The 225,956-nt window shown below is 64.5% G+C and carries 223 protein-coding genes, 1 tRNA gene, 5 pseudogenes and 1 riboswitch (1 of these 230 running past the window's edge); of the genes and pseudogenes, 124 read left to right on the forward strand and 105 right to left on the reverse strand.

Annotation, left to right across the window (positions count from 1 at the left end):
• The 4 genes and pseudogenes from ACQR3T_RS08455 to ACQR3T_RS08470 all read right to left on the reverse strand — a co-directional run.
• Positions 1-98 (reverse strand): annotated as a pseudogene (locus ACQR3T_RS08455) (acyl-ACP desaturase); the annotation flags it as partial.
• 128 nt (positions 99-226) lie between these two features.
• Complete coding sequence (locus ACQR3T_RS08460; RefSeq protein ID WP_254925360.1) at positions 227-655, reverse strand: GtrA family protein; 429 nt, start codon at positions 653-655, stop codon at positions 227-229.
• Between the two features lie 164 nt (positions 656-819).
• A complete protein-coding gene (locus tag ACQR3T_RS08465; RefSeq protein ID WP_155289282.1) occupies positions 820-987 on the reverse strand; it encodes a hypothetical protein in 168 nt (55 codons plus the stop codon).
• A gap of 74 nt (positions 988-1,061) precedes the next feature.
• Positions 1,062-2,447, reverse strand: a complete 1,386-nt coding sequence (locus tag ACQR3T_RS08470; RefSeq protein ID WP_428693097.1) for a maltokinase N-terminal cap-like domain-containing protein — start codon at positions 2,445-2,447, stop codon at positions 1,062-1,064.
• A gap of 156 nt (positions 2,448-2,603) precedes the next feature.
• Between ACQR3T_RS08470 and ACQR3T_RS08475 the strand changes: the two genes are divergently transcribed.
• Positions 2,604-3,368 carry a pirin family protein gene (locus ACQR3T_RS08475; protein ID WP_428693098.1) on the forward strand — a complete coding sequence of 255 codons (765 nt, stop codon included), beginning with the start codon at positions 2,604-2,606 and terminating at the stop codon, positions 3,366-3,368.
• A gap of 111 nt (positions 3,369-3,479) precedes the next feature.
• Positions 3,480-3,974 (forward strand): DUF4190 domain-containing protein, encoded by a 495-nt coding sequence (locus ACQR3T_RS08480; RefSeq protein ID WP_428693099.1) that lies wholly within the window; start codon positions 3,480-3,482, stop codon positions 3,972-3,974.
• A gap of 67 nt (positions 3,975-4,041) precedes the next feature.
• Here the strand turns inward: ACQR3T_RS08480 and ACQR3T_RS08485 are convergent, their stop codons facing one another.
• From ACQR3T_RS08485 to ACQR3T_RS08500, 4 genes are all read right to left on the reverse strand, one after another.
• Positions 4,042-5,151, reverse strand: coding sequence for a GGDEF domain-containing protein (locus ACQR3T_RS08485; protein WP_428693100.1), 1,110 nt, complete (start codon positions 5,149-5,151; stop codon positions 4,042-4,044).
• A 102-nt stretch (positions 5,152-5,253) separates the two neighbouring features.
• Positions 5,254-6,837 carry an ABC transporter permease gene (locus ACQR3T_RS08490; protein WP_428693101.1) on the reverse strand — a complete coding sequence of 528 codons (1,584 nt, stop codon included), beginning with the start codon at positions 6,835-6,837 and terminating at the stop codon, positions 5,254-5,256.
• On the reverse strand, positions 6,834-7,712 hold the full coding sequence (locus tag ACQR3T_RS08495) for an ATP-binding cassette domain-containing protein (protein WP_428693102.1): 879 nt from the start codon (positions 7,710-7,712) through the stop codon (positions 6,834-6,836). Before ACQR3T_RS08495 ends, ACQR3T_RS08490 begins: the two co-directional genes overlap by 4 nt.
• Positions 7,709-8,323 (reverse strand): TetR family transcriptional regulator, encoded by a 615-nt coding sequence (locus tag ACQR3T_RS08500; RefSeq protein WP_428693103.1) that lies wholly within the window; start codon positions 8,321-8,323, stop codon positions 7,709-7,711. Before ACQR3T_RS08500 ends, ACQR3T_RS08495 begins: the two co-directional genes overlap by 4 nt.
• A gap of 54 nt (positions 8,324-8,377) precedes the next feature.
• Between ACQR3T_RS08500 and ACQR3T_RS08505 the strand changes: the two genes are divergently transcribed.
• Positions 8,378-10,336, forward strand: coding sequence for a M13 family metallopeptidase (locus ACQR3T_RS08505; protein WP_428693104.1), 1,959 nt, complete (start codon positions 8,378-8,380; stop codon positions 10,334-10,336).
• A gap of 31 nt (positions 10,337-10,367) precedes the next feature.
• Entirely contained in the window at positions 10,368-11,678 is a 1,311-nt protein-coding gene (locus ACQR3T_RS08510) for a cytochrome P450 (protein WP_428693105.1), read from the forward strand.
• On the opposite strand, the gene ACQR3T_RS08515 is transcribed toward ACQR3T_RS08510, so the two are convergent.
• The 5 genes from ACQR3T_RS08515 to ACQR3T_RS08535 all read right to left on the reverse strand — a co-directional run bounded on the left by ACQR3T_RS08515 (position 11,656) and on the right by ACQR3T_RS08535 (position 16,986).
• The gene (locus ACQR3T_RS08515; RefSeq protein WP_428693107.1) at positions 11,656-12,735 is read right to left on the reverse strand and encodes an ABC transporter ATP-binding protein; all 1,080 of its coding nucleotides are present in this window, start codon (positions 12,733-12,735) and stop codon (positions 11,656-11,658) included. The genes ACQR3T_RS08510 and ACQR3T_RS08515 overlap by 23 nt on opposite strands.
• Positions 12,735-14,063: an ABC transporter substrate-binding protein gene (locus tag ACQR3T_RS08520; protein WP_428693108.1), complete on the reverse strand. Its 1,329-nt coding sequence runs from the start codon at positions 14,061-14,063 to the stop codon at positions 12,735-12,737. Before ACQR3T_RS08520 ends, ACQR3T_RS08515 begins: the two co-directional genes overlap by 1 nt.
• 28 nt (positions 14,064-14,091) lie before the next feature.
• Complete coding sequence (locus tag ACQR3T_RS08525; RefSeq protein ID WP_428693110.1) at positions 14,092-14,982, reverse strand: carbohydrate ABC transporter permease; 891 nt, start codon at positions 14,980-14,982, stop codon at positions 14,092-14,094.
• A complete protein-coding gene (locus tag ACQR3T_RS08530) occupies positions 14,979-15,923 on the reverse strand; it encodes a carbohydrate ABC transporter permease (protein WP_428693894.1) in 945 nt (314 codons plus the stop codon). The genes ACQR3T_RS08525 and ACQR3T_RS08530 overlap by 4 nt, the downstream gene beginning before the upstream one ends.
• 154 nt (positions 15,924-16,077) lie before the next feature.
• Positions 16,078-16,986: a L,D-transpeptidase gene (locus ACQR3T_RS08535; RefSeq protein ID WP_428693111.1), complete on the reverse strand. Its 909-nt coding sequence runs from the start codon at positions 16,984-16,986 to the stop codon at positions 16,078-16,080.
• A 298-nt stretch (positions 16,987-17,284) separates the two neighbouring features.
• Here ACQR3T_RS08535 and ACQR3T_RS08540 point away from each other — a divergent pair, with 298 nt between their 5' ends.
• Genes ACQR3T_RS08540 through ACQR3T_RS08555 form a run of 4 tightly spaced genes read left to right on the forward strand, consistent with a single transcriptional unit; the run spans position 17,285 to position 20,413 of the window.
• Positions 17,285-18,016: a glycosyltransferase gene (locus ACQR3T_RS08540; protein WP_230594550.1), complete on the forward strand. Its 732-nt coding sequence runs from the start codon at positions 17,285-17,287 to the stop codon at positions 18,014-18,016.
• Entirely contained in the window at positions 18,013-19,008 is a 996-nt protein-coding gene (locus ACQR3T_RS08545; RefSeq protein WP_230594548.1) for an acyl-CoA dehydrogenase family protein, read from the forward strand. The genes ACQR3T_RS08540 and ACQR3T_RS08545 overlap by 4 nt, the downstream gene beginning before the upstream one ends.
• Complete coding sequence (locus ACQR3T_RS08550; protein ID WP_032377472.1) at positions 19,002-19,751, forward strand: PIG-L deacetylase family protein; 750 nt, start codon at positions 19,002-19,004, stop codon at positions 19,749-19,751. Before ACQR3T_RS08545 ends, ACQR3T_RS08550 begins: the two co-directional genes overlap by 7 nt.
• Entirely contained in the window at positions 19,748-20,413 is a 666-nt protein-coding gene (locus ACQR3T_RS08555) for a class I SAM-dependent DNA methyltransferase (protein ID WP_428693112.1), read from the forward strand. The genes ACQR3T_RS08550 and ACQR3T_RS08555 overlap by 4 nt, the downstream gene beginning before the upstream one ends.
• Before the next feature lie 25 nt (positions 20,414-20,438).
• Here ACQR3T_RS08555 and ACQR3T_RS08560 read toward each other — a convergent pair whose 3' ends face one another.
• Both ACQR3T_RS08560 and ACQR3T_RS08565 read right to left on the reverse strand, forming a co-directional pair.
• A complete protein-coding gene (locus tag ACQR3T_RS08560) occupies positions 20,439-21,179 on the reverse strand; it encodes a GAF and ANTAR domain-containing protein (RefSeq protein WP_094608756.1) in 741 nt (246 codons plus the stop codon).
• 118 nt (positions 21,180-21,297) lie between these two features.
• Complete coding sequence (locus tag ACQR3T_RS08565) at positions 21,298-22,323, reverse strand: zinc-binding metallopeptidase family protein (RefSeq protein ID WP_428693113.1); 1,026 nt, start codon at positions 22,321-22,323, stop codon at positions 21,298-21,300.
• A gap of 208 nt (positions 22,324-22,531) precedes the next feature.
• Here ACQR3T_RS08565 and nhaA point away from each other — a divergent pair, with 208 nt between their 5' ends.
• Positions 22,532-24,388, forward strand: coding sequence for a Na+/H+ antiporter NhaA (gene nhaA / locus ACQR3T_RS08570; RefSeq protein ID WP_428693114.1), 1,857 nt, complete (start codon positions 22,532-22,534; stop codon positions 24,386-24,388).
• 86 nt (positions 24,389-24,474) lie between these two features.
• On the opposite strand, the gene ACQR3T_RS08575 is transcribed toward nhaA, so the two are convergent.
• Both ACQR3T_RS08575 and ACQR3T_RS08580 read right to left on the reverse strand, forming a co-directional pair.
• Positions 24,475-25,560, reverse strand: a complete 1,086-nt coding sequence (locus tag ACQR3T_RS08575; protein WP_428693115.1) for a DNA polymerase domain-containing protein — start codon at positions 25,558-25,560, stop codon at positions 24,475-24,477.
• Positions 25,561-25,562: 2 nt separating this feature from the next.
• Positions 25,563-26,612, reverse strand: coding sequence for an ATP-dependent DNA ligase (locus tag ACQR3T_RS08580; RefSeq protein ID WP_428693116.1), 1,050 nt, complete (start codon positions 26,610-26,612; stop codon positions 25,563-25,565).
• Between the two features lie 104 nt (positions 26,613-26,716).
• On the opposite strand from ACQR3T_RS08580, the gene lppU (ACQR3T_RS08585) reads away from it, so the two are divergent.
• A complete protein-coding gene (gene lppU / locus ACQR3T_RS08585) occupies positions 26,717-27,322 on the forward strand; it encodes an LppU family putative lipoprotein (protein ID WP_032378331.1) in 606 nt (201 codons plus the stop codon).
• Positions 27,319-28,752 (forward strand): MFS transporter, encoded by a 1,434-nt coding sequence (locus tag ACQR3T_RS08590; protein ID WP_428693117.1) that lies wholly within the window; start codon positions 27,319-27,321, stop codon positions 28,750-28,752. The genes lppU (ACQR3T_RS08585) and ACQR3T_RS08590 overlap by 4 nt, the downstream gene beginning before the upstream one ends.
• A 1-nt stretch (position 28,753) precedes the next feature.
• Here the strand turns inward: ACQR3T_RS08590 and ACQR3T_RS08595 are convergent, their stop codons facing one another.
• From ACQR3T_RS08595 to ACQR3T_RS08615, 5 genes are all read right to left on the reverse strand, one after another.
• On the reverse strand, positions 28,754-29,632 hold the full coding sequence (locus ACQR3T_RS08595) for a universal stress protein (protein ID WP_428693118.1): 879 nt from the start codon (positions 29,630-29,632) through the stop codon (positions 28,754-28,756).
• Entirely contained in the window at positions 29,625-30,131 is a 507-nt protein-coding gene (locus tag ACQR3T_RS08600) for a hypothetical protein (protein WP_428693119.1), read from the reverse strand. The genes ACQR3T_RS08595 and ACQR3T_RS08600 overlap by 8 nt, the downstream gene beginning before the upstream one ends.
• Positions 30,128-31,009, reverse strand: coding sequence for a universal stress protein (locus ACQR3T_RS08605; protein WP_428693120.1), 882 nt, complete (start codon positions 31,007-31,009; stop codon positions 30,128-30,130). Before ACQR3T_RS08605 ends, ACQR3T_RS08600 begins: the two co-directional genes overlap by 4 nt.
• Positions 31,006-32,007 carry an Acg family FMN-binding oxidoreductase gene (locus ACQR3T_RS08610; RefSeq protein ID WP_428693121.1) on the reverse strand — a complete coding sequence of 334 codons (1,002 nt, stop codon included), beginning with the start codon at positions 32,005-32,007 and terminating at the stop codon, positions 31,006-31,008. Before ACQR3T_RS08610 ends, ACQR3T_RS08605 begins: the two co-directional genes overlap by 4 nt.
• A gap of 82 nt (positions 32,008-32,089) precedes the next feature.
• Positions 32,090-32,719, reverse strand: coding sequence for a TetR/AcrR family transcriptional regulator (locus tag ACQR3T_RS08615; RefSeq protein ID WP_428693122.1), 630 nt, complete (start codon positions 32,717-32,719; stop codon positions 32,090-32,092).
• A 78-nt stretch (positions 32,720-32,797) separates the two neighbouring features.
• Between ACQR3T_RS08615 and ACQR3T_RS08620 the strand changes: the two genes are divergently transcribed.
• The 3 genes from ACQR3T_RS08620 to ilvD all read left to right on the forward strand — a co-directional run bounded on the left by ACQR3T_RS08620 (position 32,798) and on the right by ilvD (position 36,136).
• Positions 32,798-33,337, forward strand: coding sequence for a cupin domain-containing protein (locus tag ACQR3T_RS08620; RefSeq protein WP_428693123.1), 540 nt, complete (start codon positions 32,798-32,800; stop codon positions 33,335-33,337).
• Positions 33,334-34,251, forward strand: a complete 918-nt coding sequence (locus ACQR3T_RS08625) for an alpha/beta hydrolase (RefSeq protein ID WP_428693125.1) — start codon at positions 33,334-33,336, stop codon at positions 34,249-34,251. Before ACQR3T_RS08620 ends, ACQR3T_RS08625 begins: the two co-directional genes overlap by 4 nt.
• A gap of 157 nt (positions 34,252-34,408) precedes the next feature.
• On the forward strand, positions 34,409-36,136 hold the full coding sequence (ilvD, locus tag ACQR3T_RS08630) for a dihydroxy-acid dehydratase (RefSeq protein WP_037171477.1): 1,728 nt from the start codon (positions 34,409-34,411) through the stop codon (positions 36,134-36,136).
• 197 nt (positions 36,137-36,333) lie between these two features.
• On the opposite strand, the gene ACQR3T_RS08635 is transcribed toward ilvD, so the two are convergent.
• Positions 36,334-38,505 carry an MFS transporter gene (locus ACQR3T_RS08635; RefSeq protein ID WP_428693126.1) on the reverse strand — a complete coding sequence of 724 codons (2,172 nt, stop codon included), beginning with the start codon at positions 38,503-38,505 and terminating at the stop codon, positions 36,334-36,336.
• 135 nt (positions 38,506-38,640) lie between these two features.
• On the opposite strand from ACQR3T_RS08635, the gene ACQR3T_RS08640 reads away from it, so the two are divergent.
• Positions 38,641-39,312 carry a TetR/AcrR family transcriptional regulator gene (locus ACQR3T_RS08640; RefSeq protein ID WP_052064934.1) on the forward strand — a complete coding sequence of 224 codons (672 nt, stop codon included), beginning with the start codon at positions 38,641-38,643 and terminating at the stop codon, positions 39,310-39,312.
• Positions 39,313-39,397: 85 nt separating this feature from the next.
• Here the strand turns inward: ACQR3T_RS08640 and ACQR3T_RS08645 are convergent, their stop codons facing one another.
• A complete protein-coding gene (locus ACQR3T_RS08645; protein WP_032378540.1) occupies positions 39,398-40,054 on the reverse strand; it encodes a hypothetical protein in 657 nt (218 codons plus the stop codon).
• A gap of 66 nt (positions 40,055-40,120) precedes the next feature.
• On the reverse strand, positions 40,121-40,870 hold the full coding sequence (locus ACQR3T_RS08650; protein WP_428693127.1) for a DUF6319 family protein: 750 nt from the start codon (positions 40,868-40,870) through the stop codon (positions 40,121-40,123).
• A 470-nt stretch (positions 40,871-41,340) separates the two neighbouring features.
• On the opposite strand from ACQR3T_RS08650, the gene ACQR3T_RS08655 reads away from it, so the two are divergent.
• Genes ACQR3T_RS08655 through ACQR3T_RS08665 form a run of 3 tightly spaced genes read left to right on the forward strand, consistent with a single transcriptional unit; the run spans position 41,341 to position 46,086 of the window.
• Complete coding sequence (locus ACQR3T_RS08655; protein ID WP_032402142.1) at positions 41,341-43,638, forward strand: glycerol-3-phosphate 1-O-acyltransferase; 2,298 nt, start codon at positions 41,341-41,343, stop codon at positions 43,636-43,638.
• Positions 43,635-45,062: an HAD-IB family hydrolase gene (locus ACQR3T_RS08660; RefSeq protein WP_428693128.1), complete on the forward strand. Its 1,428-nt coding sequence runs from the start codon at positions 43,635-43,637 to the stop codon at positions 45,060-45,062. Before ACQR3T_RS08655 ends, ACQR3T_RS08660 begins: the two co-directional genes overlap by 4 nt.
• Positions 45,055-46,086 (forward strand): adenylate/guanylate cyclase domain-containing protein, encoded by a 1,032-nt coding sequence (locus tag ACQR3T_RS08665; RefSeq protein ID WP_032378544.1) that lies wholly within the window; start codon positions 45,055-45,057, stop codon positions 46,084-46,086. The genes ACQR3T_RS08660 and ACQR3T_RS08665 overlap by 8 nt, the downstream gene beginning before the upstream one ends.
• Here the strand turns inward: ACQR3T_RS08665 and ACQR3T_RS08670 are convergent.
• The 8 genes from ACQR3T_RS08670 to ACQR3T_RS08705 are packed head-to-tail and all read right to left on the reverse strand — an operon-like array spanning position 46,068 to position 53,449.
• On the reverse strand, positions 46,068-47,129 hold the full coding sequence (locus tag ACQR3T_RS08670; protein ID WP_428693129.1) for an MSMEG_0565 family glycosyltransferase: 1,062 nt from the start codon (positions 47,127-47,129) through the stop codon (positions 46,068-46,070). The two genes, ACQR3T_RS08665 and ACQR3T_RS08670, sit on opposite strands and share 19 nt — an antisense overlap.
• The gene (locus ACQR3T_RS08675; RefSeq protein ID WP_428693130.1) at positions 47,126-47,977 is read right to left on the reverse strand and encodes a carbon-nitrogen hydrolase family protein; all 852 of its coding nucleotides are present in this window, start codon (positions 47,975-47,977) and stop codon (positions 47,126-47,128) included. Before ACQR3T_RS08675 ends, ACQR3T_RS08670 begins: the two co-directional genes overlap by 4 nt.
• 6 nt (positions 47,978-47,983) lie before the next feature.
• Positions 47,984-49,273, reverse strand: a complete 1,290-nt coding sequence (locus ACQR3T_RS08680) for an MSMEG_0569 family flavin-dependent oxidoreductase (protein ID WP_032379371.1) — start codon at positions 49,271-49,273, stop codon at positions 47,984-47,986.
• An 11-nt stretch (positions 49,274-49,284) separates the two neighbouring features.
• Entirely contained in the window at positions 49,285-49,575 is a 291-nt protein-coding gene (locus ACQR3T_RS08685; protein WP_037172524.1) for an MSMEG_0570 family nitrogen starvation response protein, read from the reverse strand.
• Positions 49,568-50,449: a carbon-nitrogen hydrolase family protein gene (locus ACQR3T_RS08690; RefSeq protein WP_032378548.1), complete on the reverse strand. Its 882-nt coding sequence runs from the start codon at positions 50,447-50,449 to the stop codon at positions 49,568-49,570. The genes ACQR3T_RS08685 and ACQR3T_RS08690 overlap by 8 nt, the downstream gene beginning before the upstream one ends.
• Complete coding sequence (locus ACQR3T_RS08695) at positions 50,446-51,873, reverse strand: MSMEG_0567/sll0787 family protein (RefSeq protein ID WP_428693131.1); 1,428 nt, start codon at positions 51,871-51,873, stop codon at positions 50,446-50,448. Before ACQR3T_RS08695 ends, ACQR3T_RS08690 begins: the two co-directional genes overlap by 4 nt.
• The gene (locus tag ACQR3T_RS08700) at positions 51,860-52,915 is read right to left on the reverse strand and encodes an MSMEG_0568 family radical SAM protein (protein WP_428693132.1); all 1,056 of its coding nucleotides are present in this window, start codon (positions 52,913-52,915) and stop codon (positions 51,860-51,862) included. Before ACQR3T_RS08700 ends, ACQR3T_RS08695 begins: the two co-directional genes overlap by 14 nt.
• Positions 52,916-52,924: 9 nt before the next feature.
• Positions 52,925-53,449 carry an MSMEG_0572/Sll0783 family nitrogen starvation response protein gene (locus tag ACQR3T_RS08705; RefSeq protein WP_027495238.1) on the reverse strand — a complete coding sequence of 175 codons (525 nt, stop codon included), beginning with the start codon at positions 53,447-53,449 and terminating at the stop codon, positions 52,925-52,927.
• Positions 53,450-53,721: 272 nt separating this feature from the next.
• Here ACQR3T_RS08705 and ACQR3T_RS08710 point away from each other — a divergent pair, with 272 nt between their 5' ends.
• The 5 genes and pseudogenes from ACQR3T_RS08710 to ACQR3T_RS08730 all read left to right on the forward strand — a co-directional run.
• Positions 53,722-54,102, forward strand: a complete 381-nt coding sequence (locus ACQR3T_RS08710) for a hypothetical protein (RefSeq protein ID WP_032378550.1) — start codon at positions 53,722-53,724, stop codon at positions 54,100-54,102.
• Positions 54,095-54,499 (forward strand): hypothetical protein, encoded by a 405-nt coding sequence (locus ACQR3T_RS08715; RefSeq protein ID WP_032378551.1) that lies wholly within the window; start codon positions 54,095-54,097, stop codon positions 54,497-54,499. Before ACQR3T_RS08710 ends, ACQR3T_RS08715 begins: the two co-directional genes overlap by 8 nt.
• 22 nt (positions 54,500-54,521) lie before the next feature.
• Entirely contained in the window at positions 54,522-55,109 is a 588-nt protein-coding gene (locus tag ACQR3T_RS08720; RefSeq protein WP_428693133.1) for a hypothetical protein, read from the forward strand.
• A gap of 133 nt (positions 55,110-55,242) precedes the next feature.
• A pseudogene (locus ACQR3T_RS08725) lies at positions 55,243-55,812 on the forward strand (DUF222 domain-containing protein); the annotation flags it as partial.
• Between the two features lie 437 nt (positions 55,813-56,249).
• Positions 56,250-56,672: pseudogene (locus ACQR3T_RS08730) on the forward strand (HNH endonuclease); the annotation flags it as partial.
• Between the two features lie 85 nt (positions 56,673-56,757).
• On the opposite strand, the gene ACQR3T_RS08735 reads toward ACQR3T_RS08730, so the two are convergent.
• Positions 56,758-57,186: a type II toxin-antitoxin system Rv0910 family toxin gene (locus ACQR3T_RS08735; protein ID WP_032378553.1), complete on the reverse strand. Its 429-nt coding sequence runs from the start codon at positions 57,184-57,186 to the stop codon at positions 56,758-56,760.
• A 59-nt stretch (positions 57,187-57,245) separates the two neighbouring features.
• Here ACQR3T_RS08735 and ACQR3T_RS08740 point away from each other — a divergent pair, with 59 nt between their 5' ends.
• The 3 genes from ACQR3T_RS08740 (at position 57,246) to ACQR3T_RS08750 (ending at position 62,090) form a co-directional block, all read left to right on the forward strand.
• Positions 57,246-59,567: an ATP-dependent DNA ligase gene (locus ACQR3T_RS08740; RefSeq protein ID WP_428693134.1), complete on the forward strand. Its 2,322-nt coding sequence runs from the start codon at positions 57,246-57,248 to the stop codon at positions 59,565-59,567.
• Positions 59,568-59,800: 233 nt separating this feature from the next.
• A complete protein-coding gene (locus ACQR3T_RS08745) occupies positions 59,801-61,015 on the forward strand; it encodes a lipase family protein (protein ID WP_032378555.1) in 1,215 nt (404 codons plus the stop codon).
• An 85-nt stretch (positions 61,016-61,100) separates the two neighbouring features.
• Complete coding sequence (locus tag ACQR3T_RS08750; RefSeq protein ID WP_032378556.1) at positions 61,101-62,090, forward strand: iron-siderophore ABC transporter substrate-binding protein; 990 nt, start codon at positions 61,101-61,103, stop codon at positions 62,088-62,090.
• Here the strand turns inward: ACQR3T_RS08750 and ACQR3T_RS08755 are convergent.
• The 4 genes from ACQR3T_RS08755 to ACQR3T_RS08770 all read right to left on the reverse strand — a co-directional run bounded on the left by ACQR3T_RS08755 (position 62,012) and on the right by ACQR3T_RS08770 (position 68,019).
• Complete coding sequence (locus ACQR3T_RS08755; protein WP_032378557.1) at positions 62,012-63,970, reverse strand: ABC transporter ATP-binding protein; 1,959 nt, start codon at positions 63,968-63,970, stop codon at positions 62,012-62,014. The two genes, ACQR3T_RS08750 and ACQR3T_RS08755, sit on opposite strands and share 79 nt — an antisense overlap.
• Before the next feature lie 101 nt (positions 63,971-64,071).
• Complete coding sequence (lon, locus tag ACQR3T_RS08760) at positions 64,072-66,387, reverse strand: endopeptidase La (RefSeq protein WP_428693135.1); 2,316 nt, start codon at positions 66,385-66,387, stop codon at positions 64,072-64,074.
• Between the two features lie 120 nt (positions 66,388-66,507).
• On the reverse strand, positions 66,508-67,209 hold the full coding sequence (locus ACQR3T_RS08765) for a type 1 glutamine amidotransferase domain-containing protein (RefSeq protein ID WP_037151761.1): 702 nt from the start codon (positions 67,207-67,209) through the stop codon (positions 66,508-66,510).
• Positions 67,210-67,257: 48 nt separating this feature from the next.
• Positions 67,258-68,019 carry a putative protein N(5)-glutamine methyltransferase gene (locus tag ACQR3T_RS08770; protein ID WP_428693136.1) on the reverse strand — a complete coding sequence of 254 codons (762 nt, stop codon included), beginning with the start codon at positions 68,017-68,019 and terminating at the stop codon, positions 67,258-67,260.
• Positions 68,020-68,103: 84 nt separating this feature from the next.
• On the opposite strand from ACQR3T_RS08770, the gene ACQR3T_RS08775 reads away from it, so the two are divergent.
• Positions 68,104-68,487: an MmcQ/YjbR family DNA-binding protein gene (locus ACQR3T_RS08775; protein WP_428693137.1), complete on the forward strand. Its 384-nt coding sequence runs from the start codon at positions 68,104-68,106 to the stop codon at positions 68,485-68,487.
• 43 nt (positions 68,488-68,530) lie between these two features.
• Entirely contained in the window at positions 68,531-69,340 is an 810-nt protein-coding gene (locus ACQR3T_RS08780) for a pentapeptide repeat-containing protein (protein ID WP_428693138.1), read from the forward strand.
• 3 nt (positions 69,341-69,343) lie between these two features.
• On the opposite strand, the gene ACQR3T_RS08785 is transcribed toward ACQR3T_RS08780, so the two are convergent.
• Positions 69,344-69,553, reverse strand: coding sequence for a DNA-binding protein (locus ACQR3T_RS08785; protein ID WP_428693139.1), 210 nt, complete (start codon positions 69,551-69,553; stop codon positions 69,344-69,346).
• A 35-nt stretch (positions 69,554-69,588) separates the two neighbouring features.
• Here ACQR3T_RS08785 and ACQR3T_RS08790 point away from each other — a divergent pair, with 35 nt between their 5' ends.
• The gene (locus tag ACQR3T_RS08790) at positions 69,589-70,476 is read left to right on the forward strand and encodes an oxidoreductase (protein WP_428693140.1); all 888 of its coding nucleotides are present in this window, start codon (positions 69,589-69,591) and stop codon (positions 70,474-70,476) included.
• Here ACQR3T_RS08790 and ACQR3T_RS08795 read toward each other — a convergent pair.
• Positions 70,464-71,006 carry a TetR/AcrR family transcriptional regulator gene (locus tag ACQR3T_RS08795; protein WP_428693141.1) on the reverse strand — a complete coding sequence of 181 codons (543 nt, stop codon included), beginning with the start codon at positions 71,004-71,006 and terminating at the stop codon, positions 70,464-70,466. The genes ACQR3T_RS08790 and ACQR3T_RS08795 overlap by 13 nt on opposite strands.
• Positions 71,007-71,066: 60 nt before the next feature.
• Here ACQR3T_RS08795 and zapE point away from each other — a divergent pair, with 60 nt between their 5' ends.
• On the forward strand, positions 71,067-71,984 hold the full coding sequence (zapE, locus tag ACQR3T_RS08800; RefSeq protein ID WP_428693142.1) for a cell division protein ZapE: 918 nt from the start codon (positions 71,067-71,069) through the stop codon (positions 71,982-71,984).
• A 47-nt stretch (positions 71,985-72,031) separates the two neighbouring features.
• Here zapE and ACQR3T_RS08805 read toward each other — a convergent pair whose 3' ends face one another.
• On the reverse strand, positions 72,032-72,535 hold the full coding sequence (locus ACQR3T_RS08805; protein WP_428693143.1) for a GNAT family N-acetyltransferase: 504 nt from the start codon (positions 72,533-72,535) through the stop codon (positions 72,032-72,034).
• Positions 72,536-72,730: 195 nt separating this feature from the next.
• On the opposite strand from ACQR3T_RS08805, the gene ACQR3T_RS08810 reads away from it, so the two are divergent.
• The 4 genes from ACQR3T_RS08810 (at position 72,731) to ACQR3T_RS08825 (ending at position 75,611) form a co-directional block, all read left to right on the forward strand.
• Positions 72,731-73,105 carry a hypothetical protein gene (locus tag ACQR3T_RS08810; protein WP_037172495.1) on the forward strand — a complete coding sequence of 125 codons (375 nt, stop codon included), beginning with the start codon at positions 72,731-72,733 and terminating at the stop codon, positions 73,103-73,105.
• Positions 73,106-73,190: 85 nt separating this feature from the next.
• Positions 73,191-74,282 carry an LLM class flavin-dependent oxidoreductase gene (locus ACQR3T_RS08815; RefSeq protein ID WP_428693144.1) on the forward strand — a complete coding sequence of 364 codons (1,092 nt, stop codon included), beginning with the start codon at positions 73,191-73,193 and terminating at the stop codon, positions 74,280-74,282.
• Complete coding sequence (locus ACQR3T_RS08820) at positions 74,272-74,730, forward strand: MarR family winged helix-turn-helix transcriptional regulator (protein WP_428693145.1); 459 nt, start codon at positions 74,272-74,274, stop codon at positions 74,728-74,730. The genes ACQR3T_RS08815 and ACQR3T_RS08820 overlap by 11 nt, the downstream gene beginning before the upstream one ends.
• Positions 74,727-75,611: a pirin family protein gene (locus tag ACQR3T_RS08825; RefSeq protein WP_428693146.1), complete on the forward strand. Its 885-nt coding sequence runs from the start codon at positions 74,727-74,729 to the stop codon at positions 75,609-75,611. The genes ACQR3T_RS08820 and ACQR3T_RS08825 overlap by 4 nt, the downstream gene beginning before the upstream one ends.
• Positions 75,612-75,627: 16 nt before the next feature.
• Here the strand turns inward: ACQR3T_RS08825 and ACQR3T_RS08830 are convergent, their stop codons facing one another.
• Both ACQR3T_RS08830 and ACQR3T_RS08835 read right to left on the reverse strand, forming a co-directional pair.
• Positions 75,628-76,242, reverse strand: a complete 615-nt coding sequence (locus ACQR3T_RS08830; RefSeq protein ID WP_428693147.1) for a ribonuclease H family protein — start codon at positions 76,240-76,242, stop codon at positions 75,628-75,630.
• Between the two features lie 112 nt (positions 76,243-76,354).
• Positions 76,355-77,548, reverse strand: coding sequence for an MFS transporter (locus tag ACQR3T_RS08835; RefSeq protein WP_032378571.1), 1,194 nt, complete (start codon positions 77,546-77,548; stop codon positions 76,355-76,357).
• Between the two features lie 122 nt (positions 77,549-77,670).
• On the opposite strand from ACQR3T_RS08835, the gene ACQR3T_RS08840 reads away from it, so the two are divergent.
• From ACQR3T_RS08840 to ACQR3T_RS08860, 5 genes are all read left to right on the forward strand, one after another.
• Complete coding sequence (locus tag ACQR3T_RS08840) at positions 77,671-78,603, forward strand: DNA-3-methyladenine glycosylase family protein (RefSeq protein ID WP_428693148.1); 933 nt, start codon at positions 77,671-77,673, stop codon at positions 78,601-78,603.
• A gap of 51 nt (positions 78,604-78,654) precedes the next feature.
• The gene (locus tag ACQR3T_RS08845; RefSeq protein WP_428693149.1) at positions 78,655-79,599 is read left to right on the forward strand and encodes an aldo/keto reductase; all 945 of its coding nucleotides are present in this window, start codon (positions 78,655-78,657) and stop codon (positions 79,597-79,599) included.
• An 85-nt stretch (positions 79,600-79,684) separates the two neighbouring features.
• Positions 79,685-80,938, forward strand: a complete 1,254-nt coding sequence (locus ACQR3T_RS08850) for a multidrug effflux MFS transporter (RefSeq protein WP_032378574.1) — start codon at positions 79,685-79,687, stop codon at positions 80,936-80,938.
• 10 nt (positions 80,939-80,948) lie between these two features.
• The gene (locus ACQR3T_RS08855) at positions 80,949-81,464 is read left to right on the forward strand and encodes a DUF309 domain-containing protein (protein ID WP_052070774.1); all 516 of its coding nucleotides are present in this window, start codon (positions 80,949-80,951) and stop codon (positions 81,462-81,464) included.
• Between the two features lie 56 nt (positions 81,465-81,520).
• Positions 81,521-82,246: a hypothetical protein gene (locus ACQR3T_RS08860; protein ID WP_155293203.1), complete on the forward strand. Its 726-nt coding sequence runs from the start codon at positions 81,521-81,523 to the stop codon at positions 82,244-82,246.
• Here the strand turns inward: ACQR3T_RS08860 and ACQR3T_RS08865 are convergent.
• Positions 82,224-82,988, reverse strand: coding sequence for a deoxyribonuclease IV (locus ACQR3T_RS08865; protein ID WP_032379378.1), 765 nt, complete (start codon positions 82,986-82,988; stop codon positions 82,224-82,226). The genes ACQR3T_RS08860 and ACQR3T_RS08865 overlap by 23 nt on opposite strands.
• 75 nt (positions 82,989-83,063) lie before the next feature.
• Between ACQR3T_RS08865 and ACQR3T_RS08870 the strand changes: the two genes are divergently transcribed.
• From ACQR3T_RS08870 to ACQR3T_RS08890, 5 genes are all read left to right on the forward strand, one after another.
• The gene (locus ACQR3T_RS08870) at positions 83,064-83,798 is read left to right on the forward strand and encodes an ABC transporter ATP-binding protein (RefSeq protein ID WP_032378575.1); all 735 of its coding nucleotides are present in this window, start codon (positions 83,064-83,066) and stop codon (positions 83,796-83,798) included.
• Positions 83,799-83,851: 53 nt separating this feature from the next.
• Positions 83,852-86,374, forward strand: a complete 2,523-nt coding sequence (locus tag ACQR3T_RS08875; protein WP_032379379.1) for an ABC transporter permease — start codon at positions 83,852-83,854, stop codon at positions 86,372-86,374.
• 180 nt (positions 86,375-86,554) lie between these two features.
• Positions 86,555-89,095 (forward strand): alpha/beta fold hydrolase, encoded by a 2,541-nt coding sequence (locus ACQR3T_RS08880; RefSeq protein ID WP_428693150.1) that lies wholly within the window; start codon positions 86,555-86,557, stop codon positions 89,093-89,095.
• Between the two features lie 102 nt (positions 89,096-89,197).
• A complete protein-coding gene (locus tag ACQR3T_RS08885) occupies positions 89,198-90,130 on the forward strand; it encodes an alpha/beta fold hydrolase (protein ID WP_428693151.1) in 933 nt (310 codons plus the stop codon).
• Positions 90,127-90,765, forward strand: a complete 639-nt coding sequence (locus tag ACQR3T_RS08890; RefSeq protein WP_032378578.1) for an LON peptidase substrate-binding domain-containing protein — start codon at positions 90,127-90,129, stop codon at positions 90,763-90,765. The genes ACQR3T_RS08885 and ACQR3T_RS08890 overlap by 4 nt, the downstream gene beginning before the upstream one ends.
• A 53-nt stretch (positions 90,766-90,818) precedes the next feature.
• Here the strand turns inward: ACQR3T_RS08890 and ACQR3T_RS08895 are convergent.
• Positions 90,819-90,892, reverse strand: a tRNA-Met gene (locus ACQR3T_RS08895).
• 73 nt (positions 90,893-90,965) lie between these two features.
• On the opposite strand from ACQR3T_RS08895, the gene ACQR3T_RS08900 reads away from it, so the two are divergent.
• Positions 90,966-91,745, forward strand: coding sequence for an enoyl-CoA hydratase/isomerase family protein (locus tag ACQR3T_RS08900; protein WP_428693152.1), 780 nt, complete (start codon positions 90,966-90,968; stop codon positions 91,743-91,745).
• On the opposite strand, the gene ACQR3T_RS08905 is transcribed toward ACQR3T_RS08900, so the two are convergent.
• Positions 91,728-92,345: a DUF998 domain-containing protein gene (locus ACQR3T_RS08905; protein WP_428693153.1), complete on the reverse strand. Its 618-nt coding sequence runs from the start codon at positions 92,343-92,345 to the stop codon at positions 91,728-91,730. The genes ACQR3T_RS08900 and ACQR3T_RS08905 overlap by 18 nt on opposite strands.
• A 102-nt stretch (positions 92,346-92,447) precedes the next feature.
• On the opposite strand from ACQR3T_RS08905, the gene ACQR3T_RS08910 reads away from it, so the two are divergent.
• Complete coding sequence (locus ACQR3T_RS08910; RefSeq protein WP_428693154.1) at positions 92,448-93,011, forward strand: TetR/AcrR family transcriptional regulator; 564 nt, start codon at positions 92,448-92,450, stop codon at positions 93,009-93,011.
• Positions 93,008-94,393 (forward strand): ABC1 kinase family protein, encoded by a 1,386-nt coding sequence (locus tag ACQR3T_RS08915; RefSeq protein WP_052070591.1) that lies wholly within the window; start codon positions 93,008-93,010, stop codon positions 94,391-94,393. The genes ACQR3T_RS08910 and ACQR3T_RS08915 overlap by 4 nt, the downstream gene beginning before the upstream one ends.
• A 21-nt stretch (positions 94,394-94,414) precedes the next feature.
• Here the strand turns inward: ACQR3T_RS08915 and ACQR3T_RS08920 are convergent, their stop codons facing one another.
• Positions 94,415-95,392: an NADPH:quinone oxidoreductase family protein gene (locus ACQR3T_RS08920; RefSeq protein WP_428693155.1), complete on the reverse strand. Its 978-nt coding sequence runs from the start codon at positions 95,390-95,392 to the stop codon at positions 94,415-94,417.
• 106 nt (positions 95,393-95,498) lie between these two features.
• Here ACQR3T_RS08920 and ACQR3T_RS08925 point away from each other — a divergent pair, with 106 nt between their 5' ends.
• The gene (locus ACQR3T_RS08925) at positions 95,499-96,185 is read left to right on the forward strand and encodes a dienelactone hydrolase family protein (protein WP_037152459.1); all 687 of its coding nucleotides are present in this window, start codon (positions 95,499-95,501) and stop codon (positions 96,183-96,185) included.
• The gene (locus ACQR3T_RS08930; RefSeq protein ID WP_428693156.1) at positions 96,172-97,080 is read left to right on the forward strand and encodes an amidohydrolase family protein; all 909 of its coding nucleotides are present in this window, start codon (positions 96,172-96,174) and stop codon (positions 97,078-97,080) included. The genes ACQR3T_RS08925 and ACQR3T_RS08930 overlap by 14 nt, the downstream gene beginning before the upstream one ends.
• Positions 97,081-97,101: 21 nt before the next feature.
• Here the strand turns inward: ACQR3T_RS08930 and ACQR3T_RS08935 are convergent, their stop codons facing one another.
• Both ACQR3T_RS08935 and ACQR3T_RS08940 read right to left on the reverse strand, forming a co-directional pair.
• Positions 97,102-97,947, reverse strand: coding sequence for a patatin-like phospholipase family protein (locus tag ACQR3T_RS08935; protein WP_032378583.1), 846 nt, complete (start codon positions 97,945-97,947; stop codon positions 97,102-97,104).
• Positions 97,948-97,976: 29 nt separating this feature from the next.
• Positions 97,977-98,843 carry an alpha/beta hydrolase gene (locus ACQR3T_RS08940; protein WP_428693157.1) on the reverse strand — a complete coding sequence of 289 codons (867 nt, stop codon included), beginning with the start codon at positions 98,841-98,843 and terminating at the stop codon, positions 97,977-97,979.
• A 166-nt stretch (positions 98,844-99,009) separates the two neighbouring features.
• Between ACQR3T_RS08940 and ACQR3T_RS08945 the strand changes: the two genes are divergently transcribed.
• A complete protein-coding gene (locus ACQR3T_RS08945) occupies positions 99,010-100,197 on the forward strand; it encodes an alkane 1-monooxygenase (protein ID WP_032378584.1) in 1,188 nt (395 codons plus the stop codon).
• A 1-nt stretch (position 100,198) separates the two neighbouring features.
• On the opposite strand, the gene ACQR3T_RS08950 is transcribed toward ACQR3T_RS08945, so the two are convergent.
• The gene (locus ACQR3T_RS08950; protein WP_032378585.1) at positions 100,199-101,401 is read right to left on the reverse strand and encodes an ATP-binding protein; all 1,203 of its coding nucleotides are present in this window, start codon (positions 101,399-101,401) and stop codon (positions 100,199-100,201) included.
• A gap of 228 nt (positions 101,402-101,629) precedes the next feature.
• Between ACQR3T_RS08950 and ACQR3T_RS08955 the strand changes: the two genes are divergently transcribed.
• The gene (locus ACQR3T_RS08955; protein WP_428693158.1) at positions 101,630-102,097 is read left to right on the forward strand and encodes an alpha-isopropylmalate synthase regulatory domain-containing protein; all 468 of its coding nucleotides are present in this window, start codon (positions 101,630-101,632) and stop codon (positions 102,095-102,097) included.
• 48 nt (positions 102,098-102,145) lie between these two features.
• On the opposite strand, the gene ACQR3T_RS08960 is transcribed toward ACQR3T_RS08955, so the two are convergent.
• Positions 102,146-102,661, reverse strand: a complete 516-nt coding sequence (locus ACQR3T_RS08960; protein ID WP_428693159.1) for an HD domain-containing protein — start codon at positions 102,659-102,661, stop codon at positions 102,146-102,148.
• A gap of 115 nt (positions 102,662-102,776) precedes the next feature.
• Here ACQR3T_RS08960 and ACQR3T_RS08965 point away from each other — a divergent pair, with 115 nt between their 5' ends.
• The 3 genes from ACQR3T_RS08965 to ACQR3T_RS08975 are packed head-to-tail and all read left to right on the forward strand — an operon-like array spanning position 102,777 to position 105,682.
• A complete protein-coding gene (locus ACQR3T_RS08965) occupies positions 102,777-103,676 on the forward strand; it encodes a metal-dependent hydrolase (RefSeq protein WP_428693160.1) in 900 nt (299 codons plus the stop codon).
• Complete coding sequence (locus tag ACQR3T_RS08970) at positions 103,673-104,779, forward strand: PDR/VanB family oxidoreductase (protein ID WP_428693161.1); 1,107 nt, start codon at positions 103,673-103,675, stop codon at positions 104,777-104,779. Before ACQR3T_RS08965 ends, ACQR3T_RS08970 begins: the two co-directional genes overlap by 4 nt.
• 12 nt (positions 104,780-104,791) lie before the next feature.
• A complete protein-coding gene (locus ACQR3T_RS08975; RefSeq protein WP_032378588.1) occupies positions 104,792-105,682 on the forward strand; it encodes an alpha/beta fold hydrolase in 891 nt (296 codons plus the stop codon).
• Positions 105,683-105,702: 20 nt separating this feature from the next.
• Here ACQR3T_RS08975 and ACQR3T_RS08980 read toward each other — a convergent pair whose 3' ends face one another.
• Positions 105,703-106,638 carry a quinone oxidoreductase family protein gene (locus ACQR3T_RS08980; RefSeq protein ID WP_428693162.1) on the reverse strand — a complete coding sequence of 312 codons (936 nt, stop codon included), beginning with the start codon at positions 106,636-106,638 and terminating at the stop codon, positions 105,703-105,705.
• An 87-nt stretch (positions 106,639-106,725) separates the two neighbouring features.
• Here ACQR3T_RS08980 and ACQR3T_RS08985 point away from each other — a divergent pair, with 87 nt between their 5' ends.
• Entirely contained in the window at positions 106,726-107,313 is a 588-nt protein-coding gene (locus tag ACQR3T_RS08985; RefSeq protein WP_032378590.1) for a TetR/AcrR family transcriptional regulator, read from the forward strand.
• On the opposite strand, the gene ACQR3T_RS08990 is transcribed toward ACQR3T_RS08985, so the two are convergent.
• Together ACQR3T_RS08990 and ACQR3T_RS08995 are read right to left on the reverse strand one after the other, a co-directional pair.
• Positions 107,307-108,575, reverse strand: coding sequence for an LLM class flavin-dependent oxidoreductase (locus tag ACQR3T_RS08990; protein WP_428693163.1), 1,269 nt, complete (start codon positions 108,573-108,575; stop codon positions 107,307-107,309). The two genes, ACQR3T_RS08985 and ACQR3T_RS08990, sit on opposite strands and share 7 nt — an antisense overlap.
• 1 nt (position 108,576) lies before the next feature.
• On the reverse strand, positions 108,577-109,338 hold the full coding sequence (locus ACQR3T_RS08995; RefSeq protein WP_428693165.1) for a 3-oxoacyl-ACP reductase: 762 nt from the start codon (positions 109,336-109,338) through the stop codon (positions 108,577-108,579).
• Positions 109,339-109,387: 49 nt separating this feature from the next.
• A riboswitch (TPP riboswitch) is annotated at positions 109,388-109,480 on the reverse strand.
• Between the two features lie 105 nt (positions 109,481-109,585).
• Between ACQR3T_RS08995 and ACQR3T_RS09000 the strand changes: the two genes are divergently transcribed.
• Positions 109,586-109,900, forward strand: a complete 315-nt coding sequence (locus ACQR3T_RS09000; RefSeq protein WP_032402188.1) for a hypothetical protein — start codon at positions 109,586-109,588, stop codon at positions 109,898-109,900.
• On the opposite strand, the gene ACQR3T_RS09005 is transcribed toward ACQR3T_RS09000, so the two are convergent.
• From ACQR3T_RS09005 to ACQR3T_RS09015, 3 genes are read right to left on the reverse strand one after another with little or no spacing between them, the layout of a single operon-like run.
• Entirely contained in the window at positions 109,890-111,185 is a 1,296-nt protein-coding gene (locus tag ACQR3T_RS09005) for an alpha-amylase family protein (protein ID WP_428693166.1), read from the reverse strand. The genes ACQR3T_RS09000 and ACQR3T_RS09005 overlap by 11 nt on opposite strands.
• On the reverse strand, positions 111,185-112,363 hold the full coding sequence (locus tag ACQR3T_RS09010) for an alpha-hydroxy-acid oxidizing protein (RefSeq protein WP_428693167.1): 1,179 nt from the start codon (positions 112,361-112,363) through the stop codon (positions 111,185-111,187). The genes ACQR3T_RS09005 and ACQR3T_RS09010 overlap by 1 nt, the downstream gene beginning before the upstream one ends.
• A gap of 9 nt (positions 112,364-112,372) precedes the next feature.
• On the reverse strand, positions 112,373-113,086 hold the full coding sequence (locus ACQR3T_RS09015; RefSeq protein WP_032378596.1) for a type 1 glutamine amidotransferase: 714 nt from the start codon (positions 113,084-113,086) through the stop codon (positions 112,373-112,375).
• 48 nt (positions 113,087-113,134) lie between these two features.
• Here ACQR3T_RS09015 and ACQR3T_RS09020 point away from each other — a divergent pair, with 48 nt between their 5' ends.
• The 3 genes from ACQR3T_RS09020 (at position 113,135) to ACQR3T_RS09030 (ending at position 116,507) form a co-directional block, all read left to right on the forward strand.
• Entirely contained in the window at positions 113,135-115,090 is a 1,956-nt protein-coding gene (locus ACQR3T_RS09020) for a helicase-related protein (protein WP_428693168.1), read from the forward strand.
• 93 nt (positions 115,091-115,183) lie between these two features.
• Positions 115,184-115,339, forward strand: a complete 156-nt coding sequence (locus ACQR3T_RS09025) for a DUF6131 family protein (protein ID WP_094608853.1) — start codon at positions 115,184-115,186, stop codon at positions 115,337-115,339.
• Positions 115,340-115,760: 421 nt separating this feature from the next.
• The gene (locus ACQR3T_RS09030) at positions 115,761-116,507 is read left to right on the forward strand and encodes a GTP pyrophosphokinase (protein ID WP_032378599.1); all 747 of its coding nucleotides are present in this window, start codon (positions 115,761-115,763) and stop codon (positions 116,505-116,507) included.
• A gap of 69 nt (positions 116,508-116,576) precedes the next feature.
• On the opposite strand, the gene ACQR3T_RS09035 is transcribed toward ACQR3T_RS09030, so the two are convergent.
• Complete coding sequence (locus tag ACQR3T_RS09035) at positions 116,577-118,196, reverse strand: MFS transporter (protein ID WP_428693169.1); 1,620 nt, start codon at positions 118,194-118,196, stop codon at positions 116,577-116,579.
• An 81-nt stretch (positions 118,197-118,277) separates the two neighbouring features.
• Between ACQR3T_RS09035 and ACQR3T_RS09040 the strand changes: the two genes are divergently transcribed.
• Positions 118,278-118,844, forward strand: a complete 567-nt coding sequence (locus ACQR3T_RS09040) for a TetR family transcriptional regulator (RefSeq protein ID WP_428693170.1) — start codon at positions 118,278-118,280, stop codon at positions 118,842-118,844.
• Positions 118,845-118,850: 6 nt separating this feature from the next.
• Here the strand turns inward: ACQR3T_RS09040 and ACQR3T_RS09045 are convergent, their stop codons facing one another.
• The 5 genes from ACQR3T_RS09045 to ACQR3T_RS09065 are packed head-to-tail and all read right to left on the reverse strand — an operon-like array spanning position 118,851 to position 123,917.
• The gene (locus ACQR3T_RS09045; RefSeq protein ID WP_428693171.1) at positions 118,851-119,870 is read right to left on the reverse strand and encodes an NAD-dependent epimerase/dehydratase family protein; all 1,020 of its coding nucleotides are present in this window, start codon (positions 119,868-119,870) and stop codon (positions 118,851-118,853) included.
• 60 nt (positions 119,871-119,930) lie between these two features.
• On the reverse strand, positions 119,931-121,250 hold the full coding sequence (locus ACQR3T_RS09050; RefSeq protein ID WP_032378601.1) for an MFS transporter: 1,320 nt from the start codon (positions 121,248-121,250) through the stop codon (positions 119,931-119,933).
• The gene (locus ACQR3T_RS09055; protein WP_032378602.1) at positions 121,247-121,798 is read right to left on the reverse strand and encodes a 3-isopropylmalate dehydratase; all 552 of its coding nucleotides are present in this window, start codon (positions 121,796-121,798) and stop codon (positions 121,247-121,249) included. Before ACQR3T_RS09055 ends, ACQR3T_RS09050 begins: the two co-directional genes overlap by 4 nt.
• A complete protein-coding gene (locus ACQR3T_RS09060) occupies positions 121,795-123,060 on the reverse strand; it encodes a 3-isopropylmalate dehydratase large subunit (RefSeq protein WP_428693172.1) in 1,266 nt (421 codons plus the stop codon). The genes ACQR3T_RS09055 and ACQR3T_RS09060 overlap by 4 nt, the downstream gene beginning before the upstream one ends.
• Complete coding sequence (locus ACQR3T_RS09065; protein WP_032379388.1) at positions 123,057-123,917, reverse strand: isocitrate lyase/PEP mutase family protein; 861 nt, start codon at positions 123,915-123,917, stop codon at positions 123,057-123,059. Before ACQR3T_RS09065 ends, ACQR3T_RS09060 begins: the two co-directional genes overlap by 4 nt.
• Positions 123,918-124,066: 149 nt before the next feature.
• Between ACQR3T_RS09065 and ACQR3T_RS09070 the strand changes: the two genes are divergently transcribed.
• Positions 124,067-124,867, forward strand: coding sequence for an IclR family transcriptional regulator (locus ACQR3T_RS09070; RefSeq protein WP_428693173.1), 801 nt, complete (start codon positions 124,067-124,069; stop codon positions 124,865-124,867).
• Positions 124,868-124,915: 48 nt separating this feature from the next.
• Here the strand turns inward: ACQR3T_RS09070 and ACQR3T_RS09075 are convergent, their stop codons facing one another.
• Positions 124,916-125,749, reverse strand: coding sequence for a DUF72 domain-containing protein (locus tag ACQR3T_RS09075; RefSeq protein ID WP_428693174.1), 834 nt, complete (start codon positions 125,747-125,749; stop codon positions 124,916-124,918).
• A gap of 358 nt (positions 125,750-126,107) precedes the next feature.
• A complete protein-coding gene (locus ACQR3T_RS09080) occupies positions 126,108-126,689 on the reverse strand; it encodes a TetR/AcrR family transcriptional regulator (RefSeq protein ID WP_230594617.1) in 582 nt (193 codons plus the stop codon).
• Between the two features lie 49 nt (positions 126,690-126,738).
• On the opposite strand from ACQR3T_RS09080, the gene ACQR3T_RS09085 reads away from it, so the two are divergent.
• The 3 genes from ACQR3T_RS09085 (at position 126,739) to ACQR3T_RS09095 (ending at position 130,038) form a co-directional block, all read left to right on the forward strand.
• A complete protein-coding gene (locus tag ACQR3T_RS09085; protein WP_428693175.1) occupies positions 126,739-127,206 on the forward strand; it encodes a group II truncated hemoglobin in 468 nt (155 codons plus the stop codon).
• A 139-nt stretch (positions 127,207-127,345) separates the two neighbouring features.
• Positions 127,346-128,890 carry a metallophosphoesterase gene (locus ACQR3T_RS09090; RefSeq protein ID WP_428693176.1) on the forward strand — a complete coding sequence of 515 codons (1,545 nt, stop codon included), beginning with the start codon at positions 127,346-127,348 and terminating at the stop codon, positions 128,888-128,890.
• 38 nt (positions 128,891-128,928) lie between these two features.
• Positions 128,929-130,038, forward strand: a complete 1,110-nt coding sequence (locus tag ACQR3T_RS09095) for a S1C family serine protease (protein ID WP_428693177.1) — start codon at positions 128,929-128,931, stop codon at positions 130,036-130,038.
• 1 nt (position 130,039) lies between these two features.
• Here ACQR3T_RS09095 and ACQR3T_RS09100 read toward each other — a convergent pair whose 3' ends face one another.
• Entirely contained in the window at positions 130,040-130,417 is a 378-nt protein-coding gene (locus tag ACQR3T_RS09100) for a VOC family protein (protein WP_428693178.1), read from the reverse strand.
• Between the two features lie 59 nt (positions 130,418-130,476).
• Between ACQR3T_RS09100 and ACQR3T_RS09105 the strand changes: the two genes are divergently transcribed.
• From ACQR3T_RS09105 to ACQR3T_RS09120, 4 genes are all read left to right on the forward strand, one after another.
• On the forward strand, positions 130,477-131,454 hold the full coding sequence (locus ACQR3T_RS09105; RefSeq protein WP_428693179.1) for an LLM class F420-dependent oxidoreductase: 978 nt from the start codon (positions 130,477-130,479) through the stop codon (positions 131,452-131,454).
• A gap of 65 nt (positions 131,455-131,519) precedes the next feature.
• Positions 131,520-132,128, forward strand: a complete 609-nt coding sequence (locus tag ACQR3T_RS09110) for an AIM24 family protein (protein ID WP_027495163.1) — start codon at positions 131,520-131,522, stop codon at positions 132,126-132,128.
• Position 132,129: 1 nt separating this feature from the next.
• Positions 132,130-132,807: an AIM24 family protein gene (locus ACQR3T_RS09115; RefSeq protein ID WP_032378609.1), complete on the forward strand. Its 678-nt coding sequence runs from the start codon at positions 132,130-132,132 to the stop codon at positions 132,805-132,807.
• 12 nt (positions 132,808-132,819) lie between these two features.
• Complete coding sequence (locus ACQR3T_RS09120; RefSeq protein ID WP_032378610.1) at positions 132,820-133,563, forward strand: AIM24 family protein; 744 nt, start codon at positions 132,820-132,822, stop codon at positions 133,561-133,563.
• Here ACQR3T_RS09120 and ACQR3T_RS09125 read toward each other — a convergent pair.
• Positions 133,552-134,304: an alpha/beta fold hydrolase gene (locus ACQR3T_RS09125; protein WP_428693180.1), complete on the reverse strand. Its 753-nt coding sequence runs from the start codon at positions 134,302-134,304 to the stop codon at positions 133,552-133,554. The genes ACQR3T_RS09120 and ACQR3T_RS09125 overlap by 12 nt on opposite strands.
• Positions 134,305-134,332: 28 nt before the next feature.
• On the opposite strand from ACQR3T_RS09125, the gene ACQR3T_RS09130 reads away from it, so the two are divergent.
• Together ACQR3T_RS09130 and ACQR3T_RS09135 are read left to right on the forward strand one after the other, a co-directional pair.
• Entirely contained in the window at positions 134,333-134,659 is a 327-nt protein-coding gene (locus ACQR3T_RS09130; RefSeq protein WP_032378612.1) for a hypothetical protein, read from the forward strand.
• Between the two features lie 48 nt (positions 134,660-134,707).
• Entirely contained in the window at positions 134,708-135,433 is a 726-nt protein-coding gene (locus tag ACQR3T_RS09135) for a rhomboid family intramembrane serine protease (RefSeq protein ID WP_428693181.1), read from the forward strand.
• A gap of 37 nt (positions 135,434-135,470) precedes the next feature.
• Here ACQR3T_RS09135 and ACQR3T_RS09140 read toward each other — a convergent pair whose 3' ends face one another.
• Together ACQR3T_RS09140 and ACQR3T_RS09145 are read right to left on the reverse strand one after the other, a co-directional pair.
• Positions 135,471-136,619 (reverse strand): macrolide family glycosyltransferase, encoded by a 1,149-nt coding sequence (locus ACQR3T_RS09140; RefSeq protein WP_428693182.1) that lies wholly within the window; start codon positions 136,617-136,619, stop codon positions 135,471-135,473.
• 34 nt (positions 136,620-136,653) lie between these two features.
• The gene (locus tag ACQR3T_RS09145; RefSeq protein WP_032379393.1) at positions 136,654-136,968 is read right to left on the reverse strand and encodes an ArsR/SmtB family transcription factor; all 315 of its coding nucleotides are present in this window, start codon (positions 136,966-136,968) and stop codon (positions 136,654-136,656) included.
• Positions 136,969-137,057: 89 nt separating this feature from the next.
• Here ACQR3T_RS09145 and ACQR3T_RS09150 point away from each other — a divergent pair, with 89 nt between their 5' ends.
• The 4 genes from ACQR3T_RS09150 to ACQR3T_RS09165 all read left to right on the forward strand — a co-directional run bounded on the left by ACQR3T_RS09150 (position 137,058) and on the right by ACQR3T_RS09165 (position 143,207).
• Positions 137,058-138,338, forward strand: a complete 1,281-nt coding sequence (locus tag ACQR3T_RS09150) for an MFS transporter (RefSeq protein ID WP_428693183.1) — start codon at positions 137,058-137,060, stop codon at positions 138,336-138,338.
• Positions 138,307-138,894, forward strand: a complete 588-nt coding sequence (locus ACQR3T_RS09155; protein WP_428693184.1) for a GNAT family N-acetyltransferase — start codon at positions 138,307-138,309, stop codon at positions 138,892-138,894. Before ACQR3T_RS09150 ends, ACQR3T_RS09155 begins: the two co-directional genes overlap by 32 nt.
• A 9-nt stretch (positions 138,895-138,903) precedes the next feature.
• Complete coding sequence (locus ACQR3T_RS09160) at positions 138,904-141,273, forward strand: lysylphosphatidylglycerol synthase transmembrane domain-containing protein (RefSeq protein WP_032378615.1); 2,370 nt, start codon at positions 138,904-138,906, stop codon at positions 141,271-141,273.
• Positions 141,274-141,389: 116 nt separating this feature from the next.
• The gene (locus tag ACQR3T_RS09165; protein WP_428693185.1) at positions 141,390-143,207 is read left to right on the forward strand and encodes an EAL domain-containing protein; all 1,818 of its coding nucleotides are present in this window, start codon (positions 141,390-141,392) and stop codon (positions 143,205-143,207) included.
• Positions 143,208-143,235: 28 nt separating this feature from the next.
• On the opposite strand, the gene ACQR3T_RS09170 is transcribed toward ACQR3T_RS09165, so the two are convergent.
• Both ACQR3T_RS09170 and ACQR3T_RS09175 read right to left on the reverse strand, forming a co-directional pair.
• The gene (locus tag ACQR3T_RS09170; RefSeq protein ID WP_032379396.1) at positions 143,236-143,532 is read right to left on the reverse strand and encodes a putative quinol monooxygenase; all 297 of its coding nucleotides are present in this window, start codon (positions 143,530-143,532) and stop codon (positions 143,236-143,238) included.
• Between the two features lie 14 nt (positions 143,533-143,546).
• Positions 143,547-145,052 carry a PucR family transcriptional regulator gene (locus ACQR3T_RS09175; RefSeq protein ID WP_032378619.1) on the reverse strand — a complete coding sequence of 502 codons (1,506 nt, stop codon included), beginning with the start codon at positions 145,050-145,052 and terminating at the stop codon, positions 143,547-143,549.
• A gap of 147 nt (positions 145,053-145,199) precedes the next feature.
• Between ACQR3T_RS09175 and ACQR3T_RS09180 the strand changes: the two genes are divergently transcribed.
• The 8 genes and pseudogenes from ACQR3T_RS09180 to ACQR3T_RS09215 all read left to right on the forward strand — a co-directional run bounded on the left by ACQR3T_RS09180 (position 145,200) and on the right by ACQR3T_RS09215 (position 156,823).
• The gene (locus ACQR3T_RS09180) at positions 145,200-146,066 is read left to right on the forward strand and encodes an FAD binding domain-containing protein (protein WP_094620269.1); all 867 of its coding nucleotides are present in this window, start codon (positions 145,200-145,202) and stop codon (positions 146,064-146,066) included.
• A 2-nt stretch (positions 146,067-146,068) separates the two neighbouring features.
• On the forward strand, positions 146,069-146,542 hold the full coding sequence (locus ACQR3T_RS09185; protein ID WP_032378620.1) for a (2Fe-2S)-binding protein: 474 nt from the start codon (positions 146,069-146,071) through the stop codon (positions 146,540-146,542).
• Entirely contained in the window at positions 146,539-147,891 is a 1,353-nt protein-coding gene (locus ACQR3T_RS09190; RefSeq protein WP_032378621.1) for an 8-oxoguanine deaminase, read from the forward strand. The genes ACQR3T_RS09185 and ACQR3T_RS09190 overlap by 4 nt, the downstream gene beginning before the upstream one ends.
• A complete protein-coding gene (locus tag ACQR3T_RS09195) occupies positions 147,888-150,212 on the forward strand; it encodes a xanthine dehydrogenase family protein molybdopterin-binding subunit (protein ID WP_230594619.1) in 2,325 nt (774 codons plus the stop codon). The genes ACQR3T_RS09190 and ACQR3T_RS09195 overlap by 4 nt, the downstream gene beginning before the upstream one ends.
• 109 nt (positions 150,213-150,321) lie before the next feature.
• Positions 150,322-151,766: pseudogene (locus ACQR3T_RS09200) on the forward strand (NCS2 family permease).
• A 1-nt stretch (position 151,767) separates the two neighbouring features.
• A complete protein-coding gene (locus ACQR3T_RS09205; RefSeq protein ID WP_428693186.1) occupies positions 151,768-152,850 on the forward strand; it encodes an XdhC family protein in 1,083 nt (360 codons plus the stop codon).
• Positions 152,851-153,007: 157 nt separating this feature from the next.
• Complete coding sequence (locus ACQR3T_RS09210; RefSeq protein ID WP_428693187.1) at positions 153,008-154,228, forward strand: MFS transporter; 1,221 nt, start codon at positions 153,008-153,010, stop codon at positions 154,226-154,228.
• Positions 154,229-154,516: 288 nt separating this feature from the next.
• Positions 154,517-156,823 carry a DUF222 domain-containing protein gene (locus tag ACQR3T_RS09215; protein ID WP_428693188.1) on the forward strand — a complete coding sequence of 769 codons (2,307 nt, stop codon included), beginning with the start codon at positions 154,517-154,519 and terminating at the stop codon, positions 156,821-156,823.
• Here the strand turns inward: ACQR3T_RS09215 and allB are convergent.
• Genes allB through ACQR3T_RS09250 form a run of 7 tightly spaced genes read right to left on the reverse strand, consistent with a single transcriptional unit; the run spans position 156,820 to position 164,252 of the window.
• Positions 156,820-158,181 carry an allantoinase AllB gene (gene allB / locus ACQR3T_RS09220; RefSeq protein WP_428693189.1) on the reverse strand — a complete coding sequence of 454 codons (1,362 nt, stop codon included), beginning with the start codon at positions 158,179-158,181 and terminating at the stop codon, positions 156,820-156,822. The genes ACQR3T_RS09215 and allB overlap by 4 nt on opposite strands.
• Complete coding sequence (gene alc / locus ACQR3T_RS09225; protein ID WP_428693190.1) at positions 158,132-159,175, reverse strand: allantoicase; 1,044 nt, start codon at positions 159,173-159,175, stop codon at positions 158,132-158,134. Before alc ends, allB begins: the two co-directional genes overlap by 50 nt.
• The gene (locus ACQR3T_RS09230) at positions 159,172-160,305 is read right to left on the reverse strand and encodes a glycerate kinase (protein WP_428693191.1); all 1,134 of its coding nucleotides are present in this window, start codon (positions 160,303-160,305) and stop codon (positions 159,172-159,174) included. Before ACQR3T_RS09230 ends, alc begins: the two co-directional genes overlap by 4 nt.
• Positions 160,306-160,307: 2 nt before the next feature.
• Entirely contained in the window at positions 160,308-162,107 is a 1,800-nt protein-coding gene (gene gcl / locus ACQR3T_RS09235; RefSeq protein ID WP_428693192.1) for a glyoxylate carboligase, read from the reverse strand.
• Between the two features lies 1 nt (position 162,108).
• On the reverse strand, positions 162,109-163,005 hold the full coding sequence (locus ACQR3T_RS09240; RefSeq protein WP_428693193.1) for a 2-hydroxy-3-oxopropionate reductase: 897 nt from the start codon (positions 163,003-163,005) through the stop codon (positions 162,109-162,111).
• Positions 163,006-163,013: 8 nt separating this feature from the next.
• Positions 163,014-163,844, reverse strand: coding sequence for a hydroxypyruvate isomerase family protein (locus ACQR3T_RS09245; protein WP_428693194.1), 831 nt, complete (start codon positions 163,842-163,844; stop codon positions 163,014-163,016).
• 12 nt (positions 163,845-163,856) lie between these two features.
• Positions 163,857-164,252: an allophanate hydrolase-related protein gene (locus ACQR3T_RS09250; RefSeq protein ID WP_032385160.1), complete on the reverse strand. Its 396-nt coding sequence runs from the start codon at positions 164,250-164,252 to the stop codon at positions 163,857-163,859.
• 222 nt (positions 164,253-164,474) lie between these two features.
• Between ACQR3T_RS09250 and uraD the strand changes: the two genes are divergently transcribed.
• From uraD to ACQR3T_RS09290, 8 genes are all read left to right on the forward strand, one after another.
• Positions 164,475-165,020, forward strand: coding sequence for a 2-oxo-4-hydroxy-4-carboxy-5-ureidoimidazoline decarboxylase (gene uraD / locus ACQR3T_RS09255; RefSeq protein ID WP_428693195.1), 546 nt, complete (start codon positions 164,475-164,477; stop codon positions 165,018-165,020).
• Positions 165,013-165,351, forward strand: a complete 339-nt coding sequence (gene uraH / locus ACQR3T_RS09260; RefSeq protein ID WP_032378634.1) for a hydroxyisourate hydrolase — start codon at positions 165,013-165,015, stop codon at positions 165,349-165,351. Before uraD ends, uraH begins: the two co-directional genes overlap by 8 nt.
• A 5-nt stretch (positions 165,352-165,356) precedes the next feature.
• The gene (pucL, locus tag ACQR3T_RS09265; RefSeq protein WP_032378635.1) at positions 165,357-166,280 is read left to right on the forward strand and encodes a factor-independent urate hydroxylase; all 924 of its coding nucleotides are present in this window, start codon (positions 165,357-165,359) and stop codon (positions 166,278-166,280) included.
• Positions 166,281-166,292: 12 nt separating this feature from the next.
• Positions 166,293-167,693: a nucleobase:cation symporter-2 family protein gene (locus ACQR3T_RS09270; protein ID WP_428693196.1), complete on the forward strand. Its 1,401-nt coding sequence runs from the start codon at positions 166,293-166,295 to the stop codon at positions 167,691-167,693.
• 43 nt (positions 167,694-167,736) lie between these two features.
• Entirely contained in the window at positions 167,737-168,498 is a 762-nt protein-coding gene (locus ACQR3T_RS09275; protein WP_032378636.1) for an IclR family transcriptional regulator, read from the forward strand.
• Between the two features lie 232 nt (positions 168,499-168,730).
• Entirely contained in the window at positions 168,731-169,777 is a 1,047-nt protein-coding gene (locus tag ACQR3T_RS09280; RefSeq protein ID WP_428693197.1) for a D-isomer specific 2-hydroxyacid dehydrogenase family protein, read from the forward strand.
• 42 nt (positions 169,778-169,819) lie between these two features.
• Positions 169,820-170,428, forward strand: coding sequence for a D-Ala-D-Ala dipeptidase VanX (gene vanX / locus ACQR3T_RS09285; protein ID WP_428693198.1), 609 nt, complete (start codon positions 169,820-169,822; stop codon positions 170,426-170,428).
• 28 nt (positions 170,429-170,456) lie between these two features.
• Positions 170,457-171,572, forward strand: coding sequence for a UDP-N-acetylglucosamine--N-acetylmuramyl-(pentapeptide) pyrophosphoryl-undecaprenol N-acetylglucosamine transferase (locus ACQR3T_RS09290; RefSeq protein WP_428693199.1), 1,116 nt, complete (start codon positions 170,457-170,459; stop codon positions 171,570-171,572).
• 27 nt (positions 171,573-171,599) lie between these two features.
• On the opposite strand, the gene ACQR3T_RS09295 is transcribed toward ACQR3T_RS09290, so the two are convergent.
• From ACQR3T_RS09295 to ACQR3T_RS09325, 7 genes are all read right to left on the reverse strand, one after another.
• Positions 171,600-172,697: a sensor histidine kinase gene (locus ACQR3T_RS09295; protein ID WP_428693200.1), complete on the reverse strand. Its 1,098-nt coding sequence runs from the start codon at positions 172,695-172,697 to the stop codon at positions 171,600-171,602.
• A complete protein-coding gene (locus ACQR3T_RS09300) occupies positions 172,690-173,385 on the reverse strand; it encodes a response regulator transcription factor (RefSeq protein WP_428693201.1) in 696 nt (231 codons plus the stop codon). Before ACQR3T_RS09300 ends, ACQR3T_RS09295 begins: the two co-directional genes overlap by 8 nt.
• An 822-nt stretch (positions 173,386-174,207) precedes the next feature.
• The gene (gene vanA / locus ACQR3T_RS09305; RefSeq protein WP_428693202.1) at positions 174,208-175,323 is read right to left on the reverse strand and encodes a D-alanine--(R)-lactate ligase; all 1,116 of its coding nucleotides are present in this window, start codon (positions 175,321-175,323) and stop codon (positions 174,208-174,210) included.
• A gap of 138 nt (positions 175,324-175,461) precedes the next feature.
• Positions 175,462-176,322, reverse strand: a complete 861-nt coding sequence (locus tag ACQR3T_RS09310) for a spermidine synthase (protein ID WP_428693203.1) — start codon at positions 176,320-176,322, stop codon at positions 175,462-175,464.
• On the reverse strand, positions 176,315-176,755 hold the full coding sequence (locus tag ACQR3T_RS09315; protein WP_428693204.1) for a cupin domain-containing protein: 441 nt from the start codon (positions 176,753-176,755) through the stop codon (positions 176,315-176,317). Before ACQR3T_RS09315 ends, ACQR3T_RS09310 begins: the two co-directional genes overlap by 8 nt.
• 10 nt (positions 176,756-176,765) lie before the next feature.
• Entirely contained in the window at positions 176,766-177,431 is a 666-nt protein-coding gene (locus ACQR3T_RS09320) for an SDR family NAD(P)-dependent oxidoreductase (protein WP_428693205.1), read from the reverse strand.
• Positions 177,428-178,129: a TetR/AcrR family transcriptional regulator gene (locus tag ACQR3T_RS09325; protein WP_428693206.1), complete on the reverse strand. Its 702-nt coding sequence runs from the start codon at positions 178,127-178,129 to the stop codon at positions 177,428-177,430. The genes ACQR3T_RS09320 and ACQR3T_RS09325 overlap by 4 nt, the downstream gene beginning before the upstream one ends.
• 187 nt (positions 178,130-178,316) lie before the next feature.
• On the opposite strand from ACQR3T_RS09325, the gene ACQR3T_RS09330 reads away from it, so the two are divergent.
• Genes ACQR3T_RS09330 through ACQR3T_RS09360 form a run of 7 tightly spaced genes read left to right on the forward strand, consistent with a single transcriptional unit; the run spans position 178,317 to position 186,082 of the window.
• Positions 178,317-179,864, forward strand: coding sequence for an amino acid permease (locus ACQR3T_RS09330; protein ID WP_428693207.1), 1,548 nt, complete (start codon positions 178,317-178,319; stop codon positions 179,862-179,864).
• Positions 179,865-179,867: 3 nt separating this feature from the next.
• Entirely contained in the window at positions 179,868-180,650 is a 783-nt protein-coding gene (locus tag ACQR3T_RS09335) for an urea amidolyase associated protein UAAP1 (protein WP_428693208.1), read from the forward strand.
• Positions 180,647-181,285: an urea amidolyase associated protein UAAP2 gene (locus ACQR3T_RS09340; protein ID WP_032378643.1), complete on the forward strand. Its 639-nt coding sequence runs from the start codon at positions 180,647-180,649 to the stop codon at positions 181,283-181,285. The genes ACQR3T_RS09335 and ACQR3T_RS09340 overlap by 4 nt, the downstream gene beginning before the upstream one ends.
• Positions 181,282-183,294: a 5-oxoprolinase/urea amidolyase family protein gene (locus tag ACQR3T_RS09345; protein WP_428693209.1), complete on the forward strand. Its 2,013-nt coding sequence runs from the start codon at positions 181,282-181,284 to the stop codon at positions 183,292-183,294. Before ACQR3T_RS09340 ends, ACQR3T_RS09345 begins: the two co-directional genes overlap by 4 nt.
• The gene (gene atzF / locus ACQR3T_RS09350; protein WP_428693210.1) at positions 183,284-184,987 is read left to right on the forward strand and encodes an allophanate hydrolase; all 1,704 of its coding nucleotides are present in this window, start codon (positions 183,284-183,286) and stop codon (positions 184,985-184,987) included. The genes ACQR3T_RS09345 and atzF overlap by 11 nt, the downstream gene beginning before the upstream one ends.
• A 46-nt stretch (positions 184,988-185,033) precedes the next feature.
• Positions 185,034-185,537 carry a PaaI family thioesterase gene (locus ACQR3T_RS09355; protein WP_032378646.1) on the forward strand — a complete coding sequence of 168 codons (504 nt, stop codon included), beginning with the start codon at positions 185,034-185,036 and terminating at the stop codon, positions 185,535-185,537.
• 26 nt (positions 185,538-185,563) lie between these two features.
• Positions 185,564-186,082 (forward strand): winged helix-turn-helix transcriptional regulator, encoded by a 519-nt coding sequence (locus tag ACQR3T_RS09360; protein WP_052070596.1) that lies wholly within the window; start codon positions 185,564-185,566, stop codon positions 186,080-186,082.
• On the opposite strand, the gene ACQR3T_RS09365 is transcribed toward ACQR3T_RS09360, so the two are convergent.
• A complete protein-coding gene (locus ACQR3T_RS09365; RefSeq protein ID WP_428693211.1) occupies positions 186,032-186,673 on the reverse strand; it encodes a LysE family translocator in 642 nt (213 codons plus the stop codon). The two genes, ACQR3T_RS09360 and ACQR3T_RS09365, sit on opposite strands and share 51 nt — an antisense overlap.
• A gap of 61 nt (positions 186,674-186,734) precedes the next feature.
• A complete protein-coding gene (locus tag ACQR3T_RS09370) occupies positions 186,735-187,625 on the reverse strand; it encodes an SGNH/GDSL hydrolase family protein (RefSeq protein ID WP_428693212.1) in 891 nt (296 codons plus the stop codon).
• 253 nt (positions 187,626-187,878) lie between these two features.
• On the opposite strand from ACQR3T_RS09370, the gene ACQR3T_RS09375 reads away from it, so the two are divergent.
• Positions 187,879-188,037: a hypothetical protein gene (locus tag ACQR3T_RS09375; RefSeq protein ID WP_165712885.1), complete on the forward strand. Its 159-nt coding sequence runs from the start codon at positions 187,879-187,881 to the stop codon at positions 188,035-188,037.
• Here the strand turns inward: ACQR3T_RS09375 and ACQR3T_RS09380 are convergent.
• Positions 188,034-188,276 carry a hypothetical protein gene (locus ACQR3T_RS09380; protein WP_428693213.1) on the reverse strand — a complete coding sequence of 81 codons (243 nt, stop codon included), beginning with the start codon at positions 188,274-188,276 and terminating at the stop codon, positions 188,034-188,036. The two genes, ACQR3T_RS09375 and ACQR3T_RS09380, sit on opposite strands and share 4 nt — an antisense overlap.
• A gap of 240 nt (positions 188,277-188,516) precedes the next feature.
• Here ACQR3T_RS09380 and ACQR3T_RS09385 point away from each other — a divergent pair, with 240 nt between their 5' ends.
• From ACQR3T_RS09385 to ggt, 3 genes are all read left to right on the forward strand, one after another.
• The gene (locus tag ACQR3T_RS09385) at positions 188,517-189,494 is read left to right on the forward strand and encodes an NAD(P)/FAD-dependent oxidoreductase (protein ID WP_428693214.1); all 978 of its coding nucleotides are present in this window, start codon (positions 188,517-188,519) and stop codon (positions 189,492-189,494) included.
• 124 nt (positions 189,495-189,618) lie between these two features.
• The gene (locus ACQR3T_RS09390) at positions 189,619-191,841 is read left to right on the forward strand and encodes a putative bifunctional diguanylate cyclase/phosphodiesterase (protein WP_428693215.1); all 2,223 of its coding nucleotides are present in this window, start codon (positions 189,619-189,621) and stop codon (positions 191,839-191,841) included.
• Positions 191,842-191,877: 36 nt separating this feature from the next.
• A complete protein-coding gene (gene ggt, locus ACQR3T_RS09395) occupies positions 191,878-193,800 on the forward strand; it encodes a gamma-glutamyltransferase (RefSeq protein ID WP_428693895.1) in 1,923 nt (640 codons plus the stop codon).
• Between the two features lie 3 nt (positions 193,801-193,803).
• On the opposite strand, the gene ACQR3T_RS09400 is transcribed toward ggt, so the two are convergent.
• From ACQR3T_RS09400 to ACQR3T_RS09415, 4 genes are read right to left on the reverse strand one after another with little or no spacing between them, the layout of a single operon-like run.
• Positions 193,804-194,481: a response regulator gene (locus ACQR3T_RS09400; protein ID WP_428693216.1), complete on the reverse strand. Its 678-nt coding sequence runs from the start codon at positions 194,479-194,481 to the stop codon at positions 193,804-193,806.
• The gene (locus ACQR3T_RS09405; protein ID WP_428693217.1) at positions 194,478-197,000 is read right to left on the reverse strand and encodes a DUF4118 domain-containing protein; all 2,523 of its coding nucleotides are present in this window, start codon (positions 196,998-197,000) and stop codon (positions 194,478-194,480) included. The genes ACQR3T_RS09400 and ACQR3T_RS09405 overlap by 4 nt, the downstream gene beginning before the upstream one ends.
• A complete protein-coding gene (locus ACQR3T_RS09410) occupies positions 196,960-197,418 on the reverse strand; it encodes a hypothetical protein (RefSeq protein WP_032378650.1) in 459 nt (152 codons plus the stop codon). The genes ACQR3T_RS09405 and ACQR3T_RS09410 overlap by 41 nt, the downstream gene beginning before the upstream one ends.
• On the reverse strand, positions 197,403-197,960 hold the full coding sequence (locus ACQR3T_RS09415) for an RNA polymerase sigma factor (RefSeq protein ID WP_052064936.1): 558 nt from the start codon (positions 197,958-197,960) through the stop codon (positions 197,403-197,405). Before ACQR3T_RS09415 ends, ACQR3T_RS09410 begins: the two co-directional genes overlap by 16 nt.
• 177 nt (positions 197,961-198,137) lie before the next feature.
• Between ACQR3T_RS09415 and ACQR3T_RS09420 the strand changes: the two genes are divergently transcribed.
• Genes ACQR3T_RS09420 through ACQR3T_RS09455 form a run of 8 tightly spaced genes read left to right on the forward strand, consistent with a single transcriptional unit; the run spans position 198,138 to position 201,749 of the window.
• Positions 198,138-198,626 carry an Asp23/Gls24 family envelope stress response protein gene (locus ACQR3T_RS09420; protein WP_032378652.1) on the forward strand — a complete coding sequence of 163 codons (489 nt, stop codon included), beginning with the start codon at positions 198,138-198,140 and terminating at the stop codon, positions 198,624-198,626.
• 11 nt (positions 198,627-198,637) lie between these two features.
• Positions 198,638-198,913: an Asp23/Gls24 family envelope stress response protein gene (locus tag ACQR3T_RS09425; RefSeq protein WP_032379408.1), complete on the forward strand. Its 276-nt coding sequence runs from the start codon at positions 198,638-198,640 to the stop codon at positions 198,911-198,913.
• A gap of 4 nt (positions 198,914-198,917) precedes the next feature.
• The gene (locus ACQR3T_RS09430) at positions 198,918-199,202 is read left to right on the forward strand and encodes a hypothetical protein (RefSeq protein WP_032378653.1); all 285 of its coding nucleotides are present in this window, start codon (positions 198,918-198,920) and stop codon (positions 199,200-199,202) included.
• 39 nt (positions 199,203-199,241) lie between these two features.
• A complete protein-coding gene (locus ACQR3T_RS09435) occupies positions 199,242-199,421 on the forward strand; it encodes a hypothetical protein (protein WP_027495126.1) in 180 nt (59 codons plus the stop codon).
• Positions 199,414-199,779 carry an Asp23/Gls24 family envelope stress response protein gene (locus tag ACQR3T_RS09440; RefSeq protein ID WP_428693218.1) on the forward strand — a complete coding sequence of 122 codons (366 nt, stop codon included), beginning with the start codon at positions 199,414-199,416 and terminating at the stop codon, positions 199,777-199,779. Before ACQR3T_RS09435 ends, ACQR3T_RS09440 begins: the two co-directional genes overlap by 8 nt.
• Positions 199,776-200,318: a DUF6286 domain-containing protein gene (locus ACQR3T_RS09445; RefSeq protein ID WP_428693219.1), complete on the forward strand. Its 543-nt coding sequence runs from the start codon at positions 199,776-199,778 to the stop codon at positions 200,316-200,318. Before ACQR3T_RS09440 ends, ACQR3T_RS09445 begins: the two co-directional genes overlap by 4 nt.
• Positions 200,315-200,893: a hypothetical protein gene (locus ACQR3T_RS09450; RefSeq protein WP_428693220.1), complete on the forward strand. Its 579-nt coding sequence runs from the start codon at positions 200,315-200,317 to the stop codon at positions 200,891-200,893. The genes ACQR3T_RS09445 and ACQR3T_RS09450 overlap by 4 nt, the downstream gene beginning before the upstream one ends.
• A 52-nt stretch (positions 200,894-200,945) precedes the next feature.
• A complete protein-coding gene (locus ACQR3T_RS09455; protein ID WP_428693221.1) occupies positions 200,946-201,749 on the forward strand; it encodes an SDR family oxidoreductase in 804 nt (267 codons plus the stop codon).
• Between the two features lies 1 nt (position 201,750).
• On the opposite strand, the gene ACQR3T_RS09460 is transcribed toward ACQR3T_RS09455, so the two are convergent.
• From ACQR3T_RS09460 to ACQR3T_RS09470, 3 genes are read right to left on the reverse strand one after another with little or no spacing between them, the layout of a single operon-like run.
• Positions 201,751-202,713, reverse strand: coding sequence for an endonuclease/exonuclease/phosphatase family protein (locus ACQR3T_RS09460; RefSeq protein WP_428693222.1), 963 nt, complete (start codon positions 202,711-202,713; stop codon positions 201,751-201,753).
• Between the two features lie 14 nt (positions 202,714-202,727).
• Entirely contained in the window at positions 202,728-204,026 is a 1,299-nt protein-coding gene (locus ACQR3T_RS09465; protein ID WP_032378655.1) for a lipase family protein, read from the reverse strand.
• 60 nt (positions 204,027-204,086) lie between these two features.
• A complete protein-coding gene (locus ACQR3T_RS09470; RefSeq protein ID WP_428693223.1) occupies positions 204,087-205,358 on the reverse strand; it encodes an HNH endonuclease in 1,272 nt (423 codons plus the stop codon).
• A 171-nt stretch (positions 205,359-205,529) separates the two neighbouring features.
• On the opposite strand from ACQR3T_RS09470, the gene ACQR3T_RS09475 reads away from it, so the two are divergent.
• The 4 genes from ACQR3T_RS09475 to lppU (ACQR3T_RS09490) all read left to right on the forward strand — a co-directional run bounded on the left by ACQR3T_RS09475 (position 205,530) and on the right by lppU (ACQR3T_RS09490) (position 209,530).
• On the forward strand, positions 205,530-206,441 hold the full coding sequence (locus ACQR3T_RS09475; protein ID WP_428693224.1) for a TIGR04222 domain-containing membrane protein: 912 nt from the start codon (positions 205,530-205,532) through the stop codon (positions 206,439-206,441).
• The gene (locus ACQR3T_RS09480; RefSeq protein ID WP_428693225.1) at positions 206,438-207,277 is read left to right on the forward strand and encodes a DUF692 domain-containing protein; all 840 of its coding nucleotides are present in this window, start codon (positions 206,438-206,440) and stop codon (positions 207,275-207,277) included. The genes ACQR3T_RS09475 and ACQR3T_RS09480 overlap by 4 nt, the downstream gene beginning before the upstream one ends.
• Before the next feature lie 311 nt (positions 207,278-207,588).
• Positions 207,589-208,821, forward strand: a complete 1,233-nt coding sequence (locus ACQR3T_RS09485; protein WP_428693896.1) for a molybdopterin-dependent oxidoreductase — start codon at positions 207,589-207,591, stop codon at positions 208,819-208,821.
• 106 nt (positions 208,822-208,927) lie between these two features.
• Complete coding sequence (gene lppU, locus ACQR3T_RS09490) at positions 208,928-209,530, forward strand: LppU family putative lipoprotein (RefSeq protein ID WP_249305177.1); 603 nt, start codon at positions 208,928-208,930, stop codon at positions 209,528-209,530.
• Positions 209,531-209,539: 9 nt separating this feature from the next.
• Here the strand turns inward: lppU (ACQR3T_RS09490) and ACQR3T_RS09495 are convergent, their stop codons facing one another.
• Positions 209,540-210,301, reverse strand: a complete 762-nt coding sequence (locus ACQR3T_RS09495) for a class I SAM-dependent methyltransferase (protein ID WP_428693226.1) — start codon at positions 210,299-210,301, stop codon at positions 209,540-209,542.
• A gap of 112 nt (positions 210,302-210,413) precedes the next feature.
• On the opposite strand from ACQR3T_RS09495, the gene ACQR3T_RS09500 reads away from it, so the two are divergent.
• Positions 210,414-211,664: an Nramp family divalent metal transporter gene (locus ACQR3T_RS09500; RefSeq protein ID WP_032378658.1), complete on the forward strand. Its 1,251-nt coding sequence runs from the start codon at positions 210,414-210,416 to the stop codon at positions 211,662-211,664.
• Here the strand turns inward: ACQR3T_RS09500 and ACQR3T_RS09505 are convergent.
• Positions 211,658-212,104, reverse strand: coding sequence for an SRPBCC family protein (locus tag ACQR3T_RS09505; protein WP_428693227.1), 447 nt, complete (start codon positions 212,102-212,104; stop codon positions 211,658-211,660). The two genes, ACQR3T_RS09500 and ACQR3T_RS09505, sit on opposite strands and share 7 nt — an antisense overlap.
• A 53-nt stretch (positions 212,105-212,157) precedes the next feature.
• A complete protein-coding gene (locus ACQR3T_RS09510; RefSeq protein ID WP_428693228.1) occupies positions 212,158-213,123 on the reverse strand; it encodes a D-2-hydroxyacid dehydrogenase in 966 nt (321 codons plus the stop codon).
• Between the two features lie 17 nt (positions 213,124-213,140).
• On the opposite strand from ACQR3T_RS09510, the gene ACQR3T_RS09515 reads away from it, so the two are divergent.
• Positions 213,141-213,647 carry a GNAT family N-acetyltransferase gene (locus ACQR3T_RS09515; RefSeq protein WP_428693229.1) on the forward strand — a complete coding sequence of 169 codons (507 nt, stop codon included), beginning with the start codon at positions 213,141-213,143 and terminating at the stop codon, positions 213,645-213,647.
• A gap of 26 nt (positions 213,648-213,673) precedes the next feature.
• Positions 213,674-213,763, forward strand: a pseudogene (locus tag ACQR3T_RS09520) (sugar O-acetyltransferase); the annotation flags it as partial.
• On the opposite strand, the gene ACQR3T_RS09525 reads toward ACQR3T_RS09520, so the two are convergent.
• Positions 213,755-215,308, reverse strand: coding sequence for an ABC transporter permease (locus ACQR3T_RS09525; RefSeq protein ID WP_428693230.1), 1,554 nt, complete (start codon positions 215,306-215,308; stop codon positions 213,755-213,757). The pseudogene ACQR3T_RS09520 and the gene ACQR3T_RS09525 sit on opposite strands and share 9 nt — an antisense overlap.
• Positions 215,309-215,334: 26 nt before the next feature.
• On the reverse strand, positions 215,335-216,135 hold the full coding sequence (locus tag ACQR3T_RS09530) for an ABC transporter ATP-binding protein (RefSeq protein WP_428693231.1): 801 nt from the start codon (positions 216,133-216,135) through the stop codon (positions 215,335-215,337).
• 35 nt (positions 216,136-216,170) lie between these two features.
• Between ACQR3T_RS09530 and ACQR3T_RS09535 the strand changes: the two genes are divergently transcribed.
• Together ACQR3T_RS09535 and ACQR3T_RS09540 are read left to right on the forward strand one after the other, a co-directional pair.
• Positions 216,171-216,974: an SDR family oxidoreductase gene (locus ACQR3T_RS09535; protein WP_428693232.1), complete on the forward strand. Its 804-nt coding sequence runs from the start codon at positions 216,171-216,173 to the stop codon at positions 216,972-216,974.
• Positions 216,975-217,006: 32 nt separating this feature from the next.
• Positions 217,007-218,572 carry a Na+/H+ antiporter gene (locus ACQR3T_RS09540; RefSeq protein ID WP_052065359.1) on the forward strand — a complete coding sequence of 522 codons (1,566 nt, stop codon included), beginning with the start codon at positions 217,007-217,009 and terminating at the stop codon, positions 218,570-218,572.
• Here ACQR3T_RS09540 and ACQR3T_RS09545 read toward each other — a convergent pair.
• Positions 218,569-219,351, reverse strand: a complete 783-nt coding sequence (locus ACQR3T_RS09545; RefSeq protein ID WP_428693233.1) for a pirin family protein — start codon at positions 219,349-219,351, stop codon at positions 218,569-218,571. The two genes, ACQR3T_RS09540 and ACQR3T_RS09545, sit on opposite strands and share 4 nt — an antisense overlap.
• A gap of 33 nt (positions 219,352-219,384) precedes the next feature.
• Positions 219,385-219,876: a VOC family protein gene (locus tag ACQR3T_RS09550; protein ID WP_428693234.1), complete on the reverse strand. Its 492-nt coding sequence runs from the start codon at positions 219,874-219,876 to the stop codon at positions 219,385-219,387.
• Between the two features lie 86 nt (positions 219,877-219,962).
• Between ACQR3T_RS09550 and ACQR3T_RS09555 the strand changes: the two genes are divergently transcribed.
• The 5 genes from ACQR3T_RS09555 (at position 219,963) to ACQR3T_RS09575 (ending at position 222,847) form a co-directional block, all read left to right on the forward strand.
• Entirely contained in the window at positions 219,963-220,415 is a 453-nt protein-coding gene (locus ACQR3T_RS09555; RefSeq protein ID WP_428693235.1) for a MarR family winged helix-turn-helix transcriptional regulator, read from the forward strand.
• Positions 220,412-221,134 (forward strand): pirin family protein, encoded by a 723-nt coding sequence (locus tag ACQR3T_RS09560; protein WP_428693236.1) that lies wholly within the window; start codon positions 220,412-220,414, stop codon positions 221,132-221,134. The genes ACQR3T_RS09555 and ACQR3T_RS09560 overlap by 4 nt, the downstream gene beginning before the upstream one ends.
• A 30-nt stretch (positions 221,135-221,164) precedes the next feature.
• Positions 221,165-221,974 (forward strand): alpha/beta fold hydrolase, encoded by an 810-nt coding sequence (locus tag ACQR3T_RS09565; RefSeq protein WP_428693237.1) that lies wholly within the window; start codon positions 221,165-221,167, stop codon positions 221,972-221,974.
• Positions 221,975-222,038: 64 nt separating this feature from the next.
• Entirely contained in the window at positions 222,039-222,626 is a 588-nt protein-coding gene (locus ACQR3T_RS09570; RefSeq protein ID WP_037151985.1) for a helix-turn-helix domain-containing protein, read from the forward strand.
• 8 nt (positions 222,627-222,634) lie between these two features.
• A complete protein-coding gene (locus ACQR3T_RS09575; RefSeq protein WP_428693238.1) occupies positions 222,635-222,847 on the forward strand; it encodes a hypothetical protein in 213 nt (70 codons plus the stop codon).
• A gap of 10 nt (positions 222,848-222,857) precedes the next feature.
• Here the strand turns inward: ACQR3T_RS09575 and ACQR3T_RS09580 are convergent, their stop codons facing one another.
• From ACQR3T_RS09580 to ACQR3T_RS09590, 3 genes are all read right to left on the reverse strand, one after another.
• The gene (locus ACQR3T_RS09580; protein WP_428693239.1) at positions 222,858-223,343 is read right to left on the reverse strand and encodes a GNAT family N-acetyltransferase; all 486 of its coding nucleotides are present in this window, start codon (positions 223,341-223,343) and stop codon (positions 222,858-222,860) included.
• Positions 223,343-224,284 (reverse strand): DUF808 domain-containing protein, encoded by a 942-nt coding sequence (locus tag ACQR3T_RS09585; protein ID WP_032378672.1) that lies wholly within the window; start codon positions 224,282-224,284, stop codon positions 223,343-223,345. Before ACQR3T_RS09585 ends, ACQR3T_RS09580 begins: the two co-directional genes overlap by 1 nt.
• Before the next feature lie 111 nt (positions 224,285-224,395).
• Positions 224,396-225,559 carry an NADH:flavin oxidoreductase/NADH oxidase gene (locus tag ACQR3T_RS09590; protein WP_428693240.1) on the reverse strand — a complete coding sequence of 388 codons (1,164 nt, stop codon included), beginning with the start codon at positions 225,557-225,559 and terminating at the stop codon, positions 224,396-224,398.
• A 174-nt stretch (positions 225,560-225,733) separates the two neighbouring features.
• On the opposite strand from ACQR3T_RS09590, the gene ACQR3T_RS09595 reads away from it, so the two are divergent.
• Positions 225,734-225,956, forward strand: partial view of a hypothetical protein gene (locus tag ACQR3T_RS09595; RefSeq protein ID WP_094703330.1) — the 5' portion only. 185 nt of this gene lie beyond the right edge of the window; 223 of the gene's 408 nt are visible here — the first part of the coding sequence; the start codon lies at positions 225,734-225,736; its stop codon lies off the right edge, out of view.

Genomic DNA, 225,956 nt, shown 5'->3' on the forward strand with positions numbered 1-225,956 from the left:
TGCCATTCGCGCGCCATCGTGATGTGACGGTTCACGTTGTCTTCGGCAGTGGGTACCAGCTCCTGCAGAAGCTCGAGCTGTGTCAGATCCCTCGCCATTGGCATGTCTCCTCGCATCGACGTCAGCTCACGAGCCTAGAGCCAAGAATGCGACGGGTGTGGAGCCTCGCCGAGATTCTGTTAGACGTAGCAACCGACGCCGACACCGAGTGGTGCGACCTCACAGGTCATTGCTGGACAGGTTCGAGGCCGGAGAAGTTCGGTGCTCTGAACACCCACCCGCGAAGGGCGAGGAAACGGGCCGCCCCGAAGAGACCGCTGACAGCGATCACAACCACAACCTGGGCATAGGCCGCTGCACCAGGAAAGAGGATGTGCATCGCGGCCAGTGAGGCGGTACTCAGACCGAGACCGATCAGAGCGAGCCCGCCGGCTTCCCACTGCGTCTGGAACCAGCCGACCCGGCCGGCCGCGTGGAAGGTGTGACGGCGATGCAACTCGTTGGCCAGGACGGTGCTGGCAGCAACACCCGCCAGATTGGCCGTGAACGATCCCAGGGATGCGAGGGCGACGAACAACAGGGCGTACACACCGTTGCTCGATACCCCGACGATCACGAACCGAGCGAACTGAGCGAGAACCGACTCTCCGAGCATCCTCGACTTGATACGGGGCGCACAGCCCGACGGCCCGGGCGTAGCCGAGGCTTTCAGCGAGGTGCTCACGTGATCTCCAGTTGTAGAACCGGAAGCGTCGATCGGCGCTTCGCTTCGATACAACTCCGAACACGGGCACATCGGTCTCGGACGTGACGGACGTCTCAGGCTTTGGAGGAACTTTCTTCCCGAGCGCGCTTCTTGCGGTCCAGGTCGATGTTGAGACTGTTGGGCTTGATCGACGCGACGAACAACACCGCAACGAGCACCACCACAACGAGGATGGTGATGACGACCACCGCGATGCCGAAGATTGCCAAAATACCGTTCATGTCCTGCCTCCCGTGTCAGGCAATACGGTACTTGTCGTAGACAGGCCCGTCGACGTGCACCCCCAGCTCACCGATCAGCTCACCAACCGCTCCACAGCACGCATCGGCAACGACAACCAGGTCGGCCGGTTGCGCGCCTCGTACAGAACCTCGTAGACGGCCTTGTCGAGTTCGTATGCGCGCAGCAGGTCGGCCTCGTCGCGCGGATCGTGCCCGGCCACCGAGGCGTAGCCGTCGAAGAACGAGGCGATGCTCCGCGCAGCCCACTGGTCGGCTCGCTCTCGCGTCGACGGGTCCTCGGGCTGATCGACCAGCAGATGGTTCGCTGCGTAGTCGAACGAGCGAAGCATTCCCGCGACGTCACGCAGGGAACTGTCCATCTGTCTACGCTCGGCCAAGGTCTTGGCCGGCTCGCCCTCGAAGTCGATGAGCAGCCACCGCTCGGGAGTACCCAACACCTGCCCCAGATGCAGATCGCCGTGGATACGCTGCACGGTGGTGCTGTTCGACGCCTCGGCCCGCGAGATGAGGGCCGTCGCCGCCGGGATGTACTGGGCGATCTCCGGCACCACCCGCGCCACGCCCGAGATACGAGCCAGAATCTCCTCGACAGCGGTCGATTCGACCGAGCGTTCGACGGTTCCCAGCACCGAGGCCAGGTCGTGGTGCACCTGCGCCACGGCTGCTCCGATGCGGTGCGCGTCCCGAGCGAAATCGCCGGGCAGTTCTTCGATCGGCGTATCGGGGGAATCGAACACCTCGCGAACACTTGCCAGCGCTGCGGTCCAGCCTTCGGTGGAGTTCGCAGCGAAGTCCTGAATCATGCCCAGAGTGGTCGGCTCACCGCCGACGACGGCTTCCAGCCAGCCCCGCAGCGGTGCGACGTTGGCACTGCCTGCCTCCGCCAGAGCGCGATGCAGTTCCACATCGGGGCTCACGCCCGGCGGAACCTGTCGAAACAGTTTGAGCAGCAGCAGATCACCGAGAATCACCGAGGTGTTGGACTGCTCGGCCCCCAGAACCCGACCGGGCAGACCGCTCGGCACACTCGAACCGTCGACGATCTTGAATTCGATGCTGCCCGTGGAATTTCCGGAAGCGAAGGCGTCGCCGTACAGGCCGATGATCTCAGGGTCTCGTAAACCGTCGAACACGGCCACCTCGCCCACCACCGGAAGCACCCACGGCCGGAGCTCGTCGGTCAGCTCGGTGCGAAAGCCCAGCGGCACCTGATACGTCTGCGTCACCACCGCGCCGTCCTGTGTCATTCGCACCTCCACCAGCAGATGTTCGGCCGCGAAATGCGGTTCGTCACGAAGAACTTCGCGGTCGAGGATCTGCACGGAATCCACGGTCGACCCCTTCGCACCGAACCACCGTTGCGCCGGTAGCCATGTCGCCAGCGCCTCCGTGAGCTGAGGTTCGACCGTGCGTGAAGCACTCGAGCTGGAACCGACCATGAGAATCTCTCGCCGCCTTCGTGGGAGTTTGCGGAGCTGTGACCGTACGAAGCGAAACCTACCCACTCCCGGCGCCGCTCACACACCGACGGCAACGACACCCGAACGTTATGCAGGTCGTACGCCGGTGCACCGACATGCTCGTACAGTGGTCACATGTCCGCTTCACTGACCGCCCACATCGATGTGCACCGCGCAGGTGATCGACTGAAAACCCGTGTGTCCTGGCTGGACTCGAAACATTCGTTCTCCTTCGGCCAGCACTACGACCCCGACAACACCCATCACGGACTGCTGCTGGTCAACAACGACGACATCGTCACTGCCGGTCAGGGTTTCGAGACGCACCCGCATCGCGACATGGAAATCGTCACCTGGGTGGTGCAGGGTTCGCTGGTGCACCAGGACTCCATAGGCCATTCCGGAATCATCTATCCCGGACTCGCGCAACGGATGAGCGCGGGCAAGGGCATCATGCACTCGGAGAAGAACGACTCCTGGAACATCGACGGCAATCGGCACACCGAACCCGTTCGCTTCGTGCAGATGTGGGTGTTGCCGGACAGTCCTGGCACCACGCCCGGATACGAACAACTCGAAATCGGCGACGAGTTGCTGCGCGGCGGGCTGGTCACCGTGGCGTCGGGCATGGAGAAGCACCGTGGGGAGGCCGCGATCGGCATCTCACAGAAGTCGGCGGCGCTGCACGCCGCCAGGTTGTTGCCCGGGAAATCGGTAACGGTGCCCGACGCGCCTTTCGTCCATGTCTTCGTCGCCCGCGGCACCGTCTCGATGGAGGGCGTCGGTGAACTGTACGAGGGCGATGCCGTCCGCATGAGTTCGACTGGCGGACAGAGCATTACCGCTACCGAGCCGGCCGAGGTGCTGATCTGGGAGATGCACTCGCGTCTCGGCGGCTGACATATACGTTCGATGACAAGTTGATCACGGGAACACGTGGGGCGTGTGCGCAGGGCAGACACCCGCATACACTCCCAGCGTTCGCGATCGCCGACTTCGGAGGTACTCAACGTGTCGAACCAGAATCCGCCTCCGGGTGACTATCCCCCTCCCGGAAACTATCCTTCACCCGGCGAATACCCCCAGCAGGGCGGGTATCCGCAACAGGGCGGGTACCAGGACCAGCCGACAGCGCCGAAGAACACGATCGGAACAGTGGCTCTGGTTCTCGCGATTCTGGGTGTGTTGTTCTCCTGGACCATCGTCGGCGGAATTCTTCTCGGCCTGATCGCTATCGTTCTCGGGTTCGTCGGGCGGTCCAGATACAAGAAGCGCGTCGCCACCAACGGCACCGTGTCCCTCATCGCGATCATCCTGGGTGTCGTGGCTGCAGCATTGTCGATCATCCTGGTCGTCGTCGGCATCGGTTTGTTCAACGCCGTCGGTGGACAAGACTTCACCGACTGCATCAGCAACGCAGGCAGCGATACTGCTGCGCAACAGCAATGTGCCGACGAATTCCAGCAGAACGTCGAGAATCAGTACGACGACTCGACGCCGAACTGATTCTGGGCTGAGGCACTCGCGTCTCGGTGCCTCAGCCATCCCGGTCGCCTCAGCCAGTCCGGTCGCCTCAGGTAGTCAGATCACCTCGGGCCGACAGGTCCGCCACCACCACTTGATTGCCACCCTGCTGCTTTGCTTCGTACATCGCCGCGTCTGCTCGTCGTAACAGTCGCGTGGTGAGTGCGACGACATCGGCACCGATACCGGAGCCTTCGGCACTCGGGTACGTGCAGTGCGCGACACCTATGCTCACCGTCAGCGGCGCGGAGTCCCCCGCCGAGTGCGCTGCATTTCGATATTCCTCGGCCAATGCTCTGGCCTCGTGTGCGGCCAACTTGGTCACCACCGCGAACTCCTCACCGCCCACCCTGGCGACCAACACACCGTCCTTCGTCAACCGACGCGCGACGAGTTGGAGGGCCGTGTCGCCCTGGTGATGACCGAACCGGTCGTTGATCGACTTGAACCTGTCCACGTCCACGACCATCACTGCAACGTTGCCTGCACCGAGGAAGTAGACCGGTAATGCCTCGTCGAGGCCTCGACGATTGCGCACCTGGGTGAGTGGATCGAAGTTGGCCGCCTGCGCCTGGACCTGCAGTTTGAGCAGCAGGTACTGGAAGAAGGTCGGGCCCATGAACGTGATGGGTATCAGCACCACGAGTTGCGCGACGGCCAAGCCGTGATCTGTGTCGGGTGAGTGCAGGATCAGCACGAAGAACAGCGCCACGGCCGTTCCGGCCCACAACAGATGCAGCGCCATGACTCTCGGACTGTGGAAGAGCTGAACGTACACGCTGTTGGCGGCGAGCATCGCGAGGGCCAAGAAGACAGACTGAGGCGATCCGTAGGACAACAGAACCAGAGTTACTCCGACGTCCGAGTACGCAGCGAACGACAGAGACATACGCTTCGACGGCCACGGAGCCCTCAACCAGGCAATACCTACCACGAGCGTCGAGACGATCGCGACGACGAAGATCGCCCTGGCGATCGTCGAGGTCGGAGGTGTGTCGGTGAGCAGCAGCAGTGCGGCTGCACCGAGCCCGTAGGAGAACGTGCTCAGTGATGCAGCGAGTCGATACGGTGTGAGCGCACCGTGCAGATCGAGGTAGCTCACGACCGACTCGTAGCTGTGCGGCTGGTTCCACCACGTGCGCAGGAATGGAGACTGCACGTTACCTCCATGCGGGTTCCGGCCCTGAATTCACCGGACCGGACGCGTCACCGCCGGGCCGGGCCGGACATATCGGCCGCCCACAATGCTATTCGACCGTCGTCACCCTCGGATGTCTCTTCGGCGGAATGCTCCCGATCCCACGGCACCGACGACGATGGCGACCACGAGGAGCCATCCGAAGGGCTCGAGCGAGAAGGCCCCTCCCGGCAATCGCGGCACGTGGGTGAAGGGCGACAGATCGAGCCACGGCTGCGGCAAGCCGACCACCGACCCGATCTGGCCGAGCGCGACGAAGCCGCCCAGGACCGCCCACAGGACGGTCGCGAACCGGGGGACCGCACCGAACAACGCCGCGCCGATGGCCGTCACCACCCACACGGCCGGAAGCTGACCCAGTGCGCCACCGAGAACGGACGGCAGTTCGCCTGCGATATCGCCGGTGGCCGACCCGTACGTCAGCCCGACGGCGAGGCCGACGACCAGCAGTAGCCACGCCGGGCCGACGACGGCCAGGAGTAGATGCCCTGCCAGCCACCGAAGGCGCGAGGTACCGGTGGCCAGCACGATCTCGGCCAGGCCCACCTCTTCCTCACTGTGGAGCCGCAGCAGGGCCGATACCGAGTAGGCCGCCACCATGATGCCGACGATGCTCAGCACTGCGGCAATGAACGATTGTTCGACTGTGGTGCCGCCGAATTTTCCGAGCGCGTCACTGATAGCAGTGCTGCTGCCGAGCTGGTCACCGATCCCGTCCGTGGACGATCCGATGACGATGCCGAACAGGGCGAGCCCGACGGTCCAGACGACGACGGTTCCGCGAGAGAGTCGCCAGGCAAGGGCGACGGGACCGGACAGTGAAGGAACGGCAGCCACCCGGCCGCGGCGCTCGGCCCGCAAACCACTGCCGAGATCGCGTCGACTGGCTGCCACGAATGCCGCGGCACAGAACGCTGCTGCAGCCGCCAGCGACAGCAGCAGCGGCCACCACCTCTCGTCGGCGAACGGCCGCACCTGCGCCGACCACCCGATCGGTGAGAACCACGACAGGGTTCCCGACCCGATGTCGCCGATCGCTCTGAGAACGAACGCTGCGGCCAACACGCCGAGGGCGTAACCGCGAGCCACACGCGCCCCGGACGCCACCTGTGCCGCCAGCGCCGCACAGCCGACGAACACCGCACCGACGACGACGATCGAGGCACCGAACGCGAGGCTCCCGGTCACCGGCAGACCGAATGCCCACAGCGAGATGAACGCCACCATTCCCGTCGCCACAACGCCGCCGCCGGCAAGCAGCACGGCCGCTGTCAACCCTGCGTACCTGCCCACTGCAGTCGACCCGATCAGCTCGGTGCGCCCCGCGTCCTCTTCACCGCGGGTGTGCCGAACGACGGTGAGGATCGCCGCCAAGGGAACGAGGGTGAGCATCAGGCCGGCGCGCCACGCCACCAGGGCACCGAGATCGCTGCCGAAGATCGGTCCGACGAGCGCTGCTTGTGCCGGCACTGCCTCGGTGCCGAGATAGAACGCTTGCCGGTCTGCCGCTGTCGGATACAGCCCCTCGAAGCTGACCGCGTACAGCAGCGGGAGCGCTCCGAGCAGAACGACCCATATCGGCGCTACCAGGCGATCGCGGCGCAGGTACAACCGCAGCAGTGCCATCGTCCCGCTCAGGCCGCTCATGCGTAGTACCTCATGAACAGCTCCTCGAGAGTCGGAGCGGAGCTGACCAAGCTCTGCACTCCGGCGTCAGCCAGGACGTGCATCACCGCAGCGAGGGCGTCGTTCTCCACCGTGCAGGTGACGGTGAAATCGTTCACGCTCACCGCACTGACACCGGGGAGTACGTCGAGATCGTCCGGCACTCGATCGACAGTCGCGGTCACCGTCGTTCGGGTGAGATGCCGCATCGATGCCAGCGTGCCGGTATCCACCGTTCGACCGTCCTTGACGATGGTCACCGAGCTGCACAGCGCATCGACCTCGGACAGGATGTGCGACGACAGCAGCACCGTGACTCCGCGTCGGGCAGCATCTTTCACGCAGTCGGCAAAGTGCTGTTCCATCAGCGGATCGAGTCCTGACGTGGGTTCGTCGAGAATCAACAGCTCGACATTCGATGCCAGAGCCGAAATCAATGCAACCTTCTGCCGATTGCCCTTGGAGTACGTTCGGCTGCGCTTGCCGGGGTCGAGAGCGAATCGTTCGAGCAGTTCGGCGCGGCGCGTGGCGTCGATGCCGCCGCGCATTCGGCCCAGAAGATCGATCACCTCACCGCCGGTCAACGACGGCCACAGCGTCACATCGCCCGGAACGTACGCCAGGCGTCGATGCAATGCCACGGTGTCGGCCCACGGGTCCGCGCCGAGCAGTCGCACGGTGCCGGACGTCGCCCGGACGAGCCCGAGCAGCACGCGAATCGTCGTGGATTTTCCTGCTCCGTTGGGACCGAGGAAGCCGTGCACCTCCCCGGTTTCGACGCGTAGGTCGAGTCCGTCGAGCGCCCGGACCGAACCGAACGTCTTGACCAATCCGTCGACTTCGATTGCCTCGGTCATTTCTTGGCCTCCAGATAGGTGTCCAAAGCCTGCGAGTCGGTGAACAGTCCGTCGGTGTAGAGCTCGAGCGCCGGGAGCATGACCTCGTCACCGAGCGCGGTCAGGGCCTCACGGAAGTCGACGTCGGGGCCGGCCATCTGCACGTACAGCAGTAGGCCGCCCACGTTCTGTCTGGTCATGAATCGGGCGCGTGCCGCGGGGTCTCGGCTGGGCGTGAACCGGCCGTCGCGGACACCGTCGTCGAGGTATCGGACGGCGTCGTCGACCATGTGCTCGAACAACTCGCGCGCCAGTGCGCCGCCCGCCGAGAAGCTCCGCACGATGTATGCAACCAGCGGCGCGTACTCGTCGATGCGGGCGAGCTGCTCCATCATCCCGGCGGGGCCGGCCGACGCAGACTTCGATTCCCGGATCACCCGCAGAACATGCTCGTCACAGGCCGTGCGTAGGCCCTCCTTGGATCCGAAATGGTGGTTGACGAGCCCCGGTGAGACACCTGCCGCCGTGGCGATCGACCGCAGCCCGGCGGTGAAGCCCTGTGCACCGAAGACGTCGATCGCGGTATCGCGGATTCGCGCCCTGGTTGTGAGATCCTCGGTTGCTGTACGCATGTACAGCACATTAAACACCCGTTCAATCAAGCGCAAGAGTGTAAAGATGGACGCATGACTTCAGCAGTGAACTCGGGCATCGATCTCAGCTACCAGGACGAGAACACACGCGCGCAGGACGACCTCTTCGTGCACGTCAACGGCAAATGGCTCGAGGATTACGCCATCCCGGCCGACCGCGCCGTCGACGGAGCCTTCCGGACTTTGTACGACCGTGCCGAGGTGGACGTGCAGACGATCATCGAAGAGTCCGCCGCCGCAAATCCTCCTGCGGGCAGCGACGCGCAGAAGATCGGTGACCTGTTCTCGAGCTTCATGGATGCCGACCGCGCCGAGCACCTCGGCGTCACCCCGATATCCGACGAGCTCACCGCCATCGCCGACGCGGCGGACCTGGTCACTCTCGCCGAGGTTCTCGGCTCGCTGCAGCGCACCGGCGTGGGCGGTGGCATCGGCCAGTACGTGGACACCGACGCCAAACAGTCCGATCGCTACCTCGTGCATTTCAGCCAGTCCGGTATCGGTCTGCCCGACGAGTCGTACTACCGCCAGGACGACTACGCGGAGATTCGTACGAGCTACATCGCGCACATCTCGAAGATGTTCGCGCTCAGCGGCATCGAGTACGACGCACAGACGGTGTTCGACCTCGAGAAGAAGATCGCGGCAGGCCACTGGGATGTCGTCGCCAGGCGTGACGCCGAGAAGAGCTACAACCTCGTTCGATTCGATACCCTCGTCAAGAACGAGCCCGGATTAAATTGGGCTGCATGGATTTCCGGTCTCGGAGCCACAACCGAGCAGTTCGCCGAGATCGTCGTGCGGCAGCCGTCATTCCTCAGCACCTTCGTTGCACTGTGGGCCTCCGAGGACATCGAAGCCTGGAAGGCGTGGCTCGCCTGGCGCGTCGTACATTCGCGCGCGCCCTTCCTGACGAGCGCGATCGTCGACGAGAACTTCGCGTTCTACGGAACGACGTTGACCGGTACCGAGGAGAACCGGGAGCGCTGGAAGCGTGGAGTCTCCCTGGTGCAGGACGTTCTCGGCGAGGCCGTCGGCAAGCTGTACGTCGAGCGCCACTTCCCCGCCGACTCCAAGGCGCGGATGCAGGTGCTGGTCGAGAACCTCACCGAGGCGTACCGCCGCAACATCTCCGAACTCGAATGGATGAGCCCGGAGACGCGTGAGAAGGCGCTGGACAAGCTGGACAAGTTCACCCCGAAGATCGGCTACCCCGATCGCTGGCGCGACTACTCGGGCGTGGAGATCAGCGCCGACGACCTACTCGGTAACTACCGCCGCGGCTACACCGCCGACCACCAGCGCGATCTCGACAAGCTCGGTGGTCCGGTCGATCGCGACGAGTGGTTCATGACGCCGCAGACCGTCAATGCCTACTACAACCCCGGCATGAACGAAATCGTCTTTCCCGCAGCCATTCTGCAACCACCGTTCTTCGACCCGGAGGCAGACGACGCGGCCAACTACGGCGGTATCGGAGCGGTGATCGGCCACGAGATCGGCCACGGATTCGACGACCAGGGTGCCAAGTACGACGGCGACGGCAACATGGTCGATTGGTGGACCGACAGCGACCGCACCGAGTTCGGCAAGCGCACGACGGCCCTGATCGAGCAGTACAACGAGTTCGAGCCCGCGGCGCTGCCGGGGCACAAGGTCAACGGCGAATTCACCATCGGTGAGAACATCGGCGATCTGGGCGGCCTGTCCATCGCGGTCGCGGCCTACGAGATCTCGCTCGAGGGCAAGGAAGCGCCGGTGCTCGACGGCCTGACCGGGTTGCAGCGCGTGTTCTTCGGCTGGTCACAGGTATGGCGAACCAAGGCACGAGACGCCGAGGCGATCCGTCGTCTCGCCGTCGATCCGCACTCGCCGCCGGAGTTCCGCTGCAACGGCGTCGTCCGCAATCTGGACAGTTTTCACCAAGCCTTCGATGTACAGCCCGGAGATGCGTTGTACTTGGAGCCGGATGAGCGCGTCAAGATCTGGTAGTGCCACGTAGGAACAAGGGGAGGGTGTTCGGATGAGGGAATTCGTACGATGGCTCGCAGCACACGGAGTCATTCGCTTCGCGGCCAGACGAGCAGCGGCGGCGGGCGATCCGCAGGCCATGCTGGTCGCCGATCCCGCGACGCGGGCGAACCCCACGCCGGTGTACGAAAAGCTGCGTGGCACGGCTCCGCTGGTGAAGACCCGCATCTCGAACATCACCGTGCACCATCGGGTGGCCTTCGACCTGCTCCGCTCCGACGATTTTCGAGTCACCCGGCTGGGCGGCACCTTGCCCGCACCGCTGCAGTGGATCGAACGACACACCAGATCCGGTGCCCTGCACCCGATTCTGCCGCCGTCTCTCCTCTCGGTCGAACCGCCCGATCACACCCGGTACCGCAAACTGGTGTCCTCGGTGTTCACCGCTCGGGCCGTCGCGCAGATGCGCGATCAGGTGCAGGAAACCGCCGACGCGTTGCTCGACGAGCTCTCCGACGGTTCTCCGGTGGTCGACATCGTCGATCGCTACTGCGCCCGCTTGCCGGTCGCGGTGATCGGGCGGATCCTCGGCGTTCCGGTGGAAGACAACCAGCGGGTTCTCGAGTTCGGTGAGATGGCCGCACCGAGTCTCGACATCGGCTTGTCCTGGGACCAGTTCAAGCAGGTCGAGCGTGGGCTGATCGGATTCGATGCGTGGCTCTCCCAGCACATCGCCGAGCTGCGCCGCAATCCTGGCGACGATCTGATGAGTCAGCTGATCGCCGCGAAGGACGAGGGCATCGGCCTCAACGACGAAGAGCTCAGGGCCACCGCAGGATTGGTGCTGGCGGCAGGATTCGAGACGACCGTCAACCTGCTCGGCAGCGGAATCCGGTTGCTGCTCGATCACCCCGATCAGCTCGCTGTGCTGCAACAGGATCCGTCGCATTGGCCCACTGCCATCGACGAGATGCTGCGGATGGAATCTCCGGTTCAGCTGACCGCACGGGCCGCCAAACACGACGTCGTGGTGGAGGGCGTGCCGATCAGCGAAGGATCACTGGTGATCCTCGTGCTCGCCGGTGCCAACCGAGACCCGCTGGTGTTCGAGGATCCGAACAGATTCGACGTCACCCGCGCCAACGCGGGCAAGCACCTGTCGTTCTCGGGCGGACGCCACTACTGCCTGGGCGCAGCACTGGCCAAGGCCGAGTCGGAGGTCGGCCTCAAAGCGCTGTTCGACAGGTTCCCCCACCTGAGCTCTGCAGGCGAGGGAACCCGCCGCAACACCCGCGTCCTACACGGATGGGCCACCCTGCCGATCGATCTCGGTGAGCCGGCTACGACAACCGCAGGCCGGTAGCGGAGTCGAAGAAGAACAACTCGTCGAGCTTGGGCACCAGTCGAACGGTTTCGGCCAGTGCGATGGACAGCTTGCGGTCGACCCGAACCGAGATGCGCCCGGACGGCGTCGTCCACCCACCGTCGAGGCTGGGTGCGGATGCGTACACGAACGACTCCGCACCCAGTTCCTCGATCAGCTCGACGGTCAGCTGCAAACCGGTGCCGTCGCCCACCAGATCCCACGATTCCGGACGAATTCCGACCACCACGCGCTCACGTACCGACGACGGGACCGGGATGCGCAGTTCGCCGAGTACGGCAGCGCCGTCGTGCACAGGAGCGTCGACGAGGTTCATGCCGGGTGACCCGATGAATCCCGCGACGAACGTGTTGACGGGGTTGTCGTACAGCTCCCGCGGAGCGGCGATCTGCTGCAATTTGCCGTCGAGCAGTACCGCGACCCGGTCACCCATCGTCATGGCCTCGACCTGATCGTGGGTGACGTACACCGTGGTGGTGCCCAATCGCCGCTGTAGACCGGCGATCTGAGCCCTGGTCGACACCCGCAGCTTGGCGTCGAGGTTGGACAGCGGTTCGTCCATGCAGAACACCTTGGGTTGACGCACGATGGCGCGTCCCATCGCTACACGCTGACGCTGACCACCGGAAAGCTTGCCGGGTTTGCGACCGAGCAGCGGCTCGAGCTCGAGCATCTTCGCCGCGTCGAGCACCCGTGCTGCGGTGTCCGCCTTGTTCATTCCGGCGTTACGCAGTGCGAAGCCCATGTTGTCCCCGACGGTCATGTTGGGGTAGAGCGCGTAGTTCTGGAACACCATCGCGACGTCCCTGGCCCGCGGTGCCAACGAGGTGACGTCCACTCCCCCGATGTCGATGTGACCGCTCTCGACGGATTCGAGGCCGGCGAGCATGCGCAGACTCGTCGACTTTCCACAGCCCGAGGGCCCGACCAGGACGATGAATTCACCGTCCGCGATGTCGAGTTCCAGGCTGTCCACAGCGAGCGAATCGGCTCCCGGGTACCGGTGCGAGACACCGGCGTAGTGAACGGCGGCCATTACTTCGGCAGCTTCGGGGTGATCTGGCGGTCGATGATCTGCTGCAGCTGCTCCGAGATGGACGCGAATGTCGTTGCCACATCGGCGTTCTGCAGTGCGATCTGCTCTAGTCCGCTACCGATGATCTTGTCGCCGCCGGGGACGAACACCCGGGCAGCGTCCTGGGAGCGGGTGCGGGCCAACTGGTCGACGGCCGTCTTCGCGTTGGGGTTGGCCTCGAGGAATGCAATCTCCGACGGGTCCTGCTGCGCCGACTTGCGGACCGGCATGTACCCGGTGTTCTGCGAGAAGTAGGCGGTGTTGGCACCGTCGGTGACGAAGTCGATGAACTTGAGTGCGTTCACCTTTCGCTCGTCCGAGATCTTCGCGGGGACGGCCAGGCCGGCACCACCGGTGGGGCAGCCCGGTGTGCCCTCGGTGGCCGGCAGGAACGCGGTGCCGAACTCGAAGGCGGCACCGGCCTTGATCGTGGAGAGGTCGCCGGTAGAGGCGATCGTGGAGGCGAGGATGCCCGCGGCGAAGTCGTTCGCGATGTCGTTGGACACCGCGGCGTACTTCTTGGTGTGGATCATGTCCTGCAGGAACTTCCCTGCCGCAATGGTATTGGGGTCGTCGAACTTCAGCTCGAACTGATCGGAGTACGATCCGCCGAACGTCCAGATCGGCCCCTCGAACGTCCACCCGAGGTAGTCGACGGCGTTGCCCCAGCCGTGAGCGAGCTTGCCGTTTCCGACGACGGCCTGGATGCGCGGGCCCCACTCGTCGAATTCCTGCCATGTGGCCGGACCACGATCGGGCAGTCCGGCCTGCTGCCAGACGGCCTTGTTGTAGTAGAACAGCGGCGTCGAACGTGCATACGGCAGAGCCCAGTGGCTACCGTTCCAGTTGTAATCGGCAAGAAGCGAATCCACGTAATCGGACTGGTCGACTCCGGCCGCGGAGAAGTGCTTGTCGAGGGGCTCGATCGCACCGGTGAGTGCGTAGTTGAACCACCAGACATCCGAAAGCACGACGACGTCGGGCACATCGTCGCCCGAGAGTGCCGCGTTGAACTTCTGCGACACCTCCTCGTAGTTCTTGCCGCCGTCGATGAGATTCACCGTCAGGCCCGGGTTCTGAGCCTGGAACCGCGAGATCAGCTCCTTCTCGAACTCCTGGGACTTGCCCGGGTGGTTCGACCAGAAGTTGATGGTGTTCGCATCGCCTTCGACACCGCCGCCGCCGCCGGACGAGCCCGATCCGGGGCCGCTGCACGCCGCGAGGGCTGCGGCGGCCGCAGCCGCACCGGTGAGCGTGAGGAAGCCACGCCGATTGATGATGTGTGCCATGGTGTTCGACTCCTGATAGTGAGGTGGATCAGCCCTTGACCGCACCGGAGGTGAGGCCCTTGATCATGTGGCGCTGCAGAACGAGGAAGACGAGAAGAATCGGCAGAATGGTCAGCACCGTCGCAGCCATCACCGCTCCCCAGTTGGTGTAGCCCTCGCTGTTCTGCAGCAGTGTCAAGCCGACCGGGAGCGGCGCGACCGACGAGTCGTCCGACATCAGGAACGGCCAGAGATATTCGTTCCATTCGGTGACGATCGTGATGATGGCGAAGGCCACCATCGTCGGACCCGACAGCGGCAGGATCACGCGGAACATCAGCCGCACCGGCCCGGCACCGTCCATGCGCGCGGCCTCGATGATCTCCGGCGGCAACGACAGGAAGTGGTTACGCATCAGGAAGGTACCGAATGCGACACCGGCCAGCGGAATGATGATGCCCTGGAACGAGTTACGCCAGCCCAACTCGGAGATGAGCGAGTAGTTCGAGATGACGGTGATCTGGTTGGGCACCATCAGTGCGGCGATGATGACGAGAAAGACGATGTTCTTGCCCGGGAAGCGAAGGAAGACGAGGCCGTACGCACTGAGCACACCGAGGACGAACTTGATGGACGACACGGCCGTTGTGATGATGATGGAGTTGCGCAGGTACGTGAAGAACGGCACCTCCGTCGTCGCCTCGTTGTAGTTCTGCGGGTGAAAGGTGCTGGGCCACCATGTGACCGGTTGCACGTAGATATCCGGGCGGTCCTTGAACGAGGTGATCAGGATCCAGAACAGCGGCAGCCCGATCATCAGCAGGACCGCGACCATGGCTGCGTAACCGAGGATGTTCGCGCTTCGACGCGTGCGCTGCGCGTCGCGACTGTGTGAAACCTTCTCCGGCACTGCTGTATCGGGTTTGCTCGCCAAAGTCATCGTTGATCGTCCCGATCCATGATTCGTACCTGCACGAGGGTGACGATCAACAGCACGAGGAACAGGATCGTCGCGACGGTGGCACCGTACCCGGCTCGGAAGTTGCGGAACGTTTCCTCGTAGACCTGATAGACCATCGTGGTGGTTCCGGTGGCCAGAGGGCCACCGCGCGTCATGACGTTGATGATGTCGAAGACCTGAAGTGAGTTGAGCAGCACGGTGATCGACAGGAAGAACGTCGTCGGACGTAGTTGCGGTAGAAGCACTTTTCGGAACGTGGTCCAGCGGCTCGCCTGATCGATCTCGGCTGCTTCCATCAATTCCTTGCGCACACCCTGCAGAGCCGCGAGGTAGATGACGAAGGTGTAGCCCAGGTTCTTCCACAGGTACGTCACGGTGATCATGACCATCGCCCACTTGGGGTCCTGATAGAAGTCCGGGACCGCGCCGAGGCCGAAGCGTCGCATCAGGTCCTGCACCAAGCCGAAGTTGGGATCGAAGACGAACTGGAACGCGATGCCGATCGCTGCACCGGAGATGACGTACGGGGCGAACACGGCCGAGCGAACGAAGTTGCGGCCCCTCAGCTTTCGATCGAGCAGCAGCGCAAGCACCAGACCGAGCACCAACGAGCCGACGACGGCCGCGACCGTGAACACGACGGTGTTGCCGACGATCTGCCAGGTGTCGTCGCGGGAGGCCCACTCGCGGTAGTTCTCGAAGCCGACGAACGTGGACGTGGGTGAGGACAGGTTCCAGTCGAAGAACGAGAACTGAAAGTTCTCCACCAGCGGCCGATACGTGAACACCGCCAGCAGGGCCAGGTTGGGGCCCACGAGAATCAGGAACAGTGCGTAATCGGTCCACGGCCGCGAGAAGAGACCGGAGTGGAGCCTGCCGGAACGACCAGCAGGCCCTGTCTTGCGTGCCGTGGGCAGCACTCGTTCGGTTGTTGCACTCACCGCGAGCACTGTGCTCAGTCTCGGCTAACGAATGGTGAACTGGGCCCCAACGCTCACCGTCGCGCAGACCAACCTATGTGAGTAGAACTTCGTAGCAGGGGTCGAAGTTCCATGCACCTGCGGCGAAGCCGCTCTAGCGGTTCCAGTCTCCGAGGCCGTCGGATCCGCTCAGGGTGCCGCCGTCGGTGTTGACGACGATGACGGGGTCGCCCTTCTGGGCGTTCTCGAAGAACCACTTGCCGTCTTCGGTGCTGACGTTGAGGCAGCCGTGCGAGGAGTTGGAGTAACCCTGCTGCGACTCCGACCACGGTGCCGCGTGCACGAAGATGCCGCTGTAGGAAATGCGCGTGGCGTACTCGACGTACGTGCGGTAGCCCTCCTCGGAGTCCACCGGGACGCCGTAGGTGGACGAGTCCATGTACATGTCGCGGAAGCGCTCGCCGACGATGTAGGTGCCGTTCGGAGTTTCGTGGCCGACCTTGCCCATCGAGGTGGGCATGGTCTTCACGACCTCACCGTTGCGGGTCACGGTGATCTGCTTGGTGTTGTCGTCGGCCGTGGTGATGATCGAGTCGCCGGTGGAGAACTCCGCCTTCGCGCCGCCCGCTTCGACGGTCACCTGGGTATGTGCCGGGTAGAACTCGTTGGGCAGCCACCGCACCTGGGTGTCGTTGATCCAGTAGAAGTGGCCGTCGACGGACGGGTTCGTGGTGACGCGAATGGCCCGCAGTGCGGCATCGCGATCGCCGATGGCCTCGTCGAAGCGGATTGCGATGGGCTGCGCAACTCCGACGACCTCGCCGCCGGACGGGCTGATGCTCGGATCGGCGAAGTTGGCAGGTGCGAGCTGCGGAACGAGCGGCTGGGGTGCGGGGGCTGCGGGATCCGAGGATCCGGGCAAGCCGGGAACGGAGATATCCGGGCCACCCGGCCACAGCGGTGCGGCCTGCGCCGACCCGAATGCTGCAGATGCAGCAAGGGCTGTACCTGCGACGATTGCCCCGATGCGGGCGAACCTGCGAGTGCGAACCTGTGATGCCATGTGACCCGACCATCCTTCGTACTGCGTCGTGATGCCCACCAGCAGTGCTGCCACGGGGCAACGCCCATTAACACATACCGCTCGGACATTTGCTAATCGGATATTTCCTAAACGGCCGAAAGAAACCCCGAGTACGAGTACCTTGCGCCAACCCGACCCCGACATTGTCTCTGCTGGCCAGAGCGCATGTGTCGACAGGCCCGGAACGGGTACTAGAGAAGGAACCTCATCCGTCCAGACACCGGCGGTTTCCCGTTCGCGGACTGTTCTCCAGTCCGGCGTCTGAAAAGGGTGGACCGTGGTCGTCGAAGTTTCTTCCCATATCTCCAGCCGTACCGGCGTCAGTCACATCGTCGTCGTCGTACCGGCGCACAACGAACAGGATCTGCTCGACGCCTGCCTGACGGCACTGTCGCGGGCAGAGCGTCGCGTCGTCGAGGTGGCCCCGGTGACCGTATCGACAATCGTCGTGCTCGATGCGTGCACCGACGACTCCGCCTCGATCGTCGCCCGTCACCCGTCGGTGTCGGCAGTGACTGTCGCGCACCGCAACGTCGGAGCGGCCCGGGCAGCCGGATTCTCGAACTACACCTCGGAACTCGCAGCCACCACCTGGTTCGCCACCACCGACGCAGACACCCGGGTGGGCGAGGATTGGCTGCTCGGCCATCTTCGGCACGCCACCGACGGCGCTCGGGCGGTAGCGGGAACGGTGTCCGTCCAGTTCGAGGGCCGCGTCGAAGAAGACGTACGGCTGCGATCGACGTACGACGCGCATTACCGACACGAACTCGGCCATCCACACGTACACGGCGCCAATCTCGGCATCCGAGCGACGGATTACCTCTCCGTCGGCGGATTCGCGCCACTGGCCACCGGCGAGGATCACGACCTGGTCCGACGCCTCGAACTCGGCGGCATCGCGTGCCGTCGGGTGTGCGATATCTCGGTCACCACATCGGGTCGCCTGCGAGGCAGAGCGCCCGACGGTATGGCCGAATTCCTACGTTCTCTGGAGCCTTCCGCATGATCGACACCGAATTCCGTGAGTCGCTCGACCCTCGGAAACAGAACACGGGGCTGCGCGCCGCCTTCCTGACTTTCGAGGCCGACGGGCGTCTCGACCTGGCCCTGCCTGGGTCGGGCTACACAGACCTGCGATGGCAGTCGCTCGCCGCCCTCAGTCGGCACAACACCGTTCTCGGCAGATGGTCCGAGGCGCACACCGATGCGATCGCGATCTTGCACGAACTCGACGGCCCGACGCCTGAGCGCGGGCAGATCTGGGGAGTGTGGGCAGCGGAACCGCCGGCACCGATCCTCGAAGCGGTACAGCAGGATTCGGGCTGGGTTCTCACTGGGACCAAGCCGTGGTGCTCCGGCGCGTCGCTGTGCACGCAGGCTCTTGTAACCGCCCGCGTGGACGGAAGTCCCCGGCTGTTCGCCGTCGATCTGACACATGAGGGCGTCGCTCCGGTACCGAACACATGGCATGCCGTGGGCATGAGCGAGAGCGACTCGGGTTCGGTTGCTTTCGATGCCGTCCCCGCCGTCACCGTCGGAGGTCCGACCGACTACCTGACTCGACCGGGGTTCTGGCACGGGGCGATCGGAGTTTCAGCGGCCTGGTTCGGCAGCGCGTGCGCTGTCGCGGACACCCTGCACGCTGCAGTAAGGGAACGCCCGGACCCACATCGCGCGGCCCATCTCGGTGCCATCGCAGCGGCACTCGGCGCAGCATCGAGCGCGCTGACCACCGCGGCGGCCGAGGTGGACGCAGATCCGTTCGACCGCTCCGGTCGTGCTCGAACGCGGGCCCGGATCGTGCGCGCTGTCGTCGAAGATGCAGCCACCCAGTGCATCGACCGCGTCGGTCGCGCTCTCGGTGCCGGCCCCCTGTGCGGCGATGCAGAGCATGCAGGACGCGTCGCCGATCTCACCGTCTACCTGCGGCAGAGCCACGCCGAGCGCGACCTCGAAGCCCTCGGCCGCGACATCGCCGAGGAAGACAACCCATGGTAGAGAACGCCTTCGACGCCGAAGTAGATCTCGGCACCGCAGAATCGGACTGGATGACGGCCGATTGGTCGGTCCCCGGCCTCGAGTGGAACGACGTCGTCACCATGGTCGTCGTCGCCCCCCACCCGGACGACGAAATTCTCGGTGTCGGTGGATTGCTGTCGTTGGCGGCCGCGGCAGGCGTCGACGTGCGGGTGGTCGCGGTGACCGACGGCGACGGCTCACATCCCGGTTCCCCGACGGTGACGGCCGAGGACCTGCGTGTGCGACGGCCCGTCGAGTCCGAACGTGCGTTGGCAGAGTTGGGAATCGACCACTCTCCGACGCGTCTGCAGATCGCCGACGGTGCCGTCGAGCAGCACGAGGGTGCAGTGGCCGATGCCTTGATGCCACTGCTCGACGCCACCCCGGGCACCTGGTGCCTGACGCCGTGGCGCGGGGACGGCCATCCCGATCACGAAGCCACCGCGAGAGCGTGTCTCACCGCGGCGAACGCGGTGGGGATACCGGTGGTGGAGTACCCGATCTGGATGTGGCACTGGGCAACTCCGAATCACCCTGCTGTGCCGTGGGCACGGTGCCGCCGTGTCGATCTCCCGGCGCACGTCGTCGAAGCCAAACGAACATCCATCGAGCAGTTCGACTCTCAGATACGGCCCCTGTCGGATCACCCCGCGGATCGAGCTGTGTTGCCGCCGCACATCCTGGCTCGCTACCGGCGACCGTTCGAGGTGGTGTTCGCATGAGCCAGGATTCTCGAACGAGCCCCAATTCTCCAACGAGCCTGAGCGCCGAGTACTTTCGTGACGTCTATGCGGCCGCGGACGATCCGTTCATGCTCGACAGCAAGTGGTACGAGCGGCGCAAGTATGCGCTGACCATGGCGTCGCTGCCCAAGCCGCAGTACCGGCGGGCATTGGAGCCCGGTTGTTCGATCGGTGTACTCACCGAGCAGTTGGCCACCCGGTGCGAGCACGTGGTGTCGACCGACGTGGTGCAGAGTGCCCTCGACTCTGCTCGGGCTCGCGTAGAGGACTCGGCTGCAGTGGAATTCGCGCTGTGGTCTCTGACGGACGACTGGTCGGCCCTGCCCGACGCGAAGGTCCCCTTCGATCTGATCGTCGTCAGCGAGGTGGGGTACTACCTCGATGCCGCCGATCTGGCGTCGGCCATGACTCGCGTCGTCGATCATCTGGAGATCGGCGGAACGCTCGTGGCGGCGCACTGGCGTCACGACGTGGACGACTACCCGATCTCGGGCGATCAAGTACACGAGATCATCGCCGCCACACCAGGATTGGCATTGCTCAGCCGCTACCTGGACGAGGATGTCCGCATCGAGGTCTTCGTCGCCTCGGACGATCCCGCAGTCTCGGTCGCGAGTACGGACGGCCTCGACGTGCGCTGACTGCGCTCTACTTCTGAGGACGGGCTCAGTCGGTGGACTTCGCGGCGTCGATCACAAGCTGTTCGGCGAGGTCGGCGAGTTTGACGTTGGTGTCCTGAGAAAGCTTGGCCAACAGCGCGAACGCTGCCTGCGAGTTCAAGTTGTACCGCTCCATCAACATGCCCTTGGCCTGACCGATCATGTCCCGGCTCGTCAACGCGGCCCGAATCTGCTGCTCCTCGCGTGCAGTGGAGAACGCGATGGCGGCGTGAGCAGCGAACAGTGAACCGATGGATTCGGCCTCGTCCGAGAACGCGTTCTTTCGGGTGGAATGCAGGTTCAGAGCGCCGAAGTTGATTCCCTCGACGTAGAGCTGGAAGCAGATCATGCTCTTGACCCCGAGCGCCGACGCGGCGTCTGCGAACAGTGGCCAGCGGGTGTCGCTGTCCATGTCGTCGATTCTGATGGTCTTCTGTTCGATGGCCGATTCGAGGCACGGGCCCTCGCCCAGTTGCTCCTGAATCTTGTCGCAGTGGCCGGCAGGCTCACCCGACAGCGCAGCACTGTGCACGAACTTGCCCTGCAGCACGGTGGTGATGGACGCGAACTCCGCAGAGGGGACATTGGCCACCGCAGACTCGGTGATGACGGCCAGCACCCGATCTGGATCCGAATGTTGACGCCGGAGCTTCTCGGCCACCTCGGCCAGCCGTCGACTCAGCTGGAAGTCGGTAACCCGCGGGATTGCGCCCGACGCGTTCAGTGTCTGCTCGCTGATGGTGGTCACCTCGTCCTACTGCTGCACCGGTCCCGCTACTGCACAGGGGCGCATCCCGACATCGGCCGAATGCCGACACCACAGGATACGCCCCATGCAACGAAGCTCGGGCACCGTTAGCGGAGCATCAGAGAGTGCTGGGCGCGATCAGCGAGTGCACGAACCCGATCTTCTTCACGACGGTCGGCGGCAGCACGAACGGGTAGAGGTCCTGATGACCCATCGAGCGGTTGATCTGGTTCAGTGCCCACGACAGCGGCAGCCACCAGTCGACGATCTGATCGAAGCCGACGTCACCGGGCAACGGACTCTCCAGCGTCGAACCTGCCGGAGCCATCCCGAACGCTGCCGCCGTGTCCAGGGTGTCCCGGATGTGCAGGTAATGCGCGAAGGTCTCGGCCCAGTCCTCGGCGGGGTGCATGGTGGCGTAGGACGAGACGTAATTGTCTTCCCAGCCGTCGGGCGCACCCTCGCTGTAATGGCGATCGAGAGCGTCCTGGTAGCTCGAATCCGGATCGCCGAACAGTTCCTCGAACGCCGCGCGATGCTCACCGTCTCCGACCAGCACCATCTGGTAGTAGTGGCCGATCTCGTGCCGGAAGTGCCCGACCAGAGTGCGGTACGGCTCGGACATCGCCACCCGCAACTGCTCGCGGTGCACGTCGTCGCCCTCGGCCAGGTCGAGAGTGATCAGGCCGTTGTCGTGGCCGGTCATCACCTGCTGGTTGGCGCTGGAGAGCAGATCGAACACCAGACCCGTCGACGGGTCCTCGTCTTGTCCCACGATCGGCAGGCCCAGTTCGGTGAGCTCGAGAACGACGCGACGCTTGTTGGTCTCGGCATCGGCATAGGCGGCCATCGCATCGACATCGTCATCGGCCGGGCGGGTTCGGGTCAGTCGGCAGGACACACAGAGCTCGTCGTTGTCCGCGGTGTCGACCAACCAGTTGCACCGTGCGGTGTTGAGGTTGGCGCACATCTTCCACGTCGTGCCGTCCACCTCGGCTTCGGCGACGCCGTCGTCGGCCTTGTCCGGGAGCACCAGCAGCGCCCTGCTCGGCAGATGGAAGCCGAGTGCGCTCGAGCAGCTCAGACACAGTGAGTTCTCGAACGACAGCTTCTGTCCGCATTTGCGGCAGATGAAATCACGCATGGATGTTCCTTCGTGGCAGGGGTGAGTCGGGCTCGTATTCCCGTTTATCCGCGGACTAATGCCTCTTCCCGAATATGTCGTGCATATCTCTCTCGGCGCTGCCGGCCCGCGGCCCGACAATCGTACTCGAGTACGTGGAAGGAAAGCGCCGACGACGGTGTTGGTACAGACTGCTTCACAACACTCTCCGGAAGGACTCGGACTGCAGATGGCAGATCAGATCACGCCGACGAACCGGCCGATGGCACGCTTCGTCGAACGGATCTCGCGGGCTCGCGGCGAGAGAAACAGTGAGACCTTGGCGGCAGGCTTCCTACTGGCCGCCACCCTGATCGCCCTGATCTGGGCGAACTCGCCCCTGGGTGAGACGTATCAGTCGTTCTGGCACACAGAGCTCTCGGTCACCATCGGCGAGCACGGCATCTCTCTCGATCTGGCCCACTGGGTCAACGACGGGCTCATGGCGCTGTTCTTCTTCGTCGTCGGTCTCGAGGTCAAGCGAGAGTTCGCGATGGGTGAGCTCACCGACCGATCACGCGCCGCCATCCCGATCGTGGCTGCCCTCGCCGGACTGGCCGCACCCGCGCTGCTGTTCCTCGCCTTCAACCCCTCCGGCCCCGCAGCCCAGGCGTGGGGTGTCGTGATTTCCACCGACACCGCGTTCCTGCTCGGGGCACTCGCCGTACTCGGTCCGAAGAAGGCCGCGCGGTTACGGATCTTTCTGCTCACCCTCGCCGTGGCAGACGACGTGGGCGCGCTGGCGATCATCGCGTTCTTCTACACCGACGATCTCGATGTGGTGCCGCTGGTGTTGGCGTTCATCGGGCTCGGACTGATCTTCCTACTGCGACGGCTCGAGGTGTGGCGCGGTGTCGGATACTTCGTCGTCGCACTGTTCACGTGGGTCGCGATGTACGAGTCGGGAGTTCACCCCACCCTCGCCGGCGTGATGATCGCGCTGATTCTTCCGGTCTACCCGCCGCGCCGCTCCGAGGTGGAGCGAGCATCGGACCTCACCCGCGCCTTCCGTCAATCACCGAATCCCGAGTACGCGCGAGCAGCGAGACTCGGCCTGGATCAAGCTGTCTCGGTCAACGAGAGGCTGATGCGGCTATATCAGCCGTACACGGCATTCATCATCGTGCCGATCTTCGCGCTCGCCAACGCCGGAGTGGTGCTGAGCTCCGACACCCTGAAGGCTGCATCGACGTCGACGCTCACCTGGGGCATCATCGCCGGCCTCGTCCTCGGCAAGCTCGTCGGAATCACCGGCGCATCAGCCATTTTTGCCAAATTGCGACCCTCGGCGCTGGCACCGGGCCTGACGCTCTCGCACATCGCGGGCGGTGCGGCGATGTCCGGAATCGGATTCACGATCTCACTGTTCATCATCGACCTTGCGCTCGACGACCCGTTACTCGCCGACGAGGCCCGCGTCGGCGTGTTGGTGGCCTCGGTGATCGCCGCGCTGCTCGGCTGGACCCTGTTCCGCATCGACGCGAGAATCCATCCACCGAAAGCCGGAGCGTCACTTCGTATTCTGCGTCCGGTCAGTGCCAAGCGCGATCACATCCGCGGCCCCGTCGACGCTCCGCTGACGATCGTGGAGTACGCCGATTTCGAGTGCCCGTTCTGCAGCAAGGCAACCGGCAGCGTCGCCGAGGTACGCAAGCACTTCGGTGACGACCTCCGGTACGTCTACCGCCACCTGCCGCTCGACGACTACCACCCGCACGCTCGTTACGCGGCTTACGCCAGCGAGGCCGCCGCCGCGCAGGGCAAGTTCTGGGAGATGGCCGACGTGTTGTTCCGCAACAGCGACGCCCTCGAACCCGACGACATCGACGGTTACGCACGCGAACTCGGCCTCGACATGGACAGATTCGAGGACGACATCCGCACCGGCGACTACGTGGTGCGCGTCGAGGACGACGAACTCGACGCCACCTCCTCCGACGTGGGCGGCACTCCGACGTTCTACCTGGGCCGTGGCGACAAGAACCTGACGCGACATGTCGGACCATATGATGCGGCGACGCTGATTCGGGAACTCGAATCCATGTGAGGGTGGGCCAGGTTGCACCGAACGCGTCCGCGTCGACTCCGATCCCGTCGATACGGCTTCGTAGTGTGCAACCTCGCCCGGCTCCGTCAGCTCTCGGTGCGGTTTCCCTCCGCATCCCAATGCTCGGCGACCTTTTTCGACGGCTGCACTCGCGGCGGCTCGCCGGGCATCTTGGGATAGTCGGGTGGGAAGTTCAGCTCTCCGCCCGGCAGTGTTTCCCACAGGTGGAGAAGGGGTTCGAGCGAGTAGGCCTGGGAATCCATATCGGCCCACGGGTCGCCGTCCTGCACCAGTTCCGGCACCGTGACGATGTTGAATTCACGCGGATCGGTGACGTCGGCCAACTGCGACCACGTCATCGGAGTACTGACGGGTGCGCCCGGTCGAGCCCGCAGACTCCATGCGCTGGCGATCGTCCGGTCACGGTTGTTCTGGTTGTAATCGATGAAGATGCGTTCTCCGCGTTCCTCTTTCCACCAGTTCGTGGTCACCCCGTCGTCGCGACGTTCGAGTTCTCGGCCCAGTCCGATGGCCGCGTGGCGCACCTGCTCGAAGGTGTACTCGGGTTCGATGCGGACGTAGATGTGAATCCCCCGATTACCGCTCGTCTTCGGATATCCGCGTAAGCCCAACTCTTCCAGCAGCTCTCGCGTCACGTCGGCGACCCGCAGGGCATCCGCGAACGTAGTGCCCGGCTGCGGATCGAGATCGAGACGCAACTCGTCGGGATGGTCCACCTCCGGTCGTCGTACCGGCCACGGGTGAAAGGTCAGCGTGCCCATCTGAGCCGCCCACACCAGCGCAGCCGGCTCGGAGGGACACAGCTCCTCGGCAGTGCGCTTGCTGGGGAACGCGATCTTCACCGTCTCGATCCACTCGGGCGCGCCCTTGGGCAATCGCTTCTGATAAAAGCCGTCGCCCTCCTTGTCCTGGGGGCCGAGCGCCAATCGCATGCCCTCGCGATAGCCGTCGGGCCATCGCTCCATAGCGGTGGGGCGGTCGCCGATTGCCCGCATCAACGGCTCGCCGACGGCGGCGAAGTACTCGCACACCTGCAGTTTGGTGATGTCGGGAGTGTGCTCGGTCGCCTCGTAGATCACGCGATCGGGGCTCGATACTCGCACTTCGCGTTCGCCGACCTGCACGAACGCCGGTGGTGTCTTCGCGGCCATGCCTATCGTCCCCCGGCAATCACATCGGCGACGTCGTAGCGCACCGGAACCTCGAGCTGGTCGTAGGCGCACGAGCGCGGCTCGCGATCTGGACGCCAGCGCAGGAACCGCGCCACATGCCGTAGCCGTGCACCTTCCATCTGGTCGTAGGCCACCTCGATGACCCGCTCGATGCGCACTGGAATCCAGTTGCGATCGTTCGACGAATTCCAGCGGGTCGCCTCCCCGTCGTACGTGACGTCGTCACCGAGTCGCAGTGGCTCTAGTTCTTCGAGCAACTCCAGCCGCCGCTTGTCGGTGAATGCCGACGCGCCGCCGATCATCCGCAGGTCGTCGCCATCGTAGAGACCGAGCAGTAGAGAACCGATACCGTTGCCGGACTTGTGAATCCGATAACCGATCAGCACGCAGTCCGCGGTGCGGGCATGCTTGATCTTGACCATCTCACGCTTGTTCGGCAGATAGAGCCCGTCGAGCTTCTTGGCCACCACGCCGTCGAGGCCTGCACCTTCGAATCGCTCGAACCAATCCTCGGCCACCGCCGCATCATCGGTGGCGGAGGTGACGAAGCAGCTCGGCCCGCCGGTGCCGACCGCGTCGAGCAATCTCGCACGCCGCGTCGAGAACGGCTCGCTCGTGAGGTCCTCGTCGCCGACGGCCAACAGGTCGAATCCGATGAACTGCGAGGGTGTCTTCTCCGCGAGCATCGTCACCCGACTCGCCGCGGGATGAATTCGCTCCGACAACGACTCCCAATCCAGGCGCGTGGAACCGTTCTTTTCCCGGGGAACGACGATTTCGCCGTCGACGACGATCTTCTCCGGCAGCTCGGCCTTGACCGCCTCGACCAACTCCGGGAAGTATCGCGCCAGGTCCTTGCCCCCGCGTGAACCGAGCACCACCTCGTCACCGTCGCGGAAGACGATGGCGCGAAACCCGTCCCATTTCGGCTCGTAGGACCACACCGGTGGCCCGTCCTCGGGCTGGGCGGGCACCATTTTGGCTGCTTTGGCGAGCATCGGCGCGACCGGCACGGCAAGAGGAAGATCCACGCAGATCATCCTGCCTCATGCGGCCGACAACCGAGTCCGATATTTTCTACACACAGACGATCGATGCACACAGCACGGTTGAATTCACGAGGGCAGGACTCACCATGGCGTCATCCAACCGTTCGGTCCGCGCTCTCGTTCTCGCGCTGACGGCGTGCACGGCCCTGATACTGGCCGGGTGCGCCTCGGAAGTGTCCGGTACCGCCGTCGCCATCTCGGGTGCCACCATCGCGCCCACCACGACGAGTGCTCCTCGCACCACCACGAGCGCCCCGACCCCCGACATCGACGACGGCGGCAGCGTCGACATCGATGTGGAGATCGGCGAGTGTGTGAACCTCGGCGGAACGGTCGACGAGGCCACGATCGCCAATGCGGCCTGCGGATCGCCGGAGTCCAACTACGTCGTCTTCGCCAAGACGCCCACATCGGCCGAATGTCCCGCGGACGCCGATCAGTACTACTACGAGACCTACTTCGACATCGAGCAGGGAGCCCTGTGCCTCGACATCGACTGGGTCGTCGGCGGATGCATGGACATCGTCGGTGAGTTCGCCCAGCGCGTCGACTGCGCCACTCCCGGTGCCGACACTCGCCGCGTCGTGACGATCCTGCAGGGCACCTCCTCGGTCGACGATTGCCCCGACCCGGCTCTCTACGGATACGAGAAAGACACCCGCAACTTCGTCGTCTGTGTAGAACGCTTGTGACCGCGGAGGGCATCGCACTCTCCAGCGCCAGGGGGCGGTGGATCGTTGCGACCACCGTGCTCGGCTCGGCTCTGGCGATGCTCGACGCCACCGTGGTCAATATCGCGTTGCCCGCGATCGGCCGCGACCTCGGTGCAGGCGTCACCGGTCTGCAATGGACTCTGAGCGGCTACACCCTCGCGCTGGCCTCGCTGATTCTGCTCGGCGGCTCCCTCGGTGACCGGCTCGGGCGCAGACGGGTGTTCATCTGGGGCACAGTCTGGTTCGCGGCCGCGTCGGTACTGTGCGGCCTCGCTCCCAACATCGAGGTGCTGATCGCGGCTCGGCTGCTGCAGGGCGTGGGAGCGGCGTTGCTCACTCCCGGTTCGCTGGCACTGATCTCGGCGTCCATCAAGGCCGAGGATCGGGGCGCGGCGATCGGGCTCTGGTCGGGCCTGGGCGGCGTCGCGTCGGCCATCGGTCCACTGCTCGGCGGCTGGTTGGTCGACGCCGTCGGCTGGCGTGCGGTGTTCCTGATCAACATCCCACTCGCTGTCGTGGTCGTGTCGGTGGCCGCGAAACATGTTCCGGAGAGCCGAGATCCGCACGCTTCCGGTCGCCTCGACGTGCCAGGCGCGGTGACGGTCGCGGCCGCATTGGGTCTGCTCACGTACGGGTTGATCGAGTCGCACACCGTGGCGTTGGTACTCGGGGTTGTCGCGGTCGGAGTGTTCGTGGTGATCGAGCGCCGCTCTCACGATCCATTGGTGCCACCATCACTGTTTGCTTCCCGAGTGTTCTTGGCGGCCAACCTCGTTACCTTCGCCGTCTACGCGGCCCTGGGTGGAGTGTTCTTCCTACTGGTGTTGCAGTTGCAGTTCGCCGTGGGCTACTCGCCCATCGCGGCCGGAGTGTCGACGCTGCCGATCACAGCCCTGATGCTCGTACTGTCTGCCCGCGCGGGCCGAGTGGCCGGGCGCATCGGACCACGAATTCCGATGACGGTCGGGCCGCTGCTGTCGGCTCTCGGGTTGCTGCTGATGCTGCGCATCGGTCCTGGATCCAGTTATGTCACAGACATTCTGCCTGCGGTCGTCGTGTTCGGACTCGGTTTGTCCGCGCTCGTCGCCCCGCTGACCGCGGCCGTACTCGGTGCGGTGTCCACCGACCGAGCCGGCATCGCGTCGGGGGTCAACAACGCCGTTGCCCGCACCAGCCAACTTCTGGCTGTGGCTGCCCTACCTGCCCTCGCGGGCATCGCCGGCTCCGATTACTCTGCGCCGGAGGTGTTCTCGGCCGGCTTCCACACAGCGATGCTCCTGTGTGCCGGACTGTTGGTGATCGGTGCCGTCATCGCCGCGGTACTGATCCGCGGTACCGGCGACACGTCGAACTGCCCACCGCACTGCGACATGGCATCACCACCGATGGCACCGCGCCAGGGCGCGTGACTCAACGGACGATCAGCACCGAGCAGTCCGCGTGGTGCACGAGATTTTGGCTGACCGATCCGAGAATTGCACCGCGGAGGACACCTCGACCCCGAGAACCCACCACGAGCATCGACGCGGACGCCGACATCGCACGCAGACCTCGTGTCGGGCTCGATTGAGCGCTCACGGTCGTCAGCGTCACCTCCGGGTACTTCTCGTGCATCTTCTCCACATGCCCTTCCAGCCAGAGCTTTTCGCGTTCACCAACGCGCACCCAGTCGACACCCTCGAATCCCGTTCCCGGACTCGGCTGGGCCGCGAACCCCCAGTAGTTGACCGCGACCACCGGCGCGCCCATGTTGTCGGCCATCTCGAGCGCGATGCCGAGTGCTCGATCGGACTGCTCACTGCCGTCGATCCCGACCACGATCGGACGGCCTGCTTCGGCCCTCTTGCTCTCTCGACGGAACAGCAATACCGGGCAGTGCGCGTGTGTCACGACACGCAGCGAGTTGCTACCGAGAGTCAGATCGCGGATCGCGCTCGACTTCCGCGATCCCAGCACGACCATCTCTGCGCCGGCGTCGGCCACGTACGACGCTATGGTGCCGTCCATATTGACGGTTTCCACGTCGACCGTGGGTGCGACGTCGTGAATCGCTCCCTCCGCCCTGGCCAATTGTTTGCGGCCCATGGCTCGAAGATCTCTCTCCAGTGCGCCGCCGTCGACGAATTCCGCCGACCCATACCAGTCCCCCGCTGGCACAGCGTGAACGAGCCGTACGGTCGCGTGGACCTTGTCTGCATACGTCGCAGCCCATCGAGCTGCAGCCTCGGCCTCGGCCGAGCCGTCGATACCCACGAGGATGGGAAGCGTTCGGGCGGTGGAATTACTCATGTCGTTTTCCTGTCTCGATGCCTACGGTCGTGGCTGTGTCCGGCGCAAGGCGACAGACACATATCGGGCAGTGCGCCAGTTCGACCCCCGAAACCGATATCGGGCTCACTTCGACGAGTCTGTGCATCGGCGGACCGTCCGAATGTGGTCGCGGCAGTAGATCTTCGAGGACTTCGAGTCGCACACCCACGACCGCACGGGCAATCCCGTGAATCACTACAGTCGAGTCGGTCGTACGAGCGCCATCCTCGGCGTCGACTTCAAGGACGACCGCGGAATCGAGCACACTGCGTCCCAATCGCGACCGCCCATCGGCGTAGAAGTACACCCGAGTTCCGATCCAGACGATGGACACGATGTCGATGGTGGGCCCGAAGTGGTCGTGGCCGATCAGTCGTGCCACTGTTGCTTGCCTCGCGAGCCGATGTGCAGTGGCCGAATCGAGAATTCGTCGACGCTCGCCGCTGTGCATGCTGTTCGGTACGGTGCGGTTCGTCATCGGTCTCTGCAGATCATCACCGGGCAGTGGGCGTGCCGGGTGAGGTTGCTACTGGTCGACCCGAACAGTGCCCGGGCCACCACTCCCCGACCGTGACTGCCGACCACCACGAGACCGGCCCGTTTGGACAGGTCGACCAACAGATGCGCTGGGTTTCCCTGTTGCACAATATGTTCGACGCTGACATCCGGATATTTCTCGGCCCACCCGGCCAGACATTCGGACATCAGCATCCGCTGTTCACGCTCGATCTCGGCACTGTGGGGTGATCCGGGTAGAGAGAGCGCCGCCCCCTGCGACAACGAGTTCCAGGCAAGCGCGGCGATCATCGACACGCCGAACAGCGAGGCCAGATCGAAGGCTTGCCCGACGGCCACCTCACTGGTCGCGCTGCCGTCGATACCGACGAGAATCGGTGCATCGACGACGTCTGCGCCCTCCCGCCACACGATCACCGGGCACTGGGCCGCGTTCGAGATCTCTTGCGTCGTACTCCCGAACAGTGCCGACACGATCGGACCCGAACCGGAATTGCCGACGACGAGCATGCGCGCGGTACGAGAGAGTTCGACCATCATCGCGCATGCGGACGTCTCCTCCACCGAGGTGGTCACTGCATTGTTCGGATGCCGGGCCAGCACAGCGGCAGCAACGTCTGTGACGACGCGTTCGGCCGCCCGGCGCTGCTCGTCCCACACGTCCCTCGGTATCACCGATGCGGACTCGCCCAGGTAGAACGCGGGCTGCTGCACGGCACCGGCGATGTGCATCGGAGAACCCAATCTCTCCGCGATGGCCGCCGCCCACAGAGCAGCGCTGACACTGTTGGGCGAACCATCCACGCCCACAACGATTTTCTGATGAGCTGCAAGAATCACGATCGTCTCCTGTTCGGTGTGCGGGCGGGCGCAGACAGCACCGACGCCACGGCGTGTCGAGGGGTTCGGGGTGGCGGCGAGCCGATCATGGGGGTGCCGACTCGAATCAGTACCTGCGCCAGACCGTTTCGCGGGGCCAGGGACTCGACCAAGTGCCTGCTTCCCGACTGTTCCGTCAGATGCGTCAGGGGGCATGTCGCGAGCCCGTCCGCGGTCGCTGCCAACAGGAATGCGGACATGGCTCGGCCGCACTGCAACAAATAGAGGCGTTCGTCCGATGCCGTGCCGAGCAACACCACCGTGGACTCGTCCTCGACCGGCTCGGTTGTGACCGTTCTGGAGACCCGATGCGGTTCGGGAAATTGTCTCCCTACCTGCACCCTCGACGCTTCGGCCCGGTTCGTCAGCGCCTCCGGCGGAATTCCTCCCGAGCGGAACGAGTGCCCGGCCCACCATCTGATCTCTGCCTGATAGGTCGCGTCGTACTTTCGTACGCTCGCACTCAGTGTCGAGGCCTTCGCCAACGTCTGTTTGGACTCTGCCGACAGGACGGTCATCTCCGTGCCGTGGTGCGCCTGACGGAGGTACCGCGTCAGAATACGATTGCTCGGCACCGGTCCGAACGCCCGCCGATCCGAGTGGCGGCGGTTGATCGCAGCCAACAGATCGAACTCGTGCGAGCGAGGATGCGCGTCGTGCACGAAGCGAACGTGCGCGAGATGATCGGGCGCACCCGGTGTGGGCAGCAGATCGATCTCGGTCGTCCACCTGAACGCCGCGGCAGCCTTCTCGAGGTGGTCCAACGCTGCCCCGCAGCTCAACACCAACTGTCGCTCGGTCGGGTCTATCACCCCCAGCAACCGCGAGCTGTCGGTGTACAGATCGAGTCCGCGTGCGGAGTATGTCCACCGCCATGGCTGACTGTTGTGCACCGACGGTGCCCGACACGCGAGCTCCACCAGCATCTCCACCACGGCCGTATCCGGCTGATCGTTCATCGACTCTCCTCGGCCTCCCACCCCGACGCGGTGGCTGCACCCACTGTCGCCCCGAGCTCGCCGTGCTCGACAGGGCCATTCGTCACTTGATGGAGGGCATTCCGGTCAGGGAGTTGGGTGCAGGCCGATCCTGGCGAATACCTCGCAGGTACGCCTCCAGAAGACGGTGGCAGGTCCTGTCCCAGTCGGGGTCGGCTCGGCGTGGTTGGGCCAGCATCGAGCCGAGAATCACTACGTCCTTCGGAGTCGTGTCCGGACGTAGCACGCCCGCGTCGATGCCACGATCGATGATTCGGCGGAGGGTGTCGTGGACCTGTCGACGTACCTCCGATGTGGCCGCGGAGGTGATCGACGGTCCGCCGTGCAGTGGCAGAACGAGATCGTTTCGTTGAGTTATCGCGGCGTCGACGAACCGGCGGAGACTGTCGATGGGCTCGATGCCGTCGACTTCGGCGCTTCGGACATTGGCGAGCACCTGCTCGAAAGATCGGTGTGTGAGGTAGGCGAGCAGATCTTCGCGGGTCGCAAAATGTCGGTAGAGGGTCCCGACTCCGACGCCCGCGTCGGCGGCGATCGTGCTCATGGGCACCTGCAGGCCATCGCGGTGGAACGCTGCCGTTGCCGCGCGGATCAGTTCCTGTCGGTTGCGTAGCGCATCGCTCCGCCGGTCGCGTGGAGGTGGAGTTTTCTTTCCTGGCATTGCGTCGTACATCGCTTTCCAACGCAGTCCGTCTGGGCTACATTCATAATCGGACGAATTCTTCCGTTTAAGATACTCGAGGAGACCCCGATGTCCAGGCAATCAGCACCCACCGCGATTCCGGACGACGATCCGTCTCGCATGCTCACCGTCGCGCAGGCCGATGACGCACAACTGCCCCATATCGGATTGGTCGGTGACACGTACACGATCTTGGTCAGTGGTGCCGACACCGATGGCAGATACACCCTGATCGACATGCACGTTCCGCCTGGCGGTGGACCGCCGCCGCACAGACACGATTTCGAGGAGATGTTCACGGTCCTCGACGGCGAGGTCGAGGTGACGTTTCGCGGTGAGAAGATCACCGCAGGAGTCGGGGTGACGATAAACATCCCTGCCAATGCCCCGCACTCGTTCGTCAACGGCTCCGATCGAGCCGCGCGGCTGCTGTGCATGTGTTCCCCTGCAGGGCAGGACGAGTTCTTCACTCTGGTCGGCCAGGCCGTTGCGAGCCGCACCGAGGCTCCGGTTCCGCTCGACGCGGCCGCTACACAAGCTTTCATCGCGAAGTCGCAGACATTGGCTCCGAGTTTCCGCACCGAGTTGCTGCCGCCGGAGAAGCAATGACCCAGCAGCAACGCACAGAACTGGACGGACTGCTGCGCCACGGCCCACTCGACGTCGGAGGAGACGTCGCCGAGCAACGCGTGATCTTCCACGACATGATTTCGGCAGTGCCCCTGCCCAGTGATGTGTCGACCGTCGAGGCCGAACTCGGCGGAGTGCCTGTCGTTCTCGTCGACACCCCTGGAACCGACCCGTCCCGAGCGGTGCTGTACCTGCACGGCGGCGCATACGCGCTCGGATCGGCGGCGGACTCGGTCGGGCTGGCCAACGATGTCTCTCGACGAGTCGGTGCGCGTGTCATCTCGGTCGACTACCGCCTTGCACCCGAACATCCATTCCCCGCGGCCCTCGACGACGCACTGGCCGTCTACCGGGCCCTACTCGAACAGGGCACGTCCAGCGAAAGCATTGCAGTCGTGGGCGAATCCGCCGGAGGTGGCCTGGCGATCACGCTGCTCGCCGCACTCCGCGCCCATGATCTACCGCAACCCTGCTGCGCCGCGGTCTTCTCGCCCTGGGTCGATCTGACTGTGTCGGGCACCAGCGCCACCACCAAAGCCGACCTCGACCCCGCGCTCACCCCCGAGGCTCTGCGCACGCGTGCCCGCGACTACCTCGGCCACAACGACGTGGACACACCGCTCGCCAGTCCCATCAATGCCGACCTCACCGGTTTGCCACCACTGCTGATCCAAGTCGGCTCGCACGAGATCTTGCTCGACGACGCTATCCGGTTGGCAGCCCGTGCGGCCGATCGGAACGTCGAGGTGGACCTTCAGGTCTGGCCGGAGGTACCACACGTCTTCCAGGGCTTCGCCGCTCTGCTCGACGACGCCGACCGTGCGCTGAACGCTGTGGCCGATTTCATGGAGCGACACCGGTTCGCGCCGGCGCCACCGACTCGCCGCTCGTAGCCCGGACGGGGGTCGTACCCGAGGGGTGTCCACACGGACGGTGACGGTGATCCGTCTCCCCGGCGAACGCGCGGAAACAGCGGGTTTAGTGTTGACGACGAATGCGACTCAGGAGCGGAACCTGAGGACGCGCGTCCGCCGACCGCTCAGGAGTGTCATGACGACCCCGCAGAATCCCCCGGAAAAGCAATCCCCCGACATCGACGTCAAACCGCGTAGTCGCGACGTCACCGATGGACTGGAGAAGACGGCAGCGCGCGGCATGCTCCGCGCCGTCGGCATGGGCGACGACGACTGGGTCAAGTCCCAGATCGGTGTCGCATCGTCGTGGAACGAGATCACCCCGTGCAACCTCTCGCTCGAGCGGCTGGCCAAAGAGGTCAAGAAGGGCGTCCACGCCGCCGGCGGGTATCCGTTGGAATTCGGCACCATCTCGGTGTCCGACGGCATCTCGATGGGCCACGAGGGCATGCACTTCTCGCTGGTCTCCCGTGAGGTCATCGCCGACAGCGTCGAAACCGTCATCAGCGCCGAGCGCCTCGACGGCTCGGTCCTGCTCGCCGGGTGCGACAAGTCTCTGCCCGGAATGCTCATGGCCGCAGCACGTCTGGACCTGGCGAGCGTGTTCCTCTACGCCGGTTCCACATTGCCCGGCTTCGCCACCCTGTCCGACGGCAGCGAGCACCAGGTGACGATCATCGACGCATTCGAGGCCGTCGGCGCCTGTTCACGCGGACTGATGTCGCGGGCCGACGTCGACACCATCGAACGCGCCATCTGCCCCGGTGAAGGTGCCTGCGGCGGAATGTACACCGCCAACACGATGGCCAGCGCAGCCGAGGCCATGGGAATGTCGTTGCCCGGCAGCGCATCACCGCCCGCACCGGACCGTCGACGCGACGGATTCGCACACGCCAGCGGCGAGGCCGTCGTCGACCTTCTCCGACGCGGCATCCGCACCAGCGACATCCTCACCAAGGAAGCCTTCGAGAACGCCATCGCCGTCGTCATGGCCTTCGGTGGCTCCACCAATGCCGTCCTGCATCTCCTCGCCATCGCCCACGAAGCGCAGGTCGAGCTGACCCTCGCCGACTTCACCCGCGTCGGCGCGAAGGTTCCCCACCTCGCGGACGTCAAACCGTTCGGCAAGCACGTCATGACCGATGTCGACGCCATCGGCGGAGTACCCGTCGTGATGAAGGCTCTGCTCGACGCCGGCCTGATGCACGGCGACTGCATGACGGTCACCGGAAAGACCGTGGCGCAGAACCTCGCTCACATCGCACCGCCCGATCCCGACGGCAAGGTGCTGCGCGCACTCGACAAGCCGATCCACCCGACAGGCGGCATCACCATTCTCGAGGGCTCACTTGCTCCGGGCGGGGCCGTCGTCAAGTCCGCAGGCTTCGACTCCGACGTATTCGTCGGTACCGCACGAGTTTTCGAGCGCGAGCGCGCGGCAATGGATGCTCTGGAGAACGGAACCATCACCGCCGGCGACGTCGTCGTCATCCGCTACGAGGGCCCCAAGGGCGGGCCGGGAATGCGTGAGATGCTCGCGATCACCGGAGCGATCAAGGGCGCGGGCCTCGGCAAGGATGTCCTGTTGCTCACCGACGGACGGTTCTCCGGCGGCACCACGGGCCTGTGCGTCGGACACGTTGCCCCCGAGGCAGTCGACGGCGGTCCCATCGCCTTCGTCCGCGACGGTGACCAAATCCGACTCGACGTCGGCAAGGGCACCCTCGACCTCCTGGTCGATGCAGCCGAACTGGACTCCCGCGCACAGGGTTGGGCTCCGCTGCCGCCGCGCTACACCCGCGGAGTGCTGGCGAAGTACTCGAAGCTGGTGGGATCGGCCTCGAACGGTGCGGTGCTGATCTAGCACTCACCCCCCTCTCCCCGCCGCCCCTTCCCCCGCCGCCCCTTCCCCGCCGCGTCAATGGACCACTGCATACGTCTGAGACGTGCAAGGGTTCATTCACGCAGCGATGCCCCGCGCGTGAATGAACCACTGCACACGTCTCGGCGATGCAATGGTCCATTCACGCGAGCGGGGTGGGCGGGTGGGGGCAAGGAGAGCTACAGCGGCATTGCCCACATGGAGCTCGAGCGTTCCTTGAATTCGGTGCAGTTCGCGTGTTGCTTGCTCGCCCTCTGGTAGAAGGTCTGCAGCGGAGCAGCGGGTTGCACCGGCTCCGTAGCGGGCGCAACCGGAAGATCGCTGAATTCGAGTGCAGCGTCGAGGGCTTCCTCTGCCTCGACGCGTCGGGTGCGCGCCAGGTTCGACAACGCGAGCTGGTGAATCGTCACCCGCTCACCGGACTTGGCGTCCACGCGGGCCTGTCGGGCAACGGATGCGTCGAGTTCGTACACCTTCGAGGCCAGCTGGTAGATGCTGGGGCGTTCGAGTTCTGCGTCCACCAGAGCCGGCTCGGCCACGGTGCGCGTCGGCACAGTCTTCGGCACGACCTTCGGCACGACTTTCGGTGTGTCTTCCTCGGCGGCACGTAGTGCGTGCCGCGCACTCGGCTTTTCGATTTTTGCGGCCGACGGCCGTTCCAGTAGCTGCTCGAGTTCGGCTACCTCGCGGTCGGCGGCTCCATCCTTGGCAGGCGGAACGACGAAGGGCACTATCGGCTCGAACGGGATCCTCTCCGACGACGTCGCCAGTGCTGCGCTCCGCGAGGGGATCAGCAGCGCCACGATCACCGTGCCGACGCCGAACACCACGGCGGCAACCAGGCTGGTGTGCGTCACCGCATCGCCGAACGCGGCGACGGCATTGGCCTGCAAGTTGTCTGCGAATCCACTGAGAAACGCATTCTGGGCGCGAATGATGTCGGACACGATCACTGCACCGGCAAGCGAATCCTGGGACGCAGCAAGCCCTTCCGCTGCCTGCCCGGTGTACTGGCCGTTCGGTTGCTTACCGGGGAAGGTTTGCAGAAAGCCTTCGATTCCCTGCCGATAGGACGCGGCGAGCACCGAACCGAGCACGGCGATTCCGAGCGAGCCGCCGAGTTCGAGCGCTGTGTCGTTGAGTCCGCCGCCCACACCGAGCTTGCTGTCCGGAAACTCGCCCATGATGGCATCGGTGCACGGCGAGACGGACAAGCCGATCGCGAGACCGAGCAGCGTCAGCACGGGCAGGAAGTCGGAGTACGTTGCGGTCGGGTCGATTCCGATCAACGAGACGACCGACAGCGTTCCCACGACCATGCCCGCGGTCACGGTGATGCGTGGTCCGAGCTTGGGTGTGAGCCACATCGTGATTCCGGATCCGACGAAGACAGCGCCGGCCAACGGCAAGAGGTGCACGCCCGTGGACACCGGGCCGTACCCGAGGGCGAACTGGAGGTACTGGGCGACGAAATAGATCGCACCGAACGTGACCAGGAAGAACACCAGCACCGCGAGGGTCGCGCCACTGAGGATGCGGGAGGAGAACATTCGGACGTCGAGCAGCGGATTGGGATGGCGCAGTTCCCATCCCACGAAGCCCACGATCGACAGCAGGCCGACGAGCGCGAAGTACAACGGCCCGACGGTCCAGCCGAAATGCATTCCTTCGATGATGGCGTACACGACGGTCGACACGGCCAGGACCGACAGCAATCCACCGACCCAGTCGATCGCGCCGGGGTCGACGGCCCGCGACGGCGGAACCAGAACGACGGCTCCGACGATGGCCGCCAACGCAATAGGAACGTTGATCAGGAAAGTCGAATGCCAGGTGAAGCTCTCGAGGAGCCAACCCGCAAGCAGTGGTCCGGCTGCGATGGCGAGTCCGGAGGTAGCCGCCCATACGGTGACGGCGGTGGCGCGCTCCCGCTTCGGGAACGTGGCGACCAGCAGCGACAGCGTTGCGGGCATGACGATCGCCGCGGCGACTCCCATGACGATGCGCGCCAGGATGACTCCGACGGTGGCGTCGGTGAGTGCCCCGGCGATCGAACCCGCCACGAAGATGATCAAGCCGAGAATCAGTGCCCCACGACGGCTGTAGCGATCGCCGATCACGCCGCACAGCAGCATCAGTGATGCGTAGGGGACGGTGTAGCCGTCGATCACCCACTGCAGGTCGCTGCTCGTCAGACTCAGGTCGAGAGTCATCGACGGTGCCGCGACCAGCAGGGACGTGTTGGCCATGACCACGATCAGCAGACTCAGGCACAGGACCACCAAAGCCGACCAGCGTCGTGAATACGGTTTGTGCATATCTTGGACAGGCGTCATCGCAAGCAACGTCATTGTGTTCCCCCCCGTTGGCAAAGTGCCGACACACCTTGCACAGTGCTGTGCAGCTTAAGAAGAATCGTCTAGGATCGGCAATCTTTTGTGGCGGCAGCCACACTCTCCGCACACGATCGTGCTAGTTGTTGACCTGTGCGAAAGACGACGGAGTCGAGATCGACTGCACGGGATGCCGCAGCGCCGCCCGTGCAGCGCCGTGACGCCCGGTCGAACCGAGCGAGAATTCTCGATGTCGCACAACGTGTGTTGGCGGACAATCCGGATGCGACCATCAACGACGTCGCAGCCGCGGCAGGGGTGGTTCGGCGAACCGTATACGCCCACTTCGCCTCTCGCGAAGCGCTGATCGACGGCATCGCCCTGGAGGCGGCCGACAGCATCTCGGCGGCTCTCGGCCGCGTTCCCGCCGCCGACGAATCGGCCGTGACGGTCTTCGTCCGGCAGACGCTGGCTCTCACTCGCGTCGGCGACCAGTACCGTCTACTTCTCGCTGTTGCGCGAACAGATCTCGGCCACAACGGTATTCACAATCTTCTCGGTCCTATGCGAGAAGCGGCCGCCGCCGTCATCCGGCGCGGTCAGCGGGAGGGCGTGTTCTCCTCGTATCAAGCCGCGGAGGTACTCATCCTCAACATCGAGGCGATTGCGCTGTCCATCCTCGATGCCACCAACGCCGGACTGCTCACCGACCCGGCAGGGGCCGCCACGACGTCGAGCCTTGTTCTGCTGGGGATCGCCCCGGAGGATGCGGAACGAATCGTCGCCGATGTGCGGGCATCCGACTCGTCCGCGCGCGCCCGCTGACAACTCCGGGACCTCCGAAACGACGAATGTCCCGCCTCGAGCAACGGATTGCTCGAGCGGGACATTCGGTACGAACTGTGGACTGTCAGGGAGCCGGAACGAATCCTGCGCCGAGTCCGTTGCCCTGATCGACGTTACGAAGGATCGCATCGAAGTTGGTGCCGACCTCGGGACCGAAGCACGCGACGCCCAGGTAGGCGTTGACCATGCCCACGAGGGTGTTGCCGACGACGACCGGGCTACCCGAGTCACCTTCGACGACGCACAGCTGCGCCCAGGTCTCCTGCGACTGCAGGATGTCTCCGTACGCGAGGCCGCAGGTGTTGCCGGTGGTACGGCCTTCCTTGCAGACGATGTTCGGGAACGCCGTCGGTGGGCCGACCTGAGAGATGGTCACATTGCCCACGCGGCTGATCGGTGCAACCTTGTCGCGCTGGAATTCGATGACGGCGTAGTCGTACTCCGGGTTGGAGAATGCGATGCGACCGACCTCGCCGAGGGAGGTGTCGTATTCCGGGACGATGGAATCGCCTGCGCGGCCGCAGTGGCCGGCGGTGAAGCCCACGAGATTTCCGCTACGGTCGTTACCGATCGTCGTCAGCGTGCACTCGGCCTGACCTCCGACGATGATTCCCGAGCCGCCGCCGAGAGCAGCTGGAGCGGCCGCGGATGCGGACCCCACGCCGACGCTGGCTACGATTGCAGCCGCCCCCACGACGACGAGCATGAATTTCTTGAACATGTACTCCCTCTCAGCGGTGTCGGCAGAACCCTAGCAACAACACGTGTACGAACACGAGTGAGTGGTTCATACGTCCTGCTCGAGGGCAGCAAGGGTGGTGCGCGCTTCCTCCAGTTGGCGGCTCAGTTCTGCGACGCGGCGAGCAGCTTCCTCGCGCGCGTGGGAGATGACGGCCTCGACTGCGTCGCGTGCGATGGGATCGCCCAACTCTCGCACGGCCCTGCTGACCGACTCCGGACTCACCGGTTGCGCCTTGGTGGGGCGCTTCGCCCCCTGGGTGACCGTGACCGACCAATCGTTGTCCGCCCCGGCATGAATAGTGACGCTGACCCCGCCTGGAGCCTTCTTGCCCCGACGGGGAGCCTGCTGTTGCGGCTGCGCCCTGGGTGGTGCCACTACAGCCTTGGGTTGCTCCACCATTGCCTTGGGTTGTTCCACCACGGCCTTGGCAGGTGCCGGAGCTGTTGTCGGCTTTGCTGCGACTGCTTCCGTCCGAGCCGGGGCGGCGGACACCGGCGGCGCCACTTTCTTCGCAGGTACGCGCTTGGCCGGCGCAGGCGGGGTTGCCGCGTTGCGAGTGATACGTAGTTCCTCTGCCTCGTAAGGCAATTCGTCGTTGACACCCTTCGGACTGATAGTGACCGTGGTGCCGTCGATCGAGATCACCTTCGCCGACGTTCCGTCGGACAGTCCGAGGCTCGGGTTCGGTTCACGAAGATAGACGGTGGCCCGACGCCCCTCGGCGAGCGCCGCAGCCAGCGTCGTCAGATTCTCTGGGGTCAACGAATCGTTCACGGCGCGCCCACGGGGTGGCATCGACTACCGGCCTCTCTCGAAAGTGTTTGCGAATACTGTCGCACAGATATTGGGCCGATGTCATCGACCGAGCGCGGGACATGTCGACAGCACATGTTCGGTATGAGAATCGACGAAGTATCTGTTAATCCAAGTAACTGTAACCGCAAGTAACTGTTACTTGGATTAACACTTAGATTTGGGTGGCCGAGAAGGCCGATAACCTCACTCTATACGACGGCATTTCCGAACGCCCGCCGAGTCCACTCGACGTGACATTGACCCCCGACAAGTGCTTGCGATCGTTCCGCAGGCTCCACTCCAGAGCACTGAACGTCACATCGACTACCGGCCAGGTACCCGCGAGTAGCCGTGCGCGGCGTCGAGATATTTCGTCCCGTTACGACCTCACCGAACCGCCCTCGCGGCCGGTATCTCCCGCGTAGCCTGGCGACCGTGCCTTCTTGTATGGGTACGGAACAGGAGCCTCGATGTACCACCTCGACGCGGACGAACAATCGCTCAGCGACGGTCCGCACGTGTATTTGCTCGACGCCAAATCCACCCTCGAGGTTCAGGCTCTGAATCAGTGGATCGATGCGACCACTCCCGACGGCGAGCCGAGGCCGCCGTCGGTCGTGTTGTCCGGTGAAGCGAGAACCTCACTGGCGGAGAGTGTTCGCGGGTACGCCGACGATCCGCTCCTCATTCCGTTGCGCGTGACGTTGTCCGATCGTAAGAACGGCATTCTCCACCGCATCTTCGCTCCGCGCGGTCGATCGAAGCCCACCCAGGTATGGCAGCGGTGGGTGGCGAACGACGATCCCGATCATTCGGCGGTGTTGGTCGGCGAGCCCGCGACCCTCCGTGATCTGCAGGATCGGTTCGAGCGGGGCGGCGGCACCTCGCTCTCGTCGTTCATCCTGCGCCAGGCCAGTCTGGCGTTGGACAAGGCCGAGCGTGGCGTCATCGGCTCCGAGTACAAGATCCCGCGATTCGTCGTCGAGGACATGACGGAGCAGAAGAAGTTCCACGACGGCATCACCGCGCTCGCGGACGAGGTCGGTCAGGACCGCGACGCAGTCGACAAGCGCGTCAACGACATCCTCGGTGAGATGGTCGCAACCGAGACCCGCCGGGCAGTGGAGATGTGGGGCACCCTCGGGGCATATTTCTCGCGGGCGTACAAGGTCGACGTCGATCGCGATCAGCTGCAGAAAGTCCGCGAACTCAACAAGAACTATCCGTTGGTGTTCCTACCCAATCACCGTTCCTACCTCGACCCGCTCGTGCTACGCCCGGCGCTGCTGGCCGAGGGTCTACCGCTCAATCACGTCATGGGCGGCATCAACGTCGGCTTCTGGCCGTTGGGTCCGATCGCCAAACGCAGTGGCGTCGTGCTCATTCAGCGAAAGTTCTCCGACGCGATCTACAAGTGGACGCTGCGTCAGTACATGAGTTTTCTGCTCAGCAAGCGGTTCAACCTCGAGTGGTACATCGAGGGCGGACGCAGCCGCACCGGGAAGCTTCGCCCGCCGAGGTTCGGCCTGCTCACCTATCTGGTCGACGCCCTGGAGTCGAGCGACGCAGAGGACGTCTATCTGGTTCCGACGTCCATCACCTACGACCGCCTGCACGAGGTCGGCGCGATGGCCGAGGAATCGCACGGGGCAAAGAAGCAGGCCGAGGGCATTCGGATGGCCATCGGGTACATCCGTGCGCAGGGCACGTTGCGCGGCAACGTGTATCTGAACTTCGGCGAACCGATGTCGGTGGCGTCGATCGTCGCCGAGAACACCGACAAGCGTGTCGCGGTTCAGAAGATCGCACTCGGCGTCTCTCACGCGATCAACGACGCAACACCGGTGACTCCGGCGGCTTTGGTCACGATGGCACTGCTGGGCATCGAGGATCGCGCACTCAACGTCAACGAGATGTGGGCCATCATCGCCCCGCTCGCCCGCTACATCAAACGCCGCAACCTGCCCACCGCGGGCGGCGTCGACATCGCCGACGTCGATGTGGTGCGATCGGCCGTCGTCGCTCAGGTCAACGCCAACGTGGTCAAGCGTTTCGACGATGGTCCCGAGCCACTGTTCTATCTGGCGCAGGACAAGCATCTGGTTGCAGCATTCTTCCGTAACAACGCAATTCACTTCTTCGTCATGCGTGCCATCGGAGAACTGGTGGTGCTGCCGACCAGCGGCGATTCGGCACCTCTGACGCAGGAGTCGCTGTGGCAGTCGGCGCTGCAATTGCGAGATCTACTCAAGTTCGAGTTCTTCTTCGGCGACAAGAAGGACTTCGGGCAGAGGCTGGAATCCGAGGTCGACCTGATCGATCCGGACTGGCGAACCAAGATCAGCGACCCCGATTATGCTGCGCACCAACTGCAGTCACAGGATCTGCACCTGGCGCACCGCGTATTGCAGCCGATCTTCGAGGCGTACCAGGTAGTGGCAGATCAGCTCATGCTGCTGCCGCAGAGCGGCGAGTTCGACAAGCCCAAGTTCATCGCGGAGTGCCTCGGTGCCGCTCAGGCCAGGCGACTGCGTCAGCAACTCGATCACAGCGAGTCCATTTCCGGCGAGTTGTTCGATACTGCACTGCAATTGGCAGAGAACCGGGATCTCGTCGACTCCGGCTCCGACGGTGTCGCGCGCCGGCGCAGAGACTTTGCGCTCGAGATCGACGAGTGGGCCCGCAAGGTTCGCACGATCCGAGACATGGCCCACCAGATGCTGCGTGCGGTAGAACCGATCTCGGCCCCCGAGGAGAACAATTCATGACCGAGTTCGACGATCGACTGATCGCGATCGCCGCCGCACCACCGGGCCGAGACACCGTGGCATTCTTCGATCTCGACGGCACCCTGATCAACGGATTCTCCGCCCGCGCAGTGTTTCTCGAACGTCTCAAAACCCTCGACGTGACGGTGAAGGAGCTGTGGGAGATCTCCAGTGCCGTCGTCGAGATGCGGATGCGCAACTCCCCCGTCGACAACCTGATGGGCAAGGCCGTCCGCGGCCTGGAGGGCCGCCGGGAGGACGATCTGATGGAACAGGCATACACGCTGTTCCGCAACGAGATTGCGCCGATGATCTACCCGCAGGCTCGTGCCCTCGTCGAGGCTCACCGGCATGCCGGGCATCGCCTGGTGATGGCCACCTCGGCCACGCCGTACCAGGCACTGCCGGTGCAGCAGGACATGATGTTCGAGGAATTGCTGTGCACCACCCCCGTCGTCACCGACGGAATCCTCACCGGCGAACTCGTCGGCGACTCGTTGTGGGGGCCGCGCAAGGCGCAGGCAGCCATCGACTACGCCGACCGTGAAGGCATCGCCTTGGCGGGCTGCTTCGCCTACTCCAACGGTGGCGAGGACGTGCCACTGCTCGAGGCCGTGGGACGACCCGTCGCCCTCAACCCAGACCCCGATCTCGCGCGCTATGCCGCCAAGAAGAAGTGGCCTGCACTGACGTTGGAAAGCCCGAAGCGCGGCACGGACATCACGTCGGCCGTACGCAGCACAGCGGCGCTCGGATCGGTGCTCGCAAGCGCGTCGATCGGACTGGGCCTGGGGATTCTGACGCGGAGTCGCCGCACCGGTGCCAACATCACCAGCACCATCGCGCCGGACATCGCGCTCACTCTGGCCGGCGTGAAGCTCGACGTCACCGGCACGGAAAATGCCTGGTCTGCCCGCCCGGCCGTCTTCATGTTCAACCACCAGAGCACTGCCGACTCGATCATCGTCACGTCCATCCTCCGGCGAGACATCACCGCTGTGGCGAAACGCGAACTCGAACGCGACCCGCGATTCGCACTGCTGGGCAGGATCTTCGACGTCGCCTACGTCGATCGTGGTGACCCCTCACAAGCGCGCGAGGCGATGAGACCCGCGATCGACAAGCTCCACAGCGGTATCTCCGTCGCCATCGCACCCGAGGGGACGCGCATGCCGACGTCACGTCTCGGCCGATTCAAGAAGGGCGGCTTCCACCTGGCTATGCAAGCAGGTGTGCCCATCGTGCCCATCGTCATCCACAATGCGGGTGACGTGATGTGGAAAAAGGATTTCACCGTCCACTCCGGTACGGTCAAGGTCACCGTCGGCGAGCCCATTCCCACCACGGACTGGGAGCCCGAAAAGATCGACGAGTACGTGGCCGATGTTCGTTCCTATTTCGACAGAACGTTGGGATATGCCTGAGAACCAGATCAACTCGGTAGTGCAGACGGAAATCGAGCGGAATCTATTGGGCGGCGAGCCCAAGTACAACCGTGCGGACATCGTCGAGAAGTCCGGCATTCCACTCGAGCGAGTCATTGCCCTGTGGATCGGGATGGGCTTCCCCATCCACACCGACACCGAGGCACTCGTCTACACCGACGCCGATCTCGAGGCTCTGAAGCTGATCACTGCACTCACCGCACAGAAGGTGATCAAGCCCGAGATGGAGGTCGCGATCGCGCGGACACTTGGGCAATCCATGTCCAGGCTCGCGGAATGGCAAGTGGGCGTTGTGAACTCTCACATACTCGAGCGCATCATCGACAGCGACGAAGACAAGAACGACATCGACGCGATTCGGCGTAACGCCCGAGCGATCGCGGCAGAAACCGTCCCCACCCTCGAGGCACTTCAGGGATACACCTGGCGTCGGCACCTGGCCGCAGCCGCCGGTCGATCCATCGCCGCTCCCGACGACGCCACCGACAGTCCCACGATGGCCGTCGGGTTCGCCGACATGGTGGGCTACACCAGTTTGACGCGTCGGCTGGACATCGGTGAGTTGACCACTCTGCTCGAGGAGTTCGAGTCGCTGGCCACCAATATCATTGCCCGCGGACGTGGTTCGGTGATCAAGAACGTCGGCGACGAGGTGATGTTCAGCGCGCAGACACCCGAGGATGCCGCCCACATCGCCCTCGACCTGCAGGACGCGTTCGACGAGCAGGAGGACATGCCGGATCTGCGGGTCGGACTGGCCTGGGGACCGGTACTGGCCCGGTACGGCGATCTGTACGGCTCGGTGGTCAACATTGCCGCGCGGCTGACGAGCTCCGCCAATCCCGGCACGACCCTGGTCGATACCGTCATGACCGAGGAACTGCGCCACGATTCCGAGTTCTACCTGAAATCGATTCGCTCACTGAGGGTCAAGGGTTTTCACAAGCTCAAGCCGCATGCGCTCCGCCGCAACAAACGGGGCGGTCACAAGAGCGAGGAGTAGAACCCCAGGTGTCGACGCGCAGCCTCGTCCCAGGTGAGGCTGCGCGCCAGCATCAGCCCCGGTAGTGGATCCCGCGGCTCGTGCAACGCACGGTCCAACTCGCTCGACATGGCATCCACCGACGATGCGTAGGTCACGCTGTCTCCGAACACTTCTCGTAGCACCGGCAGATCACGCGCCACCACCGGAATCGACGCGGCGAGCGCCTCCATGGCGGCCAGGCCGAAGCCCTCCTTCGTGGAGACGAACGGCAGCACTCCGGACTGCGCCACGAGGTGCGGCAGTTCCTCGTCGTCGACGGTTCCCAGTATCACCGGCTCGATGCCGAGTTCTGCTGCACGACGGTCGAATTCCGCCCGGTAGTCCCGATAGTCGAACAGCGTCTCCCCGCCGGCGAACACAAGTTGCACGTTTCGCTCGGACAGCCCGGCGAAGGCGTCGAGCAGATCGAGACTGCCCTTGCGTGGTTCGATACCGCCGATTGCGAGCACATATCGGCCGAGCTTGTCACGCCAGTGCGTTCGACCGGACTGCGCAGCGGCAGTGAATCTCTCGGCATCGACGCCGTTGGGGATGACCGTGGGTTCGAGTCCCCATCCGCGGCGAACATCGCTTGCCACCGCTGCCGATACACAGATGCGCGCGTAGGGCGCGGTGATCGCGCGTTCGTGACACGCCGCCAGTTCGGGCGTGGTGAACTCGTCGAGGTGATGGATGGTCCTGACACAGCGATCGACGGCGTTTGCGGAGATGCAGTCCTGAGCGTGGACGATGTCGTATTGCTCCGGTGTGAACGCCTGTCGCAGAACGTCTATCGACCGCAGTATCCGCTGACCGACACTCTCGTTCTCCCGCTGAGGAAACGGCACCATCCGCACGGTGACGGCCGGGTCGACCGTACGAAAGAACTCACTGTCGCCGCCGCGGCCGAGAGACCACACCGAGACGTCCTGCCCGGAGCGCGCCAACGCCTCGGCCAAGGCCAGCGTATGTACCACGCCGCCACGCGGTTTGGACGAGTAGGTCAAGAGCGCGATCTTCACTGGCCCGGCTTCTCCTGCAGCAAATTGGGGTAGGCGTCGACGCGACGTTCGGCGAGGTGGTGCAGCCCTCTTCGGGCCCGGTCCACCTCGGCGTCGACATCGATCTCGTGCACGGCCAGGCCGCCTTTGGACCACGTTTTCGCCAGGACGTCACCGCCGGGTCCGACAATCTTCGCTTGCCCCAGGAAGCGTAACGACCCCATCACCCCGGTCTGGTTCGACGACACCAGCACCACCTGATTCTCCGCGGCCCTGGCGGCGTCGTACAGATCGAACAGCCGGGACTGCCGGTCGTTCGGCAGCGAGGACGCCCGATCGGTCACACTGGCGGGCCACGCCGACAGTGCGGCAATGATTCTCGCTCCGTCGAGCGCCAACGCGCGCGCCGATTCCGGAAACGTCTTGTCGTAATCGATCAGCATGCCCATCCGTCCGACAGGGGTGTCGAAGGCCTCGAACCGATCGCCGGCGGCATAGGCCAAGGATTCTCCGAGTGGCTGATGCACCTTGCGGTGACTGCCGAGAATCCCGTCGCCGGTCAGGCATGCTGCAGCGTTGTACCGCAGGCCTTTCGACAACTCGGTGTAGCCGATGCAGACCGTCATGTCCCCTGCCGCCGCGATGATCGCGGCCAGCTCGGGACCGTCCGGATCGAGCGTCGGCGGCAACTCCGCGGGATCCGGATTGCTCAGACTGTCGATGTAGCCCCCGAGGGAGGCGTCGGGCAGCACCAGGAGATCGATACCCTCTCGGGCCGCACTGGACATGATCGTGGTGATCTTCAGTACGGCCCGCTCGACATCTCTGCCGAAATGCGCTGCCAGCGCGCCGATCTTGATGGGGGCCACGTCAGCTCAGACCATCTGACTCTGGGGTTGTGCGGCACTGATCTCGAGACCGATCTGATCCGCCAGGAACGCGGCATCTCGGGCCACCGAAGCGAAACGACCCGAGCCCCAGGTGTGCTGCCACGGCAGGCCGAGGAAGTACAGGCCGGAGACCGAGGTGACGCCTCGGTTGTGCGTCGGGTGGCCCTCCCCGTCGAAGGCCCCGACCTTCAGCCACCGATAGTCGGTGCGGAAGCCCACCGACCACACGACGGCCGTGACGTCGGAGGTAGCGAGATCCAGTTCGGTGGTCTCGGCTTCGGGACGCCACACCGGTACGTAGCGCTCCTCGGTGGGCGCGCTGATGCCCTCGCGCTCGATGTACGCGTCGATGTTGTCCTTGATGCTTTCGGCAACACGATCCGCAGCATCGAGGGACGCCTCGAGCGTGGGCGCGAACTGCAGCACGCCGTCCTCCACTCCGAGCAGGCGGCCGTAGAGCTGCATGCCTTCGGTGGCGAATGCACGCAGGTCGATGTCTCGACCACCGTCACGTCCGGTGACGTAATGGTTCGTGTTCTCGCGTTTGCCGACGCCACCGGGTTGATCTTCGATGGAGACATCGTAGACGCCCATGTCGTGCAGCCAGGCGACACAGTCTCGGCCACGATAGAAACGCGCGACACGGGGAGCGGTACCGGCGACCAGGTGAACGCGGCGGCCGTCGAGGTGCAGGTCTTCGGCGATCTGCGCGCCGGACTGGCCGGTGCCGACGACCAAGACGTCCCCGTCCGGGAACTGATGCGAGCCGCGGTATTCGGAGGAGTGGATCTGGACGATGTCCCGTGGAAGCTTCTCGGCGAATCGCGGAATGGTGGGGATGTGGTAGCCGCCGACCGCAACGACGATCTGGTCGGCATGCATCGGTCCGGCAGAGGTCTGGAGGTCGAAACCACCTGCAGGAGTGGAGCCTGCGGAATGACCATTCTCGGCCGCTGACTGCAAGGCCTGATCTACCGAAACATGCTCTCGCACGGGTGCATCGAAGCTCTCGGCGTAACGACGCACGAAGGCGTACACCTCGTCGCGCTGCATGAATCCGTCGGGATCGTCACCATCGTAGGAGTACCCGGGCAGCGCGCATTGCCAGTTCGGCGTCACGAGGGTGAAGTTGTCCCAGCGGGAGTCCTTCCACTCGTGTGCAATCGTGTCACGTTCCAACACAACATGTTCGACGCCGCGCTGCGTCAGATGCCAGCTGATGGACAGCCCCGCTTGGCCGCCGCCGATGACGATCACGGTGTGGTGCTCTGTCACACTGTTCGGATTCATAGCAATTCAGCTCCCGACATGCTCAGTACGCGAACGGCACCGGCCCGGTACGAAGCGCTGACGCCGTGAATCTCTTCCATCTGCTGCGCCGCCGAGGTGCACCGCATACCGAACTTCGCCAGTACTCGATCACTCGCCACCGTCAGCGCCTCGGACGTGCGCTCGACGAAGTCCTGGACCGTGTACTCCGCACCGGGCGTCAGGTAATCGTGCATCACCAGCGACGGTGAATAGCAAGACTGTTCGCGCCCATCGGGCCAACGAACGACGAACGACATCTCAGGCATGGACCGGCTCCTTGGTGATGGTCCGATAGACCGACGGCCGGCGATCACGCAGGTTGTACATACCGCCGCCACGTGCCGCCCCGATCAGTGCATCGACGTCGACGGTGGCCGTCGCCAGTCCCGGCTCGACGCCGGTGCCGGCCAGAATCTCCCCGCCGGGCCCGACGATCTTGGCACTGCAGACGAATCGTAAGGATCCGAAGGTACCGGCCTGATTCGCCGCGACCCAGATTATCTGGTTCTCGAGCGCACGAGCGCGGTCGTAGATGTCGAAGCGCTGCTTCCAGCGGTCCTCCTCCATGTTCTCCACGGTCGCGGTCCGTGCCGTCGGCCATGCGGAGATGGAGGCGACGATCTCGGCACCGTCGAGGGCAAGCTCGCGGGCAGCTTCGGGGAATCCCTTGTCGTAGCAGATCTGCATGCCCATTCGGCCGACCGGAGTATCGAAGGCGGAGTAGCTGTCTCCCGCGTCGTAGCAAAGGTTTTCACCGAGCGGCTGGTGCACCTTGCGGTACGAGCCGAGGATTCCGCTGCCGTCGACCGTCACTGCGGCGTTGTAGCGGGTGTCGCCGTCCTTCTCGCAGAAGCCGAAGGTGATGACGGTGTCACCCGCCATGTCGATGACGCGTCTGATCTCGGGTCCGTCGAGTTCGAGGGCGGGAGGCAGTGCCTTCAAGCGACGCTGCCGTGATTCCTCGGTCTCGTCGCCTCCACCGAGGCTGGGCAGGTAACCGCCGAGGCAGGCTTCGGGCAGGACGAGCAGTTGGCTGCCGCGATTGCGCGCTTCCTCGAGCAACGCGGCGATGGTGGCGTAGCTCTGTTCCATGTCGCGCCCGAATTCGGCTGCGGCAACGGAGATGGTGATGGCGTTCATGCTTCTCCCAATCCGGTCACGGTGGACGTGACCGCGCGAGTGGTGATTCCGTCGGGCCATCGCAGCGCGACGCCCGGAATATCGGTGAGCTCTCCGCAGACAGCGGACAGTGCAGGTCCGGACGGTGCAACTGGTGCACCGGGACGGTCCGCGGTGATCATCGCGAACCCAGGAAAACACGTGATCCACTCGCCCATCGACGCAGCGTCGGGCTTCGGGATCGAGGAGATGTCCAGTACGGCACCGGTTCCGCTTGCCTCGGCCAGCATCCCGGTAGTGCCTGCCAGGCCGGCCATCGAGACGTCCTTGGCTGCTTTGGGCGCGGTTCGGGCAACGAACGACGCCATTGCTGTCAGTTCCTCGGTGTTGCGTCGCGAGGACGAATCCCATTGCTGACCGGAGTATCCGCGTCGCCATTCGCCTTCGATATCGGCGGTGAGCGTCAGCCGGTCGCCGACGTTGCCGCCGCCGGCCCGCACCGGGCTGGCTGTGCGCCCCAGAGCAGTGACCGACAGTGAGGACGGCACCCCGGCCTGGGTATGGCCACCGAGTACCGGGACCTGCCATGCCGCAGAGGCATTGGCGAGTCCGCGAATGATGCGAGTCAGTCGGGACTGTGTGGGTGCGCCGACGGAATCGAGCATGCCGACGGCTCGGGCCCCCATGGCAGAGAGGTCGTTCAAGTTCACCAGGGCAGCGCACCACCCGGCCCACTCCGGGTCACGATCGACCATCGAGGGAATGATTGCGTCGCACGCTGCGATCATGTCGCTGCCCGGTACCGGCACCCCGTCGTCGCCTCGAAAGCCTTTGGCCCCGAGCCCGAGCGGCTGTGCCCTCAGGGGTGCGAGCACTCCTGCGAGCATCGCTTTGGTCGACGACACCAGCCGTTCGATTCGGTCGATGGGCCAGTGCATCGCCACATGCGGGGTACCGGCCACCTCGACGTCGCCGCGTCTGATCCACCCGAGACCGGTGAACAGTCTCTCGTTGCGCTTCTGCACCGTTGCATCGAACCGAAGTACACCTCGGCTCTCGGCATGCGCACAGGCTGCGCGAACCAGTGCAGGACCGACACCGGAGGTACGCGCCGAAGCAGACACCACCAGGCGACTACCGGCCCACCATCCTAGATCCGTTGCGGTGCAGGGAGCCAGGCGTACTCCACCGAGCACAGTGCCGTCCCGGTCGGTGGCGACCAGAACGACTGCTCGCGGATCGTCGTCGACGTCGTCGTGATCGGTGCCGGAGAACAGGCCCTGTTCGGCAACGAAGGTCGCTCTCCTGAGCGCACGATAGGCGTCCAGCTGCGCTGCGCCTCCGCACGGTTGCACGATGAACCTGGGTTCGACGACAGTGGTTGCAGCGCCCGACAATCCGGCAAGATCCTGCGCGTCCACCCCGTACATCTCAGCCTCCCGCATTCTGCAGGACGCTGCACGCACCACATGCCGCGCAGCCTGCCTTCTGCTCGGAGCCGAGCATCGCTGCTGCCTGGAGCTCCTTGGCGACGCGTCGGGTGACGCTTTCGAGTACGTCCCGGTCCGGAGCCGTCGCACGATCGACGTCGACTGCCAACGTGCCGGCAAGCGGACGAAACGGAACGACGAAGGGATACACACCCATCTCGATGAGTTCCGCTGCCCCGGAAACCAATTCGTCCGGATCCTCGCCGAGCCCGACCAGAATGTACGTCGAGACCTGGTTGCGTCCGAAGATCCGGACTGCCTCTCTCCAGGCCGCGCGGTACTCGTCCATCGAGACCGAGGCCTTGCCCGGCATCCACCTGCGTCGAACGTCGTCGTCCAGAGATTCGACGTGGATGCCGATGGATTCGGCCCCGGCGTCGTACAGGTCCTGAATCGTCTGCAGGTCGCCCGGAGGTTCGCACTGCACCTGAATCGGCAGATCGGGAACCACGGCCTTGATGGCGCGCACACATCGGGCCAGATGACGGGCACCGCGATCCTTCGCGGCGGAAGTGCCTGTGGTCATGACCATTTGGGTGACACCGTCGAGCCGTACCGCCGCCTCTGCCACCTCGGCCAGTTGCGCCGGGGTCTTGACGGCGATGGTGTCGCCTGCCTCGAGCGAGGCCTCGATGGAGCAGAACCGGCACCGCTGGTCGGCGTCGTAACGGATGCACGTCTGCACCACGGTCGTAGCGAGAACGCTGGAGCCGTGGAGCTTGGCGATCTTTTCGTAGGCGATCCCGTCGGCGGTGGCGAGATCGTAGAATTTCGGACGGTCGACAGCCTGAACATCGAGACCGATGTCGTTGCCGTCGAACAACACTCGGCCCTCTTCGAGAACATACGGGCTGAGCGGATTGCGGGGGATGGCTGCGCCGAGGCCATCGATGGTGACATGCCCGTCGTCGCTCGGCCCGGCGCCTGCCGTTCTCGAGACCGGCGTGGATCCTCGGATTCCGAGCAACGCCAGATCTACACGCGTACTGACCGACATGGTTCGCTCCTAGACCATGTAGGTCGAGTTGATGATGGCACCCTTGCGCGCGTAGTGGATCAGCGCGTCCTGCACGTCGAGGGGGTGGGCTGGGATGACACCTTCGATGAGGTCCTCTTCACGACCGCCGTGCAGAGCCAGCCCGAAGCGGCAGCAGAACACCGTGCCGCCCTCGGCGATGAACGTCGCAAGGGAATCGTTGATGTTCTGCTCGCCCGGGAAGCCGGAGTCGCCGGTGGTCGGAAATCCGCGAGTGGCAAGGCAATTGATGGCACCGGGGCCGTAGAAGTACATGGCCGACTCGAAGCCCTTACGCAGGGCCCGCGTCGCCTGGAGTACCGCGACGAACGATACCGAGGACTCGTGGGCGATGCCGTGCACCAGCGTGAAGTAGCTTTCGCCGTTCTCGGCCTTGTAGTCGGGGAAGATCTTGGTGGAACCGTAGATGTTGCTGCCCTTGGGAAGTGACGGGTGCGGGATCTCTTCGAGGGACTTCTTGATGTTCTCGGCGATGGACTGGTCGAGGTCTGACACTGGTGTCTCCTGAGGTTCGCAGAACTGGCTGAATGCAGTGGGCAACTACTCGAGATGCGGTGGGCGTCGATGGCCACCTGAGGAAGAGAGGTCATGTCCGGCGAAAGAGCAGATCCTCTTCGGCCATGGGACAAGTACAAGCCCCATCCATTTCCGGTTGGTCACGCTCGGAACAACGTCGTGTTTCGAGGGCCTCACAGTGTTGACGTGGTGTTACGCGGCTACTGTGAAGGCCGGTCCACCCATCCATTGCGAGCAGGACGAGGAACACGATGATCGGCGCCGTCACCGGCTTGTTGTACGCGTTGTCCCTGGTAGTGGGCATCTGGGTGCTCGTGAAGCTCGCCACGAACCGGCCCGTTCTGTTGAAGAACAAGGCCGACCGAGCACTGTTCTGGACGATCGCAGCCACCGAGGCCGTCGTAGCGCTTCAGGCCGTGATCGGGTTCGTCATGATGTTCACCTCGGATCGCGAGATACACCGGTTGACGTTCGGCTCTTATCTCGTCGGACTGCTGTTCCTGCTTCCATTGGGAACGTGGTGGTCCCTGGGCGACCGTTCCCGCGGCGGCACAGCGGTGCTGCTCGTCGCCGTCCTCACCCTCGCAGCCATGGTGCTGCGCCTGAGCCAGATTTGGGCCGGATATGCCTGACAACCTCCAGCAAGCTACGCGCACCGGCTTCGGGCGCTTTCTCATCGCCGTCTATGCGGTGTTCGCCGTTGCCGCGACATCGCGCTCGATAGTGCAGCTCACCACCCGATTCGACAACGCACCGGTGGCGTACCTCCTGTCGGCCTTCGCTGCGGTGGTCTACATCATCGCGACGGTGGGACTGGCGAGGGCAACCGAAGCATCCCGACGCGTGGTGACGGTGTCCTGCATCATCGAACTCGTCGGAGTCATCGGTATCGGCACCCTGAGCTACATCCAGCCCCAGGATTTCCCGGAGCCGACGGTGTGGTCGCACTTCGGATCCGGCTACGTCTTCATCCCGGTGGTGCTCCCCATCGCGGGACTGTGGTGGTTGCGAAAGACTCGACAGCGGTAGGGGTCTGTGGCCAGAATCGGCCATGACCACCTGGACGACCGTCGATGTCGATTACCACCTGTTCTCGCTTGCAGCGGCGCACAGTGAGCCGGTGCCCCCGGGCGCCCTCGGCGAGCTGATCGACGCCTCCGACAACTGCATTCACGTCCACACGGGAATTGCATCGGGGCCCGTTCGCGTTGCCGTCGACGTCCTAGCGCAAGCACCAGCAGTCGAAATCGACGGGTCGTGGGAGGACGCGGCCGAGGTCTCGATAGCCGTGGACGCGACGCTAACTTTCGTCTCCGCGCTGGGGTACGTAGGTACGGACGCGACTACGGTCTCGCCGCCCGTGAGCGGCTTTCTGGGAGTTCGCGTGAGTTCGATAGGTAGAGGTACCCATCGGGATTCGGACGTGAGCGAACCGGTCGAGGACTATCTCTTCGAGATCTGGCCCGCGACGATGCGACGCGAGTTGACGCGCGTGAAGACCACGAACGGTCCACAGACCTCGAAGCCCGGTTCGGTACGGCCCCCGAGTACGTCGACTTCGAGGTCGAATTTCGATCCCTACAGCGATGCGACGGTACGTCTGCGCGGTCCGGTCAGCTGGGATCCCGAGGAAGCGTGAAAATCTCCGACTCTCGACGTGGCTGTTAACACACCCCACTGACAGGTTTGCTTTCTCGAATCCTTATGTAAGGCAATAGTTTTCGATTCGACTATCATTGCTTATCGAACAGGCGTTCGATACACTTATCGCCATGACCACCGCGATCTGGCAACTGAGCGAAAGCGAGCTTCTCGCTGCCGCCACCGCGGCCTCCCACCAGATCCAACTCCTCGAAGCCCACCGCATTGCTCTCGTTGCCGAAATCGACACCCGCGTCTCCCGCGAGAAGCTCGGCTTCCCCGGACCTGCCGGGTGGCTCACCTCCACCACCCTGCTCTCCCCCGGTAAAGCCACCAAGATCGTCGCCCTCGCCCGCGGACTGAAGAACTTCCCCGACATCGCCGACGCCGTCAACACCGGCAGCATCTCCATCGACCATGCCGCCCTGATCCTCGCCTTCGCCGAAACACCACCGAAGAACCTCCCCCAAGAAGGCCAGGACATTGCCAGAGCAGCATTGCTGACCGCCGCCACCGGACCCGGAGCCCGCACCGGCCCACTACGCGCAGCGATCACCAAACTCGAAGACACCTACGGCACCAAGAAACCACCCGACGACACCGACCGCAACGAACTCTTCGCCTCCACCACCCTCAACGGACGTCTCGTGGCGAAGATGGATCTCGACGCCATCACCGGAGAAAAACTGCTCACCGCCCTGTCACCGTTGACCGAACCCCGCCCGGCCGCCGACGGCACCCCCGACGAACGCAGCCCCGCCGGCGCAGAGCCGACGCCTTCGGGCACATCCTCGACCGCTACCTCGCCTCCAGCAACCGACCCACCGAAGGCGGGGAGAAGCCGCACGTCAACCTGCACATCACCCTCCGCGACCTCGTCGACCTCCGCCGAGGCCAGGACGACGGCAACGGCAACGGCAACGAGAATGGCAACGGCAACGAGAATGGCAGCACCGCAACCGAATCCGACTGCAGCAGTAGTAATGGCGACAGCAGCAGCAGCGATGGTTGTGCCAGTGGCCGCAGCGATGATTGCGATGAAGGCAGCGACGGTGACGCTGACGGTTGCGACAGTGGACCGGCCGCCGATCGTGGCGCATATCGCGACTTGTTCGGCGACGGCACCACCGTCGGATGACTCCCCTGGATGGGGCCACTCACCCGCGAGATGTCCCGGCAACTGGCCTGCGACTGCCTCCTCACCGCCATCGTCCTGGATGAGAACGGTTCCCCGATCAACCTCGCCCGCACCGCCCGCACTGTCACCGCAAAACAGAAACGCGCCCTTACCGCCCGCGACCACGGCTGCGCCTTCCCCGGCTGCGGCAAACCCGCCGCCTGGACCGAAGGCCACCACATCTGGCACTGGACCGATGGTGGCCCCACCGACATGAACAACCTCGTCCTGCTCTGCGGATTCCACCACCGACTCATTCACCACAGTGACTGGGAAGTGTTCATCGCCGCCGACAACCACCCCTGGTTCATCCCACCCGCCACCGTCGACCCCTACCGACAACCCCGACAATCCCACGCCCGAGCCGGCCCCCACATCACATAACCACCCACACACGAACCAGCCCCGCGCCGAGAACACGGTGCGGGGCTGGAAGAGATTGTCGTGCAACTACTTCAGCAAAGATCCGTCACTTCAATGCCGCCAAGTTCGCAACGGATTTCTTCACATCGGTATCCAGAGCCCGCGCCACCACCGATCCCACCGGACCGAACAACACACCTCCGCCGAATTTCGCGTCGAGCGTCAGCTCCGATCCGCCCTCGGCCTCACGCACATGGACCGTGAGCGAGATTCGCACCCCGCCCTTGCCGCGGCCGGACATCTCGATCAGCTTGGGCTCGTCGTATTGCGTGAAGGTCCAGTTGATCGTGTTCTTGAAACCCTTGACCTTCACCAGCGACTCCACTTCGGTGCCCTTGCCGACCTTCTTCGGTGGTGGGCTGCACCACCCACCGTGGATGGTCATCCACTCGTCGAAGCGGTCGAGCGCGGAAGCCTTGTCCCACGCGCCCTGCGGATTCTCGGGCATCTGTACCGAGACACTGATCGTCGCCATGAGATCGAGCCTGTCACAACTTGCCCGCAGGTTCTGACGTCGGCCACTAACCTGAGACGATGGCCACGCTCGAGATCGAAGGACGGAAGGTCTCCGTCACCAACCTCGACAAAGTGCTGTTCCCCGACACCGGCACCACCAAGGGCCACATCATCGAGTACTACGTTGCCGTCGCGCATGCGATGCTGCCGCACCTCGTCGGCCGCGCCGTGACCCGCAAACGGTGGCCGAACGGCGTCGACCAGTCCTCGTTCTTCGAGAAGAACCTCGCAGCATCCGCACCCGACTGGCTCGATCGCCGGTCGATGCAACATTCGGATCGGGTGGTCACCTACCCACTGTTCTCCACCGCAGCCGATCTGGCGTGGCTCGGCCAACAGGCAGCCATCGAAGCCCATGTGCCGCAGTGGCGATTCGACGGCACCGAGCCCGGCCCCGCCACCCGCATGGTCTTCGATCTCGATCCCGGTGATGACGTCGACCTCGCCCGATGCGCCGAAGTAGCCTGCGAGATAAGGGATCTGATCGGCGATATCGGCATGACGGCGTATCCCGTCACCAGCGGCAGCAAGGGAATCCACCTGTACGTTCCACTCGAGAAGCCGTTGTCGACGTCGGGCGCGTCCACCGTCGCCAAACGTGTTGCCACGCTGCTCGAAGAGCGCTCGCCGGATCGGGTGACCGCCACCATGGCAAAGGCGAAGCGCACCGGGAGAGTGTTTGTCGACTGGAGCCAGAACAACGGCAAGAAGACGACGGTCGCACCGTACTCACTCCGCGGGCGAACACTCCCCACCGTCGCGGCACCTCGCACCTGGGATGAGCTGGAAGCGTCTGGCCTACAACAGCTTCGGTTCGAGGAAGTCCTCGAGCGCCTGACCGATGTCGGCGATCTACTCGCCCACCTGGATCCCGCCGCGAACTCCGACGAGAAGCGACCCGAAATCGGGACCACCACAGACAAACTCGACAAGTATCGCAGCATGCGGAGCGCCGACCGAACTCCCGAGCCGGTGCCCGCGACCGCCGAGCCGCAGGGCAACAACGACACCTTCGTCATCCAAGAGCACCATGCCCGACGCCTGCACTACGACTTCCGCCTCGAACACGACGGCGTTCTGGTCTCGTGGGCCGTCCCCAAGAACATCCCGGACGATCCCAAGCAGAACCGGCTGGCGGTACACACCGAGGACCACCCACTCGAGTACGCGACGTTCTCCGGTCGGATACCGAAGGGCGAGTACGGCGGTGGTGACGTATCGATCTGGGACAGCGGAACCTACGAGCTCGAGAAATGGCGCGACGACGAAGTCATCGTCGTCCTGAACGGATCGAAGGCCCGCGGCAGGTTCGCCCTGATTCGCACCAAGGGCAACCAGTGGCTGATGCATCTGATGAAGGACGCATCCAGCGCAACGACCGAGAGCGCAACGACCGAGAGCGCGACAACCGAGAATCCCACACCCAAGAACATCTCGCCGATGCTCGCCACCGCCGGCGACATTCTGGGTCTCGGCGACGACGAGTGGTCGTTCGAGGGCAAGTGGGACGGGTTCCGCATCGTCGCAGAACTCACGCACGGGTCCATGACGCTCCGCACCCGCAGCGGCAACGACTACAGCGAGAAGTTCGGTGCGCTCCAATCTCTGGCGGACGACCTTTCCGACCACGATGCCGTCGTCGACGGAGAGGTCGTCGTGTTCGACGACAACGGCATCAGCAGCTTCGAGATGCTGCAGAACGCGAACCGTGACGACATCCGTTTCATCGCCTTCGATCTGCTCTACCTCGACGGCACCTCACTGCTGCGTAAGAAGTACTCCGATCGACGACGGCTGCTCGAGCTGCTCACCACCGGACTCGACTCGGTGCTGGTGCCTGCCCGACTGACCGGCTCCGCCGCGGATGCCGTCGCCGAAAGCCGAGAACGTGGGTGGGAAGGCGTCGTCGCCAAGCGAACCGACTCCGTCTACCAACCCGGCAAGCGCGCCCAAACGTGGATCAAACACAAGAACTGGCGGACGCAGGAAGTCGTGATCGGTGGGTGGCGTCGGGGTCAGGGTCGTCGTGCGGGCGGGTTCGGCTCGTTGTTGATGGGGATACCCGACGGCGACGGCCTTCGCTACGTGGGTCGCGTCGGGACCGGGTTCGACGACCGTGCACTCGACACTCTCGCCGCTCTTCTCACGCCCCTCGAGACGTCGGACAGTCCCTTCTCCTCGGCGCTGCCCACCGCCGACAGGAACGGTGCGGTGTGGGTGGAACCGACTCTCGTCGGCGAGGTTCGGTTCTACGAATCGACCGAATCGGGCCATCTACGGCATCCGAGTTGGCGCGGTCTGCGCCCCGACAAGGCACCCGAGGACGTCGCTCCCGAATAGCGATACCGTCACGCCCGACACGACGTTCGGCACTTTCGAGAGAAACCGGCACAGAGACCGTTCTTCTGTTGCCATAGAATGACCGAGTGCGTACCGTTCGTCCTATCGTTTCCGGGGGGAGCGTAACGAGTCACGCTCTAACAGCTATACCGATTTGCGGGCCGGCTCTACGGGGGCTTGCCGGATCATCGGAACGCGCGTCGTTTCGATTCAGGCACGGAGGGGTTTAACACATGCGGGTTCTCAAATTGGCAGGCGCTGCCGGAATGACGGCGGTAGCACTGCTGTGTTCGTCGGTCGTCGGCGCAGGTCAGGCGGCGGCGGAGCCACTGATGCCGACCCCCATCGCGGACGGGTTCGGTGCGCCGCCTGCGGATCTGGACGCCCTCCAACCGGGCGATGTGATCTCCAGCCGACCCATGCCCCCGCCGCCCGGATTCTTCGATATCGACGTGTGGCAGCTCAAGTTCCGCTCGACCGACTCGGCGGGTGATCCCATTGCTGCAATCAATACGATTATGGTTCCGCATAACAAAGCGCCCAACGGCCCATTGCTTTCTTACCAACACATCATCAATGCACTCGGTCTCGAATGTGCACCTTCACAAGCACTCTGGTCCAATGACCCCAATTTGGCGATTCGCGAGGCACCGGCACTGAACGCTGTGCTGCAGCGTGGCTGGACTGTCGTCATCGCCGATCATCTCGGACCGAGAAGCGCCTACGGTGCCGCCAAGCTCGGCGGGCAGATCGTGCTCGACAGCATTCGCGCCACTCAGCGCTTCGAGCCCATCCAGGTTCAGCAGAGCCCGGTCGCGTTGGCCGGCTACTCCGGCGGCGGCATGGCCACGGCATGGGCGGCGGCGTTGCAGAACGACTACGCACCCGAGCTGAACATCGTCGGCAGTGCGAACGGTGGCGCTCCGATGAACCTCGAGCGCATGGCCCGCGATCTCGGTTTTGCCCCGCACCCCATGTTCGGACTCGCGTTCGCGGCCGCGCTCGGTATCGAACGCGAATACCCCACCCGCATCCCGATCAGCTCTCAGCTCAACCCGGTGGGTAAGGAGATCGAGAGCAAGATCCAGAACGGGTGCACCAACGACATCATCGCCGCGGGCGCAGGCAAGAGTGCCATGGAGGTCGCCGGCACGCTGGACCTGATCAACAGCCCGGAGATGATCGCCGCCGTCAACGAGAACAGCGTCGAGTTGTATCCCGGAGTGCCGAAGGCCCCGTATTTCGAGTGGCACAGCCCCACCGATGCGTTGATCCCGGTCAGCGCAATCGACAATACAATCGCCCGATACTGCCGCGCCGGGGTGCTGGTGACCGAGGTGAAGGTGCCCAGCAACGATCACCTGACCGCTGCAGTGCTGGGCCTGCCTCAGGCCCTCGAATGGATCGACCAGCGATTCGCGGGTGTGCCGGCCACGACCAACTGCTGATCGCACCACCGACCCATGGCAAGTGATTGAAGCTTTGATAGGTCGGTTAGGCTAACCTCGCTCAGTTCCTGCGCGAGGAGATCACATGAAGAAGTCTGTACAGCTCGTCGCCGCCGGTGCCTCAGTTCTGGCACTGGCGGTCGGCTGTTCGTCCGACAACACAACAACCACATCCGGTGATTCTGGAAGCGAGGCGGGCTTTCCCGTCACCATCGAGCACCATTTCGGTGAGACGGTCGTCGACGCCGAGCCCACCCGCGTAGTGACGATCGGGTTCAACGAGCAGGACTTCACGCTCGCTCTCGGAGTCAAGCCCGTGGCGACGCGCGGCAACCTGAGCTACGACTACCGCCAGCGCCCGTGGGCGCAGGAGGCACTGGGCGGCACCGAGATTCCCGAGGTCGGCAGCACCGACCTCAACCTCGAACAGATCGCCGCGCAGGCACCCGATCTGATCCTCGGACCGTACTCCTTCATCGATCAGGGTCAGTACGACCAACTTTCGGGAATGGCTCCGACGATCGCCGACATCGGCGGCTACGACAACGTGCCCGCGGCAACCTGGCAAGAGGAGTTCGCGGTCGTCGGCAAAGCCCTCGGTAAGAGTCAGGAAGCCCAGGACCAGACGGCCACGCTCGAGCAGAAGTTCGCCACCACCGAGTCCGAGAACCCCCAGTTCACCGGCAAGTCACTGTCTCTCGCGTTCGTCATGGACGACGGCAGCTACCTACTGCTCGGCAAAGACGACATCCGGGCGCTGTTCTTCACCGACCTCGGCTTCGAGATTCCCGACGCATCCGAGACGATCAGTCCCGAGAACCTCGGGCGTCTCGACACCGACGTCCTCGTCATCGCCGGCCAGAGCCGCGAGCAACTCCAGGCGAACCCCCTGATCGCGGCCCTCGACGTCGTGAAGCAGGATCGAACCGTCTACATCGGCTCGTTCAGCACGGATCTGCCCTCGGCTCTTGGCTATTCGAGCCCGCTGTCGCTGGACTACGCAATCGACGGATTCACTCCGATGCTCGCCGCGGCAACCGACGGCGACCCATCCACTGTGGTGCCGGCACCCTGAAGCTCCTGATCCGACCTGCCCGATTGAGCGAACTGCGTCCGATGCAGCTCCTCGTAGCGACCTCCCGCTGCGAGGAGCTCGTCGTGCGTACCTCGCTCTGCGATTCGCCCGTCCTCGATCACCAGGATCACGTCGGCTGCCCTGATGGTCGAGAGTCGGTGCGCGATCACCACCGACGTCTTCCCTTCCAATGCCTCGGCCAACGCCGCCTGCACCGCGGCCTCGGACGTGGAATCCAGTGACGCCGTGGCCTCGTCGAGAATGACGACCCGTGGCTGCGCGATCAGCAACCGCGCGATCGTCAGGCGCTGACGCTCTCCACCGGAGAGTCGATATCCACGTTCGCCGACGACTGTGTCCAGGCCGTCGGGCAAGGAACGTACGAGATCTGCGAGCCTCGCCCTCGACAGGGCATCCCACACTTCGTCGTCGGTGGCATCGGGCCTGGGCAACAACAGGTTGGACCGGATGCTCTCGTGGAACAGGTGACCGTCCTGGGTCACCATTCCGACTGTGCCGCGGACCGATTCGGCCGTCAGATCTCGCACGTCGATACCGCCGAGGCGGACGGCACCGCCGTCGACGTCGTACAGGCGGGCAATCATCTGCGCAATCGTGGACTTGCCGGCACCGGAGGTCCCGACCAACGCCACCATCTGGCCCGGCTCGGCGCGGAACGACACACCGTGCAGAACCTGTTCTCCGCCGCGCGAATCCAAGGTCGCCACCTCTTCCAGCGAGGCGAGCGAAACCTTGTCCGCCGAGGGGTACGCGAACCGAACATCGTCGAGTTCGACGGCCACCGGCCCCGCCGGCAGAGTCTTCGCATCGGGCTTGTCGGTGATGAGCGGAACGAGATCGAGCACCTCGAAGACCCGCTCGAAACTCACCAGTGCGCTCATCACCTCGACGCGCGCGCTCGCCAGCGCGGTCAGGGGCGAGTAGAGCCGCGCAAGCAGAAGTGACAGTGCAACAACCGAGCCCGGGTCCAGTGACCCCCGGAGGGCGTAGAAACCGCCCAGGCCGTACACCACGGCCAGAGCCAGTGCCGAGACCAGCGTCAGTGCCGTCACGAACACCGTTTGCACCATGGCACTGCGAACCCCGATGTCGCGCACGCGCCGGGCGCGTACCGCGAACTCGACCGATTCCTGCTCGGGATGACCGAACAGCTTCACCAGCGTCGCGCCAGGAGCCGAGAATCGCTCGGTCATCTGCGTGCTCATCGCCGAATTGTGCGCTGCCGCTTCACGCTGCAGCCGCGCGAGGCGTCGACCCATCCGTCGCGCGGGAAGCACGAACACCGGCAGCAGAATCAGCGCGAGAAGCGTGATCTGCCAGGAAATTCCGATCATGACCACCAACGTCAACGCCAACGTCACCAGGTTGCTGACGACCCCGGACAGCGTGGTGCTGAATGCACGCTGCGCTCCGATCACGTCGTTGTTGAGCCGGCTCACCAGCGCGCCGGTGCGCGTTCGCGTGAAGAAGGCGATCGGCATGCGCTGGACGTGATCGAACACCGCCGTCCGCAGATCCAGGATCAAGCTCTCGCCGATGTTCGCCGAGAGCCACCGGTTGATCAGACCGACCACCGCGTCCACCAGAGCAATCGCCGCGATGGCGATTGCCAGCAGCACCACCACGCGCAGCTCGCGCCCGTCCACGATGGCGTTCACCACTCGGCCCGCCAGTACCGGCGTGGCCACCGCGAGAACAGCGGAGGCCACGCTGAGCACCAGGAACCCGCCGAGAGCACGGCGATGTGGTGCCGCGAAGGTCAGGATCCTGCGGGCCGTCTCCTTCGAGAACGACGACTGGGTATCGGGCCTGTTCATCGACCGATACATCTGGTTCCAGGCGGTCATCTCCATGCTCATGTCAGCACCCTCATGTCAGTCACCCTCATGTCGTCGATCTCATGTCATCACGGTAGAACCTCGACATAGCTCGAGGTCAAGCGCAGCTCCTCTCGCCACGATCACGCCGCCGCGGATGCTGCCACCGGTTCCAGCGCGAGCGCCAGAATGTCGGCGACGTCGGTCATCGGTCGGACGTCCAACGCTTCCAGCACTTCTGCGGGCACGTCGTCCAGATCCGGTTCGTTGCGAGCCGGAATGAACACCGTCTTCAGCCCCGCTCGTTGCGCAGCGAGCAACTTCTGCTTCACCCCGCCGATCGGCAGCACCCGACCGTTCAACGTGACCTCACCGGTCATGCCGACATCCGATCGCACCGGCCGTCCGGTGGCCATCGACACCAGTGCCGTCACCATGGTCACGCCCGCCGACGGGCCGTCCTTCGGCACCGCGCCCGCCGGAACGTGCACGTGAATGCTGCGATCGAGCGATTCGGGCGTGACACCGAATTGTGCTGCGTGCGAACGTACATAGGACAGAGCGATCTGCGCGGATTCCTTCATCACATCGCCCAGCTGACCGGTGAGCTTCAACCCGGGATCGCCGTCGGTGGAGGCCGCCTCGATGAACAGCACATCGCCGCCGAGTCCGGTGACCGCCAGACCCGTTGCCACACCTGGCACTTCCGTTCGCTCGTGCGCCTCGGGCGTGAAGCGTGGACGACCGAGGTAGGTCACCAGATCCGGCTCGTCGATCTGCAGAACGTCGGCGGTACCCGCGAGTTTCGTCGCCACCTTACGTAGGGCCTTTGCCAACAACCGCTCCAGCTGCCGCACCCCGGGCTCGCGGGTGTAGTCGGCAGCGATCTTGCGCAGTGCGGCGTCGGTCACCGTCACCTCCTCGGACGTGACTGCAGCCCTGTCCATCTGACGGGGAAGCAGGTAGTTCCGCGCAATGACGACCTTGTCGTCCTCGGTGTATCCGTCGATGGTCACCAGTTCCATGCGATCGAGCAAAGGACCGGGAATCTGATCGATCACATTGGCCGTGGCGAGGAACACCACGTCGGACAGGTCGAGATCCAGATCGAGGTAGTGATCACGGAACGTGTGGTTCTGCGCCGGGTCCAGCACCTCGAGCAGTGCGGCACTCGGGTCGCCGCGGTAGTCCGAACCGACCTTGTCGATCTCGTCCAGCAGCACAACGGGATTCATCGATCCCGCCTCGCCGATGGCCCGCACGATTCGGCCCGGCAGTGCGCCGACGTAGGTGCGACGGTGCCCACGGATCTCGGCCTCGTCTCGAACTCCACCGAGAGCGACGCGCACGAAGGTACGGCCGAGCGCACGTGCGACGGACTCGCCGAGCGAGGTCTTGCCTACCCCGGGTGGGCCCGCGAGCACCATGACGGCACCGGATCCGCGCCCACCGACGGACTGCAGGCCACGTTCGGAGCGTCGCGCGCGGACGGCCAGGTACTCCACGATCCGATCCTTCACATCGTCGAGCCCGTGATGATCCGCGTCGAGAACGGCACGCGCAGAATCGATATCGGTGTTGTCGGTCGTGGTGTTGTTCCACGGTAGGTCGAGCACGGTGTCGAGCCAGGTTCGGATCCAGCCCGATTCCGGACTCTGATCACTGGCGCGCTCCAGCTTGCCGACCTCGCGGAGCGCCTGTTCGCGCACCTTCGCGGGCAGGTCGGCGGCCTCGACGCGGCCACGATAGTCGTCGGCACCGTCGGGCTCGTCCTCGCCGAGTTCCTTGCGAATGGCGGCCAGCTGCTGCCGGAGCAGGAATTCCTTCTGGGTCTTTTCCATCCCCTCGCGTACGTCACCGGAGATCTTGTCGTTGACCTCGACCTCGGCGAGATGCGCCTTGGTCCACTCGATCAGAGAGTCCAGACGCGTTGCCACATCTGGGGTTTCGAGAAGGTCACGCTTCTGCACGTCGGTGAGGTAGGACGCGTATCCGGCCGTGTCGGCGATGGCACTCGGATCGGTGAGCTTGTTGACCGAGTCGATCACCTGCCAGGCGTCTCGGCGTTGCAACATCGCCACGACGAGCTGTTTGTACTCGGCCGCAAGGGCTTTGAGGTCATCACTGGCGGTCACATCCGGCACGGGCTCCGCCTCGACCCACAGGGCAGCACCGGGACCGCTGACTCCGTGGCCGATATGCGCGCGGCGCGTGGCCTTGATGACGGCGGCCGGTCGTCCGTCGGCCAGGCGGCCCATCTGCACGATCGTCGCGAGGACTCCGTACGCGGCATAGCGGTCTTCCAGACGTGGTGCGACGAGCAGCGTGCCGTCGTTGCTGGCCTTCGCCGCATCGACGGCGGCGCGCGCGGCCTCGTCGAGTTCGACGGGCACCACCATTCCGGGCAGGACTATCGGATCGGTCAGGAACAGTACGGGGACACGAACGGTTTCGGTCACTTCTCCTCCAAAGATTGAGCTATCGGGACTCAACTTCGAAAGCAGTAGTGATGTTCCCGCTGCTGGCCGGTGTTCTCCGTGGGCAGAACACCGGCCGCCACCGTCTTCACATCAGGGCGACTACTTCAGCGCGCTGACCAGCTTCTCCGCGAGCGGACGCGTCGAGGCCGGGTTCTGTCCGGTGTAGAGGTTTCGGTCGACGACCACATGCGGCGACCATGCGTCAGCGTTCTCGAACTTCGCACCGTTTTCACGCAACCGGGTTTCGAGGAGCCACGGGGCCTTGTCTGCAAGTCCGGCCTGGGTCTCCTCCTCATCGGTGAAGCCGGTGAGCTCGTACCCGTCGAACGCCCAGGATCCATCGGAACGCACGGCAGGAAGCAGAGCAGCCGGCGCGTGGCACACCGCGGACACCACCTTGTCGGCGTCGAGGAAGTCGACCACCAGCGCACCGAAGCTCTCGGACACGGCGAGATCCTCCATCGGTCCGTGACCGCCGGGAACGAACACGACATCGAAGTCCGACGCCTTCTGCTCCTCCAGCACTGCGGGGGAGGACAGAATGGACTCGATGGACGCGAGGTAGCTCTTCTGATCCGCCACCTTCTGCTCGTCACCGCCGTTGGCGTCGACCGCCAGGCTGCCCTCGTCGACGACCGGTGCCTTGCCGCCCGGCGTGGCCACCGTGACGTCCCATCCTGCGTCGACGAAGGTCCGGTGGGATTCGACGAGCTCTTCGGCCCAGTACCCGGTGGGGTGCTTGCTTCCGTCGTTCAATGTCCAGTGGTCGGCAGCGGTTACCGCGAACAGCAATGTAGTCATGGTCGACGAATGCCACCAAGACCCGCGATCGAAACACGTGCTGGATCGCTACGTGCTCGTCGAACCGATCACCACTACGGCGTCGAACATCTCGGATTCGCTGATACCGGCCGTGAACCCGGCCTCGTAGATGGCCTCGAACGTCGAATTCGCCAGCAGGGCACTGGTTTCGATGAGCAGACTACCGTGCGGAGCCAGCCACTCGTGGGCGTGCGCCGCAACCCGCCGATGGAGACGAGCACCGTCCTCGCCGCCGTCGAGCGCGATGTGCGGCTCGTGAAGTCGCGCCTCTCTCGGCATCAGCCCGATCTCGCCCGTCGGGACGTACGGGGCGTTGACGACTATCGCGTCGAATCTGCCGTGCAGCTCCGGCGGCAGCGCGTCGAACAGGTCGCCGCGGTGCACCGTACCTCCGACGGCGTTCAGGTTGCGTTCGGCGCACTCCACCGCAGCGGCGTCGACATCGGCCGCATGCAACTCGGTGACGCCCGGAACTGACAGGCCGATCGCACCGGAACCACAACACAGGTCGAGGAGCGTCGAAGGATGCAGTGCTGCAGCGCATTCGACGAGGAATTCGGTGCGGCGACGGGGAACGAACACACCCGGTTCGACGGCGATGCGTCGACCACAGAACCACACCCACCCGACGACGTGCTCGAGCGGTTCACCGGCGATGCGTCGCCCCAGCATGTGGGCGAGCTCCGCCGGGTTCGAGGCGGACTCGACGAGGATGTGTGCTTCCTCCTCGGCGAACACACACCCGGCAGCGCGCAGAGCGGACACCACGTCGTCGAACCCTGGTTCCAACGCGCTCGACCTCCTGGATTGCTGTGCGCCCAGCTACCCCGTTGAAATACTGTAGCCCGGTATGTCGCAGCAAAGGAGAGGGCGATGAGCTGGGATGCCACAGTCCGTCGAATGTGCTTGGCGCTGCCCGAGGCGTACGAGGAACAGGCCTGGGTCGGTGAGCGCTGGCGGATACGCGGTCGCACGTTTGCCCACCTGCTCGAGATTCGCGACGGTAGTCCGCCGGCATTCGCGAAGGCCGCAGGCACCGACGGCCCAGCCCATGTCCTCATCTTCCGTTCTCGCGGAATCGAACTCGACGCTCTGTCCGTGCGGGACGGTTTCTTCGCTCCGGGTTGGGGACCCGAGATCATCGGCATGAAACTCGACGGCTCCGTGGACCGCGTGGAACTCGGCGAGCTGATCACCGAGAGTTACTGCAACCGGGCACCGAAGAAGCTCGTCGCACTGCTCGATCTACCCGAGTGAATCTCGTTTGACGCTGACGCACGCCGAGGGACACAGTGGAGGCATGGCTGCCCCGATCGAGAACTTGCTGGCCGATTGCGGCAGTTGTTTCGGGCTCTGTTGCGTCGCTCTGCCCTTCGCGAAGTCATCGGATTTCGCAATGGACAAGGCCGCTGGGGAACCGTGCCGCAACCTCCTGGAGGACTCGCGGTGCGGCATTCACTCGTCGCTCCGGGAGAAGGGCTTTCCCGGGTGCACGGTGTACGACTGTTTCGGTGCGGGCCAGAAGGTGTCGCAGTCCACGTTCGAGGGACGTGACTGGCGGCAGCAGCCGTCGAACGCGTCGGAGATGTTCGCGGTCTTTCCGGTGATGCGTGATCTGCACGAACTGCTCTGGTATCTGGCGGATGCGCGTGGCCGGACGTCGACCGAAAGCCTGCACACCCGGCTTGCCTGCGAGTACGACGAGCTGGATGCGCTCACTTCGGCGACTCCCGAGATCCTGATGTCGGTCGACATCTCCATCCTGCGCTCGCAAATCAACGACGTGCTGCTCGTTGCCAGCGACCAGGTGCGCGCCGAGGTCGTGGGCAAGAAGACGAACTACCGCGGACGCAACATGATCGGCGCGAAGCTTGCCGGTGCCGATCTGCGCGGCGCAAGCTTGCGCGGCACCTACCTCATCGGAGCCGACCTGCGCGGGGCCGACCTGCGACTGGCCGACGTGATCGGTGCGGATCTTCGCGGTGCCGACCTCAGAGGCGCAGACCTGCGCGGCAGCATCTATGCCACGCAGTTCCAGATCAACGCCGCACGGGGTGACCGAGCGACACGGCTACCCGAATCCCTGACCCGTCCGAGTCACTGGGCCTGACCATCAGCCGAGTGATCTACCGGTCTGCTCCAATGCTGCTTGGACGACCGTGAGCGCCTTCGGACCTACACCGTGCAGTTTTCTCAACTCTGCCGCCGACACACCTGCGAGGTCGTCCAGACACTGGTAGCCCGCCGCGCGGAACGCCCGAGACGCAGGATTTCCGGTCCCCTTCGGAAAGGCCGGATGTTCATCGGTTTCTGCTGTGCTCACGGGCGCATCCTAAAGCAGACCGGTAGCCTGACGCCGTGCCTGAAACCAAGCAGAGACGCGTTGTCATCACCGGAGCGAACACCGGTATCGGCTACTTCACCGCCTTGGAGTTCGCGAACCGTGGCGACCATGTGACGCTCGCCTGCCGTAACCAGGAAAAAGCCGAGTCCGCAGCGGCGAAGATCCGAGCGGAGGCACCGAACGGAACCGTCGACACGGCGACCCTGAATCTCGCCGACCTGGCCTCGGTGCGGGAATATGCCGCGTCGGCTCCCGAGTCGATCGACGTACTGATCAACAATGCAGGCGTCATGATGCCGGCCTCGCGGACCGAGACCGAGGACGGATTCGAGCTTCAGCTCGGCACCAATCACCTCGGCCACTTCGCCCTGACCGGCCTGCTGTTTCCCAAGCTCGCCGACGACGCGAAGATCACCACCATCGCGTCCGTCGCGCACCGTCAGCGCCCCAAACTCGACTTCGACAATCTCCAGCTCGAGCGGGGCTACAGCGCTCAGCGTGGGTACGCGAACTCCAAGCTCGCGAACATCTTGTTCGCGCTGGAATTGCAGCGTCGGATCGACAAGGCCGGATCGAAGGTGACCAGCAATGCTGCGCACCCCGGCATCTCCTCGACCGAGCTGTACTCCAGCCCGGACGGCTTGGGCAGCAACAAGATCCTGGCGGCACTGGCACCCATCGGACTGAAGTTCATCTCGCAATCCGCCCGTGCCGGAGCACTTCCCACGATCTATGCCGTCGACGTCGCAGGCGGCGGCACGTACAGCGGCCCCACATCGCTGTTCGAGTCACGCGGCAAGCCGGGCCCGGCGTCGATGACTCGCACGGCACAGGATCCCGCACTCGCGGCGAAGCTGTGGGACGTCAGCGAGAAGTTGACCGGAGTCGGCTACCCGCTCTGATTCTCCGCCTCCTTGGCACCCTCGAGGTAGACGGCGATCGGATGCCGTAGCGCTGCAACGGTATTCGACGTCCGACGGCCGAACACCACATCGGCAACCAAGCCCTCGCAGAGCGAGACAAGCCCGTCGCCGTGGGCGGGGTCGCCGAACAGTTCACGGGCCAGTTCGAGCGAAAAGAACGAGCGGGCCAGGACATCCCGAACATCCTGCGCAACAGCAGGGTCGAGCATCAGCGCGTAACGAGCCCGCAGCTCGGTCATGCGATGAGTGAGCGCACGGTGGAGGTACTGCCCCACCACCGTGGCCACGTCGGTCTCGTTGTCGGCAATGTCCACGAACGACGCGTGTGACAACTCGACCAGTCTGGCGGCCACCGCAGCGAGCAGATCGGACTTGGTTCGGAAGTAGTACGACGTGGACCCGGCCGGGTACTCGAGCGTCGAGTCGATCGCGCGGTGGGTCAACGCGCGCAGACCATCGCGAGCAACGACGCCGAGCGCGGCGTCGGCGATGGCAGTTCGACGATCCATGAGCGTGAGCCTACACACCCACTCTACAAATGTAGAGCCTGTCGGAGTACGGTTCGGTTCATGAGGCCGACTGCACCGCGATGCACCTTCGACACCGACTTCATCCTGGACGATGCCCAGGCCGCAGCAGCTGACGCGCTGTCCACGCCCGGCAAGAAGGGCCTCTATCTGTGGGGGCCGGTCGGACGCGGCAAGACCTGGTTGCTCGACACCTATTTCGACAACGTCGACGTCACGGCCAAGAAGCGCGTTCATTTCCACAGCTTCTTCCGCGACCTGCACGCGGCGTACTTTCGCCGCAACTTCTCGATCGACGCGGCCATCTACGACATCCTGTCGACGGAATCCTCTCCTGCATCACTGCTGTGCTTCGACGAATTCCACGTCCACGACATCGGCGATGCCCGCCTCATCACCCGCATGCTCGACGCCCTCTTCGCTCGCGGCGTCGTCCTGGTCGTCACCTCGAACTACGCGCCCGACGAGTTGCTGCCTAATCCGCTGTTCCGCCCGACGTTCCTGCCGACGATCGAGAAGCTGAAGGACGAACTCGACGTGGTCTGCGTCGACGGTCCCGTCGACTACCGTCCCGCCGGCGCCAGCGGGTCGCGATTCGCGTCGGGGAGTTGGAGTCTCGAGCCGGTCTCGGGTGGTCATACGTTTGCCGAGTTGTGCTACGCCGCTCGTTCGACAGGTGACTACCTCCAGATGATCGAGACGGCAACGAGTGTGACGGTCACCGAGATTCCGGCTCTTGCGAGTGTCGACGAATTCGCCGCTCAGCGCTTCGCGAATCTCGTGGATGTCCTGTACGACCGGGACGTACGGGCCGACTTCCACGCTCTCGTCCCGCTGCATGAATTTGCCGTCCGGTGTTCCGGTCTCGACACCGATCGATTGGTCAGTCGACTCAGCGAATTGGGGTCTTCTTCACGCAAGTGCGCGGCGGACAGCGTCCGGATCCCCGGCTCGCAGTAGCTCTTCGCCGCGAGCGATTCTCCCTGCCGCGCCCGTCATCAACGGGTCTATGGTCGCGCCCCAAGTGGTTTGATCATCACAACTTCATGCTCATGGGGAGCCAAGGGGTAGGGAACTCTTTCACCGGTAGCGCTGAATCCCCTGCGCCGATAGAAGGCCTGGGCGCGTCGATTGTGCTCGTGCACCTCGAGCGTCAGCTGGTCGTGCCCGCGTTCGCCGGCCCAACGCTCGATTTCGAGCAGCAAGGCTTCGGCGAGGCCTTCGCCGCGGAGGAGGGGCGTCACGTAGACGCCCAGCAGAAATGTCCTACCGTCTTCGACCCGCGCCCGCATGATTCCTACCCACCGACCCGCGTCGTCCACCGCGGCGAAGCCACACGAGAACGCAGAATTGGTTTCGGCGGCTCGCCGCACCCAGTCGTCATCCGATTGTCGCGACGCAGCATCGAGAGTCTCGACGAACGCCTTCGGCGAGTCTGCCAACATCTCGAGCCGAAGAGCGCGGAACAGCGGCCAGGACTCGGCCGTGACGGGAACGATGCGAAACGCCATGACGTCGATGCTAGGGAAAGAGTCAGGCCGACGAGGGCTCACAAATTAAGGGAGACACCCACTACTGACGGCGGTCGGGGGCGACAGCAGCAGCGGGTGTCTCATTGACCATTCGGGGCCCGTCACCGGGTGGATGGGTATCGGATGGGAAATTCTTTCGAAGTTTTTTCACCCGCCCGGGCATAGCCTGTGACCATGCCTTTCACAGCAGCGAACCACTACGAGTTCAGTGGCGACGACATCACCGGAACCGTGGACGCCCATCGATCCGCCGGCGTCTGGGCGGCGCAGCTCGTCCTCAGTGGTGAGACGCTGGAATCCACGGACGTCACCCGCTCCGATCTGGGATTCGAGGTGCGCACCCTCGTGAAGACTCTCTCGGACGGCAACCGGACCCACCTACTCATCGTTCTGCCGCGGATCAACATCGACGCGGAGGACGGCCAAGACGTCACGTTCACCTCCTACGCAGTGCTCTACACCGTGCACGGCGGGTCGTCCGAGCAGCACGGCGCGGCCGAGTCGTACGACGTGCGTTCGCTCGGCGGAACCGCGTCGCTCGTCCGGTGATCGACACGGAATAGCCCGAACGGCGTGTCGGTTGTACGGCGTAGTCGATGCAAACGCATGAACTTTGTTCGGGTAGGAGCGCACCATGCAGTTCGGAATTTTCTCCGTCGGAGACGTCACCACCGACCCCACGACCGGTGTGACGCCCACCGAACACGAGCGCATCCGCGCGATGGTCACCATCGCCGAACATGCCGAAGAAGTGGGCCTCGACGTTTTTGCTACCGGCGAGCACCACAACCCGCCGTTCGTGCCGTCTTCGCCCACGACGATGCTCGGCTACATCGCGGCGCGGACCGAGAAGCTGATTCTGTCCACGTCGACCACGTTGATCACCACCAACGACCCGGTGAAGATCGCCGAGGACTACGCGATGCTCCAGCATCTGTCCGAGGGACGCGTCGACCTCATCATGGGTCGCGGCAACACCGGTCCGGTCTACCCGTGGTTCGGCCAGGACATCCGTCAGGGAATTCCGCTCGCGCTGGAGAACTACCAACTCCTCCGACGACTGTGGACCGAGGACGTCGTGAGCTGGAAGGGCAACTTCCGCACCCCCCTCGACGGGTTCACCTCGACGCCGCGCCCGCTCGACGACATCGCGCCGTTCGTGTGGCACGGCTCGATCCGCAGCCCGGAGATCGCAGAGATCGCCGCGTATCACGGTGACGGTTTCTTCGCGAACAACATCTTCTGGCCCAAGGAGCACTACATCGCGCTGATCGACCTGTATCGCGAACGGTACGAGCACTACGGCCACGGCCGTGCCGACCAGGCCATCGTCGGCCTGGGTGGTCAGGTGTTCATGCGCAAGAACAGCCAGGACGCGGTAAAGGAGTTCCGGCCGTACTTCGACAACGCACCCGTCTACGGCCACGGTCCCACCATGGAGGACTTCACCGAGCAGACCCCACTGACCGTCGGATCTCCGCAGCAGGTGATCGAGAAGACGCTCGCGTTCGCGGACTACTTCGGCGACTACCAGCGTCAACTGTTCCTGATGGACCACGCCGGTCTGCCGTTGAAGACCGTACTCGAACAGCTCGACATCCTGGGCGAGGACGTGGTGCCGGTACTGCGCAGAGAATTCGCTGCCCGACGCCCCGAGGGTGTTCCGGAGAATCCCCCGACTCACGCGTCGATGCTGGCGGAGAAAGAAGCAGCTGTTGCCGTCTGACACCGAGTTGTCGATCCAGGCCTGGGAGGCGCTGTTTCGCTCCCAGGTCGCGCTGATGCGCCGGTTCACCGCAGACGACATCTGGGATCCGATCGGCATGCGTGAGTACGACGTGTTGTTCACCCTGAGTACCATTCCGAACCGCCGACTCCGGTTGCACGAACTCAACGACGAGATCCTGCTCAGCCAACCGTCGCTCAGTCGGATGTGCGACCGCCTTGCAGCATTGGGTTACGTTGCTCGAGAACCTGATCCGTCGGACAAACGCGGGACGGTCATCTGCCTGACCGATACTGGAGCGGACGTGCAGACGACCATCGGACGGAAACACGCCGCCCGCATCAGGCGCTACGTCGGCGACGCTCTGAATGCCGACGAGCTGAAGACACTCCGAAGTCTGTGCACCAAGCTCAGACTCGCCCAGACCGACATCCGGGAGCACACATGATCCAGGTCCTCACCCCTCGTGAAGTTCCACTCGGCGGTCCCCGCGCCATGAAGGTTCGTCGCACCCTGCCCCACAAGGACCGATCCCTCATCGGCGCATGGTGTTTCGCCGATCACTACGGCCCGGAGCGCTCGCGCATGGATGTCGCACCGCACCCGCACACCGGGCTGCAGACGGTCAGCTGGCTGTTCTCGGGCGAGATCGAGCACCGAGACAGCGTGGGTTCGCACGCCATGGTTCGGCCGGGCGAACTGAACCTGATGACGGCCGGGCATGGCATCAGTCACTCCGAGGTCTCCACCCCGCAGACCGACATCCTGCACGGCATGCAGTTGTGGGTCGCCCTTCCGGCCGTATCCCGTTTTGTTGCACCGACATTCGAGCACTACGTACCGGACCCGGTCACTGCACCCGGACTCGCCGCCCGAGTGTTCCTCGGCACCGTGCTCGGCGAGACCTCACCGGTGTCGACGTACACCCCACTGCTCGGGGCAGAGATGGTGCTCGACGCCGGCGCGCGGGTCACTCTCGAAGTCGACCCGACGTTCGAGCACGGGATCATCGTCGACCGAGGATCGGTGACCCTGGCCGATATCGATCTAGGCGCTGCCGAACTGGGCTATGTCGAACCCGGTGAACACGAACTGCACCTGCACAATTCGACGCAGGAGCCGGTTCGGTTCCTGCTACTGGGCGGTCCGCCGTTCGGCGAGCAGATCGTGATGTGGTGGAACTTCGTCGGCCGCAGTCACGAAGACGTCGTCGAGTATCGAGCGGCCTACGAGGCCGAGAACGGTCAGTTCGGCACCGTCGAGGGCTACCCCGGGCCGCGGCTTCATGCGCCCGAACTCCCGAACGCCCGCATGAAACCTCGCGGCTGACTGCCGAGCACAACCGTCAGAACAGCGTCGCGATCTCCGGCTCCGAGGACCGCGGAGCTGCGCTCTTGCGGCGCTGGGTCACAGCGGGCACGGCCTCGGCAGGCTCGTCCTCGGCAGGCTTGGTCATGGCAGGCTTGGTCACGGCAGGCTCGGTCACGGCAGGTTCGGTCACGGCCGGCTTGGACCCGGCGTTGGCTCCCGCTGCTGCGATTGCCCTGGCAGCTTCGCCTGCCAAGGCGTCGGCTGCTTCGTTGAAGTGGTTGCCGACGTGTCCACGGACCCACCGGAACCGGACGGGCCCTTCACGATCGGTGATGGCCCGCTCGATGTTCTGCACGAGCTCGAGGTTGCGTACCGGAGTGCCGCTCGCCGTCTTCCAGCCCTTGCGCTTCCAGCCTGCGAGCCACTCGGACGCACACTTGATTGCGTACTGAGAATCGGACTCGATCAACAGCGGTTCGGGGCCGGGGTGCGCCAGCACTGCCTCGAGCAGGGCACGGAGCTCGGCTACCTGGTTGGTGCCCGAGGGCTCGCCACCGGAGTTGCTCGGCCCCGTGTGGTTGACCCACGCCCACCCGATTGCTCCGCCGGGGTTACGCAGACACGAGCCGTCCGTACTCACGATGATCACGGTCTCAGACCCTACGTCGGGCCACCGACAAACTCCGGGTGACTCGCTCACCGCCATCGAGTTACTTGGTGATCGTCTGCGCTGTGCTGAGAACCGATCTCGGCGAACCGGGTCACGACGTGCTGGTACCCGTGGCCCTTCGGCCGTCGAGGGTGAGCAGCACGAACGCCACCGCTGCCAGCGCCGCGATCAGCGCCGAGAACACCAGCCCCGCAGTCACCAGGCCCCACTCCGTCGCCGCAGCCCCGGCACCGATCACCGGGACCGAAATCGCAACGTAGAGCACGACGAAGAAGGTGGAGGTCACTTCGGCGCGCCGGTGCGGCGGAAGCTGCGCACCGATCGCGGCCATCCCGTTGCTGAACGTCACGCCCTGCCCGATTCCGCAGAGCAGCGCCGCGCACACCAACACGATCAGAGACGTCAGCAGCAACGACGCGGCAAGCAGCACCAGACCGAACACCAAGACCAGGCATCCCCAGCGCTGAGCCGAGGTGGGATCGGCTGCGCGCAGCGTGATCTGGGCGGTCGCGGACGCGGCGAAGACGGCGAACACCACGACACCTGTGATCGCGTGATTGTCGATCCCCAGCACACCGGCGATGAATCCCGGTGAGACGGCGGTGAACAACCCCAGTACCGCGAACCCTGCGAAACCGCCCACCGCAGCGCGCAAGAACGTGCCGCGCACCTCCACCGGAACGGACAGGCGCTGCACGTGCGGACGCGCACCGGCGACGACTCGGACGGTTTCGGGCGCGAAGTACACCGCGACTGCAGCTACGAGTAGCAGCGCGATGTCGACGAAGAACGTCAGCCGCAAGGGCTGCGGCAGGTATTCCACCAACAGACCTGCCACCAGCGGCCCGAGACCCAGACCTCCGATATTGGCAGCCGTGGCGATCGCCGGAGCCCGATCACGCCACGAGTCGGGAACCAGTTCGAGCAGGGTCACCGTGGCGGTACCCACGAAGATCCCGGCCGAGACACCGGACAACACGCGCCCGATCACCAGGGCCGTCAGTGAGTCCGCGGTCACGAACACCACGGCACTGACGAGACCGAAAGCGATCGCCGCCAACAACATCGGACGTCGACCGAGCGAATCGGACCAGCGACCGAAGGCCAACAGTGCCCCGAGCACGCCCACGGCGTACGCGGCGAACACCAACGTGACGACGAATACGGAGAACCCGAATTCGACCTCGTACAACGCGTAGAGCGGCGTCGGCATCGTCGTGCCCATCATCGCGACGACGAACGCGAATGCGACCCCGACGAACGATGCTGCCCTCGATCGAGTCACGGTTGTCCTCCTTGTGCGGGTACACGATATTTCCCGTCGACTCCGCCGAGGGTGTTGACTGGGCTCTGCCAGAGATACACCGTCGACGCTGGTCCTGACAGTCCGGGAGGTGACGAACCGCAATGTCCGACGCCACCGGGTCGAGCGGAACCGTACGCGTCGTCACGTCCGAGAAGCGGCTCGACGTGCGGATGTCGCTGTCGCCGTTGCGTCGGGGCCGCGGCGATCCCACCTACGAGTCGACGCCGGACGGCGGAATCTGGCGCACGTCGCGGATGAAGTCGGGTCCGGTGACCTACCGTCTGACCCAAGCGTCGCCGACCAGCGTCCAGGCCCGAGCATGGGGCCCCGGCGCACTCGAACTGTTGGACGCGGTGCCCGCGCTGCTCGGCCACGGCGACGACGCCAGTACATTCGCACCGGAGCACCCAATTCTGCGAGAGGCACACCGGCAGTTGCCGCAGCTGCGTCTCGGCCGAACCGACCTGGTCCTCGAGGCGTTGATCCCGGCGATCATCGAGCAACGCGTACACGGTATTTCGGCGTTCGGTTCGTGGCGCTACCTGGTGAGCAAGTTCGGCGAGAGCGCACCGGGGCCGACTCCCAAGCCGATGTTCGTCTTCCCCACACCCGACGTGTGGCGTCGTATTCCCTCGTGGGAGTACCACCGCGCCAACGTCGACCCGGCCCGGTCGAAGACCATCGTCCGCGCCGCGCAGGCGGCCGGACGCCTGGAGGAGGCGTCGACGATGACGCCCGAGGATGCGCAACGCAGGCTGCGGGCGATCCCGGGCGTCGGTATCTGGACCGCGGCAGAGACCGCGCAGCGTGCCCTGGGGGATCCCGACGCGTTGTCGGTCGGCGACTATCACCTGGCTGCGGTGGTGGGTTGGTCGCTGTTGGGCAGGCCCATCGACGACGCCGAAATGGTCGAGTACCTGCGGCCCCTGGCTCCGCATCGGCATCGCGCGATTCGCTTGCTGTACCTGAGCGGGAAGGCCACCAAGCCGAAGTTCGGTCCGCGAACCGCTCTGGTGGATCACACGTGGCACTGAGCCCTCGGCTGCTCGTACAGTCGAGTTGTTCGCCAACGTAAGGAGTACTTCGTGGTTGCCATCGGCACGTCCGATCTCGACATCTTTCCGCTCGCCCTCGGCGGGAACACCTTCGGCTGGACCAGCGACGAGGCTGCGTCCTTCGAGATTCTCGACGCCTTCACCGCCGGTGGAGGCAACTTCGTCGACACCGCCGACTCGTACTCGGCCTTCGCCGACGGCAACTCCGGCGGCGAGTCGGAGACGATCATCGGCAAGTGGACCAACGCTCGTGGCAACCGCGACGACGTGGTCATCGCCACCAAGGTCAGCCAGCATCCCGACTTTCGCGGGCTGGCCCCGGGCAACATCCGAGCGGCCGCCGACGCGTCGTTGACTCGGTTGCAGACCGACCACATCGACGTCTACTACGCGCACTACGACGACGACAAGACCCCGCTGGTGGAGTCCCTCGCCGCGTTCGACGAGTTGGTCACGGCTGGCAAGGTTCGCTATGTCGCCATCTCGAACTACACCCCGGCGCGGGTGCGCGAGTGGCTCGAACTGGCGAAGGAGAACGGGTTCGCCGCTCCGATCGCGCTGCAACCGCACTACAACCTGGTCGCCCGCCGCGACTACGAGGGAGAACTGCAGAAGCTGGCCGTCGATCACAACCTCGGCGTGTTTCCCTACTTCTCCCTCGCTGCCGGATTCCTGACGGGCAAGTACCGCACCCGCGAGGATTTGGCCGGCCAACAGCGCGAGCGGCTGACCACGGGATACTTCTCCGATGCCGGGCTCGAGGTGGTGCAGGGTCTGCGTGAGATCGCCGAATCGCGATCCGCGGAGATTTCGAGCGTTGCTCTGGCCTGGCTGCTGGCTCGTCCGGGTATCACGGCGCCCATTGCCAGTGCGAGCAAGATTTCTCAGCTGCCCGCCCTGCTCGACGCACCGGCTTTGGCTCTGACCAGTCAGGAAGTCGAGAAACTGACGGTTCTGTCCGACGCCGTGGCATAGAACACGAAAGTTGTAGTCAGCAACCGGGAACAGAACGAGTTCCCCGGTTGCTGACTTTCGGGTGGCCCCAGCAACGAACACGTCAGTGACGAACTCGACCGCCCCGACGACCACGACCGAGCCGACATCGCGGGAACGCCTGCGGGTGATCCTCGTACTCGGCGCGCTCATCGCCCTCGGTCCGCTGACCATCGACATGTACCTGCCGGCTCTACCGGCCATCGCCGACGACCTGAACACTCCGTCGTCCGCCGTGCAGCTCACGCTCGCCGGCACGTTGGTCGGGCTCGCCCTCGGCCAACTCGTCATCGGGCCGCTGTCGGACATCGTCGGGCGACGGCTTCCCCTGATCGTCGGTACCGGCGTGCACATCCTCGCTTCCGTGGCCTGCATCGTGGCCCCGAACATCGCCGTGCTCGGTGGCTTACGCGTCGTGCAGGGTCTCGGAGCTGCGGCGGCAGCGGTGGTGGCCATGGCCATCGTGCGCGATCTGTTCACCGGCCGCGCTGCCGCCACCGTGCTGTCGCGTCTGATGCTCGTCATGGGCGTCGCGCCCGTGCTGGCTCCGTCGCTCGGCGGTGCCGTGCTGCTGGTCGGATCATGGCGTCTCGTCTTCGCAGCGCTGGCGATCCTGGGCGTCGGACTGTTGACGCTGGCGATCATGTCGCTGCGCGAGACCCTGCCGCCCGAGCGTCGTCGAGCCAGCGGCGTCATGCCGGTGCTGCGCACCTACCGCTCGCTGCTGCGTGACGCCCAGTTCGTCGTACTCGTCCTGGTCGCCGCACTGGCGATGTCGTCGCTGTTCGCCTACGTGGCGGGGTCGTCGTTCGTGCTGCAGGAGGAGTTCGGCCTCGACGAGCAGCAGTTCGCGATCGTCTTCGCTGCAGGCGCGATCTCCCTGATCGGCGCGTCCCAGCTCAACGTCCTGCTGCTCGGACGCTTCGCACCGGTACAGATCGTCCTGTCGGCACTGTCGTTCGGCGTCGTCGCGGGCGGCGTCATGGTGGCATTGGCAGTGACCGGGACCGGCGGTATGGCGGGATTCGTCGTCCCGCTGTGGTTCGTGCTCGGGGCCGTCGGATTCGTGATGCCCAACGCTCCCGCACTCGCCCTGTCTCGGCACGGTGAGGCCGCCGGTGGTGCTGCTGCACTCCTCGGAGCGGCGCAGTTCGGTCTCGGTGCCATCGTCGCCCCGATCGTCGGCGCACTCGGAAACGATGCGGTGGCCGTGTCCACAACGATGGTCGTGACGTCCGCTGCAGCACTGATCGCCCTGGGTGTCATCACCGCGCGGTCGTCTGCGCGGCAACCGGCCGAGGGAGTGGCACCCACCCACTAGGGTGACCGCCATGACCGAACGCGAGCGCGATGCGCGCGGTAAACCCCTCAATGCCAGGCCTCGCGACGGTCTCGGGCGGCCACTCGCGCGCGGTGGAAGCGGAATCCCACGCGTGCCCGACGACGTACGACTTCCGCCCGGCGCAGCTCTCGTCGAGTCGCAGAAGTTTCTCGATGCGAACATGCCGTTCCACGCCCACGAAGTACTCGAGGGCACGTGGAAGAGCTGCCCGACCGACGAGCGTCCCTTGTGGCAGGGTCTCGCCCAACTCGCCGTCGGACTGACGCACCTTTTGCGCGGCAATCGCATCGGTGCCGCGTCGCTGCTCAGGCAGGGACACGATCGCTTGATCGGCTTCGAAGTCGACCCTCCGCACAGTGTCGACGTCAGCGGCCTGTTGGCCTGGTCCGAAGGGCTGCTCGACGACCTGGAGACCGGAACCCTGCCGGTCTCCCCCGGCATTCCGATGCTGCGCGCCGCCGAGCCGCGCCGGGGTGTGCTGGCACCCGATTCCGGCTCGAGCTAGCCTTGGCGAATTAGGTAAGGCTAGGACAATCTGCACCGGAAGTGGGGTTCGTCGGCGTGACCGTGTTCGCACCGCTGAGAGTCGCGCGACAGGGACTCTCAGGCGGGGAGACCATCAGCCCAGCTCAGCTCGGACGCACCCTGTGCACCGAGGTCGCCGAACAGGTTCCGTACTGGGTTGCCGTGTTGACCCCCGCCGAGCGGCCTCTGCTCGACGCCCGATCGGCATCGGGTCGTTCCGAGCAGGCTTCGGTGACGCTCGAAATGCCCCAGAGCCCTCACCACCCCCATGCCCTGCTGCTCGCGGCGCTCGGGTCGGCGGTGTGTACGTGGCAGAGGAACAATCGCCGTGGCTCGTCGGCCGGCGTGCTGGTGGATCTGGATCTCGACGCCACGAGCGCAGTGCACCCGGTTCGCCTCCCCGCCGTCCACACCGACGCGCTCGCCGTGCCCGCGCACGGCCAGAACCTCGTCGACGATGTCTCCAGGAAACTGGACTCGGTGCCGAACGGCGGCCGCGATTACGCACTCACCCGCAACTATCCCGCGCTCGCATCACGCGCAGGGGCGCAGATCATCGTGCGTGACCACACATCGGCGGAGCCGAAGGACGGGTACGCGATCGATGTCAGGATTGCCGTCACGGACGCCGGTACCACGGTGGCACGGGTCAGCTGGGCCGGCGAGTTGCAGGGAGTCGACGAGCTGGTTCGACTGTGGTCGGTAGCCGTCCATCACCTGACAACGATCGCAGCTGCGGCTACAGGCTCTTCAGCAGCCTGACGTCGTCCTCGATGCCTTCGGGTGGCGTCTCGAGAATCACCGGCGCGTCGGCGGCCAATGCGACGGCGGTCAAGATCTCGGCGTCGATGGTTCCGGTGCCGAGGTTCGCGTGTCTGTCCCTGGCCGAGTCGAACTCGTCGCGCGAGTTGTTCAGGTGCACCAGATCGATTCGTCCGGTGATGGCCTTGATGCGGTCGACGACGTCGACGAGATCCTCGCCCCCGGCCCACGCGTGGCAGGTGTCGAGGCAGAAGCCGGCACCGAACTCGCCGATCGCATCCCAGAGCCGGGCGATGTCGTCGAAGTGACGCGCCATCGCCGAATCCCCACCCGCGGTGTTCTCGACGAAGATCGGCACCGCGAAGCCGCCCTGCTCGGCCTGACGCTCGAAGAGCTTGCGCCAGTTGTCGATTCCCTTGGCGGTGTCCTCGCCCTCGCGGACGTGGCCGCCGTGGACGACCAGCCCGATGGCCCCGATCTCGGCTGCAGCAGCTGCCTGCTCGACGACGGCCTTCCTGGACGGGATGCGAATCCGATTGTTCAAGCTCGCGACGTTGAGCACGTACGACGAGTGCACCACCACATCGACCGAGCCGGCCAGCAGAGCCTCGCCCTGCGGGTGTGGTTCGAGCTTGTTCCACTTCTGCGGATCGGTGAGAAACATCTGGACGAGATCGACGCCGAGCGCCTCGGCGGTACCGAGAGGGTCGGTGCTGTCGCGGACGTGTGCTCCGATGCGCATGGCGTCCATCATAGGGGTCGTGTTCAGGGTCTCCCCTGATAGCAACCGGCGCAGAACACTGAAACACTGGAGCGTATGAGCGACATTGCCGCGCGCGCGGTCGACGTATCGAAGGTCTACGGTTCCGGGGACACCCAGGTGCACGCACTGTCCGGGGTGAGCGTCGAGTTCGCTCGCGGAGAATTCACCGCCATCATGGGCCCGTCGGGTTCGGGCAAGTCCACCCTCATGCATTGCCTGGCCGGATTGGATACCGCTTCGTCGGGCACGGTGACCATCGGAGACACCGAGCTGACGGCGCTCTCCGACAAGGAGATGACCGGATTGCGCAGGGACCGAATCGGATTCGTGTTCCAGGCGTTCAATCTGGTGCCCACGCTGACCGCGCTGGAGAACATCACCCTGCCGCTCGACATCGCGGGGCGCGCCCCGGATCAGGGGTGGCTCGACACCGTCGTCGACCGACTCGGCCTCCGCGATCGCCTCGATCACCGCCCCAGCGAACTCTCGGGCGGGCAGCAACAGCGAGTGGCGTGCGCCCGCGCGCTCGCCGGCCGACCCGACATCGTGTTCGGCGACGAGCCAACCGGCAACCTGGATTCTCGCTCCTCCGGCGAGGTGTTGTCGATTCTGCGCACTGCCGCAGACGAATTCGATCAGACCGTCGTCATCGTCACCCACGATCCACGCGCGGCCAGCTACGCCGACCGCGTCGTGTTCCTCGCCGACGGTGCCGTCATCGATCAGCTGAACTCGCCCACGGCCGACGCCGTACTCGAGCGGATGAAGAAGCTGGAAACGGTCCGATAATGGCGCATTCCGTCTCCAACAAGACTCCTCGACACAAGCCGGCGGGCAATCCCATGCGCAAGGTGTCACTGAGAAACCTTGCTGCACACAAGGTTCGATTGGCACTGACGGTGCTGTCCGTGGTCCTGGGCACCGCATTCGTCGCTGGTTCGTTCGTGTTCACCGACACCCTCCAGCGCACCTTCTCGTCACTGTTCGCCGATACCGCACAGGGCGCAGACGTACGGGTGAGCCCCGAGGACGCGCGCTCGAGCGGGGTGCCCAACGAGGACATCGCCGCGATCTCGGCCCTGCCGAACGTGCGCGCCGTATCGCCGTACGTCGGCGGACAGCTCGTGCTGCTCGGCTCCGACGGTGCCGCCGTGCAATCCGGCGGGGCACCGACCATCGGCGAGTCCTACCTCCCGGAAGACCAACGACTGGGCGATCCGACCACCTTCGTCGACGGCTCGGCTCCCACCGCTCCCGGTCAGGTCGCCATCAATGCCGGCGGTGCCGAGCGCGCCGGGTTGAAGGTGGGCGACGCCACCCAGGTGCTCGTGCCGTCCAAGGGCATCACCGATATCACGATTTCCGGAATCTATTCCACTGCAACAGAATCCGGCGGCTACATCGGAATCCAGTTCGTGCAAAGCGAGGCGAACGAGTTGTTCACCGACGGGGCCCACGTGCAGTACATCGACGTCGCGGGCAACGATCTCACCGCACAGGGGCTCACGCAGAGCGATCTGCGGGACGAGATTTCCGCGGCGCTCCCCGGCCTGAAGGTGCAGACGGCCGCGGACGTACAGGAAGAGACCCAAGCCGAGGTGGAGTCGGCCCTGTCGTTCATCAACTACTTCCTGCTCGCCTTCGGCGGAATCGCACTGCTCGTCGGTACCTTCATCATCTACAACACGTTCTCGATGATCGTTGCCCAGCGAGTCCGTGAGCTGGCGCTGCTGCGGGCCATCGGGGCCAGCCGCGGCCAGGTCAGCCGCTCGGTGGTACTCGAAGCACTCGTCGTCGGCGTCATCGGCAGTGTCCTCGGCTTCGCGGGCGGAGTCGGGCTGGCCTACGGCCTGCGTGCTCTGCTCAACGCCTTCGATCTGGGATTGCCGTCGGGTCCACTGGCACTCGAACCCCGCACCGTCGCCGTCGCCTTCGCGGTCGGCATCATCGTCACCGTCCTGAGCGCATACGCACCGGCGCGTCGAGCAGCCAAGATTCCGCCGGTCGCCGCGATGCGCGAGGAGTTCGCCTCGGCCGGCGACACCCTGCGCACTCGGACGTTCGTGGGCGTCGGGCTGGGAATCGCCGGTGCGGCTGCACTGGTCATCGGCGCACAGTCGACCGGCGGAGCCGCGGCCGCGACGGTCGGGGCAGGTGCAGTCGCACTCATCGTCGCCACCGCACTGGCCGCGCCGTCCCTGTCGCGGCCCATCGTCGGTGCACTCGGTGCCGTCATCACCCGTCCGTTCGGAGCGATAGGACGGCTGGCCAGGACCAACTCCGTGCGCAACCCGCGTCGCACCGCGGCCACCGCCTTCGCTCTGATGCTCGGCCTCATGCTCGTCACCGTCATTGGCGTACTGGGATCCACTGCGAAAGCCAGCGTCGATTCGCTCGTCGACACCGGTGTGGAGGCCGACTACATCCTCTCGGGCCCCCAGTCGATCGGCGTTCCGACCGGTGCCACCACAGCAGCGCAACAAGTGAACGGCGTCGACCGAACCGCAGTTCTGCACCCGGTGTTCGTCACGATCGCCGGCGAGGAGGAGTACGGAGCCGCCATCGACGGTTCGCCGGAAGGCCTGCTCGATCTGTCGATGGTCAAGGGCACGGCAGACCTCGACAGCAACGGCTTCTCGGTATCGGAAACCGAGGCCGCCGGCCGCGGATGGACCGTGGGCACCCAGGTCACCTTCGACACCGTCGACGGGGCTTCGGTGCCGGTCACCGTCACCGGGGTGTTCACCGACAATCCGCTGATCGGAAACTGGATCGTCTCGGGCGACATCTATCAGAAAGTGACGCCGTCCATCACGCGGTCGGATCTTCTGGTGCTCGTCAAGGCCGTGCCGGGAACCGATCTCGGTACCCTTCGCACCGACCTCGAGGCCGCCACCAAGCCGTTCGTCGTCGTGCAGGTTCAGGACGTCGAAGAGTTCAAGGGCAGCCAGGGACAACAGATCGACACCCTGCTCGCCGTGCTGTATGGATTGTTGGCACTGGCCGTCGTCATCGCCGTGCTCGGCATCGTCAACACGCTGGCCCTGTCCGTCGTGGAGCGTCGGCGAGAAATCGGGATGCTGCGGGCCATCGGAATGCAGCGTCCACAGGTTCGTCGCATCATCTACCTCGAGTCGTTGCTCATCGCGCTGTTCGGCGCGATCGTGGGCGTCGTCCTCGGCATCGCCTTCGGCTGGGGATTCGTGCAGACCCTGCGCGACGAGGGCCTGGGGACCATGACCGTCCCCTGGGGTCAGGTGGCGTCCATGTTGGTGGGATCTGCCGTCGTAGGAGTACTGGCCGCACTGTGGCCTGCTGTGCGGGCGGCTCGCACGAAGCCTCTGGAGGCGATCGCAGACCTCTAATGCTCCCGAACCCGACCGGGCATTTCGCAACGACACCTATTTGTTGTGAAATGTCCGGTTTTTGGGTTGCGCCGAAAGGTGATGCACGTCTACCTTTGAGACGGTAAAACAGTCTTCAAGTAGGTTTGCAGTCCGCAAACCAACTCTGTCATCACGGGTCGGGCTCGTGCAAGGAGAATCATGTCGGTTCAAGACATCGATGCACCCACCCGTCCCGCACTGGCCCCACTGTGCCGGCCCGAGAGCCGCGACACACTGATGGCGCGCTACCGGGAAGTCGCTCACGTTCTGCCGAACGCTGTTGCACTCTCCGTAGGCGGAACCTCGCTCACCTTCGACGAACTGCTGCACCGCGCATACTCGCAGGCCCGGAAGATCGCCACCCTCTTCCCCGGGGACTCTCGGCCGCTTGCCGTCGATACCGACGACACTCCGATCTCGATCGTGCTGATGCTGGCCGTCGTCGCCTCCGGTCACCCTCTCGTGCCGCTCGATCCCATGCTTCCCGCCGAGCGCCGCGCCACGATCGTCGACCGAGCCGGTGCGACGGCGATCGACGCCGCCACCGTTGCCGAGACCGTGGATTCCTGCATGCCACTACCGACGCTGTCGGGCGATCACACCGCGGTGATCAACTACACCTCGGGATCGACAGGCACCGCCAAGGGCGTGATCCTCAGCCATCGCATGTGTCTGACCAAGGCATACGAGGTCGCCACCGCGTTGTCGGTCGGCCCGCACGATCGCATCGGAAATTCGCTGCCGGTCAGTTTCGGTGCCGGGTTGAACACACTCTTCGCAGGGCTGCTCAGCGGTGCCGCGGTCCACTGCCGAGACCCTCGGTCGGGTGTCCCGTCCGACACCGCCGAATGGATCGCCGAGCGTTCACTGACCACACTGCACTGCTCCTCGTCACTGCTGCGCACGATCGCCGCAGCCGACCACGGGCAGGCTGCCGTGCCCAGTCTGCGCGTGGTCACCACGTACGGCGAGTCCCTGCATTCCGACGACGTCGACAATTTCAGGAGAATGTTCGACGGGCGTGCCACGGTCGTGAACTGGTACGCGACCACAGAGGCCGGTGCCGTCGCCTACAGCGAGTTCCCACCGGAGCGGACGCTGCCGTCCGGCTTCCTGCCGGCCGGAAGGCCCATTCCCGGCAAGCTCGTCGAGGTCGTCACCACCGACGGCTCGGTGTGTGTGCCCGACGCGATCGGCGAAGTCCGAGTGACGTCGACCTGCCTGGCCGACGGTTATCTCGGCAACGCAGGCCTGGATTCCGAACGATTCGCCGCTCTCGACGATGGCCTGTTCCGGTACCGAACCGGCGATCTGGGGCGTCTGGACGAACACGGGACGCTGCATCTGGCCGGACGCATCGACGACGCCGTCAAGGTTCGCGGCTACCTGGTCGAGCCGGCCGAGATCGAGGCAGCTCTGCGAGCCATGCCGGAGATCGACGAGGCCGCGGTGATCGGCAGACACTCGGGTACCGACACCGACCTGGTGGCCTACGTGTGCTCGGCGGGATCGGCCAAGCGTCCCTCCGTCGGCGAGATCAGAGCGTCGCTGCGCCGGACCCTGCCGGAATGGATGGTGCCCACGCACATCGTCGCGCTCGACGCGATGCCGCGCAACGAACGCGGCAAGCTCGATCGCATGGCATTGCCCGAGCCCGCGGATCGACGGGTCGAGCGAACAGCGGTCGGGCCGACCGAATACATCGTCGCCGAGGCTGCGCGGGCCGCCATCGGTCTGGACTCCATCGGCCGAGACGAGGACTTCCTGGCTCTCGGCGGTAATTCGCTGACGACAACGGCGATGCTGGCCCAACTGCGGGAGGGGTTGAAGGTCGATCTCACGGCGGAGGACGTGTTCGCGGCGACGACCGTTCGAACTCTCGCTACGACGGTCGATGCCCGCCTGCGAGACGCGGCCACCGTTCGTCGACGCACGTCCGGCGAACACGATGTGCTGGTGCCTCTGCGCACCGAGGGCAGCAAGGCACCGATCTTCCTGATCGGCGGAGCCGGCGTCGGCGCGATGGCATTCCTCAAGCTCGTCAAGCACATCGACGACGACCATCCGGTGTACGCATTGCAGGCGCACGGCCGGGGTAAGCGCGGACGACCGGACCGCACCATCCGGCGAACCGCGAGGCGGTACGTCGACGCGATACGCACCGTCCAGCCCGAGGGACCGTTCCATCTGGTCGGCCATTCGCTCGGCGGGTGGATCGCCATCGCGATGGCCGAGAGAATCCGCGACTGTGGTCTCGGATCTCCGCACCTGCTGCTGTTGGACACCCGACTGTTTCGGCATCTGCTGGACAAGCTGCCCGGCGGTACCGACGTTCCGGCTGCACCTCCGGCCCAGACGCGGGAAGAAGCGGGCTTCCACCTCGGCCGCCTCGGCACGGCCGCTCTGTGGATCCGCATGCAGTTCGCCGGGTTGTTGCGGTACCCGACGACCATGGAATGGTTGGTCTTCGCAAGCATCGGGTACGTGGCGTTGAACAAGCACGTGCCGACTCCGTGGTCGGGCTCGATGACCGTGGTTCGCACAGCGGAGAACGTGAAAGATGCCCGGTCGTGGCAGACAGTTGCTCGTGGTGAACTGACTTTCGTCGACATCAACGGCGATCACGGTGACATGCTGAGCGAACCGATGGCCGAGGAACTGGCCAAGATCATCGACGACACCGTCGGCAGCGGGCGCTGAAGCCCGGCAGCCCGTAGGACGGTCTGTCGCGACAGCGGTACAGCTTGTACGTTTGTGCCAGAAGGCGCGACAGGTCCGAACTATTCGACAGGGAGGCCGACAATGAGTTCATCGTACGAATTGCAGTCCGTGGAACTACACAAGGACGTCCTGCGTTACGTCGACATCGGCGACGGTCCCCCCGTGATCCTCGTGCACGGTCTCCTCGGATCGCATCAATCGTGGGCCCCCCAGCTCGAGCGCCTCTCGCACAAGTACCGGGTGATCGCGCCGGACCTGTTCGGGCACGGCGAGTCCGACAAGCCGACCGGTGACTACTCCCTGAGCTCGCACTCGGCCACCATTCGCGATCTGATGGATCACCTGAAGATCGACTCCGCTCCGCTGGTCGGTCACTCCCTCGGCGGCGGCATCATCATGCAGCTGACGTATCTCTTCCCCGAGCGGGTCGATCGCCTCGCCCTGGTCAGCAGTGGCGGCCTCGGCCCCGAAGTGAGCCTCCTGCTCAAGGCCGCGACGCTGCCCGGCAGCGAGTTGGTACTTCCGCTGCTTGCGTCCGATTGGTTCCGCAAGAACGCCGAGGGCGCACTGTCGCAGCTGGGCAAGTGGGGCCTTCCGGTCGAGCCCGGTCCGAGCATGGCCGAGACCTGGCGATCGTTCCGATCGGTCGCCGACCGCTCCACTCGTGAGGCCTTCCTGGCGTCGACGCGAGCAGTGGTCGGCCCGCGCGGTCAGACCGTAAGCGCCAAACAGCATTTCGAGAAGTTCGAGTCGATTCCGTCTCTGCTCGTCTGGGGCGGTAAAGACCGCATGATTCCCGCCAAACATGCAGACAACATCCGACGCGAGGTGCCCAACAGCCGCGTCGAGATCTTCCCCGATGCCGGCCACTTTCCGCAGCTCGACGAGCCCGATTTCTTCTTCCGACTTCTGGACGAGTTCCTGGACTCGAACGGGCAGGGGAAGGACGTCGCGGCAGGGACCGACGCGCGCGAAGACATCACTCCGGCAGTCATGCCGCTGCAACGCCCGTGAGTGTCATCCCGATGTTCCCGCTCGGGAGCGTGCTGCTTCCCGGCGAACGTCTACCGCTGCACATTTTCGAGCCTCGCTACCAGGCGCTGGTACAAGACTGTCTGAAGCAGGACGACCCGAGCTTCGGCGTTGTGCTCATCGCGCGCGGCCACGAGGCCGGGGGCGGCGACGTTCGACACGACGTGGCGACGGTCGCGCACATAATCGGGCACGAGGCCATCGGTGACGGCAGGTACCTACTCGAGTGTGTCGGCGGCGAACGGATCCGGATCGACGCCTGGCTGCCCGACGATCCCTACCCCTTGGCAGACGTTCGACCGTGGCACGACGAGGACGCCGAGTCGGTGATCGCCGATTCCGAATTCGACACCACCTGGGCGCGGGTCGAGGATCTGTACGAGCTCATCGGCCGACTCGAATCCACCGAAAGCATTGCTACTCCGGGCTTTCCGGACTTTCTGAGCCTGCCGATCTCGGCCGCCGAGAAAATCTGGTCGCTGGCTGCACTGATTCCGATGGGACAGTCCGATCGCCTCGACATTCTGTCGGCACCGGACGCCCGGGCCCGCAAGACGGCACTCGACGACGCCATCGAGAACGTCACGGCCGTCGTACAGTTCAGACTGCAACCCTGATACGTACGAAACACGTCAGGCCCGACACGATGTGTCGGGCCTGACGTATGTAGTAGCGGGGACAGGATTTGAACCTGCGACCTCTGGGTTATGAGCCCAGCGAGCTACCGAGCTGCTCCACCCCGCGCTGTGTGTTCACAACCGTACATGCCATCCCGGCAGTCTCCCAATCGCCTGGTCAACGCTCTACGGTTCTCGGTATGCCCACCGAGTCCTCGCCTGTCCTGTCGTATCCGTTCGATGCCGTCGCACAGATCACGCTGAGCAACCCACCGGTCAACGCGCTGACCCGTCCGGCGACGCGGCGGCTGCATGCCGTTCTGCGAGAACTGGCTCGGGACGCCACAATTCGAGCGGTGGTCCTCACCGGCGAGCGGGTGTTCAGCGCCGGTTCGGACATCTCCGAAATGCCGGATATGCAGAACGACGGCGACGTGCTGGCACGCAAGAGCACCTTCGAGAACGCCACGCTCGATCTGCTGGCCGCACTGCCGCTTCCGACGGTCGCGGCGATCGACGGATTCGCATTGGGCGGCGGACTCGAGATGGCGCTGTGCTGCGATCTCGTCGTCGCCGACGCAGGAGCTCGACTCGGACTGCCGGAGATCGACCTCGGCGTCATCCCCAGCAGCGGCGGATCGATGCGCGCCTTGCGCCGTGTGGGTCAGGCCCGTGCGGCCGAACTCGTCCTGCTCGGCGAGCCGATCACCGCCGAGACCGCGCTCGAGTGGGGTCTGATCAATCGGGTGGCACCGCATGGTGCATCGCTGCCGGTGGCCTTGGACCTGGCGCAGACGCTCGCTCGGAAATCCCGTTCTGCGGTGCACGCGAACAAGCGAGCACTCGAGCTCGCCTTCGGGCCATCCCCGTACGAACCGGCACAACGGGCATTGCCGGTGTTCGAGGAAGCGTTCGGGTCGACGCACGGACGGGAAGGCGTTCGCGCCTTTCTCGCCAAGGAATCACCGAGATTTCGATAGGCGGCTCTGCGCGAGAATTGTTGCGCCGGTGACGATCTCCCAGCCGATGATGGTGTAGACCGAGATCCGCTCGAACGTTCCGCCGCCGAGGATCCCCGTGTCGGCGAGAAACAGGGCCAGACCGGCCAGGCCGACGACCCCCGCAGTGGCGCTACCGAGCGTGTACCAACGCGGCGCTCCGACGCGGCCGCCGTACCGGCCTGCAGCCAGGAGCACCAGGTTTCCGCCGATGATGGCCATACCCGCGCCCGCCGCGTGCGGTGCCGACGCTCCGTCGACCGAGGCATGCGCGAGCCCGACCACGATGCTGCCGACGCCGTGCACAACCGAGGTACCCAGCACGATCCACCGCGCTCGGCCCTCGAACAGCACCGACAATCCGAGGCCGGCAAGAACGAACAGCGTGCCGTCGACCACAAAACCGGTGTTCATCACCGGGTGCCACGGTGAGATGTCCGGAATCCCGAGGTCACTGATGTTGTTGTGCGCGTAGCTGTACGGCCGATCGGTCCAGCCCAGCGCCGCAACCGCTTCGGCGGCCAGATAGGTCAACCCGCCGACGAGAAAGGCTCCAGCGGCCAGGACCGTAGTTCTCTTCACAACTGCAGTATTCACTGCCTGCTCGACCCCAGGGTCATTCCGCAGGCTCCACTCCCGGACCCCCATTTACCCGGCGTGTACCGATTGGTACAGTACCGGCTCATGAGCGATCGCCACGACGTGGTGCCGATACTCGCAGGGGTGTTCCGCGACCACGGGTTCGACGGTTCGTCTCTCGCGGTCATCAGCAGGCAGACCGGCCTGGGGAAAGGCAGTCTCTACCACTACTTTCCGCGCGGCAAGCAGGAGATGGCCGAAGCCGTCCTCGACGACGTGGAGCAGTGGTTTCACCACAACGTGTTCGAGCCGCTTCGGCACGGCACCGATGCCGCGTCGACCACGCACGACATGTTCGAGCAAACCGCCCGCTACTTTCGCTCCAATCGCCTGGTGTGCCTGTTCGGGGCGTTCACACTCGGGCTTGAGCGCGCGGCCTTCTCCGGACGCGTCGCAACACATTTCGCGCACTGGATCGAGGCACTCACCCCGGTACTGAATCGGCTCGGACACGGCGACTCGGCGGCCGAACTGGCCGAGGAGATCGTCGCCGGCATCCAAGGCGCGTTGGTGCTCTCGCGCGCATCGGACGACGAGACGAGATTCGATCGACTGTTGTCGAGGCTGGAAGCATCGGCCGCACGCCTGCCCGCCGGAGTGCACGCATGACCCCCGACGACACGACACCCGAGCCCGCTGTACCCGAAGCCTTGACGCCCGAGCCCGCACCCGAGCTGAGGACCTTCGGGATACGAGAACTGCTGCGGCTGATCGTCATCGGTTCGGTATTGACGTACTTCCAGGTCGTTGCGGTCGGACGCTGGGTTCGTGCGCCCCGACGTGGATGGCCGATACATGCCTCGGAGGCCGTCGTCGACGCGTTCTTCGCTCTCGGACCTACATTCGTCAAAGTCGGGCAGCTCATGGGCTCGTCGCCGGGACTTTTCCCGAAGGTCCTCGCCGATACGTGCCTGCGGTGCCTCGACGAGGTTCCACCGTTCCCCGGCTCGCAGGCACGCGCGGTGATCGAGGCCGACCTGGGCCGCGGAATCGACGATCTGTTCTCCTCGTTCGACGACGTGCCGCTCTCGTCAGCGTCGGTTGCTCAGGTACACCTGTGCGTGCGCCGCGACAACGGACGCGAAGTGGTCATGAAGGTGCAGCGGCGGGGCATCTACCACCGCATGAAGATCGATCTACGCATCGCGTACCTCATCGCCCGCGGGCTGGAGAAGTTCATTCCGTTCTTCGCCACCGCCAATGCGTCGGCCATCATCGTGGACCTGCATGCCGCCACCTTCGCGGAACTGGACAGCGCCGTGGAGGCCAAGCGGCAGGACAGCTTTCGCGCGGCCATCGGTGCGTTCGGAGACAACGAGCACGTCACCGCGCCCGAGGTGTTCCTCGACTACTGCGGCGGCCGCGTCATCTGTATGGAACGCATGCACGGCTCCCCACTCGACCGCTACGAGCCCGGGGAGCAGTCCGAGCTCATCGTCCGCCGAGCGGCCAAGGTCTGGATGGAAGCGCTTGTGCTGCACGGCCTTTTCCACGGCGACGTGCACGCGGGCAACGTGTGGGTGCTCGACGACGGCAGGGTGGCGTTCCTCGACTTCGGAGTCATGGGCGAGGTGGACGAGCAATGGCGCGCGCTGCTACTGGACCTGTTCCATGCCACCGTGATCGACGGCGACTTCACCCGGCTCGCAGGTACCGTCAAGCGCCTGGGAATCGTTGCACCACAGATGGGTTCGGACGCCGAGGTCGGGGCGATACTGCAGTCGGTCTTCGCCCCGATGCTCTCGACGACCCTCGCGCACTTCAGTCTGGCGGACTTCATCCGGGCCCTGGTGAACATGGGCAAGCAGTACAAGACGTCGAGCCCAGAGGAGTTGATCCTGGTGGCCAAGCAACTCGGCTACTTCGAGAGATACGCCATCGAACTCGCACCCAACTGGGCTCTGGGCACCGACCCGTTCGTCTTCAAGAATGTCTTCCCCGCCGAGATAGCCGCCTTGGCCGAGGCGAGGGGCGTCGAACTGCCGGAGTGAACCGGCAGGCCGCACACCCGATCACAGACTGAAGTCGAGCACCACTTTACCTGCGGCAGTGCGGTTTACCAGTGACGCGATGGCCGCAGCGGCGTCGGCAGCCGGGAACACCGAGGGCTCGGGAGCCACGAGGGAACCGTCGGCGAGCAGCGGTTCGATCTCGGCCCACTGGGTGGCGAGGTAACCCGGCCGCGTCATCCACCACGCGCCCCAACCGACGCCGACGACATCGACGTTGTTGAGCAGTAGCCGATTCACCTTGACCGTCGGAATCTCACCACCGGTGAAGCCCAGCACCAGAATTCGACCCGACGGTGCGAGCGATCGGATGCTGTCGGTGAACCGATCGCCGCCCACCGGATCCACGACCACATCGACCCCGCGTCCGCCGGTCAGTTCCTTGACCGCGTCCTTCCACCCGTCGACGAGAACGACGTCGGTGGCTCCGGCGGAGCGGGCGATGTCGGCCTTGGCCTCCGAGCTCACGACGGCGATCACCCGGGACGCACCGAGTACCGGAGCCATCCGCAGCGCGGAGGTTCCAATACCGCCTGCGGCACCGTGCACCAGCACCGTCTCGCCCGCCGCCAACCGGCCGCGTTCACGCAGTGCGAAGTGCACCGTCAAGTCGTTGAACAACAGACCGGCCCCTGCAGTGAGCGATACCGACTCCGGCAGCGCGAACACCGTATCGGGTGAGACCACGGCGACCTCTGCCATGCCGTCGCTCAAGCCCGTCAGCGCCGCGACGCGATCGCCTGCCGAAAAGCCGGACTCCGCCGGAGCCGACCGGACGACACCGGCGATCTCGCTTCCTGGAACGAACGGCAATTCCGGCTTGTACTGGTACAGCCCACGAGTGAGCAGCGCATCGGGAAAGGCGACGCCCGCGGCATGGACCTCGATGACCACCGACCCGTCGCGCGGGGCAGGTTCGTCGATGTCCACCACGCTCACCGAGTCGGGTCCGTCGAGGCTGGAGATCTGTACCGCGCGCATGAATGGTCCTCTCGGTCGGGATCGTTCCCTGCACGCCACCGTACAAAACAGCCGAACTCACCGCGGCTACCGGCATGCGGTACCGGTGATGTGCTCCAATCGAAGGGTGAATACCACTCCCCTCACCGTCGTCCAGCCCGACGGCACCGCCCGTGGCGGCGTCATCGTCATCCAGGAAGCCTTCGGCGTCACCGACCACATCGTCGACGTCTGCAATCGGGTAGCGGCCGCAGGGTGGGTCGCGGTCGCTCCGCATCTGTTCCACCGGCAGGACGGCGTCACCGTGCTCGACTACTCGGACATGGACTCGGCCATGGCGGCCATCGGGAAATTGAAAGCGGACGAGGTGGACTCCGACGTGGACGCGGCGGCGAGTGCGCTCGCCGAACTCGGATTCGAGCCCTCGTCCATCGCGATCGTCGGCTTCTGTATGGGCGGCACTGTCGCGTTCCATACCGCTGTCCGACGGCAACTCGGTGCGGCATCGACGTTCTACGGAGGTGGAATCACGAAAGGCCGCTTCGGTTATCCCGCGATGGACTCGGTAGGCGACGCCCTTCAGACGCCCTGGCACGGATTCTTCGGAGACCTGGACGAGGGCATTCCGTTCCAGGACGTCGAGACGTTGCGCGAGATCACCGCAACGGCCCCCGTCGACACCGAGATCACCCGTTACGCCCACGGCAAGCACGGGTTCCACTGCGACGACCGCCCCGCTGTGTTCGACGCCGACGCCGCGGCCGATGCCTGGGGCAAGACTCTCGAATGGTTCGACGCCCATGTCGCACGCTGAACAACCGCGCTCCGACGCCGAACTTCTCGAAGAGACGGAACGCATCGTCGCCTTCTGGACCGAGCTGTCGTTGCCCGGCCTGTTCGACGTCCACACACACTTCATGCCGAAGAACGTGATGGACAAGGTGTGGAGCTACTTCGACAGTGCCGGGCCGTTGACCGGCAGCGTGTGGCCCATTTCGTATCGCTTTGCCGAAGACCGACGGCTGCAGGTCATTCGCGGGTTCGGGGTGCGCAGGTTCACCTCGATGATCTACCCGCACAAGCCGTCGATGGCGGCGTGGCTCAACTCGTGGGGTGCCGATTTCGCGGCCCGGACTCCCGACTGCCTGCAGACCGCAACCTTCTACCCCGAGGACGGTGCCGCCGAGTACGTCGAGCAGGCATTGACGAACGGTGCCCGAATCTTCAAGTCGCACATCCAGGTCGGCAACTACTCACCGAACGATCCCCTGCTCGACGGCGTCTGGGGCGCACTCTCGGACGCGCAGGTACCCGTGGTGATCCACTGCGGCTCCGGTCCGGCACCCGGCGCCCACACCGGACCGGGTCCGATTTCCGCACTGCTGCAACGGTTCCCGAAGCTGCCGTTGATCATCGCACACATGGGCATGCCCGAGTACGTCGAGTTCCTCGACCTGGCCGATCGCTACGAGAACGTTCGACTGGACACCACGATGGCGTTCACCGACTTCTCGGAGGCGGGCGCACCGTTTCCGAGACACGAGCTGCCACGACTGCTCGATCTGCAGAATCGCATTCTGTTCGGCAGCGACTTTCCCAACATCCCGTATCCGTACCTGGACGCTCTGCACGCAGTGCGCCGACTCGACCTGGGAGACGACTGGGTTCGCGCAGTGTGCTGGGAAAACGGGGCTGCACTGTTCGGCTGAGCACCCAGGCAGAGCAGTTCTCTAGACCCAGAACTCGGCGATACGCTCGGCGATGGCATTGCCCTGCGCTCGTCCGGCCACGGCCGCAGCGGATCGGACGGCGACGTCGGTGGCGTCGGGGCCGATTGCCGCCGACGAATCGGCGTCGGGGGCAACCACTTCCACCTTCGAGCCACCCTTCACCAGCCGCTCTCGTTCGATGTCGAAGGGATCGTGCTCCAGGTCGAGTGCGCCCACCCTGAACACCAGCACCTTCTCGAAACCGACTGCCAGATCCGCGTTTTCGCTCGCGCGGATACCTCCGTCGACGTAACGATGGTCGCCGATCGTCACCGGCGGCCACATTCCCGGGATGGCGCAGCTCGCAGCCACCGCGTCGACCAGCTGCACGCCCGAGCCACGATCGAGTACCCGATGCCGGCCGGTCAGCGCGTCGACGGTGACGATCCGCAGGTCGCGGATCGGCCAGGAGTGCGACGGCAGCCTTCGCTCGATGATGGCCCTGCGCTCACGCTCGGTGATCGTCGAGGCCGCCAGCGCCTCGCTGCCGATGCGTCGGCGAGTGTCGATGGCACTGCCGTCCGAATTCTGGGCCGCCCGAGCCAGCATGGAGACCAGCTCGTCGATGGTTGCCTCGGCGTGCGGCTCGTCGTCCTGTTTCGATTCGTCTGCCTGACGCTCGAACAACTCGGCCAACGTGGCACCGCTCGAGATCTGCGCTGCCACCGAGGACCCTGCCGATGTTCCCAGCAGCATCTCGGCATCGGTGACGTCGGCTCCGGATTCTGCCAATCCCAGTAGGAGACCCGTCTGCCACGCAATACCTGCGACTCCGCCGCCGCCCAATACGAGTGCTCGCCTGGTCATGGCCTTACTCCCTTCATCGAAAAGATCCGTCAGGAACTTACAGCGCTGGTCTGTACTCGCGGACGCAGCCAGGCGATGAGGTCGTCGAGGACGCGCTCCTTCTCCGGTTCGTTGAACACTTCGTGGAACAGCCCGTCGTACTTCTTCAGGGTCAGGTCGTCGGATCCGGCCAGCTCGGCGATGAGTTCGCTGCCCGAGACATCGGCCAATCCGTCCGCGGTTCCGTGCTGAAGCAACACCGGGATCGTCAGCGACGGCAGGCGCGTCGGGAAACTGTCACCGGCACCGAGCATCGCTGCGGCCAGGCCCGCCGAAACGCTGCCGTGGTAGCCCAACGGATCGGCAACGTAGGCGTCGACGACGTTCTTGTCCCGCGAGACCAGGTTGGGGTCGAGCTTCAGTACGGGAGCGGCCGGTACCAGGCGCCCGAGGATCTTGCCCACCGCCACCAGGGCTTTCGGTTGCCCGACGCTGGGAACCACTGCTGGGCCGGACAGCATCAGCCCATCGAGGTCGGCCTGATGGTCGAGGGCGTAGGACAGTGCGATCGCGCCGCCCATGCTGTGGCCGAGCAGGAAAGTGCGCTTGTTCGGGTACTCGTCGGCTGCGATTCCGAACAGTGTGTGCAGGTCGTCGGTGAAGTCGGACCACTTCGCCAATGCCACCCGCTTGCCGCCGGAGCGCCCGTGCCCGCGGTGATCGGGCGCGTAGACGACAAGGCCGAGAGTGCCGAGCCGTTCGATGACGTGCCGGTACCGACCCGCGTGCTCGGCCAGGCCGTGGGCCAGCACGACAACCCCGGTCGGTGTGTTCTCGGCTGCAGTCTCGGGGGTCCACACGTCGTAGACGATTCGGGTTCCGTGGACTCCGGCGAACGACGAATCGACATGCTTCATGCGGTCACCGTACAAGGGTGGCGGGTCGTGCGACGGCCCATCGGCGAACCCGCAAAGATTCGCTCGAGTAACTATCCTGGCCGAGTAGGCGATGTCATTGTGAGACGCCACTACCTCCGAACCTCGGCCCGAGGTTCGGCCACAAACCAGGAGTTACGAATCCAGAATGCGTGATCAGTCCGCCACCAGCACGTCGCCTCGGTGGCGCGACCCCAAGCGCTACCTGTGGCCGCTGGGATTGACGATTCCGTTGAGTCCGTTCCTGGCCTGGGGTCTGGTGACCCTCCTCGGCCCCGGCGCTTTCTGGACCCTCGGCCTGATGATCATGGGCATCGCGCTGCCCCTGGTCGACAAGTTCGCCGGTGTCGACCGCAGCAATCCCCCCGACGAGGCGATCGCCGCGCTGGAGAAGGACCCCTACTACCGGTGGTGCGTCTACCTGTTCCTGCCGCTGCAGTACGCGGGACTCGTTGCCGCCTGCTACCTGTGGGCGCACGGACCGCTGGGGGTTCCCGAGCGAATCGGCCTGGCCATCACCGTCGGCATCGTCGGCGGAGTCGGCATCAACGCCGCCCACGAACTGGGCCACAAGCGTGCCCGCCTCGAACGATGGCTCTCGAAGGTGACGTTGGCACAGACTCTGTACGGCCACTTCTACGTCGAACACAATCACGGCCACCACCTCCGCGTTGCCACCCCGGAGGATCCGGCCTCGGCGAAGTTCGGCGAGTCGTTCTGGAAGTTTCTGCCGCGCACCGTCGTGCACGGCCTGCGATCGGCCTGGGAGCTCGAGTCCCGACGCCTCGCCCGGCAAGGCCTGTCGCGGTGGTCGTTCCGAAACAATCTGTTCAACGCCGCGGCCATGAGCGTCGCGCTGTTCGGCGTACTGATCGCCGTCTTCGGCACCGTGATCGTGCCGTATCTGGTGTTGCAGGCCGCGATCGCCATCGTTCTGTACGAGGCGGCCAACTACCTCGAGCACTACGGGCTGTTGCGTCGGAAGCGGCCGAGCGGGCGATACGGCAAACCGACTCATCGGGACAGCTGGAACAGCGATCACCTGTGGAGCAACCTGTTCCTCTACCACCTGCAACGCCACAGCGATCATCACGCCAATCCGGTGCGCCGCTATCAGGCCCTGCGCACCGTCGACGAGTCCCCGCAGCTACCGGCCGGATACGCCGTGATGATCTTCTGCTCGCTGGTTCCGCCTCTGTGGCGCAGAGTGATGGATCAGCGACTGATCGACTTCTACGACGGTGACGCAGACCTCGTCAACGTCGATCGCTCCGACCCGAGGGCAGTGCGGAAGCTCGAGCAACTGTGCGTCGAGCGAGCCGAGGCGCACCGATAGTTCACACCGCCGCGGGTTCGTCGGTCTGCGCGCGCAGATAGCGACCGAAGTGCGGCACCGTGAATGCGATGGTGCCGCGCTCGGCCGAGTAGATCAGGCCCTTCTTGATCAGGCCGTCGCGGGCCGGGGACAGTGACGCCGGCTTGCGCTTCAGTTCGGTCGCCACCGCCGAGGTCGGCACCGAGCCGTCGTCCACCGACAGTTCGGCCATCGCGCGCATGTATTCACGCTCGGCAGGTGTGGCGCGTTCGTAGCGAGAACCGAAGAATCCGACGGCCAGTTCCTCTTCCGCCGTCGGGGCGGCGACGCGCACGTCCTCGACGGTGATCGGGGTGTCGGCCGCAAGATCCCACGTTGCCTTGCCGTAGGCCTGGACGAAATACGGGTAGCCGTCAGCGGCCGCATACAGCGCATCGAGGGCGTCGGGGGTGAATTCGACGTCCTCTCGATCGGCCGGTGCGATCAGCGCGAGGTCGGCCGCGGCTCGTTCGAGCCGACCGATCCGGTGGTAGCTGAACAGCCGCTCGGAGTAACTCTTGGATGCCGACAGCACCGCAGGTAGGTGCGGCAGGCCGGCACCGACGATGATCAGCGGCGCGGTGTCCTGGCTGAGCTCGTGACAGGCCGCGCACAGTGCGGAGATGTCGGCGGGCCCGAGGTCCTGCATCTCGTCGATGAAGATGGCGATACCCACGCCCACGTCGCCGGCCAGCGCGGAGGCGTCGAGCAGCAGCTCGACGAGGTCGATCTCGATGTCACCGGAGTCGGCGCGGCCGGTCTTCGCTGGGACGTCGATGCCTGGTTGCCATCGCTCCCGCATGCCCTTGTCGGCGGTGGAGCGCAGAGCGAAGGCCTTGAGCACGCCGAGGAATTCGTCGACGCGTTCGGGATCGCGATGCGAGGCCGCGATGCCGCGGACCGCCATGTGCAGCGCCGAGGACAGCGGTCGACGCAGTTCCTGGTCCGGTCGGGCCTCGATCTTCCCGGTTCCCCATCCGCGGGCGATGGCTGCGGACCGGAGCTGATTGAGCAGCACCGTCTTCCCGACGCCCCGCAGACCGGTGAGTACGACACTGCGCTCCGGTCGGCCGCGGGTGATGCGTTCGAGCACGACGTCGAATGCGTCGAGCTGCTTCTTTCGGCCTGCGAGCTCGGGTGGGCGCTGGCCGGCGCCGGGAGCGTAAGGGTTACGCACGGGGTCCATGGGGCCAAAGTTACAACGGATCGAGCGATATATGCGGACATCTAGCTCGTGTCCTAGAGATCTGTATTCACTCGATACTTGCGCGTGGCTGCGACGAAGGACTACTTTCTGGGGTGTGAAGCGCATTCTCGTAGTACGCCGCCGTAGCGGGGTCTGATTCGGACCGACCCCTCGCTGCGGGTCGTCGTGCTCTCTCGGTCCTCCCTTCACATTCGGAAGACCATCCTCATGAATGCACTTGCTTCTTCTTTCGCCACAGATCCGTTCCATGCCCGTTTCGGCTGTGCCCTGCCGCGCACGATGCGCGACGAGAACACCTGGCAACACATGTCGTGGGCGAATTTCGCCGAACGCTTCTCACCCACCACCGGACCACTCCGACTGGGGTCGTGGACTGCCGGCAGGGCAACCGGTGGGAGGACTGCTTACGACGCGACCTTCGGCATCAGCGACACCATCATCACCTGTGCCGCAACGACATACGGGCCGATCGAGGCACTGTCGTCGATGTTGCACGATGCCGGATTCCGCATCGAGATTCTCTCGTTCCACCAGCAGAGCATCGGTTCGGAGACGGCCACCTTCGTGCTGGCCGAGCGTGACGGTCGACGCGAATGGTCGATGGGCATGGATGCCGACGCGACCCTGTCGTCCATCAGGGCAGTCATCGCCGGCGCCAACCTTCTGGATCGGTAGCGCTTTCTTCGCCTGTCTAGTACGTGAGCAAGACAGGCGAAGATCTCGCTAGGGCATCTCGATCGTCTCGGCTCGGTGGACTTCGGCCAACGCCCGGCGCAGGTAGGTCTCGGCCCTGGCGCGGCGCACCGCAAGTAGGTCCGCGACCACCAACAACGCGTGCGCCGGACGGGGCCTGGAGCGGGATTGCTCTTCTGTGTCTGCGACACCCAGGGCTCCGGTGAGCACCTCGACGAACCCGGCGATATCCAGATTCGGCAGCGAGTGCGCACCTCGCACGGTCCGGCCGAGCACCTCCTGGACGTTCTCGCCGGTCAATCCGTCGCTATATACCTCCTCGAGCAACGTGCGTACCATTTCGGCATGCACGTGACCGGCTTGCGCCGAGTCCGAGCGGCCCAACAGCTCGACGGCGTCGTCGAACGCGATCGGATCCCCCGCCGCAACAGCGGCCAGGGCATCGTTCGTGGCATCGGCGATCCGTCGAACCTCGGCCGGCCACTCGGCAGGCCACGTGATGGGGACGGTGCTCGGAGGAACTGCCGCTGGGGAGGGGTCGGTCATTGCAGAAGTCTCTCATTCACGACCGACATGGTTCCTTTTACATGTAACCGGTGTTTATACTAAGTTGCGCTCTGTGGCATCGGCCACACATGCGAACGTGGAGGAGGTGGACTCAATGAGCGAGCGGAAAGTCGTCGCATCGGACCCCGGCGAAGTGATGCTGCAGGCCAGGAACGTCAAGTTCGACTGGACCGATCTACCGATGCACTGGGTGCCGGGCGATCCGTACACCACGCACGTACTCAACGTGCTGCACCTGCTGCTTCCCGCCGGCGAGCACTGGTTCGTCGACACCTTCAAAGAAGCTCTGCCCTACATCGACGACGAGAAACTGCGCGACGACGTCATCGGCTTCATCGGGCAGGAAGCCGTTCACGCCGAGGCGCACACCGGCGTGCTCGTGCACCTCCAGGCCAAGGGCCTCGACCCGACACCGTTCACCGACCAGATGGAGTGGGCCTTCGGCAAGGTCCTCGGATCGGACTCGGTGACCAGTCTGCGATCGAAGAACAACCTGGTCGAGCGACTGGCTCTGATCGCCGCCATCGAACACGTGACGGCATTTCTCGGCGACTGGGTGCTCAACGCCGACGGTCTCGACCGCGCGGGCATTCACCCGACCATGCTCGACCTGCTGCGCTGGCACGGTGCCGAAGAGGTCGAGCATCGCTCGGTCGCGTACGACACGCTCCGCTACTTCGACAAGCGCGAAGTTCGTCGGCTGCGCACGTTCGTGGTCGTCGTGCCGTTGATGGCGTACATCTGGATGCGCGGGATCATCTTCTTGATGAAGAACGATCCGGAGCTGCAGTCGGCACCGAAATCCGTACGCAAGCCGCGCTCCGCACTGTGGAGAAAGTCGGTCCGCCGCGGCACCCTGCCCGCGCTGACGCACGTCGGCCGCAGCATGTCGCGCTACCTCAAGAAGTCGTACCACCCCAGCCAGGAAGGCTCCACTGCCCAGGCCGTCCGATACCTGGCGTCCTCCCCGGCCGCGCAGGCTGCGGCGAGGTGAAGCTCACCTCACGCCGCGTCCCACGGCTGCTCCCCAAGGATGCACCGCCGGATCTGCGCGGACGCGGACACCCGGATCGCTCGATGCAGCTCCTCGGCACGTTTCTCAACGGGTACATGCAGGCGGCTGCCGGCGCGGAGTACAACGATGCCGTCGCCGGACACAATCCCGATTCCGCGTTGCGATTGGTCGTCACAGAACGCGAGATCGTCGCCGAGGACAACGATGTCGCTGCCCTCACCCTCGCGTCGCCAACGGGAGAGCAGCTGCCGATCTGGCATCCGGGCTGCCACCTCGATCTGCACCTACCGTCGGGCCGCCGTCGGCAGTACTCCCTGTGCGGCAACCCATCCGACCGCAGTTCCTATCGCATCGCGGTGCGCCGAATCCCCACCGGCGCAGGCGGTTCCATCGAGATGCACGGACTGCAACCCGGCACCGAGGTCACTGTTCGCGGCCCCCGCAACGGGTTTCCCTTCGTCGGCGACGGCAGTGCACTCTTCATCGCCGGTGGGATCGGAATCACTCCGATCATCGCGATGGTCCGTGCCGCACGGATTCTCGGCATGGACTGGCAGTTCGTCTACTGCGGTCGCTCCCGCGACACGATGCCCTTTCTCGACGAGATCGAGAGCTGGGAATCGGACCGCGTGTTCGTCCGGACCGACGATGTGCACGGATACCCCAGTGAGGGCGAACTGCTCGAGCGCGCCCCGGCCGGCGGTGCCGTCTATTGTTGCGGCCCTACCCCCATGCTCGACGCCGTCCGCCGCGACTTCCGTCAGTGCCCCGCCACCGCACTGCATTTCGAGCGCTTCGGCCCGCCGCCGATTCTCGACGGCCAACCCTTCGAGGTGCAGCTGATCAGCACCGGAGCTGTGCTCGACGTAGCCGCCGACGCCTCCGTATTGACCGCGGTCAAGGAACAGAAGCCCAATATCGCGTACTCGTGCCAGCAAGGCTTCTGCGGTACTTGCAAGGTGCGTGTGCTCTCCGGTGAGCCCGAGCACCTCGAAACGCGATTGACCCCCGAAGAGCAGCGCGATCACATGCTGATCTGCGTCTCCCGCGCACGCAGCGGGCGTCTCGTACTCGATCTATAGAACGGAAAACTGTTGAGCAGCAATGCGGTTCGTACGACGGTCGTCAACGAAGGGATTCGGTTGGCGGTGTTCGAGAGCGGAAACCCGAACGGCGATCCGATCGTCCTCGTGCACGGCTGGCCCGATACTCACGAACTGTGGAGTCACATCGTGCCCCAGCTCGAAGATCGCTTCCGGGTGATCAGCTACGACTCCCGCGGTGCAGGCGAAAGCACGGTGCCCACCGAGCAGTCGGCGTACAAATTGGCGCGGCTGGCATCGGACTTCTATGCCGTTGCCGATGCGGTCAGCCCCGATGCTCCCGTGCACGTGCTCGCTCACGACTGGGGTGCCGTGGAGGTATGGGAGGCCGCAGCTCAACCGCAGGCCAAGGACCGAATTCGTTCCTACACATCGATTTCGGGACCCAATCTCGACCATCTCGGCAAGTGGTCGCAGTCGCGGCTCCGCAAACCCACCCTCACCGGCATCAAGCAGGTCCTCGCCCAGACGCGAGCGTCCTGGTACACCGTCACCTTCCACATCCCCGGCCTGTCGACGCTGCGGATCAAGCGGCAGTTCGCCAAGGGCTGGCCGGCGTTCCTCCACGAGTTCTCGGGAGTCGACCCGAAGCTCGTCACCCAGAACCCCACTCTGTGGTCGGATGCCACCAACGGCACCAATCTGTATCGGGCCAACATCATTCCGCTGCTGACCAATCCGCGAGATCGATACATCGACATCCCCGTTCACCTCATCGTCAACACCGAGGACGTCGCGGTGCGTCCGTACCACTACGACGACACCGGCAAGTGGGTGAAGAACCTCACGCGCAACGACATTCCGGCGGGGCATTGGTCGCCCATCTCCCATGCCGACGACATCTCCAGGCTGACAAAGGAATTCATCGACTCTCTGGACTGATGGGCTGATGGGCTGATGGATCAGGGGACCAGCACCAGCTTGTGACGGGTACGTGGGGCTCGCTCCCATGCGCTCGCGACCTCTGCCAGTGGCACGTTCTCGTATTCCACTGCGAGCTGCCCGGTAACGGCCCAGTCGGTGAGGGTGCGATACGCCTGCGAGGTTGCATCGGGACCGTAGTGCATCGGCATGAAGCCGACGATGCTCGCCCCGAGCGACCGCATCAACTGAGCAGGTACGGTGATCTCGGCACCGGCTCGGTCACCGATCTGTACCAGACGAACGAGCCGGTTGCCTGCGCGCAGTGCGGCCAGAGCAACTGCGCCCCAGGCATAATCGACGACAACATCAGCGCCGGAGGATGCCTGCCTAATGGCCGAGCTCATCTCGTCGACGCTGCTGTCTCCGATGGCAACCGTCGCAGTGGCCCCGAGATCACGGGTGGATTCGAGTGCAGCCTCGTCGCGCCCCACTACCGTGATCGATCCTGCGCCGAGCAACCGCGCAGTCTGCACCGCGAGGCGGCCGACCACCCCGGTACCTCCGAGAATCACGACGTTCTCCCCTGGCGTCATGCGACCCCCATGGGTCAGTGGCATCAGCGCTGCGAGGCCGGCATTTCCCAGCGTCGCGGCGGTCGAGAAATCCAGCCCGCCGGGTAGTTCGATGAGCGACGTCGTCGGTACCAACGCCCGCTGCGCCATCGAACCGTAGGGCGGGACGGGCGGAGAGAAGTACACTCGCCGACCGTCCGACGTCGTACCGGCGCCTTCGATACCGCTCACGGTCGGAAGGGACTTCGGGCTCAAATAGTGCGTGCCAGAAGCGATCACCACGTCGACTGCATTGAGCGTTGCGGCCGCAACGTCGATGACCTCCATACCCTCGGCCGGCGGCGGCTCGGCGTGATCGGCGTACCTCGGCACTCCGAACTCGGTCAGTACTGCTGCTTTCATATCCACCTCTTCGACGAATTGTCATTCACTGAATATGGATTCAGTGTGTATCGTGACGGCAGAGGTGTCAACAGGAGGTAGAAAGCGGTGGCAGCCACCACAAGGGCGCAGCAGGCCGAACAGACCCGAAACGAGCTGGAGAGCGCGGCCTGTGTCGTGTTCGCCCGATCCGGCTATCTCAACACCAAGATCGTCGACATAACCAGACAGGCGGGCCGGGCAGCAGGGTCGTTCTACAACCACTACTCCGGCAAGGACGAGCTGCTGTTGGCCCTCGCCGAGCAGATCGGTGAGGATGCCGACGTCATCGTCGCCGCCCAGGACCCAACGGCGCGTGAGCACCCGACGATGCGGCCCCACGTCGAGGTGTTCTGGCAGTTGTTCACTCGACACCGCGTGGTGATCGATGCCCTCCGCGATGCAGCGCTGGTCAATGCGGACTTCGCTCAGCGAGTACAGCAATTCACACAGGTTCAGTTCGAGCCGTGGGTCGACCGCCTCGCGAATTTCGAGAAGGCAGGCGTCGAGCTCCCGGCATCCCCTGCCACCACCGCGATGCTGATCGGCAGCGCGGCGGAGAACTTCGCCCGGCTGTGGCAGGGCTCGCCCGAGGACGGTCTCGACGCTCTGGTGACGTTCGTCGATCGAGGAGTCTTCGGGCCGGCCGCTCAGTGAGCCAGGTGCCCGCGAAGCGTCGAGGTGGTGTACTCCGCACGAAAGAGACTGCGCTGCTGCAGGATAGGGACCACCTGATCGACGAAGTCGGTGAGCGAGTCCGGGTAGCGCGGGCACATCAGGTTGAATCCGTCGGCACCGCGACCGATCCACGATTCCATCTCGTCGGCGATGGACTCCGGTGTACCGATCATCGTTGCGTGCCCGCCGCCGGCAGCCAGCGTGCCGAGCAACTCACGCACGGTGGGGGCGTCCTTCTCTACGATGCGCAGAATCGTCTCGTAGCGACCCTGCGGTCCGGTGAACTCTGCTGCCGGCGGTAGCGGCGGCACTGGTTCATCGAGTTCCCAAGCAGCACAGTCCTGCCCGGTGAAGGTCGACAACATTGCCAGTGACTGCTCGGTAGGCAGTAGCTGATCCAGTTCGGCCTTCTTGCGTCGGGCCTCGTCCATCGTCGATCCGATGTACGTCACCAAACCCGGCATGATGCCCACTGCCGCACTGTCTCGGCCCGCGTGGGCGATGCGCGCCTTCACGTCGTCGTAATAGCTCTGCGCTGCAACGAGATCGTAGGCGACGGCATAGATCGCCTCGGCGTACTTCGCAGCGAGATCTCGACCCGGCCCCGACGCCCCGGCCTGGAACAGCACCGGCCGACCCTGCGGTGAACGCGGCACCGTCAACGGGCCGTCGACGCGAAAGTGTTTGCCGTCGTGGTCGATCGAGTGCACCTTGGCCGGGTCCGCGTAAGCACCGGTGCGATCGAGCGTCAACGCGTCGGCGTCCCACGAATCCCAGAGCGCCAGAGCGGTATCGACGAACTCTTCGGCGCGGGCATAGCGCTCCTCACGAGCCGGAATGGCATCCATCCCGTGATTGCGCGCCTCGGCGTCGAACATGGAGGTGACGACGTTCCAGCCCGCCCGGCCACCGCTGATGTGATCCAACGACGCCAGCATGCGCGCGGCATGGAACGGCGTGTAGAACGTCGAGGACACGGTGGTGACCAGCCCGATATGGGTGGTCGCTCTGGCCATGGCCGACAGAGCGGTGATCGGTTCGAGAAACCAGGTCCCTGCTCCGGCCGGGTCGCGCACCGAATGTCCGTCGGCGAAGAACACCGCGTCGAACTTTCCCCGTTCGGCAAGCTGCGCAAGTTCCTCGTAGTACGAGATGTTGCCCAGGTCCTCCACTCGCGAATCGGGATGACGCCACGCCGCGCTGTGGTGACCGCAGCCGTAGAGAAAAGCGTTGAGGTGCATCTCAGTCCTTGACCAGGCCGCCGTCGACCACCAGATTCTGACCGGTCACCGACCGCGCCCAGGGCGAGGCGAAGAACAGTAGGGCATCAGCGAACTCCTCCGGGGTGGTGACCCGTTGGAGCGGGGTCGAGGCCGCGATGAAGTCGAACACCTCGGCCGGGGTGGCGGCACTGGCGTCGGTGGTGCGCAGCAGTCCACCCGAGACCATGTTGACGGTGATGTTGTCTGCGCCGAGGTCCGCGGACAGAGTGCGGGTCAGCGAGAGCAGTGCGGCCTTGGACGCGGTGTAATCGTGGTACGGCACCACCGGATTCTGGAACAAGTTGGTGCCCACGTTGATGATTCGGCCGAAGCCCGCCTCGCGCATACCCGGCAGAGCAGCCTGCGTGGTGAGCAACGCTGCACGGACGCTGCCGCGCAGCTGAGCGTCGAAGCGGTCCCAAGTGATGGTGTCGGCCTTGGGTCGGGCATCTCCGTCGAAGGAGAAGTCGGCCAGTGCGTTGTTGACGACTGTGGTGATCGGAGTGCCGAAATGCTCACGCGCCGAGTCGAACACCGTGGCCACCGCACGCTCGTCGGTCACGTCACCCTGAACCGCGAAAGCATTTCCGCCGAGGCGGTCGGCAAGCGCTTCGGCGGCTTCTTTGCTGGTGCGGTAGTCGATCACCACGCGTGCGCCCTCACCGGCGAACGCAGCGGCAATCGCTGCTCCCAGTCCGCGGCCACCCCCGGTGATCAACACTGTCTGCTCGTCGAATTTCATGCGCCTCGCCTCTCGTTCGAGGTCGGGACCGTCACGAGGGACAGGAAATACCGAAACGTCACGACATTCCCTTCGCTGGTCCTAACCAGATCAGGTTCGACGGGTGTGTTCTCAGCCCCTGGGGGCACCCCGTGTCGCGCTCGACTGTACCCACCGGCCTCGGTCGGGCGATGCATTGCCGTCGATACAGCTATCTAGCACAAGTGATAGATAGCCGAATACATCGATGACAAGTTACTGTGCCGCCATGGCCGAACGCGTCTACCTGGAGTATCGCCTCGACGAGAACGTGATATTCGTACTCGACCACCGCACGGTCGAAGCGTTCGACGCCGCCGTGAGGACCGCAGCCGGTGGGCGCTGTCGATGGCACGTCGATCAGCTCGGCGTGGATGCGAAGCCGACGCGGGACGGCACCAAGATCGTCCTCGGTCTGCGTGCATCCGACGGCAGCATCGGCTACTCGGGCGACCGTATGAAGTTCACCGTGACCGACGAACAGTTGCCGCATCTGCTGGCGTTCTTCGACCGCGCGAAGGCAGCGAGGGCCCTCAGCCGATGACGGCCCAGCCGTGCGCCGGAACGCTTACCCGGCCATCGTTCAGGTGCGCCTCACCGGCCAGTACTTCGCTACCCTGAGCCGGGTAGTCGATGGCATCGTCGCCGAGGTTTAGCGCCACCGTCATCGAATTGTCTTCCCCGGACATGCGGTAGAGCAGCGCCGTGTTGGTGAGCTCGAGTGTCTCGGTGCGCGCGGAGTACAACCATGGATTACGACGCCGTACTCCGATCAGCTCCTGGTGCACGCGATAGACCGGCCAACCGTACGGGGCCAGATCATCCGGGGATTCGGGGTACTCGGGACGCACGTCGTCGTCACCGCCGACGCGATCTTCCTTGATACCGCGGAACGCCTGTTCGTCGCCGTAGTAGATCATCGGCATCCCACCCACGGTGAACAGAACCACCAACGCGTGCAGCAGATGTCGCTCGTCCTCCACTACGCTGGCAATGCGATTGACGTCGTGATTTCCGACGAACGTGGCGGGCACGAACGCGTCGAGCCACCCGTTGTGACGTTCCAGAGCATGCGAGAGCTCGAAGAAGTTCTTCTCGCTCAGGCCACTCCAGATCGCCTTCCACAGCTCGTACTGGGTAACCGAGTCCAGCGTGGAGGCCGAGACGATCCGGTCGTAATCACCGTGGATGACCTCGCCGAGAAAGTATGCGTCCGAATGCTTCTCGCGAACCTTCGGCAGCACCGCGGCCCAGAAGCGCGGCGACACAGCGTAGGCAGCGTCGAGCCGCCAGGCGTCGACGCCTCGTTCGAGCCAGTGCGAGAGCACGTCGACGACGTACTCCTGCACGTGCGGGCTCTCGTGGTTGAGTGCCACCAGTTCGTCGTGGCCCTCGAAGTTGCGGTGCGTCGGCGTGTCCCCGGACCAGTCGATGTGGAACCACTGCGCGGCCTCGGAATCAGGCCCCTCGGCCAGGGCCTGACGGAACTTCGGAAAGCTCTGTGCCACATGGTTGAAGACGCCGTCGAACATGACCTTCAGGCCTCGACCGTGTGCGGCGGCGATCAGGGAGTCGATGTCCTCGTCGGTGCCGAGCCTGCCGTCGACGTGGAAGTAGTCGACCGTGTCGTAGCCGTGCTTCTCGGATTCGAAGATCGGCCCGAGGGCGATGCCCGACGCACCGAGTTCGAGTGCGTAGTCGAGCCACTTCTCGATTCTGTTCAGCCGGTGCAGGTCCGACTGCGATTCACCGTCCCATCCGTGTACCGGTGCACCGGTGAAGCCGAGCGGGTACAGGTGCCACCAGATAGCGTGCTTCGTCCACTCCATCAGGACTCCATGATGGAGTCGCGGCCCAATTCGCCGGCACCGGTATGACCCGACAAACTCGTCACCAGGTCGAATTCGGCCAGTAGGCAACGTAATACTTGTGCAACACCTTCTTGCCCACCGAGCGCGAGACCGTACAGGAACGGCCGGCCGAGCAAGACCGCATCCGCTCCGAGCGCCAACGCCTTGGCCATGTCGGCACCGGTGCGCACACCGGAGTCGAACAGGATCGTCAGATCGTCTCCGACCGCATCGACGATGGACGGCAACGCGTCGAGTGACGGCCTGGCACCGTCGATCTGACGTCCGCCGTGGTTGGAGACCACGATGCCGTCGACACCGTGCGCTGCTGCTTCACGGGCGTCGCCGACGGTGCAGATTCCCTTGAGCAGGATCGGACCGCTCCAATGCTCGCGCAGGAACGCCAGATTTTTCCACGACAGCCCGGGGTTGGGGAACATCTGCGCCCAATGCATCGCGGCGGCAACAGGATTCTCGTCGACGGGCTGCGCCAGTCCGGCCTGGAACGCCGGATCGGTCAGGTAGTTCTCGATGCCGAGGTTGGCGAGGAAGGGAAGGTACCCGCGGTCGAGGTCGGCAGGCCGCCAGCCCAGCAACGTCGTGTCGAGAGTCAGCACCAAGGTGGTGAACCCGGTGTCCTTCGCGCGCTGCAGAAAGCTCAGCAGTACCGATTCGTCCGTCGGCCAGTACAACTGATACCAGCGGGGAGCATCTCCGCCTGCCTCGGCGATCTGCTCGAACGAATGCGATGCCTGCGTCGAATGAATGTACGGCACACCGAGTTCCGCAGCCGCTCGCACCGTCGCGAGCTCACCGTCGGGATGGGCGAGAGTCTGAATGCCGACGGGCGCGATCAGCAGCGGAGCCGGCATATCGGTGCCGAGCACGGTGCATGCGTGATCACGCGAGGCTGAACTACGGAGCATTCGCGGCGTGATGGCCCATTTGTCGAACGCCGCCCGGTTCGCCCGCGCCGTCGATCCGCTGCCCGCGCTGGCGACGATGTAGCCCAACGCCTCGGGCGAAAGCTTCTCGGCAGCTTGATCCTCCAGCCGTGCCAGGTTGGTGGTGATCGGCGGTGTCTGCTGAGCGAACATCCCGGCGGCGTAGATGCCGAGTTGGTGATCGCTGAAGTTGCTGGGCCTGGCCTCGGTCATCGTTCGACCCTACCGGGGCACCGCCGAGGATCGGGCGAGAAAGGCGTCCAGCAGAGCCGAGCACCGCGCTCGAGCCGCGAGTTCCGCGTCGGCGATCTCTCTCCTGATGTCGTGCACGTCCACCCCGTGTTCGACGCCGTCGCGGTCCCACGCGGCCGCCCATGCGTCGTAGGTGTCGAGGTCGATCTCGGGGTGGAACTGCAACCCGAGGTGCGGGCCGCAGACGAAGGCCTGTTGCGCGGCCTCGTTGCGGGCGATCACCGTGGCCTGCGGGGGAGCGGTGAACGTATCGCCGTGGAACTCCATCCACGGTCCGGGGGCGATGAGCTCGGGCTCGGAGGTCTCGACGTCGACGAATCCGTACTCGGGATGCTCGGACTTGCGGACGGTGCCGCCCAGTACCCGCGCGAGCAGCTGCCCGCCGAAGCACACACCGAGAACCGGGACCTGCGCATCGATCGCGTCCTGTACGTACGCAATTTCAGGCGCGAGCCACGTCAGCGTGTCGTCGTACGCGGCATCGGGCGAGCCCATGACCACCACCAACTGCGCGCCGGACAGCAGCGGCGGTGCGACATCGGGGCTGTGGTCGAAGGAGTGCACGTCCAACTGGAAACCCCTGGTGCGCAATTCGGCATCGAGGGTGCCGATGTCGCGTCGCGCAAGGATCGGATCCTGATCGTGGACGAGTACTACGGCACGCGGGTGGTTCGGGTATGTCACAGGGCTCCTTTACGGTGTTCGTGCACACCGTACGACAGACTGGATCCGATGCCACCTCGTAGACGCACAGCCCGATCCACCACTGCCCGCACCGTCAAGGCCGGGCAGAGCAGTGCCGCGCGAAAGTTCGCGGCCGCAAAGAACGGCGAGCCCGCCGCTGCACAGAAGAAAGCTGCCCCGAAAAAGGCAGCACCGCGCAAGAGAGCAGCCCCGCGCAAGACCTCACCCCGCAAGTCGGCCGCACCCGATCTGCGGGTTCCCGATTCCGGCGAGCGCGTCTGGGTACTGGACGTGCCGTTCGAGGATCGATCGGCAGCGGGTGCAGCCGGGGCACGGTGGTATCCCGGGCCTCGGGTGTTCGCGTACTACGGCGTCGAGTTGCCCGAGTATCTGCAGCCCTACGAGTCGACGCCGTACAGCCTGCAGCGGTGGCTCGAGGACGACGCCAACGATGTGTGGCGCGACGAGACGGTTCGGCAGCGGGCGATGCAGCCCAGAGAAACCCAACTCGAATCCGTTCGACGCCATCTCGCCGCGCTCGACGCGGGATTCCCGTACTTCGCGCAGATGGATTCGACGGGTCTGGGCAAAACGTTGGCGGTGTGCGAGGCCGTTCGACAAATGTCGGCGGCCGAGATCGGGACCGTACTGGTGGTTGCGCCCAAGGGCGCGTTACCGGGATGGCGTCGCACCATCGCCGACAGTGAGGCCGACATCGAGCCGTCCGATCGCAAGCGCTGGCTGCTGATCACCTATCAGTCGACGAAGAAGCTGCTGTCGGTTCCGCCCGAGACCGATCTGGGCAAACGTAAACGGACACAGAACAAACGGACCATCTCGCTCGGTGAGTTGCGATTCGACATCGATGTGGTGATCGCGGACGAGTCGCACGCGCTGATGAACATCGAATCGCAGCAGTCGCAGATCCTCTGGCGATACCAGGAGGCGGCCCGCTCGGTGGTGTGGATGTCTGCGACGCCCGGCTATCAGCCGCTGCACTTCGCATACATGGCTCGCGCGGTCGAGCGCAGCCGCGGGGTCGAGATCCTGGGTGACGACGAATATCTCGGTTATGCCGTGACAATGAAGTGGGCGGAGTTCCTCATCGAGTCCGGGTTCTCCGTCAAGGCAGGCAAGGCCACGACCGGTTTGACCACGTGGCGGTGGGAGCCGGAGGACGCGTCGAAACGGGCCCGCGACATCGCATCGGTGCACGGTTGGTTGTCGGGAGGTGCCGTGCCGTGGTCTATTTCGCGGCCGTCGCCGCCGACTCCCCGCGAGCCGCTCGGGCAGGAGCTCACGGCGGCACAGAAGCGGTTGTACAACTCCGCGTGGGTGGACTACCGCAAGGAGGTGGGCCTGCCGATCTGGAAAGCCGTCGGCGGCAGGCGCGTGCTGCAGAAGAATCCGAGTACCCGCGCCGCGACGCTGCGATTTCGCCAGAAGTGTTCGTACCTGCGCATTCCCGCGTCGGCTGACCAGGTGCGAACATGGGTGAAGGCCGGCAACCAGGTGTTCGTCTCGATGTTCTACCGAGAGTCGGTCGCGGCACTGGCGCAGACTCTGCGGGACGAGGGACTCGACGTTGCCGTGGTCGACGGCAGCATGAGCAGCCCCGAGCAGGAGGCGTCGATCAGACGCTTTCAGACCGGGGCCGCGTCGGTCATCGTCTCGACCACCACCAGCGCAATCAACCTGCACACCAACGAGTTACTGCTCCCCGAAGGGGAGGTGTCCACTCTCGCCCCGCGCGTGACGCTGATCCACGATCCTCGGTGGACACCCATCGACATCAGGCAGATCGAGGGCCGCGCCAACCGCATCGACAAGGACCACAACCACACGACGTCGACCTGTTACTACGGTTACGCCGAGGGCACCGTGGAAGAGGAAATGGTGCTCACCGGTATCGAACGTATCGCTGACCTGGGATCGATCGTCGGGCAGTCGGATCTGATCGACCCGGAGGCATTTCTCGCAGCGAAAGTGGATGCCGGAAAATAGCGACAATCGTGACCATTCCTCTATCTCGGTGGCGTAGCTTCGGTCCTATCGGCATCCGCCGGTACCGGGCTCACCCCAACTTCAGGAGTGGTCATGATCGTTCTCGGAATTATCCTCGCCCTCATCGGCTATTTCGCCGGCATTTCAATTTTGACGACTGTCGGCATCATCTTGGTGGTCGTCGGCGCAGTTCTGACGGTGCTCGGTTCGATGGGGCGCGCAGTCGGTGGCCGCAAGACATGGTTCTGACTACACGTTAGAACATACGTTCGATTTCTGTTAGTGTGAATGCGCCCCCGGAGTTGGCGACGCAGCCAGCCGAGCCACTTCGGGCGGTCCATATCGAGCGGTAGATATTGTCGAAGGCGGTTGCGCGCGATGGCATCCGGCGAGCGCAATACCGACCCGGTTGCCGGATCGCTCTACCGCGTCGGCGATCGGTGGGCCGAACGAGCACCTACCCACTGCACCAACGGCCACCCACTCGTCGCCGGCTCGGTGCTGGTGGGTTCACGTGCGTGCTCGTGCGAGCGAGGGCATCACCGTACGCATCAATGCCAGAGCTGTGGTCTCGTGCGTTTCACCCCGGAACTCGGTCCGATGTGCAGTGATGCCAGCTTCGATTCACGCGCCGCGCGGTCACGACCGCCGATCGTGGACAATCGAGAGCATGAGCAACAGTGAAACCGTCGTCGACCTGGTACGGCTGAGGCACGATTTCACTCGCTTCATGATGAGTTACAAGTTCGGAATCGACGAACTGATCACCAAGATCAACATCTTGAAGCAGGAATTCACCCACATCCACCGATACAGCCCCATCGAGCACGTTTCGTCGAGGCTCAAGACACCCGAGAGCATCATCGACAAGGCTCGACGCAAGAAGTGCGCCCTGACGCTCGACGCCATTCGCGACAACATCTTCGACGTTGCCGGTGTCCGCATCACCTGCAGCTTCATCTCCGACACGTACCGCATTGCGGACATGCTCAGCAGTCAGAGCGACATTCGGGTCGTCGAGGTCAAAGACTACATTGCGAACCCGAAAGCCAACGGCTACAAGAGTTTGCACCTCATCGTCGAAATCCCGGTCTTCATGTCCGACCGCGTCCAACCGGTACTGGTCGAACTCCAGATCCGCACGATTGCCATGGACTTCTGGGCGAGCCTCGAGCACAAGATCTTCTACAAGTACCGCGGGCAGATACCGCCCAACCTGTTGGCGGAACTGACCGAGGCCGCCGAGACGGCCAACAAACTGGACGAGAAGATGGAGAGTTTGCACGACGAGGTCGAGGAACTGAACGGCGATTCCGAGAACTCCATCACCCTCGGTGCGATGCCCCCGATGGCCCTGCCGCCGGAGTTGTTGCACATGCTGCTCACCGCGCAGGCCGACGCGATCGACCCGGAGTAAATAACCCCACACAACGACAAACCCCGCTGCTCGACGGGTGAGCAGCGGGGCCTGTGTGTCCAGCGAGAGCTATCCGATATGCACCGGGGTGTCGCCGACGGGCAGGTCGTCCTTCTTCGCACGAACGAGTCCCAGCACCACCGGGCACACCAGCGCGACCAGAATCGCGGCAGTTCCGAAGGCCCAGGAATAGCCGGAGACCTCGGCCGCGAACGCGTGGTCGATGGTGGCGAGGACGAAGTTGCGGATCGGCTCCGGGAGCGAGGCCAGTACTTCGGCGCTGGGGATCTCCTGGCCCGCGAGAGCTTCCGCAGGAACTCCGGCGGGCGGAGTCGGTGCCGGGTTGGCGGCCAGGTACGAGGTCTTGGACGAGGTGTAGACCGTGGTGAACACTGCCGCGCCGAGAGCGCCACCGACCTGCAGCGTGGCGTTGATCAGCGCAGATGCAGCACCCGCGTCGTGATCGGCGACCCCGATGAGCGCGACGTTCTGCATCGGCACCATCAGCAGGCCGAGACCGAGACCGAGCAGCACGACGCCGGGCAGCACGTGCGTCCAGTACGAGGTGTCGACGCCGATCTGCGTCAGCAGGAGCAGGCCGATCGCCGAGACGACGGGACCGACGGCCATCAGCGGCTTGGGTCCGATCTTCGGCACGAGTGCGGACGCGAGCGCTGCGGTGATCAGGATTCCGCCGGTCATCGGGAGTGACGCGACACCCGCGATCACCGGGCTCATCTCGAGCACGATCTGGAAGTAGAACGTGAGGTACAACGTGCCACCGAGCAGGGCAGCACCGATGACGGCCGAGCCGATGTACGCCGCACCGCGGTCACGGTCGAGCAGCACGCTCAACGGCAGCAGCGGGTTGGCGGACTTGGATTCGACCACGACGAACGCGGCCAGCAGGGCCAGGCCCAACGCGATGAACGAGATGGTGGGTACCGTCGCCCAACCGTTTTCGGCTTCGGTGAAGCCGTAGACCAGCGAGGCCAGACCCAGAGCGACGAGGATCGCGCCGGGCAGGTCGTAGCGGGTGTCTCCGTGTGCCTTGCTCTCTTTCACCAGCGGCACTGCGGCGGCGATGGCGATCACTGCGACCGGGATGTTGACCAGAAGGCACCAGCGCCAGTTCGCGTACTCGGTGAGCACGCCGCCGAGAAGCAGACCGACGGCTGCGCCGCCGCCGGCGATCGCGCCGAAGACACCGAACGCTTTGGCGCGCTCCTTGGTGTCGGTGAAGGTGACGGTCAGGATGGCCAGTGCTGCAGGTGCGAGCAGTGCAGCGAAAACTCCCTGGCCGGCGCGTGCGATGAACAGCTGCCAGCCTTCCTGGGCAAGTCCACCGATGGCGGAGGCAACGGCGAAGCCTGCCATCCCGACGATGAACGAGCGCTTGCGTCCCCAGTAGTCCGCAATGCGGCCGCCGAGCAGCAACAACGCACCGAAAGCCAGAGCGTAGGCGGTGATGACCCAGGTGCGGCTGGTGTCACTGATGCCCAGGTCTATCTGCGCCTGCGGTAGCGCGATGTTGACGATGGTGCCGTCCAGCACGATCGTGAGCTGCGTGATGGCGACGATGCACAGCACCAGCCATCGGCGCTCGTAGTTCGGATTCAGATCCGGCGCTTCGCGCTCGGAGTGCTGCGACATGTTTCTACCCCACTCGTACTCGTTGATTCTGGGCACGAAAGATGTCCCGATCAGAAAGGTAAGCCACTCGGCACCGACTGTCAAACGAACTAGTTGGTTGGGGGTATGGTGGCCGCCATGAAACCTGACGCCAGCGCGACCCGCGCCCGCATCGTCGTCGCCGCCCGTGACGAGTTCTCGGTGCACGGACTGGCCGGAGCTCGAGTCGATCGCATCGCGCTTGCGGCCAAGGCCAGCAAGGAGCGCCTGTACGCCTACTTCGGCGACAAAGAAGCCCTGTTCCGCGCTGTGGTCGAGGACGGGTTCGCGCGGTTCATCGAAGAAGTACCTTTCTCCATCGACGACCTCGGCGGGTATGCAGCGCGCGAATACCTGCATCTCGCAGCGCATCCCGAGGAACACCGCCTACTTCTGTGGACCCAGCTCCAGGGCGGTATGGCAGCATCGGGTACCGACGACATCCACTCGGTCATCGCGGAACGACGCAACGCCATGGCCGCCGCCCAACGAGACGGACTGATCTCCGACGCCTTCACCGTCGATGACCTGATCACCATGATGTTCGGCATCACCTCGGCCTGGATGACCGCCCCGAGCAGAGCCTGCGAATCCGCCGACGACGCCGAGATTCAGCGCAGGGCGTCGAAAATCGAGGCCGCCGTGCGAAGACTGTGCACTCCGTAGTCTTGTCTACCGATCTCTAGCGTCACTGCAAGAGTCCCGAATATTGGGGTAGCCGGCCCCGTTCGCGAGAATTGCCGCCTCACGGTCGGCGGAGAGTCCGACAGGCGGCCGGTCGCGTCTCGTCGACGCCTCACCGTTCACTGACTGCAGCCAGGCCCACGTGTCTGCGACGGTCTCCTGAATCGGCCGTGCCCGAAGCCCCTCCGCGAATGCCTTCGACACGTCGGACGCGTGCAACGAATCATGATCTGCGCCAGGCGGAATCCAGATCGGTAGCTCCGTCCACGGCTGCACTCCGGCAGCACTGAGGACGTCCGGTTCCACCCAACGCAGGCGAGCATCGGACCGTGTCGCGGCAACACAGGCCTGCAGAACCTCGCGCATCGTTGCATGCCCGGGCCGACTCACCACGTCGTACGGACCCCCGAGCCCACGGGCAGCCGCGTCCAGAGCCCAGCCGACCAGATCGCGCGCGTCGATGTACTGCAGTGCCAGGTCGGCGGGACCGGGCGCAAGTACATCCCCGGCACGCTCAGTTCTGTTCAGCCACCACGGAAGTCGGCCGATATTCTCGTACGGTCCCAGGATCAATCCGGCCCGGACCAGCAAGGCTCGAACACCGAATGCCGTGACGGCGGCCCGCTCTCCACCGTGCTTGCATCGCGCGTAGTCATCGCCGGGCCCCTGTACCGTCGGCCAGGTCTCGGTCGCACCTGCTCCAGGCGCGTCGTACACCGATCGGCTCGACACATAGACGTAGCTGCGCACTCGATCGGTGAGCGCAGAAGCCGACTGCGCCACTGCACCCGGCTCCCACGACCAGGTATCGAAGGCTATGTCCCAGTTGCCTTCTCGAACCGAATCCAGTCCGTCGGCCGCGCGCCTGTCACCGCGGAGCTGCGTGACCCGAGGATCGGACGCCGTCGTGCCACGATTGAGCACGGTGACGTCCCATCCGAGGGCCAGGGCATGCTCGACGGCCGTTCGCCCGACGAAATCGCTGCCCCCGAGAACCAGTAGTTTCATGCATTCAGTGTGCCGTCGATTGTCACCTTCGGCACGCTGCTGACAGCAGAGCGGCTCGAGCTACACAGGAAGCTTGCTGCGTCCCGTCTCCTTGATGGTCAGCACCGTCGCAACACCGATGACGCACACACCCATGACCCAGTACGCGGGTGACATGGCGTTGCCGGTCGATTCGACCAACTGTGCGGCTACGTACGGCGCAGTTCCGCCTGCCGCGATCGTTCCGATGTTGAAGCCCAACGACACTCCGGTGTAGCGCACGGAGCGCGGGAACAGTTCGGTGAACAGCGGGAACGCCGGAACCTGCACTACGCCGTTGAGCACCATGTAGACGAAGTAGACGACGCCGACGATCAGAATGCTGGACGTGGCACCGAGAATCATGAACACCGGCAGCGCGATGATCACGTAGGCCACATAACCGAACAGCAGCACCGGTTTGCGACCGAATCTGTCCGTCAGCATGCCGCTCAAGGGGAAGGTCGCACAGGCCAACGCGATTGCGATCGCGGAGGTCCAGTAGACCGAATCTTTCGAGAATCCCAGGTCGTTGATGAGGTAGACGCTGAAGTAGGTCAGTCCGATGTAACCGGATCCGTTCATTGCAATGGCGATGCCGACGACACGGAGCACCGACCACGGCTGCTTCTTCACGACATCGCTCAGCGGGCTCTTGGCAACCTCGTTCTTGGCTGCCATTTCCTCGAACTCCGGGCTGTCCTCCAGCTTCAGGCGCACTCGCAGGCAGACGAATGCCAGCGGAAGAGCCAGCAGGAACGGAATGCGCCAGCCCCACGCCGACATCTGATCGTCGGTGGTGACAAGGGCGACCACTCCGACGACGGCTGCGGCGACAGCGAAGCCGAGGGTAGAACCGACCGGGGTGAACGACCCGAAGAATCCGCGACGGTTCGGTGGTGCCGATTCGGCGATATAGGTTGCTGCACCGCCGATTTCACCGCCGGCCGAAAAGCCCTGGGCCAGTCGGATGATGACGAGCAGAATCGGTGCCAACACTCCTACACTCGAGTGTGTGGGGAGCATTCCCAAGACTCCACACGCGATACCCATACAGACCACCGTCACGACCAACGCCTGTCGACGACCCTTTCTGTCGCCTAGGCGGCCGAAGAAGATGCCGCCGAGCGGACGTGCAACGTATGCGACGCCGAATACTGCCAAGGTCGCGAGTATGGATACGCCGGGACTCGTGGACGGGAAGAACAGTGGCGCAATGACTACGGCGAGAAAGCCGTAGACGGCGAAGTCGTAGTACTCGATCAGCGTGCCGACGCCACCGGCCAGCGCGGCACGGCGCGCGGTGCTGGTATCGGCTTTCGGTGCGCTGGTGACCGCAGAAGGCTGGTCGACGTTCGTCATCGCGCTGTTCCCTGTCCTGTGAGTGGTTGCTTGCTTCGGTGTTCGGCAAGAAGTAGTTCGTACGATCCGCCGGCCTCGATGACTGCGACTGTACGAGGGCTGGGCGCAGCGCCCACCATCGATCGGCCGTCGCCGATGGTCAATGATGCTCGTCGCCAATCGAGTTCGACGGCGTCACCGGTTTCGACCGCGCCGGAAACTCCCGGAATGGTGATGAGGGGTACTCCGTTGAACGTCTCTCCGCGCCAGAACCCCGGCGAGAACGACTCGGCCACGATTGCTCGAATACCGGCGTTACGCAGGGCCACCATCGGCGGGTAGTGCGGGTGGCCGTAGCCAAAGTTCCGGCCCCCGACGATGATGTCGCCCGGCCGAACGCGGTCGACGAAACCCGGATCGTATGCGGCCATACAGACCGATCTCAGATGATCAGGATCGTACGACTTGATATTTGCAACGCCGACAACGAGATCGATGTCGAAGTCGTCGCCGAAGACCCATGCAACTCGGCCGGCGATGACGTCGGGCGGGGGCGGGTAGGCGCTCATGAGCTCACCTGCTGGATTGTGCCCGCGAGCGCACTTGCCGCGACGGTATACGGAGAGCCCATGTAGATGTTGGCGTCCGAGCTGCCCATCCGGCCGGAGATGTTGAGTACGCCGGTCGATATGCAGTTCTCGCCCGCCGCTAATGGCTTCTGATAGCCGAAACAGAAGTCGCAGCTCGATACTGCGATGTGGGCACCCGCTGCACGCAGTACGTCGAGCAGACCCTCTCTTTCGGCTTGATCGTGCACCTTCTGCGACGTCGGCACCACATTGAGTTCCACGCCGGGGGCCACGGTGCGGCCGTCGAGGACGAGCGCCGCAGCCCGCAGATCTTCGATTCGCCCACTGGCACAGGATCCGATGAACGCCTTGGTGATCGGCGTGCCGGCGAGGTCTGCGGCAGAATGGGTGTTGGCTGCGCGCGCCGAGCCGGGCGCAACGACCTGCGGCACGATCTGCGCGAGATCGATGGTGTGCCGAGCTGCGTAAGTCGCACCCGAGTCAGGATAGACCGGCGTGAAAGACTGTCTCGCAACATCGTTGGCGTAGGCGAGGGAGATCTCGTCCGGCTCGAATATCGCGGACACAGCTCCGGTGAACATCGCCATGCCGCACAACCCCTGTCGGTGGTCGATCTTCATCGATCGGGCACCGGGGCCACCGAATTCCATCACCTGATGTGCGCATCCGTCGGCCCCGACGAGGTCGATGATGGAGTGCACCAGATCGCGGCTGTCCACTCCCGGCGCGAATTCGCCGTACAGATCGAACCGCGTGGTCGCTGGAATATCCACGTACAGCTGGCCGGTCACCCACGCTTCGATCAGGTCGCGGCGAATACCCCAGCCCAACGCACCGAACGCGCCGATTCCGCTGATGTGGCCGTCGAAGTGCACGAGGAAGTCACCGGGGATGGCCAGGCCGAGCTCGGCGGTGAGCTGGTGCCCGATGCCGCGGCCCTCGTGCAGCTCGATTCCGTAGTACTCGCACCATTCCCGGGTGACCTGGTGGACTTCTTGCTCCCGATCGTTGAGCTTGGTCAACATGTGATCGATGAAGACGACGTACCGGGCTGGGTCCTCCAACGAGGTGATACCGAAGTCATCACGCATCTGGCGGAACATCACATCGGTGTATCCGGGGAAGTCGTACGCGATCATCCGAGCCGGACGCACCGCGTGATTCTCACCGGCGCGCACGGGATCGCCGCCGCAGGTTCTCCCGAGTATCTTCTCCACCATCGTGAAAGAGTCCGGAGTCATCGGTTCGACTCCGCGGGGAGGTACTTGCGCTGCTGCGCTTCGACTTCGGGAAAGCCGATGAGGTCTACGAACTCGTGGTGCTGCAACGCGTCGGCGCTGACGTCTGCGGGAGCTTCACCGGCGGCCAGGCGGCGGAGAGTCTCGCGTGCGGCACCCGTCGCGGCCATCAGTACTTGAGTGGGCAGCAGGGCCAACCGCACTCCGATCTGCGCCAGAACTTCCGGGGTGAACTCCCGCTCGGTCCAGGTCGAGGCAGTGAGTGTGGCCATCAGCGGAACCCCGACCGCTCGGTGACAGTTCTCCCACTGCTCGACGGTTTCGAATGTCTTGGTGACGGGCATGATCATGTCGGCACCAGCATCGACATAGGCCTGGGCCCGCCTTATCGCATCGTCGCCCCGCGCATCGGTGCGCGCGATGAGCAGAACGTCGTCCGGCATCGAATCACGCACCGCTCGCACTTTGCCCGATGCCTCGTCGACGGAGATGAGATCCACCGGCTCGCCCACGCAGATCGGACATTTCTTGGGTGACAGCTGGTCCTCCATGAACACGCCCTGGACACCGGCCTCGGCGAACCGGCTCGCGGTGCGCGCGGCGTTGACTGCATTTCCATACCCGGTATCGATGTCCGCGACCAGCGGCAGAGCCGATGCCTCCCGAATGGTCCGGACCGCCTGGAGGTTCTCGGTCATGGTGTAGAGCTCGGCGTCGGGGAGGCCGAGGGCCGCTGATACGGCGAATCCGGAGGCACACAGCGCTGAAAAGCCCGCTTGCTCGGCCAGCTTGGCCGTCAACCCGTCCCACACGCCGGGCGCATACACCAGGCCTTGTTCGGTCAGGCCTCTCAAAGTCATCGTCACGAGCACTCTCCGTTTCGTATTGCGGAACGCCTTCCGAATTTAGAGTGGCTCGGATCACAAGTCAACACCTGTCGATCGATACGGCATCGAGCGTCGGTTCGTAGGATGGCGACGACGCTCCACCCGACCGGAAGGAACAACCAGTGGCAGTTCCCACCGAGTCCGACGCTCAGGCCGGCCGCGACATCGTCGGTGCCGTCGTGAAGGCATGCGCTCTACTCGACCATTTCGACACGACCCATCCCGTGTGGACGCTCAACGATCTGACGACGGCGAGTCGAATGAACAAGACGACCGTGCACCGTCTGATGACGACGTTGATCCACGCCGGTTGGGTGGACAGAACAGCGGAGGGTTCGTACCGAATCGCCATGCCGGTGTTCGAGATCGGCTCGTCCGCGCTGACGCAGCTCGACATCCGCGGTGCCGCCCAGCCGTACCTGTCCGAGATCGCTGAAAAGTTCGGCGATACCGCCTATCTGATGGTTCCCGCAGACGAAGGTGCGGTCTGCATCGATCGCCATGAAGGCAGTAATCCTCTTGTAGTAGCAGGTATTTCGATCGGTTCCGTCCTTCCGTATCACGCCACGGCCGGGCCGATGGCAATGCTGGCGTTCTCCGCTCGGATCCGCGACCGCTGGCTCGGCGGTGAACTGCCCGCGTACACGAACCGGACATTGACCTCGCCCAAAAAGTTGATCGGCCATCTCGACCGAATCCGATCGCAGGGATATGCCCTGAGCAACTCCGACTACCTCGCTGGCGTCGCGGCAGTCGGTGCACCGATTCTCGGACGCGACGGGGTGGTCGTGGCGTCGATCAGCGTCGGTGGCCGCGTGGAGACCTTCGAGGGCGACGCCTTGACCGACAAGGTGGAGACGATACTCGCGGCAGCGCGCAGCCTGTCACGCGTCGCAGAGGCCCTACCTGCGTCGAGCCAGTAGCTATACGACTATTCGTACCTCTAGCTCCAGCAGTAGAAAGCGTAATACTCACCTACCGATGCGCTCGATGAGCCTCGTGGCGTCGAAGGGTGCGTAGCCCTTGATGTCGTTGTCGAAGTAGACGTAGACGTCGCGTCCCGTCGACGTCCAGTCCGCAATCTTCTGGGCCCATCGATCGAGGGCCTCATCGGTGTAGCCGCTGGCATACAGTTCCTCGTCGCCGTGGAGTCGGGCATACATGAAATCCGCTGTCGGAGTGTCGATGTACGGATACTTGCCGGCGGTATCGGCCACCACGATCGCAATATCGTTGCGCTGCAACAACTCCACCGCTTCGTCGGACGCAAAACTCTGATGCCTGGCTTCGACGCAGTGCCGCAGTGGCCGAGACGACTCAGCAGGCAACAACACTCGGTCCTCCGCCAACTTGTCGTCCCGTGATTCCGCCAGAGCCACTGCAGCTGAGACCGTTCGAGGTAACAGGGCACAGAAGTCCGCCACCTTCTGCGCATCGAATTCGAGGTTGGGCGGAAGTTGCCACAGGAAGGGCCCGAGTTTGTCCCCGAGCGTGAGGACTCCGGTGGCGAAGAAGTTCGCCAGAGCCGACTCGACGCCGACCAGCCGCTTGATGTGCGTGACGTATCGACCGCCCTTGATGGAGAAGACGAAATCGTCGGGGGTTTCGTCGTGCCACTTGGTGAAGCTCGACGGCTTCTGCATCGCATAGAAGGTGCCGTTGATCTCGATCGATGTCAGGTGCTCGGACGCATATCCGAGCTCCTTTCGATGCGCCAAACCCGCCGGATAGAAATCTCCTCGCCACGGCGCGTAGGTCCAACCGGAGATGCCGATCAGAACTCGGGGTCGACGCAGCGCGGGCATGAGCAGACTCTAGTCGTGTACTTTCACGCCGACATTTCCGATGAGTACGAGTAGGTCGCGGAAGGAATACTCCCCCGTCGGCGTTCCCGACAGCCTGACGGCGTTCGACTACCGGTCCATCTCGGTCGAACCAGACGATTCGTTCGCACCGCATTTCGGGCGGCCGTCCGATCTACCAACCACCTCACTCTCGGTGAAGGATCGTCGATGCTCGTGGTACACGAGGTCTGGAGTGACTGGAACGCCTCACGCGGAACCTTGACCGTTCGACGGGTCGGGTCGTACGAGGATGCACCCGCAATTCGCGCGAAAGAAGCTGTCGCCAAGCACTATTCGACTGCAGGCAAGATGCTGCTTCCTAGCGCCGGTCGCCTCCAGCCGCGCGCCAGATCACCGCGGCCGTCCGCTCTGGCCAGCGCTCCGGAATGGGGTCTCCGGCGAGGGCCCGGCCGTAGAACGATCCGGTCGCCATCGGAACGATGATCTCGAGGTCCGCGTCGACCGGAATCGACCCTTCGCGCTGACCGCGTTCGAGGATGTCGCGAATACGTTGCCTCCGTGGGGCCACAACGCCTACCGCGTACCGGTCACGAACATCCTCGTCGGTTCCCTCCTGCAACATCGTCCCGACCAGAGCCATTCGGCCGGGGCGCGAGACGCCCGATCTGAAGTCGGTGAGTTCGCGGACCAGCGCTTCGAACGGATCGGCGTCGTCGAGTTCGGGTGGTGCCTCCGCGGCGACGGCGGTGACGGCTGCTTCCGCGAGCGCGGCCTTCGTCGCCCATCGGCGGTAGATGGCTTGCCGGGTGGTGCCGGCGTCGGAGGCCACGCGCTGAACAGACAAAGCGTCGTAACCCGATTCGGCCAGCTGTCGCGCGGCGACGGCAAGAACGCGGTCGTCGATCGTTGTATCGCGCATACGGCCCGTCTTGCTCACCATGATGGGCAACATACCTTGTCAATACAATACTGATGTGTATTGTATTAGGATGGCAGATCCGACGCTCTACCACTGGGCCGGTGGACACGATGCGTTCCGGCGGCTGCTCGACGCGTTCTACGACCACGTCGAGCGAGACCCGTTGCTGTCGCCGATGTTTCCCGGTGGCGTGAGCGAAGATCACCGCGCTCACGTCACCCTCTGGTGGGCCGAGGTATTCGGCGGACCTGATCGCTATACCACCGAGCTGGGTGGGTACCACCGCATGCTCGCCCACCACATCGACCTGGGAATCACAGCCTTGCAGCGTCGCCGATTCGTGGAGTTGATGTCGATCGCGGCGGACGAGGCCGAACTACCCGACGATCCCGAGTTTCGCTCGGCATTCATGGCGTACGTGGAATGGGGAACGCGACTGGCGTTCTCCAACTCTCAGCCGAACGCCGAACTGGTGGCCGACGCACCCGTCCCTCGCTGGGGCTGGGGCGTCGCGCCGCCCTGGAATCCTGGCAGTTGACCGGTCGCGAATCCCTACCCAGGCGTACCCGTGGTGATCGCGTGGTTCTTCGTCGGACTCGTCGTTTTCGATCCGCTCGCGGTGCTCCTCGTCGTCGCGACGCCGCGGGTCTGGCGCTGGTATCGGTAGCCTCGATGGCATGAAGCGCCCATCGGCATTCGGCTCCCTGGCGCTGGCCTGTGTGCTGCTCGCCCTCACTGGTGCCGACGCGGGAGCCGAGCGTCGCGATCAGCCGGCACCTCGACAGGCCGCTGCGATACCTGGTGTCGGGTTGACGACGGTGCCCGCAGCGATCACCACGTCGATGGTGGCGGGGATCGCCGCTGAATCGGATCCGAGGACGCACGCGGTCGGTGTCGAATCGTCGACCACCGAGATGCAGACTTCCGGGTGGGACGAGTACCCGTATCTTCGCTACACCGTTTCGGTGGTGCCGGGGACCGAAAGAACGACGCTCAACTGGTCCGGTCGATCGGTCAACACCAACGATCTCGCGTTGCACGTGTGGAACGCATCGACGGCCGATTGGGGTCCGGCGCTCGCGGCAGCGGAGCCTGCGACACCCGGTGGACTGATCGAACTCAGCGCCGACGTAGCCAGTGAGAGCGGCACTGTCGAGGTTCTCGTCATCGACAGTCCTCGAGCGGATCGCTCGTTCGCCGAGACCAACGCCACCCCCGACCGGGCTTTCGCCGACGCCGACACCTACGACTTCGCGCTCCAACACATCACCGACACCCAGTACATCTCTCGCGACGACCCCGGTGTGTATTCGGACATGACGCAGTGGACTGCCGACAACGCCGACGAGCTGAAGATCGATTACAGCATGCACACCGGCGACCTCATCCAGAGCTGGATCAGCCCCGATCGACCGGATACCCAGGCCCGCAAGGAATTCGAGGCAGCCAGCGAGTCCATGAGCATCCTGGAAGACGCCGGCATCGCCCACGGCGTGCTGCCCGGCAACCACGACAACATCTGGAACGCAGCGGGCAAGTTGGTTCCCGGTGAGCACGAGAAGAATCACGCGCTCTACAACGAGTACTTCGGCCCACAGCGTTATCGCGATCAGCCGTACTGGGGCGGTTCCTTTACTGCCGAGGACAATTCGGCGCACTACGATCTGGTCGACATCGCCGGCGCGAAATTTCTCATGCTCTTCATCGGCTACAACCCACCCGAGAAGGTCATGCAGTGGGCAGAACGGGTAATCGACGATCACCCCGACCGCAACGTCGTGATCGGTACGCACTATTACCTCGACGAACTCGGCGAGAAGAAGCTGATGGGGTTCGGCGATATCGGATCGAGTTCGGGTCAACAGATCTGGAACCGACTCGTCGTACCCCACGAGTCGGTCTTCCTCGTCTTGTCCGGGCACGTGGACGGTCAGGTTGCCGTGGTCGACAAGAATGTCGGTGACACCGACCGCACCGTCGTGCAGTTGCTGGCCGATTACCAGTACTTCGAGGTCGACGGCGAACGAAGTACCGGATTTCAGCGTCTGCTCCAATTCGACGTCGACGGCGCGACGATGGCCGTCACGACACACTCACCGACGCTCGACGCTTTCGACGTCGAGAACTACGACATCAAGAACCGGTACGGACCCGAGGACGGCGAGTTCGTCACCGATTTCACGTTGCGCGCCGACGTTCCACGGGCCGTGATGGTCAACTAGCTGGCACCTCCGACGCCACCGGACCATAATCGATTCCTATGCGGTCGGGTGGACGAGCGGTGGTTCTGACGCTGGTCGCTGCCGGTATGTGGCTGTTCGCAACGCCACCACTCGATCCCGGAACCACCGACTTCACTGCCGCGCCTGCACCCGTCCCACCAGTTGCTCCCGTCGTCGAACCGCCGCCACTGACTCTCGACGAGCTTTCGGCCCGGGTCGATCCAGCCGTCGTCACGCTGTCGGCTTCCGCCGGTTTCTCCGGGGTCGCCGGCACCGGCTTCGTCGTCGCTCCCGACGGGATCGTGCTCACCAACTTCCACGTCGTTGAGTTCGCCACCGAGATCAGCGCGGTAAACATGGGCAACGGACTGATCTACGACGCCACCGTGCTGGGTTACGACAAATCTCGGGACGTCGCGGTCGTGCAGTTGATCACCGCGGCCGACCTGCCAGTGGTCGAGTTGGCCCCGGACCCCCTTCCCGACGTGGGTGATGCCGTCACCGCCATCGGGAATGCCTCGGGCGCAGGGGTATTGGTGCCGGCACCCGGTGCCGTGACCGCTCTCGATCAACAGGTGCGCACCCGCAGCTCGGTGGACGGCTCACGGAACACGCTGGACAAGATGATTCGAGTCGATGCCGATGTGCGAGCAGGAGATTCGGGCGGGCCACTGTTCGACGCCTGGGGCAGGGTGGTGGGCGTGAACACCGCCGGGTTGTCGGACGACGCTCGCAACGGCACCGAGTTCGCACCGCCCCAGGCACCCGAGGCCTACGCCGTCCCCATCGGCGAGGCGGTCGCCGTGCTCGATCAGGTATTGGCCGGGCAGTCCGGCGGCACAGTGCATGTGGGCCCGACGCCGTACTTCGGAGTGTCGGTGCGTGATGTGTCGGTCTTCGAGAACAAGCCGGCGATGGGGGCGGCCGTCGTCTCGGTGAACTCCGATTCCCCGGCCGAGACTCTCGGCTTGTCGGCGGGAGACATCATCGTCTCGCTCGACGGAACGGACGTGCAGTCCTCGTCGGATCTGTCGGAGGCGCTCATCGGCCGCGTCCCCGGCGATACCGCCGTCGTGGAGTGGGTGAACGACGCAGGAGTGACCAGTTCCGGGACAGTCGCTCTCGCCCAAGGAACCCCGAGTGCATAGATCAGCCTTGCACCACCGACAACACATTGCCCGCAGGATCGGTGAACCAGGCGATCAGCGGCCCACCATGCCGGAAGATCCCCTTCTTGTCGGTCCCCATATCTGGATATTGTTGGAAAACAACCGCTTTCGCACTCAGAACATCGACCGCGGCCTCGATGTCGACCACCGGGAAATTGAGGATGGTGTATTGCGCCGGCACGTGCCCGGGCCGGGGATAGACCAGTACCGTCGCTGCTCCCAGGTGTAGTTCGAGCATCCCCATCTCGTTGTCGGTCACCTCGAGACCGAGGGTGTCGGCGTAGAACGTGCGGGCTGCAGGCAGGTCGTCGACGGCGAATCCGGAGAACGGTGCTCGGGCCAGATCGATTGTTGTCATGGACGAATTATCGCGCTCTCCCACGTGCCGTGGGCCGATATCCGAGTAGCGTGGATCTCGTGACTATTCGCCTCGGTTACCAGATGCCCAACTTCAGCTACGACGGTTCGGTCGCAGAACTCTTTCCCCAGGTCATCGCGCAGGCGCGCGAGGCCGAAGCGGCCGGGTTCGACACCGCGTTCGTGATGGATCACTTCTACCAACTTCCCGGCATCGGCAAGCCCGACGAGCCGATGCTCGAGGCCTACTCCGCGCTGTCCGCCCTAGCGACGGCCACCGACACCATTCAGCTCTCCGCCTTGGTCACCGGGAACACCTACCGCAATCCGGCGATCCTGGCCAAGACCGTCACCACGCTCGACGTCGTCAGCGGCGGTCGCGCGATCCTGGGGATCGGAGCCGGCTGGTACGAACTCGAGCACCAGAGCTTCGGACTCGAATTCGGCACCTTCACCGATCGGTTCGAGCGCCTCGACGAGGCACTGCAGATCATCGAACCCATGCTGCGCGGTCAGCGTCCGAGGTTCGACGGCCTCTGGTATCAGGTCGAGAACGCGATGAACGAGCCCCGCATCCGCGACGATCTTCCGATCATGCTCGGCGGCGGTGGCGAGAAGAAGACGTTCGGCCTGGCCGCGCAGTTCGCCGATCACCTCAACATCATCTGCGACGCACAGGAATTGCCGCGCAAGATGGCGGCCGTTCAAGCTCGATGCGAGGAGGTCGACCGCGATCCGAAAGACCTCGAAACAAGCTTCCTCGCCTTCGTCATCATCGACGAGGACGGTGACAAGGCCAAGGAGTTGCAGCGCGAGTTCGTGCTGAAGCAGGGCCTCGATCTGACGAACCTGTCCGAGGAGGACGCCGCGAAGGCCACCGATCGGCACTTCTGCGGAACTCCCGACGACGTCGCCGAGCAGGTGCAGAAGCGCGTCCTCGATCAGGGCATCGACGGCGTCATCATCAACCTGATCACCAACGGACACCAGCCGGGAGCCGTCGAGCTGGCGGGCAAGGCACTGAAGCCTCTCGTCTGAATTTTCTCCAGCAGTAGCCGCGGGGGCGCGAGCAGTGGCATAGTTCCCCCGTGGCTCAGCTGAGGATGAACGGGCACCGTGTCTTGGTCGCAGACCTGACCGGCGACTCCCTGCGCGCGATGTCGGGTTCGATGGTGGCCTACGAGGGCGATGTCGCCTTCAAGAGTGCAGGCATGGGCGGGGGCGGCGGTTTCCGCGCCGCGCTCAAACAGAAAGTGACCGGCGAGTCGTTGTCACTGATGGACGTATCCGGCAAAGGCACCGTGTATTTCGCCGTCGACGCCCAGGACATCACTCTCGTCGAGGTACAGGGCGACAACCTCCACGTCGAATCATCCCAATTGCTGGCTCTCACAGGACAATTGAAGACGGACGTCAAGTTCTCCGGTCTTCGCGGCGCAACGTCGGGGCAGGGCTTGTTCACCACGGTGGTCAGCGGATCCGGCACCGTGGCGCTGTTGTCGAAGGGTGGGCCGATAATCGCCCTCGCCGTCGATCCGCAATATCCCCTCGTCGTCGATCCCGACGCGTTCGTCGCCCACCGCGGCCAGCTGAACCAGAGCTTCGTCACCGACGTCACGTGGCGCTCCGCTATCGGCGGCGGCAGCGGCGAGGCGTTCTCCCTCCGCTTCGACGGCCAGGGCGTCGTGTACATCCAACCCGAGGAGCGCTGACGTGCCACTCGAACTCGTCAACAGCAAAGTCGTGAAATCCGTTCTGGCACCGAATCAGAACGTGCTCGCGCGTCGTGGATCGATGCTCTACTACACCGGCGACGTCAGGTTCGTTCCGCACTCGATGGGCGGCTCGGCCGGTGCTATGCCGGGCATGGGCGGCGTTGCCGGGATGGCCGGCCGGATGATGGCGGGCGAACACGTCGCGATGATGGCCGCCGAGGGGCAGGGCGAGGTGTTCTACGGTCACGCCGGGTTGTACATCGAGGTGATCCATCTCGACGGGTCGTCGATGCTCACCGTCGAAGCCGATCGGCTCCTGGTGCACGACGGCTACCTGCAGAGTTCCATCGTTGCGTTGACCTCGCAGGGCGGCGTCCGCGGAGCAGTGCGCGGCGCAATGACCGGGCAAGGTCTGTTCACGACGCAACTCACCGGGCAGGGCAGCGTCGCTGTCCTGTCGCACGGCGGCGCGACACCGTTGCAGGTCGGGCCCGATCACCCACAGGTAGTTGTCGATCCGCAGGCGTACGTGTGCCACATCGGCAACATCAACGTCGACATCTCTGCCAATGTCGGCTGGCGTGACGCCGTCGGCAAGGGCAGCGGCGAGGCGATCCAGCTGAAGATGACCGGCATGGGCACCGTGTGGGTGCAGGCGTCCGAGCAGAAGTTCTAGGAGGGACACCCCATGGGTCTGGACATTCACACCCCGTACACCCTGCCGGTCAACGACAACGTGCCCGGCAACGACTACGCATTCTGCGTCGAACTCGCAGGTCAGCCGTGGTTCACGTCGAAAGGCGCGATGATCGCGTACTACGGCAACATTCGCTTCGAGCCGCTCGGGCAGACGTCGATGCCTGCCATCGTCGCCGCGCGGTTCTCGTCTCCGCTGTACTCCAACGACTGGGTTCTCGCGCAAGGTCAGGGCAAGCTGATCCTCGGCGATCGCGGATTCAACATCAACAGCTACGACCTCGACGACGGCAACCTGACGATCCGAGCGGCGAATCTGCTTGCGTTCGAGCCGACTCTGGATCTCAAGCAGTCCATCGTCCCGGGATTTCTCACTCTGCTCGGTACCGGTAAGTTCCTGGCCTCGTCCAACGGCACCGTCATGTTCGCCGAGCCGCCGCTGCGCATCGACCCGGAAGCGCTTGTCGGATGGGCAGATTGCCCGTCACCGTCGCATCACTTCGACGCAGACTGGATGCAGAACTTCCTCGGTGCGGCGCGCGGATTTCTCGGAGCCAACAGCGGCGAGGAGCGTCAGTTCGACTTCACCGGCGCCGGCACCGTGTTGATCCAGTCGAGCGAGAAAGTGCTCAACGATTCGCATCTGTTGCGCTACATCGAATCTCAGACGGTCTCGCTCGGCCAGAACTCGCTGCGGGCTCTGCACAACACCATCGGTGCCCGGCTACAGCAGTAGCCCGGCTTTCACTGCCTGTACGACGCCTTCGCGATTGTCGGTCATCATGACGTGGCCGGCATTGTCGATGCGTGTGAAACCCACACCTGCAGAAGTTAATCGGTCCTGCTGACTCGGAGCGCCGGTACGCTCTCCGTAGACGAACAACCGCGGCACGGTGAGCGACTCCAGCATGGCCTGCACCGTCGGATCAGGTCCCACGCACAGGCCGACGGCGGTGCGATGAAGTGCAACCGGATCGGCAACGCGCAGGGTGGACGCCCATTCCGGATCCGCGTCGGCGATCAATCGGTCGATACCGGTGTCGACGAACTCGGCTTCCGACTGCCGGGCAATCTCGACGCTGGCGGTGCCGTCCCACGGCAGCAGGTTGGGTTCGAGCACGATCAGTCGGCCCACCAGATCCGGTCGACGGTAGGCGAGCACGGTGGCGATCGATCCACCCAGGCTGTGGCCGACGAGGTCGACCGAGGTCAGATTCCGCTCATCGAGCAGATCTGCAACGGCAGCAGCATGGTCGTCGAGCGAGTAGCCGAAATCGAGCGGGCGATCGCTGAAACCGAAGCCGAGCAGATCCGGCAGCAGCCGCTCTCGGCCCTCGAACGTCGTGTCGGCGGCGATGGCACCGAACGCCGGGCCGCCCGCGGAGCCGAGCCCGTGCAGAAAGACCAGAGCCGGGTCGCTGCTGCCCGGCAACGTGAGCGTGCGGACGCTCGGCGGCTGTTCGGAGGAAACGCGCATACTGGAGTTTCACCTAGGAGGTACTGCCATGGCCAACCAAGGACCCTTCGGATTCGGATCCGACGACTTCGACAAGTTCGCCCGAGAGGCAACCGAGGGACTGCGCGAGGTGGTCGGTTCGCTGTTCGCCTCCAACGTCGGTGCGCCCAAGGCCCCGCCCGAGCCCGAAACCACAGGTCAGAAGGGCGACGGAGTCTGGGCGATCTACAGCGTCGACGACGCCGGATCGCCGCAGATCGACCAGCTCTACGCCACCGAACTCGATGCCCTGCGTGCACACAAGGACAACACCGACCCGCGTCGACGCGTCCGGTTCCTGCCCTACGGCGTGAGCGTCAGCGTTCTGGAGGACTGACATGGGTGCATGCGGCTAGCGTGCACCTGTGTCAGTGGACGGTGACGGATGAATTCCGAGACCGACGCACGATCTGCGGAACGTAGATCAGCCGTACTGACGTTTGTGGTCGCCTCGATCACCACCGTGGTCAGCGTGGTCGCCTTTCTCGACTCGAGCGTGATGGATCTGCTCGTCCGGAACCGGCCGCTCCTCGAATCCGGCCAGTGGTGGCGAGCTGTCACACCGGTACTGGTGCAGCCGGACGGTTGGGGTCAATTCGCCTTCAATCTCCTGGGAACAGTGCTGGTGGGGGTCGCCGCGCAGCGCCGGGTGGGGCCGGGCACCTGGTTGTGTGCCTACGCCATCGGTGGTGTCGGCAGTGTCGCGATCTACAGCGTGTGGCATCCGGCCGACACCGGCGGCGGTTCGTCGGCGGCCGTCGCGGCCCTGATCGGAGTGCTGGTGGTGACCTACGCGGTCAAGCCCGATCACAGCCCACTCGGTGGATGCGCCCAGGTGTACGCGATGTTTTTCGCCGTCTACCTGACGGCACTCGATATCGGCGGCGTGGCAGCATCGGTGATTGCGGGCAATGCTTCCATCGTGGCGACAGTGGTGGCGCGCCGCGGGCTGGGCGTCGAGCGAACGTCATTCGTGGTGCTGTCGGTGGTCACGCTGACCGGCATCACGATGACGGTGCTCAGAGACGACCACGGTACCGGCATCCTGATCGGCCTCGCGTTCGGAATCCTTGCGGAGATTCGCCGTCGACGCTCGACCGCCGAGCGGTAGTCCCGCGCGCGGGAGCTACGAGCGCTCGCGACGTAACCTAACGGCGGAATGCCTCTACCGCATTCGCCGCCTGTTCGACGCCACCGTGTGCTCGCACCTCGGCACCGAGTTCTGCTGCACGTGCACCGAATTCGCGGGCTTCGGCGACTGCCTCGGCCAGCATCACAGCCGTGACCTTCTCGAAGTCCAGGTGCACACCCACCCCGAGTTCAGCGAGCATCGCGGCGTTGCCGAACTGATCGACAGCCTGCGGCACCGCCACGGTCGGCACGCCGAACCACAGCGCCTCCGTGCACCCGCCCATCCCGGCGTGGGTGATGAAGACGGTGGTGGCGTCCAGCACCGCAAGCTGCGGAACATGTTCGTGTACTTCGATATTCGCGGGAATATCACCCAGCACGGCCGGATCGACACGACGGCCGATGGAGATCACCACATTCCAGTCGGTGTTCCCGAACGCCTCGATACACAGTCGATAGAACTCCGGTCGCTTGTTGTATCCGGTCCCGAGCGAGATGTACAGGACAGGTGTCCCGGGTGCCGTCCAGCTTCGGTCACTCAGGCGTACCGGATCGAGGCACGGTCCGACGAACTGCACCGTGTCGGCCACCCGGTCGGCATGCGGCTGCATCACCCGCGGAATCAGCGACAGGCAGTGCGCCGGATACGTGATCCACTCCCAGGGGTCGGCGTCGATGTCGTTCTCTCGCAGCCACGTTGCATAGGTGTCGCGATACGCGACACCGGTCGGCGACTCTCGGATGGCGGTCATCCCATCACCGAGATCCTCCGCGTAGCCGGCCCAGGCCACGTACGTCGGCGAGAGTTGCACGGCAGGCACCCCGTAGCGCACCCCGAGAACCGGTGCCGTCATGCCGCCGATGTCGTACAGGAACAGGTCCGGCCGATCGTCGTCGTAGACCGCAGTGAGCACGGGGTACGACGCAATGGCCTCGTCGAGGAACACCCGCATCGCCGACGCCGGATCATCGGGCCACGACGCCTCTCCGTCGGGCAGTATCGACTCGAACGAGACCACCTCCACGCCTGCAGGTTCCACCATGTGCCGCAGAGAATCTCCGACGGCATAGGTGACGCGATGCCCGCGCCGCACCAGCTCGGCAATGACGGCCAGTGATGGATAGATGTGGCTGGGGGCTGTCGTGCCGATCATGGCGATGTGCATGGTTCCCACCGTAAGGCGCATCCCGCAGTGCGAGCTAGCGAATTTCGTTGGCGATCAGATCGAGCAGGCCGGGGAACCGATCGTCGAGTTCGCGACGGCGCAGCGTGACCTTGCGACTGTTGCCACGGTCGACCTGGAACACGAGACCCGCCTCGCGGAGAACTCGAAAATGATGCGTAAGAGTCGATTTGGTGACACCGAGCTCGAAAGACATGCATGTTCGTTCGGCACCGTCGTCGTCGCCGACGAGTTCGGTGACCACCTTACGGCGCAGCGGATCCGCCAGGGCGGACATCACCGCACCGAGTTGCATTTCCTCGGGCTCCGGATGCCCGTTCTCGTCTGCCATGAGCTCCTCCCGCATCAAGGTACGACTTGCGCCGTACCTCAAAACCTGTTCTAGTACGAAAATCATCGTACCTAAATGCAGGGGGATTCATGAGGGCAGTTCTGCCGGTCGTACTCGCAGCCCAGTTCGTCGTGCCGATGTCGATCTCGGGCACCGCCATCGCGCTTCCGGTCATCGCAGCCGATCTCGGCTCCGATCCCACCCCGCTGCAGTGGGTCGTCAACGGCTTCAACGTCGCGTTCGCCCTCTTCACAGTGGTCTGGGGTGCGGTCTCGGATCGCATCGGGCACCGCACGTCGTTCCGCATCGGCGTACTGCTGACTGCCACGGCAAGCCTGGTGAGCGCACTCGCACCCTCCCTGCTCGTACTCGACGGGGCGCGGGTGGTCGCGGGTATCGGTGCCGCTGCGGTTCTGGTGGGCTCGACGTCGATTCTGTCGCTGCATTTTCACGGGACCGAACGGGCCACGGCGTTCGCACTGTTCGGCACCGTCAACGGGCTCGGGCTGGCACTGGGTCCGACGATCTCCGGGCTGCTGATCGCTGCAGTCGACTGGCGCGGGGTGTTCGCCGCTCAGGCGATCGTCCTGCTGATCGCGGCCGTCGGCACCCTGGCTCTGCCTGCTCTGCGAAGCGAATCCACCAACCGTCTGCTGGATTTCGGCCTACTGCGCAACCGTCGATTCCTCGCGCTCTGCCTGGTCCCGGTCGCCGGAGCCATCGGCTTCGTCACCCTGCTCACCTACCTACCGGCCGCCCTCAGCGCAGTCGCGTCGATGACTCCCGGCCGAGCCGGACTGTTCATGCTGGCGATGACCATCCCGGTTCTTCTCGCCCCGCTGACCGTGGCACGGCTGAGCACGATGTTCGACGCCGTGACCCCCAGCCGCGTCGTTCTCGCGAGCCTGGGCTGCCTCGCTCTCGGCAATATCGGCATGCTGGCCCTGCAACCCGGCGTCCCACTTCCCGCCGTGACGATTCCCATGATTCTGGTGGGGCTCGGTTTCGGACTCCCCATCGGATTGGTCGACGGCGAAGCACTCGCCGCGGTTCCGCCGCACAGCAGCGGCACCGCCGCCGGGGTACTCAACCTGTTCCGCATCGGCAGCGAGGCCATCGCGGTCGCCGGCTATGCCTGGCTACTGGCCTTCCTCATCCGCGGGCGGGTGTCGAACAAGATCGACGCCGACGCCGCTGCATCCGGGCAACCCGGATTCGCCGATGCCTACGCACACGCTTTCACCGAGGTGATCGCCCTCGTCGTCGTCGCTGTCGCCGTCACCGCGGCGGCAATCATTACGCTTTCCCGGACGGCACGATCCGACGTATCGTCGGCGAATGCCTTTTCTGCAACCGGTGACCCTCGCTGACGATCTCGTGACTCTGGAGCCGCTGAGCCACGACCATCTCGAAGGACTGTCCGACGCCGCCCGCGACGGCGAGTTGTGGAACCTCTGGTACACCAGCGTGCCGAAACCCGAGGACATGGCCGCGGAGATCGATCGCCGGCTCGGACTGCTCGAAGCCGGAACCATGCTCCCGTTCAGTCTGCGCCGCAACGACACCGGCCAGATTATCGGCGCGACGACGTTCTGCAACGTCGACTCGAAGAACCGTCGGGTCGAGATCGGGTACACCTGGAATGCCCGCTCCACGCACGGAACCGGCACCAACGCCGCGAGCAAATTGCTGCTGCTGACGCATGCCTTCGAGGAACTGGGATGCATTGCCGTCGAATTCCGCACGCACTGGATGAACCTGCAATCGCGCACGGCGATCGCAAAGCTCGGTGCCAAGCAGGATGGAATTCTGCGCAATCATCAACGCATGCCCGACGGTTCGTTGCGCGACACCGTGGTGTTCTCGATCGTCGAATCCGAATGGCCCGCCGTCCGCAACGAACTCCGCAGGCGTACTGCACGGTAGGTTGACCCCATGCGTGTGGATGGGCGGGACATTCCCGTAGCGGGGAACCTGCTTCAACCGCTGGTGCGAAGAACCAGCGACATCATTCGGGTCGTGTCGGCTGCGGTACTGCTCGGCCTGGTCATCGCCGGTTCGCTGATCACCAGAAATCAGTGGGATGCGCTCGAGCAATCGGTGTCGAACATCGTCGGCGTGCTCAGCCCCGACCAGTCCAATGCCGTCTACATCGTCTACGGCGTCGCCATCCTCGCGCTCCCGTTCGGAGTACTGATCGGCCTGATCGCCGGCCGCAAATGGAAACTGCTCGCCGGCTACGCGGCAGCGGCATTGCTGGCCGCGTTGGCGCTGTCGATCACCGGCACCGGAATCTCCACCCCCACCTGGGACCTGGACGTTCCCGAGCGACTCGACACCTTCCTTTCGCAATTCCTCGACGACTCGCGCTGGATCGCCATGTTGGCCGCGGCCCTCACGGTGTCGGGCCCAGGCCTGCCCGCGCGGTGGCGTCGGGCATGGTGGACGCTGTTGCTCGCGTTCGTGCCGATCCATCTGGTCGTCTCCACTGTCGTCCCGGCTCGCTCGATGCTCGGTCTGGCCGTCGGTTGGCTCGTCGGAGCCGTCATCGTGCTGCTGGTCGGTACGCCGGCTCTCGAGGTTCCGCTCGACGCAGCACTGCGTCTGTTCCGCGATCGCGGCGTCACCGTCCACAGCTTCACCGTCGTCCGTCCGGCCGGACCAGGTCCGTTGGTGTTGAACGCACACACGTCCGACGCCGATGTGGTGGTCGAGTTGTACGGTCAGAATCAGCGCAGCGGCGGTGCGCTACGACAGTTCTGGCGATGGATCACGCGGCGTGGCAGTGAAACTGCGCCGCTTCATGCGTCCATGCGCAGGGCCGTCGAGCATCGAGCGCTGATGGGCCTGGCCATCGAGAGGTTGGGGGCCGCGGGCAGCCATCCGCTGGCGGTCGCGGCACTCGATCGGGGGTGGACGTTGTACGCGCACGATCTGCCCCTCGGTCAGCCGATCGAGGCCGAGCACGACGACGCCACCCTCAGCGCGCTGTGGAAGGCCCTGAACACCCTGCACGAGAACCAGATCTCGCACGGAGACCTGCATCGAGGCGAACTCCGAATCCATGAGGGTCGAGCCCTGTTCTGCGGTTACGGGCACGCCGAACTGGGAGCGTCGGATGCCCAGATGCAATCGGATGTGGCGCAGCTGTTGCTCACCACAGCAGACCTTTTCGGCTCTCGCCGTGCCGTGGAAACGGCCGTCGGCGTCCTCGGCTTCGATGCCGTGATCGCGGCATCGGGCCGGCTCACCAAATCCGCCATTCCGCCTCGGATTCGTCAATCGGTTCGCGATGCAGGCACGACGATGAAGGCCGTCCGGCTCGAGGTACTCGAGCAGACCGGTGCCGCCAAGATCGAGGCCGAACAGGTCACTCGTTTCAGCCGAAACCAGATCATCTCGCTCGTGTTGTTGATCGGATTGGTCTACGTCGCGTACCCGTTCATCAGCGCAGTGCCTGCGTTCGTCACCGAACTGGGGTCGGTGGACTGGTGGTGGGTTCTGCTCGGGTTGGCGGTCTCTGCTCTGACGTACGTCGGTGCCGGAGCTGCGTTGTGGGCGTGCGCGTTCGGCAAGGTCAGCTTCTGGAATCTGACGGTCATGCAGGTTGCCAACACCTTCGCCGCGACGACGACCCCTGCAGGCGTGGGAGGACTGGCTCTGAGTGTGCGATTCCTGCAGAAGGGCGGCTTGGGTACCGTTCGCGCGACGGCTGCTGTGGCACTGCAACAGTCGGTCCAGGTGATCACACACGTGAGCCTGTTGATCTTCTTCAGCGTCGTCGCCGGCACCTCCTCGGGGTTGTCGAACATGGTGCCCGGCAACACCGTGCTGTATCTGATAGCGGGCGCCGCATTCGGTGTCGTCGGAACGTTCATGTTCGTGCCCAAGCTGCGCCGGTGGCTTCGAGTCGCCGTCCGGCCGCAGATCAAGGAAGTCCTCACCGAACTGGGCGAGCTCGCACGTGATCCCAAACGCTTCTCGATCATCATTCTCGGTTGTGCCGCAACGACATTGGGTGCAGCGCTGGCGCTCTGGGCGAGCATCGAGGCCTTCGGCGGCGGTACGACGTTCGTGACGGTGACCGTCGTGACGATGATCGGCGGAACCCTCGCGTCCGCCGCACCGACACCCGGCGGCGTGGGTGCCGTGGAGGCCGCGTTGATCGGCGGTCTCGCGGCGTTCGGTCTACCTGCCTCGATCGCAGTGCCGTCGGTGTTGCTCTACCGCGTGCTGACCTGCTGGTTGCCGGTGTTCCTCGGGTGGCCCACGCTGCGTTGGATGACCGAGAAAGACATGGTCTGACCCACAGGCCTACAGGTACGCCCGATTTCGGCCCCGCCACTGGTAGCGCTGGTAGCGTTCGTGATGGCCGGGATCTGCCCAGGAGAGGTAAGCCCATTTCCAAACCGGGAACCGTGGTGACGGCCCAGGGCCGTACGCGGTACAGACCTGGGATCGGCATCCCTCTCGACAGCGTCGAGGACGACTACACCTACTTCGCGAACACCGCACGCGAACGTTGGGTGCGTTACTTCATCGGGCTCGTGACACTCCTGTTCGGTGTGTCCGGCGTCTTGATGTCTGCCACCGGCATCCACTACGAGGGTTTGGACGTCTACGTCTTCATCGGCTCGTTGACGACGATTCCGGTGGCGATCGCCTGGTTCCTGCGGCCGTGGCCGTCACCGCGCATGGCCAACGCCTTCGTTCTGTACGCCGACATCGGCGTCGTAGCGACCCTGTTCAGCAGTACGAACCGCCTCGTCCCGCTGACCGGGTGCATGATGTTCACCATCGTGGCGGTCTTCACCGTCATCGCCAGCTCGTATCGAGTGATGTGGGCTCACCTCGCCGTCTCGATGGCGACGGTCCTCACCCTGGCCGTCCTCGCAGTGAGACAGGGAACGAACCCGTGGCTGGTGGCCGCGACCGCGGTCACCGTGGTCACGTTGTACCTCACCCCACTGATGATGCGGGCCTACATTCGGTATCTGCGTTCTCGGGCGTCGGGTGCCGTCACCGATTCGTTGACAGGCCTGTTCAACCGGCGTGGATTGCTCGAAGCGATCGACGGCGTCGGTATCGCGTACGCCGACGATGCATCCGATCGAACCATCGGCGTCACTGTTCTCGACATCGACCGGTTCAAGGAGATCAACGACCGGTTCGGTCACCCGACCGGCGACGCCGTCTTGATCGAGATCGCAGCGCGCCTCACCGCCGCGGTCCCGCGGACGTCGGTGGTCTCGCGCCTGAGCGGAGACGAGTTCGTGGTGGTACACGTCGGATCCCCCGGCGACATCGAATCGACTGTCGACAAGATCCGGAGCGGTCTCGACGAGACGTTCTCCGGACCTCCGTTCACCACCAGCCTCGGATCTGCCGTGGAATCGCTCGGGAGCGCACCCGTCACCCCGACAGTGGTGCGCAAGCTGATCGCACTGGCCGATATCGAGATGTATCGCAACAAGTCTCGGCTGGCCGAGGACGACGGCAGCGCGCGCGGCAGCAGCACCGGAACGCGAGCCGACATTCGCGCACGCATCGAAGGTCTGATCGCGCGAGGTGGGCCGGACGTGGTGTTCCAACCCATCTGCGACACCGTCACCACTACCGTCGTCGGCTACGAGGCCCTCTCGCGCTTCCCGTTCGGCTACGGCTCGCCGACGATGTGGTTTCGCGACGCGACCAACGCCGGGATCGGGCCGCTCCTCGAAGTCGCGGCCATCGAACGTGCCCTCGTTGCCGCCGAGTCTCTGCCCCGCGGAATCTTCATCTCCCTCAACGCATCTGCCGACACCATTCGTTCCATCGACCTGGCTGCGAAGCTCCGACCGTTCCAGAAAGACCGAGCGTTCCACATCGAGATCACCGAACACGAGCGGGTCGACGACTACCGCGCGGTCGCTCGAACCATCGAATCCTTGCGCGTAGCGGGCATCTCGATCTCCGTCGACGACGTCGGTGCCGGCTTCGCCGGGCTTCGCCAGGTGGTCGAACTGCGGCCCGACACTCTGAAGGTCGACTACGCATTGGTACACGGAATCGACACCGACACGGTCCGACGGGCCGCTGCTGCGTCGGTGATCGGATTTGCACACGAAATCGGCTCGACCGTCATCATGGAGGGCGTCGAGACGGAGGGGGAACTGCAGGTCGCCGTCGAGCTCAGAGCCGACATGGTGCAGGGCTTCCTCACCGGGCGACCACTTCCGTTGGCGAACATCATCGAGTGACGTTGCGCTGTGCCACCGCGCAGTGAATTCAGATCGACGAATCCACGGAGAACTTCGTCAGTACAGGCGCGGCAGCCAGGAGCGGCGGCATCTCGGTGATCTTGCCCGGGCCGGCGCGGAACTCGCGGTACTTCGCATCGGCCTCGGCCGACTCCCACGTTTCGTAGGCGACGACATGCGCCTCGTTCTCCTCGTCCACCCACACCTCGACGCCGAGGCAGCCCTCGAACGCACGGGTATCGGCAAGCACCGTGCGCAGCAACGCACGCGCCTCGGCAAGAGATTCGGGCTTGAACGTGAAATCCAGTGTTGCGATGAGGGCCATGGGCTTCACACTAGTCATCTCAGCCGAAGTGCCAAGTAGAACTCGATTCTGTCCTCCAACCGCGACAGGTCACGGCCGGTGAGTTCCTCGATGCGCTGCATTCGGTACCGCACAGAATTGACGTGCATGTGTAGTTGTTCGGCGCATCGGGTCCAGGCACCGTTGGTGTCGAGGTAGACCGACAGCGTGGCAATGAGATCGCTGTTGTGCTGATCGTCGTACTCCGTCAGTGGATCGAGAAGCCTCGAGGTGAACATTCGGCGGACGTCGTCGGGCACATTTGCCAAAAGTATTGTCAACGTTGCCAATTCGTCATGACCGACGACACTGCAGTCCGCGCCCCGCCCCTCCGCCAGCCTACGAGCGTAGCGCGCTTCTTCGATTGCGCTTCTGATGTCGGCGGCCGCGGTGGGAGCACTGACCCCGATGGTGGTGCCGCTGCCGATCAATCCCGGGGTCACGGACTGGACGGCACGTCGAACGGCGTCGGTCTTGTCGGTGCGCGCCTCCACCACAGCAATGGCCTCGTTCTCGACGACTCCCAGCGTGATGTCGAGAGGTGCCAGCAGTTCTCGTAGCAGCGGCCGCAGCTCACCGAGCCGGAGCGTCTCCCCCGAGGTAGCGGCAACGATTGCCGCATAGCGTGTTTCGGTATCGAGTCCGATGACGTGCATCTGCGCCAGGATGTCCGCCGGTGTCGCGCCGCCCACGATGGACCGAACGAATTCCTGAGCCAGGATGCCCGATCCTGACACGCGTTCGTCGACGCGACCGCGTTCGACGGCGACGATCGACGCCAACTGCCCGGCGAGCGACGTCCTCGGGACATCCCATGTCTGCCAATCACTTTCGAAGGCAACGAACCAGTCCACGACACGTGGGGTGGCCTCCCCGTCGACCGGAAAGATCGACACCCGCTGCGTTCGGCAGTACCGCGGCAGACGTACCGACGTCATGAACTCCCGCGCGACGGCCGCAGTGTCGGGCGGGTTCTCGGATCCGGCGAGAACACGTCCCGACGAGGTGACGACCCAGCACTTCATACCCAGATCGGAACTCACCATCTCCAACAGCGGCCCCAGGCCGCCGCCGGGTCCGGCGCTCGCCACGAGGCGTCGATGCCGGTCCAGCACGAGGCTCAGATCCGACGCCCGCGCCGTCGAGAGCTGCCGGACGACACTTTCGGTGACCGTGGCGAAGGCGATGTCGGCCGGCACTCGAAACAGCGGCAGACCGTGTTCGCGGCAGGCGTCGACCAGGTCGTCCGGCACAGCACCGCCGTCGGAGGCCGCCAGCGCCGCGATTCCGGCCTTGGACACCGCCCGCACGAAGGTTCTCGAATCCTCCGGGCCCGCCCGCCACATCAAGCCGGTCAACACCAGTTCGCCGCCGCTGAGGTAACGGCTCGGATCGAGCATGTCGGTGGTGACGACCCACCTGATCGTCGGGTCGAAATGCTCGGGAGTCACGATCGGCTGCAGCTTCAGATCGGGGAGATCGGCCAGATCACGCAGTCTCACGGTGCCATCGACCTCCTCTTCGTATGATCCTCCAAAACCTACACTGTGATCGGCGTCATACTTCGTCGTTCCTGTCCCTCGTTCGCGGTACTCCCGGCGGCTGTACTGGGTGAACACGAAATATGGACAGCGAGCGGAGCACCGAACATGGATTTCCTGCGACCACAGACCTGGAGCGACGCGTTGGCCGCAAAGGCCGACGACGTCGACGTGGTGCCCATTCAGGGCGGCACCGACGTCATGGTCGAGATGAATTTCGATCTGCACCGGCCGGGCGGACTGCTGGATCTGAACCCCATCAGCGAACTCACCGAATGGCAGCAGCTACCCGACGGATCGCTTCGGGTGGGGGCAGGCGTGCCCTACGTCCGCATCATCGCCGAGCTCGGAGGCAAACTTCCCGGCATCTCACAGGCGTCCCGCACCGTCGGTTCCCCGCAGATCCGCAATCGCGGCACCGTCGGGGGCAATCTCGGCGGAGCATCTCCTGCCGGTGACCTGCACGCACCCTTGCTCGCTGCGGGCGCGACCGTAGAAGTGGAATCGGCCGCACGCGGCGTACGGATGATCCCCGCGACCGAGTTCTACCTCGGCGTCAAACGCAACTGCTGCGAGCCCGACGAGCTGATCCGTGCGTTCCACGTCATGCCGGCGGCGGGACCTCAGTACTTTTCCAAGATCGGCACTCGCAACGCGATGGTCATTGCGGTGTGCTCGTTCTCGATCGCACTGTTTCCGCAGGAGGGCCGCGTCGGCACCGGTCTCGGCTCCGCTGCGCCGACGCCGCGTCGGGCTTACGATGCCGAGAACTACCTCGCGGCCGAACTCGACTGGGACGGTGCCCTCGATCCGCGGGTGTCCGAGGAATTCGGCCGATTGGTCAGTGCGGCAGCAAGTCCCATCGACGACGTACGAGGCACTGCCGATTACCGCAAGCACGCCCTCTCCGTGATGGCCCGGCGCACGCTGGGTTGGGCATGGCGAGACCTCACAGCCGCACGGAAGGTGGCCTGAACATGCGAGTCAATTGCACCATCAACGGAAAAGACATGGAAGCCGACGACGTCTGGGAGGGCGAGAGTCTGCTGTACCTGTTGCGTGAGCGCATGGGGCTTCCCGGATCCAAGAACGCGTGCGAACAAGGTGAATGCGGATCGTGCACGGTCTATCTCGACGGTATCCCGGCCTGCGCCTGCCTGGTGGCGGCCGGACAGGTCGAGGGTCGTGAGATTCGTACCGTCGAAGGACTCGCCGACGGCGACAAGCTCGACCCGATGCAGGAGGCGTTCGTCGAGTGCGGAGCCGTCCAGTGCGGCTTCTGCACCCCGGGACTCGTAGTCCAGGCGCACGATCTCATCGAACGCGTTCCCAACCCGTCGGACGTCGAGATTCGCGAATCTCTCGCCGGAAACCTCTGCCGCTGTACCGGATACGAGAAGATCCTGGACGCCGTGCGGCTCGCAGCAACCCGAAAGGCCGAAGCCAAATGACCACCGTCATCTCGGGTGCGTACATCGCCCCGATCGTCGGCGACGAAATCCCGAACGGGTATCTCGTCGTCGAGGGCACCACGATCAGCGCCATCGGATCGGGCCCGGCACCGATCATCGCCGGGGCCGAGACGATCGATGCGTCCGGCTGCCTCGTCACCCCCGGCCTGGTGAACACTCACCACCACCTCTACCAGTGGGCCTCTCAAGGTCTGGCCAAGGACAACACCCTGTTCGAATGGCTTGTTGCACTGTACAAGCCGTGGTCCAAGATGGACGCCGAGGTGGTCGGCGGTGCTGCCGCAGCCGGGCTGGGATGGCTGGCGAAGTCGGGGTGCACCACGAGCACCGATCACCATTACATCTTCCCCAAGGGCCGAGGCGACCTCTTCGCCGCCGAGATCGATGCGGCACAACGCATCGGCGTCCGATTCCAACCGTGCCGCGGCTCGATGGACCGGGGCGTGTCCGACGGCGGTCTGCCACCGGACGAGGTTGTCGAATCGCTCGACGACATCCTCACCGCCACCGCCGAGGCCATCGACACCTATCACGACGCCTCCTTCGGTTCCATGCTCCGGATCGCGGTCGCACCCTGTTCGCCTTTCTCCATCAGCAAAGAGCTGCTCGTGGAGTCCGCCGGGCTTGCTCGCGCCAAAGGTGTTCGGCTGCATACCCACCTGGCCGAGACCCTCGACGAGGAGGAGCACTGCCTCGCTCAGATGAACTGCACCCCGGTCGAGTACATGGAACAGGTCGGCTGGCTCGGTGACGACGTGTGGTTCGCCCACGCAGTCCACTTGCACGACTCCGACATCGCGAAGATGGCGGCCACCGGCACCGGCACGGCCCACTGCCCGAGTTCCAATGCACGTCTGGGCGCAGGCATCGCCCGAATCTCCGATCTACTCGCGGCCGGCGCACCCGTCGGCCTCGGTGTCGACGGCTCCGCCTCGGCCGAGATGGTGCCGCTGGCCGGCGAGGTCCGCCAGGCAATGTACATGCAGCGAGCCAAGTACGGTCCCACGGCACTCACGGCGCGTCAGGCACTCGAGATCGGAACCATCGGCGGCGCAACGGTACTGGGACGCCAGAGCGAGATCGGTTCGCTCGAGGTCGGCAAGCTGGCCGACCTAGCGATCTGGCGCACCGACGGGTTCTACTCGGCGGTGGACGATCCGGTCGTGGCATTCGCGTACGGGCAGACACCACCGCTGGCTCGCTTGATGGTGGGCGGACGAACGATCGTCGAGAACGACGTTCTGACCAGTGCACCGCAGGACGAAATAGGCCGCGCCGGAGCCGATGCGCACCGTCGCCTGATGAAACTCGCGGAGGACGTGCTGTGAGCGCCCCGACCACTACACCCCGGCAAGCTCCTGCCGACATTCCGGCACCAGGGCGCGGCCGCGTCGGCGACAGCCCTCTGCGGCCCGACGGTACGTTGAAGGTGAAGGGCGAGTTCGCATATTCGTCCGACCTATTCATCGACGGGATGCTCTGGGGCGCAACGCTTCGCAGCCCGCATCCCCGAGCGAAGATCGTCTCCGTCGACATCTCGAAGGCGCTGGCAACACCCGGCGTCGAAGCCGTACTCACGCACGAGGACGTGCCGGGACGTAAGTGCTTCGGCCTCGACCACACATGGGACCAGCCGGTGTTGGCCTTCGACGAGGTGCGGCACGAGGGTGAACCGATCGCGCTCATCGCCGCCGACCATCCCGAGACCGCCCGGCGCGCAATGGAAAAGATCGTTGTGGTCTACGACGTGCTCGAGCCCCTGACCGATGCCCGCCGCGCAGCCCTGGATCCGGAATACCCGAAGGTGCAGGAACGCGGCGGAGTGGCGCGGCATCAGCCGGTCCGCGTCGGCAACGTCGCCGCCGCTCGGGCGACCGCGGACGTCATCGTCAGCAGCGACTTCGCCGTCGGGATCCAGGACCAGGCATTTCTCGGACCGGAATCCGGACTGGCCGTGCCGGCCGAGGACGGCGGAATCGACCTGTATGTCGCAACGCAGTGGATGCACAACGACCTTGCACAGATCGGCCCGTGCCTCGGTCTGCCCGAAGAGAAGATCCGGATGACGCTCGCCGGCGTAGGCGGAGCATTCGGTGGCCGCGAGGACCTCTCGATGCAGATCCACGCCGCGATGCTCGCCATGCACACCGGCAAGCCCGTCAAGATCGTCTACAACCGCTACGAGTCGTTCTTCGGTCACGTGCACCGCCACCCGGCGCAGATGCACTACGAGTACGGTGCGACCAGCGACGGCAAGCTGGTGTTCGCAGACGTCGAGATCATCCTCGACGGCGGCGCGTACACCTCGGCCACTCTGAACGTCGTCGGCAACGCGGCTTCGCTCGGGGTCGGACCCTACATCATTCCCAACATCGAGATCGATGCGTACGGGGTGTACACGAACAATCCGCCATGCGGTGCGATGCGTGGATTCGGCGCAGTACAAGCATGTTTCGCGTACGAGTCGATGATGGACAAGCTCGGTGAGGCCTGCGGCATCGGACCGGTTGCGATCCGCCAGATCAACGCCGTCAGCCAGGGCTCGATCCTGGCGACCGGCCAAGTGATCGAAGCGCCTGCGCCGCTCGCCGAGATGCTCGCCCGAGCCGAAGCGATGGAACTACCTGCCCCGCTGGATGCGTCGGACATCCGGAATCTGCCGGGTGGGGCGTCCCAGACGACCCACGGCGAAGGCGTCGTGCGGGGGATCGGCTACGGCGTCGGAATCAAGAACATCTGCTTCTCCGAGAACTACGACGACTACTCGACTGCTCGCGTCCGCCTCGAGGTGATCGGCGGCGAGGCAACAGCATTGGTGCACACCGCCGCCGCAGAGGTGGGACAGGGCCTGGTGACGTTGGAAGCTCAGATCGCCCGCACCGAACTCGGAGTCACCAAGGTTGTCATCCACCCGGCCGACACCAAGGTCGGCAACGCCGGATCGTCCTCGGCGTCACGGCAGTCGTACATGACCGGTGGTGCCGTCAAGACTGCCTGCGAGGCCGTCCGTGAGGCGGTGTTCGTCCTGGCCGGCCTGTACCTCGGCCGCGCCGTGGCGGACCTCAGCCTCGACGGCGGCAAGATCGTTTCGGCCACCGACGGTGTGCTGGCGACGATCGAGGATGTGCTCGGCGACCGAGTCATCGAGCAGACACGCGAATTCCACCATCGCCCCACCAGCGGAATGGATCCGGTCACCGGGCAGGGCGCGAGCCACACCCAGCTCGCCCTGTGTGTCCACCGCGCCGTGGTGGACGTCGACGTCGATCTGGGGCTCGTGAAAGTGGTCGAGATGGCCGCTGTTCAGGACGTCGGCAAGATCCTCAACCGTCTCTCGCTCGAGGGCCAGATCCACGGCGGCACAGCCCAGGGCCTCGGCCTTGCCGTGATGGAGGAGATCGTCGTCGTCGACGGTTTGGTGAAGAACCCGTCGTTCACCGACTACCTCATCCCGACCATTCTCGACATGCCGCCCATGAAGCTGGACATTCTCGAGAACCCGGATCCGTTGGCACCCTACGGCCTTCGCGGCGCGGGCGAGCCACCCACGCTGTCGTCGACGCCCGCCGTCGTCGCTGCCATCCGCAACGCCACCGGACTCGCCTTGACCCGAGTTCCCGTGCGACCCGAACACATCGTCAACCCCTGATTCATTCGATGAGACCTTCTCCAGCACAGCGCGACCCGAGGCCAACTCCCCCGGCACGGTCACCGTCACACGCTGGGACAAGGTTGATCACGCCCTGGGAGGGCCGATCATGACCGATGTACACACACCCAGCACTCGCAAAAGCGGACGAGGTCGATCTCAGATCGACAAGTTCTTCGATATCACCGGCCGAGGCTCTTCGGTATCGCGTGAGATCCGCGCGGCGGCGTAACCACTTTCGTTGCAATGGCGTACCTCATCGTTCTCATTCCGCTGATCATCGGCGACGCTCGCGACGTCACGGGCGCGACACTCGACGCAGCGCAGCTGTCGACGATGGTCGCACTGTCCGCCGGCCTGACGACGATCCTGATGGGCGTGGTCGGTAACGCACCCCTCGCCATGGCAGCGGGACTCGGCGTGACACCCATCGTGGTGTTCCAGGCGGCCCCCTACATGACCTGGCCGCAGGCGATGGGGCTGGTGGTGCTCGAGGGCGTCGTCATCGTCGTCTTCGCCCTCACCGGCATTCGGCAGCTGATCATGGACGCGATACCGCTCGTCCTCAAGCAGGCGATCGGCGTCGGAATCGGAGCGTTCATCGCCCTCATCGGGCTGGTCGACGCCGGGTTCGTCGGCCACCACGAGGCGGCGGCAACCGCTGTCACCCTCGGTACTTTCGGTAAACTCGCGGGCTGGCCGGTGTTCGTGTTCTGCGTCGGCCTGATCCTGATGATCATGCTGTTCGTTCGGAGAGTGCCCGGCGCGATGCTGATCGGCATCTTCGTCGCCACCAATCTTGCGATCATCTTGAACTCGGTGTTCGACATCGCCCCGGAGGCGTGGGGTCCGGTGGTACCGAAGGTGCCCGATTCCATTGTCGCCACACCGCAATTCGACCTGCTCTTCAACGTCGACCTGTTCGGCGGGTTCGCTCGGGCCGGTGTCGTCACGGCCTCGGTGGTGCTGTTCACGCTCGTGCTCTCGGGTTTCTTCGATGCCATGGGCACCATCCTGGGCGTCGGCGAGGAAGCGGGCCTGGTCGACAAGCAGGGCAGGATGCCGGGATTGAGCCGCATCCTCACCGTCGACGGCATCGGTGCCATCGTCGGAGGTGCGATCAACGGATCCGCCAACACTGCCGTCGTCGAGTCCGCTGCCGGCGTCACCGAAGGTGCTCGAACCGGTCTCGCGAGCGTCGTCACCGGCGGACTGTTGACCAGCCTGATCTTCTTCACCCCGTTGGCCGGGGTGGTACCCGTCGGTGCAGCAGCCCCCGCGCTGGTTCTGGTGGGCGCGCTGATGATGACGCACGTACGCAAGATCGACTGGGAGAACACCGAAATCGCGATCCCGGCCTTCCTGACAATCGTGCTGATGCCTTTCACGTACTCGATCACCGTGGGAGTCGCGGCGGGTGTCATCTCGTACACCCTGGTTCGACTCGCCAAAGGCAAAGCACGCCAGACACATTGGCTTCTGTACCTGATGTCGGGAATCTTCCTGGTCTACTTCGCCCTGCACCCCATCGAAGAAGCATTGGGAATCTCGTAACGTGAAAGAGATCGTCGATCGTCTGACCGCCTGGGACCACGCCGGTGTTCCCTACGCGGTGGCGACGGTCATCGCGGTATCCGGAAGTGCTCCACGGCTTCCGGGTGCCGCGATGGCGGTCTGCGCCGACGGAGAGGCCGTCGGCAGCGTCTCCGGTGGCTGCGTCGAAGGCGCGGTGTACGAGCTGTGCCTGCAGGTACTCGAAACCGGCGACTCCAAGCGAGAGTCGTTCGGCTACAGCGATATCGACGCTTTTGCGGTCGGCTTGACCTGCGGGGGAGTGATCGAGGTGTTCGTGCGCCTCGGTCCTCCGCGGGCCGTGCTCGCGGCCATCGCGTCGTATACTGCCGTGGCCACGGTGACGATGCTCGACGGCTCCGGGCAGTCCCTCGCGGTCTCGTCCTCGGCGACCATGGGTACGACCGGTTTTTCGGACGTCGACGCAGTGGTCGTGGGTGAGGCGCTGGCGATGTTGGACTCCGGGGGCACCGGCATCCGGTCGGTGCGCTGCCGGCCGGACCTCGACGTGTTCGTGCAGTCCTACGCCACCGCCCCGCGGCTGCTGATCTTCGGGGCCATCGACTACGCCGGCGCACTCGCCCGGGTGGGCAAGTTTCTCGGGTATCACGTGACCGTGTGCGACGCTCGCCCCGTATTTGCTACTACTGCACGGTTTCCCGACGCCGACGATGTGATCACCGAATGGCCGCACAGCTACCTGGCGCGGACGGCCGTCGATGCCCGAACGGTGATCTGTGTACTCACCCATGACGCCAAATTCGATGTGCCGCTGCTCGAGGTCGCTTTGCGACTGCCGGTGGCGTTCGTAGGGGCAATGGGATCGCGTCGGACCCATGAGGATCGCGCGGCCCGGTTGCGTGACGTCGGGTTGACCGAGCAGGAGCTCGCACGCTTGAAATCGCCGATCGGCTTGGACCTGGGTGCGAGAACTCCGGAGGAAACTGCGCTGGCTATCGCGGCAGAATTCGTGGCCGCGCGACGCGGGGGTAGTGCGTTGCCATTGACACGCACCGACGGCCCGATCCACCACGACGGGGCGTTGGCGGACAAGAAGTTTGCGTAGGCGCAGCTGTGCCGAACCAGCGGAATCGCAGTCCGGCGATGTTTGACGTCGATCACGCAGCATGGTTTGCTTCTGCTGGTCACAGTTGATGCCGTAGCGCTCCTGCCCGTCCGGGAACGTAGGCACCTGATTCCGATAGGGCGACCGCGAGGCCGTCATGTCGTGTCGTGTTCGTACCCTCCGCTCGTCACTGGCGTTGTGGGTAATTTTTTTCGTCAACGGTGCGGTTCTGGCAAGTTGGGCACCACGAATTCCGCAGGTCATCTCTGCACTTCACCTTTCCGACGGCCAGATCGGCTGGGCGCTATTGGGTGTCGCCGCTGGTTCCGTCCCTGCCTTGGCCGGGGCCGCGCGCCTGTTGCGAACCGTGTCTGCGAAACCTGTATGCGTCACCACCTCCGTCACGTTTGCTGCTGCGCTGCCGCTGATCGCGCTCGCGCCCAACGGGTGGGCACTCGGCGGTGTTTTGGCCGCCCTCGGAGCCGCAGGCGGATGCTTGGACGTCGCGATGAACAGTGCCGCGATCGAATACCAGAACTGCGTCGGATCGCGAATCCTCTCCCGCCTCCACGGCGGTTACAGCCTGGGCGCACTCACGGGTGCCGCGTCGGGTGCTGTCGCCTCGATATTCGATGTAGGTGTACTCGAGCATTTCGCTGCAGTCAGCATCGTTCTGCTGGTTTTGGCACTTGCGGCGTCGAGCTCGCTGCCGTCGTCGAGTGTTTCGCGCCCACCCGTCGAGGACAACACAAAGAGACGAACCATCGTGAAGCGCTGGGGCCCGGTGCCGGCGATCCCCGCATCGATCGGAATCATGGCGGTTGCAGCCCTCCTGCTCGAAGGCACAATCACCGATTGGTCGGCCTTGCTTGTTTCCCGAGACCTCGGCGGTGGCGCGACAGCCGGAGCGGTAGCAGTAGTGGTGTTCAGCAGCTCGATGTTCATCTCGCGTAGCTTCGGTGATCTGATTGTCGATCGGCTCGGCGCAGCAAGGACGGTGTGGTGCGCGGCAGCAGTGGTCTCGACCACCACGCTCGTCGGACTGTCACTGCAGTCCGAACCATGGCTCGCTGTTGCGGTGATGGCTTGCAATGGAATTGCCCTGGGCCCCTTGTTTCCGATGCTCATCACCGAAGCATCTCGCCGCAGCAATGTAGGGGCTGCAGTGGCGACTGCGCGAGTGAGCGCTATCGGGTACGCCGCGTATCTTCTCGGGCCTCCATGCGTGGGATTTCTCGCCGAGCACATCAGCCTCTCGACGTCTTTCGTCCTTCTCACCTGCATGAGCTCGTTTGCACTGGTACGCGCATCGAAGACGTTGCGCAGCAACGACAATCCGTCCAAACCGTCTTCTTGCTCGTCGAGCTGGTTTCGATGACCACGGACATCGTGGACGGCGTGGCCGCGACAGGTACGTGAGGACCTGAGGCATCGGACTTGACGTCGACAGGCTGCCCGCCCGCGCGGCCGATACGTTGGCCGGGCTACTGCGCCGCGCGGGAGCAGGCGTGCCAGTGACCAACCCGACGAGCTGTGCCGAGATGTAAAAATCGTGGTCAGGGGCACTTGCCGGTTCCGTCGGCGTTCTTGTCGGTGGGTCGGGTTACTGTTCATTCTGTTCGAACATGCGTTCTTGTTTCGGGTCACCGGGGGGGGGTGAATGGGGATGGCAGTACCGACTGTGTCACTGGAGGCGTTGACCGCTGCCGCGCAAGCAGAGAATCGTCTTGCGGCTCGCAAGATCAACGCCTGCTACCGCGTGCACTGCGACTGGATCACCCACGACACCAAGCACAAGCACTACAGCCGGTACGGACGCACCGAGATGGCAGTGGCGTTGGGATGCTCCGCCACCGTCGCCGAATCGTACGTCTCCGTCGGCGTCGCCTTGCACACCCGACTCCCACTGCTGCGGGCAGCATTCGAGGCCGGGGAGATCGACCTCCCGCGAGTACGGACGGTGTGCCGGATCCTCGACAACCTCTCCGACGACATCGTCACGATGGTCGAGGACGAGATCGTCGAAGCAGCCCGCAGGTCGTCACCGGGTCCGCTGGAGAAGGAGATATGGGACATCCTGCTGCGGGTCGCTCCCGAGGAAGCGGCAGCACTGAGGGAATTCGCCAAGAAATTCCGCACCGTCACCTACACCCCCGCCGGCGAACTCACCCGGATCCGAGCGGAATTGACCGCCCCCGAAGCCGCCGCCGCATGGCAGTTGCTTGAGGAGATGGCCGACACCCTCTGCCCGAAAGACCCTCGCGGTAAACAAGATCGCTTGTGTGATGCGTTCATGGCCCGCATGCACGGCGAACCCCGACTGGCATGCCTGTGCCAACGCGACGACTGCCCGAAAATAGATGCAGCATTGCCGGATCGTCGGGTGCCGTTGACGATGGTCAGCGTCGACATCGCCACCCTCATCGGGTTGCTCGCCAACCCGGCGTATCTGGCCGGCCATGGATCGATCGACCCCGATCTCGCGCGGGAACTCGCACGCAACAGTCAGTGGCAGGTCCTGCTCACCGACGCTGTCACCCTCGCCGAGAAACTGGGACTGGCCGTGCAGAACCCGGAAACCGGGGAATGGGAACGACGCTCGGACAGCGATAAGTCAAGGTCAGAGGCTGCCGCAGGACCCGAGGCGAAAACAGTCACGGACGCAGACGCAGACGCAGATACAGACACAGACGCCGACGCAGACAGAGACGAAGGCGTGGACTCGGCTGCTGATGCCGATGCTGCAACGGCTGCTCACGGCGATGGGGAAATGGGGGCGGCCACGGATTCGGGCAGGGAGGCTCATCCCTCGACCGAACCGACTTCTGACAGTTCACCTGCACCTGCACCTGCACCTGAGAACACCTCGGCATCGGCACCCGCGGCACCAGCAGATGAGGTCGACGAGACTGGCCACATCGGCGATGTCGGGGCAAACGACGAGTCCGACGAGTCCGCACCCATACCTGCGGCCGACCCGTCGCCAACTCCTGAGCCGGGTGACGCCGATCCTGTACGAAAGCACGCAGCAACAGGCGCAGGGGCACCGGTGACCGACGCGGTAGCGGAGGCAACGTTGGACACCGGCCCAGAGTTCAGCGAGTCGCCCACGGTTGTGCCAGCTCCACCACTAGCTGCGGACCAGACACCGCCGGCACCTGATGTCGCACCGAGCTGTTCGGAATCACGCTCGTCCACAACACCATCCGACTCCGCAACATCGCGCCCGACGTCAGCCGAAAGCCCGGCACCAGGAACAGGCTCCGCTGCCGACAGCAACCACCAACGCCAGCGTCGCGCGGGATCACTGACCTCCGCCGCAGCCCTGTTCTGCACCCACACCCCAGTCGGCAGGGGCACACGGCACAGCTCTGCCCTTGATCTGTCCTCCGTAATCCGGCGCAACAACCGAACCATCCACACACCCGCCGGTCTCTACCTCGGCAACGCATCACTCGCCGCTGCCCTCGAAGCTGCGATCGCCGCCGACCCCACCCTCGGAAAATCCGTCGGACGAGACCCACTGACCGACCGAGCCCTGATCTACCGACCCGACACCCTCACCACCGCCGCGGTACGGCTCCGTGACCGACACTGCCGCTTCCCCGACTGCCACCGCCCCGCCGACCGCTGCCAACTCGACCACATCATCGCCTTCGATCACGCCAACCCCCTCGGCGGCGGCTGGACCACCGTCAACAACCTCCAATGCCTCTGCGAGTACCACCACACCGTCAAAACCGCCGGCTACTGGAAAGCCGTCATGCTCCCCGGCGGCGCAATACTCTGGACCTCCACCTCGAAGACCGCTCGAATCACCCTGCCCGCCAACGGAACAGCCGTACCCATCATCGGCAACGACCTGAGACCACACATCCCCACAAAACCCAGACGATCCGGCATCATCGCCTACCCCCACCCACCCGACAACGAACAGCCCGAGACAGACGACACGGCAGCACCGCCGTTCTAGTCCCGCGACAGCAATCGCCCGGTCGAGGATTCCGACCCTGCAATCCATGACCGTCGCACCACACCCGACAAGCCCAGTCGATCGTAAGCCGTCACCGGGTTTCGGTGGTACAGCTGCGCAACGTCGACGGTGAACTTCTCGTCGGGCGCGAACGCCACAAGGTCTGCAGCGCAACCGACCTCGATGCGTCCGCGATCAGTCATGCCCACCTGATCGGCGGTGTTCGTGGCCATCCATCGTACGATGTCGGTCAGTGCACAGCCGCGGGATCGCGCCTCGGTCCACACCGCAGCGAGTGACACTTGCAACGACGCAATCCCACCCCAGGCATCGCCGAAGTCTCCGGTGTCGAATCGCTTGAGGTCGGGTGTGCAGGGGGAGTGGTCGGTGACAATCGTGTCGATCGTGCCGTCGAGCAGACCCTGCCACAGCGCCTCTCGGTTGCCGGCCTCCCGGATCGGCGGGCAGCATTTGAACTGCGTCGCTCCCGCCGGCACGTCCTCGGCGTCGAAACACAGGTAGTGCGGACAAGTTTCGACGGTCACCCTCACCCCGTCGCGCTTCGCCGCCGCAATCATCGGCAGCGCGTCCGCGCTCGACAGATGCAGAATGTGCACCCGGCACCCTGTCTGACGGGACAGCTCGATCACCTGCGCGATGGCCCGATTCTCTGCCGCCCGCGGACGCGATTCCAGGAACCCCGCGTATTCACGACCCGCTGCGGACGGGGCCTCGGCGATGACCTCGGCATTCTCCGCATGCACGATCATCAGCCCGTCGAACGACGCGATCTCGATGAGCGCCTTCTCCAGTTCCGCAATCGTCAGCGGCGGAAACTCGTCCACGCCCGACGCCAGCAGGAAGCACTTGAATCCGAAGACTCCTGCGTCGTGCAACGGTCGCAGCTGATCGACATTGCCGGGAACTGCACCGCCCCAGAATCCGACGTTCACAACCGACTTCTCGGCCGCCACCCGGCGCTTGATCTCCAGCGCTGCGATATCGACTGTCGGGGGAATGCTGTTGAGCGGCATATCGACGATGGTCGTGATGCCACCGGCCGCGGCCGCGCGGGTAGCGCTGGCAAACCCCTCCCACTCGGTGCGCCCCGGTTCGTTGACGTGAACGTGGGTATCGACCAGCCCGGGCAGCAACACCTCGTCCGGCCCGAGCTCGACCACCGTCCCAGCAGCCGCCGAAGCATCCACATCATAGGAATCGATGGCGACGATTCGGCCGTCCCGCACCGAGATCGACGCCGCGACCTCTTGTCCGCCGATCACGACACGAGCAGCGCGAAGAACCAGATCAGACTGCACTGGAGACACTTTCGAGCTCGGACGACTTCCATGCGACATCTGCCGCGTCGAGGGCATCGGCGTCGAGCTCGCCGAACAACCGCAACCGAGACAAACCGCCGTCGGGGTACACGTCGAGTCGTAGGTGTGTGTACGCCTCCGTCTCGTTCAGCAGGAAGCGGTGACGCGTGTCCGGCTGCACCGCGGTGCGCTCGAGGATCTCGGTCCACGCCGTCGGGTCCGTGATGTGTCGGCGACGAGAATCGATGGCGCTGAGCCGAACCCACCCCGGAGCGTTTCCGACGTAGTAGCTCGTGTCGACCTCGACGTGCCGAGGTGCGCCGGGTGCCGCCAGTGCGAAGACCGCGTAGTCGTTGCCGCCGTTGCGACGACGGGAGTTCTCCCAGCCCTCGCCCATGTTCCGTGCCCGCCCGGGCAGGATGATGTTGGCAGGGGACGAATAGAAGGCATCCGAGCATTCGGTGAGCCGCGCACCGTTCTCGGCCGCGAGCAGGTCGATGGTGCCTCCGAGGAAGCGAGGGTCCTGCACTACCTCACCGTGCACGCGGAACCGAGCCACGCCGCCGTCCGGGTAGATGGACAGGCGTACGTGCGTCCACCGGTGCCGATCCGCCACCTCATAGGTATTCGCTGTATCACCCACTGCCGCAGACTTGTCCACGATGGTGTGCCACTCCGCCTTCAGCACATCGTCGATGGACGGGTAGCCCTCGATCGACGCCGCTTCGATGGAGACGAACGGCGGGTAGTTGCCGGTGAAGTGTGCGGTGTCGACCACCACGCCGTGCACGATGCCCGGTGCGCCGAGACGTACGATCGCCCAGTCGTGCCCACCCTCGTCACGACGACGTCGAGTCTCCCACCCGTCGTACACCTTTCCCTTGTGGCCGAAGTCCGCCGGATCGAACAGCGGAGCGTCGGGCTTGATCAGGTTCTCGCGCTGCGCGAACAGTTCGTCGTTCGCGGCCGAGACGCTGCCGCCGAGGGCCCGAGACGCGAGATCGGTCAACGAGGTGAAGTGCGTGGTGCTCATGAGATTCCTTCCGAAATGTTTGTGGTGGTGATCATTCGACCTACCTCGCGGAGCAGCCTGGCCGCGTCGCGCATGGAGATTCGAGGGTCCGGCTCGAGATCGGCCAACGCATAGGAGGCAACGATCCCGTGAGCGCGCAATCGATCCAGGCCGATGACGCTGCGCCCCGCAACGGTGATCACTGGAACACCCGCTTCGCGCGCTGCGTGCGCGACTCCGATGGGTGCCTTGCCGTAGAGGCTCTGCTCGTCGAGTGAGCCCTCGCCGGTGACGACCAGATCTACGCCGGCCAGGGCACCGGCGAAGTCGATCAGCTCGAGCACGGTCTCGATACCCGGCTTGGCAACCGCACCGAGTACAGCAATGGCTCCGAACGCCGTGCCGCCAGCCGCACCGGTGCCGGCGAGACCACTGACATCCCGTCCGATTACGTTGCGCACCAGATGCGCCCACTGCCGCATTCCGTGTTCGAGGTACAGCAGTTCCTGCGGTCCGGCACCCTTCTGTGGCCCGTAGACCGATGCTGCTCCAGTCCGGCCGAGTAACGGGTTGTCGACGTCGCAGGCCAGCTCGAACACCGCATTCCGAGCCGACGGAACCAGACCGGACACATCCAGCTGTACCGCGCCCCGTAGCGCACCGCCACCGCGCGCGACATCGTTGCCGTCGGCGTCGAGGATGCGTGCCCCCAGTGCCGTCAGCATGCCCGCGCCACCGTCGGTGGAAGCGCTGCCCCCGAGGCCGACGACGATACGATCGGCGCCGGCCTCGAGTGCATGCGCGATGACGGTACCCAGCCCGAACGTACTGGCTCCCAGCGCATCCGACCGGCCGCCCGGCAGAAGCTCGAGCCCGACCGCCGAGGCAAGTTCGACGACGGCAGTATCACCACGACGGGCATACGACGTATCGACAGCCTCACCGGTCGGCCCCGAGCAGGTGACGGCCACCCGGTCCCACCCGGCGGTGACAGCAGCATCGACGGTGCCGTCACCCCCATCGGCGACGGGTAAGCACACCGTCTCGAGCGACGGGTCTACCGCGACCAGACCTTCGGCCAACGCCCGAGCGACCTCGGCCGCGGACAGCGAGCCCTTGAACTTGTCGGGGGCCAGCAGAATTCGCGTCATCTCTAGTCCAGCAGGAGCAGCGCGGTGGGCGCGTCCGCCGACGTGTTGGCCAGTTCCTCGAACTCACCGACGTTGTCGATCTCGGTACCCATCGAGATGTTGGTGACCCGCTCCAGAATGATCTCCACGACAACGGGAACCTTGTGCTCGTTGGCCAGAGTCCTGGCCCGCACGAGCGCCTCACCGATGAGCTCGGGCTCGGTGACCCGAAGCGCTTTGCAGCCCAGACCTTCTGCCACCTGCACGTGGTCGACGCCGTAGCCCTTGGGGATGCCGGGCTGAGCGTCCAAGGTGTCCTGGTGGTTGATGTTGTCGAATCCCAGCTGGACGCAGAAGTCCATGTCGAAGGCGCGCTGCGCCTGCCGGATCAGCCCGAGGTACGAGTTGTTCACCACCACATGCACATACGGCAGGTTGAACTGCGCACCGACGGCCAGCTCCTCGATCATGAACTGGAAGTCGTAATCGCCGGACAGGGCAACGACATTCGCAGTCGGATCGGCAGCCACCGCACCCAGCGCCGCGGGGATCGTCCAGCCGAGCGGACCGGCCTGCCCGCAGTTGATCCAGTTGCGAGGGGAGTAGACGTGCAGGAACTGACCGCCCGCGATCTGCGAGAGCCCGATGGTGCTGATGTAGCGGGTATCGCGATCGAAGACCTTGTTCATCTCCTCGTACACGCGCTGAGGCTTGATCGGCACGTTGTCGAAGTGCGTGCGCCGATGCATCGTGCGCTTGCGCGTCGCGCAGTCGTCGACCCAACCGGACAGATCACGCAAAGAGCCTGCGGCACGACGCTCTTCGGCGACGGCGACGAACTGCTCGAGGGCCGCCTTGGCGTCGGAGATGATGCCGTAATCCGGTGCGAAGACGCGTCCGATCTGGGTCGGTTCGATGTCGACGTGGACGAACTTCCGGCCCTTGCGGTATGTGTCGAGTCCGCCGGTATGCCGGTTGGCCCAACGGTTTCCGATGCCGAGCACGAAGTCCGAGGCCAACATCGTCGCGTTGCCGTATCGGTGCGCGGTCTGCAGACCGACCATGCCTGCGGCGAGGCGGTGATCGTCCGGGATGGTGCCCCAGCCCATCAAGGTCGGGATGACCGGAACGTCGAGGATCTCGGCGAGCTGCACGAGGAGGTCCGACGCATCGGCGTTGATGATTCCGCCGCCGGCCACGATCAACGGGCGCTCGGCAGCCAGAAGCATGTCGATGGCCTTCTCGGCCTGAGCACGGGAGGCGACGGGCTTGTGCACGGGCAGCGACTGGTACGTCTCGGGATCGAAGTCGATCTCGGCCAGCTGCACGTCGATGGGCAGATCGATCAGCACCGGACCGGGGCGACCGGACCGCATCAGATGGAACGCCTGCGCAAATGCACCGGGAACCTGGGCCGGCTCGAGCACCGTCATCGCCATCTTGGTGACGGGCGCAGCGATCGACGCGATGTCGACGGCCTGGAAGTCCTCCTTGTGCAGCCGCGCGACCGGGGCCTGGCCGGTGATCGCGAGGATCGGAATCGAGTCGGCCATGGCCGAATACAGCCCGGTGATCATGTCGGTACCGGCCGGACCGGAGGTACCGATACAGATACCGATGTTTCCCGGTGCGGCCCGAGTGAAGCCCTCCGCCATGTGCGAGGCACCTTCGACGTGGCGGGCCAGCACGTGGCGGATGCCACCGTGATTGCGCATCGCCGCGTAGAACGGGTTGATCGCAGCACCGGGCAGGCCGAATGCGGTAGTTGCACCTTCGAGTTCGAGAATCTTCACTGCGGCATCGGCCGCGCGCATCCTGGCCATGTCAGTTGTCCTTGCCTGTGATCGAGGAGCCCGAGAGTCGAGCGACACCGCGGTACAGCGCCGAATGATCCAGTCCACCATCACCGTTGGCGCGGGCCGAGCCCATCAGCTGTGCCAGCACCGCGCCCATCGGAATCACGACGCCCGCTTCACGCGCAGCCGAGGTGACGATGCCGAGGTCCTTGTGGTGCAGGTCGATGCGGAAGCCAGGCTCGAACGAGCGGTCCAGCATCTTCTGCGCCTTCTGGTTCAGCACGGCCGAACCGGCGAGGCCGCCGCCGAGAACTTCCACCGACGCAGCCAGATCGACGCCGTAGGCCTCGAGGAACGCAATGGCCTCCGCGAGCACCTGAATGTTGCCGGCCACGATCAACTGGTTGGCCGCCTTGACCGTCTGCCCGGATCCGCTCGGACCCACGTGCACGACGGTCTTACCGACGACGTCGAGAATCGGCTTAACCGTGGCGAAGTCGTCCGCGCTGCCGCCGACCATGATCGACAGAGTCGCGTTCTCGGCACCGGCCTGTCCACCGGAGACCGGGGCGTCGAGGATACGGAACCCGCGCGAGGACGCGTCGGCTGCCAAGGTGGCGGTGACGTCGGGACGGATGCTGGAGAAGTCGATGATCAGCGCGTCGCGTCGGGCATTGTCGAACACCCCGCCTTCCCCGGCGAGAACGTCCTGGACATCCGGAGAGTCGGGGACCATGATCGCGACGATGTCGGCATCGTGGACGGCCTTGGCGATCGAGTCGGCAGCAGTGCCGCCGGCCTCGACGAGGGGGCCGGTGCGATCGGGCGTCAGGTTGTAGCCGACCACCTGGTGGCCTGCCTTGGCGAGATGAACGGACATGGGACTGCCCATGATCCCGAGGCCGATGAATGCAATTGTGCTCATATCAATCCCTACTTGGTAGTGGTGACGCGGGCCGAGTCGAGCCAGGCGAATGCGTCTTGTTGGGTGGCTTTGTATTCGAGTCCGACGTAGCCGTCGTAACCCCGTGCTGCCAGACCGGTGAGCTGTCCGCCGAGATCGAGGCTGCCGGTTCCCGGCTCACCGCGGCCCGGGGAGTCGGCAATCTGCACGTGCCCGATCAGGTCGTGGTGGGCCTCGAGTGCTGCGGGAACGTCGTCTCCGTTGACGGCGAGGTGGTAAAGGTCGGCGAGCAGGCGCAGGTTGTGTACGTCCTGCTCACGGGCCACGCGGCGAATAGTGGCGACGGCACCGGCAGCGGACTTCAACGGGTAGGCGGGTGCGCCGCTGACGGGTTCCACCAGCACGACGCCGCCGATCTTCGCTGCAGCTCTGCCAGCGGCGGCCAGGTTCTCGATGGCTACCTCGTCCTGATCCAGCGGATCCACACCGCCGATACGGTTGCCGTACAGGGCGTTGAAGGCCCGGGTGCCCAGCTGCTCACCGATTCCGACGGTGACGTCGATGTTGTCGCGGAACGCCTGCACCTGCGCCGGATCGGAGAGGATCCCACGATCACCTGCGGGCATGTCTCCCGCGGCGAAGTTCAGTCCGGTCAGCTGTACGCCCGCATCCCGGACGGACGAGACGAATGCGTCGACGTCGGCATCGGACGGGACCGGGTTCGAGAACGGCCACCAGAATTCCACGGCGTCGAACCCGGCGTCGCGAGCACGCTGCGGGCGATCGAGCAGGGGCACATCGGTGAAGAGAATGGAACAGTTGACGGTGTACTGGAGTCTAGGTTCAGCAAAGGGATTCATGCGCAGTGCCTTTCAGTTCTGAGGTTGCGGCAGTCCGCGGTATCGACGCCAGCTGCCGGCATAGGTGATGTCGGTCAGCTCGTCCGGTTGCGCGTCGAGCACCCCGGGGCGGAGGCCGACGCCGAGGACGGAACGCCCGTCCTCGAGGGCAACCACGGTGAGCTCGAGCTCCGGCGGTTCGTCCGGGAGGAACGCCGTACGGATGTCGTCGAGCGGAATGTCGTACAGCTCGCCTTCGATGGCCGCACCGGCGGTGTGATCGAGCAGCAGCGCCGGGAATTCGTCCCGTACCGAGAAGAACCGGTAGTTGGGTGTGGTGCGCACCGTGCCCACGAACGGGTGCGAGGAGACGTTGTGGTGCAGGCTGCCGCCGCGCATGGCACCGCCGTTGCAGAAGAGCTCCGTCATGTAGTCGTTCCTTTCGGAGTCGAGCGGACCATTTGAAAGTCCGTAATGCGGAATCGTAATTCCGTTTGTTCGACCGAGTGTGGCGTGCGCCACGTGGTCCTGTCAAGACCTGGCGTGGACCTGTGCGTCCAATGCCTTGCTGCTGCAACGCGAAAGCGCTCTCTCGCGGCGGGCCACACATCGACCCTTGACACCTGTTGTGATCGGTGTCACGCTCGTTTGGTGGAATCAACATTTCGTAATGCGGAATCACGAGTGCGCGGTCCCGATGCGACGACCGAATTGAACAAGGCCCCCGAGGCCGAAGCTGCTCGAATCCTGTCGCTCTGCCTGGACGTTCCCCGTTGGGTGAACGAGGTTTTACGGCACCGACCGTTCGCCGACGACCGGTCCCTTCGCCACGCCATCACCCACGCCGCATCGCCACTGACGGCCGACGAAGTACACCGAGCACTCGCGGTTCATCCGCGCATCGGCGAGCGCCCGGAGGGTAACGACGCCAGCGCACGCCATGCGAGCGCCGAACAATCCGGCGTGGACGTCTCGGACGAGAGCATCGAACAACGCCTGCGAGCGGGGAACCTGGCCTACGAGAAGCGCTTCGGGCAGGTGTTCCTGATCAGGGCAGCCGGCCGCGACGCACATGACGTGCTGAAGGCCCTGGACAGCCGACTCGGCAACGACAGGCAGACCGAAGCTGCGGTAGTCGAGCACGAACTGCGAGAGATCGCGGCCGTGCGGGCAACGGGAAGCCTGGGCAATGCCTGACCACCGCAGCCACGTGACCGCTCACGTACTCGATGCCGCCAAAGGAATTCCAGCGCAGGGGATATCGATCTCCCTGACCGACACTACCGGTGCACAGGCAGCCCACGCCGTCACCGACGAACAAGGCCGCGTCTCCTCACTCGGGCCGAGTGAACTGACACCCGGGACCTACCGCCTCACCTTCGACACCGGCGCGTACTTCGCGGCGCAGAACACCGAATGCTTCCACCCCGAAGTTGTCGTCACCTTCGAAATCACTGCACCCGACCAGCACTACCACATCCCACTTCTGTTGAGCCCGTTCGCTTTCACCACCTATCGAGGGAGCTAGAAACCATGACCATCGTGCTCGGAGCAAACCAGTACGGCAAGGCCGAATGCAGGCTCGTCCGCGTCGACCGCGAGACGCCCCGCCACCGGATCACCGACGTCAGCGTCACCTCGCAGCTGCGCGGCGACCTCGACGCCGTCCACATCGAAGGCGACAACGCCCACGTCGTCGCCACCGACACCCAGAAGAACACCGTGTACGCCTTCGCCCGCGACGGCATCGGTGCCATCGAGAACTTCGCACTGCGTCTCGGCGCGCACTTCACCGGCAACTTCGACTGGATCACCGGTGGACGCTGGGAGATCGAGCAGTACCAGTGGTCGCGTATCGCAAAAGGTGAAGCAGGAGTGGAGCCTGCGGAACGACCCGGTTCGAACGGATACGACCACTCGTTCGTCAAGGCGAGCGACGAGAAGCGGAACACGATCGTCACGGTCGACGGCGAAAACATCTCCATCGTCTCCGGAGTCAGCGACCTCGTGGTCCTCAACTCCACGGCGTCGGAGTTCTGGGGTTACCCGAAAGACCGCTACACCACGTTGAAGGAAACCACCGACCGAATTCTGGCCACGTCGGTCAGTGCCCGCTGGCGGTACCTCACCACCGAGCTCGATTTCGACAAGACCTTCGACGACGTCCGTTCGATCATGCTCGACGCCTTCGCGTCCACTCACTCTCTTGCGTTGCAGCAGAGCCTGTTCCAGATGGGCAAGCAGGTTCTCGAAGCACACCCGGAGATCGGCGAGATCAAGTTCTCGATGCCCAACATCCACCACTTCCTCGTCGACCTCGAGCCGTTCGGACTCGACAACCCCGGTGAGGTCTTCTACGTCGCGGATCGCCCCTACGGTCTCATCGAGGCCACGGTGGAACGCGACGATGCCCCGGACGCAGGCCGCGCCTGGGATACCGTGCCCGGATTCTGCTAGGAGCGAGACGACATGAAGCTGACGAAACGCACGCCGACCAAGACTCATGCGCCGCACGATCCCGCCCGTCCCGAGGACGAGCGGTTGTCGATCGGCAGGTCGTACGTCTACGGATTGCAGCACATCCTGACGATGTACGGCGGTGTCATCGCACCACCCCTGATCGTCGGTGGTGCAGCAGGATTGACCGGCACCGAGATCGCACTGCTGGTCTCGGCCGCGTTGTTCGTCAGCGGAGCGGCCACGTTGCTGCAGACACTCGGAGTACCGTACTTCGGTGCGAAGCTACCTCTGGTACAGGGAATTTCGTTCGCGTCCGTGTCGACGATGGTGGCGATCGCGAGCGGCCCGGGCGGACTGAACTCGGTGTTCGGAGCCATCATCGCCGCCGGTGCCATCGGCATCCTCATCACCCCGTTCTTCAGCAAGATCGTGCGCTTCTTCCCACCGGTGGTGACCGGCACGATCATCACCGTCATCGGCATCTCGCTACTGCCCGTTGCGGTTCGGTGGGCCATGGGCGGTGACCAGCAGGCCACCGATTGGGGCTCGATGTCCAACATCGGTCTCGCTGCGTTCAGCCTCGTGGTGGTTCTGCTCGTCAGCCGACTCGTGCAGGGCACACTCTCACGCCTGTCGATCCTCATCGGCATCATCGTCGGCACGGTGTTCGCGGTCCTCGTCGGCAAGGCAGATTTCTCCGGTGTGAGTGACGGTGCCATCTTCAGCTTCCCCGAGCCGTTCGCGTTCGGAGCACCGACATTCCAGGTGGCAGCCATCATGTCGATGGTCGTCGTCATCCTGGTGATCATGACCGAGACCACCGCCGACATCCTGGCCGTCGGTGAAATCGTCGGCACCGACGTCGATGCCCGGCGCGTCGGCGACGGCCTGCGAGCAGACATGGTCGCCACCACCATCGCTCCCGTGTTCGGCACCTTCCCGGCCAGTGCGTTCGCACAGAACGTCGGACTCGTGGCCGTCACCGGGATCAAGAGTCGCTACGTCGTCGCAGCCGGCGGCTCGGTGCTGCTGTTCCTCGGCCTCTTCCCCGTCCTCGGGCTCGTCGTGGCGTCGGTGCCGCTGCCGGTCCTCGGCGGTGCGGGCATCGTGTTGTTCGGCTCGGTGGCGGCCAGCGGCATCCGGACACTGTCCAAGGTCGAGTTCGACGGCAACCTCAACCTCGTCATCGTGGCGGTGGCCATCGGATTCGGTGTCATTCCCATCGCCGTACCGGGCTTCTACGCCGCGTTCCCCGACTGGGTGCACGTGGTGCTCGACTCGGGTATCAGCGCCGCGAGCATCGTGGCCGTGGTCCTGAACATCCTGTTCAACGTCATCACGAAGGGCCAGAAGCCCTCACCCTCGGTGGTTACCGCTGCACCGCCGGTGGCGACGCGGCATCACCAGTAGAGTCCTTCGGGACGGGTACGACTACGACGGTGCGAGGTGGACTGTGGCGGCAGGTGGCGGTGTGCAGTCCGTGGAGCGCGCGTTCGAGCTGCTCGACATCATGGCCGCCTCCGGCGGATCCATCGGGATCAGCGAACTGGCCGAGGCGACCGATCTGCCGATGCCGACGGTGCACCGACTGATCGGAACCCTCGTCTCCCTCGGCTACGTCAGGCGCTTACCGTCACGCCGATATGCATTGGGCACCAAGCTCATTCGCCTGGGCGACAGCGCGTCGAAGCTTATCGGTGGATGGGCCAAGCCGTACCTGGCAGAGCTGGTCCGGATCACCCACGAAACGTCCAACATGGCCTTTCTCGAGGACGACATGGCGGTGTACGTCGCGCAGGTGCCGTCCGAGCACGCGATGCGGATGTTCAACGAGGTCGGTCAGCGCGTGTTGCCGCATTCCACCGGCGTCGGCAAGGCATTGCTGTCGCAGTTGGACGACGACGCCGTCCGCGCGATCGTCGGCCGCCTCGGCATGACTCCCCGCACCGTCAACACGATCACCACCCTCGACGCGTTGCTCGAGGATCTTGCGCTGATCCGCGAACGCGGCTATGCGATCGACGACGGCGAGCAGGAGGTGGGGGTGCGCTGCTTCGCCGTCCCGGTACTCGGCGCTCCGACGCTCACGGCGATGTCCATCGCGGGGCCCTCGGCTCGGGTCACCCTCGAATCGGCCGAACAGTTCGTACCCCTGCTGATCTCGGCGGCCGAGCGACTGGCGAAGGACCTCGCGAGCAACAACCCGGCACCTTGATTGCGCGGTCACAACCACATACCAGTGGTAACAGCGCGGTCAGGGAAGCATCGACGCGACTGACGCGTCCGGGCTTTCGTCGAGAAGCGAAAGCCGGTCTGGACGGCTTGCGGCGAGTGCGGTCGTAGAGAAGCTGGCTGCCGGCGTTCCCACTGGCACCAGCACAAATGTATCGTCGGTGTATCTGAAACCGCATACGCGGCGACAACAGGGAATTGCCTTAACTCTAGGCATGGCCAATACAGAATCAGCACTGCCTACGGCACTCCATGCTCGACCGCAGGAGTCTGCAGTGGCTACGGCATCGGGCTTGACAGTTTACGGATGTGGCCGAGACGAGGTGGCCCTGTTCAGCGAGATGGCGCAACGCCATGGAGTTGCGCCGGTCTTCACGGACGAACCGCTGTCCGAGGCCAACAGCAGATTGGCGGAGGGCAACCGCTGCATCAGCATCGGGCACAAAGACAGAGTCACGAACCCCACGCTCCTGGCGCTCAGTCGGTCCGGTGTCGAGTACATATCCACTAGGAGCATCGGGTACAACCATATCGATTGTTCATACGCTGCGAGGGTGGGCATTCGCGTAGAGAATGTGGCATATTCACCCGACAGTGTTGCCGACTACACACTCATGCTGATGCTGATGGCGGTGCGAAATACAAAATCGGTCATCTGCCGTGCAAATGCTCACGATTTCAGGCTTAGTGAGGTGTGGGGTCGGGAACTGCGCGATCTCACCGTCGGTGTGATCGGTGTAGGACGCATCGGTCGCGCGGTCATTGACAGGCTGCGGGGTTTCGGGTGCCGGATACTGGCCCACGACAGTTTTCCTACCAGTGCGGCTGACTACGTGTCTCTCGATGAATTGTTGCGGGAGAGCGACATTGTCACTCTCCACACGCCATTGGGTGCGGATACGCACCATCTTTTGAATTATGCGCGTATTTCGAAAATGAAGCGCGGTGCGTTCGTCATCAATACCGGCCGTGGCTCGCTCATCGAGACGGGTGCCCTTGTCGATGCTCTCGAGGACCGTAGATTGGGTGGTGCGGCGTTGGATGTTCTCGAAGGGGAAGAAGGAATATTCTACGCGGACCGGAGAAGTACTCCCATCGAGAGCGAGCCGTTCCTGAGGCTGCACAACTTGCCGAACGTAGTCATTACTCCCCATGTGGCTTTTCACACCGACCATGCTTTGAGTGACATGGTCGAGAACTCGATTCTGAACTGCTTGAATTTCGATAAAGCAACGAGTGCGAATGAAAATGATGCCGGATAGCAGGCGCTTCGGCTTTGTCGTTTAATTTGATGGGAGGGTCCGATGAATTCGGACTTCGTGGCTGTAGACACGGTGATCTCCGGAATTCGATGGAACTCCAAGTATGCTACATCGGACAACTTCACCGGCGAAGTTGTCGATGGCTACGGAGCCAATCGGATCATTGGCACGAAGGCGCTGTGCTCAGCGTTGGGGACGGCGCAAGAAAAGGCCGCTGCGGCCGGTTTAGGCCTGCTTCTGTGGGATGGCTACCGCCCACGCCGTGCCGTTGATTGCTTCCTGCGTTGGTCGCAAAATCCGGAAGACGGACGGACAAAACTGCGGCACTACCCACGTATCGACAAGACTGAGATGGTCGAAAAGGGTTACGTCGCTGCAATATCGGGCCACAGTCGGGGGAGCACCGTGGACTTGACACTCTATGACCTGTCCAGCGGTGATCCCGTCCCCATGGGGGGTGATCACGATCTGATGGATCCGATCTCACGCCATGGTGCACCGGGAATCACGGTGGCCGAAGCAAGGAACCGGCAGCAGCTGTGTTCGATCATGGAAGATTGCGGGTTTGTTCGATACGACTGCGAGTGGTGGCACTACACATTGAAAGACGAGCCCTTTCCGAACACCTACTTCGATTTTCCCATTGAGTAGCCGAAGCCGGCAGAGGCCCGGAACCGGTGTGAGGGACGCGGCGGTGCCGCGGATCGTCGTCGCTGGCGGTCATTCGGCGGGCCACATCGAGCCCACGATGAACTTTGCCGATGCGTTGCGCCGACTGGAACCTACGGCCGAGATCATTGCCCTCGGTACCGTCCGGGGGCTGGACACCACTCTGATCCCAGTGCGCGGCTACCCCCTCGAGCTGATTCCGCCGGTTCCGATGCCGCGCAAGCTGAATTGGGATCTCGTTCGATTTCCTGGGAGGCTGCGCGAGTCGGTGAATTCGTGTGCGGCAGTGCTCGACCGCGTGAAAGCGGATGTCTTGGTTGGCTTTGGCGGCTACGTGGCCGCACCGGCATATATTGCTGCCCGCAAGCGCGGGCTGCCGATCGTCGTCCATGAGGCGAACGCCCGGCCTGGGATGGCCAACCGTCTCGCAGCCTTGATGACCACGCATGTGTTCACCGCTGCGTCGGGTGTCCGGTTGGCTCACGCGACTCCCATCGGTATTCCGCTGCGACCAGCTATCGCCGGGCTGGATCGGATCGCACTGCGTGCCGAAGCCCGGGCACGGTTCGGATTACACCCGGACGGGCCGGTTCTGTTGGCCACCGGCGGTTCGCAGGGCGCCCAGGCAATCAATGCCGCGGTGGCCGGCGCGATCACACCGCTTCGCGAGGCAGGCGTGCAGGTGTTGCACATCACTGGGTCGCAACACGTGGTCGACGCGCCGGACAGCGCCGCCACTGAGGTGCCCTATGTCGTGGTGCCGTACGTCGACGAAATGCAGTACGCATATGCCGCAGCTGATCTCGCGATCTGTCGCTCGGGGGCGATGACGTGCGCCGAATTGGCGGCAGTCGGTCTACCGGCTGTGTACGTTCCGCTACCGCTGCGCGGCGGCGAGCAGCGGCGCAACGCCGAGCACGTTGCTGCTGCCGGCGGAGCGATGCTTGTCCACAACTCCGATCTGACCGCGAAGTGGATCGAGACCAACCTGATCCCGATTCTGACGGACCACGAGCGGATCGCGGCGATGTCGGTCCACGCGGTGGCGGCCGGGGCGTCCGACGCGGACATTGTCCTGGCCAGGCATGTCCTCGAGGTGATCGCAGCGCGTCGTCTCGATAGCTGAACGGCCGGTTGGCAATTCGATCGAGTGTCACCTGCCGATGTGCGGTGGTGCAAGCGGTAACTCGACTGTGACGCGGAGTCCTCCACCTGCTCGCGGTGCGAGGATCAGGTTGCCGTCGTGCGCTTGGACAATACTTTTGACGATGGCCAGGCCGAGGCCGACACCGGCATGATCGCTGCGAATGCGTTCGTTGCCGCGTTGAAACGGTTTGACAAGCGTCGAAACGGCTTGGGCGGTGAGCTTCTCGCCGGTGTTCTCGACGGTGAGCATCGCGGACTTGGACGCAGCACTGGTCATCACCCACACAGAGCCGCGTTCGGGCAGATTGTGAACGATTGCGTTGTGCACGAGGTTCGTCGTCACCTGCTGCAGGAGCGCATGCGAGCCGTAGGTAGGGGCCGAGTCACCAGAGGTCTCCATGGTGAGGTGCCGCTCTTCGGCGAGCGGGAGGAGTGTTTCGATGGCCTCCTCTGCCGTGAGGGAGAAGTCGACGTTCTCACGGGCGAAGGACCGTTGGTCGGCGCGACTGAGTACGAGTAGTGCCTCGGTGAGGTTGATCGCGCGAGTGTTGACGGCGTGGAGTAGCGCGATCAGTTCGCCGGTGTCGCGCTTCGGATCACTGCGAGCCACGTCGAGCAGTGTTTGTGTGATCGCCAGTGGCGTGCGCAATTCGTGGGAGGCATTGGCGGCAAACCTCTGCTGCTCGCCGTTGTGTGTCTCGAGTCGCGCGAGCATGGTATCGAACGCGTCAGCGAGTTCACGGAACTCGTCTCTGCGCCCATCCAACTGAATTCGGTGGGATAGCGACCCATTGGCGACAAGCCTCGTTGCATTCGTGATCTGGTTGAGCGGAGAGAGCATGCGCCCGGCGAGCAACCATCCGCCAACGAAACCGAACACGAGCAGAATCAACAGCGCCCACACCGCTTTCGGTCCGAAGGCGCTCAGAAGCTCCGACCGGTTGGGACCGCTGCCGGGCGTTCTGGCTTTGAACGCGCGATCCGGCACGTAGCGCAAGAGAAAGACCCAAACCACCCCGAGCAGTAACGTACCCGCCATCATGAGGAACCCGACGTAGCTCAGCGTGAGTTTGAGTCGGACGCTCAGCCCGCGTGCTCTATCCACGCTCTGATTCTTCGACTATGGGGTCCGGCTCGGTGTCGATGCGGTATCCGACGCCGGGAACCGTGGCGATCAACCAGGGTTCACTGAGGCGTTTACGTAGCGCCGAGACAGTAATCCGCACGGCATTGGTGAACGGGTCGGCGTTCTCGTCCCACGCTCGTTCCAGTAGTTCTTCGGCGCTGACGACTCCGCCCCCAGCCGCTACGAGGACTTCGAGCACGGCGAACTGCTTTCGGGTGAGAGCGACGTACCGGCCGTCGCGATACACCTCGCGACGGAACGGATCCAGACGCAGACCCGCGATCTCGTGCACGGGTGGTCTGCTGTAGGCACGTCTTCGGTCGAGGGCCCTGAGTCTGAGAACGAGTTCGCGGAGGTGGAAGGGCTTGGTGAGATAGTCGTCGGTACCCAACTCGAACCCGGATGCCTTGTCGTCGAGCCGGTCCGCCGCCGTGAGCATGAGGATTGGCAACCCGCTGCCGGACGCCACGATGCGTTTGGCGATCTCATCGCCGGATGGCCCGGGAATGTCGCGGTCGAGGACGGCGATGTCGTAGGTGTTGATGCTCAGCAGTTCCAAAGCGGTGTCGCCGTCGCCGGCGATATCGGCCGCGATGGCCTCCAAGCGCAGCCCGTCACGGATCGCCTCTGCCATGTACGGCTCGTCCTCGACAACTAGAACACGCATGGCCGTGATCCTACGAGTTCGCGTATATCGTGGGCGTATGTAATCGGGCCGCCGAATCGACCTCGATGTCCAGAAATTTCATGCGAGCGGCGATGGCACGTCTACGGCGTCCGGGTGATCACGATTCCGCGCTGTGCGTGAAATTGCTCGAATCTGTCGATGGGTAGCGATACAGAATCCGAATTGTATGAGTAGCCCGAGGGGTTGTGGAAACGCACAGTGTTGTCATCGGCCGCGTAAATCAGCACCAGATGCCATCCCCGGTGCGGCGAGACAGTGCCAGGGCTGCGAATCTCAGGCGACACTGATGCGATCATGACCTGCCCAGGCCGAACACGTTGAACAGATTGGTGAATCGGGGTGCGCTCGACAAGTTCGCAGGTAAATCCGAATTGTTCTTCCACCCATGCGATGAACGGCCTGTAGAGCAACCCGTGAACTTTTTCAGACGGTTCAAGGAGGTAACACCCGCGCTCGAGGGATCGATTTAGTAGCTCGCCCATCGACAACCGAACGTCGGTCCAACCATGGAGTAGCGACTGCAGACACGCCAAGCCGCATACCTTTCGCGACCAGAACAGGTACTCGTCGCTGGAGCGGTATCCATCGGCTGCCCAATCGGGAAGGTCCCGTGGATCAGTACCCCGTAAGAAAACCTCCAGCCCAGAGGGGCCTGTGCGTCGCATGACGACCTCGTCGTTCTGTTTCAGATCCCCCCACTGCGAGACGCAGTGCAGAACCTCGTCACGTGACCGGAGAGTCGATATCGGCATCAATCGCTCCTGTCTGATCCGGGAGATGCCGCCCTCGCGATGGCGCTGTTCATCGTTCTTTCCGGTGCGACGCCATGGTGATGAGTCGGTCGATCACGTTCGACAGCGGGAGCCCGGCGGCCGCCATCATCCTGGGGTAGCGGCTGTACGAGGTCATGCCCGGCATAGTGTTGACCTCGTTGAGCACTACCTGCCCGTCGTTGGTCAGAAACATGTCCACTCGCGCCAGTCCTGTGCACCCGAGAACGCGGTAGATCTTTTCGGCGGTTTCTTGAACGAGTCGGCGTGAGTGGTCCGGGATGTCCGCAGGAACGATGAATGTCGAGTTCTCCGAACCGGTCTCGGGGGAGTCTTCCTGATGAATTCTGAAGAATCCGTGTGAAAGGTCGACGCGGTCCACCTCGCCCACTATCAGGCCGGACCTCTCGCCGAGGACCGCGCAGCCGATTTCGCTGCCTGTGACGGCCTCCTCGATGAGCACTTTCGAGTCGTACTTTCGTGCCAAGTCGATGGCGGTGATGAGCTCGGCCTGGTTGGCTACTTTGCTTACTCCGAAAGATGAGCCCGATCGGGCGGGTTTGACGAAAGCGGGATAGCGAAATTGGTTGGAGTCGACGTTCTCGTTCTCCGTGACAACCCAGAAGTTCGGTGTGGCGATCTCCGCGGACTTGGCGACGGCATAAGCCAAGGACTTGTCCATGCACACCGCTGAACCCTGGATGTCGCAACCGACATAGGGAATACCAGCTAGTTCCAACAGGCCCTGGATCGCACCGTCTTCACCGAGCTTTCCGTGCAGCAGGGGAAAGACGAGATCGAGGCGCACGGTCTCGTACTCCCCGTGCTTCATGACCAGCAGACCGTGAACAGCTCTATCGGGCGAGACCACGGCTGGAATACCAGTGCCGCTCTCCCACCCTTCGTCCGGGCCGTCGCACAACAACCAATCTCCACCTGTCGTGATGCCGATCCAGAACGGGTCGTATTTCTCCGCGTCGAGGCTACGTGCGACCTCTCGCGCCGACTTGACGGAAATGGGGTGTTCTTCACAAGCCCCTCCGAAAATGATTCCGACTTTGATCCGCGTCGTCCGATGTGCCTGCGCCTGCCGCGGCGCTGCGCAATCACGTTTTCCTTGGGTCACACCCCGGTCGTCGTAGGTCATATCGCCATCCAAGACGGAAGGGTGTTGCCAACACGTATGCGATTATCGATACGCAGACGAAATGTCGTTCATGCCTTCGGACCACGGTAGGTTTCTGCCGCCACCGGCAGGTCCAGGACTACGAATGTTTTCGCCGAATCAGGACGAGGTGCTCTCCGGAGAAGTCGATCGAGGCTGATCCCGCAACACCTTCGCATCACGCGCGAACGCTGTGACCTCCTCGGTCAACCACACGTGCGCCGGAACTGCGCCGCCGAGTAGTTCGCGAGCCAAAGACGGCGAATCCCCGATCGGCACATCGCTCCCCGCAATGATGATGTTCCCGTAGCGCCTGCCCTTGAGCATTGCCGGATCCGCGACGATTGCCGTGTGCGGAAAGATACTTCCGATGGTCGACGCCTCCTGCTTGGCGAGCGACAGGTCTCGGCGGTCACCGCAGTTGACGACGTACATTCCGCCGGGTGAGAGGACGCGTCGGACATGGGTGGTGAATTCGGCGGTGAGCAGCGGGGCCGGAGTTGTGGCTCCGGCGAACACATCTCGCACGATCAAGTCACGACTGTTCTCGCTCAAGGTCTCGGTGACCGCCCGAGCCTCACCGACTCGGATGCGAAGGAGAGGTGCCCGCGGCAGATCGAACCATTCGCGAACCAGCTCCGAGAGCTTCCCGTCGAGCTCCACAACCACCTGACGCGCACCGGGAAACTCGGCGGTGAACGAGCGTGCCAGCGTGCAGGCCCCACCCCCGAGATGCAACGCCCGCAGCGGGAAGGTCGAATCCCATTGCGCACGTACCAATCCCGAGATCCATCGCATGTACTCGAACTCGAGCACGGTGGGGTCGTTCATGTCGATGTGCGAACTCGGAACATCGTTGACGTTGACGACCCACCCGTCGGCAGAGAACGTATCGCGCACCAATTCACAGGTGCCCGAATCGATCTCGAACACACCGGGTTGCAGAGATCCGGCCGACGCTGTCGCCCGCTTCCTACCCATGGGAGTCCTCGAGCCGGAAGTCCTCGAAATCGAAGCCGGGAGTGACGATGCAGCTGACCAAGCTCGGCTCCTCGCCCACCGGCTGCGCCCGCTGCCAGACCAACGGTGGCACGATCTGCTGCGGAGATTCGGGCGCGACCAGCAACGAAGTCGCGGCCCCCGGCTGGGTCCCCGCACCGCCGAGGTCGAGCTGCACCGGACTGCCTCGGTGGTACAGCCACATCTCCGTCCCGCGAACGGTGTGCCAGGCCGACTGCTGGCCGGGCATGAGCAGGAACAGAATTGCCGTTCCGGCAGCACGCGGGCCGGGATAACCGTCGGGCAGAGATATCTGTGGAATCGTGACCTCACTGCGCCAGGTCTCCTTGAACCAACCACCCTCCGGGTGAGGTGCAAGGTCCAGGCTCTGAGCCCAGTCGGGCAGCGATGTCATGCCGGCAAGCCTAGTCAGCCGAGATCTGAACCCGGAACCTGTTCCGTTCGGTGTGCAGGCTCCACAGCTGCCCGGCGAGAGCCTCGGGGCTCTTTTTCGGATCCTTGCCGTCGATGGCACCACCGATGATCAACTGCGACACCTGGATTCCCTCCGCGGCCAACTCCTCGTTGAGCAGCTGCGCGTACGCGGCCTGTCCCGCGAACGCGATGGACGTGCCGGTGACCGTACGACCGGGCTTCACGGCAGAGCCGCCGTTGACGAACAGGATCGTGCCTTTGTTCTTGCCGAGGAATCGCATTCCCGGTAGCACCTGATGGACGGCGGCGATGGGTCCGTAGATGGAGAACTCGACCGGGCCGACCATGTCTGCCGGGGTGGTCTCGAGTACGGGCCGCATGAAGTCCTTCTGCGGAAGCGGGCTGTATTGCAGCACCTCGATGGGACCGAGTGTTTCGGTGACCTGCTCCAAGGCTGCGGCGATCGAGGCCGGGTCGCGCACGTCGGCGGCGAAGCCCTTCGCGGATACACCGTCGGCCACCAGCTGATCAGCGAGCGCGTCGACACGGGACTGGTTGCGGGAGATGAGGCCGACCGAGAAGCCCTGCGCGCCGAACTTACGCGCCACTGCTGCGCCGAGACCTGCACCTGCTCCGACTATTGCTATCGATGTCATGTCGAATGCAAGGACCGACGATCCTCGACTATTCCGACAACCTCCTCGAGCAGGGCCTCCGCACTCCGGTGCAACGCGGTGACATCCCCGGTCCAGCCGAGCACGCGCAGGGCGGCCTCGGCGATCCCCGCCGCATCCGCCGTGGAATCTCGGCGGCCGTTCTCGCGATCGGCACGCGCGTTCACCACCGTCTCGACCAGGCGAAACGGCAGGTCCTCCGTGCCCGGCCGACGCTCGGAGTCGAGTTGAACCAGGGTGTCCGACGCGATGGCCGCGTACAGACTCATCAGCGTGTACCGATGGTCGCGGAAGGTCTCGAAGCGCTCGCTGCGCAGCTCGGGCAGGAGGTAGAGCGCGCCCAGATTCCATGTCGATGCGGCGAGCTGCCCGGCGTCGAAGTAGGCGAGCGCGTACATCTGGGTCGAGGCCTCGGCCCCGGAATCGCGGATTCGCTGCGCAACGGCCAACGGAGCGTCGACGGTACCGCTGAGAAGTGCGTCGAGGATGTCGTCCTTGGTGGCGAAGTGGTGATAGAGCGAAGCCTGACGCAATCCGACGGCCTCGGCGATGACACGAGTCGAGGTGTTGGTGAAGCCGCGAGTGGTGAACAGCTCGGCCGATGCGTCGAGTATCTCCTCGCGAGCGGTGTCGCCGGGCCGCTTCTTCGTGCTCAATCTCGGTCTGCCTGCGCCGGTCATGGCCCCATCTTGTCAGGTCATCGTGTCGGTGAGATTTCTGTCATCTGATCGAAATAGACGAAACGAGCTTGTTGCACGACGGTCACCGCCCGGGAACGGCGGCGCCGAAAACTATCAACTGACAGAAACCCGCCTCGGCGATGCAGCGGGCGGTCACTCACCACCCACCTCGCCCGTAGGAGAGAACATGAGCTCGACAACTTTGCCGGCCCCGGGCTCGGGTTCGGAACCGACGTCCACCACCGATCACTCGGATCTCGCGGCCCTGGGCTACGACCAGCAGCTGCACCGCAGTCTCGGCAAGTACGCGTCGTTCGCCGCCGGTTTCTCGTTCGTCTCGATCCTCACCACCATCTTCCAGCTCTTCGGCCTCGGCTTCAGCTTCGGCGGCCCCGCCTTCTTCCTCACCTGGCCGCTGGTGTTCCTCGGCCAGTTCATGGTGGCCCTCAACTTCGCCGAACTCGCAGCCCGCTATCCCATCTCGGGTGCCATTTACCACTGGTCACGCCGCATGGGCGGTGAACTGGTCGGGTGGTTCGCCGGATGGTTCATGATCATCGCGCAGATCGTCACCGCCTCCGCCGCCGCCATCGCACTGCAGGTCGTACTCCCCAGCATCTGGGGCGGATTCCAGTTCATCGGTGAGGACACCGCGCTCACCTCCTCGAGCGGAGCTGCCAATGCCGTTCTGCTCGGATCGATCCTGCTGGTACTCACCACCACCATCAACTGCATCGGCGTGAACTGGATGTCGCGCATCAACAGCATCGGCGTCACCTGCGAGATCGTCGGCGTCATCGCGCTGGTGCTGGTGTTCTTCACCCATGCCGAGCGCGGACCGCAGGTGGTCTTCGATACCGGAAGTGCCGGAGCAGATCCCGGTTACATCGGGGCCTGGATCATCTCGGGCCTGATGGCCGCATACGTCATGGTCGGCTTCGGCTCCGCGGGCGAACTTGCCGAGGAAACCCGCAATCCCCGACGCGTCGCACCCCGCACCATCCGCCTTGCCCTCTCGGCATCGGCACTCGGCGGTGGCCTGATGATCGTCGGCGCACTCATGGCGGCACCGAGCCTGACCGACGGTCAGCTTGCGACACAGGGACTTCCGTACGTCATCGACTCGATCCTCACGTCCCCGTGGGGCAAGGTCCTGCTGATCGACGTCGCCATCGCCGTGTTCATCTGCACCCTCGCCATCCAGACCGCGGCCTCGCGGTTGATGTTCTCGATGGCCCGCGACGGTCGGCTGCCCGCCTCGACAGCGCTGGCGAAGGTCAACTCGCGCACCGGCACTCCCATCGCACCCTCGGTGCTCATCGGTCTGGCCTGCGTCGCGATCCTCGCGGTCAACGTCGGCAACTCCGCGATCTTCACCACCCTCTCGAGCGTGTGCATCGTGCTCATCTACCTCGCCTACATGATGGTCACCGTCCCCCTGCTGATCCAGCGACTCAAGGGCTGGCCGCACGGCGGGATCATGCACGACGCCGACGGCGAAAAGCTCTTCACCCTCGGCCGCCTCGGCCTGCCGGTCAACATCGCCGCAGTTCTCTACGGCGGTCTGATGGTGATCAACCTGTCGTGGCCGCGGGCCGAAATCTTCGACCCCACCGGCGAATTCCCATTGCTGCGGTGGGCCGCACCACTGACCGTCCTCGCCGTGATCGTCGTGGGCATCGCCTGCCTGCCCCACGGCAAAGCCCACCCCAAGCCCGTCACGATCGGAGCCTGAACCATGAGCACCGCAACAACGTATTCCGCCAAGGAACACGCACGATCCCAGGCGACCGTCGCGCCTGCACCCACAGCACCGGAGGGCATCTCGGAGCTCACCTGGGCAGAATCGGTGCCCGGTGGAAGCTACACCACCAAGGTCCTGGCTCGCGGAACCCGCCTGCGTCTCGTCGACGTCGACGGTGCTGCCTGCGCCAACATCCTGCTCTATCGCGTCGACGCACCGTGGGAACGGCTCAACACCGCCGACACCGTCAAGGTTCCGTGGCAGGCGTACCTGAGTGCAGGCCACCCCCTGCTCTCGGACCAGGGCCGCGTGCTGGCGACCATCGTCGACGACACCTCAAGCCACCACGATGCGTTGTGCGGCACCACATCCTCGGCGACCAACACCACGAAATACGGAGAGAGCGGACCACATTCGTCGGCTCCGGCAGGGCGTGAACTGTTCACCCTCGCCGCCGCCAAGCACGGACTCGAACCGCGGGACGTCGCGCCGTCCCTGTCGTTCTTCCACGGCGTCACCGTCGCCGCGGACGGGAGCCTCGTCAGCACCGGCTCGGCCGGACCGGGCCGCTCGGTGGACCTGCTCATCCACCTGCCGGTGATCGTGTTGCTCGCCAACACCGCTCACCCACTGGACCCCAGCCCCGAGTACCCCACGACGACGCTCGACGTACTGGCCTGGAAGGCACCCGAAGAGCTGCTCTCGCTCGACAACACCGAACCGGAATACCAGCGTGCAGTGCAGAACTCCGAGAACGCATGGAAGGCAGCGCAATGACCGCGAGCACCCTCGAGACCACAATCATCCGAGACGAAATCGCACCGGCGTTCGGTCCCTGGTCCGCCATCGTCGAAGCCGGTGACGTCCTGACCATCGTCGACCTGTACGGCAATCAGGCCGTCGACACTCTGCTGTACAGCGCACACGACCACTCGCTCCGGTACTCCGCCGCCGCGACGGTCACCGCGCAACAGAATTTGTTCCTCACCACCGGAACCGTTCTGCGCAGCGATGATTCGACACCGCTGATGACGATCATCGAGGACGAGGTCGGCAACCACGACACCGTCGGCGGTGCCTGCTCCAAGGAATCGAACACTCTGCGCTACGGCCACCACACTCAGCACCAACACGCATGCGTCGAAAACTTCCTCAGCGAAGGTTCCAAGTGGGGACTCGGCAAGCGAGACCTGGCCCCCAACATCAACTTCTTCATGAACGTCCCCGTCGACGCCGACGGCACCCTCGGCATCGTCGACGGTTTGTCGGCTCCCGGCAAGAAGCTCTCGCTCCGTGCCGAAATCGACACCCTCGTGTTGGTGTCGAACTGCCCGCAGATCAACAACCCCTGCAACGGATTCGACCCCACCGCGGTGCAGATGATCGTGACGCGAGAGTCGGCGGGGGCATGAACGCGACCAAGATGACCGTACTGCGGCCCGGAATGCTCACCACGGTGCAGGACTGGCCGGGACGCGTCGGCTACTGGAAGGTGGGCGTGCCGCCGTCGGGACCGATGGACGATCTGTCGTTCCGGCTCGGCAACACCGCGCTCGGCAACCCCGAGGGTGCACCGGGGCTCGAATCCACCATGGCTGGTCCGGCATTGACATTCGACACCGATACCTACGTCTGCGTCACCGGAGCCGCGGTACCGGTGCGCATCGACGGAAAATCGGTACCGCAGTGGCGACCCGTGCTGGTCCCCGCCGGAGCGAAGCTGGACGTTGGCACCACCACCGGACACGGGCTGCGGGTGTACGTACTGATCCAGGGCGGCCTGGACGTCGAGGATTACCTCGGCAGCGCAGCAACATTCACTCTCGGCAAGTTCGGCGGACATCGCGGTGGCATCCTGGGCGAGGGCGACATCATCGGACTGGCAGGCCGCTCCGACAACTCCGCCGTCCTCGGACCCATCCCGATGGAACACCTGCCGGTGCTGACGTCCGCCTGGGACATCGCCGTCACCGAGGGCCCGCACGGAGCGCCCGAGTTCTTCACCCGCGACGACATCGACACCCTCTACGCCACCCGCTACGAGGTGCACTTCAATTCCGATCGCACTGGAGTCCGGCTGATCGGCCCCAAGCCGCAGTGGGCTCGGGCCGACGGCGGCGAGGCCGGACTGCACCCGTCCAACATTCACGACAACGCCTACAGCGTCGGTGCTTTGGACTTCACCGGTGACACCCCGATCCTGCTCGGCCCCGACGGACCCAGTCTCGGCGGATTTGTCTGTCCTGTCACCGTTGTCGCGGCCGAACGCTGGAAGCTCGGTCAACTTCGTCCCGGAGACACCATCAGATTCGTTCCGGTCCGGGCTGCGGCCACAGCGCCGTTGGGATCGCTCGGCCTCGCCCGGCGCGCATCATTGCCCGCGGTCTTCTCCGCAGGCGGTGACGGCGACGACGGCGTCATCGCTCGACGAGACGCCGATACGTGCGTCACCTATCGCCGGTCGGGCGACGACAACGTGCTCGTCGAATACGGTGACATGAAACTCGACCTCACCCTGCGAGCGCGGGTGCACGCGCTGCACCAGCGGATCGAGGGCATCGCACCCCGAGGCCTGCTGGACCTGACACCGGGAATTCGCTCACTGCAGGTGAAGGTGAATCCCGATGTGCTGTCGATCGATTCGTTGATGGGACTGCTCGCCGAGGTCGAGGACGATCTGCCCGCAGCCTCGGAACTCGTGGTGCCCAGCCGCCAGGTTCGGCTGCCACTGTCGTGGGACGACCCGTCGACCAGGGAAGCGATCCAGCGATACATGCACGGTGTGCGCGCCGATGCCCCATGGTGTCCCTGGAACATCGAGTTCATCAGGCGGATGAACGGACTCGATTCCGTGGCAGACGTTTTCGACACCGTGTTCGCTGCCGACTACATGGTGCTCGGACTCGGTGACGTGTATTTGGGCGCTCCGGTGGCGACGCCACTGGACCCACGACACCGCCTGGTGACGACGAAGTACAACCCCGCACGCACGTGGACGCCGGAGAACGCCGTCGGCATCGGCGGAGCGTACCTGTGCATCTACGGTATGGAAGGCCCCGGCGGCTACCAGTTCGTCGGCCGAACCACGCAGGTGTGGAACCACAGTGCCGCGTACAGCGGCGGGCCGTTCGAGGAAGGAACTCCGTGGCTGTTGCGGTTCTTCGACCGAATCTCCTGGTACTCGGTCGAACCCGAGGAGCTGATGGATCTGCGCGCCGATCTGGCGGCCGGCCGCGGCGGCGGTGTGGACATCACCGACGGTGAGTTCTCCCTCGCCGAGCACGAGAGCTTCCTCGAGACCAACGCGGACTCCATTGCCGAATTCCGCGCGACGCAGGCCGTGGCCTTCGGAGCCGAGCGGGACGCATGGTCGGCAGCAGGCGAATTCGACACGACGAAAGGCAGAACCGATGCGGCCTGAGGTACGAGAGCGAGTTCTTCTGGCGTACAAACGTATTGCCGAGGTCGACCGCCCCGAGGTGTGGATCACCCTGCGCGACGAGAACGACGTGTTGGCCGAGGCCACGGCGCTCGACCGTGCCCTGGAGGCGGGCGCAAATCTGCCGCTCGCCGGCGTGCTGGTTGCGGTCAAGGACAACATCGACGTGGCGGGTCTGCCCACTACTGCCGCCTGCCCCGAATTCGCCTATGCGCCGACAGAATCCGCCACTGCCATCGAGCGCCTGACGAGCCAGGGCGCACTGGTGCTGGGCAAGACCAACCTGGATCAGTTCGCCACCGGACTGGTCGGCACTCGTAGCCCCTACGGGGCAGTGCGCTGCGCCTGGGACCCCACACTGGTGTCGGGTGGATCCAGCTCGGGCTCCGCTGCCGCAGTAGCACTGGGCATCGCAGATATCGGAATCGGCACCGACACAGCCGGTTCGGGACGAGTCCCCGCCGCGTTCCACGGCTTGGTGGGAATCAAGGCCTCGCTGGGAATCGTGCCGAACACCGGCGTGGTGCCTGCGTGCGCCGACTACGACTGCGTCACCGTGCTGGCTCACGATCTCGACAGTGCCACGGCAGCAATGAAAGTCATGACCGGGCCGACCGCTACCGATCCACGCAGCCGGGCCTGGCCCACCGACGTGCGGTTGGCCGCGTCCCCGCTACCCCGGGTCGCCGTCCCGCGAGGTGAGGACCTGGCATCGTTGAGCCCGGCGTACCGTCGGGCATTCGAGGCGACGGTCGCAGGCCTGGCCGAGAAGGGCTTCACCCACGTCGAGGTCGATATCTCAGGGCTGCTCGACGCGGCGAAGCTACTCTACGACGGAGCCATTGTGGCGCAGCGCTATTCGGCTGTCGGGGAGTTCCTCGACACCGCGCCTGCCGGGGCCGATCCCACCGTGGCCGCGATCGTCGGATCGGCAGCAGGGCCGTCCGCGCATCGGTACGTGGACGATCTCGCCGCTCTCGCCGAAGCCGAGACTGTGGCCCGCGCACTGCTGAACGGGTTCGACGGTCTACTGCTGCCCACCACCACCGAGCATCCGAGCATTGCTGCGGTGCAGTCGGATCCGATCGGCATCAATCGTCGCCTCGGTACGTTCACCAACTTCTGCAATCTGCTCGACATGGCAGCGGTGGCGGTTCCCGGTGAACCGACGCCGGACGGCAGTCCGTTCGGAGTCATGTTCGTCGTCCCCGCGTTCGAGGATCAGATCGCGATCGACCTCGCCGCACAGCTGAGCGGCGTCCCGTCGCCGTCGTTGATAGACGACGGCATCGAGGTATTGGCGGTCGGAGCGCATCTGCGCGGTTTTCCGGTGCACCACCAGTTGACCGACAGGGGTGCGCGCTTCAGCGGCGAGGTGACCACATCTGCGGACTATCGACTCGTGGATCTGCACACCACACCGCCCAAGCCTGGTCTGGTGCGGCGGGAAGGGGACGGCGCACCCATTGCCGGAGAGCTGTACCGAATGTCCGCGGCCGCGCTCGGCACCTTCCTCGCCGGGTTGCCTGCGCCCATGGGCCTCGGGCCGGTCGAGTTGTCGGACGGACGCTGGGTCACCGGCTTCTGCTGCGCACACGATGCGGCCGAGAAGGGAACCGACATCACCGAGTACGGGGGTTGGCGCGCATATCGCGATCACGGGTTACGATCATGAGCAGCTGACTATTATCGTGATAGTCACTCGAGGACGGGCCAGGCACATGATCACTGATGAGCATCGACGATCGCAGACCTTCTCGTGGGTCGACCCCGCCGAGGTGCTGAAGACTGCTTCGACCATGAGTGGTCTCGACGCCATGCGTGCGCTGGCGAACGGCGAGTTGCCACCTCCGCCCATCGCAGCGCTCATGCAGTTCTCCCCGGTGTCGGTCGAGACCGGCAAGGTGGTGTTCGAGTGCCAACCGTCCGAGGCGCACTACAACCCGATCGGCATGGTGCACGGCGGGCTGGTGTGCACGCTTCTCGACACCGTGCTCGGATGCGCAGCCCACACCACGCTCCCCGCAGGCACCGGGTACACCTCCATCGACATCAATGTCAGCTACCAGCGTCCGGTGCACTCCCACAGCGGGCCTCTGACGGCCACGGGGACAGTGGTCAAGAACGGCTCGCGGGTGATCTTCGCCGAAGGTTCGATAGTCGACAACACCGGCAGGGTCGTCGCAACCGGGACGAGCTCGTTGCTGGTCATCGCGGGAAGGTAGCTGTGCACCGTCGTAGTTTCGCGGACATGGAGTGCCCCATCGCCGGCGCACTCGAGCAGGTCGGCGAATGGTGGACGTTGCTGATACTGCGGGATGTGCTCGACGGCTTCTCTCGCTTCGACGAGCTGGAGTCCAATCTCGGTATCGCTCCGAACATGTTGACGCGCAGACTCAAAGGCCTCGTAGACGGCGGGCTCCTGGCCAAGGTGCAATACAGCGAGCGCCCCGCGCGCCACGAGTACGTGCCGACGGCGCGGGCCCGCGAACTCGGCCCGGTCATCGTCGCCCTGTATGCATGGGGAAACAAGCATGTGCCGCAGCAGGATCGGCGGGTGGTCCTGGTAGACGGAGACGGCCGACCGATCGATCCGGTGCTCGTCGACCGCGAGACAGGACAGTCTCTGCGCGAGAGCCGCGCGCAGTTCCTTCCTGGCCCGGCTGCGTCCGAAGCAGTACGGCGACGACTGGATCCGGAGCTGCGTGCCGCGCGTCGATCACGCAGGAACGGGCCTGCCGCCGTCGGTGGCGACACGCACCGCCAGTAGCCCGAGCACCGTGCCCATGAGGTAGCGCTGGATCTTCAGCCAGGTCGGCCGGACGGCGAGAAATCGGGCGATCGATCCGGCGAGCACCACGATCGCCAGGTTGACCGCCACCGCCACGGCGATCTGCACGCCGCCGAGCGTGAAGCCTTGCAGCAGAGGGTGACCGGCCGCGGGATCGACGAACTGCGGGATGACCGAGATGTACATGATCGCGATCTTCGGGTTCAGCAGGTTGGTCACCAGACCCATGGTGAACAGCCGCTGGGTCGAATCCTGTTGCAGCTCGGCCGGTTCGAACGCCGACACGCTCCCACGCAGCGCCTGCACCGCCAACCAGGCAAGGTAGGCGGCACCCGCGAGCTTGACCGCGGTGTACAACGCGGGCACGGCCGTGAACAACGCTGCCAGGCCGAGATTGGTGGCCGTCAGATAGACGAGGAAGCCGACAGCCACACCTGCGAGCGACACCATTCCCGCCCGCCTGCCTTGCGAGATGCTTCTCGAGACGAGGTAGATCATGTTGGGCCCCGGCGTCAGAACCAACGCCAGAGCTACCGCGAACACCCCGATCACAGCGGAATACGAGACCATGGTGTCGAGCATGGGCGACCGAGGCCGACCGCTCCATGGCCAGTTGCCATGTCGTGGTTACCTACCCGGCGCGCACGGCCTCCGCGACCGCGTCACCTATCGCCGCCATTCCGGCCGCCGTGGGATGCAGAGGCGCAGCGGGATTCTGCGGAACGACGCCCTCGAAGTACCGCTGGTCGGGTGCCACGCACACATCGTGGCCGACACTCAACGCCTCGGTGTCGACGAACTCGGCACCGTGCTCGTCGGCCTGCGTCTTCAGGGCCTCGTTCATCGCGGTGATGCTGCCCTGGATGTAGTCGGCGTCCTCGGGCAGCATCGGCTGGGTGGGGAAGCATCCGCCGTCCGGCAGATACGTGCCGTAGCCGACAACGAGGATCCGCGCGTCGGGCGCGCGCTCGGCCACCGCGTCGAGCATGGCTCCCCAGTTCGGTGCCTTCTCCGCGATGGCTGCGGCGACGGTGTCGACACCCCCTGCAGTGAGCCGGTCCCTGCAGACGTTGGCCGCCGACGACGCCGTGAAGGTCAGGCAGCCCACGGCCGTCGACACCAGTCCGATGTCGTTTCCGCCGATCGTGATCGTCACGAGATCGGTGTCCGCAGACAAAGCATCGAGCTGCACCGGCACCTCACCGCTGGACGTCCCCTGCGGAGTGGAGACGATGTTCTCGGTGATCGCACCCGAGCACGTGACGTCGACGAACGAAGCGACAGCGAGTTCTTCCGCGAGAACGTGCGGGTAGTTGGAATCGGATTGCTGGCAACCCGGCACGCCCACCTGGTCGGGAATGCGCGGGCCCGACGCGGCCGAATCCCCGAGGGCCACGTAGTCGAGGGAGGCGTAGTCGAGGGAGGCGGAAGCGCTCGCCGTCGGCGCGGGAGATTCCGTCGTGCATGCCGTGAGCGCACAGGCGGCCGCAGCAACACCGGCGAGGATTCCCTGGATTCTCACAGCCTCGACGCTACCGCTGCCGGTAGCCTCGACCGGGTTGTCCGCACGAAACATCTACACAACGAAGGCAGGAACATTTCATGATCACCAATTTCATCAACGCGATCCTCGGCGGCTTCGGCTCCATCTCCGCAGGCAGCAGCGGCTTCGAGCTGGCACCGGGCACTCTGCCCTTCGGCCTGTAGAGAGCGGCCGATCGAGCACCCGTACGGTGCCGACGGTTCGTTCGGCACCGTACGGGTACCCCGAGGTCATGACTACGCAGAACAAAGACAACACCTCGGCCCCCGACGCGGAAGAGGACGTTCAGTCCGACCCCGCAGCTTCCGCCACAGACAACGATTGGTCGAGCGAAGGCGGCGCAATCGAAACCGGCCCCGCGACCTCCGACGAGCGCACCGACTCCAACTAGCCGGTCAGCCGCCGGGGAGCGGCCCGCAACGTGCGGACGTCCCCGTCGGCGACGATGTGCTCCACCGTTTCGCCTCGGGTACGCATCGACCCGTCGACGGTGAAACTCACCCGTGCGTCGCCCAGCCAATCCACGCCGACGACGATTCCGACGGTTCCCTTGGCGATACCGCTGCGCCACCGCACGCGTCCCAGATTTCGGACCGCGACAACGGTCTCGCCGATCTCGAAATGCCCCATACGCCCCCCCGGCTCGATTCTTACCGACCAGTAGACCTCGAGCGAACTGCCTGTTCAAGCGGTGCATCCGCGCTTACCGGCAGTAGCGGCAGTGCGGTGGACGGCCATTCCGGGTCGAAACCACTCCATTCCCCGGTTAGGCCGACCGAATCACGCCTAGCGGTACTTTCCTCTTGAATATGTTGCTGTATCAGCAATTATTCTTGCCAATGCATCGCAGTTGGCCGCAGACTACCGGGCATGACATCAGACACTGTTCACCATGCCCTGGTCGACGCGATCATCGTCGGCGGCGGCGTGGCCGGTCTCAGCGCTGCCGTGGCCCTCGGCCGGTCCCGACGCTCGGTCGTGGTCGTCGACGCCGGCGACCCCCGCAATGCGCCTGCAGCACATTCGCACAACTACCTCACCCGTGACGGCGAGTCGCCGCTCGAACTGGTCCGGCTCGGCCGCGACGAGGCACGTCGCTACGGGGTCCACATCATCGAGGGCATCGCCCGGTCGGCAATTGGCACCGAACTCGGGTTCGAGGTCACACTTGCCGACGGCTCCGTCGTGCGTGGCCGACGCCTCCTGGTCACCACCGGCCTCACCGATGTTCTCCCGAACATTCCAGGCCTTGCCGAGCGGTGGGGTCGCGACGTACTGCACTGCCCGTACTGCCACGGGTGGGAAGTGCGCGACCACAGGATCGGAATCATCGGTAGCCCACTCGTCGGGCATCAGGCGCAGATGTGGCGTCAGCTCACCGAGCACGTCACGGTGTTCGCACACCTGGCACCGGAACTCACCGACGAAGATCAGGGCCGTCTGGCCGCCCGCGGCATCGAGGTGGTCGACGAGGAGATCGCCAGGGTGGACGTGGCCGACGACGCGATCGTGGGCGTCACGCTGACGGACGGGCGGCAGGTCCGACTCGACGCGTTGGTTGTGGGACCCAACTTCACCTCTCGCGCCGACATCCTGGTCTCGCTCGGAATCGGCACCACCGAGATGGTCATGAACGGCCACGTTCTGGGCACCTACATCGAGGCCGACCCCGTCGGTGCCACCTCTGTGCCCGGTGTCTGGGTGGCGGGCAACGTGTCCGCGCCGATGGACACGGTGGTCGCTGCCTCGGCTGCCGGAGTGCGAGCCGGTGCTGCGATCAACGGTGACCTGATCGAAGAGGACGTCCGCATCGCAGTCCAGCGGAGCACCTCCGCGGCGGCGACCTGACAGCTGTGCCTCCTTAGGAGAGATCTGTCACCGAATCCACTGACCGAAGACGTATATTCACCGATGGAGGCGTCGAGAAAGAAGCGGTGTGCAGGCCGCGAGCGAGAAGGAAGTAGGTCCTTCGATGAATACGAAGGTCGCTGCGCCCTTTGCCGTCCAATCCAAACGAACAGCAGGACTGGCCGCCGTGGTCGTCGTAGCCACCACTTTCTTCGTTCTCGGCGACGCCGATGTGCGAGCCGGCGTCCTGGCCACAGTCGCCGTCGGCTCGGTGCTCGCCATCAGCGCCGCCATTCGCCGCTACCGTCCCGACGACTCTCGGTGCTGGTGGGCACTGTTCGGGGCCTCGGTGCTGTTCATGTTCGGTGTCTCGCTTCGTAGCGATCCCAGCACGCTGACCCATTCCTTCACGTTGCTACCCGACCTGTTCACCCTGACCGGGTACGTACTCGTCGGATATGCCCTGTCGCGGTGGATCCGAGATCGCCAGTCGATCGACGACATAACACCACTGGTCGATGCGGGCCTGATCTTCCTCGGCACCCTGTTTCTGTCGTGGTTGCTGTTCATCTCACCGGCCCTCGAATCCTCGCACTCGTCGGCATCGACTGTGGTGAACGGCGTGTACCCGGCGATCGACGCAGCGCTGATCACGCTGACCACCTACCTGTTGTACTCGTCCAAACCCCGCACGGCGGCGCTGCAGTGGGCGCTGATCGCGCTGATTGCGACGCTCGTCGGAGACGTCTCGTACGCGTTCGCAGCCACGACTGCCGACGCGCCGTCCTCGGGGTTGCTCGACGGTATCTACCTCTTCGCGTACCTCTCCCTGGCGATGGCAGCACTCGACCCGTCGATGCGCACCGTCTCTCAGCGGCAGGATCCGGCACCCGCCCACAGCAACCGCCGGGTCGTGTTCGTGGTGATGCTGCTGGTCGTGTGCGCCACCGTGCCCCTGCTGGGCTCGGCGGTCTCCACCGGAGATCTGGTCGTGCGTTCGCTGCTGCTGGCCTCGATCCTGGTCGGTGCCTTTCTGCGCGGCGAACGCGCACTCACCAGAGTTCAGTTCGGCAAGGAGCACGCCAAGTATCTCGCGGCTCACGACCTGTTGACCGGTCTACCGAACCGCACGATGCTGGACGAGGAATACGCCCGACACGAGCGCTCGCAGGCTCCCGGCCGCACCTGCGTCCTGTTCGTCGACCTCGACAACTTCAAGATCGTCAACGACTCGTACGGCCACCGCGTCGGTGACGAACTGATCGTCGCCGCGGCGCGGCGTATCCGCGCCGCCGTCGGTGCTGGCGACTCCGTCGTCAGATACGCGGGCGACGAATTCGTCATCCTGTCGCGGTGCGATCGTCTCGGCGCAGAAGCGTTGGCCCGTCGCATCATCGACCGAATGAACGAGCCGTTCCCGCTCAGCGCTGCGATGGCCTACGTCACGGCATCGGTCGGCATCGCCGATGCAGATCGACTGCACGACGCCATCCGTGAAGCCGATACCGCGATGTATCACGCCAAATCCCTCGGCGCGGCGCGCTACGCGTTCTTCGACGAATCCTTGCGCGCACGTGCCACTTCCGCGATGGAGACCACAACCGCGCTGCGCGGCGCGATCAGACGCGGCGAGCTCGAGGTGTACTACCAGCCGATCGTCGACACCGCCTCGCGCACCACCGTCGTCTACGAGGCACTCCTCCGCTGGAACAGGGAGGGCCGGGTGTGTACCCCCAACGAATTCATTCCGATTGCCGAATCGACCGGTCTGATCAAGGAGATCGGAGAGTGGGTGCTGCGATCCGCGCTCTCGGATCTGGTGACTTTGCGCGCGCACGGTCAGGACGTCACGATGTCGGTGAACGTGTCCCCGATGCAATTGCGCGACGATTCGCTGCCGACCATCGTGCGAGGACTGCTCGACGAGTACGGCCTCAACGGAGCAGATCTGGCGCTCGAGATCACCGAAAGCGTTCTGATCGACGACATGGGCACCGCGAAGAGCCTTCTCGATCGGCTCGCTGCCATGGGTGTACTCATCGTGCTGGACGACTTCGGAATCGGCTACTCCTCGTTGAACAGGTTGCGCGCGATGCCGATCGCGCTGCTCAAGATAGACAAGTCGTTCGTGCACGAGATCGGTCACTCCGAATCCGATACTCAACTGATTCGCGCGATCGTCGCCATGGCGTCGGCTCTGCCGGTGAACACAGTGGCCGAGGGTGTCGAGACCGAGGAGCAGGCCTCGATCATCGAGTCGCTCGAATGCCGCTTCGCGCAGGGTTTCCTGTTCGGCAGGCCCGCACCCATCGCACACTGGCTCCTCGAATCGGCGCAGCGACGGTGATCACGGTGTTAGCGTCGGGCGGTGTCTGCAACCGGAATGCGCCCACTTCGCTCGACCGCTCTTGCCTGTGCCCTCCTGCTGGTACCGCTCGCCGCGTGCAGCAGCAGTGACAGCACCGGCACCGACTCCGCTGCCGAGAACAGTTGCGTTCTCGGTGCCAGCGGCGGCACCCCGGTAGGAGCGACACCCAGCGCGGGTTCGGGCGACATCTCCACCAATCCGGAAGTCGCGACCGGATATCGATCGAACATGGCACCGGTGGAGACTGCGTCGTACTCGGTCTCGACGGCGAACCCGGTGTCGACCGAAGCAGCCTGCGAGGTGCTGCGTGACGGCGGCACCGCGGCCGATGCACTGATCGTCGCACAGACTGTGCTCGGCCTCGTCGAGCCGCAGTCGTCCGGAATCGGCGGCGGCGCATTCCTGATGTACTACGACGCGGCGTCCGGCGAGGTACAGAGCTACGACGGCCGCGAGACCGCTCCGATGAGCGCCACCGGTGACTACTTGAGATACATCGACGATGTGAACCGCACTGTGCCGCAACCCGATGCGCGGTCCAGTGGCCGCTCGATAGGCGTGCCGGGCGTCCTGCGGATGCTCGAGCAAGCCCACGACGATCACGGCGACAAGCCGTGGGGGGATCTCTTCCAGCCTGCTATCGGTCTCGCCGACAACGGAATCGAGATCAGCCCGCGCATGGCCTCGTCCATCGCCGACTCGGCACCGAAGCTCGCCCTCGACCCCGCATCCAAGGACTACTTCCTGCAGCCGGACGGCACCGGAAAGCCCGCAGGTACGGTTCTGAACAACCCGGCGATGTCGAAGACGCTGTCCACCATCGCAACCGACGGAGCCGACGCCTTCTACACCGGCGACATCGCCCAGGCCATCGTCGACGCGACGGCCGATACCACCGCGGGCCGCACCCCCGGGCAGATCACCCTCGACGACCTCGCCGGATACGAACCCAAAACCCGCACGGCCGTATGCACCGAGTACCGCGACCACGACATCTGCGGCATGCCGGGACCGTCGTCGGGCGGCATCGCGGTGGCGTCGACGATGGGCATTCTGTCCAACTTCGATCTGGCGCACTACGCACCGACGGGAATGGACGCCAACGGCGGTACCCCGACGGCCGAAGCCGTGCACCTGATCTCCGAGGCCGAGCGACTGGCCTACGCCGATCGCGACAAGTACGTGGCCGATCCGGACTTCGTACCCCTGCCCGGCGGATCCCCCGACGCCTTGCTCGACCCCGAATATCTCAGCAGCAGAGCGGGACTCATCGACGAGTCCAAGTCGATGGGTACCGCGCAGCCCGGCGACTTCGGCCCGGTGCAGTTCGCCTCGTCCACCGACCCCGAGCACGGCACCAGCCACATCTCCATCGTCGACAGCGAGGGCAACGCCGCCTCGATGACGACGACCGTCGAATCGGCTTTCGGTTCGTTCCACATGGTCGACGGCTTTCTGCTCAACAATCAGCTCACCGACTTCTCCGCGGCTCCCGTGGCCGAGGACGGAACTCCCATGGCGAACCGTGTCGAGCCGGGGAAGCGTCCGCGCAGCTCGATGGCCCCGACGCTGGTGTTCGACCGCGGCGACGACGGCGCACGCGGCGATCTCGAGCTCGTCGCTGGATCTCCCGGTGGATCGGTGATCATTCAGTTCGTCGTCAAAACGTTGGTGGGACTGCTCGATTGGGGCATGGACCCACAGCAGGCGGTATCGATGGTCGACTTCGGTGCGGCCAACACCCCGTCCACCAACTACGGCGGCGAGCATCCGAACGTGACTGGTGAGAACGATCCCGTGGTGGTGAAATTACGCGAGATGGGCCATCAGGTCTCGGTCGCAGACCAGTCCAGCGGACTGAGCGCGTTGCAGCGTACCGACGGCGGCTGGATCGGGGGAGCCGACCCGCGCCGCGAGGGTGCGGTACTGGGTGGATAGCGGTCAACTCACGAATCGATAGCCCATTCCGGTTTCGGTGATCAGATGCACCGGAGCCGCCGGGTCTCGTTCCAGTTTCTGCCGTAGCTGGCCGAGATATATTCGTAGATAATGAGTTTCACGCTCGTGGCCAGGCCCCCAGACGGTGCGCAGTATGTCCTTCTGCGATACCAGCTTGCCCTCGTTGCGCACGAGCAGTTCGAGGACGCCCCATTCGGTGCGGGTCAGGTGCACGCTCTCTCCCGCTCGGACAACGGTTTTCGAGGCCAGGTCGACGGTGAAGTCCTCCGTCTCGACGACGGGATCTGCCACGGTCTGCGGTCCGCGCCGTAGAGCCGCACGCAATCTTGCCAGCAGCTCGTCCATGCCGAAGGGCTTGGTCACGAAGTCGTCGGCACCGGCGTCGAGTGCCTCGACGGTATCGGCCGAGTCGGTCCGCGCCGAGAGCACCAGGATCGGCACCTCGGTCCAGCCGCGCAGACCGGCGATGACGTCGATGCCGTCGATGTCGGGTAGGCCGAGATCGAGAATCACGATGTCCGGGTGGAAGTTCGCAGCCACCCTCAGCGCCTCACCGCCGGTTCCTGCACTCACCACCTCGAACCCGCGCACGTTGAGATTGATCCGCAGCGCTCGCACGATCTGTGGCTCGTCGTCGACGACGAGCACCCGCACCTTCACCTGCTCGCCGCCTTCAGCTCCACCGTCATCGTCAGCCCGCCGCCGTCCGTGTTCGATGCCGTGACGGTACCGCCCATGGCTCGGACGAATCCGCGCACCACCGACAGTCCCAGCCCGACGCCTATCGAGTTGTCGCGGTCCCCGAGGCGTTGGAACGCGTCGAACATCGTTTCCTCGGCTCCCGCGGTGATGCCGGGGCCGTGATCGACGACCGAGATGGTTGCCCGCTCGCCGTGCACCGCGGCCCTGACCGTGATGTCGCCGGTGGGTGCGTACCGGGCGCTGTTGTCCACCAGGTTCGCCAGCACCCGTTCGAGCAGGCCAGGGTCTGCCAGTACTTCGACGTCACCCACCTCGACCCGCACACGATCGTCTGCTTGGACCAGCGCGCCGCTCAGCACGTCGTCGACGAAGACGGCACGCAGACTCGGCTGCACCACACCGGCTTGCAGCCGCGAGGAGTCGAGCAGATTGCTCACCAGCGCGGTCAGCTGATCGGCCGATTCGTCGATGGTGGCGAGCAATTCGTCGGTGTCCTTGGGTGAGAACTGCACGTCGGTGCTACGCAGAGACGAGGACGCTGCCTTGACGGCGGACAGTGGCGTCCGGAGATCGTGGCTGACGGCCGAGAGCAATGCTCGACGCAGCGCATCGGCCTCGGCGAGCGCATTGGCGCGGCTGGCTTCTTCCGCGAGCCGGCCCTGCCGAACCATGCCGGCAGCCTGGTTGGCCACCGCCGCGAGCACCCGCCGATCGTGCGCGCGGGTGCGTTCGCCGACGAGCAAGAGCGTGAAGTCGCCTGCGTCGACCTCGGTATCGGCTCCGGTTCGATCGATCGGTGCCTGCTCACCGGTGCTGCCCACGATCGACTGAGACTGGTTGTCCCACAGCGCCACACCACTCTGCCGATAGGTCTCACGGGCGCGCTCGAGCAGTGCCGTCAGGTCGGCTCCGCGCAACACCGATCCGGCGAACAGTGTCAACAGTTCGGCTTCCTGGGTCGCCCTGCGCGCCTGACGCGTTCGCCGGGCCGCAGCATCGACGAGGGCGGCAACAGCAACGGCGACGACGAGCAGCACCACGGTGACGACGAAGTTTTCCGGCTCGGCGATGGTGAGGCTGTACCGGGGTGTGGTGAAGAAGTAGTTGAGCAGGAATCCCGCGATCAACGCCGACAGTGCCGCCGGCGCAACCCCTCCCAACAGTGCGACACAGAGCACCACCATGAAGAACAGGGCACTCTCGCCGCTGGAGTCGAAGTCCGGTCCCACAGTGCTCAGTACGGCGGCGGCGAGGCAGGGCACCAGTACGGCGGCGACCCACGCCAGAATGCGTCGCCGCCCCGAATCGACCTGCATGCCCCTGCGGCGGGCTTGCTCGGCGTGAGTGACCATGTGCACGTCGATCTTTCCCGAGTTCTGCACCACTGCTGCGCCGATGCCCTCGTCCAGGATCCGCGCCGCGCGCGACCGTCTCGAGGTACCGATCACCAGCTGCGTTGCATTCACCCCGCGGGCGAAGTCGAGCAGAGTCGTCGGTACGTCGTCGCCGACGACGCTGTGCACGCTGGCACCGAGCCCCGCGGCGAGCTTTCGCACCGATCCCATCTGCGGTGCCGACACACCCATCAGGCCGTCGCCGCGGACGATGTGCAACACCATGAGCTCCGCGCTGGACTTCGAGGCGATGCGACTGGCGCGGCGCAGCAGCGTCTCCGATTCCGGTCCGCCGGTCACGGCCACGACCACGCGCTCGCGGGCTTCCCACGTCTCGGTGATGCGATTGTCCTTGCGGTACTTCACCAATGCCGCGTCGACCTGATCGGCGATCCACAACAGTGCGAGTTCCCGCAGCGCCGTCAGGTTGCCGCCCCGAAAGTAATTGCTCAGTGCCGCGTCGACCTTCTCGGCGGCGTAGACGTTGCCGTGCCGCAGCCGACTGCGGAGCGCCTCGGGAGTGATGTCGACCAGTTCCACCTCGTCGGCCGCACGAACGACGCTGTCGGGCACAGTCTCTCGCTGCGGCACCCCGGTGATCTGCTGCACCACGTCGTTGAGGGATTCGAGGTGCTGGACATTGAGTGTCGAGATGACGTCGATGCCGGCATCGAGCAGTACTTCGACGTCCTGCCAGCGCTTGCCGTGCACGCTGCCGGGGGTGTTGGTGTGCGCGAGTTCGTCGACGAGCACCACCTGGGGCTTTCGCGCCAGGACGGCGTCGAGATCGAGTTCCTGCGCGGACGACCCCCGATATTCGACGGTCGCCATCGGCAGCACTTCGATACCGTCGAGCGCCTCGATCGTCCGCGCCCGGCCGTGTGTCTCGACGACCGCTGCCACGACGTCGCAGCCCCGGCTGCTCAGCCGGTGGGCCTCCCCGAGCATGGCGAAAGTCTTCCCGACGCCCGGTGCTGCGCCGAGGTAGATCCGCAGCTCACCCCTGTCCGCCACAGCCTGCCTCCTCACCCGGCCGGTACAGCTAGCGCTCCTCGATGTCGTCGACGCGTATCTCCACGACATCACGCCCGAGGGTGACGCCCAGCAGGTCCGACACCGTATCGATCGCGATGGTCGCCAGCTCGTCTCCCGCGGCCTGCAGGTCGTCGCCGTACACCCCGATCACCGCGACGAACAGACCGATGCAGGCATGGTCGTCGAGGTCGAGGTCGATCTCGGTGGGTTGTGCGCCGTGCACGTCCGCCAGTGCACGACGAAGCGTCGTCTTGACGATGTGGTCGCTGACCCGCAGTGAGTCCGCCGGTCCGGCATCAGAGCCGGAGGGGAACGCGCTGTCGATCGGCCACGTCCGTCTGGTGGTGTTGCGTACCTTCGTGATGATGGACGCGCTGATGTCCACCCAATTCGGTTCCTGTGGTGCGTCCCGAAGTTCGGTGGCAGCACGCGCGAGAACCGAATCCGGCTCTAGTGGGTTCGCCATGTTGCCAACCTTTCGCTCAATGTTGCTCGTGCTCTGGTCAACTGACCACGTACTGCTCCGGCGGACAGGGTCATGATCGCGCCGATCTCGGGGTGCGTCAGGCCCTCCACCTCGCGGAGCAGCCAGCAGGCCCGCTGACGGTAGGGCAGCTCGGCGAGTGCTGTGCCCAGCTCTGTCATGAAGCTGTCGGCCTCGACATCCGCCTCGGGATCGCTGCCCGCGCCGGTGCTCTTGCGCTCGAATACCCAATCTTCTGCGGGGGGAACGCTGCGACGTCGTCGATGATCGATCACTTTGTGCGACACCAGTGAGAACAGCCAGGTTCGCAGAGCCGAGTCCCCACGGAAGTTGTCGAGGCCCTTCCACGCTGCCACGAACGCGTCCTGCACCACCTCCTCGGCGGCCCCTTGATCGGACAACATGTTGCGCGCATACCGAAACATCTCCGGGCCGTAGCGCCGGACGATCTCCTCGAACGCATCGGTCTCGCCGAGCGCCGCAGCGCCGACGAGAACGCGGTCCGACGCGTCTACCCACTCCATCGGGCCCCCGTTCACTTCATCGTGGTCATCGATCACGCCAGTCTTCGATACCGGTTTACCAGCGGACGTAATCTATGACGTAGGTCACTTTATGTGGACGTGCGTTTCGACCATCGAGCTACGACCAACTCCTGTCACACACTGACGCACAAGACACCGAAACGAAGAGAGGCATTCATGAGCTCCACGACGGACACCAAGGCAACCGTATCCGCAGCAGGCGAAGGAAAGACCGACATCACCACCAAGTCGGATTCCGTGCTCGTCAGCTCGCAGGGCCGTACCACCATTGCCGATACCGTCGTCTCCAAGATCGCCGGCATCGCCACCCGTGAGGTTCAGGGCGTGCACGCCGTCGGCGGCGGAGCCAGCCGCGCGATCGGTGCTCTCCGTGAGCGCATCCCCGGTGCCCGCGTCAACCAGTCGCAGGGTGTCTCGGTCGAGGTCGGCGAGCGTCAGGCAGCAGTCGATATCGACATCGTCGCCGATTACGGCGTCTCCATCGCAGACCTCGCAGCGGGCATCCGCCGCAACGTCATCAACGCCGTCGAGCGCATGACCGGCCTCGAGGTCACCGAGGTCAACATCGTCGTCCACGACATCTACCTCGACGACGGCTCGGACGACGACGACACCACCGAGCCCGCCACCACCCGAGTGCAGTGACCGAGCCGCACATGACGGATCGTGACAAGTCCGAGGACATCGCCGATGCCGTTCTGGCGATCGACGGTGTCGTCGGGCTGCACGGCGGCATGTTCGGTGAGGCCGCGACGTACCTGCCCGGGCGCCGCGTCGCCGGCATCCGAAGCAGTGAAGACGGAACCGAGGTTCACGTGACCCTGGAGTTCGGTGTCGCGGTTCGCGAGACCGCCGATGCCGTGCGTCGCACAGTGGCCGCCATGGTCGACGGCCCCGTGCACGTCACCGTCGAGGACATTGTGCGAGTCTGACCAGGTGAACGAGCACGCAGCGCACAACCGAGCCGCCGAGTACAAGGCGGCTCGGCGCGCTGTGGCACGTGAGCACCACCCCGATATCGGCGGAGATCCGGCTCGCTACATGGCCGAACTCGCCGAGGTCGACCGCAGGTTCGCTGTTCTTCCGTCGGCTCCGATCAACACCGCCAGCGCGCCGACCGTGTTCCGCGCCTCGCCGATCCCGTCCCCACTGCGCACCCTGCCCAAGCGGATCGCTCGCATCCGCAAGCGCGTCACCCGGCGCAACTACTTCGACATCTGACACCGCTGAATCTGATACCTCTGACTGGAGATCAAGACCATGACCACTGCAACCATCGGTTTGTTCGTGGGACTTCTGCTGGCCATCGCCGCAGCAGCCGGCGGTTTCACCGGCTTCCTCATCGCCATCGTCCTCGGTGGCCTCGGTTTCTTCGTCGGGCGCTACATCGACGGCGAACTGGACCTGAACTCGATCATGCGTGGTCGCGGTCGTGACTGAGACAGCGGTGGAGCCCGGTGAGCGAGGCTCACTGGAAATCAAGCACAAAGCCGTCGAGCGCCTTGCTGTGCTGGCAGCTCGCAGCACCGAGTCGGTCACCGACCGCAACCCTGGACTACGCGTCCTCGGCGGACGTGACCTGCCGAAAGCCGACGTGACGATCAACGGAACACGCGTCCGTGCGCAGGTCGTAGTGGCCGTCGCGTGGCCGTCAGCGCTGGCGAAGGTCGCCGCGAACGTCCGTGCGGCCGTGGCCAGAGACCTGTCCGAGCTGGGCATCTACACCGTCGACCGAGTCGACGTCACCGTCCAATGCGTGCCCGCCGAAGCCACCGTCGAAGAAGGGAGAGTGCAGTGAGTGAGAAGCCGAGCAAGAAGCCGGTAGCAAGCCCTACCGCCGCTGTCCCTGCTGTTCTGTTCGCACTCCTCCTCATCGGTGCCGGGGTGGTCCTCGGCCGCGAGGCGTTGCTGAAGCTCGGCGCTCTCGACGGGTCCGAATGGGTCGGCCCCGCGGCGACGCATCTGGATGGACTCACCGCGCAGAGCTGGATGCTGCCCGGCGGCATCGCCGCCGTCGTCGTCGGCTTCATCCTCGTTTTCGTCGCCGTTCGCCCACGCCGACGCACCCACCGTGCTCTCACCGAACAGGATGTCTGGCTCCGCAAGAGTGACGTCGCCGCAGTGGCTCGCGCCGCCGCTCTCGACAACGTCGGAGTCGATTCCGCGACGGCCAAGGCCGGCAACAAGAAGGTCACCGTTGCCGCGTCCACCGTGACCGGCACCGACACCTCGGCCCTGAAATCCTCGATCGTCACCTCCGTGGACGATGCCCTCCGCCCACTCGCGTCGGCACCGAAAGTCCGCACCCGAGTGCGAACGACAGGACAAGCCTCATGAAGCGCGCTACCGCGTCCCTCGACCGAACCAGTACGGCGGTCGTCGGGCTCGCACTGATCGCCCTCGGCGGTGGAGCCATCGCCTGGGAACGCGGCAAGTTCCCCGGCCGCGAGCGCATCGATGCCGCGTTCGTCGACACCACCGTCGATGCAGGGTGGTGGCCCTGGGCACTCGGAGCAGCCGCGATCGTCCTCGTTCTCCTCGGACTCTGGTGGCTCCTCGCGCACCTGCCGCGCCGCTCGGTCGGCACCGTCGCATTTGCCTCCACAGCAGATTCCGACGTCGACGGCAGGCTCAGTGTCGATCTGACCACCGCCGCCAAGAGTGCAGCGAAATCTTTGGCAGCCCACGAGGGTGTTGTATCCGCCTCCGGCCGCTCGGTGTCCGACCGCGGCGAGCAGGTCGTCGAGATCACCGCGACCCTCGATCCCGCGGTGACGTCACTCGACACGGTCTCCGCGGCGGCAGCACAGACGCGCAACGACATCGTGACATCGCTGGACGGCACCCCGGCTGCGGTGCGAATTCTGTTGCAGTGCGGCAAGTCTCGGAAGCAGTCCGCTCGTGTGAGCTGATCGGCTCGCGTTACCCTCCCGCACAGAATCGTCATGCCGTACGCTGTACGGTATGACGATTCTGGTAACCGGTGCCACCGGCAATATCGGCCGCATGCTCGTCGACCACCTTCTGGCCGCGGGACGAACCGACGTGCGAGCGTTGACCAACCATCCCGAACGCGCGCAGTTGCCCTCGGGCGTGGAGATCGCCGAGGGGTTTCTCGGTCGGGTGGATTCTTTGCCCGACGCCCTGATCGGTGTCGATCAGATCTATCTGGCTCCGTATCCGAGCACGATAGAACCTGTCCTCGAACTCGCCCGAGCCGCGGGGGTACGGCATGTCGTCGATCTCGCCGGTCCACCCGAGAACTGGTGGTATCCGATCTCCGTTGCGGTCGAGAAGTCTGGGATGCACTGGACTCACCTGTGGCCGGGCGAATTCATGGAGAACTCGACGATGTGGGCGGAGCGAATCATCGAATCCGGTTGTGTCCGTGAGCCGTTCCCCGATGCCGCCAATGCCCCGATAGCGATGGACGACATCGCCTCGGCGGCGGCGGCCGTTCTCATCGACGAACACACGCATCACGGTAGATCCCATGTTCTCACCGGACCCGAAACCCTCACGCGCGTAGGGTTATTGGACAGAATTTCCGACGCAATCGGTCGCCCCCTGACCTTCGAGACGGTCAGCCGACAGGAGACCATCGACGACTTGACTCACAGCATGGGGGACTTCGCGATCACCTACGTCGACGGGCTCGAGTCCTCGGTGCACAATCCGCAGCAGGTCGACCGAACGCTGACCGACATCACCGGCAGCGCTACGACGTTCGCGCACTGGGCGCAGCGCAACGTCGACTCGTTTCGTTGATCTACCGGTCGAACTCGATCTCTCCGATCAATCCGTGATGATCCGATCCCGGGAGATCGATTCTTTCCAGTGATCGAGCGTGTCCGCTGTTGGACAGGATGTGATCGATACCCACGACAGCGGGCGTGCCCTTGTCCGTGGGATACGTCGGCACCAAGCCCTTCCCCAATTGCGCTGCGGCGTCGGAGTATCCGGCATCGAGGAGGTTGCGGAACTTCTTGTGCGAATAGGTCGTGTTGAAGTCTCCGCTGACGATCACCGGTCCGGTGCCCGACACGGCCTCCAGATCGTCTCGGAGAGTGTCCAATTCGGCCGTCCAGATCTCCGCCGGAGTGACGTAGGCCGGTCCGGGGTGCACGGCCAGCAACGAGATCGGCTCCGAGTCGGGGACCTCGATTCGGGTCGCAAGATTCACCGGACCGTATCCGACGAGTTCGCGGCTCTCGGATATCGGCAGCCGACTGTAGATGCCGGCCCCGCCGCCGCCCGTCACGTACGGCCGGAGGTAACTGTAGGGAAAGAGCTCTTCCATGCCGGCGTCACGTAGACCGATCACGGACTCGTCGGTCAATTCCTGAATTGTGACGACGTCGACGGAGTTCTCACGCGCCTGACCGACCACAGCCGTCGGATCAGCCCGTCCCACCATCAAATTTGCCTGCATCACGCGCAGCCGCACACCGTCGAAGCTCGGCGCCGCGTCGGCCACGTAGAGCGGTGCGTACGACACTGCACCGGCTGCCAGCACAAGCGTCGAGACGCCCGCGAGAACCCAGCGCCGCCCGATCAGCGCCACGAGTGCGCCGAGTACAACAGCGATGAACATCAACGGAACGAACGACGCCAGCGCGATCAGCACGTTGACGCGGGTGTCGGTGTAGTAGGCGCCCAACGCCACCAGGCCGGTGAGGATGCCCAGTATCGCGATCGTGCCGGTGAGTATCCGTACCCAGGTTCGCTGCATCGGCCCCAGGGTAGCTACGCCCGGACGCCGATGGTCAATGCTCTGAACGTCGTCCAGGTCAGCGACACCAGGCCACGAACCGCCGCGAGCGAGAACGCGGTGGACCACACCGTCCGCGTCGAGGGGCCGGGCACCGGCACGCCGGCGAACCGATCGGCCAGCCAATCCAGGGTGAGGGGCGCACTGAGCGGATGCAGCGACAGGTGCTCGCTCAGCCGATCTCGCAGGTACGTCACGTGGGCACCGGCTTCGTTGTACCGCTCGACCTGCCCGTCCACGTCGTCGACGGCGATGATCTGATCGTGCACCGCCTGGATCACCAGCAGCGGAGCCGTCGGGGCGATGCGACCGGGCTGGATGTCGAGGAACACCTGCACGATTTCGGGCAACGCCAGCAGATCGGCCAGCGGGACGTCGATGTACTTGTCCAGATCGTGTCGGGCCAGTCGGGCAACGGCTCGGACGGTCGTCATCGACTCGACGGAATCGAGAATGCGCATTCCGTCCTCGTTGACGTATTGGCGGATGACCCGGTCCAGGTCGGGGTAGGTGCGCCGCAACCCAGCCACCACCAGCGTCGGCAACGCTGCGTGCAGCGTTGCATTGAGCCGGGTGAATGCCGACCCTGGATCTCCGACGGGCGAGCCGAGCGCGGCACCGACCAACTCGATCTCCGGCGCGTACTCCGGTGCCATCTCCGCTGCCCAGGACGTCGCGAGCCCGCCGCCCGAGTAACCCCACAACGCGACCGGGGTGCTGTCGTTCAATTCGAGCGGCTCGAACGACAACGCCGCGCGGATGGCGTCGAGCGTGCAGAAACCGGGTTCCTGCGGCGAACCCCAGTGCCCGTCGGGGCCCTCGTGGTCCGGAATCGAGATGGTCCACCCGCGACGCAGAGCATGCAGAACCAGCAGGAACTCGAACTGCGGAACTGCACCGACGGCCTTCGAGCCACGGCGAAGCGCGTACGACGGAAAGCATGAGGACGCGACGCCGTCGATGGCGCACTGATACGACAGCAGGACCGGCTCGGCGTTCCGCGGGCGCAGCACCGTCGTGACGCTGGCCTGGGGAAGACCGCCGAGATCTGCCGTGCGGTACAGCAGCTGCCACGCATCGACTCGCTGGCGCACGCGACCGAACATCGCGACCTCGACCGGCCGTACCTTGAGAATCGTCCCCGGCAGAGCCGCTTCATAGCCCTCGGGCGCGGCGTAGAACGGATCGTCCTCGGGCCTGGTCGCGTCGTTGCGCAGCGGTGCTCGTTCCACCGGCCAGGACTGTTCGTCCTCCATCGATCTGTCGACGCTCATATCCCACCGCTTCTTGTCCGAGTCTCTTCGTCACACTAACTTGCCCTCGACGACCCCATTTCATGCAGCCTGCTGCCAATTGGTGATCAGAACGTCGGTCGCGTAGCTGAGGTCGAGGCCTTCACCGCCCCAGTTCGGGACGATAGCGTCGGGCGCGATGCCCCCGTACTGTCGCCTGATCTCGTCGGCGTCTCCCGACACCGCGGGAGCGTGGATGATCTCGGTTCCCGAGGGATGGCGAAACGAGAAGCACTGATCTCCACGAGCTTCGATGAAGAAATAACCGTCGTGCAGCGCTCGATGATGCTCGCCGCACAGCAGCACCAGGTTGTCGAGCGTGGTCTCACCACCGCGCGAGCGATAGGTGACGTGATGCGCATGCATGAAGCGGGTTCGACCGCATCCCGGCACCGCGCAGCATCGGTCTCGAATGATCAACTGGCGCATCTGAGTTCGGCTCGGGGATTTGGCAGTCGAACTCCACCGCACAGTCTTTCCCAGCCGGCCGTGGCCGACAGTCCGCAAGACTGCAGAACACAGCAACTGAGCCAGCGTTTCGTCGTCCAACCCTGGCCCGTCGTCGAAATGGGCATGATCGTGACCCGCTTCCTCGATACCACCGATGTGCACCAATACCTCTGCAGCAGGGGAGACAACCGGAGAGTCCAGTGCAGCGCACACCATCTCGGCCATCGCGATCATCGCCGGAACCGGATTGGGCGGCGCAGGAGCGGCCCTATCGGCGTCCGCCTCGTCGTCGGTTCGGGTTCGCTCGTATTCGGCCCTGGTCAACGCGGCCAGAAACCGTTTCCCGTCCTCCGGCCGAAATCGCGCGCTGAACACGAGCGAGCCGTCGTCCTCGTCCCAGCGCCACCGCCCCACACATGGATCGAGGTCGACGCCGTTGCCCCTGGTCGGACGCATCGCCTTCTTCAGACCCCGGCAGAGACGCTCGATATGCGCGGCGGGCGCATCGAGCGCCTTCTGCAGCAACGACGCCTCGTTCTCGGCCGTGGCCACACGCGTCATGGCTCGCACCTTGGAGTACGAGATGGTGCCGCTCAGGTACGCCGATGTGATCAACGGCAGCTCCCGCATCGCCTTGGCCACCCGCACCTGCTCGCGGGCGGTGTGCAGATCGACTCCTGCCCGCCACGACAACCAATGTGCACAGGACCGCAGCTCCCATGCCGCCCATCCGCGTCGAGAGTCGAATTCGCCCACCAGGATCAGATACTGAGCCGACGCCGCAGCGATCTGACCTGCCAAAGCGCAGATCTCGGACTCGATTTCTCCGATCTCGGCCGGCCCTGCCTCAACCATGTCGCTCATGAACGCCCCCATTCATCGAATGCATGTTCGACAACGGTACGGCGGGGCACCGACAAGAAAATTCTGCAGACAGCACATGCGTCCCCGCGGGGACGTTTTTGCGCTTGCTTTCTGGCCGATGGGCCCGATACTGACACCAGATGCTGGTTCCGACCGAAGGGTGGTGCGGCAATGGACGGTACCGATACCTGGGGGATTGCGAGCGCAGACTTTCTGCGGTGGTATCTGCTCGCCGCGTTTCTCGCCGTGGCTCTGGTGCTGCTCAGCAATTGGCTCGCCTCGCACCGGTCCGTTCCCGCCTCTCCAACCGGGCGGGTGCTCACGCCGCCCGAGGTCGGGGCGCTCACCAACGACACCCAGGCGGTGATGGCGTCGTTGGCCATCCTGCGCGGGGCCGACGTCATCGATTCTCGGGGCAGAGTGCGGCGTGCATTGACCGCCGCCGAGCGGACACATCTGGATTGGTTCACCCGCACCGTCCTCGAAAGACTCGGCAGCGGCAAAGCACCCCTGGTTCGATCCCGACTGGTGACGAACATGTCCGTAGCGTGCGCGCAGCTGCGGAGCCAGCTCATCGATGAGGGTCTGCTGCACGGGCGGTCCGAGCGTGGTGCATCGACTGTCCGTGTGTTCCCGATCCTGTTCGTCGCGGCCGTCGGATTCGTACGGGTGATCTCCGGCCTTGCGAACGGGAAACCGGTGCTTTTCCTCGTCGGCATCATCGTATTGCTGCTGCTCACACTCCCGTTCGTTCGGCGTCGACGCCGCCGCACCGCACGAGGAGACGCAGAGCTCCGACGCCTTCGCGTCGAGAACGACTACCTCTCACCGCGCTCTCGTCCGTCCTTCACCGCATACGGGCCGTCACGAGCGGGCATGTCGGCTGCACTCTTCGGAGCGGGCGCTCTGCTGATGCTCGATCCGGCCATGGCGGGTGCCCTCAGTTATGGCTCTGCCCAGGCCGGCGGAGCTGCATCGTTCGGTTTCGGCGGCGACAGTGGTGGCGGTAGCAGCGGTGACGGAGGCGGCAGCAGCTGCGGTGGTGGAGGCGGCTGTGGCGGCGGGGGCGGGTGCGGCGGGTGACCACCTACCCACTGCCGGACGGTCTCGGAATCGGCTGGCGCTCCGAGATTTCGGGGATCGTCTCGCAGTTGCCGGGGCTCGCGTTCTGTGAGGTGATCGCCGAATCGATCGGGGATCACGCACCGGAGCGCCTCACCTCGTTGGGCGTCCCCGTCGTCACTCATGGAATCGGTTTGTCTCTGGGCGGCGCGGAGCCGTTGGAGCACAACCGAATAGCGCACTTGGAGCGAGTCGCGTCGTTGCTCGGGTCGCCGATCGTCAGCGAACACATCGCATTCGTTCGTGCCGACGGCATCGAGGCCGGGCATTTGCTTCCGATGCCGCGGACCCGCGAGGCCTTGACAGTGCTGACTCGAAACATAGCGCGAACACAGGACGGACTTTCGGTGCCGTTGGCGGTGGAAAATATTGCAGCGCTGTTCGATTGGCCCGATGACGAGCTGACCGAGGGCGAGTTCCTCAGCGAGCTGGTAGAGCGTACCGGCGTCGCCTTGGTGTTGGACATCGCCAACGTCTACGCGAACGCGCGCAACCGACGCCGTGACCCGTGGACCGAACTGGCCCGGCTGCCTCTGGACCGAATTGCTTACTGCCACATCGCCGGTGGCACGGTACGCGACGGCGTCTACCACGATTCGCACACCGCGGCAGTTCCCGAAGAGGTACTCGAGCTACTCAGAAGGTTCACTGCAGCCGGGCACCGCACACCACTCATGCTCGAGCGCGACGGACACTACCCACCCGAAGTCGAGCTGCTGGACGAACTCGACGCGATCGCCGATTCTGCAGGCCTGGAACGAATCACGCCGAACCGGGTGCTGGGTCCGACGATGTGAGTGAGGACCTGGCCCGCCGTCAGAAGGAGCTCATCCGAGCGCTTGTTGCGGGAGAACAGCTGCCGCCGGGATTCGATTCGGCCACCATCGACACCGCTCGAACAGCTCTCTTGCGCAAGCGAGCAGCCGAGATCGCGGCTCGGTACCCGGCTGTGCCGTCGGCGATGGGGGAGAAGTACGACGAGCTCTTTCACCGATGGGCATCCGACCGTCCGAAGGTATCCACCGCCGCCGATGCAGAGGCCTTCTACGAGGCAATGAAACTGGCAGGGGAGCTGGACACGACACATCCGGGACTGTCCGGGCAGCGAATGTCCTACATGGCCGACGCCCGCAACTCACTCGTGCGCTTTCGCAGTCCGCTGCGCGGCACGTGGTTGACGTCGCTGTTCGGCGCAGTGCTGCTCGTTGCCCTACCGATCGTCATCGTGACCGGTCTACTGTCGTACATTGCGTACGGGCCCCAGTTCGGCCAGGCCAGGCCGGGTGCCGTCGGGTGGTTGCGGTTGCCGTTCTTCGATTGGCCTACGAACCCTGCCTGGCTCTACCAGCTGACGCAGGGGCTGCACGTGGGATTGGGCCTGATCATCGTGCCGCTCGTCATCGCGAAACTGTGGTCGGTGATGCCCAAGCTCGTCGAACTGCCGCCGGTGCGCTCACCCGCGCATGCGCTCGAACGCCTGTCGCTGCTCGCTCTTGTCGGCGGTCTGCTGTTCGAGATCGTCACCGGTGTTCTCAACATCCAGTACGACTACGTCTTCGGCTTCGACTTCTACGCCGCCCACTACTTCGGTGCCTGGGTGTTCATCGCCGGATTCCTCGTCCATCTCGGTCTCAAGGTGCCGTTGATGTGGCGAACCCTGCGGTCCGAGTCGCTGATGGACGTGCTGCGCGCGCGAAACGAATCCACCGACCAGGGCCACACGACAACCATGAACCGCCGCGGCGCAATCGGATTGGTTGCTGCTGGAATGGGTTTCGTCGCTGTGCTCACGGTGGGCCAGACGGTCGGAGGCGTTCTCCGCAAGGCCGCGATTCTGCTGCCGCGCGGGCGCTCCTACGGCGACGGCCCCAACGACTTTCAGATCAATCGGACCGCGGAGGCGGCGGGAATCACCGAGGCACAGACCGGAGCCGACTGGCAGCTGACGATCGCAGGCGCAGCCGACGACGCCGTTCCGGTGGTGCTGTCCCGCGGCAGGCTGCTGTCGATGCCGCAGCGCACTGCCGAACTTCCCATCGCCTGTGTCGAAGGATGGTCGACGACTCAGACCTGGACCGGCGTCCCGTTGGCAGAACTCGCCGCCCTCGCGGGTGTGTCCGAACCACGCTCGGCCGAGGTGACCTCGCTCGAGCAGAACGGCGCCTTCACTCGCGCAGTGCTGCAGGGAAATCAAGTAGCACATACCGACTCGTTGCTGGCCTTGAAAGTCAACGGTGTCGATCTCTCGCTCGACCACGGCTATCCCGCACGGGTGATCGTGCCTGCGCTACCGGGCGTGCACAACACCAAGTGGGTTTCGTCGATCGTGTTCCGTTCGTGACTTTCAAAATCTCCGTGAATAGTAAAGAATATTTTTTCGGTGGCCCGCGGGGTTGCCGACGAGGGAGCAATCCTTCGCCTGGATGAGTCCAGAAGGTCACGCCACGATGCACGCACTGTCCAGAGGGTTTCTCGCCGCGGGTGCAACACTCACGCTGCTCTTCGCCGCAGGCTGCTCGTCGTCCGACGCGGGCAACGCCGTTGCCGCGGACACCACCACCTCGTCCTCGACGTCGGCCGCTGCCAGCACCACCGACGACGTCACCGGCCAGGAGGGCATCGACGCCGGTGGTTCCACCGATATCGATGTCGAGATCGGTCAATGCGTCGAGCTCGGCGGCACGATGACCGCCGCCACCATCGCCAACGCAGAGTGCGGCAGCATGGAATCGAACTACAAGGTCATTGCGAAGGCCGAGCAGAACGAGCAGTGCCCCACCGATGTCAATCAGACGTACTACGAGACTCTCGACGGCGTGGAGCAGGGCGCTCTGTGCCTCGACGTGGATTGGGTCGTCGACGGATGCATGAGCGTTCCCACCGGCGGTATCGACGAGCCCGCACGTGTCGACTGCAGCGACCCCAGCGCGACCGACGTCGAACAGGTCACCGAAATCAAGACAGGCACCGCCGACCCCAACGACTGCCCGGAGGGCGGGTTCGCTTACGAGGCAAGGCAGTTCGTCGTGTGCACCACAACGATCTCCTAGCCCTCTCTGTCACTGCAACTGCGCTGTCATCATCTGGGTGACGTAGTGATAGTCCAGGTGTCCGTGCTCGGTGATCGCCGCGTGCACCGCGTTCAGCACTTCGTCGCGCCGCGTGTCGTCGAGTACCAGGTGACTCGAGTACGTCGCGGCCATCGCACAGAATTCGTCCGCCGTGTAGCGCTGGACCCACCTGTACGTCGAGGACGACCAGGGTCCGAAGCCGTCGGCGGGAGGCACGCTCGACTCCGATTGCGCACCGAGAGACCGTGCCAACAGCGGTGCCGCTTCGGGTTCGGTCGCGTCGTATGCAGCTCTGACGGCATCCCACGCCGGCCCGTCGAGGTCACCCGGCATGTTCCACCACAGTCGCAGTGCGCCGCCCGGGACCAACGCGCGGGCCGCCACCGCCGCTCCTCGCTCGTGGTTCACCCAATGCCAGGACTGCGCGGCGACGACCACATCGAACGACGCCGGCTCGATTGCACACTCCTCGAATCGCGACACCTGCACCTCGACGTCGCGGTTCTCGGTACGACGCCGAACGACCTCCGCCATGCCCGAATCCGGTTCCACCGCAACCACGGATGCGCCGAGTTCGGCCAACGCAACGGTGGCTTTACCGGTACCGGCTCCGGCCTCGAGTACTCGTAGCCTGCCTCCGGTCGCTATGTCTGCGTACAACTCGGCGGGGTAGCCGGGTCGGGCGCGGTCGTAGTTCTCGGCAACTCGGCCGAAAGTCAGTCCACGTTCCGGGCGCGCATCCTCTGGCATGTTAGCCAGAGTACCGATCTACACCCCGGTCGCCGGTGATCGACTTGCCAGCTGTGGCCCCAGTGGTAAAGAGTGATTAAAACCACAACGTATGCCCCGTGGAGGAGACCTCATGACCGAGACGACCGCACCCCCGAAGTGGAAGGTGGTCGGCCCCGGACTGGTGGTTGCCGCCACCGGCATCGGAGCCGCCGATCTGGTTGCGACCCTGGTTGCCGGATCGCGCTACGGCTACGCCCTGCTGTGGGTCATCATCGTCGGTGTCGTCATGAAAGTTGTTCTGGTAGAGGGCGCCGGGCGCTACACGCTGGCCTCGGGCAACACGATATTCCAGGGTTGGCGGTCGCTGGGCAAGTGGACGACGGTGTATTTCGCGCCGTACATCGTGATCTGGGGATTCGTCTACGGTGCGGCCGCGATGTCGTCGAGCGCACTGCCGATCGTTGCGCTGTTTCCCGCGTTGGATCTCAAAGTCGTTGCCATCGCGTCCGGACTCCTCGGCTTCGCACTGATCTGGCTCGGGAGCTACGGCTTCTTCGAGAAGATCATCACCGTCTTCGTCGGCATCATGTTCGTGACGGTCATCGGCGCTGCGGTGGTGGCGGTTCCGAACGTTCCCGCGGTCATCAAGGGCATCGTCCCCACCATTCCCGACGGCTCCATCGTGTACGTCCTCGGCCTCGCCGGCGGTGTCGGCGGCACCATCACGCTCGCGGCGTACGGCTATTGGCTCCGCGAGAAGGGCTGGATCACACCGAAATTCATGCGGGTGATGCGAATCGACAACTCGATGGCCTACGTCATCTCCGGGATCTTCGTGCTGGCGATGCTCATCGTCGGTGCCGAATTGCTCTATTCCTCGCAGATTGCGATCTCCACCGGCGATCAGGGCCTGATCCAGCTGTCCGACGTTCTCGCCGAGCGCTACGGCACCGTGTTCGGCTACGTCTTTCTCATCGGCTTCTGGTCGGCGTCGTTCTCGTCCCTGATCGGGGTGTGGAACGGCGTCAGCCTGATGTTCGCGGACTTCGTCGGCAACCTGAAGGGACTCGAACAGGGACACTCGGACACTCGCATCGGCGGCAAGTACTTCCGTTGGTACGTCGCATGGTTGACGTTCCCGCCGATGGCACTGCTGTGGCTGGATCAGCCCATCGGTCTCGTACTCACGTACGGGGTGCTCGGCGCAGTGTTCATGCCGTTCCTGGCGGTGACTCTGCTCGTTCTTCTCAACAGCGACCGAGTGCCGAAGCAGTGGCGCAACGGCTGGTTCACCAATCTCACGCTCGGCATCTGCGCGTTCCTGTTCGCCTGGCTCGCCGTCGACCAGGTACTGGACGCTCTGGACAAGTACGTCTACTGACCGGCCGCTTCCAGGCGACCCCGCAGGGTCGTTTCGGTGTGCCGAATCGCTTGACCGACAACTGGTTCCACTACAGCTCCGAGCACCTTGCCGGCGATACCGCCGGGCAGGCTGTAGCGGAAGACGACCACCAGCCGGGTTCGGCCGTCACCGGCGTCCTCGAACGACCACGTGGACGAGTTCGACAGCCCCTCGACCGACTCGAGGGTGAGTCGCTCGTTGTGGACCCACTCGGTCACGTGTACAACGGATTTGAGCGCTTTGGGGCCGATCTGCATCGTCGCGTCGTACGTGGCTCCGAGACCGGATGTGATCTCGCTCGTCGGCTCGAACCGGGTGATGCCGAACATCCACTGCGGCACGTTACGAAAATCGTCGAGGTAGGCGAATGCCGCCTCCCGACTGGTCGACGCGATCGCCGAATGATTGATTACTCGCACTCGTGCACCCTAGTACACGCTACGCACTGTTACACACACTTTGCCGGTTCGACCTACCGCTGGACATACCCCGTCTGCTTGTCCACGACGTTGACCAGCGGCGAACCGAACAGATATCGCTCCAAGTTCTCCTCGAACAGCTGCCACAACCGCTCGGCGAAGTCGTCGGCGTCCCCGGCCAGATGAGCAGTCAGGATCACGTTGTCCATGTTCCACAGCGGGCTCGATGCCGGCAGCGGCTCGACCTCGAACACATCGAGCACTGCCCAGCCGATCGTCCCGGAGGCCAGGGCCGCACACAGAGCCTGTTCGTCGACGACCGGACCGCGGGAAATATTGACCAGACCCGCATCGGGACTCATGGCCGCGAGCACCTCGGTGCCGACGAGACCTCGGGTTCTCTCGGTCAACGGTGTGGCGAGCACGATGACGGAGTATTCGCCTGCATACGAACGTAATTCTTCGACGTGACGGATTCGCGCGAATTCCGCATCCCCCGGGCGTTCGGATGTCCCCGACGCATCGACGCGCATGCCGAGAGCGCCGAGTACCCGGCCGATTTCACGTCCGATCGAGCCCGGTCCGACGACAAGCGCACGTTTACCGCGAACTCCGGAGCTGACTCGATGCTCCCAGACTCGCTCACGCTGACGGCGAAGTGCCTGGGGCAGCTTCTTCACCGACGCCAGAATTCCTGCTGCGACATATTCGGCTATCGCGCGGTCGAGTATGCCTCCCGAGTTGGTCAGCAGCCACGGCCCTTCGCGCATACCGGGGTCCAAGAGTCGATCGACTCCCGCGCTGGACGCATGGATCCACTGGAGCGCGGCAGCGTTCGGCCAGATGGTCTGGAGATCGACGGCCTCGAAAGTGCGAAACAGCAGCACCTCGGCCCAGGAGACCGCATCGGCCAGTTCAGCGATCGCGCAGCTCCGAAACTGGACTCCAGCGATCGACGGAAGGGCCTTCCGGTCCGAATCATCTTCGACCACAAGCACGTTCACCACTGGACTCGCCACCTCCGTACGATGGCACGGTGCTCACCGTAGAACTCGCATCCGCCGCCGACGCAGCAACGATACTCGGCCTCCGGCACGCCGCCGAGGACTGGTTGGCTGCCCGGCGAATCGATCAGTGGACACCGCGCGAGGTACCTCTGTCGACTGTTACTGCCCAGATAGACGCAGGGGAGTTCTACATCGCTCGACGCCACCCCGGTGGCCCGATTGTCGGCGCGCTGAGATTGATCTGGGCCGACCCTGCCATCTGGCCGGAGCAGGGCGAATCCGCAGGCTACGTGCACGGATTGGTGATCGACAGAAGCGAATCCGGCACGGGACTTGGCGCGTCGCTGCTCGAGTGGGCATCGCAGCGGACCCGGCAGGAAGGGCGAGCGCTGCTACGTCTGGATTGCGCCGAAACCAACATCGACCTGCGCAGCTACTACCTACGGCAGGGGTTTCGCTACGTCGGTCGGCGCGATTTCGGCGACGGGAGTTCGTGGTTCAGCGTCGCACTGTTCGAAATGTCGACCGGCTTGTAGCGTGACATACATGGGTGAGAATCGAGATCGGAGCCGGCAGTGTCGTCACCCGCGACGTACCGTCGCACACCTTTGCTGCGGGTAACCCGTGTCGGGCGATCCGCGCGCTACCGTGACATCACCGAGTTCAGGACTGTGTCGGAGTCACGAACCAACGAGCCGACTGCCATCCGCGCGCCGCACCATATCCCCAGCCAGCCGATCGCTACGGCCACCGGAATCGACAGATACGCCCACGCTCCCGGAAGGAGCAGCGCGAGCAGCAGTACAGGCACGACCGATACCGCCAGGACCACTATCCCGAGTACGAGGAATCCGAATGCGTTGCCGGTGAACGATCCCCGCGTGTTCATCGAGAACGTTTTCGTAGCTTCGGGCACGGGGTAGGCACCGCGTACGGAGTTCACGGCGGTCAGGCCGGCGCTGACTCCGAGCATCGAGATCGTCAATGCGATCGGGATCTCCAGTCGGTCGAGCCCGAGATCGCCGAACACTCGAACCACCACGACCGGCACGATCGCGAAGGGGGCCGCGATCAGCAACCAGGCGATCTGCCGACCACGGATGTCGTCGGGGAGGGCCTGCGGAATCATGACCAAGTGCCACATCGAGCTACCGTCGAGACCGTACGAATTCGATCCCGCACCCATCGCCATGAAGATCACGATCCACGCGCCCCAGGCAGCAGTGAACGGAATCGAATCGGTCACCAACGGGCCGATACCAGCCAGCACCGCGAAGATCAGAACCGACAGCAGCTGACTTCGACGACGCATGTCACCGCGCCAGAGGGACAGCTCTCGGGTCACCACCGCGCCGACCCTCGTCACCCGCCACCCTGTTGCTCCGTCGCGGCCGTCGGCGATCGTCTGCTTACGGGTCGACCCCGACGACGTCGAGACCCGTCCCTCGAAGTGGCGCAGAACCAGTCGCTGCCATGCCCATACCAGTGCGACGTCCAGCAGCAACAAGCCCACAAGAGCGCCGATCGCCAGCAGCCAACTGCCCTCGAGCACCGCGTCGACGCTGGTGATTCCCCAGCTGAACGGAATCGAATGTGCCAGCGTGAGCGGCCATGTCACCTCACCCGACAGCACTCGATCGAGATTCTGGGTGATGGGGAACTGCAGGAAGTACAGGCCTCCGAAGACGGCTCCGAACGCCAACAGTGCGAACTCACGGCTGCGTCGACTCTTGAGCAGCTGCGACATCGCCAATGTCACCACCCTCGACAGCGTCACGAAGAACACCACCGTTGCAGGCCAGGCCACCAGAGCCAACGGCAGCGCTGCGACCGAGCGGGACACAGCGTAGATCGGAATGGACGCTGTCGCGACGATCGTCAGCGGAACCACCATGCCGACCACCGACGTGGTCAGCAGCGCACGGGCCAGTCGCGCGGGGTCGACGGACAGCAGTTGGAAGTGGCGGGGCTGGATGTTGTCGTCGGAAATGCCCGACAGCACAGGGAAGAGCACCCAACTCAGGCCCGTCAGGGTCAGTCCGAGGCCAGCGGTGCCGCCCACCAATACCTGCGACGCGTCGGTTCGCGCCGCCATCACGCATGCGAGAACCGCGAAGGCCAGCCCCAGCAATCCGAACACGGTCTTGATCACCGCTTGTCCACCCCTGAACTGCCTGCGGTAGAGCGTGATTCGCATCTGCAGGACAGTGCGGCCGACCGACATCACGAGCGCATCCAGGACAGGCCGTCCGGGTTCTGATCACGCGTACCGACGAGGCGAACGAAGGCATCGTCCAGGGTCCCGCCGCCGCGGACCTCGTCGACGGTTCCGGCCGCCACCACTCGGCCTCCGGTGATGACACCGACGTGTGTGCACAGTTGCTCGACGAGCGCCATGACGTGGCTCGACAGAATCACCGACCCGCCGGAGCGGACGAACTGGACGAGGATGGTTCGAATCGTGGTGGAGGAGATGGGGTCGACAGCTTCGAAAGGCTCGTCCAGCACCAGCAATCGCGGCCCGTGCAGCAGCGCCGAGGCCAGACCGATCTTCTTGGTCATTCCCGCGGAGTAGTCCGCGATGACGGTTCCTCCGGCGTCGGTCAGGTCCAATGCGTCCAGCAGCTCGTCTCGACGCTGCGCGATGACGTCTTCCGGCATCGCGCGCAGTCGACCGATGTAGGTCAGGAGCTCGTGGCCGGTGAACTGGGAAGGCAAGGTCAGCCCGTCGGGCAACACACCGAGTAGTTCTTTCGCCGCGATCGGATCGGCCCAGACGTCTCGTCCGAATACCAGACTCCGCCCGTACTGCGGCCTCAGCAGCCCCACTGCCATGGACAGCGACGTCGTCTTGCCTGCACCGTTGGGTCCTACCAACCCGAACATCGAACCGGGCGGAACCATCAGCGACAGGTCGTCGACCGCAACCTTGGGGCCGAAGGCCATGCACATGTGCTCGAGCAGCAGGGCGGGAGGATTCGTTCGCACAGGTAACAGACTAACCGGTATGGGCGGTTTCGTCATGCGGTGTCGGTCGAACGCACCGGTACCATTCGGGCATGAATCGCACTGCAGTGGTCACCGGAGCTTCGTCGGGCATCGGGCGGGCCGTCGCGTCGGCTCTGGTCGCCCGTGGCTACCGGGTGATCGGCACCTCCCGAAACCCGGATTCGATGACCGACGCGCAGCGGGCGTCGGTCGTCGAATATCGAGCCCTCGACCTGACCGACACCGCGTCGATCGGCGCGTTCGTCGCGGAGCTGGGTGCCGTCGACATTCTGGTCAACAACGCAGGCGAGAGCCAGTCGGGACCCTTCGAGGAACTACCGACCGACGCCATCGAACGACTCTTCCAATTGAACGTGTTCGGCGCAGTGACGCTGTCGCAGAACGTGATTCCCGGTATGCGCGAGCGGGGTTACGGCCGCATCGTGATGGTCGGCTCGATGCTGGCCAGCTTCCCCCTCGCCTATCGCTCGTCCTACGCGTCGACGAAAGCAGCGATCAAGGGCTTCTCCGACGCGGCGCGTCTGGAACTCTCTCCCTTCGGCGTGTGGATGACCACCGTCGAGCCGGGATCGATCAACACCGGAATCAGCGAACGCCGTACCAAGTACATCGCTGCGGATTCGGTTCACCGAGACAATTTCCACACCGCGATCTCGTCCCTGGATCGCAAGGAGGGAACCGGCATCTCCGCCGAGGACGTCGCCGAGGTGGTACTGAAGGCCATCGAGGCCGACAAGCCGAAACCCTTGTACGCCAGAGGAAGCAACGCACCGGTCGTGTTTCTGGCGCGACGGTTGCTGCCGGCGACATTCATGGAGAAGACGATCGCGAAGATGTTCGGGCTGAAGAGATAGTTTGAACCTCTGACCTGGTGGAATACAGCCGGGTGATAGAAACTCTCGGCCTGGTCCTGGCTGCCACGGGTCTGATCGTCGCCGCGCAGGTGATCTCGAAGAAGACGACGCTGCCCGCGGCAGCGTTGTTGACCCTGGCCGGCCTGGCCGTCTCGGCGTCGGCGTTGCCCGACATCGTCCTCGACCCCGAGGTCGTTCTCACCCTGGTGATCCCGCCGCTGCTCTACAGCGCTGCCCTGAACTCGTCACTGATCGCCATCCGCCGCAACGTGTGGACGATCTTGAGTTTGTCGGTCGCCCTCGTGGTGGCGACCGCTGCCCTCGTGGGCGTCGGTCTGTGGTTGCTCGTTCCGGGTATCACGCTTGCCGCTGGTATGGCGCTCGGTGCCGCCGTGGCACCGCCGGACCCGGTGGCCGCCCTTGCGGTCGGTCGACGCGCCGGCATTCCACCGAAGCTGGTGACCCTCATCGAAGGGGAGGGTTTGCTGAACGACGCCACCGCGCTGACGATGCTGACCGTGGCTATCGCCGCTATCTCGAGCCAGGACATGACGTTCGCTCACGCCGGCGGATTGTTCGTGTTGGCGGCCGTCGGCGGCATCGTCGTCGGATTGGTCGTCGCCCTGCTGATTCGATTGGTACAGCGATACGTTCACGATTCTTTGCTGCTCAACATCGTGTCGCTGGCGACGCCGTTCGTTGCCTACCTGGCGGCCGAAGAGGTTCATGCGTCGGGAGTTCTGGCCGTCGTGGTCGCGGCACTGGTGATCGGGCATCACACGCGCCACGCCATCTCCGGAGCCAGCCGCCTGCAGACCAGCGCGGTGTGGCGGCTGATAGATCTGCTGCTCGAGGGCTTCGTGTTTCTGTTGATCGGCGAGCAATTGCCCACCGTGGTCGGCGGCCTGTCCGCATACTCGGGGACCACCATCGCCCTCGCAGTCACGGTCACGCTCGCCGGAGTCCTGCTGCTGCGGCCGCTGTGGTTGCTGACCACGGGTCTGTCCGCACGCGAGGCGGTGGTGATGAGCTGGGCCGGCACTCGTGGAGTCATCACCGTCGCGGCCGTGTTCACTTTGCCCCTGACGATCGACTCCGGTGAGCCGTTCGAGAGCCGAGACCTGTTGCTGTTCTGCGCATTTCTGGTCGTGCTGGTGACGGTCGTCGGACAGGGCTTGACGTTCGCTCCGCTGGTGCGAAAGCTGAACGTCGTCGCCGACCCCGCAGCAGAGGCACGTCTGCGAAACGAAGCGCGTGAGGGATCGGCCAAAGCTGCACTGTCACAGTTGGATCGCATCGCCGACGAGGAAGAACTCGACGACGAGGGGCGGGAGATACTGCGCCACGAGTTGGAGCATCGGATCGACCGGTACCACCGCCGACTCGATCATCTCGACGAGTCCGAGGTGGGCGACTCGGTCATCTCGCCGGAGCAGATCGCCGCGATGAGTACCCGCCGACGCATCCTGGCGGTCGAGCGGGAGGAGTTGCTGTGCTGGCGAGATGCCGGCCGGCTACCGGACAACAGCATGCGTAGCCTCGAGCACGAACTCGACCACGAGGAGCACTCGTTCCGTCCGCACCGAGAGACCGACTAGCCGGCGATCGCGGCGTGCATCTCCCAGACGATCACTTCGGCGCCACTGGAGGTGCTCAGCTTCTGGCCGCCGCCTCCGCTGACGCGCACGGCATCGCCCTCGGCCAGTAGTCCGACGCCCTCGAGCATCGCCTCGCCCTCCGCCACGAAGATGTGCACGAACGGCGCGTCGGGTATCTCGACGGGAGCCTGCCCGGCCTGCAAGCGCGCCACGTGCATGGCCGCGTACTTGTTCTTGATGCGAATGGCCGCATGATCGGCATGGTCGGGCATGCCGGACGCGACGGGAACCAAACCGCCGCTGAGCAATTCGCCGTCGATCTCGAGCTGTTCGTAACCCGGGGTGATGCCCTGCTCGTCGGGCACGACCCACATCTGGACGAACCGAACAGGATCGCCGTGCTTGCCCGCATACGAGCCGGCGGTATCACCGAGTCGCCACGAATCGTTCTTCTCCGAGTGCAGAATTCCGGTACCCGCACTCATGCGCTGCGCGAGACCGGGGTAGATGACGCCGGAGTGGCCCATCGAGTCCTGGTGCACCAGCGATCCCTGCAGGACCCAGGTGACGATCTCCATATCGCGATGCGGGTGCGTATCGAATCCCATTCCCGGGGTGACGATGTCGTCGTTGTTGACCATCAGGACGCCATGGTGGGTGTTGCCACGATCGAAGTGATTGCCGAAAGAGAACGAGTGCTTGGAGTCCAGCCAGCCGATCTTCGTCTTGAATCGGTCGTCGGCGCGGCGGATGTCGAGTGTGGTTGCTGCAGAGGTCATGTCATTGCCTCGAATCTCGAAATAGGTGGGTACTCAGAGAACGTGCGAGCCGTACATCTCACCGAGCGGATCGGCGATGAGTTCCAGCCGCGCACCGTCGGGGTCGCGGAAGTAGAGCGAGACGTCACTGTGCTCGATCAACTCGATTCCGGCGTCGGTCAGCTTGGTGCGTAGATGCTCCCAACGGGTGGGCTCGACGCTGATGGCCACGTGGTGCAGTCCACCCAGAACCTCCGCGTACGGACCGACGTCGAGGCCCGGGAAGTCGAAGAAGGCCAACAGGTTGTTGTTGCCGATGTCGAAGAAGAAGTGGGAGGAGCCCGGGTAGTCGCGGTTCTCGATGAGCTCGGTGAGCGGGAACTCGAGCAGATCCTGGTAGAAGCGCACCGTGGCTTCGACGTCGCTGCTGACCAACGCGGTGTGATGAAGTCCGCGGGCAGACGACGCGGGCCGCTCGCCGGCCGGCTTCAGGTACTGCCCACGAATGCGTTCCCGCTCTGTGGTGTGTAGATCTGTCTCGGTCATCGCTCCACCCTCCGGTCAAGTAGTTGCTTCGTCAACCACCAAGAACAGTACACCCACTAATTGCGTTGTCAACTACTATTGGGGACATGGAATCCACCCGGTGGCTCAGCCAGGACGAACAGCTGGCCTGGCGCGCGTACCTCGACGCGACGCGGCTGCTGCTTCGCGACCTCGACAATCAACTCACACGCGACTCGGGAATCTCGTTCACCGACTTCGAGCTGCTGGTCGTTCTGTCGGAAGCACCCGACCGTCGCCGACGTATGAGCGAACTGGCAGACGCTGTCACCACGACTCGCAGCGGCGTCACCAGGGCCATCAGCCGACTCGTCGACAACGGCTGGGTCGTTCGCGTCAAATGCGACGACGACAAGCGAGGAATGTCCGCCGAGCTCACCGAAGCAGGCATGAACACCCTCACCGCCGCCAGCCCGGGCCACGTCGAGACAGTGCGAGAGAACATGTTCGACCTGGTGGACCCGAACGATCTCGCGGCGCTGACCCGAACTTTCACAGCGATGCGGAACCACGCGTCGTGACCGTGACTCACATACCCGGTGAACAACGCCATCACTGGTGGAACGAATGGCTCGATTCCAAGCAGTCTTTTCCCGCCACCGGCAACTACGACCTGGCGGCCAACGCGCATGGGCTGCTCATGGTGCACAACGAGGACACGGTGTTTCCGGGTGAAGGCTTCGACTCCCATCAGCACGAGAACATGGAGATCGTCACGTGGGTTCTGGAAGGGACGCTGAAACACACCGACTCCGAGGGTAATTCGGGGATCGTCTACCCCGGCCTCCTTCAACGCATGAGTGCCGGCACCGGCATTCGGCACACCGAACGCAACGCGTCGAGCCTGACCAGCCGGGAAAAGCTACGCGTCGTACAGATGTGGATTCCACCCGACACCGACGGACGGGTGCCCTCGTACGAGGAGCTGGATGTGCGCGACGAGTTGGCATCCGGCGAGCTGGTGCCGGTGGCATCCGGCATGCCGGGCCGCGGCGGCGTTCGGATCGGTAACCGCTACGCAACGCTGCATGTAGCTCGACTCGTACCGGGGGAGTCCGTCACCGTTCCCGACGCGCCGTTCGGTCACGTCTTCATGGCCGACGGTTCAGCGGTGTTCGAGGACGTAGGCGACCTCGCCCAAGGTGACGCGGTGCGACTGACCGGTACCGGCGGACACCGTGTGACAGCATCGGCTGCGAGCGAGATCCTGATCTGGGAAATGCACGCCGAGTTCGCCTGACCGAGTTCTTCTGAGACAGGGAGATTCACCATGCCGACAGTGGTCACCGACGACTCCGTCACTCTGAGCTATGTCGACGAGGGCACCGGCCCGGCCGTGGTGCTCATCGCCGGCTTCTGCGCGCCCGCGACCACGTGGGCGTTGCAGCAGAAGGCGTTGGTGGCGGCCGGATATCGGGTGCTGGCTCTCGATCGACGCGGCCATGGGGCATCGGAAGCACCGGCCCACGGCGCATCCATGGAGCGGCACGGGCGCGATGTCGCACACTTCCTGGCAGCGTTGGGCGTCGACGAGGTCGTATTGATCGGCGGGTCGATGGGAGCGAGCACCGTCTGGTCCTACATCTCACAATTCGGCACCGACCATGTACGGGCTGTCGTGTCGGTGGATCAGACACCGAAGATGGTCAACAGCGCAGACTGGCCGAACGGCTTCTACGGACTTACCGAAGAGAATCGAAAGACATTCTTCGACAACGGAATACCCGACACCGGCCATGGCCGGCCCCAATGGAAGTCCATTCCGTCGCTGCTGAAGCTCGTTGTCGCACTACGGACGATGCCGAAGATGGCGTCGCCCGACACCCCACCGATGAAGGCGCTGCTCGCCGATCACGCAGCCCAGGATTGGCGCGCAACCATTGCCGGTACCGACAGACCGTTCCTGATGGTCGCCGCGCGCGACAGTCAGTTCTGGCCTGCTGCACACGCTTCCGAGTCGGTGGAGCTGAATCCGCTCGGTCGATCGATGGTCTTGGAGAACTGCGGTCACGCCGCGAACATGGACCGGCCGAACGAGTTCAACAGCGCGATGCTGGAGTTCCTCGACTCGATCGCGTGAGGTTACGAGTGTCCAGATCCGAAAGAACTATTGCGAAATATTTCTTTCGGGCTATGGTTGGTGCATGAGCCCACCACCACCGCCCCGGACGCCGCGGAAGCTGACGGACATGTCCGAGCTGAAAGCACTGACGCATCCCATTCGGCTGCGCCTGCTCTACGCGTTGCGCGCCAACAAGTCGATGACGGCAACCCAGCTCGGCGATCTGGTGGACGAGTCACCCGCCTCGGTCAGCTATCACCTGCGAAAACTCGCCGAGCACGGGTTCGTCAAGGAGGTCGAGAACGGCTCGGACAAGCGCCAGCGTTGGTGGTCGGAGGCCAACGAGGAGGGCTTCAGCTGGTCCGAGAACGACTTCTCCGATTCGCCCGAGTCCCTGTCGGTTGCCAAGGCGTCCAAGGACTCCTGGTTAGCGCACCAGTGGTCTCGCCTTCGTGACTTCGATCGGACGTCCGAGTCCTGGGGTCCGGAATGGGTGTCGGCGGCGTTCAGCTCCGACGACGTACTGCGACTCACCGCCGAAGAGACGAAACAGATGGGCACGGAGATGCGGGCCGTCATCGACAAATGGCGTCGACACGGCGAGAACGCGACCTCGGGAGAGCGTGAGCACGTCATGGTGCTGATGCACGGATTCCCCACTACACCATAGGAGTTGGCATGTATCCGTTCGATCCGCACACGTACCTCTTCATGGCCAGGCAGGATCGCGATCGACACCTGCTTCTGGCCGAGCGCCGCAGACTCGCTGCTGCGCAGAAGTGCCTCCGCCGAGACGAACTCCGCGTTCAGAGGGCGTGGGACGAGTTGACGGCATCGCTCGCCGATGTCTCCATGTCCGAGCGACGGGTCCTCGAGCTGGCTCGACGGTGACGAAAGCCGTTCAGAAGAGCTCCTTTTCGAGCCACACCTCGGCGTAGGGTTCGCTGTTGAATGCTGGGACGTCGACATAGCCGAGCCGCGAGTACAAGCGGCGGGCCTCGACCAGATCGGCTCGGGTATCGAGTCGGATTCTGCTGCGGCCGGACTCTCGAACAAGATTCTCGATGTACCCGATCAACGATGCGCCGACGCCACCCCTCCGGCCGATCGGATCCACGAAGATTCGCGTCAACTCAGCGGCGTCGTCGGATATGAAACGTGCTCCACCACAGCCGATGACGGACTGCTCCGCATACGCCACTACGAACGTGCCCGAATCTCCGGCAAGGTCGTCGCTCGGCTCGTCGACCATGACTCGGAGCACTTCCTCCTCGGACGCCTCTCGGCCGTAGAAGCGCCCGACGATATCAACGTTGTAGCGATACAGGATCTCCGACGCCGGTTCCGACGATGGATGAACGACGGCGAAGGTCGCCGGTACAGCCACTACTTCGCGGCACCCCGCTTGGCGAGCGCCTTCGAGATTCCCAGCTGCGCAACCACGATGATGCAACCGACGATCGCACCGATGATCGCCGACGCGAGAGTATTGACGATCCACGCCAACACTCCGCCGATGCCGGCGACGCCGCGCACCGCTTCTTCGCCGTGGTGCACGAGCTCGTAGATGGGGTGGAAGCCGAGCTCGTCGATGCCCACGAGCAAGATGTGTCCACCGACCCACAACATTGCGGCGGTGCCGACGACCGACAGCACCGACATGACCTTGGGCATGCCCTTGACCAGACCCCGGCCGAACTTCTCGACGAACCCGGTGGAACCGTCGGCCAGTTTCAGACCGATGTCGTCCATCTTGACGATCAGCGCGACGACGCCGTACACGACGATCGTGATGACCACGGCGACGACCGCCAGGATGATCAATCGACTCCAGAAGCCCTCACCGGCAATGGTGTCCAGTGCGATGACCATGATCTCGGCGGACAGGATCAAGTCGGTCCGCACCGCACCGGAGACCACACTGTCCTCGTCGCGCGGCTCGTCCTCGGCTGCGGCGTGATCGTCACCGTGACCGAACAGAGCGCCCCAGATCTTGTGCGCCGCCTCGTAGCTGAGGTAACAACCACCGAGCATCAGAATCGGCGTCAACAGCCACGGCAAGAACTGACTCAACAACAGGGCGATCGGCAGAATGATCAGCAGCTTGTTGCGAAGCGAGCCGACAGCGATGCGCTTGATGATGGGGAGTTCACGTTCGGCCGCGAGACCGCGAACGTACTGCGGCGTCACCGCCGCATCGTCGATCACGACGCCTGCTGCCTTGGCCGTTGCCCGGCCGGTCGCCGCACCGACATCGTCGATGGACGCGGCAGCCAGGCGCGCCAGCGCTGCCACGTCGTCGAGCAGAGCTACGAGTCCGCCGGCCATCACAAACCTCCGCGTCGATACGAGAACACCACTGGGCTCCTCATGATGCGAGCCCTTGGAACCCTACCGTCCGCAGATGGTCTGTGATCGCCGTCCGGCCTCCGCTGACTGCTACGCGATCTTGCGCTCCTGCTCGACCTCCACGACCTTCGCCGGCGGTAGTCCGATGCTGGGGTCGTGTCCCCGGAAGTTCTTCAGCCACCAGCTCCAGTCCTCGGGCACCAGTGAGAACGGGTCACCGTGGCCCAGCTCGCGCGCTGCCCACACCGGCCAGTGCGGGTTGGCCAGCGCCGGACGACCGAGCAACACCACGTCGATCTTGCCGTCACGGATCACGGCGTCCGCGTTTTCGGGGACACCCAGGTTCCAGCTGCACGTCACGGGGATATCCAGCTCGCGCTTGACACGCGCAGCCCGCTCGACCATGAACCCCATGTCACCGAAAGGCGGGTCCACCATGTCGTCGGTATTGAAGCCCAGGCTCACATCGGCCATGTCCAGGCCGTGTTCCTTCATCCATCCGATGGCGATCATGGATTCGTCGAACTGAACCCCGTCGGGGTGGTGGTCATCCGAGCCCAATCGCATGGTGAGGGGGTACTTCTCCGGCCACACCTCACGCACCGCGTCGAGCGCCTCCAGGTGGAACCGTGCCCGGTTCTCAAGGCTTCCGCCGTACTGATCGGTGCGCTGGTTCGCCAGCGGGGAGAAGAAGCTGGCCCCGAGATAACCATGGGCGTAGTGCATTTCCAGCCATTCGTAACCGGCTTCCGCGGCCCGGACAGCTGCGTCGGCGTAGCTCTGGTGGATCGCCTTGATCTCGGGCACGGTGAGTTCGTGGACGGGGAACGAGTGGTCGCCGCCGTAGGGAATCGCCGACGGCGCAACACACTCCCAACCGTCGGGATGGTCTGCCGGAAGCTGGTGTCCGCCCTGCCACGGTGGAACTTCGCTGCCCTTGCGCCCGGTGTGACCCAGCTGAATGGCCGGGACCGATCCCATGTTCTTGATCATCGCCGTCACGCGTACGTGACCCTCGATCTGGTCGTCGTCGTAGATCCCGGCGCAGTCAGGAGTCGTGCGACCGTCCGGCGTGATCGCAACTTGTTCCGGAAAGACCATCCCGAATCCGCCTGCCGCGCGTGCACCGAGGTACATCAGGTGAAAGTCGTTCATCTTCCCGTCGACAGAGCGGTACATCGTCATCGGCGACATGGCGATTCGGTTTCGAAGCGTCACGCCTTTGAGCGTGAACGGGCTGAAGAGATCCGGCATGACAATGGTCCTTTCCTTCGGTACCACCACCTCATCACCTGGCACGTTTCGACCGACTACACCGATGCTGCACGTCGGTGACAGTTTTCTCACCGTCTCGCTCTCCTGAGTGTGAGGCCCGATGTATGGTTTCCTATACGTATAGCGAGCTATACCTACGATCGGAGCATTCAGGTGACACTCAAATGGATATCGGTCGCCGCTGTCGGCCTCGCCACTGCCTCGGCGACGGCATTACTGGCCTGGCTGGTCTCGCCCGTCGCCCCAGGAGTCGCGGCGGTGGTGTTCGGATTCACCGCGCTACCGTTCGGGGCGATGCTGGGCTGGATACTGATCATTGCACCGGTCACTGCCGACCAGACCTACACATCGGGTGACAGCATCGAAAGCCACTGGA

The sequence above is a fragment of the Rhodococcus sp. IEGM1428 genome, from assembly GCF_050321865.1.
Classification (GTDB): Bacteria; Actinomycetota; Actinomycetes; order Mycobacteriales; family Mycobacteriaceae; genus Rhodococcoides.

Bases quoted from the DNA above. Each gene is read 5' to 3' on its own strand.
- ACQR3T_RS08460 (WP_254925360.1), bottom strand. From the start codon at position 655: ATGCTCGGAGAGTCGGTTCTCGCTCAGTTCGCTCGGTTCGTGATCGTC.
- ACQR3T_RS08465 (WP_155289282.1), bottom strand. From the start codon at position 987: ATGAACGGTATTTTGGCAATCTTCGGCATCGCGGTGGTCGTCATCACC.
- ACQR3T_RS08470 (WP_428693097.1), bottom strand. From the start codon at position 2,447: ATGGTCGGTTCCAGCTCGAGTGCTTCACGCACGGTCGAACCTCAGCTC.
- ACQR3T_RS08475 (WP_428693098.1), top strand. From the start codon at position 2,604: ATGTCCGCTTCACTGACCGCCCACATCGATGTGCACCGCGCAGGTGAT.
- ACQR3T_RS08490 (WP_428693101.1), bottom strand. From the start codon at position 6,837: ATGAGCGGCCTGAGCGGGACGATGGCACTGCTGCGGTTGTACCTGCGC.
- ACQR3T_RS08495 (WP_428693102.1), bottom strand. From the start codon at position 7,712: ATGACCGAGGCAATCGAAGTCGACGGATTGGTCAAGACGTTCGGTTCG.
- ACQR3T_RS08500 (WP_428693103.1), bottom strand. From the start codon at position 8,323: ATGCGTACAGCAACCGAGGATCTCACAACCAGGGCGCGAATCCGCGAT.
- ACQR3T_RS08505 (WP_428693104.1), top strand. From the start codon at position 8,378: ATGACTTCAGCAGTGAACTCGGGCATCGATCTCAGCTACCAGGACGAG.
- ACQR3T_RS08510 (WP_428693105.1), top strand. From the start codon at position 10,368: ATGAGGGAATTCGTACGATGGCTCGCAGCACACGGAGTCATTCGCTTC.
- ACQR3T_RS08515 (WP_428693107.1), bottom strand. From the start codon at position 12,735: ATGGCCGCCGTTCACTACGCCGGTGTCTCGCACCGGTACCCGGGAGCC.
- ACQR3T_RS08520 (WP_428693108.1), bottom strand. From the start codon at position 14,063: ATGGCACACATCATCAATCGGCGTGGCTTCCTCACGCTCACCGGTGCG.
- ACQR3T_RS08525 (WP_428693110.1), bottom strand. From the start codon at position 14,982: ATGACTTTGGCGAGCAAACCCGATACAGCAGTGCCGGAGAAGGTTTCA.
- ACQR3T_RS08535 (WP_428693111.1), bottom strand. From the start codon at position 16,986: ATGGCATCACAGGTTCGCACTCGCAGGTTCGCCCGCATCGGGGCAATC.
- ACQR3T_RS08545 (WP_230594548.1), top strand. From the start codon at position 18,013: ATGATCGACACCGAATTCCGTGAGTCGCTCGACCCTCGGAAACAGAAC.
- ACQR3T_RS08550 (WP_032377472.1), top strand. From the start codon at position 19,002: ATGGTAGAGAACGCCTTCGACGCCGAAGTAGATCTCGGCACCGCAGAA.
- ACQR3T_RS08555 (WP_428693112.1), top strand. From the start codon at position 19,748: ATGAGCCAGGATTCTCGAACGAGCCCCAATTCTCCAACGAGCCTGAGC.
- ACQR3T_RS08565 (WP_428693113.1), bottom strand. From the start codon at position 22,323: ATGCGTGATTTCATCTGCCGCAAATGCGGACAGAAGCTGTCGTTCGAG.
- nhaA (WP_428693114.1), top strand. From the start codon at position 22,532: ATGGCAGATCAGATCACGCCGACGAACCGGCCGATGGCACGCTTCGTC.
- ACQR3T_RS08575 (WP_428693115.1), bottom strand. From the start codon at position 25,560: ATGGCCGCGAAGACACCACCGGCGTTCGTGCAGGTCGGCGAACGCGAA.
- lppU (WP_032378331.1), top strand. From the start codon at position 26,717: ATGGCGTCATCCAACCGTTCGGTCCGCGCTCTCGTTCTCGCGCTGACG.
- ACQR3T_RS08595 (WP_428693118.1), bottom strand. From the start codon at position 29,632: ATGAGTAATTCCACCGCCCGAACGCTTCCCATCCTCGTGGGTATCGAC.
- ACQR3T_RS08600 (WP_428693119.1), bottom strand. From the start codon at position 30,131: ATGACGAACCGCACCGTACCGAACAGCATGCACAGCGGCGAGCGTCGA.
- ACQR3T_RS08610 (WP_428693121.1), bottom strand. From the start codon at position 32,007: ATGAACGATCAGCCGGATACGGCCGTGGTGGAGATGCTGGTGGAGCTC.
- ACQR3T_RS08615 (WP_428693122.1), bottom strand. From the start codon at position 32,719: ATGTACGACGCAATGCCAGGAAAGAAAACTCCACCTCCACGCGACCGG.
- ACQR3T_RS08620 (WP_428693123.1), top strand. From the start codon at position 32,798: ATGTCCAGGCAATCAGCACCCACCGCGATTCCGGACGACGATCCGTCT.
- ACQR3T_RS08625 (WP_428693125.1), top strand. From the start codon at position 33,334: ATGACCCAGCAGCAACGCACAGAACTGGACGGACTGCTGCGCCACGGC.
- ilvD (WP_037171477.1), top strand. From the start codon at position 34,409: ATGACGACCCCGCAGAATCCCCCGGAAAAGCAATCCCCCGACATCGAC.
- ACQR3T_RS08635 (WP_428693126.1), bottom strand. From the start codon at position 38,505: ATGACGTTGCTTGCGATGACGCCTGTCCAAGATATGCACAAACCGTAT.
- ACQR3T_RS08645 (WP_032378540.1), bottom strand. From the start codon at position 40,054: ATGTTCAAGAAATTCATGCTCGTCGTCGTGGGGGCGGCTGCAATCGTA.
- ACQR3T_RS08650 (WP_428693127.1), bottom strand. From the start codon at position 40,870: ATGCCACCCCGTGGGCGCGCCGTGAACGATTCGTTGACCCCAGAGAAT.
- ACQR3T_RS08655 (WP_032402142.1), top strand. From the start codon at position 41,341: ATGTACCACCTCGACGCGGACGAACAATCGCTCAGCGACGGTCCGCAC.
- ACQR3T_RS08660 (WP_428693128.1), top strand. From the start codon at position 43,635: ATGACCGAGTTCGACGATCGACTGATCGCGATCGCCGCCGCACCACCG.
- ACQR3T_RS08665 (WP_032378544.1), top strand. From the start codon at position 45,055: ATGCCTGAGAACCAGATCAACTCGGTAGTGCAGACGGAAATCGAGCGG.
- ACQR3T_RS08685 (WP_037172524.1), bottom strand. From the start codon at position 49,575: ATGCCTGAGATGTCGTTCGTCGTTCGTTGGCCCGATGGGCGCGAACAG.
- ACQR3T_RS08690 (WP_032378548.1), bottom strand. From the start codon at position 50,449: ATGAACGCCATCACCATCTCCGTTGCCGCAGCCGAATTCGGGCGCGAC.
- ACQR3T_RS08695 (WP_428693131.1), bottom strand. From the start codon at position 51,873: ATGCGGGAGGCTGAGATGTACGGGGTGGACGCGCAGGATCTTGCCGGA.
- ACQR3T_RS08700 (WP_428693132.1), bottom strand. From the start codon at position 52,915: ATGTCGGTCAGTACGCGTGTAGATCTGGCGTTGCTCGGAATCCGAGGA.
- ACQR3T_RS08710 (WP_032378550.1), top strand. From the start codon at position 53,722: ATGATCGGCGCCGTCACCGGCTTGTTGTACGCGTTGTCCCTGGTAGTG.
- ACQR3T_RS08715 (WP_032378551.1), top strand. From the start codon at position 54,095: ATGCCTGACAACCTCCAGCAAGCTACGCGCACCGGCTTCGGGCGCTTT.
- ACQR3T_RS08720 (WP_428693133.1), top strand. From the start codon at position 54,522: ATGACCACCTGGACGACCGTCGATGTCGATTACCACCTGTTCTCGCTT.
- ACQR3T_RS08735 (WP_032378553.1), bottom strand. From the start codon at position 57,186: ATGGCGACGATCAGTGTCTCGGTACAGATGCCCGAGAATCCGCAGGGC.
- ACQR3T_RS08740 (WP_428693134.1), top strand. From the start codon at position 57,246: ATGGCCACGCTCGAGATCGAAGGACGGAAGGTCTCCGTCACCAACCTC.
- ACQR3T_RS08745 (WP_032378555.1), top strand. From the start codon at position 59,801: ATGCGGGTTCTCAAATTGGCAGGCGCTGCCGGAATGACGGCGGTAGCA.
- ACQR3T_RS08750 (WP_032378556.1), top strand. From the start codon at position 61,101: ATGAAGAAGTCTGTACAGCTCGTCGCCGCCGGTGCCTCAGTTCTGGCA.
- ACQR3T_RS08755 (WP_032378557.1), bottom strand. From the start codon at position 63,970: ATGAGCATGGAGATGACCGCCTGGAACCAGATGTATCGGTCGATGAAC.
- ACQR3T_RS08765 (WP_037151761.1), bottom strand. From the start codon at position 67,209: ATGACTACATTGCTGTTCGCGGTAACCGCTGCCGACCACTGGACATTG.
- ACQR3T_RS08775 (WP_428693137.1), top strand. From the start codon at position 68,104: ATGAGCTGGGATGCCACAGTCCGTCGAATGTGCTTGGCGCTGCCCGAG.
- ACQR3T_RS08780 (WP_428693138.1), top strand. From the start codon at position 68,531: ATGGCTGCCCCGATCGAGAACTTGCTGGCCGATTGCGGCAGTTGTTTC.
- ACQR3T_RS08795 (WP_428693141.1), bottom strand. From the start codon at position 71,006: ATGGATCGTCGAACTGCCATCGCCGACGCCGCGCTCGGCGTCGTTGCT.
- zapE (WP_428693142.1), top strand. From the start codon at position 71,067: ATGAGGCCGACTGCACCGCGATGCACCTTCGACACCGACTTCATCCTG.
- ACQR3T_RS08805 (WP_428693143.1), bottom strand. From the start codon at position 72,535: ATGGCGTTTCGCATCGTTCCCGTCACGGCCGAGTCCTGGCCGCTGTTC.
- ACQR3T_RS08810 (WP_037172495.1), top strand. From the start codon at position 72,731: ATGCCTTTCACAGCAGCGAACCACTACGAGTTCAGTGGCGACGACATC.
- ACQR3T_RS08815 (WP_428693144.1), top strand. From the start codon at position 73,191: ATGCAGTTCGGAATTTTCTCCGTCGGAGACGTCACCACCGACCCCACG.
- ACQR3T_RS08825 (WP_428693146.1), top strand. From the start codon at position 74,727: ATGATCCAGGTCCTCACCCCTCGTGAAGTTCCACTCGGCGGTCCCCGC.
- ACQR3T_RS08840 (WP_428693148.1), top strand. From the start codon at position 77,671: ATGTCCGACGCCACCGGGTCGAGCGGAACCGTACGCGTCGTCACGTCC.
- ACQR3T_RS08855 (WP_052070774.1), top strand. From the start codon at position 80,949: ATGACCGAACGCGAGCGCGATGCGCGCGGTAAACCCCTCAATGCCAGG.
- ACQR3T_RS08865 (WP_032379378.1), bottom strand. From the start codon at position 82,988: ATGCGCATCGGAGCACACGTCCGCGACAGCACCGACCCTCTCGGTACC.
- ACQR3T_RS08870 (WP_032378575.1), top strand. From the start codon at position 83,064: ATGAGCGACATTGCCGCGCGCGCGGTCGACGTATCGAAGGTCTACGGT.
- ACQR3T_RS08875 (WP_032379379.1), top strand. From the start codon at position 83,852: ATGCGCAAGGTGTCACTGAGAAACCTTGCTGCACACAAGGTTCGATTG.
- ACQR3T_RS08880 (WP_428693150.1), top strand. From the start codon at position 86,555: ATGTCGGTTCAAGACATCGATGCACCCACCCGTCCCGCACTGGCCCCA.
- ACQR3T_RS08885 (WP_428693151.1), top strand. From the start codon at position 89,198: ATGAGTTCATCGTACGAATTGCAGTCCGTGGAACTACACAAGGACGTC.
- ACQR3T_RS08900 (WP_428693152.1), top strand. From the start codon at position 90,966: ATGCCCACCGAGTCCTCGCCTGTCCTGTCGTATCCGTTCGATGCCGTC.
- ACQR3T_RS08910 (WP_428693154.1), top strand. From the start codon at position 92,448: ATGAGCGATCGCCACGACGTGGTGCCGATACTCGCAGGGGTGTTCCGC.
- ACQR3T_RS08915 (WP_052070591.1), top strand. From the start codon at position 93,008: ATGACCCCCGACGACACGACACCCGAGCCCGCTGTACCCGAAGCCTTG.
- ACQR3T_RS08920 (WP_428693155.1), bottom strand. From the start codon at position 95,392: ATGCGCGCGGTACAGATCTCCAGCCTCGACGGACCCGACTCGGTGAGC.
- ACQR3T_RS08930 (WP_428693156.1), top strand. From the start codon at position 96,172: ATGTCGCACGCTGAACAACCGCGCTCCGACGCCGAACTTCTCGAAGAG.
- ACQR3T_RS08935 (WP_032378583.1), bottom strand. From the start codon at position 97,947: ATGACCAGGCGAGCACTCGTATTGGGCGGCGGCGGAGTCGCAGGTATT.
- ACQR3T_RS08940 (WP_428693157.1), bottom strand. From the start codon at position 98,843: ATGAAGCATGTCGATTCGTCGTTCGCCGGAGTCCACGGAACCCGAATC.
- ACQR3T_RS08945 (WP_032378584.1), top strand. From the start codon at position 99,010: ATGCGTGATCAGTCCGCCACCAGCACGTCGCCTCGGTGGCGCGACCCC.
- ACQR3T_RS08950 (WP_032378585.1), bottom strand. From the start codon at position 101,401: ATGGACCCCGTGCGTAACCCTTACGCTCCCGGCGCCGGCCAGCGCCCA.
- ACQR3T_RS08955 (WP_428693158.1), top strand. From the start codon at position 101,630: ATGAATGCACTTGCTTCTTCTTTCGCCACAGATCCGTTCCATGCCCGT.
- ACQR3T_RS08960 (WP_428693159.1), bottom strand. From the start codon at position 102,661: ATGACCGACCCCTCCCCAGCGGCAGTTCCTCCGAGCACCGTCCCCATC.
- ACQR3T_RS08965 (WP_428693160.1), top strand. From the start codon at position 102,777: ATGAGCGAGCGGAAAGTCGTCGCATCGGACCCCGGCGAAGTGATGCTG.
- ACQR3T_RS08980 (WP_428693162.1), bottom strand. From the start codon at position 106,638: ATGAAAGCAGCAGTACTGACCGAGTTCGGAGTGCCGAGGTACGCCGAT.
- ACQR3T_RS08990 (WP_428693163.1), bottom strand. From the start codon at position 108,575: ATGCACCTCAACGCTTTTCTCTACGGCTGCGGTCACCACAGCGCGGCG.
- ACQR3T_RS08995 (WP_428693165.1), bottom strand. From the start codon at position 109,338: ATGAAATTCGACGAGCAGACAGTGTTGATCACCGGGGGTGGCCGCGGA.
- ACQR3T_RS09000 (WP_032402188.1), top strand. From the start codon at position 109,586: ATGGCCGAACGCGTCTACCTGGAGTATCGCCTCGACGAGAACGTGATA.
- ACQR3T_RS09005 (WP_428693166.1), bottom strand. From the start codon at position 111,185: ATGGAGTGGACGAAGCACGCTATCTGGTGGCACCTGTACCCGCTCGGC.
- ACQR3T_RS09010 (WP_428693167.1), bottom strand. From the start codon at position 112,363: ATGACCGAGGCCAGGCCCAGCAACTTCAGCGATCACCAACTCGGCATC.
- ACQR3T_RS09020 (WP_428693168.1), top strand. From the start codon at position 113,135: ATGCCACCTCGTAGACGCACAGCCCGATCCACCACTGCCCGCACCGTC.
- ACQR3T_RS09025 (WP_094608853.1), top strand. From the start codon at position 115,184: ATGATCGTTCTCGGAATTATCCTCGCCCTCATCGGCTATTTCGCCGGC.
- ACQR3T_RS09030 (WP_032378599.1), top strand. From the start codon at position 115,761: ATGAGCAACAGTGAAACCGTCGTCGACCTGGTACGGCTGAGGCACGAT.
- ACQR3T_RS09040 (WP_428693170.1), top strand. From the start codon at position 118,278: ATGAAACCTGACGCCAGCGCGACCCGCGCCCGCATCGTCGTCGCCGCC.
- ACQR3T_RS09045 (WP_428693171.1), bottom strand. From the start codon at position 119,870: ATGAAACTACTGGTTCTCGGGGGCAGCGATTTCGTCGGGCGAACGGCC.
- ACQR3T_RS09050 (WP_032378601.1), bottom strand. From the start codon at position 121,250: ATGACGAACGTCGACCAGCCTTCTGCGGTCACCAGCGCACCGAAAGCC.
- ACQR3T_RS09055 (WP_032378602.1), bottom strand. From the start codon at position 121,798: ATGAGCGCCTACCCGCCCCCGCCCGACGTCATCGCCGGCCGAGTTGCA.
- ACQR3T_RS09060 (WP_428693172.1), bottom strand. From the start codon at position 123,060: ATGACTCCGGACTCTTTCACGATGGTGGAGAAGATACTCGGGAGAACC.
- ACQR3T_RS09065 (WP_032379388.1), bottom strand. From the start codon at position 123,917: ATGACTTTGAGAGGCCTGACCGAACAAGGCCTGGTGTATGCGCCCGGC.
- ACQR3T_RS09075 (WP_428693174.1), bottom strand. From the start codon at position 125,749: ATGCCCGCGCTGCGTCGACCCCGAGTTCTGATCGGCATCTCCGGTTGG.
- ACQR3T_RS09080 (WP_230594617.1), bottom strand. From the start codon at position 126,689: ATGGTGAGCAAGACGGGCCGTATGCGCGATACAACGATCGACGACCGC.
- ACQR3T_RS09085 (WP_428693175.1), top strand. From the start codon at position 126,739: ATGGCAGATCCGACGCTCTACCACTGGGCCGGTGGACACGATGCGTTC.
- ACQR3T_RS09090 (WP_428693176.1), top strand. From the start codon at position 127,346: ATGAAGCGCCCATCGGCATTCGGCTCCCTGGCGCTGGCCTGTGTGCTG.
- ACQR3T_RS09095 (WP_428693177.1), top strand. From the start codon at position 128,929: ATGCGGTCGGGTGGACGAGCGGTGGTTCTGACGCTGGTCGCTGCCGGT.
- ACQR3T_RS09100 (WP_428693178.1), bottom strand. From the start codon at position 130,417: ATGACAACAATCGATCTGGCCCGAGCACCGTTCTCCGGATTCGCCGTC.
- ACQR3T_RS09110 (WP_027495163.1), top strand. From the start codon at position 131,520: ATGAACGGGCACCGTGTCTTGGTCGCAGACCTGACCGGCGACTCCCTG.
- ACQR3T_RS09120 (WP_032378610.1), top strand. From the start codon at position 132,820: ATGGGTCTGGACATTCACACCCCGTACACCCTGCCGGTCAACGACAAC.
- ACQR3T_RS09125 (WP_428693180.1), bottom strand. From the start codon at position 134,304: ATGCGCGTTTCCTCCGAACAGCCGCCGAGCGTCCGCACGCTCACGTTG.
- ACQR3T_RS09130 (WP_032378612.1), top strand. From the start codon at position 134,333: ATGGCCAACCAAGGACCCTTCGGATTCGGATCCGACGACTTCGACAAG.
- ACQR3T_RS09135 (WP_428693181.1), top strand. From the start codon at position 134,708: ATGAATTCCGAGACCGACGCACGATCTGCGGAACGTAGATCAGCCGTA.
- ACQR3T_RS09140 (WP_428693182.1), bottom strand. From the start codon at position 136,619: ATGCACATCGCCATGATCGGCACGACAGCCCCCAGCCACATCTATCCA.
- ACQR3T_RS09145 (WP_032379393.1), bottom strand. From the start codon at position 136,968: ATGGCAGACGAGAACGGGCATCCGGAGCCCGAGGAAATGCAACTCGGT.
- ACQR3T_RS09150 (WP_428693183.1), top strand. From the start codon at position 137,058: ATGAGGGCAGTTCTGCCGGTCGTACTCGCAGCCCAGTTCGTCGTGCCG.
- ACQR3T_RS09155 (WP_428693184.1), top strand. From the start codon at position 138,307: ATGCCTTTTCTGCAACCGGTGACCCTCGCTGACGATCTCGTGACTCTG.
- ACQR3T_RS09160 (WP_032378615.1), top strand. From the start codon at position 138,904: ATGCGTGTGGATGGGCGGGACATTCCCGTAGCGGGGAACCTGCTTCAA.
- ACQR3T_RS09170 (WP_032379396.1), bottom strand. From the start codon at position 143,532: ATGGCCCTCATCGCAACACTGGATTTCACGTTCAAGCCCGAATCTCTT.
- ACQR3T_RS09180 (WP_094620269.1), top strand. From the start codon at position 145,200: ATGGATTTCCTGCGACCACAGACCTGGAGCGACGCGTTGGCCGCAAAG.
- ACQR3T_RS09185 (WP_032378620.1), top strand. From the start codon at position 146,069: ATGCGAGTCAATTGCACCATCAACGGAAAAGACATGGAAGCCGACGAC.
- ACQR3T_RS09190 (WP_032378621.1), top strand. From the start codon at position 146,539: ATGACCACCGTCATCTCGGGTGCGTACATCGCCCCGATCGTCGGCGAC.
- ACQR3T_RS09210 (WP_428693187.1), top strand. From the start codon at position 153,008: ATGTCGTGTCGTGTTCGTACCCTCCGCTCGTCACTGGCGTTGTGGGTA.
- ACQR3T_RS09215 (WP_428693188.1), top strand. From the start codon at position 154,517: ATGGCAGTACCGACTGTGTCACTGGAGGCGTTGACCGCTGCCGCGCAA.
- allB (WP_428693189.1), bottom strand. From the start codon at position 158,181: ATGTCGCATGGAAGTCGTCCGAGCTCGAAAGTGTCTCCAGTGCAGTCT.
- alc (WP_428693190.1), bottom strand. From the start codon at position 159,175: ATGAGCACCACGCACTTCACCTCGTTGACCGATCTCGCGTCTCGGGCC.
- ACQR3T_RS09230 (WP_428693191.1), bottom strand. From the start codon at position 160,305: ATGACGCGAATTCTGCTGGCCCCCGACAAGTTCAAGGGCTCGCTGTCC.
- gcl (WP_428693192.1), bottom strand. From the start codon at position 162,107: ATGGCCAGGATGCGCGCGGCCGATGCCGCAGTGAAGATTCTCGAACTC.
- ACQR3T_RS09240 (WP_428693193.1), bottom strand. From the start codon at position 163,005: ATGAGCACAATTGCATTCATCGGCCTCGGGATCATGGGCAGTCCCATG.
- ACQR3T_RS09245 (WP_428693194.1), bottom strand. From the start codon at position 163,844: ATGAATCCCTTTGCTGAACCTAGACTCCAGTACACCGTCAACTGTTCC.
- ACQR3T_RS09250 (WP_032385160.1), bottom strand. From the start codon at position 164,252: ATGACGGAGCTCTTCTGCAACGGCGGTGCCATGCGCGGCGGCAGCCTG.
- uraH (WP_032378634.1), top strand. From the start codon at position 165,013: ATGCCTGACCACCGCAGCCACGTGACCGCTCACGTACTCGATGCCGCC.
- pucL (WP_032378635.1), top strand. From the start codon at position 165,357: ATGACCATCGTGCTCGGAGCAAACCAGTACGGCAAGGCCGAATGCAGG.
- ACQR3T_RS09270 (WP_428693196.1), top strand. From the start codon at position 166,293: ATGAAGCTGACGAAACGCACGCCGACCAAGACTCATGCGCCGCACGAT.
- ACQR3T_RS09280 (WP_428693197.1), top strand. From the start codon at position 168,731: ATGGCCAATACAGAATCAGCACTGCCTACGGCACTCCATGCTCGACCG.
- vanX (WP_428693198.1), top strand. From the start codon at position 169,820: ATGAATTCGGACTTCGTGGCTGTAGACACGGTGATCTCCGGAATTCGA.
- ACQR3T_RS09300 (WP_428693201.1), bottom strand. From the start codon at position 173,385: ATGCGTGTTCTAGTTGTCGAGGACGAGCCGTACATGGCAGAGGCGATC.
- vanA (WP_428693202.1), bottom strand. From the start codon at position 175,323: ATGACCTACGACGACCGGGGTGTGACCCAAGGAAAACGTGATTGCGCA.
- ACQR3T_RS09310 (WP_428693203.1), bottom strand. From the start codon at position 176,322: ATGGGTAGGAAGCGGGCGACAGCGTCGGCCGGATCTCTGCAACCCGGT.
- ACQR3T_RS09315 (WP_428693204.1), bottom strand. From the start codon at position 176,755: ATGACATCGCTGCCCGACTGGGCTCAGAGCCTGGACCTTGCACCTCAC.
- ACQR3T_RS09320 (WP_428693205.1), bottom strand. From the start codon at position 177,431: ATGACATCGATAGCAATAGTCGGAGCAGGTGCAGGTCTCGGCGCAGCA.
- ACQR3T_RS09325 (WP_428693206.1), bottom strand. From the start codon at position 178,129: ATGACCGGCGCAGGCAGACCGAGATTGAGCACGAAGAAGCGGCCCGGC.
- ACQR3T_RS09330 (WP_428693207.1), top strand. From the start codon at position 178,317: ATGAGCTCGACAACTTTGCCGGCCCCGGGCTCGGGTTCGGAACCGACG.
- ACQR3T_RS09335 (WP_428693208.1), top strand. From the start codon at position 179,868: ATGAGCACCGCAACAACGTATTCCGCCAAGGAACACGCACGATCCCAG.
- ACQR3T_RS09340 (WP_032378643.1), top strand. From the start codon at position 180,647: ATGACCGCGAGCACCCTCGAGACCACAATCATCCGAGACGAAATCGCA.
- ACQR3T_RS09345 (WP_428693209.1), top strand. From the start codon at position 181,282: ATGAACGCGACCAAGATGACCGTACTGCGGCCCGGAATGCTCACCACG.
- atzF (WP_428693210.1), top strand. From the start codon at position 183,284: ATGCGGCCTGAGGTACGAGAGCGAGTTCTTCTGGCGTACAAACGTATT.
- ACQR3T_RS09355 (WP_032378646.1), top strand. From the start codon at position 185,034: ATGATCACTGATGAGCATCGACGATCGCAGACCTTCTCGTGGGTCGAC.
- ACQR3T_RS09360 (WP_052070596.1), top strand. From the start codon at position 185,564: ATGGAGTGCCCCATCGCCGGCGCACTCGAGCAGGTCGGCGAATGGTGG.
- ACQR3T_RS09365 (WP_428693211.1), bottom strand. From the start codon at position 186,673: ATGGTCTCGTATTCCGCTGTGATCGGGGTGTTCGCGGTAGCTCTGGCG.
- ACQR3T_RS09375 (WP_165712885.1), top strand. From the start codon at position 187,879: ATGACTACGCAGAACAAAGACAACACCTCGGCCCCCGACGCGGAAGAG.
- ACQR3T_RS09380 (WP_428693213.1), bottom strand. From the start codon at position 188,276: ATGGGGCATTTCGAGATCGGCGAGACCGTTGTCGCGGTCCGAAATCTG.
- ACQR3T_RS09385 (WP_428693214.1), top strand. From the start codon at position 188,517: ATGACATCAGACACTGTTCACCATGCCCTGGTCGACGCGATCATCGTC.
- ACQR3T_RS09390 (WP_428693215.1), top strand. From the start codon at position 189,619: ATGAATACGAAGGTCGCTGCGCCCTTTGCCGTCCAATCCAAACGAACA.
- ggt (WP_428693895.1), top strand. From the start codon at position 191,878: ATGCGCCCACTTCGCTCGACCGCTCTTGCCTGTGCCCTCCTGCTGGTA.
- ACQR3T_RS09405 (WP_428693217.1), bottom strand. From the start codon at position 197,000: ATGTCGTGGAGATACGCGTCGACGACATCGAGGAGCGCTAGCTGTACC.
- ACQR3T_RS09410 (WP_032378650.1), bottom strand. From the start codon at position 197,418: ATGGCGAACCCACTAGAGCCGGATTCGGTTCTCGCGCGTGCTGCCACC.
- ACQR3T_RS09415 (WP_052064936.1), bottom strand. From the start codon at position 197,960: ATGGAGTGGGTAGACGCGTCGGACCGCGTTCTCGTCGGCGCTGCGGCG.
- ACQR3T_RS09420 (WP_032378652.1), top strand. From the start codon at position 198,138: ATGAGCTCCACGACGGACACCAAGGCAACCGTATCCGCAGCAGGCGAA.
- ACQR3T_RS09425 (WP_032379408.1), top strand. From the start codon at position 198,638: ATGACGGATCGTGACAAGTCCGAGGACATCGCCGATGCCGTTCTGGCG.
- ACQR3T_RS09435 (WP_027495126.1), top strand. From the start codon at position 199,242: ATGACCACTGCAACCATCGGTTTGTTCGTGGGACTTCTGCTGGCCATC.
- ACQR3T_RS09450 (WP_428693220.1), top strand. From the start codon at position 200,315: ATGAAGCGCGCTACCGCGTCCCTCGACCGAACCAGTACGGCGGTCGTC.
- ACQR3T_RS09455 (WP_428693221.1), top strand. From the start codon at position 200,946: ATGACGATTCTGGTAACCGGTGCCACCGGCAATATCGGCCGCATGCTC.
- ACQR3T_RS09460 (WP_428693222.1), bottom strand. From the start codon at position 202,713: ATGCAGCGAACCTGGGTACGGATACTCACCGGCACGATCGCGATACTG.
- ACQR3T_RS09465 (WP_032378655.1), bottom strand. From the start codon at position 204,026: ATGAGCGTCGACAGATCGATGGAGGACGAACAGTCCTGGCCGGTGGAA.
- ACQR3T_RS09470 (WP_428693223.1), bottom strand. From the start codon at position 205,358: ATGAGCGACATGGTTGAGGCAGGGCCGGCCGAGATCGGAGAAATCGAG.
- ACQR3T_RS09475 (WP_428693224.1), top strand. From the start codon at position 205,530: ATGGACGGTACCGATACCTGGGGGATTGCGAGCGCAGACTTTCTGCGG.
- ACQR3T_RS09485 (WP_428693896.1), top strand. From the start codon at position 207,589: ATGTCCTACATGGCCGACGCCCGCAACTCACTCGTGCGCTTTCGCAGT.
- lppU (WP_249305177.1), top strand. From the start codon at position 208,928: ATGCACGCACTGTCCAGAGGGTTTCTCGCCGCGGGTGCAACACTCACG.
- ACQR3T_RS09495 (WP_428693226.1), bottom strand. From the start codon at position 210,301: ATGCCAGAGGATGCGCGCCCGGAACGTGGACTGACTTTCGGCCGAGTT.
- ACQR3T_RS09500 (WP_032378658.1), top strand. From the start codon at position 210,414: ATGACCGAGACGACCGCACCCCCGAAGTGGAAGGTGGTCGGCCCCGGA.
- ACQR3T_RS09525 (WP_428693230.1), bottom strand. From the start codon at position 215,308: ATGCGAATCACGCTCTACCGCAGGCAGTTCAGGGGTGGACAAGCGGTG.
- ACQR3T_RS09530 (WP_428693231.1), bottom strand. From the start codon at position 216,135: ATGACGAAACCGCCCATACCGGTTAGTCTGTTACCTGTGCGAACGAAT.
- ACQR3T_RS09535 (WP_428693232.1), top strand. From the start codon at position 216,171: ATGAATCGCACTGCAGTGGTCACCGGAGCTTCGTCGGGCATCGGGCGG.
- ACQR3T_RS09545 (WP_428693233.1), bottom strand. From the start codon at position 219,351: ATGACCTCTGCAGCAACCACACTCGACATCCGCCGCGCCGACGACCGA.
- ACQR3T_RS09550 (WP_428693234.1), bottom strand. From the start codon at position 219,876: ATGACCGAGACAGATCTACACACCACAGAGCGGGAACGCATTCGTGGG.
- ACQR3T_RS09555 (WP_428693235.1), top strand. From the start codon at position 219,963: ATGGAATCCACCCGGTGGCTCAGCCAGGACGAACAGCTGGCCTGGCGC.
- ACQR3T_RS09565 (WP_428693237.1), top strand. From the start codon at position 221,165: ATGCCGACAGTGGTCACCGACGACTCCGTCACTCTGAGCTATGTCGAC.
- ACQR3T_RS09570 (WP_037151985.1), top strand. From the start codon at position 222,039: ATGAGCCCACCACCACCGCCCCGGACGCCGCGGAAGCTGACGGACATG.
- ACQR3T_RS09575 (WP_428693238.1), top strand. From the start codon at position 222,635: ATGTATCCGTTCGATCCGCACACGTACCTCTTCATGGCCAGGCAGGAT.
- ACQR3T_RS09585 (WP_032378672.1), bottom strand. From the start codon at position 224,284: ATGGCCGGCGGACTCGTAGCTCTGCTCGACGACGTGGCAGCGCTGGCG.
- ACQR3T_RS09590 (WP_428693240.1), bottom strand. From the start codon at position 225,559: ATGCCGGATCTCTTCAGCCCGTTCACGCTCAAAGGCGTGACGCTTCGA.